Source organism: Acinetobacter chinensis (assembly GCF_002165375.2).
Lineage (GTDB): Bacteria > Pseudomonadota > Gammaproteobacteria > Pseudomonadales > Moraxellaceae > Acinetobacter > Acinetobacter chinensis.
In genome coordinates this window covers 2,821,799-3,052,484 of record NZ_CP032134.1, presented here as the reverse complement: position 1 = coordinate 3,052,484, position 230,686 = coordinate 2,821,799, and the positions used below count along the sequence as shown (strand labels likewise).

The window sequence follows — 230,686 nt, the reverse complement described above, 5'->3', positions numbered from 1 at the left end:
GTTATTAAGTCGACTGAATGCAAAAGACAAACCTTATCGCTATGTAGATACACATGGTGGTGCAGGTAAGTACGACTTGTCGACTTCAGAAGCACAGAAATCAGGTGAGTTTTTAAACGGTATTCATCGTCTGGTGAAACTGGATGATTCAATTAAGCGTAATGCACCTGAAGGCGTGAAACAGTATCTGAAAATTGTGGAAGATATGCGTGCAGGTTCAGGTAAAGGTGCATACCCGGGTTCGCCGTGGTTTGCGCTTGAAGGTATGCGTGATATTGATAAAGCCACTATTTTTGAAATGCAGCGTGATGTGTTTCAGCAGCTGTATTACAACATTCGTGACAAACGTGCAGGTCTGCATGAACGTGATGCGTATGAAGGTCTGCTCGGTGTGATTCCACCTAAAGAAAAGCGTGGACTGGTCATGATTGACCCACCTTATGAGCTGGAGCGTAAAGACTTTCCTCAGTTGGTGGAACTGCTTGTTGCTGCTTATAAAAAATGGCCGACAGGTGTTTTTGCCGTATGGTATCCGATTAAAGACCGTGCCATGATTGAGCGTTTTGAAAAGAAAATGATGAAAACAGGTATTCGCCGTCAGCTGGTCTGCGAAGTGTGTGTATGGCCAGATGATACTCCAGTCGGACTGAATGGCTGTGGTCTGCTGGTGATCAACCCACCATGGAAATTCTCACAGGATGCAGACGAAGCATTGCAATGGTTATTCCCTCATTTACGTATGAGTGAAAATGGTGGTCATGCGGCTGTTCGCTGGTTGGTTGGCGAATAAATTCAGAACACAGAGTGCGAAAAAACAGGTCACAGATTAGGACTTCAGAATGACAAATATAAATAAACCTGAAAGTGAACATTCTTCACAGGACGAGCAGCGTAGTTTCGACGGAATTACGTTTGAAGTTGAAGAGGAAGAACATACACATGAAGGGCAGAAAGTGAAGCGTCGGGGTATCTACCTGTGGCCAAACCTGATCACGACGGCAGCGTTGCTTTCAGGTTTTTACTCGATTATTGCCAGTATGAACGGTGATTTTACCCAGGCAATCTATGCAATTTTTATTGCCGCGCTGTTTGATGGTCTTGATGGACGTGTAGCCCGTGCTATTGGTGCGCAGAGTGCCTTTGGTGAGCAGTTCGATTCATTATCGGATCTGCTGGCTTTTGGTGTGGCACCTGCCATCCTGATGTACAGCTGGAGTCTGAATGACCTTGGACGCATCGGTCTGGCTGCATGTTTTGTTTATACCGCATGTGCTGCATTCCGTTTAGCGCGGTTTAATGTGCAGATCGGTGTGGTCGATAAACGCTACTTTATTGGTGTGGCAAGCCCACTCGCAGCTATTATGATTATTTCACTAGTCTGGGTTGGGCGTGATTTTCCTGAGATCTTCGATCTTAAAGATGCTGCGGTTCAGGGAATCAATGCTGTGATTATTATTGCAGTCGGTCTGCTGATGATTTCCAATATTAAATATTATTCCTTTAAAACCGTGGATCGTAAACGTGTTCCATTTTTCGTGTTACCAATTGCAGTATTTATACTTGCAGCAATGACTTATAATATTCCTGTTGGAATACTTGTAATTTCGATCATCTATGCATTGTCAGGATTTGTGACGACTTTTATGGCTGGTCGCAAAGGTTAAAAAAATAATGAAATAAAAATCGGAGTCTGATATGCAGCTGCTTATGAATTTAGTCGATGAATCAAGGCAGCTCAATCAGGCCCGGTTTCCACTCGATCTTGCCTACCATCCGCAAAAAGGATGGTTCAGGATCATCCATCAGGGCATCATGATTCCTGATCTGCCTGCACCGCTGCACTACTTTAATTTTCTGACTATTATTGGGCAACCGAATGTTCCCATGTTGCGCAATCCATCTGCAATCAGAACTACTGCTGGTGATACGGCAGCTGTAATCTGTAGTGTCAGTCCACAGATGGCGGGACATTTTCATTCCTACTCTGTCGAAAATGACTGTTATTTACGTGAAAACCATTACCAGTTTGCCGACAGGGAAATACTGAGTGGAGCGTTACCTGAGTTCAGATTACAGCGGCAGGATGATGAGCTCAGTGTCGATCTCAAAATTACAACAAAGCCCGTTATTTCACATTTTACAAAACTGAAACTTGGACTGTTTGAACACTGGTCTCTGTTATGCCGCTGTCAGGGGCAGATCACTTATAAAGAACAGAAATTTGAGATTGATCAGATGGGGGCGTTTGAATATGCCCGCGCTGTAAACATTCCATATCTTCCCTTATGTTTTTTTACATACCAGATTATTAATTTAAAAGATCAGCGGCAACTGTTGCTGGCTCAGTTAAGAAATAACTTTAACCAGATAGTTCAGTCCAGAATTTACTTACGCGATTTTCATCGGGCTACAGCTATTATGTATGATGAAAATGTGATTTTCAGCGTACATCGTGTTTATCCGAAAGTAAAAACACCCAATCAGCAGGAAATGTATCTGCCGCGTGAATTTGAATGGCATTATCGGGATGATGAAACTGAAATTCATATTCAGGCGCAAAGTCGGGGGGATTTTAAATTTGGACTGGCAGCAGGTTATGTCGGAAGTTATTGCTATCAGTTAACCATAAATGATTATGAAGAAGAAGGAACTGCAGGCTATTGTGAGTACATTGACTGTCGCCCCCTGAAGTGGCAGGAGAAAAAAGATGAACATCCAGTGGTTGAAAAAATGATGTCTACAGCACCAATTACAGTAAAAATAAGAAAAAACACTTAAAATAGATTAATAAATAAACGCTCAGTAAGAAAAACCAAAAAAAGATGCGTGAGGGGGTTGTGTCTGCTCTGAAATACTGTAGAATGCACATCCATCGGCGGTGATGAAGATTAAAACTTCTGATAAAACAGTAGCTTAGCATAGAATGGTTAAGCTGGGTTTTAGAAAGAAAGTTTAAAATAATTTACATTACATGTTGACTTTGAAGAGATTCAGAGTAATATAGCCGACCTAGCTTGATGCTGACGAAGCATTGAGAAGATCATTAAGAGAATATGAAGAACAACTTGTGTGGATTTTTACTGATTGATCGATCGAAATTATTTTCATTGATTGAATGGTTTAAATTACTCGAAGTTTATTTGAGAGAATTTGTCAGAAAATTGATGAGCCAAGATTGGCACCCTTTAAGGTGCTAGCAAGTATTAAACTGAAGAGTTTGATCATGGCTCAGATTGAACGCTGGCGGCAGGCTTAACACATGCAAGTCGAGCGGAGAGAGGTAGCTTGCTACTGATCTTAGCGGCGGACGGGTGAGTAATGCTTAGGAATCTGCCTATTAGTGGGGGACAACATTCCGAAAGGAATGCTAATACCGCATACGCCCTACGGGGGAAAGCAGGGGATCATTAGACCTTGCGCTAATAGATGAGCCTAAGTCGGATTAGCTAGTTGGTGGGGTAAAGGCCTACCAAGGCGACGATCTGTAGCGGGTCTGAGAGGATGATCCGCCACACTGGGACTGAGACACGGCCCAGACTCCTACGGGAGGCAGCAGTGGGGAATATTGGACAATGGGGGGAACCCTGATCCAGCCATGCCGCGTGTGTGAAGAAGGCCTTTTGGTTGTAAAGCACTTTAAGCGAGGAGGAGGCTACTCTGGTTAATACCTGGAGATAGTGGACGTTACTCGCAGAATAAGCACCGGCTAACTCTGTGCCAGCAGCCGCGGTAATACAGAGGGTGCGAGCGTTAATCGGATTTACTGGGCGTAAAGCGTACGTAGGCGGCTTTTTAAGTCGGATGTGAAATCCCTGAGCTTAACTTAGGAATTGCATTCGATACTGGGAAGCTAGAGTATGGGAGAGGATGGTAGAATTCCAGGTGTAGCGGTGAAATGCGTAGAGATCTGGAGGAATACCGATGGCGAAGGCAGCCATCTGGCCTAATACTGACGCTGAGGTACGAAAGCATGGGGAGCAAACAGGATTAGATACCCTGGTAGTCCATGCCGTAAACGATGTCTACTAGCCGTTGGGGCCTTTGAGGCTTTAGTGGCGCAGCTAACGCGATAAGTAGACCGCCTGGGGAGTACGGTCGCAAGACTAAAACTCAAATGAATTGACGGGGGCCCGCACAAGCGGTGGAGCATGTGGTTTAATTCGATGCAACGCGAAGAACCTTACCTGGTCTTGACATAGTAAGAACTTTCCAGAGATGGATTGGTGCCTTCGGGAACTTACATACAGGTGCTGCATGGCTGTCGTCAGCTCGTGTCGTGAGATGTTGGGTTAAGTCCCGCAACGAGCGCAACCCTTTTCCTTATTTGCCAGCACTTCGGGTGGGAACTTTAAGGATACTGCCAGTGACAAACTGGAGGAAGGCGGGGACGACGTCAAGTCATCATGGCCCTTACGACCAGGGCTACACACGTGCTACAATGGTCGGTACAAAGGGTTGCTACCTAGCGATAGGATGCTAATCTCAAAAAGCCGATCGTAGTCCGGATTGGAGTCTGCAACTCGACTCCATGAAGTCGGAATCGCTAGTAATCGCGGATCAGAATGCCGCGGTGAATACGTTCCCGGGCCTTGTACACACCGCCCGTCACACCATGGGAGTTTGTTGCACCAGAAGTAGGTAGTCTAACCGTAAGGAGGACGCTTACCACGGTGTGGCCGACGACTGGGGTGAAGTCGTAACAAGGTAGCCGTAGGGGAACCTGCGGCTGGATCACCTCCTTAACGAAAGATTGACGATTGGTAAGAATCCACAACAAGTTGTTCTTCATTGATGTATCTGAGGGTCTGTAGCTCAGTTGGTTAGAGCACACGCTTGATAAGCGTGGGGTCACAAGTTCAAGTCTTGTCAGACCCACCATTCTGACGAATCAGCACAGAAACAGATATATCGGGATCTTAACTGGGGACTTAGCTTAGTTGGTAGAGCGCCTGCTTTGCACGCAGGAGGTCAGGAGTTCGACTCTCCTAGTCTCCACCATCACATTAAGTGAAGTTCTGAATTATAGAATTTAGTGAATATGACGATCATCTGATCTCAGTTTATTAAGTTCTGTGATTTATCACAGTTTGCTACCTGCTGACGAGGCGGTAGTTAATCATTAACAGCATATATTTGAGTTGAAATAAATTGTTCATACTCATGACCGACATTAACACTGACAGTAATTTATTACTGTGATGTGAAAATGAAGGAAATGAGAAACTAGCGATTAAACTGAATCAAGCGTTTTGGTATATGAATCTAATTGAAGCTGTACAGTGATTAATTTCACAGACGCCAACTGTATGAGAGTGATGAGAAATCGTCGCGATCTGTTGCTCATCCTACTTGTAGGGATGAACGACTGTTTGGGGTTGTATAGTCAAGTAATTAAGTGCATGTGGTGGATGCCTTGGCAGTCAGAGGCGATGAAAGACGTAATAGCCTGCGATAAGCTCCGGGGAGGCGGCAAATATCCTTTGATCCGGAGATTTCTGAATGGGGAAACCCACCTGCTATAAGGCAGGTATCGTAACATGAATACATAGTGTTACGAGGCGAACGAGGGGAAGTGAAACATCTCAGTACCCTTAGGAAAAGAAATCAATTGAGATTCCCTCAGTAGCGGCGAGCGAACGGGGAACAGCCCATTAAGTCATATAAGCTTTAGTGGAATGCTCTGGGAAGTGCAACCATAGTAGGTGATAGTCCTGTACGCGAAAGGGCTTATATGATGATGTCGAGTAGGGCGAGGCACGTGAAACCTTGTCTGAATATGGGGGGACCATCCTCCAAGGCTAAATACTCCTGACTGACCGATAGTGAACCAGTACCGTGAGGGAAAGGCGAAAAGAACCCCTGTGAGGGGAGTGAAACAGATCCTGAAACCGCATGCATACAAGCAGTGGGAGCCGACTTGTTCGGTGACTGCGTACCTTTTGTATAATGGGTCAGCGACTTATATTCAGTAGCAAGGTTAACCGTATAGGGGAGCCGTAGGGAAACCGAGTCTTAATAGGGCGTTCAGTTGCTGGGTATAGACCCGAAACCGGGTGATCTATCCATGAGCAGGTTGAAGGTTGGGTAACACTAACTGGAGGACCGAACCCACTGTCGTTGAAAAGCCAGGGGATGACTTGTGGATAGGGGTGAAAGGCTAATCAAACTCGGTGATAGCTGGTTCTCCCCGAAAGCTATTTAGGTAGCGCCTCGGACGAATACCATTGGGGGTAGAGCACTGTTTCGGCTAGGGGGTCATCCCGACTTACCAAACCGATGCAAACTCCGAATACCAATGAGTACTATCCGGGAGACAGACTGCGGGTGCTAACGTCCGTAGTCAAGAGGAAAACAATCCAGACCGCCAGCTAAGGCCCCAAAATTATAGTTAAGTGGGAAACGATGTGGGAAGGCATAGACAGCTAGGAGGTTGGCTTAGAAGCAGCCACCCTTTAAAGAAAGCGTAATAGCTCACTAGTCGAGTCGGCCTGCGCGGAAGATGTAACGGGGCTAAAACTATATGCCGAAGCTGCGGATTTGCAATTTATTGCAAGTGGTAGGGGAGCGTTCTGTAAGCCGATGAAGGTGGATTGAGAAGTCTGCTGGAGGTATCAGAAGTGCGAATGCTGACGTGAGTAACGACAAAACGGGTGAAAAACCCGTTCGCTGAAAGACCAAGGGTTCCAGTCCAACGTTAATCGGGGCTGGGTGAGTCGACCCCTAAGGCGAGGCCGAGAGGCGTAGTCGATGGGAAACTGGTTAATATTCCAGTACTTGTGTGTAATGCGATGAGAGGACGGAGAAGGTTAAGTCAGCCTGGCGTTGGTTGTCCAGGTGGAAGGATGTAGGCATGTATCTTAGGCAAATCCGGGGTACTCTATGCTGAGATCTGATAGCAAGCTGTACTTGTACAGTGAAGTGGCTGATACCATACTTCCAGGAAAAGTCTCTAAGCTTCAGTTACACAGGAATCGTACCCGAAACCGACACAGGTGGTCAGGTCGAGTAGACCAAAGCGCTTGAGAGAACTCTGCTGAAGGAACTAGGCAAAATGGTACCGTAACTTCGGGAGAAGGTACGCTGCCGGCGGTGATTTCCCTTGCGGAATGAGCGGCCAGCAGCCACAGAAACCAGGCCCCTGCAACTGTTTATTAAAAACATAGCACTCTGCAAACACGAAAGTGGACGTATAGGGTGTGATGCCTGCCCGGTGCTGGAAGGTTAATTGATGGGGTTAGCGTAAGCGAAGCTCTTGATCGAAGCCCCAGTAAACGGCGGCCGTAACTATAACGGTCCTAAGGTAGCGAAATTCCTTGTCGGGTAAGTTCCGACCTGCACGAATGGCATAATGATGGGGGCGCTGTCTCCAGCAGAGGCTCAGTGAAATCGAATTCGCCGTGAAGATGCGGTGTACCCGCGGCTAGACGGAAAGACCCCGTGAACCTTTACTGCAGCTTGACATTGAACTTTGATCTTACCTGTGTAGGATAGGTGGGAGGCTTTGAAGTAGTGACGCCAGTTGCTATGGAGCCATCCTTGAAATACCACCCTGGTAATATTGAGGTTCTAACTCTGTCCCGTTATCCGGGACGAGGACCATGTCTGGTGGGTAGTTTGACTGGGGCGGTCTCCTCCTAAAGAGTAACGGAGGAGTACGAAGGTGCGCTCAGCGTGGTCGGAAATCACGCGTAGAGTATAAAGGCAAAAGCGCGCTTAACTGCGAGACCCACAAGTCGAGCAGGTACGAAAGTAGGTCTTAGTGATCCGGTGGTTCTGTATGGAAGGGCCATCGCTCAACGGATAAAAGGTACTCTGGGGATAACAGGCTGATACCGCCCAAGAGTTCATATCGACGGCGGTGTTTGGCACCTCGATGTCGGCTCATCTCATCCTGGGGCTGAAGCAGGTCCCAAGGGTATGGCTGTTCGCCATTTAAAGAGGTACGCGAGCTGGGTTTAGAACGTCGTGAGACAGTTCGGTCCCTATCTACCGTGGGCGCTGGAAATTTGAGAGGATCTGCTCCTAGTACGAGAGGACCAGAGTGGACGAACCTCTGGTGTACCGGTTGTGACGCCAGTCGCATCGCCGGGTAGCTATGTTCGGAAGGGATAACCGCTGAAAGCATCTAAGCGGGAAGCCTACCTCAAGATAAGATTTCCCTAGGACTTTATGTCCTCTAAAGAGCCGTTGAAGACTACGACGTTGATAGGCTGGATGTGGAAGCACGGTGACGTGTGAAGCTGACCAGTACTAATTGCTCGTGAGGCTTGACTATACAACACCCAAACAGTTGTTGTATAAAGCTCAGTTGATTCGATATTCATCAGAATGACTTGATTCAGAATCGCAACAGTATGACAATGTTCCAACTCAGATAGAGCTGTTAATAACTCATTTGGAAAAAGCATTGGCATCTAAATAAGACCAAAGCAAGTATCCATAAACAGTTGTGCTGGCGACAATAGCAAGAGTGAACCACCTGATCCCTTCCCGAACTCAGAAGTGAAACCTCTTTGCGCTGATGGTAGTGTGGGGTTACCCATGTGAGAGTAAGTCATCGCCAGCTCATTATTCCTAAACACCCTCAATCATTTGATTGAGGGTGTTTTTTATTGTCCAGTGAAAGGAAAAGTAAAAGCTATTTCAGTCGGGTCATGCTTAAACCTGCTGCTTTGCTGTAGCTGATTTCAAAAATCTGATTGTCCGGGTGCTGAGCAATACAGAGTTCCCCGTACATTACAGTTTTATAGCCTAAGCGCTGCTGCACAAAATTCATCAGTTCAGTCCGTTTAGGAATCAGCTCCTTCATGTAGTCTCCCCATACTTCAAAGAACAGAGGAGGAAAACCACAGTTTTTTAGGGTATGGATACTGCCTTCGAGTACTTCTAGCTCTAGACCTTCAACATCTATTTTTAATAGGTCAATTTTAGTGAAATTAAAGCTGTCTATAGGCTGCAATGAAACACTATCAAACTGACTGATGGTGCTGGTGATCAGATTCTGCTGACGTCTGATATTTTCATCTAAGGATAATGCCCCGATATTGCCTTCATGTGCTAAATCAAGGACAGGAACTTGGATGGAACCTGAGATATTGCCAATAGCAATATTATAAGCAGTACATGTATCAATAAGCTGATTACTGAAAATATTGCCACATAGCTGATAATAGACGCCACGTTGTGCTTCAAAACTGATCACTTGCCCTTGTTTTTTCTGTACATAGAGACCAACGGGAATCGTGATTGCTCCAAGATTTGCACCGATATCCAGAACCACGGGTTTTTCAATGTTGGTTAAAAAATGTTTGATGATTTCAATCAGGGGTGAGTCCCATAATTGACCACTTCTTAACTGTCGGCTGATCATGTCTTTTCCATTGAAAAGCAGAAACTGTACATTTTCAACATGATAAAGTTTGACTTCAGCCTTTGGAGGAGTTGCCTGAGCAACTGGTTTGGAAGGGGGCTTTTTTAACTGATTCAGAGACATCGGTGCTGTTTTATTCATCATTTTTCCTTTTATTATTATTGAGGCACCTTCCTGATTGGAGTCAGGAAGGTACAATTGTGTATTGATCAGGCATCCAGTTGCCGTCTTGCATGTTTTAACGCAGTACGTAAACCTTCCTCAAGTGTAGGATGATAAAAAGGTTTTTCAAGTATGCTGTCAATGCTTAAATTTTCGGAAATCATCCAGCTGAGTAAATGGGCTAAATGCTCAGCAGACTCGGTAAAGAGTTCTGCACCGAGCAGCTTTCTGGTTTTTTGTTCAATATAAACTTCAATGGCACCTTTATTTTTTCCAAGGACAATTGCCCGACCTTGCCGTTCGTAAGATACAAAGCCTGTAACAAAACTGATATTTTCCTGAATAAGTTGTTTATGGCTTTTACCGGCAATTGCCATTTCAGGTTCACTGAAAACAATTCCAAGCCCCGTCAGAACAGGGAGTTTCTGTACATCAGGATAATTCAGACAATTCCTGATAATCTGACGGCCATCATGTGCTGCTTCGTGTTGGAGAGGTTTTGCTGTATGGGCATCACCAATAACAAAAACAGGGAAACTTCCAAGCTGTTTCGTGAATGGATCTACTGGAAGTTGTTTGAGGTCCGTAAATGAGTCTGATATCTGATCCAGATGTAAGGAGCTTAAATTACTGATTCTACCTGTGGCTGACAGTACGTAGTCGGTATAAATTTTCTGTTGAGTGCCATTTTCAGTATAGCTGATTTCTACAGTATCATTTTTCAGACTGACGGACTCAGGCAAAACTTCAAATTTAATATCCATTTCTTTGGATAATTCAGTCTGTGCCAGTTCCTGTAAAAATGGACTGGTCAAAATACCAACCTTGCGGCTACGGGCAAATATGGTTGTTTTTACGCCCAATCGCTGCATAGCCTGAGCAAGTTCAATGGCAATAACGCCACTGCCAATGACTGCCATTGAGTCAGGTAACTGATCAAGTTCAAACACCTGATCGGAACTGATCAGGCGGTCTTTCAGCTCATTTTTCCAGTCTGTATTGAGAGCAGGTGTTGACCCTACAGCCAGGATAAAACTCTTTGCCTGATAGTGTTGATCATTCACAGAAACGGTATCTGGGCTGACAAATACAGCTTTTCCTGAAATTTTATGTTCCGGCTTCCAGCTGTTGACGTCTTTGAGGGTGGCAGCAGTGAAACGGTCTCTTAACTTTCGGACATGAGGCATAACATCACGGGTATCGATCTGAGAGGTGACCTTTAAAGCAACTTCATCTGCGTGTTCGATATCATGCATGCGGTTTGCAGTGGAAATCAGTACCTTACTGGGCATACAGCCGACACGGGCACAGGTGGTATCCCAGGGGCCATCATTGATGATCAGAATATTTTGTGTATGTTTGATTGCTTCTTTATAGGCAGCGATACCTGCCGTTCCCGCACCAATAATAATAATGTCGTACATAAATGAAATCTGGAAAGTTAGGCTCTTTCCCACTATATAAAAAAACCCTCATGACTGAGGGTTTTCTTGCAATTATTTACACTTAATTAATAAGTCACACCGCTAGGCTGAGTCAGTGTGGTTTTAATGGTTCCATTATTGTTTACGGACTGACCTTCAAAAGTGATGTCATTGAATTTGTGTTTAAATTTCAGAATACTGCCATTCGCAGATTGTCTGAACTGGAAGATATTGTTGCCTTCCATATAGATACTGCCGGTGAAGCTTTGAGTATTTGTAGAAGGATCTTCATTTTCAACACGGGTACCATCAATAGCAGTAATATTCGGTAAACTGAGTACCTCAGTACCATCGGCCTTTAAACGATAGTATGCAGAGTCACTACTGCCTGGCGTGGATGCGAGATTGAATGAAATTGGTTCAGCAAACGGAACATTGGCGTTATCATTGATCAGTACATTGAATCCAGAACCAGCTTGAATATTATATAAACTGCCATCCGTAGATGTTAAATCTTTATAGATACTTACAGCCCCGGTCGTGATTTCTTTTTCAACAGGTAGACCTGTGACAGGGTCATTAACAAGGATGGTTGTTGTGATCTTATAATCACTGGTGCTTCCATTAATCAAAACAAAACGCTTTTGTCTAGTTTGAGTCAGCCCCCATGATTGTTGAAATGGATAGGCAAATGCACCGGTAATGGTTACATCCTGGAAGTTTTTATCACCATTTTCATTTTCAAAAATATAAATTCTTGTATTTGATTGATATTCATCAAGATTTGGTGTGATATTGTCATGCTGAAGTTTGATGTTTTTAAGATCGTCAGCAGTAATGTCGAAGTCCCAGTCGCCATAACCAGGAATTAATGTTTTAATTTCTTCGCCAATAAATACATAACAGGCTCTATAATCATTTGTACTTTCAGCAAAGCATTTCTTTCTATAATGAGTCAATTTATAGCCATCTAAATTAACATTACGTATAGCGAGTGTTAACTCTAAAGGGCCTTGTGCAAAAGTATCAATCGCGTGGTCAATGTAGCCTTTCGCGGTTGTTGCATCTGTTGGGTCATAATTACCAAACAGGAACTGACCTTCTTTTTTCAGAGAGTTAAGAATAGCTTGTGCAGAATCTGGATTTGTCGGGTTTTCTGGATCGGTTGGCGTTGTTGGTCCACCATTGTTGTTGCCCCCTGAACTACCAGCATTATTATAATAGCCATCGCTTCCACCACCGCCACAGGCAGCAAGTAATCCAGTCAAAGCTAAAGCAAGCGTCCCTTTAATGAACTTCATGAAATACCCCAAATAAAATTTTATGTACAGAATTTAGTTATATTGCGTAAAGATACCATACATAAAAAAAGGCGCATATAGCGCCTGGGATTTATTTGTTATTTAACCGATGTTCCGATGCTGACCCCAGCGGTAGGGCGTATGTTCATTGAGCTGCAACCAGAAATGGTGATTGCGCACAGTATCACAATAATCAGTTTATTCATTGATTAATCCTGCGGTTTTAGCCTGATGAAACAGCTGACTTGATCTGGAACCGCTGTTACATATCATCAGAATAGGTTTAGGTAATTCATGATAATAACGTGCAAACTCTGTGACGTCTGTCGGAGAAATTTTACCGCTCTGGACAGGCTGGTAAATTACACTGACCTGTTTCTTTTCTGCAATATTGCGCAGCGCATAAACGGTTACGGTATTACCGGGTTCCTGATCAGGACGGTTTACAATCACGGATCTGAAACCCTGGCTCAGCAAGACTCTGAATTTATCTTCAGTCATTTTTCCTGAAACACTGACATTCTGAGTCAGTGCTGTGCTGAGTGCTGCGGATTCCGCCAGAACTGGCGTCATGGAACTGCAAATAAAAAGACTGAAACAGCAGGCCTGTAAAAACGGCTTAATCATCCAGCAGATCCATCTGTTTTGCCAGCTGGTAGAGATTGTTTGAACGGTTGCCTGTACGACAGAACATCAGTACTGGCTTTGGCAGCTCATTGAAATGATTGGCAAATGTACGGACATCAACTTCAGTGATCTGTCCTGCAACAACCGGTTGATAGACATAATCGAGTCCTGCAGTACGGGATGCTTCTTCAATCTGTGCACTGGTTGGCTGCTCTGAACCACCTTCCATATCTGGACGGTTATTGATAATGGATTTAAAGCCTTTTTCGACAACCTGTTCTACATGTTCAGGACCAATTTGACCTGCAAAGCCAACATTTTCGCTCATTTTGTCACTCCATTATGGAAAGAATAGAATTATGCTTATGATAGCATTAAGCTGAATTCAGAGCTGAATGTATTGAAATTTTATCGCGATTATAAACATAAAATAACGCAATGGAGCGCGTATGCATTCTTATACAGTTGAACCATTGTATGTGAAGTCTGAACAGGAAGTGATAGCAGCCGATTTTTATCGTCCGGTTGCTGTAAAAAAGCCTGCTGTCATTATTATGGCGCATGGTCTTGCTGCATTGCGTCAGTTCAGACTGGTTCAGTATGCAAAGCGTTTTGCCCAGGCAGGTTATGCAGTGGTGCTGTTTGATTACCGTTACTGGGGTGGGAGTACCGGACGACCACGCGAACTGGTGTCCTTAAAAGCACAGCTCGAAGACTGGCGGACCATGATTGCTCATGTGGCTGAAAGAAAGTCCATTGATAACAGGCGCATTGTGCTATGGGGAACATCCTTAAGCGGTGGGTATGTACTGGATCTGGCTTCTGAATTAAAGAATGTTCAGGCGGTGATCGCGCAGATTCCATTTGTGGATGGTGCTGAAAGTGCAAAGCTGTATCCGATTCAGCAGTTGCCTAGAGCTTTAAAAGTTTCAAGTCAGGATTATATGGGCGCCAAAGTCGGTATGTCCCCCAGAAAACTTCCAGTTGTTGCCCGGAATGAGCTGTGTTTTATACCGACTCAGGACAGTTATCAGGGGTATATGTCCATTGTCCATCCTGATTTTTACTGGAGCGGGGAAATTCCTGCCCGGGTTTTCTTTCATTTAATCCGTTACCGACCGATTCAGGATGTCCGTAAAATCAGTATTCCTGTGCTGTTTATTGCCGCTCGTCAGGACAGCCTGATTTCCATTGAGTCCAGTCGTGAAACGGCAACCAATATTGCACCCTTTGTGCAGTATCATGAATGGGATATGAAGCATTTTGAAATTTATCATGGACAATGGTTGGAAAAAGCAATTTCGACCCAATTAGATTTCTTACATGAACATATTGGAGTGGGTGAATGATTATTGTCTGTCCTGCCTGCGGTGCAAAAAACAGAGTACCGGAAGATAAAATTGAATCAGGTCCTGCCTGCGGTCAGTGTCATCAGCCCCTGATTCCGCTGGCACCGATTGAACTGAATGAACAGAATTTCAGTAATTTTATCAGTAACAGTGATTTACCTGTGCTGATTGATTTATGGGCAGAATGGTGTGGTCCATGCAAAATGATGGCACCCCATTTTGCTGAAGTGGCAAAGCATAATCCGCATGTGATTTTTGCCAAAATTGATACAGAAGCCAATCCACGCCTGAGCAGCGCATTCAATGTCAGAAGTATTCCTACCCTGGTCTTAATGAATAAAACCACGGAAGTTGCTAGAATAAGCGGTGCGCTTAGATCCCCACAGCTACAGCAATGGCTGGATCAGCAGCTGAATGTCTCAAAATAATGTGAAAGACTGGAGTGAATGTGTCAGAAGCTCATGTAAAACCTGAAGGAACCTTATCCCTTCAAACGATTGCAATGCCTGCGGATACCAACTGGAGTGGTGATGTATTTGGTGGATGGATTGTGTCACAGATGGACCTTGCAGGAGCGATTCACGCAGAACGCTTCAGTAAAGGACGCTGTGCAACAATTTCAATCAATCAGATGACTTTCCTGGTTCCAGTTAAAGTTGGCGATGTGATCAGCTGCTACACAAAAATTCTGAAAGTGGGAAATACTTCAATTCAGATGCAGATTGAGGTCTGGGACAGTCATGACAGTTCGCGGGAAGCTAAACGTGTGACTGCGGGTGTATTCACCTTTGTTGCAGTGGATGTTGCAGGCAACAAACGTCAGATTCCTGAAGAAGTAAAACTGAAATATGCTGAATCACAGAATGCATAAGATCAGTTGATCTGAAAAATCCCAGCCTTGACTGGGATTTTTTTATTTCTTAAATCAGAATCAGAACATGGTATTGCTGTTTGCAGGCTGTGCTGGAACTGCCTGCTGTACATCCCAGTGTTCTATAATTTTTCCATTTTCAACTCTGAAAATGTCGACAATGGCAACGCCTGCATCCTGCGCATTCTGTGTGGAATGTACATGCAGTACAACCAGATCTCCTTCAGCAACGGCACGTTTGATGATGCTTTTTGCTTCAGGGTTTTCTTTGAAATGCCCGATAAAATAGTCCACAAAAGGTTTTTTACCATCAGGGACATGCGGATTATGCTGAATATACTGACTTCCAATATAGCGGTCGGCATATTCTTTGACCTGATGTTTGATAAAAACACCTTCATAAAAATCGATGACAGCTTTTTTATTCTGTTCTGCTTTTTGTATTGCAGACTGAGTCTGATCAGTGGAATGGCTCTGTGTTTCAGCCGTGCGGGTGGGTAGCTGATGACATGCACTCAGCAGAAGTGGGGCTGCAAAAAATGCAGCCAGTAAAACTTTTTTGTTCATCATAAAACTGACCTGAAGGAAGATGGCTCTATTCTGCAATGGAGTAAAGCATCTGATCTGTAAGGAAAGGTCAGTCTTGTGTATGGAATCGTTATATTGAGGGCTGTTTACTTTTTCAGGCGGCTTTTAGATACCCATGCCCAGAGCATTTCAGCCTGTACAGGTTCCTGACCTGATTCATCTGTCAGTACAACAGAAACCAGTGTTTCGCCTTTATCTGTGCTTTGCATTTCCTGAATCTGTGCATCAGTCAGTGTTGCTACAGCACGCATATCACCTTTGGATGGGCGCTTGTAATCAATTTTCATGCTTTTAATCAGTACAATGGATGTATCAGGTACATTCATGCCTGTTACAAAACCTGTTGCTGTTTCTGCAAGTAAAGCCATGGCGATGGCATGCAGCTGATTGATATGGTTCTGCATTCCACGATGGTTCTTCAGCTCCACAATCACGGTGTTGTGGCTGACTTCAATATATTTAATACCGGCTGTACCGACCATAGGCACGACCCGACCAAAGGCTTTACTCCATAATGTACTGCGTACACCTTTGGGAAATCTGGATGTTGCTTTTACCAGTTTTGCTAAACGATTGGTCTGAGTCATGTGGTTACCTATGTGTTCATCAGGAACTTAGTCTTTAAAATTATTGAACTGTAAAGGCACACCAAACTGCTGTTCTTTCAGAAATGCCATTACCTGCTGCAAAGTATCGCGTTTTTTATCTGTAACACGAATTTTGTCACCCTGAATGGAAGATTGCACTTTGATGCCACTTTCTTTAATGGCTTTATTAATTTTTTTCGCGGTATCTGAGTCAAGTCCATCTTTAAGTTTGATGACCTGAACAACATTTTTACCTGAAGCCGTCATTTTCTGTGGATCAAGTGCCTGGATATCCACTTTACGTTTAAAGAAGTGACTTTCAAGCATGGAGTAGACCTGCTCACACTGGAAATCACTTTCAGTACTGATTTTAATTTCCTTGGATTTTTCATTCAGTTCAATGGAAACATCCTGTCCGCGGAAATCAAAACGGGTTGCAATTTCTTTTTGGGTGTTTTGAACTGCATGATTTACTTCAAAAACTTCCAATTCGGAGACAATATCAAAAGAAGGCATGGTTTAGACCTTTACAAAGGGAAAGAATATCTGAGATGCTAGGGATGTTTTCTTCATTTGCCAAGTGTTGTTTACATCAAAGGAGTGCGCAATGATCCGTAAAATCGAAATTACAACATTTGAGTTCCCAGAAAATGCAGTCATCTGGGATGTCCGTGACAATAAAGCGTTTGCTGAAAGCCATTTAAAAGGAGCTGTGAACCAGCCGATTGATGGTTTAACTGCGGATAGCTTAACTCAAGTGAATTCGGATCAGCCTATTTACATTTTATGTGGCGGCGGTAGTAAAGCTCCACGTGCAGCTGAAAAACTTGAGGGTTTTGACAGTTCACGTGATTATATCGTTCTGATGGGAGGCACACGTGCAGCACGTGATGCAGGCTTATCACTGGAATCAGATCACTGAAAAAAAGCGCCGAAAGGCGCTTTTTTATGGACAGCATTTCAGTGACAACATGAAGAAAATCAGTTTTCGCCAGTGGCATGGTGCTTTTTAGGTACTTTACGGCTGCTGCGGAAGCGTAAAGGATTTAACTGCTTCAACAGCTTTTCAGGAACAGGGCAGGCTTCTTTTAATATCAGTGCTGCCATAATTTCACCGCATAAAGGTGAATATAAAAAACCTTTTGAACCCAGACCTGCATAAGTATAAATTTCTGAGTTTTCATCCAGTCTGCCTAAGACAGGGAAAAAGTCAGGTGTCTGCGCACGGATACTTGCACGACCTTGCCATTCGGACACAGGTGCTAATGATTCTGCATATTGAGGAAAGACATTGTGGATAAGTTCAAGGTTATGCACATGATCATCTTCCAGCACATCGATATCTTCACGACCTGGTAAAAATGATGCACCCAGGATCAGTTGCTGATCATTTAACTGCATACAGTACCCACCGTAACTGTAAGCCTGTGCTTTACTCAGTGCAGAACCTGCATTGTCCAGCCAGCTGACCTGCCCCCGTATGGGTCTGAGTACAGGATAAAGCTCAAAAAAAGTTGAACTCTGTTTTGCAGCGCAGATGACGGCATGATCAAAAACCACTGTTTCAGCAGACTCTGCCATCTTCAACTGTACTTTTTCATTCAGAAATTCGACGGACTGAATATCTGCCTGGTAAAAATCAATCAGTGGATGTTGCAGTATTTCTTCACAGAGTAAATGTGGTGATACCGCACCTGCCTGAGTCAGCAGAATCGATGGATATTCTGTTTTCAGATCACAGGGCTGTTTCTGGAGTAGGTTCTCAGGATAATCATCTGCGAGTGCGAGGCTTTCTTCTGCTTTTTTCAGCGCAATCTGATGGACTACAAGTGGGCGGAACGCACTGAACTGACGGTAATGTCTCAGTGCATACTGCCAGGTGACGGTCATGAGATGGTAGTCACTCATGGCAATACTTCCCAGTTTGGGATTCAGCAGAGCCAGTGGATTACCAGATGCGCCTGTAAGAGGTGCAGTTCTATCGTAGAGACTCACCTGATGTCCACGCTGTGCGAGTGACCATGCACAGCTTAAACCGGCTATTCCTGCGCCTATAATGGCAATTTGACGAGGTCTGGATAGCGAGTGCCCGTCAGTTGCCGTTTTTTTTTGAGCGGTATTGTCAGAATGCTCTGCTGGAGTCATCGTATCAGCTTCTGTTTCGGCTTCCAGCCAGACGGCTTTAAGCATTTCCCGCTTATGACCAAAACCACGGGGACGGGTCACTATAATGCCGTGACTGCGTAAGCCTCGTTTTAACACACCCGCCACACTGAAAGATGAAAAAGTCGTACCTGTGTCAGACAGGCGGACAATATGATTCAGGACATTTTCTTCCCACATGTCCGGATTGCATGACGGTGCAAAACCATCAAGGAACCAGGCATTGACTGTGGAGGTCTTTGGCATCTGTGGAAATACATCATGTGCATCGCCCAGCCAGAGATCCAGTGAAAAGCGGTGCTCAGGAAAATTCAGGCGATGACAGCCAGCCACAGGAAGCGGGTATTGCTCAATTAGAAGTTCCGCCAAAGGTTTCAGTTCCGGCCAGGCATTCAGCGCACGGATCAGATCGGATTTTGACAGAGGAAATTTTTCAACAGATACAGCATGAAGATGACTGTGATTGTCAGGTTTGCATTCCTGCCACAACTGCCATAAAGCCAGAATATTCAGCCCTGTACCAAAGCCAGTTTCACCGACACAGAAATACTGATGGCTCTGTAATGCAGATAGACGCTCAGTCAGATCATTTCCATTGAGAAAGACATGTCGGGTTTCAAGCAGACCATTGTCTTTGGAAAAATAAACATCACCAAACTGGCGGGAAACAGGAATTTCAATTCCATCAACACACTGCCAGTCCAGGCTGGCAGTTTGAATGGCTTCAGACAAGACAGTAACCTTATTTAAGAGAGAGAATCAGAGATTATTACCACTGACGGCGTCGTTTGGTATAGACATAACTTGCGATCAGGAATCCAAGAAATACACCGACAGCAATCGTTGCAGCACCATACAGGAACATCTGTGCACTGCGTTCACTCTGTAAAACCTGAACCTGAACACCCAGGTTGTCATTTTTCAGCTGAAGTTCCTGATTCTGTGCCAGGGCATCCAGATTGGCTTTTTCCAGCTGTTGCAGGCGGGTGGCCTGGTCTTTGACCAGTGCTTTGACGCTTGCTTCCTGGAGTACTTTATTTTTTGCAATCTGTTCAGCCGTCAGTGCTTTGCTTTCAGGTGTCTGTCCCTGAGCAGATGCAGATGCTGCAGTTGACGAAGCAGCCGCTGACAGAATGCCTGGTTTACTGGCAGCATTCTGAACAGCTGCAGTTGCGGTCGTTGCCGGAGCTGCAGCAGGCGCTGGTGCTGTTTCTACAGCCCATGCAGTGGAACATACGAGTGACAGACCCAGTAGACCAGTAACAACGACACGCATTTTTTTATCCTTTAGGGAAGGCTTTGTTGAACGGTTTTACGTCAATATGACCATAAACACCTTCTTTCAGAAAGGGTTCTTCCTGTAACCATGCATCCAGTGCTTCACGGCTTTCAAAGTCAACAATCATGGTACTGCCATAGAAACCTGCCTGAGGATTCCCAGGTTCTTTAGGCATGGCACCTGCAACAATCAGACGACCTTCATTGTCCAGCTGCTGTAGACGTTCAATATGCTGTGGACGTGTTTCCAGGCGTTTTTCCACTGTACCTTCAATATCAGTACAGGTTAATACGAATAATGGCATAATTTTTTCCGGAAATTCAAATACTGAATTTTACTCTTCAGATGATTTAAAGTGTTTACGCAATACAATAAACTGGATAATGATAAAGGAAATCATCACAATCATGTCGCCGAATGCGGTAAATTCGCCCCAGTATTTGCCGCCCATGAAAAAGAATGCAAAAAAAGCATGCAACAGTGACATCACAATAAACATCGCAGCCCATGCAAAATTCAGATTCATCCAGCCTTTAGGGGTGAAATTAAATACAGGATCAAACAGACGCTGAATGAGTGGCTTTTTATCTGTCCCAAAATATGGAGAAAGCAGAAATACCCCTGAGAATGCCAGATTCAGCAGAACTGCTTTTAATTTAATGTAGGTCGCATCCCGCAGAGCCAGCGTGACACCGCCCAGCACAATCGTGATTACAAGAATGATCAGCTGCTGTTTTTCCAGTCTGAATTTCTGATAAATGAACAGACCGCCGTAGATCACCATCATGGACAGAATCAGTCCAAGAGTTGCCACCAGAATTTCATTATTATTGATGCCGCCTGTGTAGCCGATTAACTCAAGTAATGGATGATGGCTGTCTTTAGGATCTACTGTTTTTAATAAGTAATAGAAAATAAGAATTGGCACAAAGTCTAAAAGTGCTTTCATGTTAGAGTATCTGAATCTGCTCGGCTAAACGACATAGTATAAGTGATGGAAGGACTGGATTTACATACACACAGCAATATTTCTGATGGAACTTTGTCACCGGCACAGCTGGTGCAGGCTGCCCATGAGCGTGGTGTGCATACGCTTGCACTGACGGATCATGATACAATGGATGGGCTGGATGCAGCGGGAGCCGCGGCTCAGACTGTAGGCATGACCATTGTTTCAGGTGTGGAAATTTCCAGTCAGTGGTCCAGACCCTCCACGAAAAAAAGTTATGGCGTACATATTGTTGCATTAAACATGCAGAATCCTGAACCTTTACAGCGTGTACTTGAGCAGCAGAAACAGATCAGGGCAAGCCGTGCACGTCAGATCTGTGATCTGTTGGTTCCGCTGATCGGGCAGGATATTTATGAAGATGTGCTGAGCAAAGTAGACCATGTTCCAGATCGTGTCACGCGGACGCATATTGCAAAAACACTGGTGGAAAAAGGCATAGTCAGTAGAGTACAGCAGGCTTTTGACAAATATATCAAGGAAGGCAAAAAAGCCTACGTCAGATTTGATGGACTGGGACTGGAAGAAACTGTTCGGGTGATTCATGAAAGTGGTGGATTTGCTGTGCTGGCACATCCGACCAAATATGATTTATCTGCAACCAATATCCGTTATCTGATTGAAATATTTGCAGGATATGGTGGCGATGCTGTTGAACTTCCACCGAATATTGAACCAGCTTCGACCCGACAGATGGTTGACCGGATGATTGCGCAGTTCAGTCTGAAAGTATCGGTTGGCAGTGACTATCATGGCGATCACATGCCCTGGATTAAACTTGGAAATATTCCACGAGTAAAAGAAGGGCAGATCGGTATCTGGGAATCTTTTAAATAATTGATTTAGGTTTCAATCCAGACCTTCTTCGCAGTGAAGGTCTGTGAAAATGAATTACAGCAGATTATGATCCTGCGCCTGAATGGGTGGCGGTGTCGGTTTACCTAAAGTTCCCAGCAGTTCAATTTCAATGGTTCTGACCATGGAATCAAGCGGTAAATCATTGCTCTGAGTTCCAAAAGGTTCTTCAATTTCAGAGCTTAAAGCATCCAACCCAAGAAAAGTATAAGCCAGGATACCCACCAGTAGAGGTGTTGCAAGCCCAAGAGTGGAACCCAGACTGAACGGCAGCATAAAGCAGAAGAAATAAACAGTACGGTTCAGCAGGACCGAGTAGGCAAAAGGTAAAGGTGTGGTTGCTATGCGGTCACAACCGGTCTGTACCAGGCTCAGTTCCGTCACATGATCGTTCATCTGTGTATAAATAATATCGGAAATTTCACCTTCTTTCATCGCCTGCATCAGCTCCCACTGAATCAGGCTGAGCGTATATTGCGGTGCATTTGCATGCTGGTACAGCTGAGTGACAGCCTGCTGACTCATACCGCTGGTTTCCACCAGGGCAGTGGGATTGGCAGTCTGGTGTCTTAATCGGTCACGCAGGACGTTGGCAAACGCAATCACATGCTGAATGACCCGCTCACGTCGCCCCTGACTCAGCATACGGCAGTCACGGTCGAAATGGCGTGCATTGGCAATGAGCATGCCCCACAGTTTGCGGGCTTCCCACCAGCGGTCATAACAGGCAGTATTTTTAAAACCGAGGAAAATGGACAGTACAACACCGATCAGGGTGAAGCCGACCAGGGGCATTTCTGTAAAATGAAAGTAGTCAATATAAGATAAGCCACCAATAATGGTGGAGAGCAGCATAACAACCCCTAATGGTGGCAATACCTTAGGCAGGATCGTTCCACGCCATGAGAAAAGCAGCCTGAAAACACTGGGTTGGTCACGCACAATCATGATTTTTTATGTCTTTCGGTTTTGTGTTGATCTTCATGGCTTGCCTTGCTTTTGTCAAGGGTTCGCAACCCGAATCATGCCAGTTTCATGCAGTCGTTTTCTGCAAATGAAAAGAAACCGTCCTGGGTGATAATACAGTGATCGAGTAACTGGATTTCGGCCAGGTGGAGTGCCTGCTGAATTTGCAGGGTCAGTGTCATATCTGCCTGTGAAGGCTGTGCTTTACCAAAGGGATGATTATGGGCAATCACAATGGAGCTGGCATGCTGCTGAATGGTGTGTCTGAGTAACTGATTGATGGAAATTTCACAGGAATTCAGTGAGCCGTAAAAGAGCTTTTTAAAACTGATTTTACGCAGTTCAGCATCAAGGCACAGTACAGCAAAGACCTCCTGTGTTTCTCCGAGCAGTTCAAATCGTAGAAAGTCTTTGAGTACAGTGGAACTGGTAATTTCAATTTTTTGCTGAAATAAATGCTGGGCTGTATAGCGTCGTCCAAGTTCACGGACGGCAATCAGCTGAGAATATTTGGACAGCCCCATGCCATGAAATCTGCACAGATCCTCTAGCGAGGCATTCAGTACACGACTCAGACTGCCAAAATGCTGAAGCAGCATACGGGCAAGTTCAACTGCTGAATGCTGTCTTGAGCCTGAACGAAGAAAAATTGCCAGCAGTTCTGCATCAGACAGACTGTCTGCCCCTTGCTGAATCAGACGCTCACGGGGACGTTCCTGTTCAGGCCAGTGTTTTATTGAAAAATTCATTGTTTTTAGACTTTTTTATTATGAAATAGGTGTGAATTACCCGAGTATGTGACTTGGGAATGGGTATATTTAATGATATTGTGAGCGCCACTGCAACAGAAAGGTAGCCTGATCGTGAGTTTCGATCTCAGTGTATTTGCAAATAAAAATATTATTCTTGCGGTTACAGGTGGTATTGCCGCCTATAAAAGTGCCATTTTAGTCCGCCGTTTAAAGGATTACGGCTTTAATGTCCGTGTGGTCATGACCAAAGGCGCACAGGCTTTTATTACTCCACTGACTTTTCAGGCTCTTTCAGGCAATCCTGTACATACCGAATTACTCGACACTGAAGCAGAAGCGGGCATGGGGCATATTGAGCTTGCACGCTGGGCAGACCTGATTCTGGTGGCACCTGCCAGCTGTGACAGCCTTGCTAAATTTGCTGCCGGTCTGGCAGATGACCTGTTGAGTACTTTATATCTGGCAACCAAAGCACCTGTCTGGGTTGCACCTGCCATGAATCAGCAGATGTGGGCAGCCAAAGCCACACAGCGTAATTTAAATACCCTGGTGGAAGATGGCGTACATGTCATCATGCCTGCGGCAGGAGCTCAGGCATGTGGTGATGTTGGACTGGGACGTATGCCGGAACCTGAGGAAATTGCAGAGCAGGTCAAAGATTATTTCCACAAGGCACAGCGTGCCCTGGCAGAAAAGTTTGGTCTGCTGGCAGGGAAAAAAGTCACGATTACGGCAGGTCCTACCCGTGAAGCGATTGACCCTGTGCGTTATATTTCCAATCACAGTACCGGAAAAATGGGCTTTGCAATTGCCGCTGCCTGTTATGCCGCTGGGGCAAAAGTGACTTTGCTGGCAGGTCCGGTCAGTCTGGATACACCAAACGGTGTCCGTCGTATCAACGTTTCATCGGCAATGAAAATGCTTGATGAAAGTCTGCATCAGCTGGAAGAAGGCTGCGACATCTTTATTGCAACTGCCGCCGTGGCAGACTATCGGGTTGCTGAAGTTGCAGAGCATAAAATTAAAAAAGCAGGTGATGAACTGAATGTCGCACTGGTGAAAAATCCGGATATTGTGGCAACCATTGCTCAGCAGAGCAAACGTCCATTTATGGTGGGCTTTGCCGCAGAAACCCGTAATGTAGAAGAATATGCAGCGGGGAAACTGGTGGCCAAGAAGCTCGATATGATTGCCTGCAATGATGTTTCACGTAAGGATATCGGTTTTGCTTCTGATGAAAATGCCATGACAGTATTTTTTGCAGAACAGTATCAGATGGAAAAACGTGATCTGGAAAAAGCATCCAAGCAGGAAATTGCTCAGCAGCTGGTGGAGGCTGTTCATGATGCCTTGCACAATGAAATAGATCCTGTCTAAATCTTTTTTCCATTCAGAAAACAAAAAATGCAACGAATCCGTTGCATTTTTTATGTGTCATCCACTATGTTGATCTTTGACTGGAATGTCATCATAAATACAGTTCAGGGATGCACAGGATCATCTGCATCATACATTTCACAATAACGCAGCCACAGTTTTACAGAACAATCAAAGGAATTGCTCATGATTAAAAAAACTTTAGCCACACTCCTGTTTTCATCTGCCTTGCTGGTCAGCAGTCTGAGTTTTGCAGAAACACTTGAGCATAATATGGAGACACTGGCTAAAAACTATAAGGCATTTAATAAAGCTGAAAATACCAAAGATGCACAGAAAGCACTGGACAGTATGAAAACGGCTGCTCTGGATGCAAAAAAGGTCAAATTAAAAACAGCAGACCGTAAAGCACTGACATCAGATGCTCTGTATGATCAGCTGATTGGACAGATTGATAAGGCCAGTGCATTGCTGAAAGCCGGTCAGCTGGCACAGGCAAAAATTGAGGGTCAGAAACTGAAAACCATACGTGATGCAGGACACTCGGTGTATCACCATCACTGAAGCTGGAGTCTGAAATCTAAACCGCGTGATCATCATGCGGTTTTTTATTAATGTCTGATGGGATGGCAGAGAAAACTGCGCATGATCTGGATTTTGCAGACTGGAGCAGACTGATACAGTGAGCTTAGGATTTTCATGAATCCATATCTGTCAGGACACTGGAGAAGAATGTGCAGCAGCAAAGACAGTTTGAACGGATTGCCAGTGCAATAGAATTTATTCAGCATAATTTTAAAACTCAGCCCAGTCTGGATGAGGTTGCTGCCCATCTGCATCTGAGTCCTGCGCATTTTCAGCGGTTATTTACTGAATGGGCAGGAACCAGTCCCAAGAAATTTTTACAGTACATCAGCCTGAATTATGCAAAACAGCAGTTACAGCAAAACTCTGTGCTCGAGAGTGCTTATGCCACAGGTCTGTCCAGCCCCAGCCGCCTGCATGACCTGTTTATTCAGATTGAAGGTATGACACCTGCTGAATATAAAAGTGGCGGGAAAAGTCTGAATATTCATTATCAGTTTGCTGATACCCCTTTTGGTTGCGTACTGATTGCGTCCACAGGCAAAGGGATCTGTCATATGTCATTCACTGATCTGTTGACCAGTAATGATATGAAGGCACTGGACGGCTTGCGGGCAAAATTTCCTGAAGCAACTTTTGTAGAGCAGCAGGACAGTTTTCAGCAGCATGCACTTGCGATGTTTCAGTCAGAACAGACTGAGTTTTCACAGATCAAACTGCATCTGAAAGGGACAGATTTCCAGTTAAAAGTCTGGGAATGCCTGTTGAAAATTCCAATGGGGCAACTGAGCAGCTATGGTGAAATTGCTGCCCGAACAGGAAAGCCAAAAGCATCCCGTGCTGTTGGAACAGCTGTTGGTTCAAATCCCGTGGCTTTTTTAATCCCTTGTCACAGGGTGATTCAGGCAACAGGAATACTCGGTGACTATCATTGGGGAAGTGTCCGTAAAACGGCAATGATTGGCTGGGAGGGAGCACATGTTCACTCAGAAGGACAATGATTCTCAGCCACTGAAGAACTTACTGCCTTATGATGGCTGTGTGGAGTACTACGGTAAAGTTTTTGATGAGCAGGCAGCCAGTCTCTTTTTTGAAAAGCTGCTAAGTAATATTGACTGGAAACAGGACAAAGCCATTATTTTTGGTAAAACCATTTATACCCAAAGAAAAGTTGCGTGGTACGCAGAGCGACCATTTTCCTATACGTACTCCAGAACAACGAAACATGCGCTGCCGTGGACAGCCGAACTACTTGAAATTAAAACGGTGGTGGAGCAGCTGACAGGGGAGCATTTTAATTCCTGCCTGCTGAATCTGTACCATTCGGGCAATGAAGGAATGGCATGGCACAGTGATGGTGAGACTGAACTGAAAAAAGGGGGAGCAATTGCGTCAGTCAGCTTTGGCGCCGTGCGGAAATTCTGCTTTAAGCATAAACAGAGCAAAGAAAAAGTGGATGTGATACTTGAGCATGGCAGTTTACTGGTGATGAAAGAAAATACGCAGACTCATTGGTTGCACAGGCTTCCACCTGCAAAGAAAATCGAAACCGCACGCATTAACCTGACGTTCAGAATAATGACTGAAAACGGGCAATAAAAAAGACCGCATAAAGCGGTCTTTTTTTCTGAGTTCAGACTGAAACTTAAGCCTGACCTTCAGCAGCAGCGCTCTGAGCACGCTCAAGGTTCGCTTCAAACTCTGCATCAAAGTTGATTGGAGTCAGAAGTAACTGAGGGAAGCTGCCTTTGGTAACCATGTCATTCACAGCTTCACGCAGGAACGGGAAAAGAATGTTCGGGCAGTATGCACCTAAGATGTACGGAAGACGTTCTTCTTCAACACCATCCACCAGGAAAATACCAGACTGAGTCACGTCAACAATAAAAGCAGTCTCACCAGCATTGTTTGCCTGTACCACAACTTTTAAAGCCACTTCAAAGTGAGTCGGATCAATTTTTTCAGCCGAAGATGAAAGATTGATATTTAACTCTGGTTGCCATTCCTTCGTGAATACCTGTGCCCCAGGAACCTCAAATGAAATATCTTTTGTATAAATACGTTCTAATGCCAGTTGTGGCTGAACCTGTTGTTCTTCACTCATTCTTTAATCCTTAATTATGAAGACATAATCATCTGATGTTTATGCCAGTAATTCGTCAAGTTTACCTTCACGTTCCAGTGCATACAGCTGGTCAAACCCACCGATGAACTGTTCGTTAATGAAAATCTGAGGAACTGTACGGTGTTTAGTGCGCTGCATTAACTCCATACGGACTTCAGGTTCTTCATTGGATAAATTGATTTCTTTATATACCACACCTTTACGCTCAAGAAGCTGTTTTGCGCGGACGCAATATGGACATACAGAAGTTGAATAAATAGTGACTTCAGCCATTTTAAATCTCCTTAAGCGAAATTATTTGCTTTTAACCAGTGGTAAGCCCTGAGCTTTCCAGTTGTTGACACCACCGTCAAGACGGTAAGCATCTGCATGACCCACCTGCTGTAATGCAGTACCGGCAATCTGACCCAGATTACAGATAAAGACCAGCGGACGGTCTGTTGCTTTTAACTCTTCAAGATGTTTGGTCAGCTGGCTGTACGGAATATTGCGGCTGCCACTGATGTGACCTTCACGAAAATCCTTGGCATCACGCAGATCAATCAGCATGGCATTTTTTGCTTTGACTAAAATACCCAGTGATTGTGCTGAAATTTTACGACCGTTACGCTGTCCTTCAAGAACGAAAAACAGAACAATCAGAACCGCGAGTGTTCCAAACAGGAAGGGGTGATTCCCCATAAATTCGAACCAGCGTTCCACAAGTCACCTAACTACAATTTAAAATTGCCAAGAGTATAGCTCATAAATATGGCGATCAAAATCACCGCTTCAAGGGCTGGGAATGAATAAAACCTAATTTTTTTGCTGAGCTTCAACAATTTCATCGGTTAAGCGTAAAAAACTGTCCAGCCGACGGGCTAAAATTTCGCCATCCTGCACAGCCTGACGTAAAGCACATTGCTTTTCATGCTTATGGGTGCAGTTGCGGAACTGACAGTAGCCGAGCCGGTTTTCAATTTCAGGAAAGCCACGCTGAACTTTTTCAGCATCCAGATGCCACAGACCAAATTCACGGATTCCCGGTGAATCAATCAGTGCGCCGTTTTCGCCAAAACGGATCAAACGGGTGGATGTGGTCGTGTGCTGACCCAGTGCGGAGTTCTCAGAAATAATATTGGTTTTCTGAGCTGCATCCGGCACGATGGCATTGATCAGAGAACTTTTTCCGACGCCTGACTGCCCAACAAAAGCAACTGTTTCACCATCCAGACGCTGCTGAAGCTCCGTCAGATCTCCCATGGAATGAGTCTGCATGACTTCATAGCCAAGGTTCTGATACTCCTGAATCAGATCCAGAACCGGATCATTTTCCTGAAGCAGGTCAGTTTTGTTCAGTACAAGTAGGGCAGCAATATCCGCCTCTGCACAGGCAACCAGATAACGGTCAATCAGACCGGGTGCAGGTTCAGGCAGTGCTGCAAATACAATTACAATCAGACTGATGTTGGCAGCCACAGGTTTGACTTTATGATAACGGTCAGGTCGGGTCAGCAGTGATGTACGGGGTTGAATCGCAGTAATGATTCCAAGTCCTGTGTTCGGATCAGCCTGCCATTTTACACGGTCACCTGTGACCAGCAGTTCAAGGTTGGTACGGGTGTGACATCGCCACACGCTGCCCAGTTCGATGGCTTTCCAGGCAGGCTCAGGTTCGCCTTCAGCAACGGTCGGTTTTTCAGGATGCACCTCAGGTACAGAAAGTGCCTGTACTTCAAGCTGTCGTCCATAATGCTGGACAATCAGACCTTCAAGGTCACTGGAAGTATCTGCTTCTTCCTGACGTGTCTTGTGTTGCTTATGAATGCGGCGCTGCTGCTGTTCAGTCAGTCGACGCTTGCGGATTAAAGCCATTCATTTCCTAAAACCGTGAACTCAGGTAGGCAAAAATAGCATGAAGCAGGGTATCAGTTACAGCCAGAAAGCAATTAATTTGCTACTATTGATGTTTTACAGCCTAATAAGATTGCACATTTATGAGCAGCACACCTGATACCCGCCTGATCTGGATTGACCTTGAAATGACAGGTCTTGATACTGACAACGACCGGATCATTGAAATTGCAACGATTGTTACGGATGATAATCTGAATATTCTTGCGGAAGGTCCTGTTCTTGCGGTGCATCAGTCCGATCTGATCCTGAATGCAATGGATGAATGGAATACCCGTCAGCATGGTCAGTCAGGACTGATTGAACGTGTACGTCGCAGTAAACTGACTGCTCAGGATGCAGAACAGCAGACACTTGAGTTCCTGAAAAAATGGGTCAGCCCAAAATCATCACCGATGTGTGGTAACTCCATCTGTCAGGATCGTCGTTTTATGCACCGCCTGATGCCGGAACTGGAACAGTTCTTCCATTACCGTAATCTGGATGTTTCTTCGGTGAAAGAACTGGCAAAACGCTGGCGTCCAGAAATCATGGGTGGTCTGAAAAAGAATGCTTCGCATCTGGCAATGGATGACATCCGTGACTCGATTGCGGAACTGAAATACTACCGTGAATATTTCTTTATTATGAATAAAGACTGATGCAGATAAAAAGAGGCGAAAGCCTCTTTTTACTTTTTAAACACATGAAAGTTAATAATTTAAAACAATGCCTGCAAACTGAAAATGCGTTATAGTTCACGGAAAATTTGTGATGAATTTTTTTTCAGTTATAGTACAGAGTATCTTTGAAATTAAACCTTAGTCTGACATTGTATTGAGTAAGTGTTTCCCTTTCCCTGTTTTTAAATTATAAAAATGAGAGCGTTATGCAAAGTAATAACCCGATTTTAACCCGTGTGGAAGCCACAACTGACTTCAGTCAGCCGATGACCGTCCGTGGTGCAATTCAGAAATCTGTGCTGTTGACCGTCATTGCTGCTGTGCTGGGTCTGGGCGTGTTTCTCTACAGCTTTATGACACAGAATGTTTCTATGGCTTATGCGGCTGCACTGGTCGGTGGTATCGGTGGTTTCATTCTGGCACTGATCACGACATTCAAACCGAATACAGCGCCTGTACTGGCAATCCCTTATGCTTTTTTTGAAGGTGCATTTCTGGGCGGTGTTTCGGTCATTTTCCAGCTGCGTTTTCCTGGTGTACCGCTTCAGGCATTACTTGCGACCTTTGTGACGACACTGGTGATGTTTGGTCTGTACCGTTTTCAGATTATCCGTGCCACAGAGAAATTCAAAGCAGTGGTCATGTCTGCCAGTATTGCGATTGCACTGGTGTTCGTGGTGCAGATGGTCATGCGCTTGGCATTCGGTTCGAGTATTCCTTATCTGTTTGAAACCAACCTGCTGGGTATTGGCTTTGCAGCATTTGTAGCGGTGATTGCATCTTTGAACCTGATTCTGGATTTTGATCTGATTGAAACTGGGGCATCTCAGTACGCACCTAAGGCTTATGAATGGTTGTGCGGTATTGCAATGCTGGCGACGCTGGTGTGGATGTATTATTCATTCATGCGCCTGCTGAGCATGTTACAGGGTGACGACTGATCTCCCTTAAATTTTAAACTGAATGACTGATCGCTCTTTGAAAGGGCGATTTTTTTGTTTATCTCAGCAGGATTTAAAAAAAGTCGCATTATGCAATTTCTTAAATACCTGAGACAGGGCATTATTGTCGTCAAATTACTTTAAGTGAGATTCACATGGCACAAGGACTACTGGCAGGTAAGCGTTTTCTGATTGCGGGTATTGCAAGTAAATTATCCATTGCTTTTGGTATTGCACAGGCATTACATCGTGAAGGTGCTGAACTGGCTTTTACTTATCCGAATGAAAAACTGAAAAAGCGTGTGGATGAATTTGCAGCGCAATTTGGTTCTGAGCTTGTCTTTCCTTGTGACGTTGCGGTAGATGCCGAGATTGACAGTGCATTTGCAGAACTGGCAAAACACTGGGATGGTCTGGATGGCGTGGTGCATTCAATTGGTTTTGCACCTGCGCATACACTGGATGGTGACTTCACTGACGTGACTGACCGTGACGGTTTCAAAGTGGCACATGACATCAGCGCATACAGCTTTATTGCAATGGCACGTGCTGCCAAGCCTTTACTGGCTGCCCGTCAGGGTTGTCTGCTGACACTGACCTATCAGGGTTCTGAATATGTAATGCCAAACTATAACGTAATGGGTATGGCAAAAGCATCGCTTGAAGCGGGTGTCCGTTATCTGGCATCCAGTCTGGGTGCAGAAGGTATCCGTGTCAATGCGATTTCAGCAGGTCCGATCCGTACACTGGCTGCGTCAGGCATTAAATCATTCCGTAAAATGCTGGATGCCAATGAGAAAATTGCACCACTGAAACGTAATGTCACCATTGAAGATGTGGGTAATGCCGCACTGTTCCTTTGCTCGCCGTGGGCAAACGGTATTACCGGTGAAATCCTGTATGTTGATGCTGGCTTTAATACGGTTGGTATGAGCCCTTCAATGATGGATGATGAATAAGTTTCTGTTCAAGTCTGACATTATTGAAAAAAGCGCCTGATTTCAGGTGCTTTTTTTATGGAAAAATTTAAAATAGACTGAAGCTGTTTTTAAAAATAAAAGAAACAATAATTTCTGGGGAAAGCTGATGTGGTTTTTATTGGTACTGATTTTAGCGATAGGTGGTCTGGCCTTCTGGATGTGGAAACGTCCTGACCCTGTTACACGGGATCAGAACAATGTTCAGAGCGAACTCTGGTTTGAGCAGCTGGAGGCACAGCTCGGTTATGCAGAGGAACTTGTGAACAGTGGGACTGAAGCTGATCATGAGCGTGCATATCAGATTTATACCGATCTAGGGCAGAAGTATGAACTTCCTGATGCATTTATCAATATGGCTGCCATGCAGCTCAAGGGGCAGGTGAAATCACCTGATGTACAGACCGCGGTGGCTCAGCTGGAAAAAGCATACCGTATGGGCAGTGATGTTGCCGCATTTCGCCTGGGCGGGATCTATGACTGTGCTGACTATGAGCGTGAAGATAAAGAAAAAGCAGCTTACTGGTATCAGCATGCCATTGCGAAAGGCAATACCGATGCTCAGTTTCAGATGGCAATCAAATTTCTGCAGGGCGATGGCGTGGAAAAAGATGAAGTCCGCGCCATGAAAATTCTGAAAAATAATGCCGAGCAGGGCAATGCGGCATCACAGTATATTCTCGGACAGCATTTCTGTGCAGAAGGTTCTGAGCAGGATTTTATTGCAGGGCATGGTTATCTGCATCAGGCTGCTGAAAACCGCCATCTGGATGCAACGCTGATGCTTGCTGAGCATTACAGCCGTGGGATCGGGGTTCCTGTAAATTCTGCAACAGCTTTAAAATATGCCAAAAACAGTGTGGAACTTGGAAGTACCCAGTTTGCCTATCCGTATTATCTGGCTGTCCTGCGTGGATTGTTTGATACTGAACAGCAGCCTGTGGTGGTCAGCCAGCTTGAAAAAATGGCAGAAAAGAAAGACAGCATGGCACTGAGCCTGCTGGGAACTGCCAGTTTTAATGGATGGGGTGTTCCCTGTGATAAGCAGCGTGCTTTTCAGTTATGGTCTGAGGCGGCACATGCCGATGATCTGATTGCATTATGCAGTATTGCAGCGCTGTATTTTGAGGGGGATGTCGTCGATAAAAACACCCAGAAAGCATTTGGCATTTATCAGCATGCACATGCTATAGAAGCTCAGATGACCAGTAAAATGGGACTCGGAATCTGCTATTTACTTGGGGAAGGAGTTGCACAGGATCACAATCAGGCAAAAGAGCTGATCAGTGATGCAGCTGAGAGTTATATGGGCTATAAAGTCGAGACTCAGGCGGATATCTATTATGCACTGGGGCTGTATTACAGCAGTGAACTGATTCCAGTCATGAACGGTATACGTACCCGTCAGTATCTTGAATATGCCTATATCTCAGGCTCAGAAAAAGCAGCCTGTAAACTGGCAGGCAACTATCTGAAAGGATTGGGTGGGCTTGAGCAGGATGATACTCAGGCATTCAAATGGTATGAAAAAGGTGCTGAGCGTGGCGACCAGGAATGTTATGCCCAGCTGGGTATTCTGTATCTGTCTGGACAGGGCACTAAGCAGGATTATGCGCAGGCTTTGCACTGGCTGAAACGGGCTGAAGAACATCAGGACAGTCTGGCAATCAATCATCTTGCAGAAATGTATGAAAAAGGGTGGGGTGTGGAAAAAGACCTCAGCTATGCTGTCAGTATGTATGAAAAGGCAGCAGCCATGAATGAGCCTGAAGCCTGCTATCAGCTGGGGCGGTTATATTTACAGGGAGAGGGTGTGGTGCGGAATCTTGCAGAAGCGAGAAACTGGCTGGATAAAGCCCGCTCACTGGGTTATGAAAAAGCAGAACAGCTGTATCAGCGGCTGGATGAATATTTCTGATCATGTACAGACCCTGTAAAAAAAGAGCCTCAGATGAGGCTCTTTTTTATGATGGATGTATAAGTGTTTATTCAGCTGTCTGATTCAGAGCCTGGAAGCTGTCTGACTGGGCTGCCACCCAGTGCTTGCATGAGCGTGACGTAAGCATTGTACTGATTCTGTCTTGTCTGAACCAAAGTCAGTCGTGCATTACGGGTTGTCTCCTGTGCATCCAGCAGGTTTTTCAGGGCAATCGCGCCATTTTTATAACGGACCTGAGTCAGGCGTTCAGTCTTTTCTGCCAGTTCAAGATTACGTTGCTGTAAGGCAACCTGTTTGTCCAGTTCACTGCGGGCAGAAAGTGCATTTTCAGTATCTGCAAAAGCCTGATATAAGGTCTGGCGGTACTGGATAATGGCTTTTTCATAATCCAGTTCACTGATCTTCAGATCTTTTTTCATGTCATTGTATTGAAGAAAAGGCAGGCTTAGACTTGCTCCAAGAGACAGTGCAGGATTCTGCAGCAGCTGCGTCAGCGATGTACTGCTTGCCCCCAGATTGCCCGTCAGACTGATGGACGGATAATAACTGGCTTTGGTGGTATCTTTATTTACCAGTGCTTTGCGTAAGCGCAGTTCAGCTGCATTTAAATCGGGACGACGTGAGAGCAGGCTTGCTGGCAGACCTGCTGAAATATTTGGTAAGCTGACACGAGGCAGTCGCTGTGGTTCCTGAATATTCAGCTGCTGTACAGGAATATCGAGCAACACCGCGAGTGCGGTACGTGCTTCGACACGCTGCTGATCAATCTGGCTCAGACTGGCTTTCTGACTTTGTACAGACTGTTCAGCCTGGGTCAGATCCAGTCCGGAAACAGCACCTGCTTTATACTGGGCACGAACCAGTTCATAGGTTTTCTGTGTGGATGCCAGATTCTGCTGTACGGTGCTGTAGCGTTCATTTAAATAACCGAGCTGCCAGTAGAGGTTGGCTGTGGTCGCAACCAGGCTCTGACCGGTTGCCTGTAGATCCTGTTCGGTTGCTTTGGCTTCCCACTGACTGGCTTCAGTCTGACGGGCAAGTTTTCCAAACAGATCGACCTCATAGCTCACACCACCACTCAGAGACAGACCTTTAGAGGCATCATCACCTGAATGCAGGTCTACACTGTGTCCGGCAGAAACACCTGAACTGACCCGTACTCCCTGTTTATTTTCAGTGAGTCCAGCCTGTAAGCGGGCTTGCTGTAAATTGATGCCTGCTACTGCCAGATCACTGTTTCGGGTCATGACCTGATCCACCAGCTGGTTCAGCTGACTGTCACCGAACAGTGTCCACCACTGATCTGCATAGAGATCATTCTGAATCTGTTTACTGCTGGCTTTGTTATAGGCAAAACTTTCGGGAATGCTGACTGCTGGTGCCTGATAAGGTGTTTTCACCACGGCAGCACATCCGACCAGACTGCTTCCAAGAACAAGGGCAGCTGTAAGTTTTGTTAAATTCATCTGCATGAGAAATTCCTTATTTCCTGGTTATTCACGGGACAGTGCATCGACAGGGTCAAGCTGTGCGGCATTGCGTGCTGGAATGAAGCCGAAGACCACCCCAATCAGTGTGGAGCAGACAAAGGCAGCAATAATGGATGTTGTGGAATACGCCATCTGGAATGTGCCTTTGGCAAAGTGTCCGATAATCTGACCAATACCCAGAGAAAGCAGCACACCGAGAATACCACCTAAAATACAGACCAGAATGGCTTCAATCAGGAACTGTTGCAGAATGTCAGACTGACGTGCTCCAACTGCCATACGAACCCCAATTTCCTGAGTCCGCTCAGTTACAGACACCAGCATGATGTTCATGACCCCAATTCCCCCGACCACCAGGGAAATGACTGCAATTGCAGATACCAGCAGGGTCATGGTCGCCGTGGTCTGCTCAATGGTTTCACGGATACTGTCAGAGTTCTGCGTAAAGACATCCTGTGCGTTGTGCCGTTGTTCCAGCAACGCCAGAATCGCATTTTCAGCCACAGCACTCGGGTATTCATCTTTCACACGGACAGTGATGTTACGCACATTGGACTGACCCAGCATACGGCTCATGACCGTTGAATAAGGCAGATAGACATTCAGACTGTCCGAATTTCCCATCATGCTTTTCTGAGCTTCAGTGACACCAATAATCCGGCTTGGTAAATTCCCAAGCAGAATCACCTGACCGACAGGGTCGGTACCATCTGCAAAGAAGGTGTTTTTTGTATTGTTGTCAATGACAACATCCTGTGCCAGCTGATTGACACTCTGTTTGTCAAAAGCCTGACCCTCAGCGAGGTTGATCCCTTTGACGTAGAAAAAGTCATTGCCGACACCATTGACACTGATGGATGCCTCTGTGTCTTTGAAGCGACCCGTCACACTGGAACTGACTGAAGGACTGACACCATCGACATAAGGCTGTTCAGCGAGCGCTTCTGCATCGGCAGGAATCAGTGTTTTTGCCTGAGCTGTTTTGGAGTTGTCACCGAAACCACGCCCCTGGAAAATGGTAATGGTGTTGGTGCCCAGACTGCTGATATTTTCCAGAATCTGTTTCTGTGAACCATTTCCGAGTGCGACGACCGAAACGACTGACGCAATCCCGATAATAATTCCGAGCATGGTGAGGAAGGTCCGCATACGGTGTGCATTCATCGCCAGCAATGCCATATTGAATGCTTCACCGAAACGGTCGAAAGTCGCCCGAAGAACCGATGATTTTTTCTGCTTCTCGATGCCATCAGCCTCAATGAGCTGCTCGGTATGACCTTCTGTTTCAGGTGTGTTTGGACGGTCAGAGATAATATTACCGTCACTGATTTCAATAATACGGGTCGCATTTTTTGCAACATTCAGATCATGTGTGACTAGAATGATGGTGTGACCTTTGGCATTCAGCTCACGTAAAATACGCATCACTTCGATACCACTGTTTTTATCCAGTGCACCGGTCGGTTCATCTGCCAGAATGACATCGCCGCCATTCATCAGGGCACGGGCAATGGATACACGCTGTTGCTGACCACCTGAAAGCTGATTGGGACGGTTCTGTGTTTTGTCACCCAGACCCAGTTCTGTCAGCAGTTCATGTGAGCGTTTCTGACGTGCAGCAGGATCAACTCCTGCATAAATTGCAGGAACTTCGACGTTCCCCGCGGCGGTCAGGTCTCCGAGCAGATGATAACGCTGGAAAATAAAACCGAAATATTCACGGCGTAACTGTGCCAGCTCATCAGGTTCAAGTTTACCGGTTTCACGACCATTGACCTTGTAACTGCCTGAAGTCGGTTTGTCCAGACAGCCCAGGATATTCATCAGGGTCGATTTACCAGAACCTGACTGTCCCACAATGGCAACCAGTTCACCTGGATAAATCTTCAGGTCGATGCTTTTTAAAATCTGAATCGTGGACTCACCCGCAGGGAACTCACGAATCAGATTGCTGACCTCGAGCAGAGGTTGCGTATTCTGACTGTTGTTCTGATCCATGCTTAGAATCTCATTGGGCCATTTTTATTGCTGCGCTTTGCAGAATCATTTGAAGTATCTGAACCATCGGCAATGATCACCTGATCACCCTGCTTCAGTCCACGTAAAATCTGAGCAGTGACACGGTTATTCAGACCGACCAGCACCTGTTTACGTTTCGCTGTGCCATCTGCCTGAAGAACACGGGCAACAGAGACAGATGCTTTGCCCTGGTCAATCAGTGCCTTTTCATCAGGACTCAGTTCCAGGCGTTCAGGACGGCCACTGTTCTGAGCACCTTCTTTAGTCTGTGATGGCTTTTGAGCAGATGTATTTTTATCAGAACTGTTTTTCCCGGCTGCACGCTGAGGGCTTCTTGCAGCCTGCAAAGCTGAGGATGGCAGAGTAAGTACGTTTTTAGCTTCAGCCAGAATAATATAAACCTGAGCCGTCATATCAATGCGCAGTTTGCCATCATCATTCGGCACATCAAACAGGGCATTATAATAAACCGCCGTGCTGCTTGATGATGACGTCGAGCTGTTGCTGCTTTCAGTGTTGATGGAGTCTGGCGCAGGTTCCACCTGACGCAGGGTGGCATAGCGTTTTTTCTCACTGTCACCTAAAGTGGTGAAATAGACTTTCTGACCTTCTTCAACTTTCATGACATCAGCTTCAGAAATCTGTGCCTTAATGGTCATGGTGTCGAGTTTTGCCAGTTTGACAATGGTTGGTGCACTCTGATTGGCATTTACGGTCTGACCTTCTTCCGTCACAATCGCAACCACAGTTCCATCAATTGGCGCAACAATCTGTGTATAACCCAGATCTTCTTTCGCGGTTGCAAGAGTCAGTCGGGACTGTTCAATCTGCGCATTCATGGAAGCAATATCAGCCTGCGCTGTTTTAAATGCAGCGATCGCACTGTCCAGTTCGGATTTTGATGTTGCATCTTCTGCATACATATTTTTCTGGCGGATATATTCAGCTTCTGCTTTGGCTAAATTTGCCTGTTTGGTTGCCAGTTGAGCCTGCTGGTTTTTAATGCTGGCTTCTGCTGTTTTCAGATCATTGGTCTGACGGACAGAGTCAATCTGAGCAATCAGCTGTCCCTGTTTCACCTGATCTCCCAGTTTGACATACATGCGTTTGACCTGACCGGATACCTGTGCACCGACGCTGACCATTTTGGTGGCTTCCAGATCACCGGTTGCCAGCACAGAATCTTCAATATCTCCACGCGCAACTTCAGCGGTAATGTACTGAGGTTTGACGTCTTTCGGTTTTAGAAATGTCCACGCAACTGCTGCAATAATGGCAAGGCAGACAGCAATAAGTATAACTTTGGCTGGTTTTATTTTTGGCATGATATACACAGTCTGGTCAGAATGAAAAATTGATCAAATTATAAGGTCGAATTGAGGAGAAAACGTGAATTTTTTAAGGAATTGAAAATGATTATTATTTATTTGATCAATGGGGTTTAAATTACTGATCAAAATACAGAATACTTCATCTGTATTTCTGATCTGAGTTTAAGCAATATCGCTGAACAGAGGTTTTCCACAGAGACTGGAAATTGCCTGCTGAATCAGATGTTCAGGATTTTCATTGCCAATGCCTTTAATGGAAGCGTCAATTCTGAGTAACAGCGCAGGCCAGTTTAAAAAGACAGCAGGATTCAGTCTGCGCAATGCCTGTTGATAGACACTGATTTTATTTTTCCAGATCCCGAGTTGCAGGGCATTCTGAGGCTGTTCAAACAGCTGCATCAGTAAGCGCATTTCTTTACTGATACTCCACAGAATCAGAGTCATGGCTTCACCGGATGCAATCAGATACTGAAAAATTTTGATGGACTGCGCCAGGTTGCCATCAAGTAAGGCATCGTTCAGATCATATGTTGTATAACGTGACTGATCCTGTAAACATGAGTAAAGATGATCAATCTGAATCACCTCAACTTCAGCAAAGGTATCACTGACCCGCATCAGGCTGTTTTTGGCGGCCAGCAGGTTATGTTCATGATGCTGTTCCAGCCATTGCCAGGCATCACTGGCGAGCCTGATTCCCAGTTTTTCAGCTTCAAGCCCTAAGATCCGCTGTCTGTCCTGCGGATAATTTGCAGTTAAAGGAACCGTAACACCATTGGCTTCAATCAGCTGAAAAAAACTGGATTTTAGACTGTTGCTGTCCTGTTTGGGCATTACTACAAGCAACAGATTGTGTTCATTCTGCTGAATGTAGCTCTTCAGCAGTTTGAGACTGCTGGCATCAGGTTTGATATTGCCATGTACTTCAACAGCCAGTTGTGTTGAAAACAGAGAGAGACTGTTTAATGCATTAAAAACGTTTCTCCAGTCGCCGACATTGCTGATGTCATAACGCTGGCGTTCAATTTCGTGGGTGGACCAGCTTTTACGGAATGCATCCAGCAGATTCTGCTCAAGCAGAGGCTCCTGACCATGCATAATCCAAACACCACGTGCTTCATCCACACGTTTCAGTGCCTGAAGATAGTCCATTTTCATGCTGTATTATTCCGCTGCTTTCTTTGGGGCAGGCTGAGAATCAACTGCTTTCGGTAAGCGGTTTGAAGAAATCTGACGAACAATCTGCTGTGCAATGTCATCCATGATGACCTGTTTCAGGTATTTTTCTTCCTGATCATCGGTGTTGACTGTAGCCAGGTCGTACTGATAACTGCGTGAAGCTGTAATAGTCCGTGGTTCAGTCACAGGATTACCCTGAGCATCTTCAATACGGAATGTCACGCTTAAACGAAGCAGTGTTTCCACCAGTTTGCCGTTCAGTTCAAGACGACGTGGAGTGTAGTCCAGTACACGCAGAATATAGGCATTCGGAGAGTTACTGATCTGTACGCCAGCTGCACCCAGGTAAATAGCCAGTTTCTCATGCAGTTCCTCTGCTTGTTCAGGTACGGCAAGATTCATATGTGTATAAGCAACCGGTGTCGCGGACGGACTGGTTCCTTTCAGGTGAAAACCACATCCTGTCAGACTTGCACCTAAGCCCAGGGTTAAAACAACTGCTGCTATACGTTGCGCCAGATGCATGCTGTGTCCTCTGCGGAAAGTTTTAAAATATGTTCAGGAATATTTTCCATGATGACAGGGATTGTAAAGTCAAAGCCCGTTGACTGGCAACGGGCTTTGTAGGCTTTTAGTTCCTTCTCCCTTTGGGATGAGGAATATTTTCCGCAAGAGGATGAGGGTGCTTCAATTTATAAAGACCTCTCCCTAACCCTCTCCTGAGAGGAGAGGGGATACAAGGCTTTTAAACCACCAGATTCACTAACTTATTCGGTACAACGATTTCTTTCTTGGTTGGACCAGTCAGGAACTGCTGTACTTCAGGCAATGCTTTTGCCTGTGCCAGAATATCGTCTTTAGAAGCATCAACAGATACTTCCAGTTTGCCGCGAAGTTTACCGTTTACCTGAACCACGATGGTCTGGGTATTACGTGTTAACGCAGACTCATCTACAGCAGGGAACAGTGTGCTGTTCAGTTCAATACCGAACTCAGCCAGTAAAGTCTGACTCAGGTGAGGTGCAAATGGTGCCAATAAAGTCAGTAATACTGTAATGGCTTCACGCTCAACAGCGACATCGTTATTATCTTCTGCTTCAAATTTATTGGTGGCATTCATCAGTTCCATCAAAGCAGCAATCGCTGTGTTGAAGGCATGACGACGCTCAATGTCATCACCGACTTTCTGGATGGTCTCGTGAGTTTTACGGCGTAAATCCTGAGCATCTACAGAAAGAGCAGTTTTGTCGATATCAGAAGCAGCATTGCCTTTTTCAAGGAAACCAGCAGCCAGGCGCCATACACGTTTCATGAAACGGTTTGCACCCTCAACACCTGCATCTGACCATTCAAGTGACTGATCTGGTGGTGCAGCAAACATCATAAACACACGTGCAGTATCTGCGCCGTACTGATCAATAATCGCTTGCGGGTCGATACCGTTGTTTTTGGATTTGGACATTTTTTCCTGTCCGCCAACAGTCACTTCTTGACCATCACCCTGGTATTTGGCAGAAGTGATACGACCTTTTTCATCGCGCTCAAGGTCAATGTCAGCAGGGTTGAACCAGGTTTTCTTACCTGATTCAGCTTCGCGGTAGTAAGTATCCGCAAGAACCATACCTTGAGTAAGAAGATTGGTGAATGGTTCATTGCCTTGCACCACGCCTTCATCACGCATCAATTTATGGAAGAAACGTGCATAAAGTAAATGCAGGATGGCATGTTCAACACCACCGATGTATTGATTCACTGGCAACCATGACTGCGCAGCTTCAGGCTTAACTAAACCGCCAGTAAAGTCTGGAGATGCATAGCGTGCATAGTACCAGGAAGATTCTACAAAGGTATCTAAAGTATCGGTTTCACGACGTGCTTCGCCACCACAACATGGGCAAGTCGTCTGGTAGAACTCAGGCATCTTGTTCAGTGGGTTACCTGAACCATCAGGAACAACATCCGTTGGTAAAACAACAGGAAGTTGTTCTTCAGGCACAGTCACTTGACCACACTTGTCACAGTTGATCATTGGAATTGGACAACCCCAGTAACGCTGACGGGAAACACCCCAGTCACGTAAACGGAACTGGACTTTCGCATTTGCTAAAGTTTGTGGTTCTAATTTTGCAAGGATTGCATCATAAGCCGCCTGGAAGTCTAAACCGTCAAATTCTGCTGAATTAACCAGTTTGCCTTCTTTAGAGCCATACCATTCCTGCCATTCAGTTGAAGAATAATCTGCATCATCAGCGCCTTTGGCATCGATGACTTGTTGGATTGGCAAGTTGTATTTATTAGCAAACTCAAAATCACGCTCATCATGCGCAGGAACAGCCATCACCGCGCCTGAACCGTATGACATCAACACATAGTTAGCGATCCAGACAGGAACTTCTTCACCTGTGATTGGATGTTTCACTGAAAGACCTGTTGCCATACCTTTCTTTTCAGCAGTGGCAAGATCAGCTTCGGCAACTGAACCCATACGGCATTCTTCAATAAATGCTTTAAGTGTAGGATTGTTTTCAGCAGCTTTTAACGCCATTGGATGTTCTGCTGCAACAGCAACATAAGTCACACCCATTAAGGTATCGCCACGAGTGGTGTATACAGTCAAACCATCTGCATAGACTTCAGGTTGTGCTGACGGGAACTTGATTTCCATCCCTTGTGAACGACCGATCCAGTTGCGTTGCATGGTCAGGACTTGTTGTGGCCAACCGTCTTTTAAAGTATCTAAATCGTCCAGCAATTCCTGTGCATAATCAGTGATGCGGAAGTAATACATTGGAATATCGCGTTTTTCAACCAATGCACCTGAACGCCAGCCACGACCATTTTCAACCTGTTCATTTGCCAGAACAGTCTGGTCAACTGGATCCCAGTTTACAGTTGAAAGTTTGCGGTAAATCAGACCTTTTTTATAAAGCTGAACAAATAACCATTGTTCCCAGTGATAGTACTCAGGCGTACAGGTTGCAAATTCACGATCCCAGTCGACTGCAAGTCCCAGTTTTTTCAGCTGGTCACGCATATACGCGATATTTTCAAAGGTCCATTTTGCAGGAGCGACCTGGTGTGCAATCGCAGCATTTTCAGCAGGTAAGCCGAAAGCATCCCAACCCATTGGCTGGAGAACGGTTTCGCCTTTGAGGCGGTGGAAACGGCTGATCACATCGCCAATGGTATAGTTACGCACATGACCCATATGCAGTTTGCCGCTTGGGTAAGGGAACATCGAGAGGATATAACGACGTGGACCTTCTACAGTGTCGGCAACTTTGAATGATTTGCGATTTTCCCAGTCTTTCTGGACAGCAGGTTCAATCGCACTGGCTTGATATTCAGGGTCAATATGAGTAGTCATAAACGTAATAGAGAACAATGGTTAAAAACTGTGGCACACAGCATAGCGCAAAATACACTGAAAAGTGAATTTTGGACTGTGCCTTATGCAGGAAAAAGTAAAAGAATTTGAGTGAAGCTGAAATTCAGCAGATGCTGCTGATCAGATTATTCACCCCGAGCCTGATCCAGTGCCTTGTTGGCTTCCTGGTGTTGAGCCGCCCTTGCTGCTGCCTCGGCTGCTTCATGAGCTTCAGGCGCAGCAGAAGACGATGTTGCCTGCGGGGCAGGAGCTGAGCTGTTTTTCCAGCCATAAGTGCTGACTTTGGACCTGGCTTTTGCCTGTTTGGGTGGCGGTGTTTTTGTATAGTGGGTTGTGCCTTTTGCATCCACCCATCGGTAATATTCCTGTGCCTGAGCGGTGTTCAGAAACATCAAAGACAGTGCGGTCAGGCAGCAGCTTTTAAATACAGTTGAAATCATGGTTCAGTCCCCGTCATCATCACGCTGAATATACAGACTGTGAGATGAATTTTAAAATAAGTTTACTGTGCATTACTCATCTGCCCCTGGCTTCAGCCTCATTTTTTCCTGATCGGAATATTGTGTTTTATATGATCAGGGTGGTTGAATGGAATGCAGACACAGACCGAAACATTATCCTGTCCGCACTGTATGTATTCAGCTGTGCGGTTAAAACAATGATTCAATTTATTTATATAATTTATACCTGTTTTTTATGAAAATGAAGACACATCGTCTGAGAAGCAGTGGTGCGCAGGCTATGCGGTGAAACTGCCTGAATATCACTCGGGGTTAAAAAATAAACGGTCTGTAAATAAACAGGAAAAAGCCAGTTTTTAAACTTGACAACTGTGTCTGAAACCACAAAAATGCTCACTTCGGTTTTATATGCCTTCATTCGATCACCCTTCGAATAAGTGTCATGTTGCGTAATGGGCATTTTCTCTAGCCGAGAATATGAACAAAGCAGGAAAACATGTTTATCCCAGCATGTTTGAGATCATATATTGCTTAAACGGCAGTCAGATCAGATTTTTTTCCCATTGCTGCAAAAACTGAGAAATATGTGTGCTATAACAGGCAAACAATTCAATGAATGAAATGCTGTCAGTGCCTCCCACTTGACGGCTGATAAGACTAGGGTGAATCACGTTGGAACTTTTATCTGGTGGTGAAATGCTCGTTCGCGCATTGGCGGACGAAGGCGTTGAACATGTTTTTGGATACCCAGGCGGCGCAGTTCTTCATATTTATGATGCGCTATTTCAACAGGAAAAAATAAATCATTACCTCGTACGCCATGAGCAGGCTGCCGGACATATGGCAGATGCATACTCGCGCGTAACAGGTAAAACAGGTGTGGTTCTGGTCACTTCTGGACCAGGCGCAACCAACACGGTTACTCCAATTGCAACGGCTTATATGGACTCCATTCCAATGGTGATCCTGTCTGGTCAGGTTGCGTCACATTTAATTGGTGAAGATGCATTCCAGGAAACAGATATGGTCGGTATTTCCCGTCCTATCGTTAAACACAGTTTCCAGGTACGTCATGCCAGTGAAATTCCTGCGATTATTAAAAAAGCATTTTATATCGCGTCTTCAGGCCGTCCAGGTCCTGTAGTTGTTGATATTCCAAAAGATGCAACGAATCCAGCAGAAAAATTTGCTTACGAATATCCTGAAAAAGTGAAGATGCGTTCTTATCAGCCACCGCATCGTGGTCACTCAGGTCAGATCCGTAAAGCGATTGATGAGCTGATCAATGCAAAACGTCCTGTGATTTATACCGGTGGTGGTGTGGTACAGGGCAATGCATCTGAGCTTCTGACAGAACTGGCACATATACTGAATTATCCTGTCACCAATACCCTGATGGGTCTGGGTGCTTTCCCTGGTAATGATCCACAGTTTGTGGGCATGCTTGGAATGCATGGAACGTATGAAGCCAATATGACTATGGCAAATGCTGACGTGATTTTAGCAATCGGTGCACGCTTCGATGATCGTGTAACCAATAACCCTGCTAAATTCTGTCCAGATGCGAAAGTCATTCATATTGATATTGACCCGGCAACGATTTCAAAAACCATCATTGCGCACATTCCTATTGTGGGTGCGGTTGAGCCTGTACTTCAGGAAATGCTGGTTCAGTTGAAACAGATGAATGTTTCAAAACCTAATCCAGAAGAAATTGCATCATGGTGGTCTCAGATCAATGAATGGCGCAAAGTTCATGGTCTGCGTTATGAAGCTGGTGAAAACGGGGTAATGAAGCCTCAGCAGGTGGTTGCTGCTCTTGATAAAGTAACCAGCAGCCAGGCAATCATTACTTCAGACGTTGGTCAGCATCAGATGTTCGGTGCGCTGTACTATACCTATGTACGTCCGCGTCAGTGGATTAACTCAGGTGGTCTGGGCACAATGGGCGTTGGCTTGCCTTATGCAATGGCGGCGAAGCTGGCATTCCCTGATCAGCAGGTTGTCTGTATTACAGGTGAAGCATCCATTCAGATGTGTATTCAGGAACTGTCTACATGTAAGCAGTATGGTCTGAATGTAAAAATTCTGTGCCTGAACAACCGTGCTTTAGGTATGGTGAAACAGTGGCAGGATATGAACTACGAAGGTCGTCATTCAAGCTCGTATGTTGAGTCACTTCCTGATTTTGCAAAACTGATGGAAGCTTATGGTCACGTCGGTATTCAGATTGATCATGCAGATGAACTTGAATCGAAACTTGAAGAAGCAATGGCAATCAATGATAAATGCGTATTTATCAACGTCATGGTCGACCGTTCAGAACATGTATATCCAATGCTGATCGCTGGTCAGTCCATGAAAGATATGTGGTTATCTAAAGGGGAGCGTACAGAATGAGACATATTATCTCCGTACTCGTTGAAAACGAAGCAGGCGCGCTTTCCCGTTTAGTGGGTTTATTTTCTCAGCGTGGCTATAACATTGAAACTTTAAATGTTGCGCCGACTGAAGACCCGACCATGTCCCGACTGACACTGACCACTTATGGTGATGATCATCAGATTGAGAAAATTACCAAGCAACTGAATAAACTGGTAGAAGTGGTGAAGGTTGTTGATCTGTCAGAAGGTGCGCACATTGAGCGTGAACTGATGCTGATTAAAGTCAAAGCACTGGGTTCTGCCCGTGCAGAGATCAAACGCACAGCAGATATATTCCGTGGGCAGATCGTTGATGTCACACCGACAACTTATACGATCCAGATCGCGGGAACAACCGATAAGCTGGATGGCTTTATTGATGCACTGGCAGAGAACACCATTCTTGAAGTGGTGCGTTCAGGTGTATCCGGTATCGCACGTGGCGAAAAAGTTTTAACTATCTAATTTTATACATTCCGATTATCCTCTCTTTCTGAAAAGGAGAGGGTCTGGTTCAGTGAAAACGAAAACACACACCAGACTGAAAGGAAACAAAGCATTTTAGCGGAGACAGCAATGCAAATTTTTTACGATAAAGACTGTGACTTATCTATCATCCAAGGCAAAAAAGTAGCGATCATCGGTTATGGTTCACAAGGCCATGCGCATGCGCTTAACCTGAAAGATTCTGGCGTGGACGTAACTGTAGGTTTACGTGCAGGTTCTGCTTCATGGAAAAAAGCTGAAAATTCAGGTCTTAAAGTGTCTGAAGTTCCTGCTGCTGTTGCTCAGGCAGATGTGGTAATGATTCTGACTCCAGATGAGTTCCAGTCTCAGCTTTATCGTGACGTAATTGAGCCGAACATCAAGCAAGGCGCTACTCTGGCATTTGCTCACGGTTTCTCTGTTCTTTATAACCAGGTTGTTCCACGTGCTGACTTGGACGTAATCATGGTTGCTCCAAAAGCACCTGGTCACACAGTACGTTCTGAATACCAGCGTGGTTCAGGTGTTCCTGACTTAATCGCGATTCACCAGGATGCTTCTGGTAATGCACGTAATGTGGCGCTTTCTTATGCTTCAGGCGTAGGTGGCGGTCGTACAGGTATTATCGAAACTTCTTTCCGTGAAGAAACTGAAACTGACCTTTTTGGTGAGCAGGCAGTTCTTTGTGGTGGTGCTGTTGAACTGGTTAAAATGGGCTTCGAAACTCTGGTTGAAGCTGGTTATGCTCCAGAAATGGCTTACTTCGAATGCTTACACGAACTGAAACTGATCGTTGATCTGATGTTTGAAGGCGGTATCGCGGACATGAACTATTCAGTATCAAACAATGCTGAATATGGCGAATACGTAACTGGCGTTGAAGTTATCAACGAACAGTCTCGTGAAGCAATGCGTAATGCACTGAAACGTATTCAGTCTGGTGAATATGCGAAAATGTTCATTCAGGAAGGTGCGTTGAACTATCCTTCAATGACAGCTCGTCGTCGTCAGAACGCGGCTCACGGTATTGAAGTGACTGGTGGTAAGTTACGTGCGATGATGCCTTGGATTCAAGCGAACAAGATTGTAGATAAAGAAAAGAACTAAGTTTTAGTTTGATCTTAAAAAACCCACTCGATTGAGTGGGTTTTTTTTTATGGTATTTGATAAGAGTAAAATTACGCGCCTCAAAGCAGCAAAGCTATGTTTTACTGCTTTTCGTGCCTTGGTTCCAGGCAAACAAAATCGTAGATAAAGAGAAAAACTAAGCTTTAGTTTAATCTTAAAAAACCCACTCATCTGAGTGGGTTTTTTTATACTGGATTTTTCAGTTACTGTTCAGGAATCAGTCGAAAACTGTCCTGGTCAATGAAGTAATCCTGGAAATAGCCTTGCTTGAGCTGGATTGTGTATTTCTGACCGATTTTTAAGTCGGATCTGTACCATTGCCAGTCTTTATGAACATAAATATCAGTTAAACCGCTTGTTTCTGCAAGTTCTGGACTGAGTGACCATTGCTGTGAATGCTGATCAACCGAATTTAAATACATCTGAGTTGTTACAATGGCTGCATTATGCTCACTGTAAATCCGGTTCAGCTGCAATGCCCCAAAGTACAGGCAGGGTCCCAGTAAACATCCACTCAGAAGGGCGCTGAAAAAGGGATATTTTTTGCCTTCAGTCCGAATGATCAACCAGCTGAGCAGTATGGAAACAATAATAAAAGGTATCATCAGATTCCATGCTTCTACTGCAAAATGTAAGCCTTGCAGCATCATTGGGCTGACAAGCATTGCAGCAAATCCGATCAGTAAGGCAACAGCTGAGATCAGTAATGGGGAATAACCGATATCCTGTTCCTGACGGGATTTCTTCAGCAACTCCAGTTCTTCAGTAGATGGGTTTTCGTTGAATGTTTCTGGGTTGAGTTGCCAGTGATATTTAAGATTCAGTAAAATTTCTCTGGATTGTTCCTCAGAAAACTGAGGCATGTTCAGTAGTGTCAGTGGGGGTCTTAGGGTTTGATGAAAAAAACCGGAGCGAGCGGGTGAGTGATTGTTGAAACGCAGCAAAGCCCGTTTTTGCCAGAACAGAATGTGGTTCTCAGCTTTGTACATCAGGAGCAGCCGGTAGAGTTTCAGTATGGCTGTGTGATTGGGTGGGAGCTGTAGACAAACAGGCTCTGTCAGTGAACTCAGCTGTGTTTCGCTTTTAAACAGGAGTGAGTGCATACAGCAGCGCTGGTCGGTCAGAATAAATTTTAAAGTCAGATAATGAATGCTGAAACTGACGCTGATGATGATATAGATGAAACGAAACCAGTCAGGCTCATTGTGTTCAAAAGATACTCTGAGAAGAAATAAAACGATGACACTGTAGATAATCCCCAGATTAATGGCTTGCTGTGGACGGCAGCTGTAAAGAGTGAGTTCCCCTGGGTTGGCTTGCATGTTTATTCTTAACTTATTATAAATTCTACTTATTGTATTGTTATATATGATTTTAATGAATAGGGGGTTCTGCTGGAAATAAAAAAAGCTGAACATTCAGTAGTAAAATAGTTTTTACGGACTGTTTGGCTGTGTGACATTATTGAATGAACTGAATTTCACGCTGGATGGTTTTATGAGTATTAAAGCAGTATTGAGTATTCTGATTTTGCTGGGCTGTGCCTCATCCCTGAAAGCTGAAACTGTCTCTGAGAGTGGATTGACTCAGTTACGTGATGTAACGGTTTATATGCAACGTATGCTGAAATCCACAGATGGTCGGTACTTACTCGATATTTACTCAGGCGTCTGGAACCCTCACGGCACATTGTTTAATCTTGAAAATGGTCGTGCAGTCAGTTTTGAAGGGTTCCAGAAAGGTAACAGCATTGAAATGAAATCATTTAACCCTGAACTGGGAGATGCTGCAAAAGGAATGTATAGCCTGGGTGGTGATCTGAATGCACAGTCTGGAGAAATGTCTGCGTTATTGGGTCAAAGAGATGGAGTTTCTGAAAATATCAGTTTTAAACCGATGGTACAGGTATCAGAGCGTCCAGCTTTTGTATTTAAACTTTATGGCTACTGGAATGATAAAACATATAAGCATTATATTAAGCGTATAGATGTTCAGGATAAAAGAACGGGTCAGACTGTTCAGCAGCTCGATGGTTTTTCTGCATTTGCTTATGGGATTAATTATAAAGATATGAATTTTGATGGTTATTTTGACCTGTTGCTGGATGATGCATCTGAGGACAAGCGACTGGAAGATAACTATCAGATTTACTGGATGTATAATCCGCAGACTAAAAAATTTCAGAGATCTCCTCAGCTTGAAAAGATCAAAGGCTCTGCGCATCTGGATGGTGTAAACAGGCAGGTGAATTTTGGCAATGGGCAGAATTATCAGGTGGAAAAAGGACTGTTCAGAAGAATTCAATAACAGCCCGTATGTCAGTTGATTTCAGCAAACTGTCATATAAACAACATCAAAATGAAAAAAAGCAGCGCTAAGCTTGTGTAAAAATCAAGATATAGGTGTGGAATGTCAAATATCTACGCTGCTGAATTGCTAAAACAACAAGATTTTCCAGATAATTTTAAATTCTACTTTAAAAAGACCGTCGGCTCGAATGTGGTACATTGGGCTGATCAGGCACTTGAAAAACTGGTCAGACCCCGCCTGAAAATTGCCATCGTAACGGAAACCTGGCCACCAGAAATTAATGGTGTTGCGATGTCCTTATTGCAGTTGAGTAAAGGACTGCAGGCATCAGGGCATAAAATTTTACTGATCCGCCCATCACAGTTGCATTCATGTGCTGACTTTAAACCCGATCGTGAATGTCTGGTGAAAGGGCAGAGCATTCCTAAATATCCTGGTCTGAAGTTTGGCTGGCCACAGTTTATGAAGCTGTCCGCTGAGCTTGATGATTTTCAGCCCGATGTCGTACACATTGTCACGGAGGGACCTCTGGGGCTTGCTGCGTTGCAGGCTGCCAAAAGTAGAAAACTGCCTGTATCCAGTGGTTTTCACTCAGCCTTTCAGGACTTCAGTCGCTTTTTTGATCTCGCATTTTTTGTGAAACCTGTACAGCGTTATCTGCGTTGGTTTCACAATGCAACTCATCTGACCTGTGTACCGAGTAAGGATACAGAAGAAGCATTGCGTGAATTTGGTGTGAAATGTCCGCTTGTTGTGGTTGGGCGAGGGGTGGATACGGAAAGATTTTCACCTGCACACCGCTCTGAAAAAATCCGCCGGCAGTGGGGTGCGACTGAACAGACCCGCGTCATGATTTATGTGGGACGGGTATCACCGGAAAAAGAAGTGAATGTCCTGATTGATGCCTATAACGCCATGAAAAAAATGGGCAAGGCAGATATTAAGCTGGTTGTGGTTGGTGATGGACCAGATAAAACCCGGCTTGAGCAGATACATAAAAATACCGACATTGTGTTTACTGGAAGTCTGGGTGGCAGGGATCTTGCTTCTGCATATGCAAGTGCAGATGTATTTGTCTTTGCAAGCCAGGTGGAAACATTTGGAAATGTGGTACTGGAAGCCATGGCGAGCGGGTTGCCTGTTGTCGCTTATGACTATGCCTGTGCGGCACTGCATTTAAAACATGAAGTATCTGGCTGGTTAAGCCCAATAGGGCAGGCTTCGGCATTGATCCAGCACATGTATCAGTTACCTGAAAATAACGTGTTACGGCAAATGGGAGCTGTGGCACGTGAAAAAACCCTGCAGGCAGGGTGGAACTATCCTGTTCAGCAGTTTGAACAGGCGTTGTATGCGGTTGCGAAGGAGACGCAAGTGACGTCCTGAAATTTAAGCATCGTGCTTAAAGGAGTGTATCCATGAAATTTAAGAATGCAAAAATAAGAATACTTGACCTGGATCTGAAAGGTTGTCTGTATCTGAATAATTTTTCTCATTCAGACCAGGTGTCGCAGTTTTTTAAAATTATCAATCGTCTCGGAGATGGTCTTTTCTGGGGCAGTATGCTGTTCATTGTCTGGGCAATCAAAGGACTGGCGTTTTATGTTCAGCTGATTTACCTGGCGCTGGGCTGTCTGATCGGTACCATGATTTATAAGGTCCTGAAAAGTAAAACAGTCAGACCACGACCGTATCAGGTGCATCAGGTCATCCGCATGGGGGAGCGACCACTGGATCACTTCAGTTTTCCTTCGGGACATACGCTGCATGCCGTCATGGTAACGACTGTGCTGGGTTATGTAGCACCTGTACTGTTGATTGTGATGCTGCCTTTTACCGTACTGGTTGCACTTTCAAGAATGGTGCTGGGACTGCATTATCCAAGTGATGTTGCGGTGGGTGCAGTGATCGGTGCTGTAGTCGCTACCGCTGTGATTTTTACAGCACCTTATCTGAATATCGTGCTGTAAAGATTGTATATACAGATGCGGTACTGGTGTTTAAAGACTGAAATTTGTTAAAGTACAGCATCGAATTTTTACAGTACGCAGGATAAGTCATGGGCTTACGCTGGACAGATACCATTGATATTGCAATAGAGCTGTATGAAGCTCACCCTGATGTAGACCCTCAGTGGATCCGTTTCACTGACCTGCATGCCTGGGTATGCGCATTACCGGACTTTTCAGACAGTCCAGAAAAATCTACAGAAGGTCTGCTGGAAGCGATTCAGATGGCGTGGATAGACGAAGCCAGCTGAAAGCACCAGGCAGTACATCGAAAAAATCGGCTTTTTTTACATATCAGCTGCTGAAATCAGCCTGTTATTCGGTATAATGCGGCAAAATTTTCACGTCTAATTTGACATAAGGAGCCAATCAATGGCTATTGAACGTACTTTATCTATCGTTAAACCAGATGCTGTTGGCAAAAACCACGTTGGCGATATCTTTGCCCGTTTTGAAAAAGCTGGCCTTAAAATCGTTGCAACTAAAATGAAACACCTGTCTAAAGCTGAAGCTGAAGGCTTCTATGCTGAACACAAAGAACGTGGTTTCTTTGGTGACTTAGTTGCATTCATGACTTCAGGTCCAGTTGTTGTTTCAGTTCTTGAAGGCGAAAACGCAGTTCTTGCTCACCGTGACATCCTTGGCGCAACTAACCCTAAAGAAGCTGCTCCAGGTACAATCCGTGCAGACTTCGCTGTAAGCATCGATGAAAACGCTGCTCACGGTTCTGACTCTGTAGCATCTGCTGACCGTGAAGTTAACTACTTCTTCGCTCAGACTGAGATCTGCCCACGTACTCGTTAATTCGCAGTATTCAAACCAGATAAGTGTTATTATACTTATCTGGTTTTTTTATTTCTTGAGCTTCATCTGCTTATTTATTGAGCATCTTCTGTCTTTTAAAATATGGTTTAGGTAATTACACATGAGTACCGAAGTGACTGCTTCATCCGTTATTTCTGCTGAACAGCAAACATCAGTATCCGTTTCTGCGCAGAAAGAACCTGTACAAAAAGTGAATTTACTGGGTATGTCCAGGGCTGAACTTGAAAAGTTTTTTGAAGATATGGGAGAGAAGAAGTTTCGTGCCAGTCAGGTCATGAAATGGATTCATCAGTTTTTTGTCACTGATTTTGCTGAAATGACCAATATTTCAGGCAAGTTACGTGAAAAACTGGAAAAAATCTGTGAAATTAAAGCACCAGAAGTGGTGCATAAAAATTATTCCAAAGACGGTACCCGAAAATGGGTGTTCCGTGTCGGTGAGGGTGAAGGCTCACTCGTCGAAACTGTACTGATTCCTGCTGAACACCGCAGTGGTTTACGTCGCACTTTGTGTATTTCATCGCAAGTGGGCTGTGCACTGGACTGTTCATTCTGTTCTACAGGTAAACAGGGCTTTCAGCGCGATCTGACTCAGGCAGAGATCATTGGTCAGCTGTGGATGGCAAACTATTCCTACATGGAAGATGTGCCTGTGCTTGAGCGTGAACGTTCTGTGACCAATGTCGTGATGATGGGCATGGGTGAACCGCTTTTAAATTATGATGCTGTTCTGAACTCAATGCGTACCATGCTCGACGACTTTGCTTATGGCATGTCAAAACGCCGTGTCACGCTGTCCACATCAGGTGTTGTGCCTAAAATTGATCAGATGGTGAAAGATATTGATGTGGCTTTGGCGATATCACTGCACGCACCGAATGATGAATTGCGTAATGAACTGGTTCCAATCAATAAGAAATATCCGCTGGAACAGTTGATTGCAGCGTGTCAGCGTTATATTGCCAAAGATGGCAACGAAAGTTCACGTAAACACGTGACGATTGAGTATGTCATGCTGGATGGTGTCAATGACCATCCTGAGCATGCGCAGCAGATGATTAAGCTGTTGAAAAATCTGCCAAGTAAAATTAATTTAATTCCTTTTAATCCGTTTCCGCATGCGCCATACGGACGTTCAAGCCGTAACCGGATTATTTCTTTCCAAAAAACTTTGTCTGATGCAGGATTTGTGTGTACGATTCGTCAGACACGTGGTGACGATATTGATGCAGCTTGTGGTCAGCTTGTTGGTCAGGTTGCAGATCGTACCCGTCGTGCAGAGCAATGGAAAAAGAAAATTTCAGAAAAAAATGAGATATTGCGTTCGCAAGGCTAGATCAAGGGGAAGTCAATTGGGTAAGTCTGTTTTAAAAATTGCATTTATAACAACAGTCTGTATATCAACAATGTTGATTTCAGGCTGTCAGACTCCCGCTACAATTGGACAGAAAGATCCTGAAAAAGCAGTCAAAGTCAGATCTCAGCTGGCGGCTGAATACATTCGCAGTGGTGATCTTGATGCAGCGAAACGTGCACTGGATCAGGCACTTGAGTCAGATCCACGTGATGCGAATGCCAATATGATGATGGGTATCCTGTTACAGCAGGAAGGCAGCAAAATCAGCATGGAAAAAGCTGACAGCTATTTCCGCCGTTCCATCTCATCAGATTCCAAAAATGCGCAGGCGCGTAACAACTATGGTACGTACTTATATCAGGTTGAGCGTTATAATGAGGCGGTTGAACAACTGAGTATTGCGGGAGCAACGCTTGGATATGATCAGCGTTCAAGAGCACTTGAAAATCTTGGACGGGTATATCTGAAGCTGGGAGATCAGGCGAGTGCTGAAAAAGCATTCAGACAGGCACTCCAGGCAAACCGTAATTCTTTTGTTTCAATGCTGGAATTATCAGAAATTCTTTATCTGAACCAGCAGGCTGAATCCGCAGGGAAGCTGTATGAACAGTTTGTCCGTGCAGTCGGTCAGAAAAATCAGGGAGCGCGTGCATTATGGATCGGTATCCGCATCGCACGGGCCAATGGCGATAATCTGGGAATGCAGGTGCTGGTCAATCAGTTACGGGCTCTGTTTCCAGACAGCCAGGAATACCAAAGTTATTTGAAATTACAGCACAGTACTGAGGCCGTATGGAAGTAAATCCTAATTCACAGCAACCAACCGGTTCAAGCACAGCAACCAACGCATTAGGAAATGTTCAGCGTCCAGGTGAATACTTGCGTCAGATTCGCATGAATCAGAAGCATGAATTAAATGTAGTTGCAGCAGAACTGAATATGCCGCTGAAAACCTTGACTGCTCTGGAACAGGATGATTACAAATCATTGCCTGAACCGGCATTTATCAAGGGTTATTATCGTACTTATGCGAAATATCTGAAAGTGGATGCTTCAACGATCATTCAGCGTTTTGATGAAATTTATGCAAACGATACAGGTCTGTTACCGAATCATGCCCTGAATAATTCTCCAATTAAAATTATGGGGAAACTGCCAGGTTCAAACAGTGAACGTAACAGAAAATGGCTGAAGCGCAGTCTGATTGCAGCTGTTGCTGTTGTAGTACTGGCTGGACTGGTGATGCTGATCCAGAACTGGACATCATCAGGTTCTGACTCAGAAGCACCTGTGGCTGAAGAGCCGGATGTTCAGGTATTGAGTATGAACGGTACGGAAGCAGTTTCAGGTGATCAGTTAAAGCTTGAGTTCAGCCGTCCGACTTCAGTCAATATCGTGGATTCTACAGGTAAGGTCCTTGCGACAGGTCGTCAGGCTTCAACATTGGCTGTCAGCGGTGAAACACCATTCCAGATCCGTCTGGATGATGCAGCAGCAGTGTCATTAAGCTTAAATAATGAAAGTATTTCATTGTCTCCATATACTGTAAACGGCAAAGCAGAATTCCGTTTATCACGTTAATGCAGGCGAACAGCAGAGCAATACAATGATTGAGAATCCAATTAAACGTCGACCTACCCGTAAAATCCGTGTTGGTTCAGTTTATGTCGGGGGGGATGCACCAATCAGCATCCAGAGTATGACCAATACTGAAACCTGTGATGTCGATGCGACAGTTGCACAGATTCAGCGTTGTGCAGATATCGGTGCAGATATTATGCGTGTTTCTGTACCGAGTATGGAAGCCGCTGAAGCTTTTGGTGAAATCCGTAAGCGTGTAAACGTACCGTTGGTTGCAGACATTCACTTTGATTATAAAATTGCACTGCGTGTTGCAGATCTTGGTGCAGACTGTCTGCGTATTAACCCAGGTAATATCGGTTCAGAAGCGAAAATCCGTGAAGTGGTTGCTGCTGCACGTCATAACGATATTTCCATGCGTATCGGGGTCAATGCCGGTTCACTGGAAAAAGATATTCAGAAAAAATATGGAGAACCGACCGGTCAGGCACTGCTTGAATCAGCCATGCGCCATATTGATATTCTGAACCGTCTTGATTTTCATGAATTTAAGGTCTCCGTAAAAGCATCCAATGTGTTTTTAACCATGGATGCCTACAGACTGCTGTCTGAACAGATTGATAACCCGTTACATCTGGGTGTCACAGAAGCTGGGGTGTACCGCACAGGTTCAGTGAAGTCTGCCATTGCACTGGGTGGTCTGCTGATGGAAGGCATTGGTGACACCATGCGTATTTCTCTGGCAGCAGAACCTGAAGAAGAAATTAAAATCGGTTTTGATATTTTAAAATCGCTTGGTTTACGTTCCAACGGCATTAACTTTATTGCCTGTCCGAGCTGTTCGCGTCAGGAATTTAATGTCATCAAAGTCATGCAGGCGTTGGAAGAGCGTCTGGAAGATGTCCGTACCCCAATGGATGTCTCTGTGATTGGCTGTAAGGTCAATGGACCTGGTGAAGCCAAGGAAGCAGATATTGGTGTGGTGGGTGCTGCACCCCGTTCGCTTGTTTATCTGAATGGTGAAAAAAGCCATTTGATTGATACAGGTCAGTTGGTTGATGAAATCGAATCCATGGTTCGTCAACGTATCGTAGAGATTGAAGAAGCTAAATCGAAAGAGATTATCCGTACAAGTTTTTCTGAGTAAATCATGAGTTCAATTGTTGCAATTAAAGGTTTTAATGACGTACTTCCATCCCAGTCCGCTGCGTGGAGACGTCTTGAACAGCATCTGGCTTCCATTATGGATGCTTATGGTTACCAGCAGATTCGTCTGCCGATAGTTGAACAGACGCATCTGTTCAAACGTTCAATCGGCGATGCAACGGATATTGTCGAAAAAGAAATGTACACATTTTTTGATAAAGGTAATCCGCCTGAGTCTCTGACTTTGCGTCCTGAGGGGACAGCAGGTTGTGTACGTGCGATGGTTGAACATAATCTGCTGCGTGGTGCAACACCGCGTGTCTGGTATGTTGGTCCAATGTTCCGTTATGAAAAACCGCAGAAAGGACGTTACCGTCAGTTCCACCAGTTCGGTGTGGAAACTTTTGGCGTGGCAACACCTGATCAGGATGCGGAAGTGATTCTGCTGACTGCGCGTTTATGGAAACGCATGGGTGTGGCAGATAAAGTTCAGCTGGAACTGAATACACTGGGTGAGTCTGAAGAACGTGCAGAATACCGTGCAGCACTAGTTGAATTTCTGACTGCACACAAGGCTGATCTGGATGAAGATTCTCAGCGTCGTTTAAGCACCAACCCACTGCGGATTCTGGATTCTAAAGATGCTAAAACACAAACAATTTTAGAAAATGCACCAAAACTTCATGACTTTATGAGTGAAGAAACCCTGCAGCATTTTGAGCAGTTGAAGCAGTATCTGACTGATGCGGGTATTTCTTTTGTCATTAATCAGAAACTGGTTCGTGGTCTCGACTATTACAATAAAACCGTGTTTGAATGGACAACAACGCATCTGGGTTCACAGGGCACAGTCTGTGCAGGTGGACGTTATGACGGTCTGGTTGGACAGTTGAAAGGTAAGGCTGATCAGTCTGTACCTGCGGTTGGTTTTGCAATGGGTATGGAGCGTTTATTGCTTCTGCTTGAACAGGTCGAAGACAACACACCTGTCCGTGAATGTGATATTTTCCTGGTTGCAGATCCTGCATCACAAGGTAAGGCACTGGTACTGGCAGAGCAGATCCGTGATCAGCTGGAAGCAGCGGGCAGTACAATCCGTCTGAAAACAGGTTCACAGGGTTCAATGAAGAGTCAGATGAAAAAAGCTGATCAGTCAGGGGCTGTTTTTGCAATGATTCTGGGTGAGCGCGAGTGGGAAGCACAGCAGTTGTCTGTGAAGGAACTTGCAACAGCTGAACAGAATGATGTTGCAATTACTGATATTGTTACATTTGTCATGGGCAGATTTTCTGCAAAATAAGCCGAAAATATAAGGGAAAAGGTAGTCGTATGAGCGCGTTAAGTGAAGAAGAACAACTTGATAATTTAAAATCTTTCTCCAAAAAGTATGGCTCTGCCATCGTCAGTGGGATTTTAATTGCGTTGATTGCCTTTTTCGGCTGGGAGTACTGGCAGAAGAAAACACTGGCAGAAAACCAGATGAGCACAGCGAAAGTTCAGCAACTGATGGATGATGCAAATGCTGCCAATGGTGCAAATGCTTTTAATGACCTGTCTGCTACTGCGGATAAAATCGTGAAAGAAGCACCTGATTCAGCACAGGCCATTCAGACCCAGTTTCTGATGGCAAAGCTGGCTTTTGATAAAGGCGATTATGCAGCTGCTGAAAAAGCACTGAAGAAAGTTGAAAACTCAAAAGTGAAAGATGACGGTCTGATCCAGGTACTGAAACTGCGCCTGGCTTATGCTCAGCTTGCTCAGAAAAAATATGATGAATCTCTGAAAACTTTGACAGCAGTCACTGATCCGGCATTTAAAGCAACGGCTGAAGAAGCCCGTGGCGATGTCTATGTTGCAAAAAATGATGTCGAAAATGCTAAAAAAGCATATAAGAGCGCATGGGATGTATTGCTTGAGCGCAAACAGGAACGTCAGATTTTACAGATTAAACTCGAAAGTGTAGGCGTTCTGGTGGATGATCCGGATGTTGAACGCCCAGTTCTGAATACACAAGTGGAAGCGTCTTAATGGATATAAAATATAAAATACCGTTTGCTTTAACCGTGCTGGTCGTTGCACTGGCTGGATGTTCGAGTAATAAAATCAAAGTTGAAGAAGTAAAGCCGAATCCACTGCCTAAACTTGTACAGAGCAAGACCCTTGTTCCTGTCTTTACGCATTCTGTGTCCGCAACTTCTGCCAAAGATCCATTACGTTTACAGATGGATGTAGAAAATGGCGTGATTTTTACGGTTGATCCTAAAGGTGAAGTATCCGCATTCCGTGGTAAAGACCGTCTGTGGCAGAAAAAAATCAGTAAATCAGGTCTGAGTGCCGGTGTTGAAGCGGGTGAAGGCATGCTGATTACCGGTAATGAAAAAGGACAGATTTTTGCACTTGATCAGGCTACTGGTGAGCAGAAATGGACAGCTCAGCTGGCGGGTGCGGTGCTTGCACCATCACTGATTCAGTCTGGGCGTGTTGTGACCGTCAGTAATGATGGCACAGTCTATGGGCATGATCTGGCAACTGGTCAGCAGCTGTGGACGTATAACCTGCCGAATGTTCAGTTCAGCCTGCGTGGTATGGCGAAACCGGTTGCACTTGATGCACAGACAGCCATTATTGCGTCTGCCAATGCCTATGTATATGCCCTGGATATTTTAAGTGGCGTGCCACGTATGCAGCGTCGTGTAGCTGTCAGTGATGGACGTTCTGATATTCAGCGTCTGAATGATATTGATGGTGATCCTGTTATCGCAGGTCAGTTCCTTGTGACAACCAGTTTTCAGGGGCAGGTGACTGTGACTGATCTTGCAACCCAGCAAGTGATCTGGAGTGAAGACTCAAGCAGTATCCGTCGTCCAGAGGTTGCAGGTAATGCCGTTTTTGTTGCAGGTGCAGATGGCAAAATTACTGCTTATGAAATTACGACAGGGCAGGAACTCTGGCAGAATGACAGTCTGCTGAACCGTAAACTGAGTAATCCGGTTATGCTGGGTCAGGATCTCGTTGTGGGTGATTATGAGGGCGCACTGCACCTGATTAACCCTGCAAATGGTGAGCTGACCGGTCGTGCTAAAACCAGCGGTGAAGTCCGTTCACTGCGTGTTGTAGACAATCAGTTATATGTATCCACGCAAAAGGGTGCATTCAGCGTCTGGCAGAACCGTTAATTTTTTTTCTGCCTTGTGCTAAACTATAGCGCTGATATTTAATTTTTTTAAAATTCTCGGGGTTTTGATTATTCAGCCCCGAGTTTTTATTCAGGTTTTACCCTGTTTTTCTTCTATTGTTTCTGATGTTCAGACCAGCCCGCTGTCTGATTCTGAATTAAGGTTAATCTATGAAACCCGTAATTGCGCTCATTGGTCGTCCGAACGTCGGAAAATCAACTTTATTTAACCAGATTACCAAGAGCCGTGATGCTTTGGTAGCTGACTTCGCAGGTCTGACCCGCGACCGTAAATATGGCGATGCTGTATTTCAGAATAAATCCTTTATTGTGGTCGATACTGGGGGTATTGGCGAAAATGAAGGAGGCATTGACTCCTACATGGCAGAACAGTCCAAAACTGCCATTCATGAAGCCGATATTATTATATTTGTGGTAGATGCCCGCGCAGGTCTGCTTGCTTCAGATGAGCAGATTGCCCGTGAGCTGCGTACCCTGGGTAAAAAAGTTTACCTGGTTGCCAACAAAGTGGATGGCGTACATGCCGAAGCTGCGCTCGTAGAGTTTTTTAAACTCGGTATGGGCGAGCCAATGCAGGTTGCAGCCAGTCATGGTCGTGGTGTTCAGCAGATGCTGGAAGACGTACTGGCTGATGTACCTGAAGATGAAAATCCAGAAGAGCACGATAAACATACAGGGCTGCGTTTAGCGATTATTGGTCGTCCAAACGTCGGTAAATCGACGTTGGTGAACCGTCTGCTAGGTGAAGAACGTGTTGTGGCATTTGACCAGCCAGGAACAACGCGTGACTCGATTTACATCCCATTTGAACGTGATGGTCGTCAGTACACTCTGATTGATACTGCGGGTGTGCGCCGTAAAGGTAAAGTCGATGAAATGATTGAGAAATTCTCAATTGTGAAAACTTTGCAGGCAATGAAAGATGCACATGTTGTTGTAATTGTTGTGGATGCACGTGATGGTATCGTGGAGCAGGATCTGCACCTGATTGGCTATGCGCTTGAAGCTGGTCGTGCCATGGTGATTGCGATCAACAAATGGGACAATATGTCTGATTATGACCGCAAACAGTGCAAGTTGGATGTGGATCGTCGTTTTGACTTTATTCCATGGGCTAAAATCCATCTGATTTCGGCATTGTACGGTACGGGCGTTGGTGATTTATATCCATCCATTCACCGTGCTTATGATTCTTCGCACCTGAAAGTATCACCTGCAAAAATCACTCAGATTTTAAATGATGCAACCGATGCTCATCAGCCTCCAATGGTACAGGGTCGCCGTATTAAAATGCGTTATGCGCATATGGGCGGTCAGAATCCACCGATGATTGTCATTCATGGTAATAAAGTGGATAAAACACCAGCGGATTACCGTCGTTATCTGGAAAACGTGTTCCGTAAAGTCTATAAACTTGAAGGTACGCCAGTCAAAATCGAATTCAGAACCTCTGAGAACCCGTTTGAAGGTCGTAAATCTCAGATTGATGAACGTACTGCTGCCCGTAAACGCCGTTATGTTCAGAAATTCAAAAAGGCTGAAAAGAAATTTAAACGTGGCTAAGTGCTGAAAAATGCACAGTTACAATAAAAAACCAGTATCCAGTGATGCTGGTTTTTTTTATGGGCAGTACTGATGTTCAGCATTACTGGATTGCGATAAGCATTCAGTATTATTTACGCCGTGCAATCAGCAGATTACTTAAACGGTTTACGAACTGAGGACTGACACTGGACAGCCCAAACAGAACTTTGGTTTTCAAGCCAACGGGCAGATGCGTTGCTGTAAACAGGGTATCTTTTGCTTTCGCTCGGCTGTATACATCTTTTGCGACATCAGAGGCAGTTAAATGTACGCCCATGTTATCAATGCTTGCAGCATCCATATTTTTTACCATGGCAGTCTGTACAAACAGAGGCATCACATCCAGTACACGGATGCCGTATTTTTTCCATTCGATATCCAGTGCTTCAGTAATCCCGCGAACAGCAAATTTACTGGCAGAGTAGGACACCAGGTCAGGTTGTCCATAGATGGCTGAAGCTGACGACAGATTGATGACCCGTGCAAAGGATGCTGTTTTTAAAAAAGGTAAAGCCGCATGACAGCCATTGAGTACACCTTTAATATTGATATCCACCGTCCGGTGATGTGACTGAATATCGGTATTTGCAAATGCCCCTGAATAAAGAATCCCTGCATTATTCACAAGAATATTCAGCTCACCTGCCCATGCGGTAAATTCGGTCAGCGCTGCCTGCCACTGTGCATAGTCAGAAACATCGAGCAATCCTGCTTTGGCATTGTTTCCCAGTTGCTGCGCAAGCTGTTCGGCCTGGGAAATATTGATATCATAGATACCGACTTTATAACCCTGTTGATGGAACAGGGTTGCAATGGCTGCCCCAATCCCCTGTGCAGCCCCACTGATAAAGATACTTTGCATGTCTTTTGCTCCCTGTTCTGTATTGTTCTGATTTTTTTAATGCAGACTGAGCATAGCAATAAAACCTGTAAATATGAACCTGAAACATGCTGAGGAATTCCCATGGAACAACTGTTGAATATCATGAAAGAACTTCGGGAAAAATGTCCCTGGGATCGTGAACAGACACCTCAGAGTCTGACCCGCTACGCCATTGAAGAAGCTTATGAAGTTGAAGATGCCGTAAGAAATGGCAATGCCAGTGATGTGCGGGATGAACTGGGTGATCTGCTGTTGCAGGTGGTGTTTCAGTCACAGATGTACAGTGAGCTAGGGGCATTTGATTTCTCTGATGTGGTGCAGGCGATTACAGATAAGCTGATCCGTCGGCATCCTCATGTATTTCAGGCTGAACAGTTTGCAGCTTTAAGTCCGGAAGAAGTGTCTGAGCTTTGGAAACAGATCAAGCAAAAAGAAAAAGCAGATCAGGCGGTTTCCAGGCTGGACAGTATCAAGCATGGGTCTGCCATTTCTCAGGCTGAACAGATCCAGCAGAATGCAGCACAGATCGGATTTGATTTTGAAGATGTTGCAGGTGCTTATGCCAAACTGGAAGAGGAACTTTCTGAACTGAATCAGGCTGTTCAGCAGCAGAATTCCGACGAAATAATGGCAGAATTCGGTGACTGCCTGTTTTCACTGATCAATGTTGGACGTAAACTTGGCGTTTCTGGGGAAATGGCTCTGTTAAGAACCATTCATAAATTTAGAAGTCGCTTTGCTTATATTGAAGATCAGGCTGGTCATCAGAATAAAAAAATTGAAGAACTGAGCCTCGAAGAAATGGATCAACTTTGGGAGCAGGCGAAAAAACAATTAAAAACAGGCTAAAAATGACAATCAAAGCCCATACATTTTATCAGTTTATCTGTATTTTTCTGTCCGCTGTACTGTGGAGTTTTCAGGGAGTACATGCTCAGCAGTTTGATCAGCAGTATCTGAAATGGAAAGCTGAACAGGAAGCACAGGATCAGAAATTAAAAGGCAATACCACAGACTATTATCTGTCCAGACCCACAGTTACACCTGCCGGAAGTTCAAAAAAAACGGCTGCAGCAGCGACAGGAAATAAAGTCAGTCTGAACAGTGCCACACTGGAACAGCTTCAGCAGCTTACAGGTGTCGGGCAGAAAAAAGCTCAGGCAATCATTGATTACCGACAGAAAAATGGAAAATTTAAATCGGTGGAAGAACTCGATCAGGTCAAGGGAATTGGTCCTGCGCTGATGGAGAAAAACAGAGCCAGACTGGCTTTATAGGTTAGGCGAAGCAGGAAAATTTTGCAGCAGACAATCTTTCAGGTATCTGGATAATCAAATTGCCCTTTGATGGTGTTAGTTATATGATTAGCAGCATCTTAAGAATTTTACGTTCAGACGTAGGAGACAACGTCTTTTGCAAACTTTGCGCGCGTCAAAATGCGGTTTATCAACTGCAATGTTACCCGCTTCAATACTCGATGTTATTGATGCTTTAACCAAGGCAGGCTATGAAGCCTATATCGTAGGCGGTGGTGTCCGTGATCTGATGCTTGGGCTTAACCCTAAGGATTTTGATGCCGTCACCAATGCAACTCCTGCTCAGGTGAAAGAAGTTTTTGGACGCCGTTGCCGGATTATTGGGCGGCGTTTTGAGCTTGCCCATGTCTATGCTGGACGTGAGCTGATTGAAGTGGCGACTTTCCGTGCTCCACCTAAAAAGGCTGTGACTTCTGCGGCAGGAATGATCCTGCGTGACAATAACTGGGGCAGTATTGAACAGGATTTTGCACGTCGCGACTTTTCCATCAATGCACTGTATTACCAGCCACGCAAAGGCGAGGTGTTGGATTTCTGTAATGCAGTCGATGATATCAAGCATAAGACTTTACGTTTACTGGGTGATCCGGCATTACGTTTTGAAGAAGATCCCGTCCGTATGCTGCGTGCATTACGTTTTGCAGCCAAGCTGAATTTTCAGATTGATGATTCCATCTTGGAAATTTTCACACCTGAAATGACTGAACTGCTGCGGGATGTATCTCCACACCGTCTTTACGATGAATCACAGAAACTGTTTACTATGGGGCATCTGCACCGTGTTTTACCGATGCTGATTGATTTTGGGATATGGAAACAGCTGTTTGCAGAGATTAAGCCGGATATCACGGACTTTATTGGCAAGGCTGCAAAAAATACAGATCAGCGGATTCAGATCGGGAAAACCATTAACCCGGCATTCTTCTATGCGGTTCTGTTGTGGAAACCATTCCTTGAACGTTGTGAGTTTTACAGTGCAAAAGGAACAGTTCCAGCTGAAGCCCGTGCTCAGGCAGGATTGGATGTACTGAAAAGACAGGCGACCCGAACCATCATTCCACGTTTTGCGGAAACATTCATCCGTGAAGTCTGGGAAATGCAGACCCGTTTACTCAACCCTAAACCGCAACAGATCGAGTCACTGTCTGGGCATGCGCGTTTCCGTGCAGGTTTTGACTTCCTGTTGTTGCGTGAAAACTCAGGGGATGATTCAACGCAGGGCATGGGGGCATGGTGGGATGCTTATCAGACCATGAGTGCGGACGAAAAAGAAAAGGCGATTGCACAGTACAACCGTAAGCGTTCACGCAGTCGTCGTAAAGCGGCGCAGGAAGATGTTCCTGATTCCAGAACCTCTGAAATTGAACCTCTGGTGCAGGAAACAGAATCCCGTGGGCGTCGTCAGCGTAAGCCGAAAACATCGACTGAGAGACCTGTACGTTCAGATGTACGTGTCAATGAAGATGGCAGTATTGGTGCAGATCACCCGATTATGAAACGTAAGCGTGTCCAGCGTGATTTAAGTCAGGTTGTTTTTGGACCAACGCAATGATCACCACATATATCGGGATGGGCAGTAATTTAGGTGATTCGCAGAAAATTCTGAGTGAAGCTATTGTCCAGCTGCAACAGCTGGGCACAGTGCGAACATCGAAACTGTATCAGAGTCCTCCAATGGGACCACAGGATCAGCCCAATTATCTGAATGCAGTTGCTGAGCTGAAGACGGAACTTGATGCGCATGCCTTGCTGGATGAGCTGCAAAGAATAGAACAGGAATCAGGTCGTGTCAGGCTGCGTCACTGGGGTGAGCGTACACTTGATCTTGACCTGTTGATTTATGGTGCAGAACAGATTAAAACAGAGCGTCTGACTGTGCCACATCCTGGTGTCATGGAGCGTGACTTTGTGGTGATCCCATTGCTTGATCTGGATCAGTCCATTCAGATACAGGATCAGCCATTAAAAACTTTAGCCATTGTCAAAAATCCGGTACTTGATGTACTGGCTGATGAAAACTGGGCAAAAATTTAATTTAGTAAGCATATTTTGCATTTTCCATAGAAGGAGCATCTGCATGATCAGTTTAAGCGATCTAAAAAAATTCAAGGCGGATGGAAGAAAGTTTTCCTGTTTGACCTGCTACGATGCAAGCATGGCAAAAGCAATGGAAATTGCTGAAATTGATACGATTCTGATTGGTGACTCGCTGGGAATGTGTATCCAGGGGCGTGATTCGACACTGCCTGTCACTGTTGATGATATGGTCTACCACACGGCTGCGGTGCGCCGTGGCAATCAGCATGCATTTATTCTGACTGATTTACCGTTTATGAGTTATGCAACTCTGAATGATGCACTGATCAGCGCTAAAGCTGTGATGCAGTCAGGTGCGCAGATGGTCAAAATTGAAGGCGGTGAATGGCTGAGTGAAACTGTGCAGGTTCTGACCCGTAACGGTATACCGGTCTGTGTCCATCTTGGACTAACACCACAGTCAGTACACGTATTTGGTGGCTACAAACTCCAGGCACGTACCCGTGAAGCAGCGGACAGACTGATTGCAGACTGTAAAGCTGTTGTAGAGGCAGGTGCTGCCGTTTTACTGCTCGAATGTGTTCCTGCACAGCTGGGTAAGGAAATTACCGAACTGTTTCCTGAAATCCCTGTCATCGGTATTGGTGCAGGTGTGGAAACAGATGGTCAGGTGCTCGTGGTACAGGACATGCTGGGACTGACTTTTGGTCGTGTTGCAAAATTTGTCCGTAATTTTATGAAGGAACAGGCAGGGGAAACTGCAATTGTAGATGCTTTTAAAGCATTTCATGTTGCGGTTCAGGATGGTTCTTTCCCCGCGCCAGAACATACTTTTCAGGTTGAGCTGTAATCATGAAAACAGAAACTACCATTCAGGGGCTGAGTGCATCACTGAGTCCTGCCCGTGCTGCTAAAAAGCTGATCGGTTTTGTACCGACCATGGGTAACCTGCATGAAGGGCACCTGAATCTGGTTCGTGAAGCACGTAAACTGTGTGATGTGGTTGTTGTCAGTATTTTTGTCAATCCGATTCAGTTTGGACCAAATGAAGATTTTGATAATTATCCACGTACCCTGGATCAGGACAGTAAACTGCTGGCTGAAGTGGGCTGTGATATTGTTTTTGCTCCTTCGGTTGAACAGATGTATGGCAAAAAACCTCGTCTGACCAATATCAGCGTAGGTGAAATCACCAATGATCTGTGTGGTTTACAGCGTCCAGGTCACTTTGATGGTGTTGCTGTGGTCGTGACCAAGCTGTTTAACATCGTACAGCCGAATTATGCATTTTTTGGTCAGAAAGATTATCAGCAGCTGGCTGTGATCCGTCAGTTTGTTCAGGATCTGAATATTCCACTGGAAGTGATTGGTGTACCGATTGCCCGTGCCGCAGATGGACTTGCTCTCAGTTCACGCAATGGTTATCTGAGTGAAGAGCAGCGTCAGACGGCGCCTGTGATTTTCCAGACCTTAAAACAGGCAGAGCAACAGTTACAGCAGAAGACTTCGCTGGATGAAGTGTTAGTAAATATTAAAGCAGCATTGACACAGGCAGGTCTGGTTGTGGACTATGTGGAAGCACGAACTCCTGAACTTCAGAAAACTTCTGAATTTAATCAGGATCTTGTATTGTTCGTTGCAGCAAAACTGGGCAAAACCCGCCTGATTGATAATCTGCAGGTAAAATTTACCGCATAAATTACGCTATGAAGGAATAGCATTGCCATGAAGCGCATATTAATTGTTACAGGACAGTCAGGCTCAGGGAAGTCGTCTGCATTGCAGGTACTGGAAGATCTTGGATATTACTGTATTGATAATCTGCCCCTGGCATTGCTGCCTGAAATTGTGGCGAAACTCGATCATGAAAATAATCTTGAACAGTTGGCTTTAGGGGTTGATGTCCGAAGTACCCGTGAAGATCTTCAGGAATTTGACCATGTTTTTGAACAGTTACAGAAACATGGTTCAGTTGATATTGTCTATCTGACCACTCAGGATCAGGAACTGATTGCAAGGTTCAGTGCATCACGTCGTCCACATCCATTATCAAGCCGTTTTAAAAGTCTGAATCAGTGTATTCAGGAAGAAAAAACGCTGCTTCTGCCGATACAGCTTCGTTCGACAGTGCATATTGATACCACAGATAAAAGTGTGCATGACTTAAAAGATACTTTGCTTTCAAGGTTGGGTCAGTCTGATCGGCTGATTGTGATTTTGCAGTCATTTGGTTATAAACACGGCATTCCACTGGATGCAGATTATGTTTTTGATGTCCGTCATCTGCCTAATCCGCACTGGGATCTGGAACTGAGGAAATTTTCTGGACTGGATGAACCGGTCAGGAAATTCCTTGAAGACAGTGCACAGACCAATGAAATGTTTGAAGATATTTATCACTTTCTGGATAAATGGCTGCCTGCCTTTGCAGAAGGGCATCGTCATTATATGACGGTATCCATTGGGTGTACGGGTGGACAGCATCGTTCTGTTTATATTGTAGATAGACTAAAAAAGGCTCTTGAGGCAAAATGGTCTGTTCAGGTTTTACATAGAGAAATGAAGCACTGGTCATGATTGACACAACTGTTGACGTAATTAATAAACTGGGTTTACATGCGCGTGCGTCAGGAAAGCTCATCGAAGTTACCACAAAGTTTCGTTCTTCGATTCAGATTGGTAAAGGCGACAAGCTTGTTGATGCAAAAAATATCATGTCCCTGCTGATGCTTGGCGCAGGCAAGGGTACGACCTTAAGACTGGTGATTGATGGTGCAGATGAAGAAACCGCTTTATCTGACATCAAGGCACTTTTTTCAGCAAAATTTTACGAGGCAGATTAATCGTGGCACGTCGACCGAACCGCTTTACAGATGAAGACTTTGAATCACTGGATGGGCGTGCAAGTAAAACTGAACAGAAAAAAGCAGTACAGCGTATGGCTGCACTGGGTGAACAGCTGGCAGAACTGCCAAAAAAGCAGATTGAGGCATTGCCTGTCGAGGAACGCCTGATAGAAGCTTTACTCGATGTTCAGCTGATTTCATCTTTTGAAGCACGTCGCAGACAGTTTCAGCGTATTGGGAAACTGTTACGCAATGAAGATGAAACGGTCATTCTCTCTTACCTGACCCCAAAACAGGGAATGAAAAAAACCGCACAGCTGCAACGCTGGGTGGACCGTATTATTGCTCAGGGCGATCCGGTCATTAATGAATTCACCAAAATGCACAATGCAGCTGAACGCCATACTTTACGTCAGCATCTGTTGCGTATTCAGCGTGATGTGACCAAAGCAGCTCCTCCTGAGGAACTGGAAGCTTCGAAGCTGAAACTGTTTAACTATGTACAGCAGGTTGCACTTATTTCTGATAATTCAAAATAAGTGAACGGAAGCTGAAAAATTCGACCTGATCAGGTCGTTTTTTTATTCTGAATGTGTTCAGAAACTGCTTACTGTAATAAAAAAAGCCTTCATTAAAAATGAAGGCTTTTTTGTCAGAGCTGATACAGCGGAGGATTAATTAAATTCACCAATTGAACGTTCTTTTGCCCAGTCACGAAGTACGAACTTCTGTAATTTACCTGTCGATGTTTTTGGAATTTCACAGATCACAACATCTTTCGGTACTTTAAAGCGGGCAAGATGCTGTTTACAGAACTCAATGACTTCCTCAGGAGTTGTTTCTGCCCCTTTTTTCAGTTCAATGAAAGCACAGGGTACTTCCTGCCAGCGTGGATCAGGTTTGGCAACAACAGCTGCCGTCATAATGGCAGGGTGCGTATACAGAATTTCTTCAACTTCAAGTGAAGAAATATTTTCACCCCCTGAAATAATAATATCTTTGGAGCGGTCCATGATTTTGGCATAACCATCTGGCTGACAGACGGCTAAATCACCGGTATGGAACCATCCGCCTTTGAATGCTTCAGCGGTAGCTTCAGGGTTTTTCAGATAACCTTTCATCACAATGTTGCCACGGAACATAATTTCACCCATGGTCGTACCATCATTCGGTACAGGCTGCATGGTTTCTGAATCCAGAACACGCATACCATCCTGCAGAGGATACGGTACGCCCTGACGTGAATGCAGCTGAGCCTGTTCCTGAATGGACAGATCACTCCAGCCCGCCTGAGATGCACATAAAGCGGATGGACCATAGGTTTCGGTCAGACCATATACATGGTTTACCTGTACCCCGATATGGTGCATACCTTCAATGATTGCCGCAGGAGGTGCAGCACCGGCCACCATCACTTCAACACGGTGTGTAAACTTGATTTGCTGATCTTTTGGTGTATTGATCAGCATGGACAGCACAATTGGCGCACCACAGAAATAATCCACTTTATACTGATCAATCAGTCTGAAAATCAGTTCAGGGTCAATTTTGCGCAGACAGATATTTGTGCCGCCATTTGCAGCGACAGTCCATGCAAAACACCAACCGTTACAGTGGAAAAGAGGCAGTGTCCATAAATATTTACAGCGGGGTGTCATACCGCAGGCAATGATGTTGCTTGCAGCATTGATATAAGCACCCCGATGGTGATAAACCACACCTTTGGGATTACCTGTAGTGCCAGATGTATAGTTCAGGCTGATGGCATCCCATTCATCTCCAGGTAAATGCCATTCAAAATCCTGATCACCTTCTGCAAGCCAGTCTTCATACTCAACCTGACCGATACGCGGTGTTGAGTCATTATTTTCATATTCAGCATCTGCAACATCAATAATGTAGATATCCTGCGGTGCGAGAGCTACAGCTTCCTGCGCCAGTGCGGCAAACTCAGGGTCGACCAGCAGGACTTTGGTTTCAGCATGTTCGAGCATGAATGCAATGGTTTTTGCATCAAGACGGGTATTTAAGGTATTGAGTACAGCGCCCGCCATAGGTACAGCAAAGTGGGCTTCCACCATGGCTGGAATATTCGGCAGCAGAACGGAGACAGTATCATTTTTCTGAATACCAAGTCGGTTCAGCTGATGAGCAAACTGTCGGCAGCGGGTGTATGTTTCCCGCCATGAGATACGACGTTCGCCATGAACAATGGCATCCTGATGAGGGTAAATATATGCCGCACGTTCAAGGTAGCGTAAAGGGGATAATGCTACAAAATTTGCGGGTGTACGCGGTAATTCATCATATGCGCTGACCATTGCAGAAACTCCATCTCTGTATTTGTTTTATCTCTGATTAAAAGATATGCATTTTAAGTGCCGCTTGCATTAATGCTTTAGTCGAGTATTTTTTACATCATTTTAAGTTGTTGAAAATTAATAGCTTAAAAATATTATATTGAAAATACTGAACTGTTCGGTTCTCAGATTTGCTTTTGTTTTAAAATTAAAATAGTCAGAATGACCGTCAGAACAGACGGATTATTCAGAAGAAATCATCAGTTTTTTAAAGTCAGAAGGTGCCTGTCCTGTCCAGCGTTTAAATGCTCTGCGAAACTCTCTGAGTTCACTGAATCCCAGCTGTTCACTGACGGTGCTGATGGAAATATCCTGCAGTAACAGCTCTTTGGCTTTACGCTCAAGAACCTGCTGGCGGATCTGCTGAAAGCTGATGTTTTCCATCAGCAGCATTCTGCGTAAATGTCTTTCACTGATTTTCATGTGTTCAGCTGCCTGAAGCATATCGAAACGATCCGGTAAATGCTGTTCAATCAGATAGTCCAGCACGCTGGCATACTTATTCTGATTGATGGTCTGTATATCCTGCATCAACTGATTACACATACGGATAGCGGTACTGAAATTTGCCATGCTGTAGGTGCGGATCTGTCTTTGCAGCAGTGAGGAGTGAAATGTCAGGGTGTTTTTTGCAGAAGAAAAATGTACTGGACAGCCAAAATGCTGAAGATAGGGCTTAGTGTCGGTGGGGCGTGGAAAACTCAGGTGAATTGCGATCAGATCATCATGATCACCCAGCATGGCATTCATGCAGGTGATGATACTTGAAAAAAATTCATCGCAGAAAAAACGGTAAAGATCACCACAGGGATAGCGTTCAGTCACAACCACAGCCAGTGTACCGTCTTTGACCATCTGATAGTCCATGTCCAGCACACTGCCAGATACGGGATGGTACTGCATCCCGGTTGCCAGTGCCTGCTCAAGCGTCTGGCATGACTGCATGGCAAAACCCAGAATGCCCATGGACATCAGACCTTCAGTGATACCGACTTTTACTCCAAGAGCAGGATCACGCAAGTCAGCCAGCGCACGCCGTACAACCGTACAGATTTCCTGAAATGAGATGAATCCTGTCCCTTGCTTGATCTGAGCAATGTCGAGGCTGATCCCATCCATCCAGTGCATATATTCAATGTGCTGATTTTCAGCATAATGAAGCAGTCCGGAAAGCAGAGCAGGTGGAATGAAATGATGTTTTTCGGCAAAGTCCTTTTGCTGTCTGGGCATATGTCCTTTTATCCCCCCATGAAATGGTGCAATAAACCCTTGCTTGATATTGCACCATTTTGTTTAACTTTTAAACTAAGAATTGTCTCAATAAAAATAATCATACAAAAGGAATTTTTATGTTTCAGGCAGGATGGAGCAGGCAGGAAATTCAGATCGAAGCTAAAGGTTATGCCATGTTTGGCTATGGCTCATGGCAGCATCGCGCTTATAAAAAACGGACGCCTTTATATGTCAGAACGGTGGTGATTCAGGATCATCAGGAGAAACCGCTGATTTTCAGCTGTCTGGATTTTGGCTGTATTACTCATGCCATGCGTTCAGAGGTTTTGGCTGAACTGAAAAAACAGATGGCAGATCTGTTCTGTGAAGAACGGTTTGTGATGACCGCAACACATACACACTCAGGTCCTGGCGGCTGTGCTTATGAAGCGCTGTATAACATGCCTACTCCCGGTTTTGTCCCTGAACATCTGCATGCTGTGGTTTATGCGACGGTCAGCAGTATTCAGTATGCTGTAAAAGTGCTGGGACGTACAGAAATCCGTATGAGCACAACACATTTTTCTGAAGATGTTCCTGTGGCATGGAACCGTTCCTTAAATGCCTGGAACCGTAATCCGGATGTTCAGCAGCGCAAGGAGACAGAAACACATCTGGCGATGAACAGGGAAATGCAGCTGCTCGGGTTTTATCGGGATGGGCAGTTGCATGCTTTCATTTCGCTTTTTGGTGTGCATGCCACCTGTCTGGGCAACACGCTGAATGCTCATGATGGCGACAATAAAGGCTATGCAGCAGGGTATTCAGAGCAGTATCTGCTGGAACAGGGCATACATCATCCGGTTGCAATTTTTGCTCAGGCGACAGCAGGCGACATTTCACCTCATTTTCATGGGAAAAATCAGCTGAAAATCAGACAGGCGATCAAAGGTGAGCAGGAATATCAGTATGCTCAGAAAAATGGACGTTACCAGAGTGAGCAGGCATTAGAGGCACTGATGAAACCTGGCACTGTTTTAAGTGGAGAACTGGATGCCGTGCTCAGTTATACCGACCTGAGCAACGTGGATATTCCCCTGGAGCTTTCGCATGGTGTTAAACATGCACGAACCAGTATTCCCTGTCATGGGGTGGCTTTTTTTGCAGGAACGCCTGTCGATGGACCAGGAACTGCAAAGCCGATTGTCCGGGTTATGAGTTTTTTGAGTCAGCAGTATAAAAAGCAAAAACTCAAAGACCGAACGGCTGATGACTTTGATTTTTATCAGCAGTTGTTTGCATCGCAAGGCGTTAAATCCATTTTGATGGAATCTGGCATCAAACGGATTCTGGGCAAACCACTTGGCTTTGCTCCAGGATTTATTGATCCGCTGGTCAATGAAATAAACCGACAGGTCAAAGCAGGTGCAATCAGGGAAAGTCCTTTGGTTCCTTCAGTGGTTCCATTACAGATGATTCAGATTGGTCAGTTGAGAATTGTGTGCTGTCCTGGGGAACTGACCACCACAGCTGGAAAGCGTGTGCTTGAAACCATTGTGCAGAACACCAGTGATCAGCCCATCTGGCTTGCATCTTACTGCAATGATTATATGGGTTATGTAACAACCTATGAGGAATATCAGGAACAGGCATATGAAGGCGGTCATACATTGTTTGGACAATGGACAAATGCGGCCTTTCAGCTGAAATTCAGTGCTCTGGCGCAACAGCTGGAAAATACAGAAGCCCAGCGTCAGCATGACCGAACCACCCGACCTGCTGAAGTGCCATTACAGGAACTGTTGAAACGCACCAATCGAGGCAATCTGAAAACAGCAGTTTCTGAATAGAAAAATAAAGATAGGGAAATTTTATGAAACAAACTGAACAACGGCAGACATGGTCTAACTGGTCGGGCTATCAGCAAGCCAGTCCACAACAGATTTTAAAACCACAAAGTCTGTCTGAACTGCAGGATATTATCCGTCAGAGCGATAAAATCCGGGTTGTGGGGGCTGGACATTCCTTTACACCACTCGTCTGCACTGATGCAACGCTGTTGTCACTTGATCATCTGAGTGGTGTGGTCAGTGCCGATGAGCAGAGCAGTATTGCAGAAGTCTGGTCGGGCACCCGTCTGTTCAATCTGGATCAGTACCTGCAGCCCATTAATCAGTCCCTTATGCAGCAGGGTGATATTGATCAGCAAAGTCTTGCAGGTGCGGTATCGACGGGAACACATGGAACGGGTGCTGACATGCAGTGTATTTCTGCCTATGTACAAAGTTTTGAGTTGCTGACTGCATCGGGTGAGCTGTTACAGTGCAGTCCCACAGAAAATGCTGAAATTTTTCAGGCAGGGCGGGTGTCTCTGGGCAGTTTTGGTGTGCTGACAAAAATTTCAATGCAGAACAAACCTCGATATAAGCTGAAAGAGCATGTTGAACTTTGTCCACTTTCAGAAGTGGTGCAGCATATTCAGCAGTGGAAAACTGAACACCGTCATATTGAGTTTTTTGCCTTTTCACATGCCGAGCAGGTCATGCTGAAAACACTGGATATTTCCGAGGAAGACATACAACCACGTAAAGAGTCTTTTCCTTCAGAAGATACATTGCTGACCCTATGCTGTGAACTGACCCGAATGTTTCCTTCACTGAATCCAAAATTGCAAAAGCTGCTGGGTGTCTTTGTGAAACCCACAACTTTTGTGGACTGGTCGAGCAGAATATTTCCGACACCCCGTAATACACGGTTCAATGAAATGGAATATCAGGTTCCTGTTGAACTGGGCATATCCTGCTTACAGGAAATTCTGACTGCGCTTCAGAAGTCAGGGCAACAGACTTTTTTCCCGATTGAGTTTCGCTTTGTGAAAGGGGATGATATCTGGTTGAGTCCATTTTATCAGCGGGATTCGATTTCCATTTCTGTGCATCAATACATTAAGCAGAATCCGAAACTGTTGTTTGATGAAATTGAACCGATTTTACAGCGTTATCAGGGGCGACCTCACTGGGGCAAAATGCACAGTCTGAATGCAGTACAGTTAAGGACGCTGTATCCGAAGTGGGATGACTTTCTGCAACTCAGAGCGCGTCTTGATCCAGAAAAGAAATTTCTGAATTCATATTTACAGCAATTATTTTATGCAGAATGACAGGTTGGCGATGACATGAGTCAGGAACTATATTTTCAGCAACTGAACCGTGATTTAAAAAAGCAGGGAACCGGCTTACCGCAACTGATTATTGACAGACAGTGTCTTCAGCAGAATATTCAGTATATTCAGCTGCAGTTCAGACAGGCTGTTCATCTTCAGCCCCGCCTGGTCGTCAAGTCACTTGCATGCCTGGAACTGTTGCAGTTACTGAGTGAACAGCTTTCAACACAGCGCTTTATGGTCTTTCATTTGCCACAGCTGATCCCTCTGCTGGAAAATTTCTCAGAAGCCGATGTGCTGTTTGGCAAACCGATGCCTGTACATGCTGTACAGCATTTTTATCAGCATTATTCTCAGTGGGAAAATGCTCGGATTCAGTGGCTGGTTGATACGCCTGCACGTCTGCATCAGTACCTGGAAGTGGCTCAGCAGTATGCAGTACAGCTTCAGATCAATATTGAAATTGATGTGGGTTTACACCGTGGAGGAATCAGGACTGAACAGCAGATGGCTGAAATGATGGGTGTTGTTCAGGCACATCCACAGCATCTGAAATTCAGAGGTCTGATGGGTTATGATGCGCATGTGACGAAACTGCCTTCCATTATCAAAAAGGCACAGGTGGCTTATGAGGAGTCTCAGCAGATTTATGCAGGTTTTATTGATTATCTGCAAAGGACTTATCCTGAACTGTGGCATGACCAGCTCTGTCTGAATGGTGGAGGAAGTCCAAGCTTCAGTTTTCACGTGAAACATAGTGTCTGTAATGACCTGTCATTTGGTTCCATGCTGGTTAAACCTGGTGATTTTGACAATGACTTTTTAAGACCTTTACAGACAGCAATGTGGATTGCAACCCCTGTTATTAAAGAGCTGCCGCTTACACGTTTGCCAGGTATGCCTTTACTGGAAAAAATTCCACAAAAGTCAAAAGCGCTGTTTGTTTATGGTGGTTACTGGATGGCAGATTATGTCTATCCGCAAGGCAGTCATCCTCATGTGTTATACGGGCGCAGTTCAAATCAGGAACTGGTGAATGTCCCCAGACATGCTCAGACAGGTGTGGATGATTATGTCTTTTTACGTCCCACACAGAGTGAAGCGGTGATTCCACAGTTTGCGGTACTATGGCTGTATAAAGACAGGCAGTTTGAAGCCTGGCAGACATTCAGGGAATAGTCATGGCAGCATTTTTAAACGGTGCTCTAAGTTTTCAGCTTTGGTCGTCAGTATCTCCAATATAAATTTATGACAAAGGTTTATCAAAAAGCATTAAAGGTGTAAAATTTCCTCACTTTTTTTGTTCCACCGATTTTATCTTTTGAGGATTTTCCTCGATCATAATCTCGCGGTGATATGCTCTATTGTACGGGGCATCACTCCTTAAGGATTTTAAATATGCCTGTTATCACATTGCCAAATGGCGATCAAAAACAATTTGATCAAGCAGTTTCCGTGATGGAAGTTGCTCAAAGTATTGGACCTGGTCTTGCGAAAAATACGCTTGCAGGTAAAGTGAATGGTCGCTTAGTCGATGCAAGTGATTTAATTACCGAAGACGCAACACTGGAAATCATTACCCCTAAAAACCAGGAAGGTGTTGAAATCATTCGTCACTCATGTGCTCACCTTGTGGGTCATGCGGTAAAACAACTCTTCCCTGAAGCCAAAATGGTGATTGGTCCTGTGATTGAGGACGGTTTCTATTACGATATTTTCAGCCAGAAGCCATTTACACCTGAAGATATGGCTGCCATCGAAGCACGCATGAAAAAGCTGATCGATGAAGATTATGACGTTATTAAAAAAATGACACCGCGTGCTGAAGTGATCAAACTGTTCACTGAGCGTGGTGAAGATTATAAATTACGTCTCATTGATGATATGCCTGACGAGACTCAGATGGGTCTGTACTATCATCAGGAATACGTGGATATGTGCCGTGGTCCGCACGTACCGAACACTAAATTCTTAAAATCATTCAAACTCACTAAAATGTCTGGTGCTTACTGGCGTGGTGATGCGAAGAATGAACAGCTGCAGCGTATTTATGGTACTGCCTGGGCAGACAAAAAAGAACTTGCAGCGTATATCAAACGTATTGAAGAAGCTGAAAAGCGCGATCACCGTAAAATCGGTAAAGCTTTAGACCTGTTCCATATGCAGGAAGAAGCACCAGGTATGGTGTTCTGGCATGCAAATGGCTGGACCATTTACCAGGTACTTGAGCAGTACATGCGTAAAATCCAGCAGGACAATGGTTACGAAGAAATCAAAACACCGCAGATTGTAGATTTTACCCTGTGGGAAAAATCAGGTCACGCTGCCAACTATGCAGACAACATGTTTACGACTCATTCTGAGAGCCGTAGCTATGCTGTAAAACCAATGAACTGCCCATGTCACGTACAGGTATTTAACCAGGGCTTGAAGTCTTACCGTGATCTGCCAATCCGTTTAGCTGAGTTTGGTTCATGTCACCGTAACGAGCCATCGGGTTCATTACACGGCATCATGCGTGTACGTGGATTTACTCAGGATGATGCACACATTTTCTGTACCACTGAACAGATCGGTAAAGAAGTTGCAGACTTCATTAAACTGACTCTGGATGTGTATAAAGACTTCGGTTTTGAAGAAGTGCAGATGAAACTCTCTACACGTCCTGAAAAACGTGTGGGTGATGACAAACTGTGGGACATGGCTGAAAAATCTCTGGCGGATGCGCTGGATGAAGCAGGTCTGGCGTGGGATTTACAACCAGGCGAAGGTGCATTCTACGGTCCGAAAATTGAATTCTCTCTGAAAGACTGCTTAGGTCGTATCTGGCAGTGCGGTACTATTCAGTGTGACTTCAACCTGCCTGAACGTCTGGAAGCGTCTTATGTCACTGAAGACAACGATCGTGACCATCCTGTAATGCTGCACCGTGCAATTCTTGGCAGTTTCGAGCGTTTTATTGGTATACTGATTGAACATTACGCAGGATTCATGCCGCCGTGGCTGTCACCAGTTCAGGCATGTGTCATGAATATTACCGATTCTCAGGCGGAGGCTTGTCAGCAAGTCGTCGCAAAACTTAAAGAAAATGGCATTCGTGCGATTTCAGACTTGAGAAATGAGAAAATCGGATTTAAGATTCGTGAGCGTACATTAGAGCGTATTCCTTACTTGCTGGTACTGGGTGATCGTGAGGTAGAGGAAGGGACTGTCAATGTCCGTACTCGCTCTGGAAAAAATTTAGGGACTATGTCAATTGATGCATTTATTGACCTGGTTAAAGCAGCCGTAGCCGAACGTGGCCGGTATATTGTGGAGTAAGAAAGATTAAACAGCCTGACCGTAACCAACAACAAGGTGCTAAAAGCAATCGTCCTGCATTAAACGATGAAATCAAGGCGAAAGAAGTTCGTCTCGTCGCAGCAGATGGGGAACAGAAAGGTATCGTAACGCTTACAGAAGCGTTGCGTGCTGCTGAAGAAGCAGATCTTGACCTTGTTGAGATTGTGGCAAATGCAGAACCACCTGTTTGTAAAATCATGGATTTTAACAAACATTTATTTGACCTGAAGCAAAAGCAGAAAGATGCTAAAAAGAAACAGCATCAGGTTCAGGTGAAAGAAATCAAGTTACGTCCTGGTACAGATGTTGGTGATTACAACGTTAAGTTGCGTGCTATCCTTAAGTTCCTTGAGGAAGGTAACAAAGTCAAAATTACTCTACGTTTCCGTGGTCGTGAAATGGCTCACCAGCAGCTGGGTCTGGCTCAATTACAAAAAATTGAAGCAGATGTAGCTGAAGTGGGTATCGTTGAACAGACTCCAAAAATGGAAGGTCGTCAGATGGGTATGTTACTTGGTCCTAAAAAGAAAAAGTAAGCCTGTTTTTGATCTTAAAAAAAGCACTGCTCTCAGCAGTGCTTTTTTTATTGCTGTGAAAAACAAGTCTGAATTGAATTTCACTTTTGGTAAATAAATGCTTATTGATTTGAGACAGGCTTATTTCCCGCTTCTACAATTGGAATATTGGCCTCTGTTGGTACATAAATAATCTGTTGAATTTTACCATCACGTAAGGCTTCACCAAATGCTCCAATAAATTCCTGTTTACGATACTCAGGATAATCTTTAGCCGCCTGACCGACCAGCTTAATGGCTTCAGCACGCAGTTTTGCACTTTCCAACTCAGCTTTTGCAACCTGTACCTGAATCATTTTTGATTGTTCTGCTTCAGCTAAAGCGGCTTGTCCATCCATCCCTTGTTTCCAGACTTTGTAGTGTGGCCATCCGAACATAAACAACAGGATGAGCACAATAAAGAAGAAGCCACCAATGAGTAAAACAAAGATATCTATGTTTTTTTGTCTGACGTAGTTCATATCTGACCTTTAAAATTTATTGAACTGGCTGGTGAATGAGAAGTAATTTTTAAAGCTTCAGTTCAGTTTAAAATGAATATAGGCGAAATAATTTAGGGGTTAAAGAAAAGAATGCGTTATTTTGAGATGTGATTTGGGTGGTTCAACTTAGGTGGTTTGTTAGTTTTGCAAATGGTGAGATTTCTAACGGAAGATTGTCTGTATATTTAATTTTTTATCAATCAGAGTTGCATAAAATTATACAGTGATCTTCTTAAACTATGTTATAAAATAAAGTATTCATATCATAAAATTTAGAAAATATGCGAGAAAGCGGAAGGATGAAATATGATTGATCTGTATTACTGGGGAACGCCCAATGGTCATAAAATTACCATCGCACTTGAAGAAATGGGGTTGGATTATCAGATTTTCCCGATCAATATTTTAGAAAATGATCAGTTTCAGCCTGACTTTTTACGTATTTCGCCAAACAATAAAATTCCTGCCATTGTGGATCAGCTTGGACCACGCGGAGAACCGATTTCTGTTTTTGAATCTGGTGCAATTTTACAGTATCTGGGACGCAAAACAGGTCTTTACTATCCTGAGGATGAGCAGGAACGTGTTGAAGTGGAGCAGTGGCTCATGTGGCAGATGGGTGGTTTTGGTCCTATGCTCGGACAGAATCATCACTTTTCTAAATTTGCCAAAGAACAGATTCCTTATGCTGTAGAGCGTTATGTGACGGAAACGAAACGTCTGTATGCGGTGCTGAATAAACAGCTGATTGGACAGAAGTATGTCGCAGGTGAATATTCAATAGCAGATATGGCAATCCTGCCCTGGATACTGCGACATGAATGGCAACAGATAAACCTTGATGATTACCCTTATGTTAAAGAGTACGTTGAGCGTTTAACTGCTCGTCCTGCTGTGCAGAAAGCATTATCCATTAAAGTCTGAGAGACAGAAGCCAGTCACGATGCTTTACAGGAACTGAGCACAGTGAAACAGACCACTTATGATCAGCATTGGTTGCTTTCCATAACGGCTATGCTGTTGCTGGCAGGAATAAGTGCTGTCATGCAGCTGGCTTATTCTGTTGACCGGCTGTGGCAGTTGAGCCTGATTTTATATTCACTGACAGGACTGATCTTTGCGACAGTATTTGCGTGGTTTCAGTCCAGGCTTCATCTGCTATGGAAAGATACCACTATTGCTGTGGGCTTACTTGTAGGCAGTCTGATACTTTTACAGTATCTGTCCTGGCACAACGGCATTGACTGGTATGCTGTGTCTGAAGGTCGTTATCACCTGAGCGTATATGAACAGTTGCTGACAGCAGATGCTGTACACTGGAGCTGTTTCAGTCTGCCATTTATTTACTCCATCTTTATCTATATGCTGAGACGTTTTCCTGGCAGTGATCAGCACTGAAGTCATGGCTTATTTACTCCTTTTTCTGTCCGCTTTTGGAGCTGCTACCTTATTACCCTTACAGTCTGAGGCTGTACTGGCAGGTTTGTTAATGGAGGGAAAAAGCTCAGTGTTATTGTTGCTGCTGACTGCCAGTCTGGGCAATATCATGGGTTCCTGCGTCAACTGGTGGCTGGGTTATAAAATTGAACATTATAAAAATAAAAAGTGGTTTCCTGTTCCTGAGAACCAGCTCCAGCGTGCCCAGTTGACCTATGCAAAATATGGCTACTGGTCGCTTTTACTGAGCTGGCTGCCTGTTATTGGTGATCCGATCACCCTGATTGCAGGATTGATGCGGGAAAAATTTCTACGTTTTCTCTTTATGGTCAGTGTTGCAAAAACAGGTCGGTATCTTGTGATTTATCTGATATTTGCAGGTCTGGTTTAGACGGGTGGATTCCTGCTTTATCCATGCGTAAATTCATCAGCATGAATGATTGCAGGTGTCAGTATTCATATAGATTGACAGAAATACGTAGCACTTATGCAGCATTGATGACTTTATGATCCAGTTCAGAAATGACTGAGCTTTCTGTAATGTTGATATTTTTAATATATGGATTTTCTGAGGGCAGTATATTTGGGGCTTCCTGGAAAAGGAGATATGGCGTTTTTCCCCTGAAGCACAGAGATGCCTACACTTAGTTGAGGACGATCTGTACAGTCAAAAGCTGTAGGTTGATTGTGAATCTGTTTTTATAAGTTTCATCATTGTAAAGTGGAGATAACGGATGGTATCTCCACATTGAATCACTTCAATGACAGCTGCTGGATGAAAATCTGATTTCATCTTTCAGTTTTGATTTTTTATAAATCCAGAACTTTCGAGGGACATCGACCTGAGCTGTGGAAACAGTCTGTTTTACTTGCTGATCCAGTGCATAGACACCTGATCCCTGCGTGATTTTGACTGATTTGACATGACCATGTCGGTTGGTTTTAAAGCTGAATTTTACAGTGCGGTCATGTTTGTTGAGCAGTTCGGAATTCAGTTCCAGCTGTGGCTGACTGCGATAACGGAATGCCGTTTTTTTATCAGTCTGTTGTGCCAGCCAGACTTTGGAGTCAAAAGTCAGATCACAGATTTCAGTATTATCCTGATCAACTTTTAAGTTAAATACCTGATAACCAATCACAGGCAATGCATTATCGTCATCCATATAAGGTTTAACCGTTGCCGAGCGTACTGCTGTAAGCAGAATTTCATCCAGTTTTTCCAGGCCCGTACTTTCCTGTACGGTGGCTTTGGTGACTTTTCCTGTTGTATCAGCATAAACACGGATAATTGCATTACGGTTCTGATCTTTTAAATCTTCATTTTTAAATACTGGTCGAGGGAAGCGGTTCCATTGAATACGGGTGGTTAAATGCGGTGACTGAGCTGAACTTTTCAGAACAGAAAGCTGTGGTGAGTTTTTTGGCTCAGCACTGATGGCTGAACTGAGGGGGAGGGCGAGCAGCAGTGGAAATGCGAAATGTAGTTTCATAAAAATATCTTGGGCAGAGTGATGAGGCAGATCTGAAGTTCAGCGCGAAGTATTTCCTGATTTGGAAAACCCCGCAAGCGCTGAAGCATTTTTATTTCTGTGGGTTTTCGCTTTTAGTAATATCCACTCCAAATAAATCCTGAGTTTTTGTCCAGCTGATCACGACCACCACAAGGGTTATGCAGCCACCAAATACCGTTGCAAAGACCGTTCCCATATATCGGGCTGCCAGCCCGGATTCAAATGCTCCAAGTTCATTACTGCTGGACACGAACATGCCGTTGACTGCAGCAACACGACCACGCATATTTTCCGGCGGATAAATCTGCAGAATCGTCTGACGCACCACCACTGAAATACTGTCACATGCACCTGTCATGGCTAAAGCGATAAGGGACAGCCACATATGGTCTGAGAAAGCGAAAATCAGAGTGAAAACTCCGAAACCTGCCACTGCCAGCAGCATGTTGCGCCATGCATGATGTGTTGGAGGGAAGCGGGTCAGCGCAATCATGGTAATGAGTGCGCCAATGGAAGGGGCTGCACGTAAGTATCCCAGTCCTTCAGGACCAACTTTTAAAATATCTTCTGCAAAAATAGGCAGTAAGGCAATCACACCGCCAAACAGCACTGAAACCAGATCCAGGGAAATTGCCCAAAGGACGATTTTGGTTTTCATGATAAACCGGAAACCCTCTCCGAGGCTGTTCCATAAATTATCAGTTTCCATAACAGGAAAAGTACGGTTTTTTAACAGATTGATCAGAATAAAACACACAAGAAGCAAGGCTGACACTGAAAACAGACTGGTTTCACGCCCCAGTCCTGCCAGCATGAAACCACCCAGCATTGGACCTAAAATTACGCCACTTTGCCAGCCGATGGTGGTCCATGTTGCACCATTGGCATACAGTTCACGCGGAATTAAAAACGGTTTAAGTGAGGTTGCAGAAGGGTTGTAGAATCCGCGGATTGTCCCTAAACCAAAAATCACTGCATAGATGCCCCATGAAAGTGTATTTTGTTCAATCAGTCGCTGACTGTGTGCATGAAACAGCCACCACAGCACCAAAGGTAAAGGCACAGAAAAAAACAGACAGATTTTCATAATGGTCTGTTTGTTGAATCTGTCTGCAAAATACCCGCCCCATAAGGAAAGGGCAATAAATGGAATAGCTTCTGCCAGCCCGATCAGTCCAAGTGTCAGTGGGTCTTTGGTGATCTGATAAAGTGAATAGGCAACAATGATTTCCTGAATCAGAATAGCTAAAGTCAGGCAGAACTGGTTCAGTGTAACAATTGAAAAGTCACGGTAACGGAGGGCTGCAAATGCATCCTGAGCAGGGTTCATGTCGGCTCGGTTTTATCAAGATATGATTATTATATGTATTTTATGCAATTGTTCACAGGAACATCAGTCTGGTTTTTATGAGCTTTGTATTGTAGTTGCTGATTGTACTGTTTTCTTTTCAGATGATTGATCAGCTCTACAGAGTTTGTGTAGAAAAAGATAAAAAATTGTGTAGAGACGTTAAAGGATGGTTCGTCTGAAAGTGACAGCAGACTGGAAATATAGTCCGCATATTGCTTTTGTTTTGTTCTGTTTTACTTTAGAATACTCGCTCCCTTACCTGCAGGTCGTCCTCGCAATGGTGCGAACGCTCCGAACAGGTGTTTAAAGAGGTTGTTATGGCTAAGTTAAAAACTCGCCGTGGTGCAGCTAAACGTTTCAAAGCGACTGCTAACGGTTTCAAGCGTAAACAAGCGTTCAAACGCCACATTTTGACCAAAAAATCTGCTAAGCGTATCCGTCAGTTACGCGGCTGTGTAATGGTTCACGTAAGTGACGTTGCTTCAGTTCGCCGTATGTGCCCATACATCTAAGGAGATTATAAATGGCTCGTGTAAAACGTGGTGTACAGGCGCATCGTCGTCATAAAAAAATTCTTGCTCGTGCTAAAGGTTACTATGGCGCGCGTTCACGTGTTTATCGTGTAGCGTTCCAGGCTGTAATCAAAGCAGGTCAATACGCTTACCGTGACCGTCGTCAGAAAAAACGTCAATTCCGCGCTCTGTGGATTGCACGTATCAATGCTGGTGCTCGTCAGAACGGTTTGTCTTACAGCCGCATGATCGATGGTCTGAAAAAAGCTCAGGTTATCATCGACCGTCGCGTTCTTGCAGACATCGCTATGCATGATGCAGTTGCATTTGCAGCTTTAGCTGAAAAAGCTAAAGGCGCATTAGCTGCTTAATTATCTCCGGATAATTAAAAAAAGACCGCTTTTCAGCGGTCTTTTTTTGTCTGAACTTTTGTAAAATGTAATATATGTTCTTTTGAATAAAGCGCCTGTTTCATGCGTAAACAATACCATTTCCGTCAGGTGGGTGAAGATACACATATCTGGGATGTGCATCGTCTGGTTGAGTTAAGCCAGAAATTTCAGATCATTGAAACTCCATTAACCGGGATCAGGGAACTGAATGAGGCGTACTGGTTTCCTGACACACATCCGACAACCCAGCAGATTATTGAACATATACAGCTGATTGAAGCCGCAGATTTATCCTATCCTGTTATTCTCTGTGCAGAAGGTCGGGTCATGGATGGCATGCATCGGATTGCCAAAGCCAGGCTTATGAATCTTGCCACGATCAAGGCGGTCAGAATTGGTGAGACCCCACAGCCTGACTATATTAATATCCATGAAGATGAACTCGAATATGATGATTAAACCTGTCTTTACATAATCTGCACAGGAATACGATAGGTGCGGTGGCAAGGTTCAAATACATTAAAGATATCTTTCAGATGAGTATTTGATCATGCGTGTTGAGATTGAGGGTATTCAGCAGGGTTCAATTGAAGTGGAGCTTCACTCTGTACCCCGAATAGGGGAAAGCATCAAAGTCATGTATGGTGCAGATGCAGAAATTACAGGTGAGGTGATTGCGGTAGAGCATTATATCAATCAGCATGCAGATGATCATAAAATCAGCCTGAGAATCAGGCCATTGTATTGAGATCCTGATCTTTAAAAGCAACGTTCTATGTTGCTTTTTTATTGGTCAGTTTTGAGTGCATTTATGAAATATATCAATGTTGTTGGGACTTCAGCCTCGGGAAAATCCACCTTTGCCAGGCAATTGTCCAAAAAGTTGCATCTGGCATATATTGAACTGGATGATCTGTTGTGGATGGATAACTGGCAGGAAACGCCTGATCCGGTATTTTTTAAGAAAATTCAGGATGCCATTGTGCAGGCACATACAGATCCTGAATATCAGGGGTATGTGATTGATGGAAATTATTCACGGACTACGCATATCACATGGAAGGAAGTGGATACCATTATCTGGCTGGATTTACCGTTCAGCTTAAATTTATATCAGTCTGTTCGGCGTGCTTTCGGTCGTGCAATGTCTCAGCAGCCGTTCTGGAAAAATTCAGACAATACTGAAAGTTTCAGGCGAATGTTCAGTCGTGATTCCATTGTGCTGTGGATGATAAAAACGCATTCGAAAAACAGAGTGAAATACATGCAGATGATGACAGATCCGCAGTATGCACATCTTCATTTTGTACGCTTGACCAGTCGAAAAATGCTGAAAACCTATCTGGCAAATATTTAAAAACTCAGTTGGATGCATGCTATGCAGAATACAGTCAGTCAGCAGAACAGCCTTTGGTGCAAAGGTCTGAATCTGCTGAATTCAGGATAGCCGGAGTGCCATGCATACTGTAAATCAGACCGTTTTAGAGTCCAAAATAATAAGCCGCAATACAGATCAGAACTGTGATAAAAATAAGCGCAAATGTCCCTGTTTTAGCAGATTTATGCTCAGTGCCTGGACGGGAGCTGATATTTTTCCTGATGTTTGGCTGAGCACCGTCGAGCGGGTTGGCGATTTCGACAGGGGTAAGTTTTGCTGTTTTATAATGATTGGCTACTTTAACCACAAATTTTGCTGTCAGATCATCCAGTTTCTGAGAAAAATGTCTTAAATTTAACTGCTCATCAGGTTGTAAAGGCACATCTTCGTCATTATATGGATGCTTGATTTTTTGCTGAATCAGTTTTTGAAGCGCTTCAAGTCTGTGCAGTGACTGATGAGCAAAATCAGCCTGATAATCTGTAGGGAGCAGAGATAAATTCTGTGTCTGCTCAGCAGTTTCATTCAGGGTGTTGCTGACTGTATCGGTCAAACCATCATAGGGTTGATTCAGTGTCAGTGGGGCTTTGAGATCAGCAGCAAAACGGGTCTGGAACAGTTCACTTTCAGTATATTGATGAATATCATCCCAGTTCGGTTGTTGCAGGTCAGTATCAATACTTTTTGCAAGTTTCGGGTTCAGTTCAAATTTCCAGAACACTTCATGCCGTACAGCTGCTTTCTGATTTTCAGGAATTTCATAATCATTGTCTGCGTTGTACCATTCAGGCAGCTCTTTACCTAAAATCCATGCTGTTTTTTTATTCTGTTCATGGCTGACAATAAAATGAGCGACAGGCAACAGCTCAACGTTTGGATTCGGGTTTTTCTCATCATTGAGTATGGCAGAACAATGGAGGCTGATCCGATAACATCCCTGTTTTTTTAATCCTTCCAGCCATATCTGAAAATGCTGAGCCAGCAGGTGTTGAGTGGACAGGTCCCGAAACTGCATCAGGTGCTGATTAAAAATGGAATGCTGCAGCCATCGCTGGAAGCTCAGATTCTGAGTCAGAAATTCATTGCCATAAGTCACTAAAGTCAGTTGTTGTTTCCAGATTTGATCGAGCGCCATTGTGATTGATCTCAGGATGATTATCGCTATCTTATACTTTTTATAATTCAGCTTTCCAATCTAATTTTTCATGTACAGGAAACTTCATCCCCATGCGTAAAAACTGTTAGAATATGGGGTTTTTTATATTTTTTTAATCATTGTTGCTTTGAGAGTTACTATGTCACTGGAAGCCCTGACCAAAGAAGCGCTCGCTGCAATTGCAGCAGCTCAAGACCTTGCCACACTCGATCAGGTTCGGGTGCAGTTTACGGGGAAGAAGAGCCAGCTTGCTGAACAGTCAAAATCACTGGGTAAAATGGACGCTGAACAGCGCAAGGAATTTGGTGCACAGATTCATGCCGTCCGTGAAGCCATTACTGCTGCACTGACGGAACGTCAGACAGAATTACAAAAAGCAGCGCTGGAACAGAAGCTTGCAAGTGAAACGATTGATATTACTTTGCCTGGTCGCGGTCAGACGGTGGGTAGTGTCCATCCGGTTACTCAGGTTCAGGAGCGCATCTGTCAGTTCTTTACTAAGGCTGGATTTACAGTTGCGACAGGTCCAGAAGTTGAAGATGACTATCACAACTTTGAAGCATTGAATATTCCAGGACACCATCCTGCGCGTGCAATGCATGACACTTTCTATTTTGATGCGAATCATTTACTGCGTACGCATACTTCTGGTGTGCAGGTCCGTACCATGGAAACTACTCAGCCACCGATTCGTATCGTGTGTCCTGGTCGTGTATACCGTTGCGATTCTGACCAGACGCATTCACCGATGTTCCATCAAATCGAAGGCTTATACGTTGCTGAAAATACCAGCTTTGCAGAACTGAAAGGTTTACTGGTGAATCTGCTCAATGAGTTCTTTGAAAAAGATTTGAAAGTCCGTTTCCGTCCATCTTATTTCCCATTCACAGAGCCAAGTGCGGAAGTGGACATTATGGATGAGCGTGGTAAATGGCTGGAAGTTTTAGGTTGCGGTATGGTTCATCCGAACGTCCTCCAGGCTGCGGGTATTGATCCTGAAAAATATAAAGGTTTTGCCTTTGGTTTAGGTGTAGAACGTTTTGCGATGTTGCGTTATGGCATCAATGACTTGCGTATGTTCTACCAGAATGATGTGCGTTTCTTGCGCCAGTTTGCTTAAACAGATTTTTTATAAATCCTCTTCTAACCTCTCCTTTATAAAAGGAGAGGGACTTCTCGAAGCAGATACTTGAGAAGTTCTCCCCCTTTTTTAAAGGGGGAGTTAGAGGGGGATTAGAAATTTAGAAATTATAGGTTTTTACGAAATGAAAATTAGCGAAAATTGGCTACGCACGTGGGTAAATCCTGCAATTGATAGCGAAGCTTTATCTGACCAGCTGACTATGCTTGGTCTGGAAGTCGATGATTTAACACCAGCAGCAAAACCGTTTACAGGTGTAGTGGTTGGTGAGGTTCTGACAGTAGAACAGCATCCAGATGCTGACCGTTTACGTGTGACCACAGTTAATATTGGTTCGGGTGAACCATTGCAAATCGTGTGTGGTGCGCCAAACGTACGTGCAGGGATGAAAGCGCCAGTTGCAACGATCGGTGCGGTATTACCTGGTGATTTTAAAATCAAAAAAGGCAAACTTCGTGGTGTTGAATCACAAGGGATGTTGTGCGGTGCTTCTGAAATTGATCTTGAAGATAAAATTGATGGTCTTTTAGAATTACCTGCTGATGCACCTGTTGGTGTGAATATCCGTGAATATTTAAACCTTGATGATCATGTGATTGATATTAGTATCACTCCAAACCGTGGTGACTGTTTCAGTATCCGTGGTATTGCCCGTGAAATTGGTGTGATTAACCAGCTTCCTGTGACTGCACCAGAGATCAAAGAAGTTGTTGCAACAATTGCAGATCAAAAGCAAGTTGTGGTCACAACTGAAGGTTGCCCGCGTTATTTAGGTCGTGTCATCAAAAACGTCAATACTAAAGCACCAACGCCAGAGTGGATGGAACAGGCTTTAGCACGTTCAGGGATTCGTCAGCACAGTATTCTGGTGGATATTACCAACTATGTGTTAATTGAACTCGGTCAACCTTTACATGCCTTTGATGGTGCTAAGGTTCAAGATTCAGTACAGGTTCGTCAGGCAACTGCAAATGAGAAACTGGTTCTACTTAATGACCAGGAAGTAGAATTAACTGAAGATATGATGGTGATTGCTGATGATGCAAAAGCATTGGCAATAGCGGGTATCATGGGTGGGCTATCTTCATCTGTGACTGATGAAACCACTGAAATTTTCCTGGAATCAGCATTCTTTGCTCAACTTGCAATTGCAGGTCGTGCGCGTCGCTATGGCTTACATACAGATGCTTCACAGCGCTATGAGCGTGGTGTGGATTTTGAATTGCCAATGATGGCAATGCACCGTGCATCACAATTGATTCAAGACTTGGCGGGTGGTGAATTTGGTCCAATTACAGTGGCTGAACAAGCTGCATTATTGCCAAAACGCGAAGCGATTGAATTAAACCAGGCGCAAGTAGATCAATTGTTAGGTTATAAAGTTGAATCGGACTTTATTACAGATGCTTTGCAACGTTTAGGTTGTACAGTAGCTGTCAAAGCGCAAGGTGAATGGACTGTTGTTCCACCATCACATCGCTACGATATGGCAATTTATCAGGATCTTATTGAAGAAGTTGCACGTATTCATGGCTATGACAATATTCAAATCAGTCTACCTGTTATTGATGTGAAATTAGCAAAACATCAAGATCAGTTTGAATTGCCGCAGTTGCGCCAGACTTTGGTGACTTTGGGTTATCAGGAAGCGATCAGCTTCAGCTTTGCAGATTTAAAACTTGAAAAACAATTGAATTCACAAGTGAATCCTTTGGCATTGGCAAATCCAATTTCAAGCGATCTGGCTGTGATGCGTTCAACTTTACTTTCAAGCTTAATCCCTTGTGTGCAATACAATATTAATCGTCAACAAAGCCGTGTACGTTTCTTTGAGCTTGGTTTACGTTTTGATTATCAAAATGCACAGAATATTGATGATCTTAAACAAATTCCAACTTTGGCGATGATTGCTGTCGGTGCTAAGCAAGCTGAATCTTGGCATGGTAAACCACAGGCAATGGATTTCTTTGATCTAAAGGGTGAGGTTGAAGAGATTCTTGCGGCAGGTCGAGTTCAGGCTGAGTTCACTCGTTCTGAACGTGAGTGGTTACATCCTGGGCAATCTGCTGAAATTATTGTCGATGGTAAATCAATAGGTTACCTGGGACGTCTGCACCCTTCACTTGAAAATGAACTTGATCTGGGTACAACCTGGGTTGCTGAAGTCGATCAACAGGCTGTTTTGCAAACTTATGTATCTAATTTTACAGAATTATCACGTTTCCCATCGGTTAGACGTGATATTGCGCTTTTAATTAATGATAAGATTAATGTCAGCGAAATTCAGCAACTTATCGAAAAGACAGGTGGAGAGCTTTTAAATTCGACCTGGCTGTTTGATGTGTACACTGGGCAAGGCGTTGAAGAAGGCAAGCGCTCACTGGCATTTGCACTCCTTTGGCAACACGCTGCACGTACACTTGAAGATGCTGAAATTAAATCCGGAATGGATAACATTATCCAGGTATTGGAAAATACCTACCAGGCGACATTGAGGGCTTCATGACAGCATTAACAAAAGCAGAAATGGCTGATCATTTAAGTGAGCTCACGAGTTTAAACCGTCGTGAAGCGAAACAAATGGTCGAGTTGTTTTTTGATGAGATCAGCCAGGCGCTGATCTCAGGAGAGCAGGTCAAATTATCAGGATTTGGTAATTTTGAATTGCGTGACAAGCGGGAGCGCCCTGGGCGTAATCCTAAGACAGGTGAAGAAATTCCAATTTCTGCCCGTCGGGTTGTAACCTTCCGTGCAGGTCAGAAATTCAGACAGCGTGTTGGAAATGAGCAGATCGATTGATCTGCTTTTTTTATTTTTAATCTGATGAACTACAGGACTAAGATTTTCAGCACAACTTTGATAATTCTTATGATATGTACTTTTTTTAATTAAAAAATAGACAGTCTGAAAGTATGGATGATGAATTAAGGTATCAGAATGGAAAATAAAATTTAAGCAATAAAAAAGAGAGCCAAAGGCTCTCTTTTTTTAATAATCTGAAACTGTCAGATTATTGAGCAGCAGAAGCAGCAGCTGGAGCAGCAGCAGAAGCAGCAACGTCAGCAGCAGAAGCAGCAACGTCAGCAGCAGAAGCAGCAACTTCAGTAGCAGCTTCAGCTTCAGAAGCAGCAGCTACAGCTTGAGAAGCAGCAGCTTCAGCAGCAGGAGCTTCTTCAGTTTTTTTAGCACAACCAACGAAAGCTAAAGTAGTAGCAACTGCAGCAGCAATAGCGATTTTTTTGAATAACATGGCATCACTCTCTAAATAATGAGATTAAAAAAAACCTACGTTAGCCTGTTAAGTGCTTTTATTATTCCTAAATTATATTAGGCATTAACAATGCAGGGCAGTCTAACTGGTCTGCGGCTATGCTATCACTGTATATTTTTAAATTCCACTGGGTTGCATAAAAAAAAGGCAGTAAATGGTGGTTTTTGAGGCTGTTTTTAACAGAAAATAACAATTAATAAGTCGGTTTATATTGGATAAATGCTTATTAAGCCCCTAAAAGTTATAGGGTTTTTTGAAGTATTTTTTTTATAATCATTAACTTGAAAATTAAATTACAAACAGAAGTCAGGATTGTGTATTTATGTAAGTAATGTCAACCAAATAAAAAAGCTGCCTCTAAAGGCAGCTTTTTTAAATTTGATCTGATTCAGCTTGTTGCTTTTCGCTTCATCTGATCAAAGAAATCATCATTGGTTTTAGTTTCTTTCATGCGGTCAAGCAGGAATTCCACTGCTGCCAGTTCATCCATTGGGTGGAGAAGTTTACGCAGAATCCATACTTTACGCAGATTATCTTCACTCATCAGGCGTTCTTCACGGCGTGTGCCTGATTTTTTGATATTCATGGCAGGGAATACACGTTTTTCTGCAATACGGCGATCAAGCGTGATTTCCTGGTTCCCCGTACCTTTGAATTCTTCGTAAATCACTTCATCCATCTTACTGCCTGTTTCGATCAGTGCAGTAGAGATGATGGTCAGTGAGCCGCCTTCTTCAATATTACGTGCAGCACCAAAGAAACGCTTAGGACGTTCAAGGGCATGTGCATCGACACCACCGGTTAAGACTTTGCCTGATGATGGTACGACAGTGTTATAAGCACGTGCTAAACGTGTGATTGAATCGAGTAGAATCACAACATCTTTTTTGTGCTCAACCAGGCGTTTGGCTTTTTCGATGACCATTTCAGCAACCTGGACGTGACGGGCAGGGGATTCATCAAAGGTTGATGCAACCACTTCACCACGGACAGTACGTTCCATTTCGGTGACTTCTTCAGGACGTTCGTCAATCAGCAGCACAATCAGGAAACACTCAGGGTTGTTACGGACAATCGACTGAGCGATGTTCTGTAACAGCATGGTTTTACCGGCTTTAGGCGGTGCAACAATGATTGAACGCTGACCTTTACCAATTGGTGCAATTAAGTCAACAACACGCGCAGTTAAATCTTCTGATGAACCATTACCGAGTTCCATCACCAGCTGTTCAGTTGGGAAAAGTGGTGTCAGGTTTTCAAACAGGATTTTATTGCGGGAGTTTTCAGGTGTGTCGTAGTTGATCTGGTTTACTTTGAGCAGTGCAAAATAGCGTTCACCTTCTTTCGGTGGACGGATCGTGCCTGTAATTGTATCACCTGTACGAAGGTTGAAGCGGCGGATCTGAGATGGACTGACATAGATGTCATCTGGTCCAGCCAGGTAAGAACCTGCTGCTGAACGTAAAAAGCCGAAACCATCTGACAGAATTTCAAGTACGCCATCACCAAAAATCTCTTCACCATTCATTGCATGGCGTTTTAAGATGGCAAAAATAATATCCTGCTTCCGGTTACGTGCCATCCCTTCAAGGCCCATAAACTCAGCTATTTTGATGAGCTCGCCAATCGGTTTTTTCTTGAGTTCGGTTAAATTCATATAAGGTCAGATAGAATCAAAAATTCTGAAATAGAGGTGGAAAGGAGGAGCAACATTAGGCCGCAGTTATGCAAAAAAAACGAAAGAAATTTTGCACATTAACAACTCAGAGGTCTGATTCATTGTTACGAAGAAAAATGTATGAAAACAATTTCTATGCCGAGCGGCAGTCTTTTGTGTTGTGTCTCGTAAGAAACGATGAGGATTTAAGATCCTTTATTTCTTGATTAAGCAATATAAGAGCAAATGAGTCATTTGTCAATTTGATGTGAAAAAAATACGCTATAGGTATAGCGTATTTTTTCAGAAATACATGCTGTATAAATCAGATGTTGTCTTCAATAAAAGCAGTCAGTTTTGATTTTGGTGCAGCACCGATCTGTTGAGCAACCACTTCACCGTTTTTGAACATTAACAGTGCAGGGATGTTACGGATATTGTAGTTCACAGCTGTCGCTTCACATGCAGTAACATCAACTTTTACAATTTTAACTTTACCGTCAAATTCAGTTGAAAGTACTTCAAGTACCGGTGCAATTGCTTTACATGGCGCACACCAACCAGCCCAGAAGTCTACCAGTACAGGGACATCTGACTGTAGAACATCAGCTTCAAAGTTTTCATCAGTAGTATTTACAATATTACCAGACATGGGAACTGCTCCAGTTTAATTTTAAAGATAGCTTTCTATAAGTATTACATAGCCGTCTTTAACAATGTAGGGGTATATGTAAATTTTCAGTTGTTCGGATGGATTTGTCCAATTGAAGCTGACGATACCGACAATCGGTTCTGAGTATTGTGTAACACTTTTGTCATATATGCGGAAAAAATAATTACTCGTCTGTACGACTGCATAAATGGCTTTTAAATTGGGTGCATGTGAATTACTCTAAGCAAAATTCCATCTGGGTTCATTTGAATAATGTCTGATTTTTTGATTGATGAAGAGCTGCTGGCAGCCATTGATATGGGATCAAACAGTTTCCACCTGGCAATTGCACGGGTTGATCATGGCGAAGTAAAAAAAGTAGCCTCAATGTCAGAAAAAGTACAACTTGCAGCAGGGCTGGATGAAAATAAAAACCTGACAGAAGCTGCCCAGCAAAGAGGTCTGGCCTGTCTGGCACGTTTTGTCGGTCGTTTAGGTTCAGTACAGCCCAACAGAATGCGGATTGTTGCGACCAATGCGTTGCGTCAGGCAAAAAATGGTCACGAATTTATTCAGAAAGCAGCCGAAATTCTGCCAAAACCGATTGAGATTATTGCAGGTCGTGAAGAGGCGCGTCTGATCTATCTGGGGGTATCGCACACGATGGTCAACAGCGGTCGTCGTCTGGTGATTGATATTGGTGGCGGTTCAACAGAACTGATTATTGGCGAAGAATTTGAACCGATTCATACTGAATCATTACAGATGGGATGTGTTGCTTTTACCAAAGCTTATTTTGAAGACGGTGAAATCAGCCCGAAAGCATTTGAACGCGCTGTAGTTTCAGCCCGTAAAGAGTTGTCAGGTCTTGCCAATACTTATAAAGCGGCTGGATGGGATACAGTTGTTGGGTCCAGTGGTACGATCAAAGCCTGCCGTCAGATTACAGTGAACATGGGCTGGGGGGATGATCAGGAAAATCTGACCCGTGAAGGTCTGGAAAAACTCAAAGAGAAACTGCTGAAATACAGACATGTTTCTGAAATGGAGTTTGAGGGATTAAAAGAAGACCGCAGAGCAGTTTTGCCAGCTGGTGTTGCCATTTTGTATGCAGTTTTTGATGTACTGGGACTCGAAACGCTGGTGTATTCGGATGGTGCCTTGCGTGAAGGGGTGATGTATGACCTGCTTGGGCGGTTCCAGCATGAAGATATCCGGGACCGCAGTGTGCATGCTTTAATGGGGCGTTATAATGCAGATCCAAAACAGGCAGAACGTGTGGTCAACACAGCCCAGGACCTGTTCAATTCGGTTGCTGCAGACCTGGATTTAAGCAGTGAAGACAGTGATTTACTGCGCCGCGCAGCTTATCTGCATGAAATAGGACTTGCGATCAGTCACAGCGGTTATCACCGTCATGGGGCATATCTGCTGCAGCATTCAGACATTGCCGGCTTTTCTCAGATTGATCAGAATCACCTTTCTCACCTTGTGGCACACCATCGACGTAAGCTCAGAAGCGATGCCCGTGTCGATGTTATGAAAGTGGGTGGTAGCAAATTAGTTTACCTGTGTCTATTGCTTCGTTTAGCAGTTTTATTAAATCACAGTCGCAGCGATCAGATGCTTCCTGCCATTGAACTGACCGTGGACAATGAGCAACAATGGCACCTGAGTGTTTCTGGTGATGCCAAACAATGGCCTTTGCTTGTCGCTGATCTGCATGATGAGCAGGTTCAGTTTAAGCACTGGGACGTTGAGTTGAATATTCAGTCGGAACAGTTTATCGATTAACACGTTGGTTAATTTAGGGATAATGGTCGACCTATGAGAAATAAAGCTGCTCAGTCCAAAGCATGGGCTACTGTCCAGATTGCGCGTCATCCTGAACGTCCTCAGTTTCTGGATTATGTGGGTGAAATTTTTACTGAATTTGATGCCTTGCACGGTGATCGTGTATTTGGTGATGATGGTGCAATGATCGGTGGTCTTGCCCGTTTTAACGGACAGCCTGTTATGGTGATTGGTCAGCACCGTGGTCGCAGTACCCGTGAAAAACTTCAGCATAACTTCGGGATGTGTAACCCTGAAGGATACAGAAAGTCTCAGCGACTGATGGACATGGCAGAGCGTTTTAAACTGCCGGTATTTACCTTCATTGATACCATGGGCGCATATCCTGGTGTAGGCGCAGAAGAACGTGGTCAGGCAGAAGCTATTGCAAGTAACCTTGCACGTCTGTCTGCTCTGAAAGTTCCTGTTATTGCGACCGTTCTGGGTGAAGGTGGTTCAGGTGGTGCTTTAGGTATTGGTGTTGCTGATCGTGTTATCATGCTGTCACACAGTATTTACTCCGTTATCTCTCCAGAAGGTTGTGCTTCCATTTTATGGAAAACTGCTGAAAAAGCAGAACAGGCAAGTGAAGCACTTGCACTGACAGCAGACCGTCTGAAGAAGATTGGCATTGTGGAATATGTGGTGGATGAAGGAGCTGGTGCTCATCTTCATCCTGAACAGGTGATGCAGAGTTTAAAAATAGTTCTGCAGGAGTCTTTGGAAGAATTGCAAACGATGGATGCAGATGAACGATGCGAAGCACGTTACCAGCGCTTAATGAAGTTTGGCAGCGACAATCCTGGGCTGGCATCTTAAAACAGACCGAAAGCTTTTCTGAAAATACAACTTTTCTGATTGGATGCAGTGGTGGCATAGATTCCATGTTGCTGCTGCATTTGATGTCTTATTTCCCTTCCGAAAAAATCCGTGCAATTTACGTTGATCATCAGCTTCAGTCATCCAGTACAGATTGGGGGCATTTTGTTGCGCAACAGTGTCAGGCACTGAACATCTCCTGTGTGGTTGAACAGGTGACGGTCAGTGCGGGCAACCTGGAAAATCAGGCTCGTGAAGCACGCTATCAGGCTTATCTGAAACATTTAAAACCGACGGATCTGCTGGTGCTGGCGCATCATGAACAGGATCAGGCGGAAACGCTGATGTTGCGTTTACTGTCAGGCAGTGGTGTATTTGGACTGTCCGCCATGCAACAGCTGGATATCCGTGCAGACTTCAGTATCTGGCGACCTTTGCTGAATCTGAGTCGTGAGCAGATTTGCCAATGGGCACAGCAGCTGAATGTGCAGAATATTGAGGATCCGACCAATCAGGATACGCATTATGACAGAGCCTGGTCCCGTGAAATTTTATGGCCTTTGCTGAATACACGTTTTCCACGGATGCAGCAGGCACTTGGACGGACTGCTCTGTTAATGCAGGATGCAGCAGAAATTCTGACAGAAGTACTGGAACAGGATCTGCATCAATGCGGAAACTCATCGGAACTGAAGATTGCTGAGCTTAGTGCTTTATCCATCGCAAGACAGAGACAGTTGCTGTCTGCCTGGATGAAAGGGACAGAACAGTACCGACCCTCTATGGATATGGTGGAACGGGTGATCCGTGAGGTGCTGTATTCAAAAAAAGATGCTCAGGCTGCATTGCACTGGAACGGTTTTTATTATGTGCGATATCAGCAGATGCTTTACCGTCTGACCGAGCAGGAATATACAGCTGGAAAAAATCCAGATACATCTGAAGATGTTTTATACATCGGGGTATTAAACCAGTCTGTACAGACTTTGGCGGGCAGTTTTGTGACTGGAACTGCTGAGACCGGACTGTCACATAGTCTTTTGAATCAGCCACTGAAACTGATGGGTAGGCAGGGTGGGGAGAAGATTCATCTGCATGGCAGAGTGGGGAGCTGGCCATTAAAGAAGGCAGTGCAGGAGGCACAAATTTTTCCGTGGATGCGTCATACAATTCAAATATTAAGCGTGGATAATGTTATGCTAGGTGTCTTTACACCGAAAGGTTTCTGGCTGGCACATTCTGCTTACTGCGAAAAAGGTGGATGGCAGCCATATTTAGTCTCTCAATATAAAGAACGTAACGACGGACGTGAATCATGAGCGCAGTTTTAAATTGTAATATCAGCTTTATTGGCGGTGGTAATATGGCACAGGCACTGATTGGTGGCCTGATTGCACGTGGACTGCCTCCAACCCGTATTACAGTTTCTGATCCTGTTGAAAAAGTACGTTTTTTCCTTGAAGAAAAAGATGTACACGTTACAGATGATAATACTGCTGCCATTCGTGATGCGGATATTGTTGTATTTGCGGTGAAACCACAGGTTCTTGCTAATGTGCTGAAGCCGTTGAACGGTCTGTTTGATGGTAAACTGGTCATTTCGATTGTTGCTGGAGCAGAAGTGGCGACCATTTCTGAATTACTCGGCACAGAGCGGATTGTCCGTGTTATGCCAAACACACCTGCGCTGGTGCAGACCGGTGCTCATGGTTTATTTGCGACTGAAGCTGTTGATCAGAAAGACCGTGAACTGGCAAGCCAGGTGCTCGCTGCAACAGGTCTGACTCTGTGGGTGAACACCGAAGCACAGATTGATGCGGTTACCGCAGTTTCAGGTTCAGGTCCTGCTTATTTCTTTTATCTGATGGAAAGTATGATCCGTGCAGGTAAAAACCTGGGACTGGATGAAAAGGTGGCAACGGCTCTGACTTTACAGACAGCATTGGGGGCAGCTCAGATGGCAATCACCAGCTCAAATACACCTGCAGAATTACGTAAAAATGTAACGTCACCAAATGGTACGACTCAGGCTGCAATTGAAGTTTTTGATCATGCACAGATTTCGCAGAGTATTCAGGCTGCTCTGGCTGCTGCTAAAACCCGCAGTCAGCAGCTGGCACAGGAACTGAGCGACAGTATTCAGTAAAACATTAGATTTCAGGAAAGTTCAGGTATGGGTGCAAATTCTGCGCTGATTTTTGGCATTATTATTAACGTAGCGATTTTGCTCGTATTTTTTCGTTTTCTCATGCAGCTGGCGTCGGTGAGTCCTTACAATCCCGTTGTCCTGTCCACTGTGAAAGCAACAAAAATTGTAGATATATTTGGTCGCATTTTCCCGACTGTAGGTAAAGGTCGCGTCAATCTGGCTGCACTGATTTTAGTGATCGTGCTGTATCTGTTGAAAATTTTTGGTGTGATGTATCTGTCAGGTGCGATGCCAAACAGTCCGATTCACTTGTTGATTCTGACCTTTGTCACCATGATTCAGGATCTGATCCGTTTCTGTCGTTACCTGATTTTTGCGACGATTATTCTGAGCTGGGTGGTCATGCTGACTCAGTCCCGTTCACCTTATATTGAGGTGATTCAGGAACTGGCAGAGCCTCTGCTTGCGCCATTCCGCCGTCTGCTGCCAAATATGGGAATGATTGATCTGTCTCCAATTATTGCATTCCTTGCACTGTATATGGCTGAAATTATTATGAATCAGGTGGCAATCGTATTGTTGACCGGTCTGTAATATCTGTAATAACAAGCAGTAAAAAAGGACTCAATTGAGTCCTTTTTTACTGCTTAGCTATTCAAAATAAATGAAGTATGAAAATAATGAATAATAAAAATGATCCTGTCTTTATGAATTTAGATGAGGCGAAGGATGAATATCAGTTGACGATTCATCTGGCTCAGGAGAGATACCCCATATTTAAAAAAGCAACTGGAACAGTTGTCAAAAGGGGATTTTGCATGTGTGAAATTTTATATTCCTGTGAAACGGGAAGCTTCCAGTGGAGCAAATATCTGGCTGATGAATCCTTTTTTTAAAGATGGACTTTGCTATGCACAGCCATTTGTATGACCAGAAGAATTTGACTGGATTCAGGTTGGGCAATGGTTGAGGTTTGATGAAACAGATTTGCTGGATTGGTATATTTTATCTGAGAATGGAAATATGCAAGGTGGTTATTCTTTACGTTATCAAAGATCACCGTTGCCAGGCAGTCAGAAAATCGAATTTGATCAGCACGTTGGTGTATCTGAGTTTATAGACTAAGCTGCCCTGAATGGATTGGGGAAGACATGTGTGAACATTGGATTTTCACACATGAAACTGAATAATAACCCCCTCTCCTAAAAGGAGAGGGAACTTATTTCAGACTTAATGCGCCTCATCCCAGTTGTTGCCTTTACCGACTTCAACAACAAGAGGGACAGATAAAGTCACAACTTTCTGCATTACATCTTTAATCTGTTCAGCCAGCTGGTCTGCAACGGCTTCATCGACTTCAAAGACCAGTTCATCGTGAACCTGTAACAGGAGTTTTGCCTGATCTTTCGGCAGGATTTTATTCACCTCAATCATTGCCATTTTAATGATTTCAGCCGCAGAACCTTGCAGTGGTGCATTGATTGCCGCACGCTCAGCACCTTTACGCACCATCATGTTTCGCGCATCAATATCAGGTGTATACAGGCGACGCCCCGTAATGGTTTCCACAAAACCCTGTTCTAATGCGACCTGTCGGGTGCGCTGCATATATTCATAAATGCCAGGATAACGGTGGAAATACTGTTTGATATAGTCCTGAGATTCCTGACGGGTAAAGCCAAGCTGACGGATCAGCCCAAATTCTGACATGCCATAAAGCAGACCGAAGTTGACAGCTTTCGCCTGACGGCGCTGATCACTGGTGACTTCATCCAGCGGAACGCCCAATACTTCTGAAGCTGTACGGCGGTGTACATCCTGCCCATGATTAAAGGCATGTACCAGTGCCTCATCCTGGCAGAAGTGTGCCATCAGACGCAGTTCAATCTGTGAATAATCGGCAGCCAGCAGGATACGTCCTTTCGGTGCAACAAAGGCTTTACGGATCTGACGACCGATATCTTCACGGACAGGAATATTCTGTAAGTTCGGGTCAGTGGAAGACAGACGACCTGTTGCAGTCAGTGCCTGATGATAACTGGTATGCACACGATGAGTGGCGTTATTCGCCTGTTTCAGCAGACCGTCGGTATAGGTGCTTTTGAGTTTGGTCAGACCACGGTATTCAATAATCAGTGCGGTAATCGGGTGATCAATTTTTTCCAGGATACTTTCTGAAGTACTGTACTGCCCGGTAGATGTTTTTTTACCGCCTTTCAGTCCGAGTTTTTCAAACAGGACTTCGCCGACCTGTTTTGGCGAGGACACATTAAAGGGTTCTCCCGCAATTTCGATGATCTGATTTTCCAGCTGCTGAATGGTTTCAGAAAATTCGACACCGAGCTGATCCAGGAAATTCAGATCCAGTTCAATGCCGTTTTCTTCCATCGTTGTCAGAACAGCAGCTGTCGGCATTTCAATATTATGCAGAATACCGCTTAAAGGTGGGATTTCTTTCAGTTTGCGATCCAGTACTTCGTACAGTCGGTAAGTGACATGAGCATCTTCAGCCGCATAGTGGGCTGCTGTTTCCAGTTCAATCTGGTTAAAGGTTTTCTGCTTTGCGCCTTTACCTGCAATCTGCTCAAAAGTCGTGGTCAGATGACTGAGATAAACACGGGCAACATCATCCATACCATGACGGGTTGCGACTGCATTCAGTACATAAGATGCCAGCATGGTGTCAAAATACCAGCCTTGCAGATGAATACCGTGATTTTCAAAAATATGCGCATCGTATTTCAGGTGATGTCCGATTTTTTCAACACTGGCATCCTCCAGGATCGGTTTGATCTGCTGAATGATGAATTCACGGTTCAGCTGTTCAGGCGCACCTTCATAATCGTGTGCAAGGGGAATGTAATAAGCATCATTCGCATCGAATGCAACAGAAAAACCGACCATTTCAGCAACACGATAGTCCAGGCTGGTGGTTTCAGTATCTATGGCAAAACGTTTTTCTGTGCTCAGACGTTTAAACAGCACATCCCAGTCCGCCTGGGTCAGTACGGTGTGATATTTTGCATCACCGAGTAAGTCATCAATACTGGTGCTGCTTGCCTGATCTACAGAGGGTTCAGTATCACTTTGCTGTTCTGTTTTAACAATCTCTTTAGTGGTCTGCTTATAGGTGACATTGTTTGGATTGTTCGGGTGATCAAGAGACTGTAACTGATTACGGAATTCAAGTTCTGTATAAAGATTACGCAGAGTCTCTACATCTGGATCGCACAGTTTTAAGTCGTCATAAGTGATGTTCAGATCCAGATCAATCACGATGCTCGCCAGCTGATGATCGAGAGTAATCCCTTCAACGTTATCTTTGATGTTCTGACCGACTTTACCTTTAATGTTGTCGACATTTTCCAGGATACCGCCAATTGAGCCATATTCATTCAGCAGTTTAGCCGCTGTTTTTGCACCGACGCCAGGTACGCCACGGATACCGTCCGATGCATCACCCATGAGCGTTAAATAGTCAATAATCTGGTCAGGTCTTACTCCAAATTTTTCAATAACCCCATCAATATCCATGGGCTTGTCTTTAAAGCTGTCTTCAAGTGTGACTTTCTCTGTCACCAACTGTGCCATGTCTTTATCGCCAGTGGAAATGAGCACTTGATGCCCTGCAGCTTCAGCACGTTTTGCCAGTGTGCCGATGATGTCATCTGCTTCTGCACCCGGCAGCATATGCAGTGGAATACCCAGTGCACGGATCAGCGCATGCAGATAAGGAATCTGCTGAGACAGTTCCTCTGGCATGGTTGGACGGTCACCTTTATAAATAGGGGACAGTTCATGACGGAACGTAGGTTCTGGTGTATCGAAAATCACCGCCATGTGTGTTGGTTGTACACGACGCATTAATTTCTGAATTGCTGAAATTGCCCCACGGATGGCATTGGTCTGTAAACCAGTTGAAGTGGTTAAAGGTGGTAGTGCATGAAATGCACGGAATAAAAAATAAGACCCATCGACCAGGACAAATGGTGGCATTGCAACTTTCCAATTCTGATAACTGCGTTATTGTACGTGATTTTTCGGCAGGGCGCAGACACATGATTGTATAAGCACGTTACCGAATATCTGATGAATACTGAATAGCCTGGGTTTTTATTGTTGTATGATCATGAAAACAGGGAAAGAGAACAGGATAAGATGCTGAATGGCTCGCTGAAAGGGCAAAATGAAATTCGCATGATCTGGCTGATGGTGCTGATCATTGTGGCAGTCAGTGCATGGTTTCTGAAAACACCGGTCGTGACTTATATCTGTGTGGTTGCCCTGGTGATCAGCGTGATGCAGTATGTTGACGCTGTGCAGAAACCGCTGGATGAGCTGTCTGTTCAGTATCAGTACACATCGGAACCGACCTCTAAAACGCCACTCTACATTGCTTCCGTACTTGCTTTTGCAGGTGGATTTACGGATCTGCAGTGGCTGACCGCACTGGGTGTTACAGCGTGGATTTTTTTCTTTCTCAGATGGTTACAGCGTCTTGAGCTTGCACTAAACAGGTTGCAGTTTCAGATCCGACATAGAAAAACGGCAGATCATATCGCTGAGCCCTTTCAAAGTGTGAGTGAAGAACAGCGTCAGTCACATAATGCTGAAACAGAGCTCAGTCTGAGTGGGCAGATCAGACAGTGGATATTTACAGGTAATCCAGTGTTAAAGGTGGCGATATCAGTTCTGATCGCAGGTCTTATTTTGCTGCTCAGATTTGCTACCGAGCACTGGCAGCTGAGTCTGGCGCTCAAGCTGGTTATTGTTGCAGGTTTCAGTGCGATGATTGCTGGGGGCGGATATACACTGTTTTCCAGAAACAGAAGTTTTGCACTGGCGCTGGAAGGTCTGGGTATCGCTGGGCTGTTTCTGACGCTGTTTTTTGCCTATTACAATTCAGTCATAGCATCATTATTGTCAGCCAGTCTGTGTTTTGCGGTCATTATGGCAGTCACAGTCTGGCTCAGTCTGAAACAGCAGTCAGTTGAGCTGTCTCTGATGGCGATGCTAGTCGCTTATGCCGCACCTTTTACATTGCCTGTGCGGGATGCAACAGCACCTGAACTGCTGAGCTATTATCTGGTCATCAATCTGAGCATAGCGCTGTTAAGCACACTCAGACCCTGGAAATATCTGAACCAGATCGCCTTGCTGATGACGGCTGTGGTCGGTGGTGGTTATGCTTTTGCTCATGCCGCGCTGATTGAACGTCCAGCCCTGAGTCTGCTGGTTCTTGCACATGCCGCTGTATTTATATGGATCGGTTTCCGTTTCAGTCAGTTGCTGGCAAAGCATGATTTCAACAGCTTCAAGCTGAAACCTGTGCTTGATTTGGCTGTGATTTATGGAACACCTCTGACGGCATATTTTTTCCTGTATCTGATGTACTTTGAGTTGCCATATCAGCAGGCAGCTTTCAGCCTGTTGTTTGCTGGCGTTTATCTGTTGCTGTATTTGTGGTGTCGTAACCGACAGATTATTGAGCTGATTGCACAGAGTTATTTCAGTCTGATGCTGATTTTCCTGGCACTGATTCTCCCCATTTTACTGCCTGAACAATGGAGTGTAATCGGCTGGGCTGTGGAAGGAGCAGTGGTTTTTATTTTTGCACTGTACCGGAAGTCCATGCTGAGTCAGTATCTGGCGATGGGGCTGCTCAGTGTTGCAGGACTGAATGGGTTATATAGTCTGGTAAATTCAGACAGTTTTCCTTTCATCATGGGGTGGGGGTTAAGCCTGAGTTATCTGTCGGTTGTTCTGATGGCTAACAGGAGAGCCTCGTTCCGCCAGCAGCAGAATACCTTCAGTGTGATTTTTTTCGGTATGCTGATGTTTTCAGCCATGATTATGCTCCTGGCAGTCTTGCTCGATCTGTTACATGGACCTGATCAGTTATTGCATACATTGCTGATCTGCTCAGGACTTCTGCTGCTGATCAATGAATATCTGAAATACTGTAAAGCTAGCTGGACCTGGCAGATTCCTGAATGGGCAGGACTGTTGCCACTGAGTGCTGTGGCTGCCTGGTTACTCATGCGAAATATGCATGACGGCATGCTGGTCTGGTCAGATCTTTATACCCGTACAGGATTTGCAGTCGCTGCAACTGTATTAACCCTGATCTGGTTAAGACCATTGTCAGGACTAAAAATGGCAAAAGAATGGGTCAGCCTGGGGGCTTTATCCAGTTTAAGTGCGGTCAGTCTGACACTGTTTCCTGGCATACCATTCATCAGTGTGGTGATTCTTCCTTTACTGTTTGCTGTGTGGTGTTTTAAACAACCGTCTGACAGTACATGGCGGTTATGCTGGCAGAGCAGAAGCAGTCTGTGTTTACTTATGCTCTGGATGATCTGTTCTCAGCTCTATTCCCAACAGGCGTTTCATGCTTATTTTGTCCCTGTACTGAATCCGTTTGATGTGGTCAGTATTATGGTACTGATCGGTTTTATCTGGATGCTGACGCTACAGATTCATTCGGGACTGGACCGCAGTCTGGCTGCAGTGCTCGTGGTGCTCGGTGTTTTATGGTTAAGTAGTTATGTTTTACTCAGAGCACTGCATATCTATGCTGCGACACCGTATAACGATATGTCACTGTGGAAAAATGGACTGGTTCAGTTAAGTCTGACACTGTTATGGGTAGGGCTGGCATTTGTTGCGATGAGCACCGCAAGCCGTAAACAGCTGAAACCTGTGTGGTTGCTGGGAGGCAGTCTGCTCGTGATCGTGACACTGAAACTGGTGCTGTTTGATTTATCACATATCGGAACATTAACCAGGGTTATTTCTTTTCTGGGTGCAGGCTTTGTCATGCTGATCATTGCGTATATAGCACCGATGCCAGGACAGAAAAATGAATCTGTATAATGCTTTCTGAACAGGCAGAACATCCCACTTTTTATACAGCAATAAAAAAAGCCTTCATGGAAGAAGGCTTGTCCGGATTTTATTTCAGGTCAGGTTCACGCTTAATATTCTGTGTATTTGCATACTGATCCAGGTCAGCATTACTCAGAGGACTTTGCGAGTGTAGAGGACGGTCTACAAAACCAATTTTTGGCACAGGAATTTCGATCTGATTTTCCACAAAACGGTTACGGATCATTTCATGGATTTCATCTTTGGCTCTTAAATAATTGTCCTGCTTACACCACAGTGCAAACAGCAGTTCAATGGATGACTCACCAAAAGCAGTGACTGTCACCTGAGGTTTTGGGTCGGCCAGTACACGTGGATAGTCACTGGCAACATCCAGTAAAACTTCACGGACTTTGTTGATGTCTTCATTGAAATTGATGGACAGGCTGATAGGAATCCGCCGTATGGGAAACTTGGACAGGTTATGAACGGGTGCGCGGATCAGCTGTTCATTGGGCAGACGGATATAAATGTTATCAATGGTCAGCAGTTTTACCGACAGCAGATCAATCGAAATCACTTCACCCTCGATCACATGACCACGGATTAAGGTCAGCTGAATGGTATCCCCAACCTCGAAAGACCCTTCACCAATCAGAAACAGACCACTGATTAAGTTGGAGGCTGAAGTTTGTGAGGCGAAACCCAGAGCGACCGTCAGAATACCCGCGGCACCTAGGAAAACACTCAGCTTGAAACCGGCTTCCTTTAAACTGGTGATCACAAACAGCATGAAAATAAAATAAAAAATACCACGACGCCAGACCAGTCGCTGATGTGCATTAAACCGTGCGCCAATGGTTCGGATAAATGCATTGGAAATCAGTCGGGCGAGAAAAAATCCAATGACACAGAGCACCAGTGCAACCAGTAACTCACTGAGTCGGTCTGTGTTGATATTGGTAAATACGCCTTTAAAACTGTCGGCAATATCTTTGGGAATACTTGTTTCAGCCATCATGTACTCCTAAAAGAAAGAATCAAACATATTGAACAGCGCACCACCCGGTGAACGTGGTGGATGTACATAAACCACTTCACCAGCCAGTGGCGGTGTCCTGTTTTCAATACGGACACGGGCAGGGCGGTCATTGCCTTCATACAGCACTTTAATCTGTGAGGTCCACAGACGTCCTGTGCTTTCACTGTGAAATAAAGGCAAGGCTGGGACAGGCACATTCATACGGTCAAAACGCAGCTGATGACTACTGACATTATGAAAATCAATGGGAGTGACAGCACGAAAAGCACGGGGTTTTAAGGACTTCAGTTCGGTACGTCCATCGACCGCTGTGGCATAACACATTTCTCCTGAACGGTGGTCAGGTCCAAACCAGGTGTCTTTAGGCTGAATAACGGGAATATCAAACAGAGGTTCTTTCTGCGCCTGCACAAAACCTGCCACCCAGAGAGGCGTACTGATATAGAGCGTCCCACGCTGTCCAGCAGGAATGTAAATAGGGTCTACGGGACGGATCACCACCGAGCGGTCAGCAAGTCTTGGCATGAGCTGAAATGTATTGTGTGTTTCACGGAACATATAGCGTTCAACATGCACAGGCTGTGGAAAACCAAAACTGACATCATTGATGCAGCTCCATTGCTGTTCATAGTCATACTGGAACTGTGGACGATAATATTCAAGCCGCCATTCCTGTAAGCCACGGGTCAGACGCATCATCATCGAGCCAAACTGCCAGGCCTTGGACTGATACAGCTCAAACTGCTGTTCGCCCCACCATTTCAGATTTGGAAGTTCGGGTTCCAGGTGTTCAGTATTTTTTGACAACTCTACTTTCCCTATATCTTTAAATCTTAAAAACAGACTTCACGCTGTCATGCGCTTAGAGTACACTCAAAACAAGTTTAATCATTAATATAAGTTGTAATGCAAGCGCTTAAACAATTACAAATACCATATAGTTTTGCAAAAAGACATGGCGTGCTGATCCGTTACGAAGGCGATCAGGCTTATATTGTCCGCCGTGAAAACACGCCTTTGTCTGCGATTCAGGAAGCCCGCAGATTTCTTGGCTATGTGGCACAGCATCAGCTGTATACAGATCAGGAATTCAATAAAATTCTGAGTTCAAGTTTTGCAGGAGACACAGGGGAGTCTCAGCAGGTGGCAGCAGGGCTTGAAGACCATCCTGATTTACTCAGTCTGGCAGATCAGGTACCCGAAACTGAAGATCTGATGGATCAGGAAGATGATGCTCCTATTGTCCGTTTAATCAATGCCTTGCTCTCAGAAGCAATCCGTGTCGGTGCATCCGATATTCACATTGAAGCATTTGAAAAGAAACTGTCCGTCCGTTTACGGGTTGATGGTCAGTTGCGCGAGATTGTTCAGCCACGCCGTGAACTTGCACCTTTGCTGGTTTCACGTATTAAAGTCATGGCAAAACTGGATATTGCTGAAAAACGTATCCCTCAGGATGGACGTATTTCCTTGCGTCTCGCAGGTCGTGAAGTGGATGTCCGTGTATCAACCCTGCCATCGTCACATGGGGAGCGGGTGGTGATGCGTCTGCTGGATAAACAGGCAGGACGTCTGAATATGACCCACCTTGGGTTAATGCAAAGTGACTATGATCGTTTAACAACACTGGTTCACCGTCCGCATGGCATTATCCTCGTGACAGGTCCTACAGGTTCGGGTAAAACCACGACGCTGTATGCCGCACTTTCAGATCTCAATGATGGTTCTAAAAATATCCTCACTGCCGAAGACCCTATTGAATATCAGTTGGAAGGGATTGGTCAGACTCAGGTCAACAGCAAAGTCGATATGACCTTTGCTCGTGCTTTAAAAGCCATGCTCCGTCAGGATCCGGATGTGGTCATGGTCGGTGAGATCCGTGATCTTGAAACGGCAGAAATTGCAGTTCAGGCATCACTGACAGGTCACCTGGTATTATCAACACTGCATACCAATACAGCCATTGGTGCTGTGACCCGTTTAAAGGACATGGGGATTGAGCCGTTCTTGCTGGCGAGTTCACTTATTGGTGTGATTGCACAGCGTCTGGTTCGGACTTTATGTTCACATTGTCATACCTGGCGTGAAGCTGACAGCTTTGAAAAAGATATTTTTAAACCTGTCAGCTCTGAGCTGACTTTAAAACTTCCAGTGCCGAAAGGTTGTGATCATTGTTCCCATACGGGTTTTACAGGGCGTACTGCAATTTATGAAATTGTACCTGTGGATGAGCAGATGAGACGTTTGATTCATGGCAATGCTGCTGAATATGAGCTTGAGGAATATGCGCGCCGTGAGGCAGGTTCAATCCGTGATGATGGTTTACGTAAAGTGCTGGCAGGTAAAACCACGATGGAAGAAGTTTTACGTGTGACCAATGAAGCGGCTGAGTGAAGAAAGGAATATTCATATTAGGTTTTGAATTTTTAACTATTGTAGACTGAGTATTATTTAAGATATCTATTTAAATTCGTGGAACAATAGTTAAATACCTGGCGTGAAACGTGAAAAATCCATAAAAAGCCCAACTTGGAAAAGCTGGGTTTTTTATTGCATGATAAGGTTATGATTTAAAATAGGAAATTAAATCTATTTCGCATAAGGTGTATTATGTTAATTTTAGAAAAAGTTAAAAGTATTTGAGAGCGTAATAAATGAATAGTATTCATGAAATTATAGAAAAAATACAAAATGAATGGGAGATCGAACCTAAGAAAGCTATTCATAAAGGTATTGAATGTCCCTTTCCTTTACGATGTTCATTAAATCCAAAAAACAAAATTTACCCACTAATACTTCAAACACTTTTGCCAAAAGCATTAGAGGATTTTTATACAATATCTAATGGTGCAGATCTATTTATAGATCAAGAATATGGACAATGGGGATTAAAATTATATCCTTTTGAGGAGATAACTTTTGCTTCAAAAATTTATAAAAGTAGTCGAAAGGCTGATGCTCTTCAAAGTGACTTAATTATTGGGGAATTTTATGGAGATTCAGACTTATTGTTAGTTCGATGTGATCCTGATAGTGATGATTACGGCTCTATTTTGGTTGTCTTACCTATAGATCAACGACAAGATTGGTATATTGTTGCCAATACTTTTGAAGAGTTCATTAATAAATTTTATGAATCTCAGGGTGATAAATTCTGGGAACATTAAAGTATATGTCGGATATTAGCTCCATTTAATATAATGGGTGTTATGTGAAATAATTTCTCTATTTTTATTTAAAATCAAATAATTAATTAGATATTGGTCTCTTGTTTAAAAAAGCCGATTATAAAAATCGGCTCCTGAGCAATCATCTGAATTCTTTAATACATCAAACAATTACATTGAGCGTCACATCAATATTGCCACGGGTTGCATTGGAGTACGGGCAAACGATATGCGCAGCATCCACTAGTTTTTGTGCTTCTGCCTGCTCCAGACCTTCCAGGTGAATATTTAACTTCACTTCAATCCCAAAACCCGTTGGAATCGGACCAATACCGACTTCACCTTCAATATATGCATCAGGCGTAATTTTTAACTGATCGCGGTTGGCAACAAACTTCATTGCACCCAGGAAACATGCAGAATAGCCCGCAGCAAAAAGCTGTTCAGGATTGGTTCCACCACCTGCACCGCCCATTTCCTTTGGCACAGCTAACTTTACATCTAAAATATTATCGGAAGAGGTCGCACGACCATCACGACCACCTGTTGCTTTGGCATGTGCGGTATAAACAACTTTTTCTAAAGACATCTCTGTTCCCTGTTATCCGAGTCTGAAAACATATCCTGAATGAAAATATCCAGAGTGTGCGCAGTTATTTTGTAAAAAACGGGAGGGTAATGTTTACAGGATGTGTTTGAGTTCTAGCCTGAGCAGCTGAGTTTTATGGTCAAAATAAAAGAAAACAGTGGTTTGATCTGAGCAGGTATACAGATATCGCTTATCCATTGATGAAAAGGCATCACCAATGGATAGATCAGTCAGACCTGTTTTACCATAACTCTGCAATTTTTTTCATGAGTTTTGCACGAAGTGGTGCAGCAGGGTTTCCAGGATTCCGCAGTGTTTCATTTTCATAAAACTTTTGCCAGGTCTGAACCATTTCCAGGCTGACTCCCTGATGCTTAAAACCATTCACATCCTGGGCAGTGATATTGTTCAGTCGTTTTTCAGCACCATCAGGTCCCGTTCCCCAGCCAATAATTCCCTGACTAAATTCAGGCAGTTTCATATTGCCAGGTGTAGGAGGTAACGGCAGTCGTTCAATTGAAGTGTTCAGCTGTGCAGAAGGGTGCAGGTCTTTGGAAATGGCTGTATCTGCGAAACTGATCATGGAGGTTGAAAGAAGCAGGGTTGCGATAAGGGAAAATTTAAGCATGGAAATTTATAAAATAAAATGAGAATCATTATTATATGTGAAATGTTTTAATAATATTATGGAAATAACAGAAATTTTTAAACAGTCGTGAATGGATCAGTAGTTCAGCAGGACACGATGTTGCATCAAGGGCATGGAAGCACGGACAGCATTCTGTTCAGCCAGGTCAAATGGTACGGTAATCAGTTGAGCACCTTCGGCATGAACAATGTCCAGAAGCTGACCACGACTGTTTGCTGCACCTGCATGTCCCCAGGTCTGACGTTTTTCACCGTGCCATCCCTGCTGAGCTGCACCAAGTATTTCACACTGACTGTCCATAGCCCGAGCCTGTAACAGTAACTGCCAGTGCATCTGACCGGTTGTATAGGTAAACGCTGCTGGTGCAGTCAGTATATTTGCACCTCGGGCACGAAGTGTTAAAGCCAGTTCAGGAAAACGCAGGTCATAACAGACCATTAAGCCAATATTGCCAAAAGGTGTTTTTGCTACAACCACATCTGTACCAGGTTCAAAAAACATGGATTCCTGATAACCACCGACGGCATCACCCACCTGCACATCAAACAGATGGATTTTGTCATAACGGGCTTCTGTCCGTTCAGGACTGATGCACAGGCTGACCGTGCGGACACGTCCATCTTCAATCACAGAACCATCTGGACGGAAAGGGCATGGGAGTGTGCCTGCTACAATCCAGATCTGATGCTGATGTGCCAGCTGCTCAAGCCGTTGCTGAATTTCTTCAAAACGGGCAGCTGTTTCACGTTGTTTACCTGCGGCAAAGCAGACAAAATTTTCCGGAAAAACAATCAGAGAAGCACCCTGAGCTTTACTTTGCAGAATCAATGACTCAATCACACTGAAGTTTGCTTCAATGTTATTCTGAGAGTTCATCTGAACAATGGAAAGTAAAGTCATGTGCTGTCCCTGCAGATCTGGAAATTAAGCGTTTTGCTTGGCAGATGCTGAATCCAGGTTAACCTGTTCCTTTTCAAGCTGTTTTACCAATGGCTCAAACATATTCTGGTTGTTTTCATTGAGCTTCATCAGTGTTTTGTGGGCGTCAAGAACTGTACCCAGCATTGTACCGTGAGTGATGTTGTCATCCAGTAAAGCCTGTGTGCAGACATTTGGATCACCGCAGTAATTTAAAATCACAAAAACCTGACCCAGCCCCATGCTGTTTGCAAGAGTTGTAATATCAGGGTTAGTAGACAGCATAACTGCCTGAATATGGTGAACCTGTTTCAGTTTTAAACCGAGTTTCGCCAGGATTCCCAGAACAGTACTGTCAATGAACGTAGTTTCTGTTAAATCAACGATAGCGCCGACTACATTTTGCTGCTGTTCAATTCTGTTTAAAAGTTTGTCTAGACTGATGCAGGATTGGGCACGCACTTCGCCAATAAGCTTAAAAATATGCGTTCCATTCAAGCTTGCATATTCAACATGACCTGTTGACATAAAAATGCCATTTGCAGAGAAGGATGTGAAAATTATCACATAGGGACACTTCAGACTCAAGTAGCCTGGAGTCGTATTGCATGTTAAAAAAACTTAACTGTTTGAAAATTAAATTAATTGATTCGACGTAAACTTAGTATGGCAATGTCATCTGCAACATGATCAGGGGCCTGGAATGATTGATTCTGCAAATGGTAGACCAGTTTTTCAAACTGTTCGTTGAGACCGCCGTCGAAAGGTTCCAGTGCGCCATCTGAACAGATAATGAACCGTGCATGGCGGTTCAGGATACATTCAAATTCTTCAACTTCCAGGTCTTCAGTCAGTCCTAAAGGAAAGCTGCTGGTATTCAGAATACGGGGTGTCTGATTGGGTTCAAAAATAATGGCAGGAGGATAATGTCCGGCACTGGACCAGCGCAGCTGATGAGTCTCCAGGTTCAGAACACCAGCAATCATGGTGATGTGCTTTTCAATATTTTCCTGAACCAGCATGCCGTTGAGTTTCTTGATCAGTTCGCGTGGGGTTTTGGAGCGACCGTGAAAGGCAGCCATCCAAGAGGTTAGCAGACTGCTTGTGACACCATGCCCAGAAACATCCGCCAGATAGAACATCAGCTCTTTATCGCTGATTTTCCAGTAGTCATACCAGTCTCCGGACAGATAAGCCGATGGCTGAAACAGCGTTTCAACTTTATAGTTGATCAGTTCGATGGGATTGGGTAACAGACATTTCTGAAGATCTGCTGCGGAAGGCAGATCACGACTGTCCTGATTTCTTTTATATTGCGCATCAATTTTCTGTAGCGCATGTTCAGGATTTGCAGGCAGACGGCTCCAAGTCCAACCAGCAAGCGCACCCAGTTCCCAGGCCTGGGAAAGGGCAGTACCTTCATTATCAAAAGCAATCACAACTGTCGGTAATGACCATTGATACGTCAGAAAGTCCTGAACATCTGCAATAGCAATAATCGTTGGATCATACAGGTCAATATCTTCAATATGTATCATCTGAACACCGGGTAATGTATTAATTACCTGATTCAGAAAGGGAATATCGCGTGTTGGCTGAATGAAATACATAAGGTCTGTGATTGATCCAATGCGTACCTGAAAGGACTACTATAACAATCAATTGAGTACCAAAGGAAGATGATGCCACCTTTGGTATGAATTTTTACAAATTATTCAGATGGATTCTGAGAGGACTCTGAGTCTTCATCAGAGAAGTCATCGCCATCATCTATAAAGGAAACAGCTCCATCATCCCCTTTTTTCTGTGCGATTTCGAACTTTTTATGCTGTAGATAGATGTCTCGGATCGCAGCATAGCGGTCGCCCTGAAGTACGCTTTCAGCATCGAGCAGATTGGCACGGGTATCAATACCGCCCCAGATGGTATTTCCCCAGGCTAAACCATCCTGATTATTATTGTCGAAAATATAAGTCAGTGGTTTTGCATAAGACTCAGCAGGATAGTCAAGTGCATTACGGAAAGTGCTTGGTCCAAGGACTGGCAACATAATATACGGACCACTTGGTACGCCATAATAGCCCAGTGTATCTCCGAGGCTTTCTTCTTCTGTGGACAGTCCAAGTCTACGGGCAGGATCAGCAAGTCCCAGTGTGGTCACTGTATTGATGGTTACGCGAGCCAGTGTTTTTGCTGCACGGGTGAAGCGACCCTGTGCAACCTGGTTTACAGCATTCCATGGTTCTCCCATATTTTTGCGGAACAGACGATAAGAGCCACGGACATTTTCAGGAACTTTAGCTTTATATTGAACTGAAACAGGACGGATGACATGACGGTCAACACTGTCATTCAATGCATAAATCTGACGGTTCAAAGGCTGTAATGGATCTTTGATTTCATCAGGCTGTGCTGCATTTGCATCCACTTTTAAATCTTTAGCCTTAATATTCTTTAATTCTTTCAGTGATTCAAGGCGAGGGTATTTAGGCGCAGCTTCTCTGACGGTTCCTTCTTCAACTGCATTTGTATCGGTTGAATCGGCAAAAACAGGGGAGACAAGCCCAATGCTGAGTAAACTTACCCATAAATATTGAGAATATTGCATATATAAAATCCTGAGTCCTGAATTCAGAAAAAATTAATCATGGATTAAAGTCGTTATGAATTCATCTTAAAGCATATGAATGATGCGTATTAAAACAAATTTGCTTAAAAAATGTAGATAAATAAGATAAATTGTGTAAAAACCCACCAAACAAGAAGAAAAACAAAAAAAAGATGTCTGAGGGGGTTGTGTTGGATGTGAAATGCTGTAGAATGCACATCCATCGGCGGTGATGAAGATTAAAACTTCTGATAAAACAGTAGCTTAGCATAGAATGGTTAAGTTGGGTTTTAGAAAGAAAGTTTAAAATAATTTACATTACATGTTGACTTTGAAGAGATTCAGAGTAATATAGCCGACCTAGCTTGATGCTGACGAAGCATTGAGAAGATCATTAAGAGAATATGAAGAACAACTTGTGTGGATTTTTACTGATTGATCGATCGAAATTATTTTCATTGATTGAATGGTTTAAATTACTCGAAGTTTATTTGAGAGAATTTGTCAGAAAATTGATGAGCCAAGATTGGCACCCTTTAAGGTGCTAGCAAGTATTAAACTGAAGAGTTTGATCATGGCTCAGATTGAACGCTGGCGGCAGGCTTAACACATGCAAGTCGAGCGGAGAGAGGTAGCTTGCTACTGATCTTAGCGGCGGACGGGTGAGTAATGCTTAGGAATCTGCCTATTAGTGGGGGACAACATTCCGAAAGGAATGCTAATACCGCATACGCCCTACGGGGGAAAGCAGGGGATCATTAGACCTTGCGCTAATAGATGAGCCTAAGTCGGATTAGCTAGTTGGTGGGGTAAAGGCCTACCAAGGCGACGATCTGTAGCGGGTCTGAGAGGATGATCCGCCACACTGGGACTGAGACACGGCCCAGACTCCTACGGGAGGCAGCAGTGGGGAATATTGGACAATGGGGGGAACCCTGATCCAGCCATGCCGCGTGTGTGAAGAAGGCCTTTTGGTTGTAAAGCACTTTAAGCGAGGAGGAGGCTACTCTGGTTAATACCTGGAGATAGTGGACGTTACTCGCAGAATAAGCACCGGCTAACTCTGTGCCAGCAGCCGCGGTAATACAGAGGGTGCGAGCGTTAATCGGATTTACTGGGCGTAAAGCGTACGTAGGCGGCTTTTTAAGTCGGATGTGAAATCCCTGAGCTTAACTTAGGAATTGCATTCGATACTGGGAAGCTAGAGTATGGGAGAGGATGGTAGAATTCCAGGTGTAGCGGTGAAATGCGTAGAGATCTGGAGGAATACCGATGGCGAAGGCAGCCATCTGGCCTAATACTGACGCTGAGGTACGAAAGCATGGGGAGCAAACAGGATTAGATACCCTGGTAGTCCATGCCGTAAACGATGTCTACTAGCCGTTGGGGCCTTTGAGGCTTTAGTGGCGCAGCTAACGCGATAAGTAGACCGCCTGGGGAGTACGGTCGCAAGACTAAAACTCAAATGAATTGACGGGGGCCCGCACAAGCGGTGGAGCATGTGGTTTAATTCGATGCAACGCGAAGAACCTTACCTGGTCTTGACATAGTAAGAACTTTCCAGAGATGGATTGGTGCCTTCGGGAACTTACATACAGGTGCTGCATGGCTGTCGTCAGCTCGTGTCGTGAGATGTTGGGTTAAGTCCCGCAACGAGCGCAACCCTTTTCCTTATTTGCCAGCACTTCGGGTGGGAACTTTAAGGATACTGCCAGTGACAAACTGGAGGAAGGCGGGGACGACGTCAAGTCATCATGGCCCTTACGACCAGGGCTACACACGTGCTACAATGGTCGGTACAAAGGGTTGCTACCTAGCGATAGGATGCTAATCTCAAAAAGCCGATCGTAGTCCGGATTGGAGTCTGCAACTCGACTCCATGAAGTCGGAATCGCTAGTAATCGCGGATCAGAATGCCGCGGTGAATACGTTCCCGGGCCTTGTACACACCGCCCGTCACACCATGGGAGTTTGTTGCACCAGAAGTAGGTAGTCTAACCGTAAGGAGGACGCTTACCACGGTGTGGCCGACGACTGGGGTGAAGTCGTAACAAGGTAGCCGTAGGGGAACCTGCGGCTGGATCACCTCCTTAACGAAAGATTGACGATTGGTAAGAATCCACAACAAGTTGTTCTTCATTGATGTATCTGAGGGTCTGTAGCTCAGTTGGTTAGAGCACACGCTTGATAAGCGTGGGGTCACAAGTTCAAGTCTTGTCAGACCCACCATTCTGACGAATCAGCACAGAAACAGATATATCGGGATCTTAACTGGGGACTTAGCTTAGTTGGTAGAGCGCCTGCTTTGCACGCAGGAGGTCAGGAGTTCGACTCTCCTAGTCTCCACCATCACATTAAGTGAAGTTCTGAATTATAGAATTTAGTGAATATGACGATCATCTGATCTCAGTTTATTAAGTTCTGTGATTTATCACAGTTTGCTACCTGCTGACGAGGCGGTAGTTAATCATTAACAGCATATATTTGAGTTGAAATAAATTGTTCATACTCATGACCGACATTAACACTGACAGTAATTTATTACTGTGATGTGAAAATGAAGGAAATGAGAAACTAGCGATTAAACTGAATCAAGCGTTTTGGTATATGAATCTAATTGAAGCTGTACAGTGATTAATTTCACAGACGCCAACTGTATGAGAGTGATGAGAAATCGTCGCGATCTGTTGCTCATCCTACTTGTAGGGATGAACGACTGTTTGGGGTTGTATAGTCAAGTAATTAAGTGCATGTGGTGGATGCCTTGGCAGTCAGAGGCGATGAAAGACGTAATAGCCTGCGATAAGCTCCGGGGAGGCGGCAAATATCCTTTGATCCGGAGATTTCTGAATGGGGAAACCCACCTGCTATAAGGCAGGTATCGTAACATGAATACATAGTGTTACGAGGCGAACGAGGGGAAGTGAAACATCTCAGTACCCTTAGGAAAAGAAATCAATTGAGATTCCCTCAGTAGCGGCGAGCGAACGGGGAACAGCCCATTAAGTCATATAAGCTTTAGTGGAATGCTCTGGGAAGTGCAACCATAGTAGGTGATAGTCCTGTACGCGAAAGGGCTTATATGATGATGTCGAGTAGGGCGAGGCACGTGAAACCTTGTCTGAATATGGGGGGACCATCCTCCAAGGCTAAATACTCCTGACTGACCGATAGTGAACCAGTACCGTGAGGGAAAGGCGAAAAGAACCCCTGTGAGGGGAGTGAAACAGATCCTGAAACCGCATGCATACAAGCAGTGGGAGCCGACTTGTTCGGTGACTGCGTACCTTTTGTATAATGGGTCAGCGACTTATATTCAGTAGCAAGGTTAACCGTATAGGGGAGCCGTAGGGAAACCGAGTCTTAATAGGGCGTTCAGTTGCTGGGTATAGACCCGAAACCGGGTGATCTATCCATGAGCAGGTTGAAGGTTGGGTAACACTAACTGGAGGACCGAACCCACTGTCGTTGAAAAGCCAGGGGATGACTTGTGGATAGGGGTGAAAGGCTAATCAAACTCGGTGATAGCTGGTTCTCCCCGAAAGCTATTTAGGTAGCGCCTCGGACGAATACCATTGGGGGTAGAGCACTGTTTCGGCTAGGGGGTCATCCCGACTTACCAAACCGATGCAAACTCCGAATACCAATGAGTACTATCCGGGAGACAGACTGCGGGTGCTAACGTCCGTAGTCAAGAGGAAAACAATCCAGACCGCCAGCTAAGGCCCCAAAATTATAGTTAAGTGGGAAACGATGTGGGAAGGCATAGACAGCTAGGAGGTTGGCTTAGAAGCAGCCACCCTTTAAAGAAAGCGTAATAGCTCACTAGTCGAGTCGGCCTGCGCGGAAGATGTAACGGGGCTAAAACTATATGCCGAAGCTGCGGATTTGCAATTTATTGCAAGTGGTAGGGGAGCGTTCTGTAAGCCGATGAAGGTGGATTGAGAAGTCTGCTGGAGGTATCAGAAGTGCGAATGCTGACGTGAGTAACGACAAAACGGGTGAAAAACCCGTTCGCTGAAAGACCAAGGGTTCCAGTCCAACGTTAATCGGGGCTGGGTGAGTCGACCCCTAAGGCGAGGCCGAGAGGCGTAGTCGATGGGAAACTGGTTAATATTCCAGTACTTGTGTGTAATGCGATGAGAGGACGGAGAAGGTTAAGTCAGCCTGGCGTTGGTTGTCCAGGTGGAAGGATGTAGGCATGTATCTTAGGCAAATCCGGGGTACTCTATGCTGAGATCTGATAGCAAGCTGTACTTGTACAGTGAAGTGGCTGATACCATACTTCCAGGAAAAGTCTCTAAGCTTCAGTTACACAGGAATCGTACCCGAAACCGACACAGGTGGTCAGGTCGAGTAGACCAAAGCGCTTGAGAGAACTCTGCTGAAGGAACTAGGCAAAATGGTACCGTAACTTCGGGAGAAGGTACGCTGCCGGCGGTGATTTCCCTTGCGGAATGAGCGGCCAGCAGCCACAGAAACCAGGCCCCTGCAACTGTTTATTAAAAACATAGCACTCTGCAAACACGAAAGTGGACGTATAGGGTGTGATGCCTGCCCGGTGCTGGAAGGTTAATTGATGGGGTTAGCGTAAGCGAAGCTCTTGATCGAAGCCCCAGTAAACGGCGGCCGTAACTATAACGGTCCTAAGGTAGCGAAATTCCTTGTCGGGTAAGTTCCGACCTGCACGAATGGCATAATGATGGGGGCGCTGTCTCCAGCAGAGGCTCAGTGAAATCGAATTCGCCGTGAAGATGCGGTGTACCCGCGGCTAGACGGAAAGACCCCGTGAACCTTTACTGCAGCTTGACATTGAACTTTGATCTTACCTGTGTAGGATAGGTGGGAGGCTTTGAAGTAGTGACGCCAGTTGCTATGGAGCCATCCTTGAAATACCACCCTGGTAATATTGAGGTTCTAACTCTGTCCCGTTATCCGGGACGAGGACCATGTCTGGTGGGTAGTTTGACTGGGGCGGTCTCCTCCTAAAGAGTAACGGAGGAGTACGAAGGTGCGCTCAGCGTGGTCGGAAATCACGCGTAGAGTATAAAGGCAAAAGCGCGCTTAACTGCGAGACCCACAAGTCGAGCAGGTACGAAAGTAGGTCTTAGTGATCCGGTGGTTCTGTATGGAAGGGCCATCGCTCAACGGATAAAAGGTACTCTGGGGATAACAGGCTGATACCGCCCAAGAGTTCATATCGACGGCGGTGTTTGGCACCTCGATGTCGGCTCATCTCATCCTGGGGCTGAAGCAGGTCCCAAGGGTATGGCTGTTCGCCATTTAAAGAGGTACGCGAGCTGGGTTTAGAACGTCGTGAGACAGTTCGGTCCCTATCTACCGTGGGCGCTGGAAATTTGAGAGGATCTGCTCCTAGTACGAGAGGACCAGAGTGGACGAACCTCTGGTGTACCGGTTGTGACGCCAGTCGCATCGCCGGGTAGCTATGTTCGGAAGGGATAACCGCTGAAAGCATCTAAGCGGGAAGCCTACCTCAAGATAAGATTTCCCTAGGACTTTATGTCCTCTAAAGAGCCGTTGAAGACTACGACGTTGATAGGCTGGATGTGGAAGCACGGTGACGTGTGAAGCTGACCAGTACTAATTGCTCGTGAGGCTTGACTATACAACACCCAAACAGTTGTTGTATAAAGCTCAGTTGATTCGATATTCATCAGAATGACTTGATTCAGAATCGCAACAGTATGACAATGTTCCAACTCAGATAGAGCTGTTAATAACTCATTTGGAAAAAGCATTGGCATCTAAATAAGACCAAAGCAAGTATCCATAAACAGTTGTGCTGGCGACAATAGCAAGAGTGAACCACCTGATCCCTTCCCGAACTCAGAAGTGAAACCTCTTTGCGCTGATGGTAGTGTGGGGTTACCCATGTGAGAGTAAGTCATCGCCAGCTCATTATTCCTAAACACCCTCAATCATTTGATTGAGGGTGTTTTTTATTGTCCAGTGAAAGGAAAAGTAAAAGCTATTTCAGTCGGGTCATGCTTAAACCTGCTGCTTTGCTGTAGCTGATTTCAAAAATCTGATTGTCCGGGTGCTGAGCAATACAGAGTTCCCCGTACATTACAGTTTTATAGCCTAAGCGCTGCTGCACAAAATTCATCAGTTCAGTCCGTTTAGGAATCAGCTCCTTCATGTAGTCTCCCCATACTTCAAAGAACAGAGGAGGAAAACCACAGTTTTTTAGGGTATGGACACTGCCTTCGAGTACTTCAAGCTGGTTGCTCTCTGTTTCCATGATGAAGAATGATATTTCTGAGATGCATTCAGTGAAAATGAATCCGAAATTATCTGCTGTCTTGTTAATTTTAAAATTCTTCTGTATGTTTTTTAATAAAATTATGTTATAAAAAATTAAAACGGCATATTTTTTGCTTATCACCTTTGCCTTAAGCGCTGTATAAAATGGAGAGCGGTTGAAGATGAAGTTATCGGTTGGGTTAAAAGTTGCAAACTCTTTGTCACTGACACCGCAGTTACAACAGGCCATTCGTTTGCTTCAACTTTCCAGCCTTGAGCTGGAACAGGAAATTCAGATTCAGCTGGACAGTAATCCATTACTGGAGAAGGTTGAGGATTTATCCACTATTGAAAGTTTATCCTCATTAAAAGAAAGCGAAGCAGAACAGAAAGATCTGACAAATGAATTAAATGCAGATCATTTACCTGATGATTTACCTGTAGATACAGACTGGGATGATGTGTATACCCATCAGCCAACAAGTTTAGGGGCTGCTGAATACGAGGAGCGTGAAGATAACCGTCAGGGGCATCAGAGTTTACAGGCGCATATGCTTGAGCAGATTAATTTGCTGCATTTTTCACTGGTCGAGCAATTGATTGCCCGCTGTATAGTGGATTCACTGGATAATAAAGGCTTTCTTGATTGTGAGATTTCAGAAATAACCTCATCGGTTCAGCACCTGCTGAATACTATGGGGTATGAAGAAGAAATAGAAGATGATGAAGTTCAGGTGGTCCTCAAACATATACAGCGGCTGGAACCTGTCGGGGTAGGCTCCCGTAATCTTGCAGAATGTCTGCTGGTTCAGCTGGAAGGATTGCCTGCGCAACTTCCATATAGGTATGAAGCTGTACTTTTGATGAAACATTATGAACTGCTGGTTTCAAATGATATTCAGAAGTTGATGAAACAGACTGGTTTAAATGCTGATCAGTTGAAAAGCGCAGTTGAACTGCTCAAAACATTGAAAGCACATCCAGGAATTGAATTTGAAGACCGTGAGTCTGATTATCAGATTCCTGATGTAGTGGTTATGAAAAAAAATGAGCACTGGTTTGTACAGTTGAATCCTGATGTTGTTCCAAAGCTGAGAGTGAATGCTTTCTATGCTGGAATGATCCGACGGGCAGATCAAAGTGATGATAATCAGTATTTAAGAAATCAGATGCTTGAAGCTAAAAACTTTATAAAAAGCATAGATGAGCGACATAAGACGCTGTTAAAAGTAGCAACCTGTATTGTCGAGCATCAGAAAGGGTTTCTTGAAACTGGACCTGAGGGGATGAAGCCGCTGGTATTAAGAGATATTGCTGAAGAAGTGGAACTTCATGAATCAACTGTTTCGAGGGTCACAACCAATAAATATATGCTGACTCCACGCGGACTGTTTGAACTGAAATATTTCTTTTCGAGTCATGTAGGGACAACTTCGGGTGGTGAAGCCTCCTCAACAGCAATCCGTGCAAAAATTAAAAAACTGATTGCTGAGGAGAATATCCGTAAGCCATTGTCAGATAATACTATTGCCGGAATGTTAAAGGAGGAAGGGATTGATGTTGCAAGACGGACAGTCGCGAAGTATCGCGAATCGTTACATATTCCTTCATCTTCTGATAGAAAAGTCTTGATCTGATTTTTATTGTGTGGCTATTCTAGGGGTTCATTATGACAAAATAATGAATCTCTATTTATTTTAAGGAACAGCAGAAATGGTTGAATTTCAGTGATGTAACGGTTTGGTAAATCTGAGATGAATCTTTCAGCTGCTTTCTTTTCATATCCTAAAAGAAGGTGAGGGATTGAACTATGCAAATAACAATTCGTGGTCATCATTTAACTATCACCCCTGCAATTGAAGAAAATATCAGATATAAATTTGCAGATATGACAAAGCATCTTGATCAGGTCAACAGCATGCAGGTGAAGCTGACCAAAGATCATCAGCTGGATAAGCGATCTAAAAAAGGAAGTGCGAATCATATTGCTGAAGCAATTATCCGGTTGCCTGGAGCGGAACTCTTTGCTCAGGCTTCGGCAGACGATATGTATACTTCAATTAAGCGTCTGACAGAAAAATTAAAACGGCAACTGCATAAGCATCGTAAAATGCAGCTGGTATATCAGCCGCTGGCGGTATAGTTGAAAAATTTGTAAAAAGAGGTTTTTTAGACCTCTTTTTTTTATACGTATAATGTACGTGACTAATGAATTATTTTTTCTATTTATAGTAGAATGACAGGTTTTTACACTGTCAGCCCTACGAAGAGGTCTAAGCAATGAATAGTGAACAGCTCACTGAAATTTTAAAAGCGGCTTTTCCTGATGCAGAAGTTGCTGTCAGTGGACAGGCAGGGAAATTTGACCTCCGTATTGTCGATGATCAGTTCGAGGGTAAACGCCCTGTTCCCCGTCAACAGGCTGTTTATGCGCCGCTGAATTCATATATTGCCAGCGGTGAAGTACATGCTGTGACTATTCGTGCAATGACTAAAGAAGAATGGCGCAAAGCCAGCATGTTTGGAGCTTAAGCGTCAATGGATAAATTTGTCATTCAAGGCGGTGCAAAAATCGAAGGTGAAGTGCGAATTTCGGGTGCGAAAAATGCAGCTTTACCTTTACTGGCAGCAATGATTCTTGCAGACTCACCAATTACTCTAAAAAATGTCCCAAATCTGAAAGATGTCAGAACATTGGTTAAACTGATCAGTGGTCTTGGTATTACCATGACTTATGAAGGTGAAACTGTTACTGCAGATACGTCTACATTGGACAATCAGTTTGCACCGTATGAACTGGTGAAAACCATGCGTGCATCTATTTTGGTGCTTGGTCCATTACTGGCGCGTTATGGCAGTGCAAAAGTATCATTGCCAGGTGGCTGTGCCATTGGCTCACGCCCTGTAGATCAGCATTTAAAAGCATTGGAAGCTTTGGGTGCACACATTGAGGTCGAAAATGGCTATGTGATTGCCAGTGTCGATGGCCGCTTAAAAGGCGGTGAAGTGGTCTTTGATATGGTGACTGTAGGCGGTACAGAAAATATTCTGACTGCTGCGGTACTTGCAGATGGTGTAACCACAATCCGTAATGCAGCACGTGAACCTGAAATCACCGATCTTGCGCAAATGCTCATTAAAATGGGTGCAAAAATTGAAGGTTTAGACACAGATACACTAGTGGTGACTGGTGTTGAAAGTCTGCATGGTTGTGAATACTCAGTGGTTGCTGACCGTATTGAAACAGGTTCATATCTTGCTGCGGCTGCGATTACAGGCGGTAAAGTCAAGACCACACATACTGATCCAAACCTGCTTGAAGCAGTACTGGATAAGTTTGAAGAAATGGGTGCAGAAGTGACCCGTGGTGATGACTGGATCGAACTGGATATGATGGGTAAACGTCCGAAAGCAGTTAGCTTTCAGACTTTACCACATCCAGAGTTTCCAACAGATATGCAGGCACAGTTGATGGCGGTCAATGCCATTGGTCGTGGTTTTGCAACAATTTCAGAAACGATTTTTGAAAATCGTTTTATGCATGTGCCTGAATTAGCGCGTATGGGTGCAAATATTCAGGTCGAAGGTAATGATGCTATAGTCACTGGTGTGGAAAAATTATCCGCAGCCCCAGTGATGGCAACTGACCTGCGTGCTTCATTTTCTTTGGTTCTGGCAGCTTTGGTTGCTGAAGGTGAAACCACAATTGATCGTATTTATCACATCGATCGTGGTTATGAAGATATTGAAGCAAAACTGCAGGGTCTGGGTGTCCAGATTAAGCGAGTGAGCGAGACAAGTTAATGAGCGATATGAGAAACGATGATCCAAACTTTGACGTAATGGGCAATTTTGATCATGGTTTAACTTTGGCATTGAGTAAAGGTCGTATTTTAAAAGAAACATTGCCTTTGCTTGAAACTGCTGGAATTAACTTATTGGAAGATCCTGATAAATCCCGTAAGTTAATTTTCCCAACCACACATAAACAGGTGCGTATCCTGATTTTACGTGCTTCTGATGTACCGACTTATGTTGAAAATGGTGCAGCGGATATTGGTGTGGCAGGTAAAGATGTATTGATGGAGCATGGCGCGCAAAACGTTTATGAGCCATTGGACTTAAAAATTGCCAACTGTAAGTTAATGACAGCAGGCAAAGTGGGCATGGAACGTCCCAAAGGGCGTTTAAAAATTGCCACTAAATATGTCAATTTAACCCGTCAATACTATGCAAGCTTAGGCGAACAAGTCGATGTGATTAAACTTTACGGTTCAATGGAGCTTGCACCATTGGTCGGTTTGGGTGATTACATTGTCGATGTAGTGGATACAGGAAATACTTTGCGTGCCAATGGTTTAGAGCCTTTGGAAGAAATCTGTAAAGTGTCTTCACGTTTGATTGTCAATAAAGCCAGCTTTAAACGTAAGCAGACTTTGCTCAATCCAATTCTTGCTCAGCTTGAAAAAGCCGTGGAAGAACGTGAAGCGAAAAAGTAATTTGTAATAGAATGATTTTGAAATAAATGACCGTCCGTAAGGGCGGTTTTTTTATCGGGGAAATATCATTCACGATTTATTCACAGAATTGATAAAGTCAGTTTTTGATGAGAATGTTAAAAATAAGTCATGAATAACAACCTGCATCATGGCTGAAAATGAAAACGCCACAACAACGAAAAGAACAATCCATAGAAATTTTGAAGCAAAGAAATATTCCATATATTGATTGGTTACCTGTAATTGAGTCTGTCGAAGAAATACAGGTCCGAAGTGCTGAAAGTATTGCTCAACGGGCGATTGCCTGTTTATGGATCATACAGGTCGCTTGTGATATTGATAATGGGAAATATGATGATGAAATTAAAGGTTTGATCTTAAATATTCTGACAAAAATGCAGGTCATGGATGCTTTAACTGAGCAGGAGACGGCAATTTTACATGAGGACGTATCTCAGCAGGATGTCATAAACATGGTGTGGAAATATGAGGCTTACTGGGTTTTATTGTGGGCTTTAGGAATTGTTGAGGAACTGAATTATCCTGAAAATATTGTGGATTGTGTTTTTGCAATTCAAGCCGTTGTATCTACTAAAACATTTGAAGAATTTATGGCAAAAGTAAAGCTGAGAGACATTGAAGAAATTTTAGATCAGGCAGATTTAATCTATCGCTATGATTGGGCATGTGTCAGTGCACGACTGAATCAGGAACAGGCACCTGCACAATTAAATTCGGCAGTTGTTGTGGAAAGACATGGTGCATTGAACTGGCTGATTCAGTCGGATAGTGACTGGGATCATCCTGATGTGAGTACTTAAGTTGAGATTAAGTGACTGGTGTGCTTTTTTGATCCGACTTTCCTATTAAACTTAATAAAATTGACCATGTGATCTTGCCCACAAGTCACTCAAAACAAGGTAAACTAAAGTTTCCCTTTATTATTTTTGTGGATAAATTGATGCGACGTTTATCGACTCAAGAGCAGAATTTTAAACAGGTCTTTGCAGATCTGCTTGCTTTTGAAACAGTGAGTGATCCTGAGCTTTTAAAAACAGTAGACCAGATTATTGCAGATGTACGCCAGCATGGTGATGCACATGTACTTAAACTCACTCAACAGTTCGATCGACATCCAGCGCATCAATTTTCAGATCTGGAACTGTCACAAGAGCAATTGAAAGCAGCATTTGAAAGCTTAACCCCCGAAGTGCGTGAAGCACTTGAAATGGCAGCTAATCGTGTGCGTGAGTTCCACCAGGCACAAAAGCAGGATGGCTGGACTTATGTTGATGCTTTGGGCAATACACTCGGTCAAAAAGTAACACCATTAGACCGTGTTGGGATTTATGTACCAGGTGGCTTGGCATCTTATCCATCTTCTGTACTGATGAATGCCGTACCTGCGCATGTTGCGGGTGTGCAGGAAATTATCATGGTTGTTCCTGCGCCAAATGGTGATTTAAATCCACTGGTTTTAGCTGCTGCTTATCTTGCAGGTGTACATCGTGTATTCACCATTGGTGGTGCGCAAGCCGTTGCGGCATTGGCATACGGTACTGAAACCATTCCGCAAGTTGATAAAATTACAGGACCAGGAAACCGTTTCGTAGCTGCGGCAAAACGTGCGGTATTTGGTCAGGTCGGTATCGACATGATTGCAGGGCCATCTGAAATTCTGGTCTATGCTGAAGGTCAGAACAATGCCAAATGGCTGGCGATGGATTTATTGTCACAAGCTGAACATGACACAGTTGCGCAAGCGGTATTTATTACGCCTGATGAACAACTATTGAATGATGTTGCACAAGCCATTGAAGAACATTTAGAAGCTTTACCAAAAGCTGAAATTGCACGTACTTCGATTGCCAACCGTGGTGCATTGGTCTTAGTCAGAGATCGTACCGAAGGTGCTGCACTCATTAACCAAGTTGCACCTGAACATCTGATGTTGTGTTTAGATGAAGCACAGGAAATGTCAGAAGATATCCGCCATGCGGGTGCAATTTTTATGGGGCGATATACGCCAGAAGCGATTGGTGACTATTGTGCAGGGCCAAACCATGTCTTACCGACTTCGGGTACAGCACGATTCTCATCACCACTCGGTGTCTATGATTTCCAAAAGCGTTCAAGTTTGATCATGTGTTCTGAGCAGGGTGTAAAACCACTTGCCAAAACCGCTGATATTTTAGCGCAAGAAGAAAACTTGGATGCACATGCGAGATCTGCGAGATATCGTTATCAATAAGTTATTCACTAAATAATTAAGTATTAAATGTCCCTCTCTTGAGCCATATATGGCTCAGGGATGAGTAGCGAGGCTACGTAAGGGGATGGTGAAAATATTGAATCTGGTTTGGAAGATGACCTCTCCCAAACCCTCTCCTGGGAGGAGAGGGCTTACGTGATCGTAAGTTGAGTACATAAATGAGAAAATAAAATGCCAAACATCACACCTGAACAAATGCGTTTCTGGAGTCCATCGGTACGTGAGTTAGAACCTTACGTACCAGGCGAACAACCGAAAATTCAAAATTTATTAAAGTTAAATACCAATGAAAACCCGTATCCACCATCGCCAAAAGTGGTTGCTGCGGTACAAAAAGTATTGGAAAACTCAGCCGATGCATTGCGTTTATATCCAGACCCTGATGCAACTGAGTTGAAACAAGCCATTGCCGCACAACAAAACGTTCCAGTAGAGCAAGTTTTTGTTGGGAATGGTTCGGATGAAGTCCTAGCACACATTTTCAAAGCATTCTTTGTGCAAGATAAACCGATCCTATATCCTGATATTACCTACAGTTTTTATCCTGTTTATAGTCAGTTTTTTGGAATTTCAGCACAATCAAAAATTATTCCGTTGAATGATGATTTTGAAATTGTGGTGGATGACTATAAGCAACCCAATGGTGGAATTATCATCACCAATCCAAATGCACCAACCAGTATTGCATTGGGTTTGTCAGCCATTGAGGAAGTGTTGCAAGCCAATCCTGATTCAGTGGTGTTGGTTGATGAAGCCTATGTAGATTTTGGTGCTGAATCAGCAGTGTCACTGGTTGAGAAATATGACAATCTGGTTGTATGTCAAACAACCTCTAAATCTCGCTCACTGGCAGGTTTACGTGTCGGCTTTGCCATAGCACAGCCACATTTGATTGCGGCACTTGAAGCGGTGAAAAACAGTTTTAACTCATACCCAATTGACCGATTTGCCATAGCAGCAGCGGTGGCGTCATTTGAAGATCAAGACTATTTCGAAGCGCAATGTCAAAAAGTCATTGCCAATCGTCAAAAACTGGTCGCTCAATTAGCTGAACTTGGCTTTAAGGTTTTACCTTCAAGTGCGAACTTTATTTTTGCGACATTGCCAGATCGGGATGCAGGTGAATTGGCAACTGCTTTGCGTGAAAAAGGTGTTATTGTGCGTTATTTCAATAAGCCACGTATTAACCAGTTCCTTCGTATTACCATTGGTACAGATGAGCAAAATCAACGCCTGGTTGATACTTTGAGAAATAATATTCTGGATTGATTTAGAATCTCCCCAACCCCTCTTTTAAAAAGAGGGGCTTAAAGGTGAATCTTAGGATTCGCTTTTTTCTTGAGGGTTTTCAGGTTGATACCAGGTATTGAGTAAATCTAGTATTGCTGAAACTTTATCAAAACATTCCTGATATTCAGCATCTGCTTCTGATGCAATGGTGATGCCTCCACCTGCCCATACAGAAAGCTCATTCTGTGATTGCTGAACTGATCGGATCAGAATATTCCAGCTGCCTGTCCCATCAGCATTAAAATAACCCATTGAACCACAATACGCGCCTCGTGGCGCACCTTCAAGTTCCTCAATAATTTCCATTGCCCGAATTTTAGGGGCACCGGTAATTGAACCACCCGGCAAAGCCGTCATTAAAACCTGCCATGGGCTGACTGTCGGTTTCAGTGTGGCGGTCACTTCACTGACCATATGATGAACCTGATTAAAACTTTCAATATTAAACAGTTTTGGTGTTTTAACTGATCCTGTTTCTGCATAAACACTCAGATCATTACGCAGTAAATCTACAATCATGACATTTTCAGCCTGATCTTTAATGGAGTTGATCAGCCGTAATTTTGACTGTTCATCTGCCTCAGGATCATCATAACGGGGAGTCGTCCCTTTAATTGGTTTTGTAATCAGCTTACGGTCCTGCTGAAATTCAATAAACAGTTCTGGTGAACAGCTCAGCAGTTCAAAATCATCAAATCTGATATACCCTTCGTAGGGAGCATCAGTCAGTTGCCATAGCTGTTCGGCTGTATTGAGCAGGAGTCCTTCGGTTTTAGCGGTAAATTCCTGAGTCAGATTAATCTGATAACAATCGCCGGCTTTAATATATTTCTGAACTTTATCAAAGGCGGAGACATACTCTGCTTTATTCCACCTCGGAATACATGGATTTTTCATCTGGAAGTGATTTTCAGATAAATCAGATGAAGACTGGAGTAAGGCTGTCAGTTCAGCATATTTTTTTTCAGCATCAGGAGCATGGCTGATAAACAGCCATCCATTTTCAGTCTGCTTTAAGTAAGTGTTGAAAATACCTATAAACACCGATGGTTGATTGTTTTTTTGAGAACCTGAAGTTAAATTTTTTGAAGCATCGTAACTGATAAAGCCCGCGGTAATTGTTAAATCTGTAAGCGAGCAGGCGGAAAGTAACTCTGGCAGTTGTGCTGTCTCTATCGAACAGTCTGAAAGAAAATACCCTTGTTCATCAGAATGAGTGAAATGTTGAAGCTGATTATTCCGCATGACAAAGTATTCATCAGCCATAAATGCGATGACAGGGATGCCATTTTCAGAAAAATAAAAAATATGTGACGCAAAGCACATTTTTTTTAAAATATAAAAAGGGGTCGTGGAATTATCACAAAGCAGTTTTTGCATTGTATTCACATCATTCATAATGCTGTTTTATCAGAAGATAATGGTGTAGACAGCTATTTTACAGCATTCTGGCAGTAAATATGCGTATATACCGTTTGTCGGCAAGATGCGATTTACGATAAACAACAGTTGAACAAAAGATAACACAGAGATAACTTAGACAGTGCAATCAGTCCGCTCAAGGAAGAAGTATTGTTTAGTTGCTAAAAATAAAATTGCCAACTAACCGGTGCAGAGCGGTAGACAATCAAAAAAATAATACTCTTGGGAGAGTAAGAAGATGAAAAAACTTACTAAACTGGCTTTAGTTTCTTCAATGGCAATCAGCGCAAATGCGATGGCAATGCAAGCAATGGATGATGCTGCATTGAGCGCAACTACTGGTCAAGACGGTATTAATATCGGTATCGGTATTTCTAAAATTGAGATCGGTAAAATCTTTATTCACGATAATGATGGTTACAGCAAAAAAGGTAATGGTACGACTGAGATTGCTACTGGTAAAGCGGGCTTTGGTGGTACTGAAGTTGCTGGTGCGATTTCCATCAAAGGAAACGGTACAGCAGGTCATGTAAATGAAACTGCAGGTATTGTAATCACTGCAAATACAGATCAGCCTGATACAACCAAAGCTGGTGCAACTTTACTTAAGTCACATAACCTTGCTGATATCCGCATTGATTCAGATGCAGGTACTGGTACTAATGGTGCCTTCCTGAATATTGCCGCAGATGTTTCTGGTCTGAATATCTCGATTGGTGAAGTAGGTGTTACTGCTTCTGGTAATGCAACTCCGACAGTTGGTATTCAGCGTGGTGGTGTGGATGCCAATTACAACAAAATTCTTTCTGGTCTGAGCATTAAAACAGGTGTAATGACTGCTAACGTACAGTTGGGTGCTACACCTCAAGGTGCAATGATCAAACTGAACACAACGATGACCGGTGGTCTGACTATCTCTGACCTGGGTATTGCTGATGCTGCAGGTAAGGGTGAAATTTGGTTAGGTAAAATCCAGGTTGCTGATGGTGCTTCTACGAATCTTGCTGTAGATGCAGATGTTTCTGTTACTACGAATGGTCTGAAGATCCTTGCTAGACAGGGTGATGCTGGTATTGATACTTATGTTCAGGCGATTGCTTTAGGTGCTAAACCAACAGCTGCATTAGGTGCTCGCGGTACAGCGACAGTAGGTTCAATTGGTGATGTGGAAATCCAGGGGCTTAAGACTTTCTATAGCCCAACAGCTGGAACATATGCTAACGGTTCTGTGATTACGATTTCAGGTCGTTAATCTGAATGAAAGAAAAAGCGCGTGAATCCACGCGCTTTTTTTTACAAAAAAAATGTGAAAAATGTCAAAATTAAAAAGAAAAGGATGTTTTTTTCTAAAAAAAAAGGTATCTTCCAATGTACAAGGAAGTATAGAGCAAATGCTCTATAAAGAATAATGAACTCAGGCACATCATTGCCGATAACCAGAAAAAGTTAAGAATATGTTGGAGATCGCTTTAGGCTCGGCATTGATGTATTACTTTGCCACACAAGCCTTTGATATAAAAGAAAAGCCACCAGAGGCTGTTTATTATACAGAAACCCTGGATTCAAGAAATCCATCGTTTACACGTATGCATCGTGAGCAAGTCCTGATCAAGCCGGCGCTTGAAGATCAGTTCAGGGGAATTGTCCGTCAGGCATATGATTACAGTTGTGGTTCGGCAGCTTTAACAACATTGCTGAATGGATATGTCGGAACCCAGCTTTCTGAACAGCAGACCATGAATGGTCTTTTAAACTATGGCGAATATGACCGGATTATTGAGCGGCGCAGTTTTTCATTGCTGGATATGAAACGCTTTGTTTCTGCACTTGGAATGGAAAGTGGTGGTTATAAAGGTGAGTTAGCTGATCTTGTGAAGCAGGGGCAACCTGCCATTGTTCCAATTTCTTATGCGGGATTTAAACACTTTGTTGTGTTTAAGGCTTATAAAAATGGCCGTGTTTATGTTGCAGATCCAGCTTTGGGGAATATCAGTTTTGATGAGGAACGCTTTAAGCAGATCTGGGAGAATAACACCCTGTTTCTGGTGAATGTTGCACCACAGAACAGAAAGGGCATGTTGGCATTGCAGGATTCAGATATGCGGCATGTTGATGATTCAACTGTAAACAGATATGCCTTTGTTGACATTCAGTATCCGCAGACCTATATGGATCGTATTGCGGACAAAGCTTCAACTATTCGTCTTGAGCGGGATTTGAATAAAAATTCTGAAAGTTATGGGCAGGATACTTTTAAATTCTTGAGACTTTACTATAAAAGTAAGTAATTTCTTGTGAGTTGGAACTAAAAAAATAAAAACTGGAAGGGATGTGTCATGGACATTAAATGGATGAAAAAAACCTTACTTGTCGTCAGTATTCAGATGATCACAGGTATTGTTTATGCGGCTGAAGAACCTGCACTTGGAGGTTATGAAGCTGTAGATCAGCAGGATGCTGAGAAGGAAGCAGTAAGTAAGGCCACTGAGTCTGCTGAGCAGGTTGCCAAGCCTGAAACCGTTCAGCAGCAGGCATCCAGTGCTCTCCAGCAAAAGGAAGGGGATGCAACTAAAGAAACCAACCTTCAGGAAGTTTTTACATCAAATGAGCGCCAGTATTCTCTGATTAAAAAAGGAGAAATCTCAGGGTTCTATGATGTTGACTATACCTATTATCGGGATACCCGACTGGATTTATCCATCGAAAACAATGCGGTCAATCAGTTAAGGGTGGAAGAAGATGCGAATCATACTTTAACCAATACATTTACAGCGCAGTATGGTGTGCTTGATAACCTGACTTTTACAGCATCGCTGCCTCTTGTAGCAAAGGCAGATAAGCTCAAAGATGCCACGACGGCAGGTCTGGGTGATATTTCTTTTGGTGCCCGCTGGGAACCGTTCCCACTCAAAGCAGGTCGTTTACCCCTGATTCTGTTTGGTAATGTTTCTACAAAAACAGGTGACAGTCCATACGAAATCAACAGTGCGACAGATCTGTCGACCGGTAAAGGTTATTATTCGGTTGGTGCAGGTGCGAGTACGCGTAAATATATTGACCCGGTTGTTCTGTTTGCTTCTGTTTCTGCTAACTATGGCTTTAAAGAATCAGGCTTGAATCAGCGCCGTGGTACAAGAACAGTTGAAGAGTTTGAACCGGGTATCAGCGGTGGTTTTGCTTTTGGTTTCGCATATTCGTTTAACTACGATGTATCCATGACCATGTCGTATCAGCAGAGCTTTAATACAGAGTCCAAGTTTACATATACAACTGGTGAAACTTATACGCCAGCAGATCAGACCAGTTCAACGCTTGCGATTTCGCTTGGTGTTCGGGTAAATCCAGAAACCATTGTAAATGGTACAGTTGGGATAGGTCTAACCGAGGATGCACCAGACGTATCATTGGGATTATCATTCCCGCTTGATATCGTAGGTTTTGGTAAAAAGTTACGCTAAGAGGGCTGTAGTATGAAAATAATTCAGCTTCGTCCTTTAGCAGCGGCAATTTTATTAACAGGTTGTTCAGGTACGGCTTTTGCACAGCTGGGACAAAACCTGTCTGTTGATATTCGCTCTTTGAGTATGGGGAATGCAGTAACAGCAGATCCTCCAGGGATCAGTGCCATTCACTTTAACCCTGCTGCACTGGCTAAAATAGACGGGTTGCAGACAGACGTTCAGGGGATTCTTGCAAATTTTGACATCAAACGTCAGTTTTCAGTTCCACCGGGCTATAACGTTTTTGGTTACTCAGATGACCCAATGGTCTGTAATGATGGTCCTGAAGTTGCAACGGATTTTTGTACTGATTACAAGGGAACAGTCAATGGTGACGTAGAGTACGTCAGCCTTTATGTTCCTGTGCTGAAAAAGATTGTTGATCTGGGGGAAGGTATTCCGATGGCTGCGCCAACGGCAGCGATCGCCTATAAGCCACCAGGTTCCAAAGCAACATTTGCAACAGCGATGTATGCCCCGCTGGTTGCGGGTTTTGGTGCTGAAGACGGAAACCCTGGTAACTATATGGGACAGCAGGTTGCACTGGAACGTATTACTTATCTGTCACCTTCGTTTGGTTATCAGGTCAATGATGAGCTGTCTATCGGTGCATCTTTTGGTATGTCCTATCAGGCAATTGCCTTAAAAACGGATTTAAGATTTCCGAATGAGCTGATTGGTATGCTCCGGATGATTGATGAAGTCATCTGTACACCATTTAAAGAAAATCAGGACATTATTACGGACATTCTTTTACTTGGGATGTGTAACACTCAGGAAGGGATGAACCCATTTGGCCGTTTTGGTCGCATGGATGTTTCCATGGAGCAGTCCCTGAGTCCGAGCTATAACTTAGGGGTATTGTGGGAACCTACAGAAGAGTTTAGCTTTGGCATGGTTTATCAAAGCTCAGCTAAAATGCGTCTGAAAGGTAAATACAATATTGATAATGCCAATGCGCCGAGAGAACTGATCAAAGGTCTGATGTCTTCTCCAACGGGGCAGATTCTGGCTGCTATTTTAGGTTTTCCTGGCAATGTACCTGCGACAGAAGCAGGTCTGGTTTCCATGGATTTTGAATATCCGGCACATTTCCAGGCGGGGATTAAATATAAGGTCATGCCTGATCTTCAGGTGAATTTTGATGTTGGCTGGACTGACTTTAAAGCATGGGATAAGTTCAAGTTTGAATTTGACCGACAGATTTCTGCACTGAAAATTGCAAAACTTTTATCAGCTTATGTCGGAGATACTTCGCTGGCATTGCCTCTTGGATTTGAGTCACCGTGGAGCTGGGGTATTGGTGTTGAGTATTCAGCAACAGACCGGTTGAAGCTTCGTGCAGGGTATGAACCCCGTGCCAGCGCGATCCCAGATGATAAGCGTAACACGATGGTACCAATCAATAATGCGCAGTTATTTGGTCTGGGACTGGGCTACCGCTTTGATGCAGATACTGATATCGATCTTTCTGTTGGCTTTTTACGAAGCAATGACAAAATTCCAGCAAATAGCAGTAGTCTTGCAAACCAGACAGGTGTTAACAATTTATTATTGAACCCTTATGCGGGGTTGAATGTTAAAACGGATACTAAGGCAACTGTTCTTGGGATCAGCTACAGAACGAAATGGTGAGTCAGAACAGGAAAATGAACAGGATTTTATTTTCAGGATCAGTTGTACTGTTAAGTGCAGGTATATTTTCTGCTGCAAATGCCGCAGAATTTTATACGATTATTGGGCCCGATGGTCGCCCGATGGTTGTTCAGAGAAAGTCAGCTGAACAACCTCAGAAACCTATGATTCAAAAAACAGAACAGCCTGTAAAGACAGAACCAGCGCCTGAATCTGCGAACAGCAATACCAAAGTGACTGTGAACAAAGTTCTGCCTGAGCCTGTTGCTCAGGAAAAACCTCAGGCTGCTCGGGTTCAGGCTGCAGCTCAAAAAAACTCTGTTAAGCCTGCAGTAAGCTCTGTTTCAAAGCCTGTTGAAACGCAGACAGCTGTTCAAAAAGCAGCACCGTCTCAGTTTGTCGTGAAAAATGAGCGCGTGGAAAATCCTGGAAAAGTTATTCCACCTGCTCAGGTTCAGGATGGTTTTGCTGAGCTGGATGGTGAAAAATATGTCACCAATGAACTGCTGGAAGATCGTGAGTTTAATCTTGAAGGTAAAAAAAGATTTTATGCCATGCCTGAAGGTGTGATTGATACAAAAAATGGTGGTGGTGCGAGACTGCAGATTGTTGAGCGTGAAAAAGGGGTGAGCCGATCACTGCTGAACAGTATGTTCAACCGCAATGTTAAAGACAATACGCCCGTTGTGCTGGCTACAACATATTATCGTGTTCCACAGCAGGAAGCGGTAGACAGCCTGGGTCAGCAGTGTTTTACGGATAAAAAAGTCAAAAAGGCAAAATCACTGAAGCTCGATTCGGATGTGAATGTCTGGCCCAGAGCACCTTTGAAAGATCATTTTGATTATGAAGTGATTCATCTTGAGGGAGCTTTAAAGAATATTCAGATTAACTCCTATGCAGCCAGTCAGCAAAAGCCTGAGTTTTACTGGCCATTTGTTGTTTTTCTGGATGAAAAAGCATGTGTGCTTGAAGGTGCAGGTGGTTTCAAGAGCCAGAATACGGCAAGTAATATGTTCAGCCATGAGGTTGTACAGGGGGTTGTTCAGCTGCCAGAGCAGACCCGATATATTTTATTAACTCCATTGGCATCAGCACTTGATATGGAAAATCAGGCACTGGCTAATCATGGTCAGCTCAAATTAGTGGCAATCCGCTAAGGAAAAAGGGAATCAGAAATGAAAAAACAATATTTATTACCCTTTGCACTCACAGCAGGTTTTGCTGCCCTGAGTGGCTGTGGTGGCGAAAGTGCGAATGTTATACCAGAACCAAAATCTGTGGTTTATCAGAATGGTAGCTGTGTTTCAGGTCAGAACTGTGTTGAATTTGCTCTGGACTATCCTGTTGATGGTCTGAATTTTACCTGTAGCAGTGATCGTGATAACGTTTTTATTACTTTAATTGAAGCTAAGAGTAATGCAGCCACAGGAAAATGTACGGAAGGTGATCAGATTCATTTCTTCCTGCGCGGTGATAAAGGGGTCAAAACTGTAGATTTTGGTACGGTGGCACTATCTGATATTGGTGTGGTAAGTACAGTCAGTGCCAGCCTGCCACGTTTAAGCATACTCGATATGGCAAAAGGCTTGACGGGTAAAGCGGCACAGTCACTGGATGCATCTGATCCAACCATTCAGGTTGCTATGGCACTGGTCAAAATTTTCCAGGCAGTAGGCATGGAAGCTAACCAGCGTGTGGCTGGCGATGTTCAGCCTATCTATCTGTTACCACCAAAAATGGACAAGCTGGAAGAAATACTCAGTTCAATTACAGTGGCAGATTATCAGTCTGGGGCTTATATCAATAAAATCAAGCCGTGGACTGATGCCGGTTCCATTACAGATGCAGAAGCACTTGAAGCATTAAAAATGCTGGTGAATATGAGCAATTCTGCAACTTATCAGGCAGGTTATCCTGTGCTTGCCAAAGAGGATTCAATTCTTCCGCAAGGCTTATATGGTTGTAATAAGAGTGACTGTAAATCTACCGATGCTGACTTAAGTCATATGATCGGTCAGTATCTGATCCTGACGGATCGTCAGGGTTATACTTTTGGTTATGGCGTGCAGTGGAAAGGTAAAGTTGCTTCAAATACTGCCAGTCAGATTCTGGGTGTTTCTTCTGAATTGATCAAAAAAACCCGTCCGGCTCGTATGGTTGCAGCTGAGCAGACCAACTGGGTGAATCCGCTGACCAGGAGTATTACAGGGCCGTTCCGGTTTGCTGTAAGTGATATACCTTCTGAGGATTTTATGATCACTCAAGGTAAAGTCTATAATGACTATATGATTGCAGGGACAGAAGGTTTCTACAAACTGCTGACTAAATATGACAAAGGTAAGCCTGAAGAATATGGCTTGTGGAAGCAGACACTCGGCACGGATCAGTATCATGGCTCATTCGATGCGTATAAGTATTTCCCTGTAGGTCATCTGGACAACCGGGTCTTTAAATCTGTTAAAAACGTTGCTTCTGGTGAAAAATATGTATTCCCGATTTATGCAACTATTGAGTTTAAATTTTCGGACACCAGTAAAGCTAATGTGAAATTGCCTGTTGTATTGGATCAGTTTGGTAATGTGCGTACAGATTTTACTTCTGATACAGACTGGACGCCAGCATGTTCACCTGTGACAGAGCAAAGCAGTCAGTATCGAATAGGTGTACTGGGTGCAACGGATACTGACAACAAAGCTGTAACAACGCGTCTGATTCTGGCAAACCCTGTCTTTAAAGAGATAGATGGTGCAGTGATTGGAATGAATACTCAAATTCAGACCAGTACTTCCAGTTCAGCAGATGCACTGGTGATTGGTGGAGCACGTGTTAACCTGGAGCAGTTGTTAAGCGGTGCAGGACGCTTTATTTCAATGACTGATTTCAGTGGTGGAACAGTGGCATGGACTAATATTTATAATTCCATGATGCTGATTTATACTGGACAGACTGACAATAACCCATCGGATGCCGATAAAGAGCTGGCAAAAAATACAGGTGGTACGATTGGTGCGATTGAGGTTTCCAGCTGTTATCAGTCAGGTCAGGTAAAACCATAATATTTCACTAAAAAAAGACCTCTGATGAGGTCTTTTTTTATGCCTGTGTTTTCAGTTCATGCTGTGTCTGGTGATGAGGAAGACTTCAGGGGTATTAACTGTGTGATCACTGTTGATCTGTTACTGGAAAGAGGTCATGGTGCCTGGGGCAGAAATAAATATTGTCGGGATGTTTTATGGGTAACAGTGGAAAGCTGTGGTTCCGGATCAGTTTTTTATTCTATGAAATTTGACTCAGCTGAATTTTCTTCATCAAAAGTGTTGTATGGATGGAGGCTGTATCAGAGGATGTTTATAATGCTGACATGTTAGAACCTTGGACAGCAGATATGTCAGATGGCTTCATCTGGATCTGTTTCAGGAGGAGTATTGTTTGCAGGATGAATTGAAAATGGTGCCAGAAATGGAAAGCAGTATTCCAGAAGAGTTGATACAGCTTGAAGCGAATGGTGGTGTTTATGCAGTATGGATGGTACTGGAACATTGTGATATTCAGATGGACATATCACAACTGATCAGGCTGTGCAGATATGATGCTGAAGATGGTACTTTTACGGTTCAGCTTGCACTTGCTTTAAAGCAGCTTGGTTTTGAAGTAGGTTTTTATACCTCAGAAGATCTGCATCAGCATGAAAAAGAGCGGTTTGCTTTTAAGGAAGCTGAACTGCTGAACATGCCTGTACGGGATACACTGAGTTATGCACAGATACAGCAAGCCTACGAACAGGGGGCTTTTGTCATTGTGTATTACGATACGCTGGAAGGTGTCGGAAATCACTCGCTGGTATACAGCATGGATACAGAGGAAATCTGTTTTTTTGACAGTTTTGATGCCATGCCCGCAGGTGTTTTTGAGCAACAAAGACATGCTGATGGTATCTGTGCGCAGGTGATCGTGGCTTATGCTCCAACAGAAACACGATTCAGTTGATCATGAAAATGTATTCGCTTAAGGTACTGGCGTCTCTCAGTACATTATGATTTGTTGGGATCAGACTATTTCTTCAGTTATTGAGCTTTATTTGAACCTTAATCTTTTGCATTCTGACTGTATTTGGGTAAGCAAATTAAAACGCTGTTCTTTTTGAATATTGTGATGAAAAAGACGGTTTTTTTTATTTGAAGAACAGTTCACCATGATGACTTTCTGGATCAGGTGCATTGCCAGTTCCTGCTGGTTCAGATAGTAAATAAATCCATTTCATATAAAAAAAGCAGCCCGAAAGCTGCTGATCTTAATGTCGAATCCAGATATTATTCTTTTTCAACTTCAATCGGTCTTACGTCCATTTTGTCGTAAGGAATCAGTTTAGTTTTGTGTTTCCACTTATAGCCTAACCAGATGGCAAGGAACAACGGTAAGCTGATGTAAGTCGATACAACACTCATCCATTCGCCGGCAAGCACTGCCTGATAGTTCTGACCCAGTACCACAATGGTACACAGGATGAAAGCAAACCATGGCGCAAACGGGAAGAATTTCGCTTTATAGGCGAGGTCTTCAAGTTTATGACCCTGTGCCAGATAGCCCTTACGGAAACGGTAATGTGAAATGGCAATCCCTAACCAGACAATGAATCCACACATTCCCGACATATTCAGCAGCCATGTAAAGACCTGCTGTTCACCGATAAATGTGGTCAGGAAACACAGTGCAGCGATTGCTGTTGTTGCATAGAGTGCATTCATTGGAACGCCACGCATATCCAGTGTTGCAAACCATTTAGGCGCACGGCCATGACGTGCCATATCAAACAGCATACGGGTGGAAGAATACATGCCCGAGTTACCGGCAGATAAAATCGCAGTCAGAATAACGGCATTCATTAAACCTGCGGCAAAAGCCAGACCGGCTTTTTCATAGAGCAGGGTAAATGGTGACAGCATAATGTTACCGTCACCTTCAGCAGCGAGTGCGAGGTTCGGGTCGGTATATGCCACCAGTGTACCAATAATGAAAATACACAGAATATAAAACAACAGAATACGCCAGAAAATCTGTTTGATTGCCAGAGGAATGGTTTTCTTTGGATCTTTGGATTCACCTGCAGCGACCCCAACCATCTCTGTTCCCTGGAAAGAGAATCCAGCAATCATGGCAACCCCGATCAGTGCATTTAAACCACCCACAAAAGGTGCTTCGCCAATGGTCCAGTTTTTGGTAATGGAGTCAGCAGGATCGAGCATGATTTTACCGATCATGAACAGACCGATTGCGATAAAGAAGATAATCGCAATGACTTTGACCAGTGAAAATAAGAATTCACTTTCACCAAAACCTTTCACTGTCAGAGCATTGATACAGAAAATAATCGCCAGGAATACCGCACTCCACCAGAAGCCAGGAATATCTGGAAACCAGAATTTCATGATGAACTGAACGGCAACCAGTTCAAAAGCGACTGTAATTGCCCAGTTGTACCAGTAGTTCCAGCCCAGTGCAAAACCAAAGCCTTCTTCGACGTATTTATTACCATAAGTAAAAAATGCACCTGAAGTCGGGTTGTGGGTTGCAAGTTCACCGAGGCTTGTCATGAGAAAGTAAATCATGATACCAATCAGCATGTAGGCAAGTAATGCACCGCCAGGACCTGCCGTTGCAATCGTCTGACCAGAAGCCAGGAACAGACCTGTACCAATGGAACCACCAATGGCGATCATATTTAAATGTCGGGCACCAAGCTTACGCTGGAGCTGTGGATGATCTGTTTCGCTCATCGTTATTCCTTAAGATTTTTTCTGGGTGTTGGCGAACAGCACTTTAAAGCCTTGTTGATCTGCTTTGGTCGTACATTGACCATAATTCTGCTCAATCAGCAATGGATAATTCAGGAAGCGGTTTGCCACAATCCACAATTCACCACCGGATTTTAAATGACGCCGTGACGTCTTACACAGATTTTCACTGGCATTGTAATCGGTTTGAATGCCCTGGTGGAATGGGGGATTGCTGACGATTGCGTGTAAAAACAAAGGGGCATCTTCGATTCCACGGACTGCTTTTACTTCAAGTTGTTCTAATGGAAGATGATTTTTTTCAAAAGTCAGTTGTGTGGAAGCCAGTGCAAAAGCATCGACATCGAGTGCAAAAATCCGGTTTTTTGGATTTAATTTTGATAAAAATGCACTGATCACACCTGCACCACAGCCGAAATCGGCAATTTTACCCGAAGTTACCTGAGTCAGGTACGGCAGTAAAACGGCAGTTCCCACATCCAGGCGGTTCTGACTGAAGACGCCCGGCAGGGCACAGATGGTCAGGTCACCCTGTGGGGTTGCCACAGTGTATTGCTGTACCCAGTCGGCAACGGGTTTAGCCTGCACCTGTTTTTTCAGGGTCATTTGCCACATCTGACAGTGACGGGCACTGTCCAGTTTGGTTGCTTCACCATAGGGTTGTAACTGTTTTGCTGCGCGTTCCACACCACCTTTTTTCTCTCCGACCAGGAAGATGGAAGCACCTTCAGACAGGCGGCTGGCAAGGTTGTGCAGAATATAATTCAGCAGTTCTTTTGATTTGGGTACAAAGACCACAGCCTGATCAAACTCAGATTCAGGAAGTTCAATGCCAAAATGAACATTGGCATTGCGCTGCTGGAAATACAGAAATTCATTGTAATTCCATGTCCACAATACAGGTTCAATGTCCTGCGCCAGGTTCGACAGCAAATCATCAGTCGGGGCATTGGCGAACAATACTTTCCCGCTTAAATAATCGTGTTGTCGAATGACGACTTCACTTTTTGGCTCCATAGATCCCATCCATCATAAAATTTTGAACACAGGCATCAACAGTTTTAAAGGCTGTCAATAAACCCAAATGCCCAGACGATGCTGGGCATTATAAAGAATAGCTGAATTAATTTTTAGTTGCAGGTAATAGAATGTTCAGAATCAGTGCGGCAATACCACCTGTTGCAACGCCTGAGCTGAAAATATTACGCACCAGTTCTGGCAGATGTTCCAGAATCTGAGGAACCTGTGCAACGCCAAGACCCAGTGCCAGGGAAATGGCAATAATCAGCAGTGCACGACGGTCAAGCTGAATACCTGACAGAATGTTGATCCCTGATGCAGCAACTGCACCAAACATCACCATTACAGCACCACCCAGTACGGCTTGTGGTACAGCCTGAATAACGCCTGCAACAGCAGGGAACAGTCCCAGAATGATCAGCATCACGGCAATCCAGATCCCGACATAACGGCTTGCAACACCGGTCAGCTGAATCACACCGTTATTCTGTGCAAAAACAGAACTTGGGAATGTGTTGAAGATACCTGCCAGGAATGAGTTCGCACCATTGACCAGAACACCACCTTTAATGCGCTGCATCCATACTGGACCATCGACAGGCTCATTGGAAATTTTAGAGGTTGCAGTGACATCACCAATGGCTTCCAGGGAGGTCACCAGGTAAATAAATGCCATTGGAATAAACAGACTCCATGAAAAGCCGATGCCGAAATGCATAGGTGTTGGAATTTGAATTAAAGGTGCATCATTTAAGCCATCAAAGTTTAAATAGCCCATGAAGCCCGCAAGAATATAGCCAATCACCAGGGCGATCAGAATAGCTGAGCTTTTCACCCAGGTAATGCGGACACGGTTCAGGATAATAATGATTGCCAGCACGCTACAGGACATGATCAGGTTGTCAGCATTGGCAAAAGTTTTATCGCCCATCGCCTGATAACCACCACCCATACTGATCAGACCTTCTTTAATCAGTGTCAGACCAATCAGAAGAACAACAATACCGGTGACCAGAGGCGTGATCAGCTTTTTCACCCATGGCAAAATGCGTGATACACCCATTTCAATAAATGAGCCTGCAATCACTACACCAAAAATAGATGCCATGACCGCTTCTACCGGTGTACCTGCGGCAACCATGGCAGAACCGATGCCGATCATTGGACCAATAAAGTTAAAACTGGTTCCCTGAACAATCAGTAAACCTGCACCAAAAGGTCCCACTTTTTTACATTGCAGAAAAGTTGCCACCCCTGAAATCACCAGGGACATGGACAGAATCATATTGGTGTCTTCTTTGGAAACCCCCAGTGCCAGACAGATTAAAAGCCCAGGTGTGACAATCGGGACAATAATCGCCAGTAAATGCTGGAGGGCAGCCAGAAAAGCGATAAACGGTTTTGGACGGTCGTTCAGACCATAGACAAGATCAAGGCGATCTTTTTGCTCGGGGGATGTATTCAGATCAGACATAAGTCAGCAAAGTTTAGCAAGGTGGCGCTATTCTAATCGAGTTACATGACATTACAAAACCAAAAGAATACCGATTATCCAAAAAAAACGTCAGTGTCAATAAACTGTCACTACTAAAAGTTAATATTTTTCTGTATAATTTGCCCTCAAACTTTAGGCGTATCGAATTTACATGTCAGATATTAAAACACTCCGGAACATTGCCATCATTGCGCACGTCGATCATGGTAAAACGACTCTTGTCGACAAACTTTTACAACAATCAGGTGCATTAGGTGATCGCGCGGGTGAAATCGAGCGTGTCATGGATTCAGGCGCTATTGAAAGTGAACGTGGTATTACCATTCTTGCAAAAAACACTGCAATCAAATGGTTAGATAAACGTACTGATACTGAATACCGTATCAACATCGTGGATACCCCGGGACACGCCGACTTCGGTGGTGAAGTTGAACGTGTAATGTCGATGGTTGACTGCGTACTGCTTCTTGTGGATTCACAGGAAGGTCCAATGCCACAGACCCGTTTCGTAACGCAAAAAGCGTTCGCACGTGGTTTGAAACCAATCGTGATTATCAACAAAGTCGACAAGCCAAGTGCGCGTCCAGACTGGGTAATCGACCAGGTATTTGATCTGTTTGATAACCTTGGTGGTACTGATGAACAGCTGGACTTCCCGGTTGTATATGCTTCAGGTCTTCGTGGTGTGGCTGGTCCATCTCCAGAAGAACTTGCTGAAGACATGACTCCATTGTTCCAGACAATCGTTGACATCGTTGAACCACCAGCAGTTGATGTTGATGGTCCATTCCAGATGCAGGTATCTTCACTTGACTATAACAGCTTCGTAGGTGTTATCGGTGTTGGTCGTATTCAGCGTGGTTCAGTGAAACTGAACACACCTGTAACAGTGATCGACAAAGACGGTAAAACACGTAACGGTCGTATCTTAAAAATCATGGGTTACCACGGTTTAGAGCGTATCGACGTTGAATCTGCTCAAGCAGGCGATATCGTTTGTGTAACAGGTATTGATGAACTTCATATTTCTGACACCATCTGTGATCAGAAAAATGTTGAAGCTTTACCACCACTTTCTGTAGATGAACCTACAGTATCTATGACTTTCCAGGTAAACAACTCACCGTTTGCCGGCAAAGAAGGTAAATTCGTAACTTCACGTAATATCCGTGAACGTCTTGACCGCGAATTGATTCATAACGTAGCACTTCGTGTTGAAGATACTGATAGTCCAGACCGTTTCAAAGTTTCTGGTCGTGGTGAACTTCACCTTTCAGTTCTGATTGAAAACATGCGTCGTGAAGGCTTCGAGATGGGTGTTTCCCGTCCACAGGTAATCCTGAAAGAAGTTGATGGTGAAAAACAGGAACCTTACGAAAACGTAACATTTGACGTTGAAGAGCAGCACCAGGGTTCTGTAATGGAACAGATGGGTCACCGTAAAGGCGAAATGACCAATATGGAAGTTGACGGCAAAGGTCGTATCCGTATTGAAGCAACTGTTCCTTCACGTGGTCTGATTGGTTTCCGTTCTGAATTCCTGACTATGACTTCAGGTACTGGTATCATGACGTCAAGCTTCTCTCACTACGGTCCTATGAAACAGGGTACTGTTGCGAAGCGTCAGAATGGTGTACTGATTTCTATGGTTCAGGGTACTTGCCTGGGCTATGCACTGTTTACACTGCAGGATCGTGGTCGTCTGTTTGCTAAACCACAGCTGGAAGTTTATGAAGGTATGATCGTCGGTATTAACTCACGTTCAGACGACATGACTGTTAACCCAACTAAAGCGAAACAGTTAACAAACGTACGTGCTTCTGGTACTGATGATGCGTTGACTCTTGTTCCTGCAATTGAATACACGCTTGAACAAGCGCTTGAATTCATTGAAGATGATGAATTAGTTGAAGTAACACCTAAGTCAATCCGTATCCGTAAACGCTGGTTGACTGAAAACGAACGTAAACGTAACCGTAACGGCTAAGCTATACTGTTAAGTTGAAGAAAAACCGCCACTCATTGGCGGTTTTTTTATGGCTGAATATTTTGCTATAGTGGTTTTTATAATAAATATGACGATATAGGTATGGCGTTTGAACAGTCATTTACCCACAGAAAAACAGCAAAAACTGAAACAGCTCATAGTGATATTCTGTATTTTACTGATCACCCTTTTATTTGCATTTACTTTTTTAATCGCTGAACCCACTCAGGAACTGAGTAGTTTTGAACTTGATCAGCAGGGTCAGAAAGTGGGCTCAGGTCCGACAGAGTTTAGAATTTATAATCAGCAGGTCTATGTCGCTGTACCGAGTAATGGTCATTATGTCATTCCTGAGGCTGATTTAAAGACGATCCGTATGCTTTCGGATGATATCGCGACCAGACAGATAGCTGTGGATCAAAAGCATGTCTATTGTGGCAATATGATTCTGAAAAATTTAAATCCGCAGACTGTACGCTCGATTGGTGATGGTTATATCAGCGATGGTCAGGTCAGTTATTATTGTTCGCAGATCACGGAGCGTAATACTGAGTTGAATGTTGTGAAGGAAGTCTGGCAGATTTTGCTTCATCACACAGGAACAGGTTCAAAACCACAAAGCTACTGGTATCCACATTATCAGCTGGAAACGAGTCAGTCTCCGTATCAATTGACTGTTCAGGGAACGGTCAGTAATGGAGAGTACACCTATTTCAGAGGAAAACTGGTTGAACAGGCAAATGGTCATACTATGCGATATTTGCCATCTTATTCAGGTAGGTCAGACCGATTACGGGAAAGTAGTTATTACACCGCAGATGGAACACATGTTTATTATAAGAACAAGCGTGTGCCTGTTCAGGATCAATCACAGTTAATGGTGTTTGATTTTGGTGGCGGGATTGAGTCTGAATTTTTACATGATCCTAAAACACAGAATTTTTATTATCAGACATCGCCATTTTCACAAAAATATTCACCTTATTATCTGCTCAATAAAGATGATGAACATGCGCATGATCCCTTATTTCTCAGTCAGCAGGGCATTTATTTTTATCATCGAAAAGAACAAAAAATACAGCGTGTAGGTGATAATCCATTCAATCAAAAGCTGACACAACTCGCACCCGATGTTTTTCATAATGGACAGGATACTTATTATCTAGGTCTTTATGATAAATACATCCGCAGTGGGCGGGGGACGAAACTCTGCTACCGTTCAACTGTGCTTTATCGGTTGAAGAACGCACCTGTAAATCGTTGGCAGAAAATTGCTGAAGTGAAATATGGTGATGGTAGGTGGCGTGCTGCAACGATATGGAAAAATGGTGCGCAATATTATTATTTTGATGAATTTGGTCAGGGGCAGGGTTTTGATCAGGCGGTTTATCTGATCAAAGATGCGTATGCGCTCAGATTTATTTTAAATCCATCGAGATCCAGTGATGATATCCGTCAGTATGTAGGGCGTGGAATCTTATTATCTCCTCAGATGGAAGGGTTAGTGAAAGCAAAATATGATGAAAATTTCTGTGTCAGTGAGCTTTGGTCAAAAAATGAATAATAGTTATGCGTATTCATGTGAGAATAAAAGTATGTTTTTTGTGTAAAGTGTAAAAAATATTGGAATTTTCAGAAAACCAGGTAGATTATGCAGAAATGTATATAGAACATTAATGTATACTTCATCACATAAAAATGACGCATAAATAGCGTGGAGTAAAATATGAGTATTCTTTCAGAATTCAGAGAATTTGCTGTAAAAGGCAACATGATGGACATGGCAATCGGTGTGATCATCGGTGGTGCTTTTGGTAAAATTATTGATTCTTTAGTTAAAGATATCATTATGCCGTTAATTACGGTAATCACAGGCGGTGGCGTAGACTTTACGCAAAAGTTTTTCGTATTAGGTGATAATCCAGACAATCTGACCTCTTTGGATGAACTGACTAAAGCGGGTGTGAACGTATTGACCTATGGTAACTTTATTACCATTTTCCTTAACTTCCTGATCCTGGCATGGGTGGTTTTCCTGCTGGTTAAATTCTTAAATAAAATCCGTAAACCGGTTGAAGAAGCTGCAGCAGCTACTCCTGAAGATATCGAATTGTTACGTGAAATCCGTGATGAGCTGAAGAAACGTGATTAATTCATGCTTCTGAATAACTGACGGCACTTTACAGTGCCGTTTTTTATGGCGTGTTTGAGATCAACCGATGATTGTACTCAGTTTATAAATACAGGCGATGCCATATGAAAAAGTGGTTATTCTTTTTTATCATTTTGAGTCTGTCTGGATGTACAGATCAGAAAAATGACAGCACTGAAACAGAACAATATAAAGAAATTCGGCTTCCCGATGCAGCAGAAGCACAGGGCGAAGATCGGGAATCAGGATATATTGAAAACATGCCCAATGCAGAAACGGTGATTGAAACTGTTGAGTTGAATTCAGGTTCGGACAGTCAGGCACTGATTAACGCATTGCAACAGAAGCTGAAAAAGAATGGTTTCAGTCTGTCAGCATCCAGGGCAGCTGAATCATGGGCTGTAAACGACTGCAGGAAAAATAAAATTCTGAAGATGGCAGGGCAGGGTGTCAGCAGTTTTTATGCAGAAAGTCGTATCGGGATTGGGAGCCGGAAAGATTATTATCCTGACTTTTTGATGTACGTTTTTACATTCAGTGATTCGGCACAGGCAGACAGGTATTTCGGGGAAATTTCTTCAGCCCTTGTTTCGGGTGGCGGATTCTGTAATGGTAAAGCACCCGATAAACTTGTACAGAATGGAACGCAGCTGTTTTACCTGACCACCCGTGCAGAAATGTTCAGAGGGTATATCAATCAGTACGCTGAAGTTATTCAGTCATTTAAAAAGTAATCAAATAACGGGTTCATAGGGAACTGAATTATTTGAACACACTGCAGTGTATGAGTGACAGGCATGACATAAGGTTGATGATTGTATCCAGTCTTATGTCATGCTGAAGATAGGCTTTAATCCATCCGGAACTTGATTTCCAGCAGATGCCAGCCAAACTGACTTTTGATTGGACCATGTAACTCACGTTCAGGAAGGGTAAAAACAGCCTTATCAATCGGTGCGACGAGTTGCCCTTTTTTAATATCACCCAGCTCGCCACCTTTTTTACCTGATGGGCAGGTCGAGTGCTGTTTCGCAATTTTGGCAAAATCAGCGCCTGCTTTTATTTTCTTTTTCAGCTGTTCACATTGGTCTTTATCTTTAACCAGAATGTGTCGAACGATAGCAGACTTCATGCTTTGCTTCCTTTGGTGACTTTCTTGACGGCAGTTTTCACTTTTTTCAGTGGCTGACATTGCGGGCAGAACACACTGGCTCTTTGCCCAAGTTTTAAATTTTCCAAAGTGGTTTCACAGTTCACGCACATTTCACCTGTGCGACCGTAAGCGAGCAGGGTCTGCTGAAAATAACCATTTTCACCCATGGCATTACTATAGTCTCTTAAAGTTGAACCACCCAAGTCGATTGCCTGTTTTAAAATACGTTTAATCTCGATCACCAGTTTTTCAATCTGATCATGGCTTAAACTGGATGCAGGCTGCGCAGGATGGATTCCCAGGTTAAACAGGCTTTCAGTCGCATAGATGTTGCCGACACCTACCACAATATGATTGTCCATAATGGCAACTTTTGTGCCGACATTTTTATTTTTAAATTTAGACGCTAAATATTCTGCATGGAATGCATCACTGAGTGGCTCTGGTCCCAGGGTATCAATCAGTCTGGTCTGGCTGTATTCATCCAGCCATAAAATACAGCCAAAACGGCGTGGGTCATGGTAGCGCAGTTCAGTATCTTCAAATTGAATGATCAGGTGATCATGCTTACGCAGTTCTGTCCCTGTGTCACATAACCTGAAACTGCCTGACATTCCCAGATGCCAGAGCATGGTGTCCTGTTCAAATTCAGCAAGAATATACTTGGAACGCCGTGTCAGCCTTAGCAGTTTCTGTCCCTGAAGTTTCTGAATGTCAGCGGGAATTTCCCAGCGCAGACTGGACTGGTGAACCTGAACAGAGATGACTTTCTGATCAATCAACAGTAGAAGACTGACTTTGGTGGTTTCAACTTCAGGTAATTCAGGCATGGATCACATATATTCGGAAATCTTGCTGGTTATTGTAGCTGTTCCATGTGTGTCAATAAAGCATGCTGAATGGATTGAACTTGTGTTATATATTGTGTGAATAGTAAACATATATAAGCCTGATTTATGGTTGGAAAATGTGGGTGAAGATGTAATCTGCTGTTTTTTTAATATTTATATTGACTGATAAAAATAAGTTTTGAAACTGATAAAAATAAGCTGATAGTCCTGATTTAAAAACGATGTAAATTTCTCATAAATTAAGGGTAAAGATAAAGTTTATAGCTGATCTGATCACTGCGGGTATGTATGATTTTTTATCTGTCAGTGCAGTGTATGCTCTAAACCTGGTCGATGCCTCTTAATTTGTGTTTAGACCGTTCTGGCTGGTTCATTTCAGTCTCTGTCCGATACACAACGCTGTAAATCTATTTGAAATACTTCTCCCGATCAGGCTTCCTCATGAAAAAAACAGCTCTTTCCATCATGGCAGTTTCCATTGCCACTCTGATGTCCTATTCACATGCTGAACAGGCTTTTTCTAAGGATGGAAAAACCTTAACTGGCGACTGGAACGGTACACGGACTGAACTTGCTGAAAAAGGCGTGAAGTTTGATGGAACCATTGCGACAGATGGTTCCTATCTGGCAGATGGTGGTTATGATGCACATCAGGCTCCGACATTTGGTACTCAGTTTGGACTGGGTACAACGCTTGATCTGGAAAAACTGGCAGGCTGGGAAGGCGTGACTTTTCGGGCACTGGTGACTGCACGTCAGGGGCAAAGCACCTCCATTGACGCTATACAGGACCCTGCTGCACCACAGTGGGCAAACTCTCAGGCGAACTGGGGACGGGGTAATTCAGGCAGCCGCCTGAGTGAGCTGTATGTCGAAAAGAACTTTAAGGATCAGGGGATCAGTGTCCGACTGGGACGTATGGGACTGGGAACTGAGTTCAATACCATGGCATGTGACTTTCAGGGCAATGCATTCTGTGCCGCACAGATGGGAAAATGGCAAGGTAAGCTCTGGTACAACACACCTGTTTCACAATGGGGTGGACGTGTGAAATATCAGATCAGTCCTGAACTGTTTGCACAGGCAGGTGTATTTGAATATAACCCTGAAAATGCCCTGGAACGTCACGGATGGAACCTGGATACCAAAAATGCTGATGGTGTAAATGTACTGTCAGAAGTTGTATGGTCACCAAAACAGGGGCTGAATGATCTGCCAGGCAGTTATCGTTTTGGTGCTCTGTATAACACTGCGGATGATGCTGCAAATCAGTACAATATCGGCTATGCCAAAGCGACCATAGGCGAAGACCGCACTTTTGGTGGATGGATCAGCTTTGAGCAGCAGCTGACATCTACAGGTGAAGGTCGCCGTGGTTTACACAGTTTTGGTAATTTTACTGCTCATGACCGTACCACGACGGCTGTTGAGGATTCTCAGCAGCTGGGACTGAAATATATTGGTCTGTTTGATGGACATCCGGATGACATACTGGGACTGGCGGTTAACCGTATTCATATCAATGACCGCTACCGTGATTACATCAACAGCAGTCGTGCAGGTACGGATAAAACCCTGTTAAATAAAGATGCTGAATATAATGTGGAGCTGAATTATTCATATTATCCGGTCAGATGGTTCATGTTGCGCCCACTGGTTCAGTATGTGGTTTACCCTGGGGCGACGACAGCCGTGGATAATGCACTGGTGGTTGGACTGGGCAGCAAAGTTATTTTCTAAGCGATATGCTTTTATAGGATTGTTTGAAAAGACAGGCAGATAACATCTGTCTTTTTATGTTTCAGGTTCAATAAACTCAAATGAATGAGTGTGTTTATAAAAATTCAGAAATGTGATCTTAAATACATTCACTGAGACAAAAGCGAAAATTCTACAAAAACTGGCAAAAAGTTTTAAAGTGAATAGTGTCAAATTCTGCTATATATCCATACTGCGAAAATAAACTGATCTTTCAGGAAAGAAAATAATGGCACGACTATTTCAACCTTTGCAGCTGGGAACGCTGAAACTGAGTAACAGAATTATCATTGCCCCGATGTGTCAGTATTCTGCAACAGAGCAGGGGCAGATCAGTTACTGGCATGAGCAGCAATGGGGAACCTATGCGCTGTCAGGCGCAGGCTTATGTATCGTGGAGGCGACCGCTGTTCAGCCTGAAGGTCGGATCAGTTATGCAGATTTAGGGCTATGGAATGATGAGCAGGGAGAACGCATCGCGGTATTGCTGAAAAAAATAAAAACAGTATCACCAGTGCCTTTTGCCATTCAGCTTGCACATGCAGGTCGTAAAGCTTCAACAGAAAAGCCGTGGAATGTCAGTCATGGGAAAGCACAGATTTCTTCAGCAGATGAGCATGGCTGGCAGACAGTTGCGCCAACCGAACTTGCATTTCAGGAGTCCGATGAAAAACCGCATGCACTCACGGTTGCAGAGCTGAAAACCATCCAGCAGGACTTTGCTCAGGCAGCTAAGCGGGCAGTTGAAGCGGGATTTGATCTGATTGAATTGCATGCTGCACATGGTTATCTGATGCATCAGTTTATGTCACCGCTCGCAAATACCCGTACAGATGGATACGGTGGAAGTTTTGAAAACCGTATCCGCATGGTTATGGAAACATTTGAGTCCATCAAAAAAGCTGTGCCTGATAATTTCCCTGTCGGGATCAGACTTTCAGCACAGGACTGGGTTGAAGGTGGATGGACACTGGAAGAAACCGTGGCATTATCGAAACAGCTGGAACAGGCAGGAGCGGTGTATATTCATGTTTCCAGTGGAGGTTTACATCCTCAGCAGAAAATTGATGTACATGCCAGTTATCAGGTTCCATTTGCGGCTCAGGTTAAAGAAAATGTCAGTATCCCTGTGATTGCAGTGGGTCTGGTGACAGAGTCCATGCAGGCAGAAGGAATTCTGGAATATGAACAGGCAGATGCCGTTGGACTGGCACGTGCCATGCTGTATGACCCTCGCTGGCCGTGGCATGCAGCAGCGGAACTGGGTGAAACGATTCAGATTGCGCCACAGTATCTGCGCTGTCAGCCACATGGTTTCAGAGATCTGTTTCATCCGTTTGAATGAAAACAGCTGAACTGAAAAAAGCCCCTGAATACAGGGGCTTTTTTTGATTCATCATAAATCAGCTTTTTTTCGCTGTTTTGGCAGGAGCTTTAGCCTGTTCAGCAATCATTTTATCCACGATTGCCAGGGACTCTTTTGCCTGAGGGACATTGTCCTTTGCCAGGGCAGCAAAAATCTTTTTCGCTTCAGGTAAATTCTGAGGAATGATATTGCCATTGGTCAGCATATTGCCAACTGCGAGCAGTGCAGGAATATAGCCTTTCTGAGCCAGTTCCTGAATACTTTGCAGACCTTCCTTGATTGGTGCTTCAGTTTTATTTTTGAAGCCTAGGCTGATGTTATACAGGGCTTTTGCATGAATGGCCTGATAGTTTCCTTTTTTAATTAAAGGTTCCAGTTTCTGTAAGCCTTCCTTATCGGAAGCAGGCTTGTTTTCAGAAAACAGTAATACTGCCAGGTCCAGGGTTGCATCATCAAAACCCTGAGCAGATGCTTTACTTAAGTACTGCTTCGCTTTTGTAATGTCTGTTTTTAAGCCCAGTGTACCTGTGGCATAGTTTTTACCCAGCACATAGTTTGCAACTGGATAGCCTTTGCTCGCAGCCTGTTCATACAGTTTGACTGCTTTTTTCTCATCTTTGGCAGTCCCCTGACCCGTCTGAGTCAGATAACCCAGATTGTAAATAGCCTGAGCATTGCCCGTTTTTGCAAGCTTATCCAGTTCCTGGTAAGCACCGGTCATATTTTTAGCTTTGACCATCTCTTCAATTTTTGCAAAAGCAGGGTCGATAGCAGCCGGTGCTGCCTCCGCTGCAAAAGCCATGTGGGATGAAAGAGCGATCAGACTTGCGAAGATAATTTTTTTCATTTTCATATAACAATGTTAACCATGTTGTTTCAGCAACATAAGTCCTTTTGATTACTGTACTTCAGTATATAAGTTATGCCTTTTGAAAAGTAAATATTGCATTTGTGAAATTTGTAGCATCTTTGATGAAAATCACTGAAAACTGGGAGAAATTATGGATGGGATAGTTTTCTTTGTCTTTTATAGCAGGTCTGTGTATTTGACTGGAAAAGTCTGAAAATCTGGAATAAAAAGGTTAAAATTTCAGACTGATCTGAATATTCAGGCTGTATTTTAAATTTCATCTTATTTTTAGCAGTGAGAAAACAGTGTTTATAAAAGGCATCCGACGGAATTATGACAAAGTCTTTCAGGACGACAGTATTGCAGATGAAGATAAAATTGATGCTTTACTGATGAAACTGGGGGGGGATTTCTGGTCAGTAAAGATGATCGTGTCTATATTTTCCAGAAAGGTGATTTAACTTCAAAGTTTGATGCCAAACATGCCCGTGCATTTCACTTTAAAGACTATGTCTGTAAAGATATGAATAAACTGTTTCATGGGTTTTGATAAAATTATCCTCCAGATTTGGAGGATAATTTATTTTGAATTGGCTGTATTAATATGTTTAAAAATTGTTTCGCAAAGATCCTTAGCTGAATCGGTAAGCTCCCATTCGATATGATCCATCAGAGTTAATATTAGACGACAAAATTTTAATTTATCTTTAATTGTTCCTGATGAATCGGCAAAGCACTTTTTAGGTTTATTCTCAGCTGTTCTGGGAGTTCCAACTTTAATTTTAGCGTCGATGATTTTTCCGATACCATCTTTTGTGTGAAAATAGTTTTGATCATTTAATAGTTGTGTTATGTCAAAGCCATCTTTTGTATCAGATTGCATTCCTCCAACTGATAAATAGTTTGTCAAAGTATTCCGTAATTCAATCTCATGACTTAAAGCAGATTCCAAACCTGAATATTTAATATTACAGGCATAATGAATAATATTGGAGGGTAGAGTATTTTCTGTTTCTTTACATGTTAGAAGGTGAAATTGATCGCCTAATGATTCCGTCAATTGTTCGACACGATTGCCTTTCCCTTGAATATCACCATCAGCAATAAGAAGAACACTGCTTGTTGTAAGTAAAGCATTCATACCTTGATCATTTAAGTGATCAGTAAATTCATCACTGAATTCCCAATGAACTAAATTACTTCCGGCATATTCAACAAATGTGTAGTGATAATTCGGCATAAAACGACGATATTTTTTATAAAGTCTTTCATCAGAATTTTTTAATCCAGCTAAATATTTTTCCATATATTTAGTGATATATAAGCGGTCTGTAATACCTTCGACCCAAATGGTGCAATTGGCTAAATAAACAGAAGATGGTTTTACACCTAATGAAGCGAGTTGGTCACGATCTCGGTCACAACGATAAATCTTAAAATCAAACTTATTCGAATCTTCTTTATTAGGATCTTTGACAAATTTTTGAATAATGACTTGATCAGATTCATCTGCCATATCTAAAAGATGGTTGGAATGTGTAGTAAAGAAATAATAATGATTGGTTTCATTCAGATAAAAGTTCATAAGTTGGCGAACCATACCTGCATGCATATGAAGTTCAGGCTCTTCGATAAAAAAGGCATGAGTTGCATCATTTCTGATAAAAGCTTCATAGGTCAGAATAATGACTTGTTGTAAACCATCACCCAGTTCTGAAATTGGAAATTGTTTATCATTTCCAATTTTAATATTGACTACATCTTGGTTATGTTTTGGAATAAGTGTAATTTTTTCATTATCGAAAAAAAATTGACTTAATTTTTCTTCATATTGTTTGATAATTTCACGCTGTTCAGGTTCTCCTAATAAATGAATTTTCAGTTCATGATATAAGCATTCACCTGTAATAATATTTGTTGAGTTATATTTTTCTTTGTCATAGAAATAATCTTTTTGAGCGCGCTCAATATACGGTTGTTTATTTTGATCTTCTGTGACAGGGCGCATTCCACGAAGAATAGGGACATATAATTTTGTGTATGATTGTAAATATTTATCTTTAACACCTGAGAATTGAGCACCATCAGCATTATTGCCAACCGTATAATGAGAAATTTCGTCTTTTAAAGTATATCTTTTTTCAACACTACATTTCGTTGGTAGATTATTTAGTTGGTCAAGTTTTATCAGTAAATCAGATTTGTAAGTTCCTCCGAATGTACTTTTTTTACCTATTGAGGTAGGATTAATAGAGTTAACAATAGGATATATTTTAGTGTAAAATTGTTTAACATCTAAATTATTATAATCATGGATGCGATATTTTGATAAAAAAAGCTCTCTCAGGAATCTACTTTTCCCTGCATTATTTTTACCGATAAAAAAGTTTAGCCTTTTTATTTCTATAATTTGGTCATACTCCTGTTTATTGTCAGAACTATAACCATTTAAATTTTCAGCCCAATAGTATAATTTTTCAGTCATTAAAAAAGCCCCTAAACTTAGAGGCTAATTTATCACAACATTTTAAAAATTATAGAATTACTGCGGTCTCGCCACATCACCATTTAAATATTCAGGCAGCTCTAACACAGTCACATCCAGTTCTGGTAAAGCATCGGGACGGGCGACGACCAGTGCAATAAAACCACCTTCATAAGCAGTACTGTTCACCACCTGAACACCTTTACTTAACTGCTCCCCCAAAGCAGGAACATCGCCTGAACCCTGAATCACATGCAGCCATGCCTTAGGTTTCGCTTTAAACCATAAACGCGCAATCACTTCCTGACCCAGGTAACAACCTTTGTCATAGTGAACACCTTCACGCTGGTGCAAACGGAGTTCCTGTGGCTGAAAAAGTCCTTCAGTCTGTTGAACAATGAACGCCTGACCATGCTGGATTGCAGAGACTTCCCATGCAGCAATATCAGTTGCTTCAGATGAAAAAACAGTCGTATCTGCCGTCAGTGTCGGAAAAACTGTACCCATTGGTTCAAGTTTCATTTTAGAGAACGCACCGTATTTTTTGATGTGTTTTGAAAACTCATCTGCCTGGTCAGCCGTAGTGACGATTTCAAAAAGTTCAGGATTGATCTTTGTGAGCCATAAACCAAAGTGGATACGCCCTTTCAGATCACAGATGGCAGTATAGCGAGTGGTATTTTCAGCCAGTGCTTCTGTGTTTAACGTGACTTGTCCCTGAAGGAACTTCTGGGCATCTGCACCGGCTAAAGTAAATGAGGAGAATGCTGAAATGGTCATAATAAAACCCGACTTAATTTATAGAAGTTTAAGTCAGGTCTACAACAATAGACAAGTCAATTCAATTAATTAAACCACACCACGGAAATGGTCACGGATAGAAGCCAGAGCAACACGGTCAAAGAATCGTAAATCACTCACAAACTGCGGCATATTTAGGCCTTTGTCGTATCTGATGGTGTATTCAATCTGTAGGAAAATGCGGTCTTCATATTCAAGAATGCTTGATTTAATGAAGGTCTTTTCTTTGTTGGTCTCATTACTTGCGATGACGAGTTTGAACATATTTTCATTGCTGAATTCAGCAATATTATGAATCAGCTGTAAATTAATTCTTTCGTTTTCAGCATCAACTCTTACATCAAAATAAATATCTTCAATTTTGACACTGAAACCTCTGTCCTCAACATCTATAACGTCAATAAACGCATTCTTTAAAGCATTGGCGATGGTTTGTGAGTTGATCTGGTTGGAAGGTAAAATCATGAATGCCCCAGTTGTTTTATAAGATTAAATTTTTAAATATTTGATGTTTAAAATAATATATTTCGAAATGTGAGACTTCCATTCAATTACGACTAAAGAATAAGATTAATTTTCCACTATTTTTTAATAAAAAACTGATTTAGAGCAAATATTCAACTCAAGTTGTTACTAAATATTTCAAAAACCCCTGTTTTTATATCTAAGTTTATGAAATATAAACAATTTGGGAAATGGGTTTTCGGCAGTGTACTATTCAAACATCAGACACGCAGTACAAAATGATGCAAGAGGCACAATTCAATGAATAACAACTACCGCAAACCACTGCAAGGTACCCAGCTCGAATACTTCGATGTGCGTCAAGCCGTTGAAGACATCCAGCAAGGCGCATATGCGAAACTTCCATACACTTCAAAAGTATTGGCTGAACAGTTAGTCCGTCGCTGTGACCCAGCCATTCTCGAACAGTCTTTAAAAGAACTGATTAATCGTAAACAGGACCACGATTTCCCTTGGTATCCAGCGCGTGTGGTGTGCCATGACATTCTCGGACAAACTGCACTAGTTGACCTTGCAGGTCTGCGTGATGCAATTGCAGATCAAGGTGGCGACCCATCAAAAGTAAATCCTGTTGTACCGACTCAGTTGATCGTTGACCATTCACTTGCTGTGGAATTTGGTGGTTTTGACCCTGATGCATTTGAGAAAAACCGTGCGATTGAAGACCGTCGTAACGAAGACCGTTTCCACTTCATCGAATGGACAAAAACTGCATTTGAAAATGTCGACGTGATCCCTGCGGGTAACGGCATCATGCACCAGATCAACTTGGAGAAAATGTCTCCAGTAGTGCAAAACCGTGGCGGTATCGCATATCCAGATACATGTGTAGGTACAGATTCTCATACACCACATACTGATGCGCTTGGCGTAATTTCAATTGGTGTCGGGGGACTCGAAGCTGAAAACGTAATGTTGGGTCGTGCATCGTGGATGCGTCTGCCAGACATTATCGGTGTGGAATTTGTGGGTCAGCGTCAGGCAGGCATTACTGCAACAGATATCGTATTGGCATTGACAGAATTCTTGCGTAAAGAGCGTGTGGTGGGTGCATATTTAGAATTCTTCGGTGAAGGCGCAGACAGCATGTCAGTGGGTGATCGTGCGACGATTTCCAACATGACTCCTGAATATGGCGCTACTGCGGCAATGTTCTATATTGACCAGAACACCATTGATTATTTAACACTGACAGGTCGTGAAGCAGATCAGGTTAAACTTGTCGAAACTTATGCCAAAGAAATCGGTCTTTGGGCATCTGATATGACACAAGCGGAATATCCACGTGTTTTACGTTTCGATCTTTCAACTGTAACTCGTAATATTGCAGGTCCATCAAACCCACATGCACGTGTATCGACAGCTGACTTAAAAGCCAAAGGTATTGCAGGCAACTTAGAAGCTGCTCGTGCGCAAGAAGCTGAAGGTTTGATGCCAGATGGTGCGGTGATCATTGCAGCGATTACGTCTTGTACCAATACTTCAAACCCTCGTAATACCGTTGCAGCAGGCTTGTTGGCGCGTAAGGCAAATGAGTTAGGCTTAGTACGTAAACCTTGGGTGAAATCATCTTTTGCACCAGGTTCTAAAGCAGCAGCGTTGTATCTTGAAGAAGCAGGTGTGTTGGGTGATCTTGAAAAGCTTGGTTTCGGGATCGTGGCGTATGCATGTACGACCTGTAACGGTATGTCAGGTGCGCTTGATCCTGTGATTCAACAGGAAATTATTGAGCGTGACTTGTACGCAACTGCGGTACTTTCAGGTAACCGTAACTTCGATGGTCGTATCCATCCGTATGCAAAACAAGCATTCTTGGCTTCTCCACCTTTGGTTGTGGCGTATGCGATTGCAGGAACAATCCGTTTTGACATCGAAACAGATTCTTTGGGCAATGATAAAGATGGTAATCCAATTTACCTAAAAGACATCTGGCCATCGGATGAAGAAATTGATGCATTGGTAAAAGTTGCGGTTAAACCTGAGCAATTCAAAAAGATCTACATTCCAATGTTTGATTTGGGTGTAAATGCTAAATCTGAAAGCCCGTTGTATGACTGGCGTCCGCAAAGTACCTATATCCGTCGTCCGCCGTACTGGGAAGGTGCTTTGGCAGCTCCGCGTACTTTGGCGAATATGCGTCCGCTTGCAATCTTGGGTGACAACATCACCACAGATCATTTATCACCATCGAATGCAATCGTACTAGACAGTGCTTCAGGTGAATACTTGAAGAAAATGGGTGTGCCTGAGGAAGACTTTAACTCGTATGCAACACACCGTGGTGACCATTTGACCACGCAACGTGCAACATTTGCCAACCCTAAACTGTTCAATGAAATGGTGGTTCGCTCTGACGGTACGATCAAGCAGGGTTCTAAGGCGCGTGTTGAGCCTGAAGGCGAAGTGATGCGTATGTGGGAAGCGATTGAAACTTATATGAATCGTAAGCAACCATTGATTATCATCGCAGGTAAAGATTATGGTCAGGGTTCAAGCCGTGACTGGGCTGCCAAAGGTGTGCGTCTTGCAGGTGTTGAAGTGATCGTTGCGGAAGGTTTTGAGCGTATTCACCGTACTAACTTGGTCGGTATGGGTGTATTACCGCTTGAGTTTAAAGCAGGTACTGACCGTAAGACGTTAAAGCTTGATGGTACTGAGTTGTATAGCGTGATTGGTAATATTGCACCGCGTTCGACTTTAACTTTGGTGATCGAGCGTTCGACTGCTGATGGTCAAAATGAGATCGTGAAAGTGCCTGTAACTTGTCGTTTGGATACTGAAGAAGAAGTGCATGTGTATGAAGCGGGTGGTGTGTTACAACGCTTTGCACAGGATTTCTTGGAAGGGAATGTGGCTTAAATTTTGAGCTAAAATTTATTGTAATTGTTGTATAAAGACCCTACATTTATGTAGGGTCTTTATACATGGGTTTTACTCATAGAGAAAAAAATTATGGTATTTAACAAACACCCTTCAGAACAATTAGAAAAGTTATTTAACTCAAAACCTTATCAGGGACAACAGCCTGAGAAAGCAAAAATCATTTTTTTAAGTTCAGATGCAAATTATTCAGAAGAAATTTCAACTCATCATTTTTTTAATAGAATAATCGAATATCATGAGGATGGAATTAAATTCTGGCAGAAATATCAGGTACATCACCCATTCTTACTTGATGAATACCCATTCAAAAAAAATCAGGGTGGCGTCCCATTTCATAAACGATTTAAATCAGTTGGATTGACATCTGAGTACGCGAAAGAAGTATGTTTTTTGGAGCTATTGGATATACCGACAATTGGGAGTATGTCTAAAGATAAAAAACTGTTTCTTAATCTAATAAATCCTGATCATTTAAAGAAAATAGATAAAGTATTTCAGAGTGATGCAGGTCAGCTCATTTTTGTTTCGAAAAATGTAATCCAGTTTATGCATTTATTAAAGAAAAAGTATAAGGTTTTTGATTGGCTTGAGCCGAATATAAGTAAAGTGGGCGATAGTGTAAAAATAAAAAGTAACCAACTTTTAGTGATTTATCATTTTTCTGCATCGGTAGAAACAACATATCGGCAAAGTTTAAAGACGTATATTGATGAAATATTAAGTTAAAAGTTAAACTGGCTTGCTGAACTGAATAAAGTTGTACATTTAATTTCGGATGTTAATGAGCGGTTGAAAAACAATCAATAAATACCTATCATAAGATATGTATCAAGACTATTGGAGTAGGTCATGACTACAGCAAAAGTTTTTATGACAGGACGCAGTCAAGCCATTCGTTTACCGAAAGAATTTCGCTTTGAAGGAAAAGAAGTCGAAATCTTTCGACGTGGCGATGAGGTCATATTGCGTGAAAAACCTGTGACAGCAGACTATTTGTTTAAAGTATTGGCACAGATGCCTGATGACTTCTATGCAGAAGAAAGAGTGGATGAACCACCACAGGAACGAGAAGAGTTCTAATGCCGACACAATACTTATTGGATACTAATATTTGTATCTCTATCACTAAGCATCAACCTGAAATTGTCCGTCAGCATTTTGAAAAGCATTTGCCAAACCGTAACATTTTAATGTCAGTGATTACTTTAGGCGAGTTACGTTTTGGTGCTGAAAAGAGTCAAAACAAAGAAAAAGCTTTAAAAGTCATAGATGAATTAACTTCAATCATTCCTGTTGTTGAACTGGATGAAACAGTCGCTGAACACTATGCACAAATACGAAAAGACTTAACTTTAAAAGGTCAGATTATAGGAAACAATGATTTGTGGCTTGCAGCGCATGCAAGAGCAAATGATTGGGTTATGGTGACCAATAATGAAAAAGAATTTTTACGAGTTGATCAATTAAAAATAGAAAATTGGGTAACAAAAGCGATTTAGAGATTTAATGAAAGTTGATCTATATTTATTTGCACATAAGAACTTTCAATAAAATATAAAGAGAACCCCATGCCCAAAAAATTCCCTGAACAAAAAGCCGAAGAAGAACGTCGTTATATTTTGGCAAGTGGTGCAGCCAATACAGCCGAACTCGAACCCTTTTTAACAGACCCAAATCAAGCGATTCGAGCGACTGCCGCCATGAATCCCGATGCAGATGCCGAAATTCTCGACCGCTTTGCAAACGACAAATTCTGGGGTGTACGCATAGAAGTGGTGGGGCATCCCAATGTCAGTGAAACGACCCTACGTAGATTACTAGAACCCAAAGTCAGCAAACGAGGCGTTGTCCATCATGCAGCCTGTGAAAAACTCAAAGAACGAGGAGTAGTATTTGGAGCTAACGGCATGCCACTCGATATGCAGAAATAAATTGAAACAAATAGAATAAATAAAAATTTATCCACATTCTGGAAAATTTAAGCAAAGAAAAAACCAATATGTGAAGATTTTTATCTCAAAGATAAATAAATCTGACAATAATTTCGCCAATCCATTTCTTGCAAAAATGACACCATCATTTTTAAAAATAGCCAATAGACATTCATCTCGATAGCGGTATACTGATTTCACCATTTCTAAAAACCTATGGAGAACAAAAATGGTTACTGCTGGCTCTAAACCTGGAACAGGCTTCTATTTTTGTGTTCAATGCGGTCAACGCACCTACTTAGAAATTGGTACAGATCGACTACCACCGTGTACCAAATGTCTTGGCAATCATTTCAACAAATAAGATTGCATAAGCACAATAATTAAAACGGATACTCCCTGTTTTAAAATAAAAGCCCTATTACTCAATAGGGCTTTTTGCTAACGTATATACAGTTAAAAATAATAAAAGAGAAAGGGTGGGCACAGATGATTGAAACAATATTAGGACTCTGTATTGGTATAGGCTTAAGTGCAGCCTGTGGTTTTCGTGTCTTTGTCCCTTTACTGGTCATGAGTGTCGCTTCCCTGATAGGCTGGTTTGAACCCATGAAAGGCTTTGAATGGCTGGCGATGCCATCGGTCTGTATAGGACTGGCTGTGGCAACGGTCTGTGAAATTGGTGCGTACTATATTCCCTGGGTGGATAATGCACTTGATACCGTTGCAACTCCCGCAGCGATGATGGCAGGAACTCTGACCACTATGGCTGCAAGCACTGGTGAAATGTCTCAGTTTGTCAGCTGGGCAGCAGCGATTATTGTGGGTGGTGGAACAGCTGGTGCTGTACAGTTAAGTACAGTAGCTGTCCGTGGTGTTTCAACTGCCACGACTGGAGGAATTGCAAATCCAGTGGTTTCGACCACCGAATGGATCAGTGCATTGGTTGTATCCGTATTGTCTTTTGTAGTCCCTGCGCTGGTGGTTGTGGTTGGTATTATTCTGATGGTGATCGTGATCCGCTGGGTACGTAAAAAACGTCAGGAAAGCAGTATTCAGAGTTCAAATGCCTGAAAGGTTTTGAGATTAAAACAATGGGTTTCAGGCTGTTTTGGCAATATGAAATGATCTGTATGACTGGATAACGGGTCAGTGATTATTTCACCAATATGGATTGAGCAGTAGATACCGCTGTCTTTTTATAATGCACTGTTGTGAACAGATGATGAGCTAAAAATATTTCAGATGATGAAAATAAAAGACCGACGATTCGAGTGATGATGAAATCGTCGGTCAAAAAAGCATTTGCCCTGAACAGTATGGCTGCTGTTCAAATTGTTCAGAGCGAGCTAAACTTATTGCTTTAGAAAGGTCACCGAAAATATTGTGGATGCCGATACAAATCATCGGATTATTCAGACCTTGTACCCTATATAACGCAGGGGGATGTGGATTGGTTGACATAAAAATGAAAAAAAATTCAATTTTTTTTATAATTCTTTTTCAGTACTGAATGGTTCGGCTCTATGATCTCCCTAACTCGATATTTTTTATGGTTTTTTCTGTTCTGTATAATTTTCACCTGTATCTGTGGAGTACTGGCAGCGATATTACCTCAGGGAGTCGGTGGTATTTTAACAGCAGTTCCTTATCTGGTTGCCATGATACTGGTGCTGTATAAGTTTTTAAAACAGCAGAAACGCGCGCCAACACAGGCAGAACGTAAAAAAATCACCCTCGGTTTCAGCCTGATTTTCTGGGGCTATAATATTGTCTTTCTGCTTCTGGGACTGGTGATATTTTCACGGAACAGTCCTGATGTCTGGCAGGATTTTATGATGTATCTGAGCCAGTCGCAGTTTCTGGTTGTCATGTTTATCATGTTTCTGTTACTGGCTATACCGCTGTATCTGCTGACCTGGTGGTTTTATGGCAAACAGGCAGAGCGCATGGCCGAAAAAATGTTTTCCTGAGTCTGAATCCGCTGTTCAGGTTGTAGCTGCTGTCAGATCTTATTTATTTCCTGGAATATCCTGATGTTTTGTTGTAAATATTCATAAGTTTTCATAAGAAACCTGCCTGTTTTTTTGTATGTTGGTCAGGAACAGACAGGCTTTTAAAGAACAGTAAAAATAACAGACAGAATAAAGAGGGGCTTATGATCAAGGACACGGTATTGGTGACAGGTGCATCTGGGTTTATCGGTCAGCAACTGGTGAAGTTTCTGCTGGAGCAGGATTATCAGGTGATTGCGCTTTCCCGAAAAAAACAGGTGGCGAATCATCCCAGCCTGCAATGGGTTCAGCAGTTGGGTGAAATCCGTAATCCTAAGATTGATTATGTGGTGAATCTGGCCGGTGAAAGTATTGGTCAGGGACGCTGGACAGATGCCAGAAAGCAGACTCTGATTCAGAGCAGGGTACAGACGACAGAAGAAATTTATCAGTATCTGAAAAAACAGAATATTCAGCCAAAACGGGTTATTTCAGGTTCTGCTGTTGGGTTTTACGGTATAGATGCAGCAGAACAATGGACAGCGGTCTGTGATGAACAGTCAGCACCACAGAACATTTTTATGTCTGAACTGTGTCAGCGCTGGGAGCAGGCAGCATTGAGTGATACAGCGCAAAAGACCAAAATTATCCGTCTGGGTGTGGTCTTTGGCAAAGGTGGTGGAATTCTCCCTCAGATGCTGCTTCCCATTAAACTGAATCTTGCAGGTAAAATCGGTTCAGGAAAACAACCGATGTGCTGGGTACACATGCAGGATGTGATTCAGGCGATTCACTTTCTGTTTAAAGATGATTCTGCAACACAGATTTATAATGTTGTTGCACCTGAGCGCAGTTCTCAGAAAGCATTTGTCAGTACGGCATCACTTTTACTGAACCGCAAACCCTGGTTCAGTATGCCTGCATGGTGCATGCGCCTGCTCATGGGTGAACAGGCTCAGCTGGTGCTGAATGGTCAGTATGTCAAGCCGGTAGCTCTCGAGCAGGCAGGCTTTAAGTTTCAGTATCCTGTTTTAAAATCTGCCCTGAAACAGATTTTATCCATGGACTGAGCTTTTTAAACGCTCAGGATTATAGGCATCTGGGCTGACCAGTGTTGGCTGTTTCAGTATGAGCTGTCTGAGCAGTCGGGCTGAACCAGGACCCATGCATAAGCCGTTACGGTGATGTCCGAAATTTGCCCATGCATTGTGCAGTTCAGGCAGTTTTCCAATATAGGGAACACCCGTCGGAGAGCCTGGACGCAATCCCGCCCACTGTTTTACAACAGGAAAGTTTGCAAGTTCAGGAACCATTTCTGTACAGGCTTTAAAAATATTCTGCTGGGTCTGTACGGATGGCCGTTTATCAAAACCGATATTATCCATACTTGAACCACAGACAATATGTCCGTCCATACGTGGAATCAGATACATGACCTGATTCATACACATGGTGGGTAACCAGTTCTCGGGTGTTTTAAACAGCAGCATCTGACCCTGGACAGGCGCGACAGGAATACTGAGCTGTAACTGTTCTGACCAGTGAGCAGACCATGCACCTGTAGCGATGACGTATTCATCAGCTGTGAATGTCTGTCCACTTTGCGACTGAATGGATTGGATTTTTCTATGCTGAATGGAAAACTGTTCGATCCAGCAGTTTTCATAAATTTCTGCCGCTGGATGCTGTTTCAGGTAGGCAAGCAGTGATTGCAGTAAGCGGGGATTGCGCACATTGGCAAGCTGTGGAAAATAAATGGCATGCTGAAACTGTTCGGAAATATGTGGATTGACCTGTTTCAGCTGTTCACGTTGCAGGTATTCACACTGCTGCATGGGTTCCTGATAGCGGTCTTTATAATTCAGACCGGTTTCAAAGTCATCTTCATCAAAAATCAGCATACCTGTTTCATGAATCTGAAAGTCTGTACCTGTTACAGGGAGCAGTTTTTCATTCCACTGGGTATAGAGTGTTTTACCGTGCTGGGCAATCTCGTTGACAGGGCGGGGATAGCGCCACGGATACATGGGTGAAAGAATACCTCCGCCTGCCCATGAGGCAGCTTTCCCTGGTTGCTGCTGGTCAAAGATACTGACCTGACAGCCTTGTTCCACAAGTTCAAGTGCAGTGAGTAAGCCACTGACTCCTGCTCCGATAATGGCGATGTGCATGGTGTGATGTGCCCGTACAGGATTTTATAATGTAATTCAGTCAGCCATTTTTAGCTGACCGGAGCTCATATATGAACAGTCCGAAGAACAGTGTCATTATGAAAACTCCCTCTCCTTTAAGGAGAGGGCTGGGGAGAGGTACTGAACAGTAAAATCCCTTATCGGATTCTGGAGCCGTTGCTCCTCGTCACTGAACCTGACATGGTGCTGAAGTGACAAATATAGAGTCAGCAGTGTTGAGACTCTTATACTGAATGGACAAGGGGTAAATCTTTACTTCATCTCTTTTAATTTACGTGCAGCTTCTTCAGCAAAGTAAGTCCAGATGCCATCAGCACCAGCACGACGGAAGCACATCAGTGATTCCATGATGACGCTGTCAGATAACCAGCCGTTCTGAATGGCTGCTGAAAGCATGGCATATTCACCACTGACCTGATAAACAAATGTGGGTACGCCAAAAGTGTCTTTGACTTCACGAACAACATCCAGGTAAGGCATCCCCGGTTTGACAATCACCATGTCAGCGCCTTCCTGAATATCAAGGGCAATTTCATGCAGGGCTTCAGCACGGTTACCGACATCCATCTGGTAATTGTATTTGTTGCCACCTTTTAAGTTGGAAGATGAGCCCACAGCATCACGGAATGGACCGTAGAAGCTGGATGCATATTTTGCAGAATACGCCATGATGCTGGTGTAAATATGTCCATTACTTTCCAGTGCCTGACGGATCGCACCGATACGCCCATCCATCATGTCACTCGGTGCAACAACATCTGCTCCGGCTTCAGCATGGCTTAAAGCCTGTTTGATCAGACATTGCACCGTTTCATCATTCAGTACATAGCCGGTATCATCAATAATACCGTCCTGACCGTGTGTGGTATAAGGATCAAGCGCACCATCAGTGATCAACACCATTTCTGGCAGTTCTTTTTTCAGCAGGCGCAGGGTATTCTGAACCAGTCCGTCTTCATGCCATGCCGCTTCTGCTGTTAAACTCTTGTCTTCCTGTGGCGTTACAGGGAACAGCGCAAGTTTTGATACGCCAAGTTCAAGCAGGGTTTCAGCTTTTTTCAACAATAAGTCAGCAGACAGACGCTGAACATTGGGCATACTTGGAATATCCTGGGTCTGGTTTTGACCAGGCAGTACAAATACAGGGTAAATGAGATGGTCTGCCGTCAGCTGGGTTTCACGAACCATGGCACGTAATCTGTCATTTTTACGGATACGGCGCATGCGGGTGGCTGGAAAAGCTGGACGATTGAACGTATAGGTCATAACAATCTCATTGATCAGTATTAAACTTGACTTATTGTAGCCCTGGAACAGGCAAAGGGTTAAGTGAAAATGCAATTTTTATTTCAGCAAGGGAATTCGGGCACATGACGAATGAATCAGAAAAGAGTTGGACGGGAAATATCCATTTAGGCTCGAAGGTGGATCTTGAAGTTGTATTCAAGCAGTTATGTAAAGCATTCAACAGTTCTCCATTTTTTGGTCACAACAGTATGACCATGCGGGTGGTGGATGGACAGATTGAAACATATGTGGAAATGAAAGCAGAAATGATTGGCAATGTCGCATTTCAGATTCTGCATGGTGGTGTGGCTGCCACAGTGCTGGACAGTATTGGTGGCATTACCGCTATGGGTGAACTGTATAAGCGTTCAAATCCAGAAGAACTGGCAGATACAATGAAGAAAGTCAGCCGACTTGCCACGGTGGATATGCGGGTGGACTATCTTGCACCGGGTCGTGGGAAATATTTTATTGCCCGTGCAGAAACACTGCGTATGGGGCGTAAGGGTTGTACCATGCGTATGACTATGGTCAATGATGAAGATAAGCCGATTGCAACAGCAATTGCATCCTATGCCTACTGAGTTTTAAAGTGTACTGAACAGTACAGAATGTACTGTTTCTGTCAATAACCGCCACTGAAATATGTATTTCAATGGCGGTTTTTTTGTCTGAATATTTTTTATAATCAAGAGTATTGTGTGGAAAAGTACAGATGTACTGCGTAGTAATATTTTTATTCTCATAATGTGATTTTTACCTGTAAAATCACTTATCAGAATTTTAAGAAGCAGACCTGGGTCATTGTCATCAAACCAAAGCAGAAAGCATATTAAATTTATGTTCAATTGCTGTGCTGTTTACTGATGTTTTGAGCAGGTCCAGAAAACCAGGAATATGCGATGACTGAAGCGCAAACCGCGAATACCTCCTCTGAGGAAACTCCAATGGATCTGGAGGCAAAGCAGAAACGTAAAAAATTGCTGAAAATTTTTGCCCTCATTGTGATTGCAGCCGCAATTCTCTATGCCATCTGGACGCTGATCTTCGGAAATACCGTTGAAACGGACAATGCTTACGTGGGAGCGGAGACTGCGGAAATTACATCCATGGTCAGTGGGCAGGTGGCTGAAGTCAAAGTCAGTGATACTCAGCAGGTTAAAAAAGGCGACATACTGGCGGTCATTGACAACAGTGATGCAAAAATTGCACTGGCGCAGGCGCAGGCAGAACTGGCAAAAGCCAGACGTCAGTACTCTCAGAGTTCTGCGAACAGCAGTTCACTGTCATCCCAGATTCTGGTCAGTGCAGATGACATCAACAGTGCCAAAGCTCAGGTTGCGCAGGCAGAAGTTGCCTATACGCAGACTCAGCAGGAGTTTGCACGTCGTCAGCAGCTGAGTGCAACAGGTGCAATTTCCAAAGAGGAATTCAGCAAAGCACAAAGCGCTTTAAACAATGCTAAAGCAAGTGTGGATGTGGCAAAGGCAGCACTGGCGCAGGCAGAGTCAAAACGAAAAGCTGCACAAAGTAACCTGGATGCAAATGAAGCATTGATCAAAGGAACTTCGCAGGATTCAACACCGGATGTACAGGTGGCTCAGGCAAAAGTTGAACAGGCATTACTGGACTTACAGCGTACAGAAATCAAAGCACCGCTGGATGGTGTGGTTGCACGTCGCAGTATTCAGGTGGGGCAGCGTATTGCACCTGGAACATCTTTAATGAAAATTGTCCCTGTTTCAGCGCTTTATGTCGATGCAAACTTTAAAGAAAGTCAGTTGCAGAATGTCAAAGTTGGACAGAAGGCTACACTGACTTCAGATTTATACGGCAAAAAAGTGAAATATCACGGGACTGTGATCGGTTTTTCAGGGGGAACAGGTTCAGCATTTGCTTTGATTCCAGCCCAGAATGCAACAGGAAACTGGATTAAAGTGGTTCAGCGTTTGCCTGTAAGAATCAAACTTGATCCTAAGGAGCTGGCAGAGCACCCGTTACGTGTTGGTTTATCCATGACTGCCGAGGTTGATACCTCATCTGCGAAGTAATCGCTTATGAATACAGCAAGTTTTCATGGCGAACTGAAAGGCGGGCGTTTACTGCTGGCGGCTTTCTTTTTAGCCCTTGCCAACTTTATGGTCGTCCTGGATATGACCATTGCCAATGTTTCTGTACCTCATATAACTGGTAGCCTTGCGGTTTCCAGTTCTCAGGGAACCTGGGTCATTACATCGTATGCGGTTGCCGAAGCGATCTGTGTACCATTGACCGGCTGGCTGGCTGGGCGTTTTGGTGCGGTTCGGGTCTTCAGTGTCTGCCTGATTGGTTTTACTACATTTTCCATTTTGTGTGGTCTGTCCAACAGCCTCGCTATGCTGGTGATCTGCCGTATTGGTCAGGGTCTGTTTGGTGGTCCAATCATGCCGCTCAGTCAGACTTTACTCATGCGGATTTTCCCATCTGAAAAACATTCTCAGGCAATGGGCATGTGGGCAATGACCACCGTTGTTGGACCGATTCTGGGACCCATTTTAGGGGGTACCATCAGTGATAACTGGTCGTGGCACTGGATTTTCTTTATTAACATTCCTGTGGGTGTGATCTGCGCCGTGGGTGTAATGCGTCTGATGAAACCGGCAGAAACACCGATTGCCAGACTGCCTATTGATACTGTTGGTTTAACACTTCTGATTGTATGGATTGGCGCATTACAGCTGATGCTGGATTTAGGGCATGAACGGGACTGGTTCAACAGTGCTGTGATCTGCGTGCTGGCTGTTGTTCTGGTGGTTGGATTTATTGCCTTTTTCATCTGGGAATATTATGAAAAGCATCCTATCGTCAATATTCAGATTTTCAGATACCGTGGTTTTACCATTGCGACCATTTCCCTGGCTTTTGCCTTTGCAGCGTTCTTTGGCAGTATTGTACTGATTCCGCAGTGGTTACAGATCAATTTAGGATATACCGCTTCGTGGGCAGGTTACCTGACTGCAACCATGGGCTTTGGCAGTCTGTTAATGTCACCCATAGTGGCAAAAATGGCAACTAAATATGACCCTAGAGCACTCTCCAGTTTTGGTCTGATGATACTGGGATGCGTCACGCTGATGCGCTCATTCTGGACCAGTGATGCCGACTTTATGGCACTGGCCTGGCCGCAGATTATTCAGGGGTTTGCTGTTCCTTTTTTCTTTATTCCATTGTCCAATATTGCACTGGGTGTGGTACGTCCCGATGAAGTGGCTTCAGCCGCAGGTCTGATGAACTTTATGCGGACGATGGCAGGGGCAATTGGTGCATCCATTGCGGTGACCATATGGGATGACCATACCAAACTGGCACGCAGTGAAATTGTTTCGACCATGCATGTGGAAGAAACACAGCGGAATCTGGTAAACAGCGGTTTCAGTCCGGAAATGGCTTTGGGAACCATCTCAAATTTGGTGGATAAAGAAGCACTGACCTTATCGGTCAATCATGTTTTCCTGATTTTTGCGATGGTGTTTATATTTGCAGGACTGATTATCTGGCTATGTCCAAAACCCAAAGGCAGTGTCGGGGCGGGACATGCACACTGATAGAATGAAATGAACGGTTTAACAATCCGGTATTTATTTGTCGGTAAAAAAAGCAGGAAGTACTCAACGGTGCTTCCTGCTTTTTATTTTGATATGCCTGATACCTGTTTAGTAGCTGGATTTTGCCCGATTGAGAGCACTGTTCCATTGCTGTAAATGCATCTGTCGCTGGTCTTCACTCATATTAGGTTCAAAAGCTCTATCCAGTTGCCAGGATTCTGAAATTTCATGAAGATTGTTGAATACACCCATTTTAAGCCCTGCCATGGCAGCAGCTCCCCATGCAGTGGATTCAAGCAGTTCAGGACGAAGAACAGGAACATTCAGAATGTCGGCCTGGAACTGCATCAGCATGTCGTTCTGACTGGCACCGCCATCAACCCGAAGCTGTTTCAAAGGCTTATTGATATCTGACTGCATGGCTGTCAGTACATCAGAGACCTGAAAAGCAATGGATTCAAGTGCTGCGCGGGCAATGTGTGATTTATTTGTCCCACGTGACATACCGCAGAGCAGGGCACGGGCATCACTGTCCCAGTGAGGCGCACCCAGTCCTGTAAATGCTGGGACTAAAACCACACCATCTGTATCATTGACCTGACACGCCAGTTTTTCGACTTCAGCGCTGTTTTTAATAATGCCCAGACCATCTCTGAGCCATTGGACAATCGCACCTGCCATAAAAACACTGCCCTCAAGGGCAAAACAGGATTGTTGCTGACAGTTCCATGCCAGGGTACTTAACAGCTGGTTATGACTGTATTGCAGGTCTGATCCTGTATTGAACAACATAAAACAACCTGTACCATAGGTGTTTTTTGCTGTTCCTGGCTCAAAACAGGACTGACCAAACAGGGCAGATTGCTGGTCTCCCATAACCCCCGCAATAGGAATCTCAGCACCAAGTAAACCTGGTGCTGTATTGGCAATATGCGTATCAGAGGGCTGGATTTTTGGTAAGACTGAAGCAGGGATGTTGAACAGGTCAAGCAGGGACTCATCCCATTGCTGAGTTTTCAGATTCATGAGCATCGTGCGCGAAGCATTACTTGCCTCAATGACATGCTCAGCCCCCTGGGTCAGATTCCAGATCAGCCAGCTGTCTATAGTGCCAAATGCGACATGCCCCTGTTCGGACAGTTCTCTTAAACCCTCTGTGTGATCCAGTAACCAGACCAGTTTTCCTGCGCTGAAATAAGGGTCAATACGCAGACCTGTAATCTGATGAATCTGTTCAAAATGATGCTGTTCAATCAGACTGTTACACCATTCTGCCGCCCGACGGTCCTGCCAGACAATAGCCGGTGCAAGCGGATGCCCTGTACGTCTGTCCCAGACAACAGTGGTTTCTCTTTGATTGGTCAGTCCAAGTGCTTTGATGTCTCTGGCAAGAATATGAGCGGAAGCGAGGGCTTGCTGAACAACCGCAATTTGGGTGGACCAGATTTCCTGAGCATCCTGCTCCACCCAGCCTGAATGTGGAGTTTTAATCTGGATCTCTCTTTGAGCTGTTGCATGAACTTTTCCGTGTTCATCGAAGATAATTGCCCGACTGGAGGTCGTTCCTTGATCAAGTGCGAGTAAATAGCTCATATTTTTTATAATTAACCCTTGAAAAAAACAGATGGTAACGCAATGATGTCATTAAGCGCATGAAGTTCTGTAAATGTAGTGAATTATCCACATAGTTTGCAACAGTTATGCTATAATTGCGTGGTAATTTGGGGGTGTTTCTGGCTTCGACGCTGGTGATGAAACTCATAGATGCATGTCGAGAGCGCATTTTCTCTCGTAAATCAAATTTGCATTTTTTAGTCGCAAACGACGAATCATACGCTCTAGCTGCCTAAGGGCAGCTTGTCCGTCTCTCCGAATACTTGTGGTTAGAGAGCCCGACTGAAGCGCACGCACACAAGTCCGTATAAAACCAGGCCTCGGGGTTTTGTACTAAATTAAGAGGATCGCGATTTGTACCCTGTTCGTCGGGTCACAAAGAGTTAAAACAATAGACGATATCTAAGCATGTAGTATTCTCGAGCGTAGTGCTGGCGGACGCGGGTTCAACTCCCGCCACCTCCACCAAAATTCTTTCCGAAGTAATCCGTCGGAGTATAAAAAAGCCTTTAAACTCAATGTTTAAGGGCTTTTTTATTGGTTGTATTGTCCGATGCTATCCTAAGCGATTTGACCCTATTTTTGCTTTGTGTGGGTAAAAATTGGCAAAATTTACCCAGAAATTAACACAACAAATTCTGGTTGAAAATATGTCACTCACAGATGCAGAATGTAGAAAAGCTCAACCGAAAGATAAGCAATATCGTCTATCAGATTCACATGGTTTATCGCTGATTATTACGACTAAAGGTCAGAAGTATTGGAATGTCCGCTATACCGTTCATGGGCAGCGTCAATCTGAGTCACTAGGACCATACCCAGAACTTAGTTTGAAAAAAGCTAGAGAAATGGCTTATGAACTTAAGTATAAACATTCAAAATCAGTACTTCATGAGGACATAAAGCCTTTCTTTAAAGAAGTAGCTGAAGATTGGTTTGAGAATCAGAAAGAAACGTGGTCCCCGAAGCACATTAGCAATGTCAGAGCATCTCTAGATGAATTGTATCTTTCATTAGAAAATAAGCATATTAATCAGATTCAAGCACCTGAAATTTTACAGATCATAAAAAAGATTGAGGCAAGAGGCTCACTTGAAGTAGCCAAACGTACCTTATCTCGCTGTGGCATGGTTATGAAGTACGCTATTGCACACGGCTATCGCTACGATAATCCTGCAGGTGATTTGGTCTATGCGCTAAAAAATAAGCGTGTGAAAAATTTAGCATCATTACCTGCTTCAGATATGCCTGAATTTCTAAGAAAAGTTAGAGCTTATCCAAGTGATGCTCAGACACATCATGCCATCATTTTAATTATGCTGACTGGTGTTCGAGTCAGTGAGTTACTACAAGCACGTTGGGATGAATTTGATTTGGAAGGGCGTAAGTGGGATATTCCTGAAGACCGCATGAAGAACCGATTGCCACATCGTGTGCCATTGACGGACATGATGATCGAGGAACTGCAAGCTTTAAGACTTACCCATAATCAAGAATTGCTTTTCCCACATCGTCTAAGTAATAAAGAACCGATGCGTAGTGAATCCATTTTGGCAGTCATTAAGCGTTCAGGCTATGCAGGTCGAATGACAACACACGGTTTTAGATCGCTATTCAGTACAGTTGTAAATGAATCAAATCTGTTTAATCCCGATGCAATTGAGCGTCAGCTTGCCCATGTCCCTCAAAATAGAATTCGATCAGCCTATAACCGCGCACAATATTGGGATGAGCGTATAAAAATTATGGAGTGGTATGGTGAACAAGTAAGAAAGTGGTGTTTTTAATAAGGATGAAATGCATGTAGAGACTCCCTTTGAACATAAAAGTCTCTACATATTTTGAAAATTTTACCAAATTAAATATACACTTAATATTTACTATTCTCTTTCTCGTCACACATTTCCTTAAGAAACATTTGGTGGATGAGTTGCTCTAATATCTCAGATTCTGACAGCTTTTTGAAAGCTGATAGTTTTTCAAGTTCTGCCTTGGCTTTCTTTGTTAGAGGTAGATGGTGAGGTTTTCTTACTTTATCTCTGTCTCTAAACTTTTTTTGACTCCATGCCTTATTAAGTTTATTGATTGTATTTTCATGGAGGATATAATCATAGAAGCATAAATAATCAAGATATGCTGTTATTAACAGTTGGTAATGGTTTTTATTTGTCGGTATGTAATTTATATTTTTAAAAAAACAATCAACTCTTTTTAAATATAAGTATGCCCAACTGAGGAAGGTTTCATCTTGGAATTTTTTTGAGCAGTTTTTTTCTTTTATTAAAATCTTATTATTAAAATACTCAATAGCATTTTCGAATTTTCGATCTTTCCTATATGTGTTGAGATCGTTTGTAAAATACCAGTGTGCGAGATGGAGATATATTGGTTTCTCATATTTAAAATTAAAAAAATCTTTCTTATCATTTTCTACATAATTGAATACGAATATACATAATCTTTGATTTTTTTTGATGTCAGTGAGTATTTTTGAGAATGTATTGTTCTTATTGTTTATTTTCTCTAGAAAATTATCGATATTTTCTTTTGATTTTAAGTTTTTTATTAAGTTAATTAAATTATTTTTAATTTCATCGAAACTAGAAAAGTGTTTTAAATCATTAAGCTTAGTGTGGTTTTTTTTTGGGCCCTGTTTAATGTCTTCTTTAAAGCGAAGAAATTCTATAGAAATCCAAATAAGATCTTCATCACGATATTTTCCTAGGGTTGCCTTAATCGATTTCATCAACTCTTCGTCTGGTATTTCATCAATAGTTTTTGCAACATCCTCATCCTGAATATCTAGATCCTTAACTTTGGGAATATCTAACTCAAAACCTGGCATTTATATCTCCTTATGTAGTAAATCTAGTAGTATTTGTAGAGTAATTATACATAAATTTTCATAGTGTTTTAAGCGTTTTAAAGTTTGAATGAGTTCATATTAAATAGTGGTTTATTGATAAAATTGATCTTTTTTTATTAAAATTTCTTCGTTATTCCTAATTAATAGTCAATTTCTTGTACTCTTTGAAGTGCTTGAGGGCGTGATAACGGAACTACTCAGTTTTGGAGGGTAGGGTGAAACTACAAAATTCATGAATTACAGTAAATATTCTTGAATGCTTATTTTTAGAAAGAATTAAATGTGTTGAACGGAAAAAATGGTCTTTAAAATTCAAGAACTATATAATCTAATAAAATTTAAGTCATGTATTTTTGATTTTGTGTGGATAAGAATTGCTTCAATTTAATTGGTTTTTTTAAATTTTTTTATATGATGGCCTTAGGTTTTTTGGTTGTTTTTTTGGGTGGTTATTAATATTATTTATATTCATCCTTTTAGTCTGTTTTTCTAAAGGTAAATAATTACAGAAGAGTTCTTTGTATAGTTTAAACTGTTAAAAGGAACTCACATGAGTAATATTGCAAATGAATCAAAAATCTTAATCAATGTCGAGTTGTTTGTTGAAGATATTTCAAATAGAAAAAGTAAGCCTTATAAGTTCTACAAAAGATTAATGGATCTGCTTATTAAATTAGACCAAATCTATAATCCTGATTTTCATTATGTGCCAGCTATAGATGCCATGATTGAGCTGCTGTTGGATTTAAATGAGTATTTGGATGATCCCCAATATTTATATAAGCGTTTAACTGAAATTTCATTTGAAGAAATTCAACGAAATTTTAAACGACACTATCGTGGACATAAACGTCAATTACGCGATCATCGTCATAGTGAGTCAGAAAATACCAGGACGCTTGTTGGTCGTATGCAAGAAGTCAGTGATAAATATTCACGAATTTTAGTGGTACGCGTCGATTTAGCTTATCCGCTTAAGTACCAGAATCAGATCGGTATTCAGCAGTTCAGTGATGATATGGATGTGCTTCGTACCCGGTTACGTGATCAGGATAAAGTGTTTAAAGGTCTGATTGAATACGCCTGGGCATTAGAGCAAGGAGAGGACAAGGGCTATCACTGTCATTTACTCTTGGTTTATAAGGGACGTGAACGCCGTAATGCATATTCAGTGGCAGACCGTGTCGGAAAGCTCTGGAAAAATATTACAGAGGAACAGGGCTGTCATTTCAACTGCCATACAGCAGCCTACCTTAAACAGTTCACAGACCGTAACCGTCTGGGCATTGGGATGATTCACCGTAATAGCCTGGATGAAGTGGATAATATGCTGAATACGGTGACATACCTGGTGCGCCCGGAAAAGGAATCACAGCATCTGCGAGTGAAAACCAGAAAGCGGATGCATACCTTTGGATAACAGAAAATAAGACAGGCATACATCATCCACGTGAAGATCATGATCTGAATGATCAGGGGCTTATACATAAAGCCCATTATTTTTCACAGGAGTTGTACTGCCATGTTTATACATTGCCCATATTGTCATTCTGACCAGGTTTATCCGGTTTTTGTTTCTCATCCACATGGACACAGACCTGAGCAGAGTCCGGTCAGTCTGATCTCTCAGCTCGGAGCCGGGAGAATACTCTTTAAAACGCTTTCAGGAGGGTTACGCCTGTCACCCTGGGTTGCAGGACTGGCAGAGGTGCTGCTCAGGGCAGCCTGTGCGCATCTGATGGAAACACACCGGAATGATACCGGTGCAGGGATCTCCACCGGATACTGCTGTAAGATCTGTCAGCGGAGCTTTTACGGCCGGCAGGACTGAACAGCAGTGAAAGAAACAGGCTGACTGATAAGGGTCAGCCTGTACTGAATGCTGTCAGGAGAATACATTCTTATGACAGAGGGGAATCAGCGACAGCCTTCACTGGACTCAGGATTTTCCTTTGTAAATGTAAAGCCTGTAATCGGCATGCCGGCCATGGTTCTGACATCATAAGCATCTCCTGTTGTTTCAAGAATGATGTAGTACTTCTGACCGGCAGGCTGAAGCGCCATGGAATAGGTTGATCCCTGACGACCCTCGTCAAAACTGAAACAGCCATGTTTCAGTTTGTCTGTGGCGGTACGGATAGTATCCTTACCCAGCTGAAGGGTTTTACCTCCTGTTGTGATGACAGGGCTGCCGGATTTTCTGCCGGTCTGTGTCACACTGAACTGACTCAGTCCCTTTGAAGGGTGGCTGGCATAAATGCTCAGATTCCCCAGCGTCCAGTTGCTGAACTGTGCTGTACCGGATTCAGGTTTGCCAAACTTCTGAATCAGTGTTGAACGTGTATCACTCATGGTTACTTTTTTACCACTGACCGTCATCTGATCTGCTGCAAAAGCAGAAGTGGCAGAGGCGGACAGTAATAATGCGGTGATCAGTTTTTTCATTTTAGTTCCTTAATATGTTATGTGTTTTTTCAGATTATTTTGAACGCAGGGCAATAATGCCGATGATGATCAGGATGATCATGCCCCCGATAAATTTTCCCACGGATGGGAACATCACTGCAGGCCAGATCACACCCTGGCCGAGATGATAGGCAAAGGACTTGTAGCTGTACTGTCCCCAGAAGCTCTGATAGAGCGTATACAGCAGGCCGATGATAAAATAGCCGCTGATCAGCCATGATTTAATGGATGGATTCATTTATTTCCCCCAAATGCGAATTGAGCAAGTAAGCAGAAAAGCCCGAACAGAATCATCATTCCGATGAAGGGCAATCCCAGGAAAAGGATGACTGCGGTGATGCAGATAATACCGGCAATAATCCTCATGCCTTACTCCTTCAGACACTGATAAGTACTGTTGATCATTTCCCGGTGAAAAGCTTCGGTCTGCTGGATGGTGCGGATTTCATGCTCCAGTGCATCAGCACCGAATTTCTTTTCAAGCTTGCTGTAGATACAGCTGCACGTGGCAGTGTCACCACCGCCGGATCTGCATCCACTGATAAACTGACGTTCGGACTTACCGGCACAGCCTGTAAGCAGAAGCACAGTCAAAGCGATGGATGTCATGAAGAATGAAGTTTTCATTCGCCCCCTTAAAATTTATTGTTCTGGTTATTCTGGAACAGGAATTTTTTATCCGTCTGAATCGGCATAAAAGACAGGCGTAAGCCGTCCACAGGACATGACCGTCTTCAGGCAGAAATAAAATCTGTAAATTTAAGTCAGGGCAGTGCTGCAGCCCAGGCAGGCTGAAGAGAAAACAGCAGTACGGGATAATGCTTGGTCATGATGATGACTCCTTTGGGTATAAAGAAGTTTCACCACATCACTGTCAAATAATGGTGGCGAAACGAAAGAGGGTTGACAGACTGATACCCAAAAAGATCAGCACACCCGGAGGTGTCCCCCTCCCGTTCCGCCGCAGAGGGGGACACGCAGGGTCGCCCACCAAAAAGATGAACTTTTTAGTGTGCTTTGGGTAAGCGGTCTGTCAAAACCGGCTGGCAATGTAGGCCAGCATCCAAATCATAATCGCAGAGCTGTACAAGGTCAATCGCAGCCGGCAGGTTCAGCTGAAAAGCTGTACGCTTACCGACCGTTCCCGATTTCAATATATTTCAGATATATAACATTTACATGAATCTTCACGCAGATTGAACACTGCATGATTTACCCCCTTTGGCCTGCTTTTTTCAGCAGGTCTTTTTTATGCCCGGAATCTGAACTGGATCATTTTAAAAACAGCAATTTTTTTAAGGAAATTATCATGGCACATCAAATTGAAAATATGGCTTATGTGGGGCAGACCCCATGGCATGGTCTTGGCAGTCAGCTCAGTCAGAACCAGCCCGTTGACGTCTGGGCTCAGCAGGCCGGCATGGACTGGCAGATTGAATCCTCAAATGTCAGTTATATGGCACAGAATGAACGGGGACAGAGCATCATCATGCCCTATGAGGAACAGCGGGTGTTATACCGTTCAGATACTCATGCTCCGTTGTCTGTGGTCAGTCAGCGTTATCAGGAAGTCCAGCCCCGGGAAATACTGGAGTTTTACCGTGACCTGACTGAACAGTCCGGCTTTGAACTGGAAACTGCAGGTGTGCTGAAAGGTGGCAGGAAATTCTGGGCGCTGGCAAGGACTGGGCAGAGTACAGCACTGAAGGCGAAGGATGTCAGCAATGGTTATATTTTACTGGCAACAGGATGTGACGGTACCCTGGCGACCACAGCACAGTTCACCAGTATCAGAGTGGTCTGCAACAACACCCTGGCGATTGCCCTCAAAGGGCAGAACAGCAGTGCAGGTGTAGTCAAGGTTCCTCATAGTACCCGGTTTGATGCACAAAAGATTAAACAGCAATTGGGGATTTCAGTGCGTGCATGGGATGAACATATGTATGAAATGAAACAGCTGACACAGCGTAAGGTTACTCAGACTGAGGCAGCAGCCTATTTTGATGCGGTGTTCAACAGCACCGGCATGAATGTGACCGATCAGGAGGACAGTATCATTCAGTTCTACCGGGGGGTGGCAGCTCAGGCAGCGCAATCGGTTAAGAAGGAAAAACCTGAACCGAATGCAAGAGCCATGACAAAAACCATGGAAATGTTCAATGGTCAGGGGCGCGGGGCAGAACTCAGCTCAGCAAAAGGTACAGCCTATGGTCTGCTGTGCAGTATTACTGAGTTTGCTGATCATGAACGTCGGGCAATGAGTCAGGATCACCGGCTTGATTCAGCATGGTTCGGTGCAGGTGCCGGACTTAAGCAGCGTGGACTGGAACAGGCTTTAAGCATGATTGCTTAAGCCTGACCGCTGACCTGTACTGTGAGCAGCGCCCTGGGTCTGTGTACAGGTTCTCCAGTCTCCATCTCAGAAATATCTGATTGACGGCATTCAAAGCTGTGTCTTCGGGCACGGCTTTTTTATGCCCTAAATTTATAAAACAGGAAATAATGATGAATACAGCTCTGAACAGCTCTCTGAATGTAACACCGAATCCCGCAGTCAACAGCTATGCCGGCCGTCCTAAACTGTTTACCGCAAAACGCTTTGTGGATACCCGAAAACTCACTCAGGCCGAATGGCTGGAAGTACGTCGGCAAGGCATCGGCAGCAGTGACTGTGCCGCAGCGTGCGGACTGAACCCCTATATGTCGATGCTTGAACTGTGGATGATTAAAACAGGACGGATTCAACAATCCATTGAAGATGAAAGCGAAGGGCATGCACCACTGTACTGGGGAAAACGCCTGGAGCCTTTAGTGGCTGAATACTACAGCATGCATACCGGCTATAAAGTCCGCAGGGTCAATGCTGTTCTGCAGCATCCCGATCCTGACAGGCATTTCATGCTGGCCAACCTGGATTATGCCGTCACAGGGGATGCCGATGTACAGATACTTGAATGTAAAACAGCCGGAGAATACGGTGCCAGACTATGGCGCGATGGTGTGCCGCTGTATGTGCTGTGTCAGGTACAGCATCAGTTAGCCGTTACCGGCAGGAAGGCGGCACATATCTGTGTGCTGATCTGTGGACATGAAACCCGTATCTTTAAAGTGACCCGCTCAGAATCAGTGATTCAGCACATCATCCAGGCAGAGCGTTACTTCTGGGAGTGTGTGGAAAAGGATACGCCACCTGAAGCCGATGCCAGCGCGTCGGCAGCCAGAGCATTGCAGCAGCTGTATCCTGAGCATGTGCCGCTGAGTACAACTGACTTATCTGAGGATGAGCAGGCCAGTCAACAGTTTGAACAGCTGATTCAGGCACGCAATCACATAGAAAAGTACCAAGAGCAGTTTGATCTGCTGAAACATCAGTTGCAGTCCAGAATGCAGAACACTGAACGGGCAACCTTTAAAACAGGTTCAGTGACGTGGAAAAAGGCGAAGGACTCGGTCAGTTTAAACAGTAAGGCTTTACTGAAACTGCATCCTGAATATCTGAATCAGTTTCCACAGGCTAAACAGGGTTCAAGACGTTTCAGTATCTATACCGATTAGCCTAAGCAGAACATTCAGCAATGACCCAGACATCCCATGCCAGGCCGCATGGGATTTTTTTATGCAGATTTCATTCTGATCAGGCAAATCAGAATATTTAAACAGAAGAGGTAATGATCATGATCAAAGGTTTAGCAATTACACCACCTGTACTGGGACGAATCAGTATAGGCAGGATGGTTGAAAAGAACGGCAAACGTATCCCTGAAAAGGATGATCAGTTCACCATCACCAGTCAGATTCAGAATAAAGATGGATGGGTGAAACATCCTTTAGATGAGCAGCTGCGTGCCAAAGTACAGAACCAAAAGCTAAGAAGTATTCCGGTACGGATGATTTTCAATGATCCTGATCTCAACCTGAGAGCGGAATATACCTTATTTGACCATCAGACAGGACGTCTCATATGTGTCGGCAATGGAGAAATCTGCCAGCGGCTGACCAGTCAGGGCGTAGAGCAGCATCCATGTCCGTCTCCTGACTTATGTCCACTGGGACAGAGTGGACTCTGTAAGCTTTATGGACGTCTTTATGTCAATCTGGACGAATCTGATGAACTTGGGACATTTATTTTTAGAACCACGGGTTTTAACAGTATTCGGACGTTGGCAGCACGGTTGAGTTATTACCATGCTGCATCGAATGGTCTGTTGTCATGCCTTCCACTGCAACTGACACTTCGGGGTAAGTCCACCACACAAAGCTATCGAACGCCTGTGTATTACGTGGATCTGACGCTCAGAGATGGGACAGACCTGCAGCAGGCCATTCAGATGGCGAAGGATATTGATCAGCAGGGTAAGCAAAGTGGTTTTAATCAGGAGGCACTGGATCGCACAGCGAGGCATGGCTATGACAATGTGAGGTTTGAAATGAACAGTGAAGATGGTGTGGAAGCGGTTGAAGAGTTTTATTCTGGTGAAGAACAGTGGGATCAGAAGCAGGATAAGGGATTAAGCCAAGTACGGGATCTTCAGCAGGGATTGCAGAAATCAGTTCATGCTGTGAACTCCTGAAAGTGAAACTTTACACAGGAGGCCGATCATTTGAGCGAATACCCGCTCGCATCAGTGATCAGGAGTAAACATCATGAATGCGTTCACAGGTCAGACTTTTCAGATGAATCAGATTATCAATATTAAAGAAGTGATCAAATTTGTAGGTGTAGGTAGATCAACAATTTATGAAATGATGGATGAATACTCGCCTTACTATGATCCAACTTTTCCGAAGAAAGTAAAAATCACACAAAACCGTATTGGCTGGTCAGCTTATGAAATTCATCAGTGGATTGAAAATAAGTTAGCGAGCCGTGAATAAGGTGGGAGCTACGGCTCCCTTATTTTTTTGTTTTCTTATAGACTATGTATGTCTTTTAGCCTAAGTGTTCTGAATGAAAACAATAGATTACTACAATTACCATGCAGAAGAATTTACGAACTTGACTCTTTATGTGGATATGGAAAGCCTCTATCAGCCTTTTCTAAATTTGTTGCCTATAAATGCCCATATCCTGGATGTCGGCTGTGGGTCAGGGCGTGATATTTTGGTTTTTAAGAAAAAAGGGTATCGGGTTGATGCAATTGATTACTCAGAACAGCTTGTTAAAAAGGCAACTGAATTGACAGGCATTCAAGTGAAGCATCAGAGTTTCTATGAGGTTGATGAAGTCGCTGTTTACGATGGGGTTTGGGCATGCGCATCCCTACTTCATTGTGAACGTAGTAGATTAGCTGAAGCCCTTGAAAAAATGCTTCAAGCATTAAAGCCCAATGGTGTGATTTACATGTCGTTTAAATATGGAGACTCAGATCGAGAAAAAGATGGTCGAGAGTTTACAGATTTAAATGAACAGCAAGCACAAGAACTTTTAGCACAGTTTGATCAGGTCAGTCTGGTTCAACAGTGGATTACAGTGGATAACAGACCTGACCGAGAAGAGCAGTGGCTCAATATTTTGTGGGAGAAAAATGATTAATTGCATTCCAACAGCCCAAGAGCAACTTAAATTCCTGAAAAATATCCAACTGATTTTGCAGTCAGGTAGCTTTAGCAGCACCTATAAGTTTGCTTTGCTCATTAGTCTGAGTCGATTAGCCATTGAAAAAGGTGAAGATTGTGGTGATGAATTGGCACTTGAGTACAGTGACATAGCTGAAAAGTTTATTGAACTCTATTGGAAGCAGGCTATGCCATATAACTTCAATGATACAGGCCAACTGATCTTAAATCAGAATAATGGTAAGCAAGCAGCAATCGTTAATAGAGTAATTGAACTAAGGCAGATTTACTCATCGCTTGGATTATTAAGACGAGATGTCATTATTTGGTCTAAGCTGGTCAAAGATGTGGCTCGCACCGTTAAAGATATGCCTGTAAGTTATCTACAAAACATTAATGGTCAAAATTTTGAGTTTCTCTATCAGTTAGCACAAGCCAAACAGCAGCTGACGTTATTGCCAAAAGTCATGTTTTGCTTACGGCAGTTTAGTGAGGTTATTGAAGAGCTATGTCAAAAGCGCTGGATTGATTACATTCGAAAGAACAGTAGCAATGCACCTATCTTAAATAAGCTCCCGAACCTTGAAAAATTCATGTTTGAGCCGAGCCGTAATCAACTCAATGTAGTGGCAAATGTTTTGGTAGAGTTACAGGATTATAAGTGTTTCTACTGCAATAAACCGATGCGAAAAGGAAATTATGCAGTCGATCATTTTATTCCGTGGTCGATGTATCCATCAGACACAGGGCATAACTTTGTGCTTGCGGATTCAGGCTGTAATTCTAAGAAAAGCAACTTACTTGCCTCAGATGAATTCTTGTATAAGTGGCGAGAGCGAAATGATGAACAAGATATTATCATTGTAGATCGGATTTCTGTACTTGGCTTTCTGACAGATAAAGAGCGGTCGCATAAAGTGGCGGAGTGGGCTTATGCGCAGGGGAAAGAAAATAATTATTTAATGTGGGATGGTTAATTTATAAAAGATCGAATAAGTAGCTTGATGGGATAAGTATAAAACGCAAAAGTTGTTTTTAATAATGATATGATATTTATCATATCTTATTTATAAAACATTGAGTTATGTCAGTCATGCTTTCTAATCAACAAAAACAATATTTATCATGGTTGCTGACTAAAAAATCTGTTGATAACTCTATTGATTCACTTGCCTCAACACTGATTGATTCACAAGTTGATTTGAATCCACATCAAGTGGATGCGGCTTTATTTGCATTCAAAAATCCACTATCTCAAGGTGTTCTACTGGCTGATGAAGTTGGTTTGGGTAAAACCATTGAAGCTGGTTTGGTAATTGCTCAGACTTGGGCGGAGAGAAAAAAACGTATTTTAATCATTACTCCAGCTAATCTAAGAAAGCAGTGGTATCAGGAACTGTATGATAAATTTGGTTTGAAATCTGTTATTTTTGAAGCAAAAATTTATAATCAACTAAAAAAAGAAGGTTATACAAATCCTTTTATTCAAGAAGACATTATTATTTGCTCGTATCAGTTTGTGAAATCTAAAGCAAATGATATTAAAAATATTGCGTGGGATTTGGTTGTAATAGATGAAGCACATCGCCTAAGAAATGTTTATAAAAAACAAAATATAACAGCAAATGTGATCAAGCAATCTCTAAAGCATGTTCACAACAAAGTACTACTAACTGCAACCCCATTACAAAATTCTTTATTAGAACTCTATGGCTTGGTGAGTATTTTAGATGAACGAGTCTTTGGGGATTTAGAAAGTTTTAAAAGTCAATTTATTACAGGTGAGAAGGAAGTAACACTTCCTCAGCTTCAAGCAAGATTAGCTACGGTATGTAAGCGAACTTTAAGACAACAGGTACAGCCTTTTGTTTCGTATACAGCACGACGTGCAATTGTTCAGGACTTTACGCCATCTAAAGAAGAACAACAATTAAGAGATTTAGTTGCTGACTATTTACGTCGCCCTAATTTGCAAGCATTACCAGTTGGACAAAGACAGTTGATTTCTCTTGTGTTGTGGAAGTTACTGGCTTCATCAACTCAGGCGATTGCTGGTGCTTTAGCCACAATGACTACTCGTCTAGAAAAGAAATTGCTTGATCAAGATTCTAATATTTTGGATGAGTTAGATGATGACTACGAAGCTTTAACAGAGTCTGGAGATGACTATGAAGAGCTTCTTGAAGAAGATGAAATTTTATCAGCGCAAGAAAAGCAAGCCATTGAGTTGGAAATTGCTGAGCTTAAAGAATTTCAATCTTTAGCTATAAACATTAAACAGCAGTCCAAAGGGCAAGCTTTACTTACAGCATTAGAAACTGCTTTTGAGGCTTTGCAAGAGTTAGGTGCAGAAAAAAAAGCCATTATTTTTACTGAGTCGAAACGGACTCAAGAATATCTCACTGAATTGCTGAGAGGCACATCTTATTTTGATGGTTTAGTTTTATTTAATGGCACTAATAATGATGATAAAGCGAAGAAGATCTATAAGGAATGGATTGAGCGATATAAAGGGACGGATCGTGTTACAGGTGCGAAGTCAGCAGATACACGTGCAGCAATAGTTGATTACTTTAAAGAGCAAGGTTCTGTCATGATTGCGACGGAAGCTGGTGCGGAAGGGATTAACTTGCAATTTTGTTCTCTGATTATTAACTATGATTTGCCTTGGAATCCGCAGCGCATTGAGCAACGTATTGGACGTTGTCATCGTTATGGTCAAAAGCATGATGTTGTAGTTGTAAATTTTGTTGATCGTAGTAATGAAGCCGATTCTCGTGTTTATGATTTACTCTCTGAAAAGTTCCAGCTTTTTGATGGGGTATTTGGTGCGAGTGATGAAATTCTAGGCACGATAGGTTCAGGTGTGGACTTTGAAAAAAGAATTGCAGAAATTTATCAGGCGTGTCGTAATCCTGAAGAAATAGCACAAAGCTTTGAAAATTTACAGAATGAGCTTTCAGCCGAAATTAATGAAGCAATGCTGAATACTCGTAATTTGCTGATGAATCATTTTGATGAAAATGTTCTTTATCGTATTAAGTCTGATGCTATTCAGATTAGACAGACCTATGAACAATATTTATTGGCATTGCTCAATGATGAATTTAGTAGTCATGCGGCAAATGTTGTATTTGATGAAAATGGCTTCCAGTTACATGACGAAATCACAATTGATGGAACTGCATTCAAGATAGGTCGTTATGATTTAGCCAAAACAAATACACATGAACATGTCATACGTTTAAATCATCCTTTTGTTCAATCTTTATTAGATCGATTTAAGGCACAAATGCTAAAGCCTGAAAAATTGGTATTTGATTATGATGCATATGGCTTACAGGTATCCAGTTTAAAGCCGTTCATTGATAATTCAGGTTTTTTAATTGCTGAGTTATTAGAAGTTTCCAGTCTAGGTCGTCTTGAGCAATATCTTGTTTTGAGTGCGATGACCAAATTAGGTGAAATTTTGGCGGATGATGATCCTGAGAAACTCTTAAAATTACCAATAAAATCTCAAGCTGATATTGCTCAAATAGTGTTGCCTGAGAAGATATGTTTAGAGCAAGAAAATCGTAAGAATAGAATTCTTGAGGAAGTAAATGTTCGAAACCTTGGATTTTTTGATCAGGAAATTATCAAACTTGATGGCTGGGCAGATGATTTAAAAAATGGCCTTGAGGTTGAGATTAAGGAAATTGATAAGGCAATTAAAGAAGCAAGAAAGTCAGCGACAATTGCAGCTTCATTACAAGATAAGTTGAATTGGCAAAAAACTCAGCGTGAATTAGAAATGAAGCGTACGAAGCTACGACGTGAGTTATTTGATCGACAAGATGAAATTGACATGCAGCGTAATGAGTTGATTGGTCATTTAGAGGGACAACTTGAACAGCAAGTTCAAGTGAAGAAGTTATTTGAAATTGAATGGGAAATTATTTAAATGAGCCAGCCACATGAACTTGAATTGTTATGTAATGAGTTAGAGTTAAAGTTTCAAGGTGTAATTGTTGGTGAAGGTTCTTCCGCAGACGCTATAAAAAGTAATTTTTTTACTAAAGCATTATGTGCATATTTTTTACATGCATATGCTGATGTTGATATTAATCAAGCAGTCGCAAGCATAGTAGATGGTCGTGAAGATAATGGTATTGATGCAATATATGTCGATTCAGATAACATAATTTGGTTGTTACAATCGAAATATATAAAAAATGGTAATCAAGAACCAGATTTAGGCGACGTCACTAAATTTACAAAAAATGGCGTGATTGACTTAATTGGTATGAAATTTGAGCGTTTTGCTACAATTCCACCTCAGTTAAGAGGCCAAATTGAACATGCTTTAGATCAACCAAATGTGCAAGTTAAAGGCGTGCTTGTACATACAGGGAACGTGTTACACGAGGATAGAACGAGACAATTTGCAGATATTGAAAAAGATTACAATGATGATAGTCGACCTGAGTATATAAAATTCCATGATTTTGGACTGCAAAAAATGATCAATTTATTTTTGCAGCAGCGAAATCAAACTGAAATTAATGAACCAAATATTGTGTTAGAAAATTTTGGGAAAAAGACACAACCCTATATTGCCTATTATGGAGTTATGGATGCAAAAGATTTATGTGCATTAGGCCGTAGATATGGAGAGCAATTAGTTGATCGAAACATTCGTGTGTATAAAGGATCAACGAAAGTAAATAAAGAAATTGAGCATACGCTAGCAAATGATATAAATAATTTCTTTTACTTTAATAATGGTATAACTTTTTTATGTACTGACATTAGAGAAAAACCCCCAATTAGTAGAAATAAGACAGAAGGAAAATTTGATGTTAAAGGGCTTTCTGTAATTAATGGTGCTCAAACTGTTGGTACAATAGCGTCAAAGCAAGAGTCTTTCTATCAAGATAAGAACATAAAAGTCTTAGCTACATTTATTAAATTAGACGATTTAAATTCATCTGTTTCGCAAAAAATTACAGAGTATCGTAATTTACAGAACAATGTGGATTTAAAGGACTTTTCATCATTGGATGAAAGACAACAAAGATGGTCAGAAATTTTAAAGATTTCAAACCTGAATTATATCATTAAGAGCTCTTCAGGGAATGTAGCATTAACAGATACACTTTTAACGTTAAAGGAAGTAGCTCGTTATTTGGCGTGTTCTTATTCAGGTAGAAATTCCCCGAACTTTATCGTTGCCGCAAACAGTAGCGTTGATAAGTTATTGAAAAGTCCGTTATCCAAGAAGCGTAAACGAGAAGATGACCCATTAAAAAATGCTTATGATGACTTATTCCATGATAGCTTGAACTCAAGTGAGTTGTGGAAGTTGGGTCAAGTCGGACGAATTACTTTGAAAACTGTAAAAGATAGGGCTTTAACTGAACCTGACTTTGTTGCTAACCAAGCACTATCTTCTAGATCCATCTTAGAAGAAGGTGCTTTCATGATTTTGCATCTTGTGTACATTAAAATTAAATCTCAGCTTAATTTAGCTACACCCTACTTACCCACTGATGAACGGACCATCATTTCTCAACAAATTGATTCAATATCAGAAAAGTTAATCCAGGTGGTTAATGCGGAAACTTGGAACAAACAGGCATCGAGTATTTTTACTAATATCAGTGATTGCCGTAGAATTAAGGGTTCAATGATGGCTGCATTAGCAGCGCCTCAAATTGCTTCAGAAGGTGTGTAAATGTCTAAAACAAAACTTGAACTAACTTGGATTGGAAAAGACAAGCGACCACGCCTAGAGCCACGAATTTTACTTGAAGATCCTTTAAAATCATACCATGCACAAAACAAAGTTTCTGAAAATGATATCTTTGATAATAAACTCATATTTGGTGATAACTTACTTGCTCTTAAAGCGTTAGAACGTGAATATGCAGGTAAAGTAAAATGTATTTTTATCGATCCACCATACAATACAGGCAGTGCATTTACTCATTATGATGATGGTTTAGAGCATTCCATTTGGTTAGGGTTGATGCGTGATCGCTTAGAAATTATCCGAAACTTATTATCTGAGGATGGCAGTTTATGGATAACAATTGATGATAATGAAGCACATTACTTGAAGGTGTTGTTAGACGAAATATTTGGTCGAGCAAACTTTGTAGCAAATTCTATTTGGCAAAAAGTATATAGTCAAAGAATGGATGCAAAGTTATTCAGTGTTGATCATGACCATTTGATAATTTATAGAAAATCTGAAAAGTTTGAGCCAAATAAACTACATGTTGAACAAAATTTAAAGCAATTTAATAGTTTTGATGAAAAAACTGGAAAGTACTACCGAAAAAGATCTTTAAGGAAAGAAGGTTCAAATTCGAGACGTGAAGATCGTCCTAACTTATGGTATGCGATAAAGTCTCCTGATAATACAGATATATATCCGATTAGGCCTTCTGATAATAGTGAAGGTAACTGGAGATGGTCTAAAGATACTTTTCAAAAGAATTTAGCTAATGGATTGGTGGAGTTTTCAAAAACTTCGAGAGGTTGGGAGGTCTTTGTAAAGCAATTTGCTGAGGAAAGTCCAACACGTCCACCTTCAACTGTTTGGTTGAATGAAGAGGTGGGGAATAATCATGAAGCTAAAAATGAGGCAAAATTTTTTAATGGAACGGATGTTTTTTCCACGCCAAAACCTGAACGTTTATTGGAACGAATTATCCATATTTCTTCAAATGAAGGTGATTTGGTTCTAGATTCATTTGCTGGTTCAGGCACGACTGGTGCAGTTGCTCATAAAATGGGTCGTCGCTGGATTATGGTTGAACTTGGCGAGCATTGTCATACTCATGTTATTCCTCGTCTGCAAAAAGTGATTGATGGTGAAGACAAAGGCGGTGTTACTGAATCTACTAGCTGGCAAGGTGGCGGTGGTTTCCGTTATTACAAACTCGCACCAAGTTTGATGAAAAAAGATCAATGGGATAACTGGGTTATTAATCCTGAATACAATCAGGAAATGCTAGTTGAAGCAATGTGTAAGCTAGAAGGCTATACCTATACGCCATCAGAAACTGAGTACTGGAATCACGGTAAAGGCAGTGAAACTGATTTTATTTATGTCACGACACAGACATTGACAGATCAACAGTTACAAGCAATTTCTGAAGAAGTCGGTGAAGGACGTACTTTGCTGATTATTGCGAGTGCTTGGCGTTCTAAAAATATCGATCGTTTTACCAATCTAACGTTAAAGAAAATTCCAAACAGTATCATTAAGGCATGTGAATGGGGACATGATGATTACAGTTTGAATGTTCAAAATCTGCCGATATCAGAACCTGATATTGAAGAAAAGCCAAAAGTGAAGAAAGTTAAAAATACGCAAGAACAAGTTCAGGTAACGGGTGACTTATTTGGGGATCAAACATGACAGCATCAATTCAATATTCACAACGAAACCCTGTTGCCCAAGTTGTTAAAGGTTTGAAAGCACGCTTGTCTTTACGTGCACCTCAAGCAGAAAGCTTAGAGAAACTCGATCTAGCAATTCAAAATGCCAAAGAATTACTGACAAAGCGAGGACGAGATACTGAAGTTAATGAGCAAACATTAGCAAAGTTACAAACAGTATTCCCAACGTTAGCTGACTTTGAACGAGATTTTCCAAGTATTTGCTTTAGCTTAGCGACAGGTGTGGGTAAAACACGCCTGATGGGTGCTTTTATTGCCTATTTACATTTGGCTTACGATATTAATAACTTTTTTGTTTTAGCACCAAACTTAACGATTTACGAAAAATTAATCACAGATTTTACTCCAAATACACCTAAGTATGTTTTTGCAAATTTGGCACAGTTTAACTTTCAGTCACCCATGATTATCACAGGTGATAATTACGATAGTCGTGATACCGCAACCGCCAGTTTATTAGGTCAAATACGCATAAATGTATTTAATATTTCAAAAATTAATAGCGAAGTTCGTGGCGGTAAAGAACCCCGAATTAAGCGTATGCGTGAAGTATTAGGAGAAAGTTATTTTAATCATCTCGCTGGATTAGATGATCTAGTGCTTTTAATGGATGAGTCACATCGTTACCGTGCAAGTGCAGGGATTAAAGCGATTAATGAGCTTAATCCATTGATGGGATTGGAAGTAACAGCAACACCATTTGTGGAAACGGCTAAAGGTCCAGTTGCATTTAAAAATGTGGTGATGGATTATCCATTGGCACGAGCAATGGAAGATGGCTTTGTGAAAGAGCCTGCCGTAGTGACTCAGCGTAATTTTGATCCTAAAGGTTTAAGCACAGAACAGATAGAAGAGATTAAGCTTAAAGACGGTATTCGCTTACATGAAATGACTAAGGTGCATTTAATTAACTATGCCCAAAATACAGGTCAGCCAAAAGTTAAACCATTTGTTCTCATTATTGCACGTGACACGACACATGCAGCTCAATTAAAAGAGCGTATTGAATCTGATGAATTCTTTAAAGGTCAATACAAGGATAAAGTCATTCAGGTTGATAGTAGTACGAAAGAAGAAGAAATCACTCAACGATTACTGTCAGTCGAAGATCCAAATGAACCTACAGAAATCGTCATTCATGTCAACATGCTAAAAGAAGGTTGGGACGTAACGAACCTTTATACGATCATCCCGTTACGTGCTGCAAATGCTCGTACTTTGGTAGAACAATCTATTGGTCGTGGTTTGCGTTTGCCCTATGGGAAGCGTACAGGAGTAGAAGAGGTAGATCGCCTGAGTATTGTGGCGCATGATCGATTCCAAGATATTGTAGATGAGGCCAATCGAGAAGATTCTATTCTTAAATTAAAAACCTATATTCTTGAACCTGAAAATGAAGAGCAAGAAGTCATCAGTGTAACAAGTACATCTCGTTTAGATGTGCTGTTAGGTACTGGGCATAGTCAGCAAACAGATACCCAAGAAACAGTCACTATTCAAGATCAGGTTGAGTTGAATGATCAAAAGACTAATGAGACAAACCTGAAAGTTGATTTAGATTTAGCAGATCCAACTGTAATTCAGACAATTCAGCAAGTGAAGAAAGAGATTCAAGCACAAGCTAAAAATACTGAAACAGTGAAACATAGTGAAGATTTAACTCATCACGAAGTTCAAGCACAAATGACAGCAAATGTACTCAAGGCAATTCAGGAAAATGCCTCAAGCATGGTGCAAGAGTTGGATTTTGGTGAAGAGCAAAGTATCAAAAAAACTCCATCTAAAGAAGAAGTATTAAAAATTGTTCAGCAGGTTACTGAAGTACATATCCAGAATACGATTGATATTCCACGTATTTCCGTGACACCATCTGATGATGTGGCAACAGGATTTCATTCATTTAATCTCAATACACAAGGGCTACATCTACAACCACAAGAGCGTGAGTTAATTGGCCAAAACTTGAGTAATAATCAGATTTTCAGTATTAAGGCTGATGAAGCTTTAAATGAAAAGAGTCCTCAAGATCGTATTGTTTATGCGCTGATCGATTTCGATGATATCGATTACTTTACTCAAGCAGACTTGTTGTATGACCTGTCGAATCAAATAGTAGATTATTTTAGAACCTACTTAACTAATGATGAGGTAGTACAGGTTGTTGAACAGAATTATCAAACGATCGCCAATAATATCCATGGTCAAATGCAGGACCATCATTGGGAAAAGGCATCAAATTATAATGTTGTAATTAACCGTAGTTTTGTTGAGCTGAAACAGCCAAGTTTTACAGCAATAAAAGAAATTCCTCCTCAATCCATACGTGTAACACCCGCTAGAGGAATACCAATTAAGAAATTGCTTTTTACGGGTTTCTCAAAATGTCTTATGATCTTTCAAAAGTTTGATTCAGATACAGAAAGACGTTTTGCAATTATTTTGGAAAGAGATAGTAATAAATGGTTTAAGCCAGCTAAAGGGCAATTCCAAATTTATTATAATTTTCAAGGAGCACAGCCAGAATATATTCCAGACTTTGTAGTTGAGACGGAAAAGTATTTTTTGCTCGCTGAAACAAAAGCAGAAAATGAAATGACTTCGGAAGAGGTAATTATAAAGGCTCAAGCTGGAAGTGAGTGGTGTAAGAATGCCTCGACAGTGTCGACTAAACCTTGGCATTATTTATTGATTCCTCACAATGAAGTGGTCGAAAGTAAAAGGTTGGATGATTATCTAAGATATCAATTTAAAGATTAAGACTTAAAAAAAGCTCTGACTTATTGTTAGGGCTTCTTATTATTGGGTAATTTGGATAAATTTTATCTATTATATTTATTAAATTTTTAATTTAGCAGTTAAACAGTCACCATCTCTGTAACAGGTATATATGTAAAATACCCTTAGCTGAGAATAACAAAAGTGAGCACATTTTATTAGTTAATGATTCATGTCATGTCAGACTGGGGAAAATCCAAGAAGCAATTGGGTTGAAAAAGCTTTCTGCAATAGCATTATCATGGTAGTTTCTGTGCAGCCCCATACGGCTTTCCAGATTATGATGCTTGAGAAATGACTGGTAAATAGCCACAAAAACTCTAGACACACATAACTATCTCTTGATGGATCTTTTCATTATTTAGTAGGATGTGCTAATCAGTTGGATATATCTTCATTTAAAGATATACATAAACTGACGTGTCTTGAACGTTATTGAGAAAAGCTTAGTACAAGGTGAAAAGCCTTAATTGCTTAAATTAAATTAAAAAATGGATATTACTCTAATATCCATTTTTTAATTTAGATGAAGATCAAAATAATATGAATTTGCATTCTACGATTCGATCTTCAGTGTTTAGATAAGGCGAAAAAAGTCCACCAAAACTTAACTTTAAAGAGTCAAATACAGCACTAAGAAACCTATAAAGTTAAATTTGAGTTGCTTGCCTGATAAGAGGTGGTCCCACTTGTTTGAACAACTAAAAGCGTATTTATAAGTGATATTCCGCTCTAGTTAAGCCACCTTGTTTTGTTGGGGTAGCTGATCATAGTAAAACTCATTTGGTGTCATTTTGTCTAGACTCGAATGAGGTCGTTTCAAATTATAAAACTCAAAATATGCACTTAATTGCTTTTTCGCATCTGTGACACTGCTATAAGCTTTGAGATACACCTCTTCATATTTAACGCTCCGCCATAATCGTTCAACCATCACATTATCTACCCATCGACCTTTACCATCCATACTGATTTGAATGCCATTTGATTTCAATACATCAATAAATGCATCACTGGTAAACTGGCTGCCTTGGTCTGTATTAAATATTTCAGGTCGACCATATTTTTCAATCGCTTCATTTAAAGCCGAAATACAAAAATCCACCTCCATACTAATCGATACCCTATGCGCAAGTACCTTGCGGCTATGCCAATCAATCACAGCACATAAATAAACAAAGCCTTTTGCCATAGGGATATACGTTATATCCGTAGACCACACTTGATTACTGCGCTGAATAGCCAACCCTTTGAGCAGATATGGATATTTACGGTGAGCTTGATTAGCCTGGCTTAAATTTGGTTTGCAATATAACGCCTGAATACCCATTTTCTTCATTAAAGTACGTGTATGACGTCGTCCTATATGATGTCCTTGACGATTCAACAAATCACGCATCATACGACTGCCTGCAAAAGGATATTGCATATGTAATTCATCAATACATCGCATCAGCTTCAGATCTGATGCACTCACAGGTTTTGGGCGATAGTAATAACAACCACGGGAGACTTTCAGCAGCTTAGCTTGCTTAGATACTGAAATCTGAAGTGAGTCGTCGATTAACTTTTGTGGTTGAAGCGGCCCAGTTTCTTCAACACACCTTCTAAAAAATCAATTTCTAATGCCTGCTCACCGATTTTTGCATGTAGTTTTTTTAGATCGATGGGTGGTTCTGTTGGAGCTTTTGATTGATCGAAAGCTTGCGAGGAAGCTGAGATCAATTGATTTTTCCAGTCAATAATTTGGTTTTGATGAACATCAAACTCAGCACTCAATTCAGCAAGTGTTTTTTCTGCTTTAATCGCAGCAAGTGCTACCTTAGCTTTAAAATCATTTGAATGATTTCTTCTTGGTCTACGTGCCATAAAATACTCCATATATTGATGTTTATAACATCATTTGAGGAGCAGAATATCACTTATAGGAGTTGTTCAAATTTACGGATCCATCTCTGATAAAACCCATTAGTTGATTAGTCTCTGCTAGGCTAGCATTTTGTAAAGGTTTTCTAGGGGCGCCGACATTGAACCCAAGTTCATTCAGGCCAGCTTTCACTGTTTTCGGTAAACCACCTTGAACGATGAAACGCAATAAAGGAAGTTGCTTATAAAAAAGATTTTGTGCCTGAGCTAAATCACCATCTTTTATTGCTTGGTAGAGTAAGTTTGGCAGTTTACCCAACAGGTTTGGGGCAACGGTACACCAGCCACTTGCACCAGCACAAAATGCCTCAAGTGCCAAAGGGTTACAGCCATTATAAAATGGTAATTTCCCCTGTGTGAGTTCATGGAATTTATGCATACGTTGAATATCTCCTGTACTGTCTTTGACCATGCAAATGTTTTCAATTCCTTCAAACATTTTGACAATTAGCTCAGGTGACATATCCAAACCACTTGTTGCCGGGTTGTTATAAACCATAATAGGGAGTTTAGTCGCTGCTGCAATTTGCTGGTAATACTCATAAACTTCCTGATCCGTCAGTTTCCAGTAAGAGACAGGAATGACCATAATTACATCTGCACCTAACTCTTCAGCCTTTTGAGCTTTTTGAATTGCCATCGAAGTTGTGAGTTCAGAAATTCCCAGAATGACAGGTACACGATGATTTACCACTTCAATACTTTTTTGAGCGACTTGTTGCCATTCCTGCCAGGATAAATAAGCACTTTCTCCAGCACTGCCAAGTGGTGCAATGGCATCACATTGATGTTCAAGCAGAGCATTTAGCGTAATCGTCAACGCATCAAAATCGACTTCCTGAGTCTCTGCTTTAAAAGGAGTAATTGGGTAAGCAATAATGCCTTCTAATTTCATGGTTATTCTCCTTTAATGCAATCAGAGTGATTTTTTAAAGCTTTACGGGCGTAATAAGCGAAATTGATTTTGTTACGTTTATCTGTAGACACCCAATCATGCGCTTCTTTAGCGAGTTCATGTGGAATCTGCTGTATTTGACCTGCAGCCATTGCCAAAAGTTGTAAGCGTGCCGCACGTTCAATCAAAATGGCTAAATTACAAGCTTCCTCGATGGTTCTACCCGTAACTAATTGTCCATGATGAGATAACAGAACAGCACGATTTTCACCCAGCGCCGCAGAAATTAAGATTCCTTCTTCATTACCAACAGGAACACCAGGCCAGTTGCCAACGAAAGAGCAATCTTCATACAAAGCACAGGTATCCATATGTGAGATAGTGAGTGGCACGCGAAGCATAGACAACGCAGCGACATGAGTTGGATGGGTGTGAATAATACAATTTACTTCTGGGTGTTCTTTATAAATCCAGGTATGGAAACGATTGGCTGGGTTTGCCATGCCTTCACCATTCAAAGGTTTCAGGTCTTGATCTACTTCTAATAAGTTAGCAGCAGTAATTTCATCAAAGCCTAAACCAAAACGTTGAGTGATAAATGTATTACCCTTATGTGTACGGCTTGTGATTTGCCCCGCAAGCCCAGCATCATGACCATGATCAAATAAGATACGGCAGGTTAAGGCCAGTTTTTGTTGATCAGTATAGTCTTCATCTTGAAAATGTTGTTGCATGCTTTGTTGAGCGCTGAGCATCAATTGCTGCTTATCAAGTAATGCAGTTTCCATGAGACCTCCTATTTGGTTGATTTGTCATTTGGACATAGGCAGAATAAGAGACCTGTGGATGGTTGAAAATATCCAGATTTTAAATCTTATATGGTCCAGATAGTCATGCAACAATCGTGGGAAATGCGACTACATCTTGCTGAACGTAAAGAAAAAACCATTTTTCTTAAACTGACCAACCAGATTATTCAGGAAATTTTGTCTGGGCGATTAAAGCAGGGAACGCGTTTGCAAGGTTCGCGGACCTTGGCGGATGAGTTGGGGATCAATCGGAAAACAGTACAATCTGTTTATGAAGATTTAGAAGCTCAGGGTTGGTTAGTCTCAAAGCCAAGACAAGGGACGTTTATTTCTGAACACTTGCCCGATCTCAAACTTGACTCAACATTAACCCTGATGACTTCAGTCGAACCTTCCACTGAATTATCTGCTCCCCAGGAAGTGGCGATTAAAAATGATGGAATTCCCGATACTCGGTTGATTCCATATGAGTTATTTTCGCGTGCTTATCGTCATGCCTTGATTAAGGTGACGAGGCAGCAGATTATGGGGTATGGTGACCCGCAAGGGGCACTGGAATTACGCCAAGCCTTATTAAATATGCTGTCAATGGAGCGATTTATTCAGACCACAATTCAGCATATTTGTGTGGTTCGCGGAAGCCAGATGGGAATATTCCTTGCAGCTCGAGTGCTTGCTAAGCCGCAAGTACAAGGTCAGGTCATTGTCGTGGAGCAGTGGTCTTATCCACCAGCAGTGGAAACTTACTTATCTAACCATTTTCAAATTGTGCGGGTTGGATTGGATCAACATGGTTTAGATACCGAACACTTAGAAAAAATACTAAAAAATTATTCAGTTGCAGCAGTATACACTACGCCACATCATCAATATCCAACTACAGTTACCATGTCGATGGATCGGCGACTAAAGCTTTTGGAACTATCTAAAACTTTTGATTTTTATATTATTGAAGATGATTATGATCACGAATTTCATTATGACAGCCGTCCAGTCCCTCCTCTGATCAGTTTACCTGCGGCTGAAAAAGTGATTCATATTGGTTCATTGTCCAAAGTATTTGCACCAAGTTTAAGGGTCGGCTATGTGGTTGCTGATTTGGAAATTATCCAGGCAATGAAACAGGATATTTTACTTATTGATAAGCAGGGTAATGCTATTACAGAACTAGCGATTGCAGAGTTGATGCAACAAGGTGAAATCAAACGGCATACACGGAAGATGCGTAAAATTTATCAAAACCGTCGAGATTTTGCCGTGATGACTTTTCAGCAATTTTTTCAGGACAATGTTGAGATTACTGCACCTGCAGGGGGAATGGCATTATGGGTACGGTTTAATCTGGCTTATCAAGCTCACTATACTGAAGCTTTAAGGCACTTACAGATTGATTCTGAATATTGCTTTGGTTCTCATGCAGAAAATACCGACTTAGAATATTTTCACATACGTTTTGGCTTTGCTGCACTGAATGAAACTGAAATAACCAAGACTATTCAAACATTACATCAAATTTTCATGAATGAATTTTAAGTTGAAAAATATCAAAGCCGGAATCTTGTGGACTTTGGCTTTGATATATGACCTGATTATAACGGCATACGATACTCAATAACTCCTGGTTTTTCAGCGATCCAGTCATACAGTTTCTGGGCAGTTAGATTTGTCTCTTGGGTATGCCAATATAAACGATCACATTTCTGAGTACGCGCTTGCTTTTGGACATATTCTATTAAATGTTTCCCGATGTGTTGTCCACGTGCTTCAGGCGATACATATAAGTCCTCTAAATAACAATAGTTTGCTACTGCCCAGGTTGAGCGGTGAATCACATAATGGACAAAGCCTAAAACTTTGTCGCCTTCTTTGGCAACAGCACAGTACACAGGTTCAGCGTCATCAAAAAAGCGGTGCCATGAGGTTTCTGTGACTTCCTTCGATAAATTAACTTTGTAAAACTCCTGATAGGCAAGCCAATACGGCAACCATTGTTGGTAGTCCTGATACTGTGCTGGTGTTACTTGAATATTTTGCTTTTGCATAGTGATGATCCCATCATTTTTGGTGTTTAAAAATAGATGGGTAAAGCATAATCTTGATATGGTACTGTTTTAAGATACAGTTTTTGTATTTTTAACAGTACCGGTTTAAGATTTTTATACAAGTCGCAGTGAAAAAATACTTTTAATAGAATATTGGAGAGTTCTAATCATTCACCGCTTTTTATAAAATTATCCGGAAATAAATCGTTTAAATTTTCCATTCAAGACAAAATAAGCGATTAAGCCTAAAACCAATCCCCAAAATGCTCCACCAATACCAAATATTGTAATATTGGCGGCACTGGCAAGAAAGGTGATTAAAGCTGCTTCACGGTTTTCCCCATCGCTCATAGCAGTGGTTAGACTTCCAGTAATGGTACCTAACAAGGCAAGACCTGCCAATGTACTAATAAAAGTTATTGGAAACGCTGTAAATATTGCAGCAAGTGTGACGCCAAAAATCCCAACCAAAATATAAAATATCCCTGCGGCAATTCCTGCTATCCAGCGTTTAGAAGGATCTTCATGAGATTCCTTACCTGTACAGATTGCAGCGGTAATTGCTGCAAGATTAAATGCGTGAGCGCCAAAGGGTGCCATGATGAAAGAGCCCAAACCTGTGACAATAAGAATGGGTTTGGCATTGGTTGTAAATCCATCATTTTTTAAGACCAGTAAACCAGGCATATATTGCCCTGTTAACGTGATTAAAAATAAAGGTACGGCAATACTTAATGTAGAATTGATGGAAAAATCAGGAGCAGTAAGAATCGGTGAGGCTAATTTTAATTCAAATCCTGAAAAATCAATTCGAGTCTGAAAGACTAAAAAAATAAAACCAAAAACTAAAACACTGACGATGGCGTATCGTGCAGAAAAATGTTTAACAACCAGATAAATCAGAAATAATGATAGGGTCAGAAGTGGGTCGATTATCGTGTTGGTAAATGCTGTAATACCAAATTGTAATAAAATCCCTGCCAACAAACCTGATGCAATGCTTACTGGAATTAGGCGAATCAGTTTTTCAAAATAACCGGTAACTCCTAAAATTATGAAGGCTAAGGCAGAAAGTAAATATGCACCAATCGCTTCAGCATAAGGAATGGTCGCAAGAGCAGTCACGAGAAATGCTGCCGCAGGAGTAGACCATGCTGTAATGATGGGTTCTCGGGTGTACCAACTTAATAATATTCCAGTAATACCAACACCAATAGAAATAGACCATACCCATGAAGCTGTAAGCTCAGGGCTAAGTCCTGCTATGTGTGCTGCCTGGAAGATTAAAATGAATGTACTCCCATAATTGACAATTACCGAAATTAATCCAGCCAATATAGGAGGGAGTAAATCCTTGGAATAACGGTGAAAAACTGTGAGTCGAACCGACATAACCCCAACCTCTGAAAACTTTAACCATGAAAGCGTTGAGTGTATTTTTAATCATGGTATTGTCATAAGATACAGTTTGGGTGTTTTTAGAAGTACCAGTTAACTATGACAACGTTATCTTCTGCTTATTTTCCACATTTAATTTTGCCTAAAGGGCAACCCATAAAAGATGGTTTATATTGTGTTTTACGAGATGCCATTTTAGAAGGCCGTCTATCTGGAGGAACAAAGCTGCCCTCAAGTCGTAATTTGGCAGAGATGATGTCCATTTCCCGTAATTCTGTATTGGCGGGATTAGAACGCTTGCTCGATGAAGGTTATTTAGTCACTAAGCCAAGTTCAGGAACTTATGTTGCAGCTGTCATACCAGACCAATTAATTCAAATTCAAAATGATATAACCCAGATAAAATCACAGCCTGTGCAAAGCATCAACATTAATCCGCATTTCACCAATTTGTTGCTTCATTCGAATAAGCAGACATTATCAAGTCAGGAAAAGAAAATATTTCATGTCGGTGTAGGCTGTGTAGATATATTTCCACATGAACGCTGGGGTAAATTATTAGGGCGTGCATGGCGGCAATCTTATTATCAATTAGGCCAGTTTCATGATCCGCGAGGCTATTTGCCTTTACGTCAGGCAATTTGTCATTATGTTAAATCAACAAGAGGATTAAACTGTAAGGAAGAACAAATTCTGATTGTGAATGGAACACAACAGGCGATTCATTTGGCTGCATATGCACTGTTACAGCCAGATGACCAGGTGTGTTTAGATGAGCCTGGTTATGACGCAGCCTTAAATATATTCCGTAGTTTTGGAGCCATAGTAAATCCTGTTACTAGTGATGAGGAGGGTATGAGAGTTGACGAAATCATTCATAACCATGCTGAAAGCAAACTCATTTATACAGCTCCCTCGCATCAATTTCCACTTGGTGACACTCTGAGTCTTGCACGTCGATTTACTTTATTGGATTGGGCTTCCCAACATCAAAAATGGATATTTGAAGACGATTACAATAGTGAATTTCGTTATGGAACACATCCAATACAAGCATTACAGGGTTTAGATGGACAGCATCGTGTGATTTATGCAGGCACATTTTCTAAGATGATGTTTCCTGAATTTCGACTTGGGTTTATGGTCGTTCCTGAAGCCTTAATTGAGGTTTTTAGTCTGGCAAAATATTATACCGACACCCGCAGTTCCTATCTGGAACAGGTAGCGCTGGCTGCATTTATTAAAGATGGTCATTATGCACGTCATGTGCGTAAAGTACGTAAATCCTGCTACGAACGTCAACAGGCTTTAATTGCAGCAATTGAAACTTATCTTTTAGATGTACTAAGTGTACAGCCTACCGATTCAGGAATTCATTTGGTATGTTGGCTTAAGAACGGTTGGGCTGAAAAAGAATTTCTTATTGAATGTGAAAAAGTGGGTTTAGCTGTACAGCCTTTATCAAGATATTGTCAAACCGCATCACAAAGGCCAGCCGTACTGTTTGGTTATGCAGCACATACTCCTGATGAAATTCAAGCAAATATTAAAAAACTTGCGCAATCTCTGTCTGGTTCCAGCCCTTCTTAATGGGAAAAATCCAGACCTTATTTTAAAATCCACATTTAATGATCTGGCTAAAACTTTACTGGACCGGCTTATAGCTGAAATTGCAAAATCTAATAATTTAGGTGAAATGGACTTTGTTGTAGAAATACCCAAAAGTTCAGATTTACCTGGTTGGATGTACTCAAAATGTGGACTGCTCTCAGTATCCTAAACGTAAGACAGTCCCACTTTAAAGCTGTCTCAAATGCTTCAATCTTCTGCAAAGAGCAGATATGTAGGTCTTTAAATTTTTAAATGATCTAAAGTTGCCATAAAGTCTGTAAATTTTTCACCCTGAATCACCACATGTGCTTTAAGCAAGGCCTCAGCCTCTTGTTCATTACCTGAAAAGATGGCATCCAGAATCTCGCTATGTTCTGAAAAAGAATGATTCATGCGGTGATTTACACGTAACTGTAAGCGTCGATAAGGATGTAGGCGCTTGTGCAGAGCACATGCCTGTTCAATTAAAAAGGAATTATGACTGGCTTGATAAATGGCAAAGTGAAATAAACGGTTAGCTTCATAATAATTTTCTGAGTCATTCTGATTTAAATAGTCCTGACATAAATGATGTAAGCGCTGTAATTCCTGTTTTTCTTCTGGTTGAATGCGCCGTGCTGCCAATCGCCCACACATGGCTTCTAATTCAGCCATAACCTCGAACATTTCACAAAGGGTAAATGAGTTAATGGTTGGAATAATTGCACCACGACGTGGGCGAATTTCAACTAAACCTTCAGCGGCCAATAACTTTAGTGCCTCACGAATTGGGGTGCGTGAAGCACCATAGCGTTCGCAAAGCTCTTGTTCATCCAGCTTGGTCCCGGGCAGGAAAAAGCCATAAATAATATCATCCTCCAGCTTTTTACTGATTTGAATAGAAAGAGGAAGTTCTGCTATTGAAGTCATACATCACCAAAATTGTATACAATTTATGTTTATTTGAGTACAAATCATTGTACACTGGATACAGATAAGCTATAACTATAGCAAATTATAAGTCAGATTATTAGAAGCACTGCATGATCCAGGGAGGATTCAGCAATGATTATTTACGGAACAGCTATATTGGCGGTCTGCCATTTACTTGGTGTTTATCTGGGCAATGTCCTCGGGATAGCCCTTGGTGTCCAAGCCAATGTAGGTGGCGTGGCTATAGCCATGATTTTATTAATTCTATCGAAGGAGCTGTTAGCTAAACGCGGGCATTTACCTCAAGTGACTCAATTTGGTGTGTTGTACTGGTCAGGTATGTATATCCCGATTGTTGTTGCCATGTCGGCAGGTCAGAACGTAGTTGCTGCTATGTCTGGCGGGATGTTGGGTCTGATTGTTTCAATTGCGTCTTTGATTGGCACCGTCCTGGTGATTCGTTGGTTGAATAAATCCAGTGGTGACTACGAAAGCTATGAATGGGCTGTAGAGCCGACTGAAAAAGCCGCTTAAGGACAAGGGTGTTGTCCTAACACGAAATAACAATCAGTTATAAGGTTACAAGGAAGAAACGCAATGGAAGAAATAATTACGGTTTTTACCAAAAATGCCCTCGTCGCGGCGCTCGCAGTGACTGGTCTGATGATGTATGTATCGCATCTTTTGTCGAAATACCTCACCAAAGGGAAGTTACAAAGCTCAGCCATCGCCATCACTATGGGCTTAGTTTTAGCTTATTTTGCTGGGATTTATACTCAAGGAGAAAAGGGCATTTCAGATATCGCCATTTTTTCAGGCTTTGCTTTACTTGGTGGCGCCATGATTCGTGACTTAGCCATTGCATCAACGGCGTTTGAAGTCGATGTCAAGGAAGTGAAAAAAGCAGGAAAGGTGGGTTTGATCGCGCTCGGACTTGGCTGCGTGATTCCATTTGTGATTGGTGCAACGGTGTCCTGGTTGATGGGTTATAAAGATCCCGTTTCGATGACCACGATTGGGGCAGGTGCGATGACTTATATCGTTGGACCTGTGACTGGTTCAGCCATAGGTGCAAGCTCAGAAGTAATCGCATTATCGATTGCAATTGGCTTAATTAAGTCAGTGTTCTTCATGGTAGGTACGCCAATCTTTGCAAAATTTATGTATCTCAAAAGTCCACGCTCTGCCATGGTTTTTGGTGGAATGGCGGGGACAACCAGTGGCACAGCAGCAGGTTTAGCAGGAACGGATGTGCGTTTAGTGCCCTATGGTGCATTGGTCGCAACCTTCTATACCGGTCTTGGTTGTTTACTTGGACCATCTGTATTTTTTCTCACAATCAATGCCATCTTCGGCTAAGCACAGCATAAAGGTGACTCCATGAACCAAATGGTTAAGACGCGCTTATGGGATAAGCAGCGCACCCGTAGACAAGAAAAACTGACTCTTGCCAAAGAAAAAGGCTTTGCAAAACAGGTTGAGCATGCTCGGGTGATTGAACTCCTGGAAACCGTGATTTCCAGTGGCGATCGCGTTTGTCTGGAAGGTAATAACCAAAAGCAGGCCGATTTTCTGTCAAAGAGCTTAAGTCAGTGTAATCCTGAGGTGGTTCATGACTTACATATTGTACAGTCGGTATTGGCTTTACCCAGTCATATTGATGTCTTTGAAAAAGGCATTGCCTCTAAGGTTGATTTTTCCTTTGCAGGACCACAAAGTTTACGTCTGGCACAATTAGTTCAGCAGCAAAAAATCAGTATTGGTTCGATCCATACTTACCTGGAGTTGTATGGGCGTTACTTTATTGATCTGACGCCAAATGTCTGTCTGATTACGGCACATGCGGCTGATCGTGAGGGTAACCTTTATACAGGTGCGAATACCGAAGATACGCCCGCGATTATTGAAGCCACCGCATTTAAAAGCGGGATCGTGATTGCGCAGGTTAATGAAATTGTCGATAAGTTACCACGTGTCGATGTACCTGCGGATTGGGTCGATTTTTATATTGAAAGTCCCAAGTACAACTATATAGAACCATTGTTTACCCGAGATCCTGCACAAATTACCGAAGTACAGATTTTAATGGCGATGATGGTCATTAAAGGGATCTATGCGCCGTATCAAATTCAACGTTTAAACCATGGTATTGGCTTTGATACTGCGGCAATTGAATTATTGCTGCCTACGTATGGGGCATCCTTAGGACTAAAGGGACAGATTTGTACCAATTGGGCTTTGAATCCGCATCCGACTTTAATTCCTGCGATTGAAAGTGGATTTGTCGATTCGATCCATAGCTTTGGTTCTGAAGTGGGGATGGAAGACTATATTAAAGAACGTCCAGATGTGTTCTTTACAGGCAGTGATGGCAGCATGCGTTCCAATCGTGCTTTTAGCCAAACTGCGGGTTTATATGCCTGTGATCTCTTTATAGGTTCAACCTTGCAAATTGACTTACAGGGTAATAGTTCAACTGCAACAGTAGACCGTATTTCTGGTTTTGGTGGTGCGCCGAATATGGGCTCTGACCCGCATGGACGCCGTCATGCCAGTTATGCCTATACCAAAGCAGGCCGTGAAGCAGTCGATGGTAAACTCATTAAAGGCCGTAAGCTGGTGGTGCAATTGGTCGAAACATACCGTGAACATATGCATCCCGTCTTTGTTGAAGAGTTAGATGCGTGGCAGTTGCAGGACAAAATGGAGAGCGAGCTCCCGCCTATCATGATTTATGGCGAAGACGTAACCCATATCGTGACGGAAGAAGGTATTGCTAACTTACTGTTATGTCGCACATCTGAAGAACGTGAACAAGCCATCCGTGGTGTAGCAGGTTATACCCCTGTGGGGATGCAGCGTGATGAGGCCAAAGTGGGTGAGCTACGCAAGCGCGGCATTATTCAACGTCCAGAAGATTTAGGAATTGATCCAACACAGGTCAGTCGTGATTTGTTGGCAGCAAAATCGGTGAAAGATTTAGTTAAATGGTCGGGTGGTTTATATAGTCCCCCAAGTCGCTTTAGAAACTGGTGATCGACATGGAAAAGTTAAAATTTGAATTGCAATCAACGCCACTGAGCGCTGAACAGGCGGCGGTCATTTGTGGTGTGGTCGGTTCTGGAAATTTAGAAGTCTTGGTTTCACAGCATGATCAGGCAGATATTTGTCAGATTGAAGTCACTACATCAGCGGTCGGTTTTCAACATGTTTGGCAGTCTGTACTGAATGAATTTGCCCAACGTCATGCGGTGGCAGGGCTTAAATTTCAGTTAAATGATATGGGGGCAACACCGGCAGTGGTAAACCTGCGCTTAAGCCAAGCAATATCTATGTTTAAGGGAGTATAGAACATGGATCAAATGATGCTCAAAAACAGTTTTTATGAAAAAACAGCACGTGCGCGTATTCAAGCAGTCGTCGATGCTCAGAGTTTTAATGAAATCTTAAAGCCGACTGAGATTGAGGTTAGCCCGCATCTATCCGCTTTGGATATTCCGGGTAGTTTTGATGATGGCGTGATTATTGGTACAGCGCGTTTAAATGGAACACCAGTGCATATCGTTGCGCAGGAAGGCCAGTTTATGGGCGGTGCTGTGGGGGAAATCCACGGGGCAAAAATTGTCGGTCTCTTGCATAAAGCCATTCAGGATCAGGCACAGGCAGTGCTGTTTTTTGTCGACTCAGGTGGCGTGCGTCTGCATGAAGCCAATGCAGGTCTTATTGCTATTTCCGAAATTATGCGTGCCATGTTACAGGTACGAAATGCAGGCATTCCTATTATTGCTGTGATTGGTGGCACTTGTGGCGCTTTTGGTGGTATGGGCATCAGTGCGTGTTTGAGCAGTGCCATCATTATGACAGAAGAAGGACGTTTGGCACTGTCTGGGCCAGAAGTGATTGAAACAGTTAAAGGCGTAGAAGAGTTTGACTCGAAAGACCGTGCTCTGGTTTGGCGCGTTACAGGCGGTAAACATCGTTATTTACTCAATCATGTACAGGCTTTGGTCGAGGATGATATTGCAGATATTCGTGATGCGATTTTAACGCAGCTGGACGCTAAAGCTGCTCCTTTAGACTTAGAACAATTATTGCAACAGCAGCAACAGCTTGAGCAGCAGTACCAACGCTGGTTTGGTAAAAATGATGGTTTACAGATTTGGCATGACATGGGAATTTCACAGCCAGAAAAAATTCCGATGTTGTCTGCCCATGAAGTTGTGTTGTTAAAGCAAGGATGAGCTCATGAATACAGAATTACTTTTACAACAGTTGTTTCCGAGTCAACTGAATTATCAGATCGAAGGTTATGTGATTAAGGGTAATGCACAGACGGATGCAGGTCCCGTGCGCATTCTCGGTACAGTCAATGCAGCGCCCATTAATCAACAGATTGCCATGGAACTGGCAGGTGAAATCTTAGAGCTGGTACAGCAGAACCAACAAACGCCTGTGGTGTTTATTGTGGATACGCAAGGCCAGGATCTTTCCCGTGCGGATGAGTTACTGTGCTTAAACCGTACCTTCGCGCATTTGGCATCTTGTGTTGACCTGCTGCGTAGAAGTGGACATGCCAACTTCGCGATTATTTTTGGTCAGGCCGTTAGTGGTGGGTTTTTGTCCTATGGTCTCATGGCAAACGAAGTTTATGCGCTCAGTGATTCGCAAGTGAAAGTCATGGACTTAAATGCGATGGCACGGGTCACTAAAATTCCAGTCGAAAAGTTAAAAGAGTTGTCACAAAGCTCAGCTATTTTTGCTCCAGGGGCAGAAAACTTTTACAAAATGGGCGCAATCAATGCCATTTGGCCAGATTTGGAGACTGATTGGGTCAGCCAAGCACTGTTAAATCAACAACAACATCTTGAAACTTATCTGACAGATCAACGCCGTGTGGCAGGGCAGCAGCGTCAAGGGCGTGTGTTGTGTAATACCATTATTGAGAAAGTTGTTCGCAGTTAAGGAAGCAGATATGGATCGTCATGACTTAGCTTATCTTTGTGATTCAGCACACCTACATTTTTTAGATGTTTCTTTACCAGAAGCAGTGAAACAAAAGGTGTATCAGCTGTTGAGCCAACATATTCCAATGACCGTTTGTCGGCAGGACGATATGGATGCGGGACAAGTGAAGCTGGCGATCAATTGCTTGGTTGAAGGTTATAAATATCGGGTGGCATGTTTAGTCGATAAACACGCGATTGAGCAGATCACTAGTCCACTTTCTCTACAGACGCTGTTCGAAACTGATGCGCAGCTCCTGCAACTTAAAGTGCTGAGAGATTTTGCAGACAGTTTGGAACAATTGGGCTGCAAAGTGTATGTCTATGGTTCCTATGCGTATCAGTCTCTTACGCAGGAGGCTTATGTAAGGCCAACTTCCGATTTAGATCTGTTGTTGTATCCACAACATCAACATGATGTACCAAAAATTTTACAGCTCATTCAACAAGTCCAAGCCCAGAGTTCTATTCGCTTGGATGGAGAGATTCAAATCCATCCAGACTGGCATGTGTCATTTAATGAGTTAATTACGGTTTTTCCTAAAATGAACCAGCAAGTGATCGTAAAAGGAATTCAGCGTGTGGAGATGCTGAGATTAGAACAATTATTCGAAGGGAAGCTTGAATATGCAAATGCTACAACCGTATGAAGTTTTATGCCCAAGCATTATCACTACAGCTGAAAGATTAGACCGTTTGGCATGTATGGCGTTATTGGATGAAGCCAGTTTAGAACATAAGCCTGGGTTGGTTTGTCCAGGTTCGCAGGGCAGTCATCGCGACATGGACTTTAGCTTGTTCCAGTGTAGTGTGGATGCTTTACAGGGCTATTTTCAGGCGCAATGTTTGAATGGTTATCGTGATGCTGATTTTGAAGAGATTCGACAATGTGGCATTTTAGCTGAACAGAAGATGATGACTGCAACTCAGCAGATCAATACCCATAAAGGGGCGATTTTTAATTTAGGCTTTGCCAGCGCTGCAGTAGGGCAATGTTTAGCAGCGGATAGTCCCTTGAATGCAGGTTCGATCAGTCAAAAAATTCAAAGTACCTGGCAGCATGAACTGTTACATCATTTAGAGCGTAATCCCAATAGTCACGGGCAACGCATGCGTAGTCAATATGGCATCACAGGAGCGATTGAAGAAGTGGCTTCAGGTTTTAAAACGGTGATGGATGTTGCCTTACCAACGTATATCGAGATTTATAGCAAAACGGTCAATGCACAGCAGGCTGCAATTCAGACTTTATTTAGTCTGATGGCCTATGTACAGGATACCAATATTGTTTGGCGTGGTGGTTTATCAGCCTTATATATTGTGCAGGATCTAGCCAGGCAGTTTTTGGCCCGTGGCGGTGTGTTACAACACAATTGGATGCAAGATGTGGCTGGAGTGGAAGATTATTTCATTCAGCATCGCTTAAGTCCGGGAGGCAGTGCAGATTTATTGGGGGTGACTTTATTCATGCTGAAGGTGGAACATGAATTTCGCAATCATATTTAGTGGGCAAGGGCTCCAAAGCTTAGGGCATGTTCAAGAGCTACTCACTTTGGCGGATGAGCTTCATGTATCAGATAGTTTAAAGCAACATTTGCCGCGACTATTTTGTTCCGATTTAACTGAAGCAGATTTGTATGCAAATGAATTTGCACAGCCTTGTATTGTTGCTTTGCAATGGTGTCGTTGGCAAAAATTAAGACCTGAGATTGAAGACCTTATGAGTTTCTCAGGTTATTCACTCGGAGAGTTAAGTGCACTTATTTGTGCAACGCAGATAGGTTTGGAGCAAGGACTATATTTAGCCCAGCAGCGTGCTTCGTTAATGTCTTCAGCCACTGAGTATGAATGTGGCTTAATGGCCATTCAGGGCATCAATCTCAATACACTTGAAGCGTTGTTGACTGAAACGTCAACCGCACTTTCCATCAAATTGAGTGATAGTAGTTTTGTCGTGGGTGGGTCTGATGCCAATTTACAGCAGCTGGCTCAGCAACTCGAATTACGAGGAACACGTTTTATTAAACGTTTGAATGTCACCATTGCATCGCATACTGCATGCATGGATGCTGCGGTTCAGCCGTATCGGCAAGTTTTACAGCAGCAAGACTTTGCTCGTTTATGCACGGCCATGATTAGCGGTTCGGGTGGGCATAAGTTTTTTAAGACCACAGATGCAGTTAATGCACTGATTCACCAAATGAATCATACGGTTAATTGGGATGCCTGTTTAAGTGCAATACAAGAAAATCAGCCTGATATCGTCTTAGAAATTGGACCGGGCAGCGCTTTAAGTAAAATGCTCTTGGAACGTAATCCAAATTGTATCGTACGGGCGGTGGATGATTTTAAAAGTTGGTCTGGATTACAGGCATGGTTAGAAAGCTTACAAATAGGATGATTTTGAAAATTTATTTTTATTAGATATGTTAAAATGCATGCGCAAGTTCTAATCTTAAGACAGGATATTGAACAAGTTTAGCGATTCAATGCACTAAATCTAATTTGGGTCAAAATTGGGTCAATGAATTTTTTTATTCAATAAAATAGCTTTGAAATGAACGAGTTGAGGTTTGAGTTCAATTGACGCCCTCCCATCTGTTTTCGTAGTTTTCCTGGAAAATTTGAAATTTAAGAAATAAAAATAATTTTTACGACTTATGACATGCCCTGTCAATTTTGTAGCTTATCTTCACTTTATTCAATTGATTAGTCAGCCTGATCAAAAGTTTAAATTTAAAAGGTAAATTGAAAGGACATTAGCATGACAATAAGACCTGAACCGTTTACCAATAAGCATAAGAAGTTGGCTTTAAAGCGTATTATTAGAGCATTGATACTTGGGAAAATAGAGTGGGTTGAATTAAAGAAGTTCTATTTAGCAATGTTGCATTTAGAACAGAGATGGATCCGTAAATTTGAACAACTCCTATAAGTGATATTCTGCTCCTCAAATGATGTTATAAACATCAATATATGGAGTATTTTATGGCACGTAGACCAAGAAGAAATCATTCAAATGATTTTAAAGCTAAGGTAGCACTTGCTGCGATTAAAGCAGAAAAAACACTTGCTGAATTGAGTGCTGAGTTTGATGTTCATCAAAACCAAATTATTGACTGGAAAAATCAATTGATCTCAGCTTCCTCGCAAGCTTTCGATCAATCAAAAGCTCCAACAGAACCACCCATCGATCTAAAAAAACTACATGCAAAAATCGGTGAGCAGGCATTAGAAATTGATTTTTTAGAAGGTGTGTTGAAGAAACTGGGCCGCTTCAACCACAAAAGTTAATCGACGACTCACTTCAGATTTCAGTATCTAAGCAAGCTAAGCTGCTGAAAGTCTCCCGTGGTTGTTATTACTATCGCCCAAAACCTGTGAGTGCATCAGATCTGAAGCTGATGCGATGTATTGATGAATTACATATGCAATATCCTTTTGCAGGCAGTCGTATGATGCGTGATTTGTTGAATCGTCAAGGACATCATATAGGACGACGTCATACACGTACTTTAATGAAGAAAATGGGTATTCAGGCGTTATATTGCAAACCAAATTTAAGCCAGGCTAATCAAGCTCACCGTAAATATCCATATCTGCTCAAAGGGTTGGCTATTCAGCGCAGTAATCAAGTGTGGTCTACGGATATAACGTATATCCCTATGGCAAAAGGCTTTGTTTATTTATGTGCTGTGATTGATTGGCATAGCCGCAAGGTACTTGCGCATAGGGTATCGATTAGTATGGAGGTGGATTTTTGTATTTCGGCTTTAAATGAAGCGATTGAAAAATATGGTCGACCTGAAATATTTAATACAGACCAAGGCAGCCAGTTTACCAGTGATGCATTTATTGATGTATTGAAATCAAATGGCATTCAAATCAGTATGGATGGTAAAGGTCGATGGGTAGATAATGTGATGGTTGAACGATTATGGCGGAGCGTTAAATATGAAGAGGTGTATCTCAAAGCTTATAGCAGTGTCACAGATGCGAAAAAGCAATTAAGTGCATATTTTGAGTTTTATAATTTGAAACGACCTCATTCGAGTCTAGACAAAATGACACCAAATGAGTTTTACTATGATCAGCTACCCCAACAAAACAAGGTGGCTTAACTAGAGCGGAATATCACTTATAAATACGCTTTTAGTTGTTCAAACAAGTGGGACCACCTCTAACGTTATTTAGATGTACTAGCTCAAACCTGATCTGACAGTTACCGATATTTGATTAAGATTGTCAGGTTAAATTTGAGCTAAATTCTTTTCAGTTCAAATATATTTTCCGTCAGGTAATGTTTCAAATGGTGTTCTGCCATTACAATCATCTTTGGTTCATGACATGCCCGATATGGGCTATTGCACGAGCGAAAGATCTGTGAGTAGAATACTTTGTGTGTATATTAATTAAACCATCGAAATAAGCCAACAATTCAGATTATAGAGTTATTGGCTTAAACAGGATTGGGATTAAGTAGGATTACCACCAAAGACTTATTCATTAGCAAATTATATTGCTGAATAAGTCTTAAGTAGACTCGTGTAAGAAAACTTTTAAAGATTACAACTAAAAAAGATCACTCGCTTACGATGATATTTCCCAGCATCAAATATTCTTCATGCCTAGATGGTGCATGTATAGCTAATATTTTTTCACCATTTGATGAGAATTTTTGCCAGTTACCATCTTCCAGAATCATCTCTTTAAACTCATTCATATCTTTGGAAAGGTATAAAGTGCTAGAAGATATAAAAATATTAAAATCTTGTAATTTGAATATTTTATCTATGGAGAAATCTATGTCAGATTTAGTCCATTCAAAACCATTCTTGGATATAAAAGATTCCCTATAAGCTGTTTGGCAGAAATATAAACTGTTTATCTGATCAAAGAATGCATTATCTTGTATATCATCTATAATCCAACTGCATTCGCGCCACTTTTGGTTATCAGTCAAATAAATGGCTTTGGGTTTTGCATCAATCTTCTTTTTATTGGATGCATATATCCAATCATATTTAGTTAATAATATAGGGATATTTAATACAGGTAATACAGCCAAGTTCTTTATTTCTAATCCCTCATCTAAATAAGGTGTATGTTCCCACTCTTTCCAGTCACTATTCAAATTAGATGAGTACATTATGATAGGTTTTTTATAATCTGAAATTTTAGTAGACTCAGAGAAAAATCCTTTTTCTTTATAGGAATACTCTGTTTTTTTTGTACATATCCATAACCATATATTTTTAAATTTAGTTATATTTTTAGTTGGGTAAATCCCATTGGAATAATTAACACCATCAGGAATAGTTCCTTTTTTCCAGCTTATATAGTCAGATGTATAAATAAAGCCATTTTCTTCAAAACCACTGCTAAAGATAATACAAGTGTTATCTATAATTTTAATTTCATCAATATAAGAATGGTCTTCAATACAGGTTATATTTAAAGATTCCCATGTACTTTCATTATTACTAATATAGAATTTATTATTACTATCTATAATTAGCCATTTTTTGTTAAGGATTTCAATAAATCTTATATCCTCCAAATGGCATGGTAAGTTATCTAACTTTTTCCAGTTAATAGAAACTTTTTTACCATCATCGAGTACCACTACCTTCTTATTCTGCTTTTCTAATTCTTTTTGCTCATCTGCATCTTTTTTTGCTTGCTTTTTGAGTACTACAATAGACTTATCATATTCATTGTTTTCAAATAGCTCTAATTGTTGCACTGCAATTTCACAAGCATTCAAAAAAGAATCAAGTGTTTTTTCAATTTGCTCACTAACATAGCTAAATTGGTCATGCCAGTTTTCATTTCTAGCTGATGTATCTAGGTCAATATCTGAATAGTCAATACCATCTTCAAATTCTATTTCCTCAAGTTTATAATTTCTTATAATGTTATTAGCTTCAGATAGATTTCCTCTATTATTAGATATAAAGTCTCTAACCTCTTTCTTATAACTATTTAAATCAGATGTACAAGATGCTCTCCCTATGGAAGTTGCAGAACCACTAACGGAAGAACGTAATTTACTCAAAAAACCTGTATCAAAATCCGAATCATCAAAATAGTATGAATATTCATTTGACTTCATTGCTATATCAAAATTTTTAGAAATAAATTTTGTACTTTCCAAATATGAAAGATTTAGTTTACGAATAAGCTCATCAAAACTAGTATTTTGCTCTAAGTTCTCTATGGTGTGCTGTTGCTCTTCATCTTCATTCTTTTCAACTTCTTCATCTAATCCATTCTGTTCTCTAAATATATTTACCGCTAGTACACTATTACCAACAATTTCTTCAATAATTTGCTTAAATGTATAAATTGAGTCTAGATAATCAAATTCTTCTCCGAAAAATTTAGAGACAATTCTTTCAAATTTTTCATCTGAATCACAAATAGTTTCATCTGAAACAAGATCATAAATTTTATTGTAGTCATTGGATAAGAAATATAATGCATTAAAAAACTGACTAGAAATATTTTCATTAATAAATTTATTATCAATATAGTATTCATCTGACGATAGATTTATTAAATTTAGATAATCATCTAGTTTAATAACTTCAATGTCATGTAATAGCTCTATGATAAAATCAATAAACCGTATTTCTTCATCACAGTTTATATTCATTTCTTCTAATAAAACGATCAGATGATTGACATCTTTACGACCAAAATCAAATTCTCTATGAGTCTTAACAAAATCATATATTAAATATAAAACAAGTATTGTTTTTGGATAAGACTTAAATTTTCTTTTATTAGCTTTAATATTTAAAGACCATTCGCTTAAGCCTAAACGACCATCAATATTTTCTATTTTATCAACAGCTTGTTCTAAAAATCCCCTAGTTTCATAAAGGAGTTCATTGGTAGCACTAAGGTTGTTCCTAATAGTGGCAATACTTTGGGCTTTTATTAGATTTTGTTCTTGTAGCTCTTTTAAATAGTGCCATGCAAGATGCTGCATTGCTATTAAATCTGAACTGTTTTGATTAATCGCTTCCTGATTTTTACCTGTAAAAGAATACCAGCAGCGTTTAACAAAACCAGCATCTTTGATCTTATTTAGTCTATTTTCTGATGTAGTCAGTAATTTGGAGGCATCTAGTGCTAACTGTTGCGAAAAAGCTTTTTTTCTTTTCGATCTTTCTATCAGAGAACTTAATTTTAAATTTTCTTCGTGAGAAAGAGGTTGATGGAAGATTTGGTCAAGGGTGCTGTGGTCTAAAACTGTCATGATGAATTCCTAAAATTTTCCTAACTTTGCTTTTAATCTTGAACTTTGCTTTCTCATTTCATTAACTTGGGTATTAAAATGTTTTTCTGACAAAAACAATCCTTTTTGGAAATCAGCATAAAAATCTTGTGATATTGATAAATACATTAAAGAATCATTCATTACGTTCCCAAGAGAAACTAGATTTTGAGTTTGTACTAGAGATTCTTTAAAAGGTTTTTCTATACCATTATCTATAGCAATTGTTGTTGCGATAGAAGTAATCATCCCACCCAAAATACTTCCAATAATCATTCCAGGAGGGCCGCCAATAGCTCCAATACTTGTGCCTATTGCAGATCCAACTACGCCAGAGCCAGTTTGAAAAATATTTTTTCCTGTGCGTTCTTCTAACTCTTTTCCTGACATTTTTCCTAAAGCAAACATCACAGTGCATTGAACCAGGTCCACAGCACAAACTGCTGCTCCCCCCACACTACCTGCGGCTAAACTTTGCTGAAATACTGTACCTGTAAATAAACTTGGTAAATATTGTGCTGCCGTGCTTACGCTTGCTGTAGCTACACCAGCTTTTAAAGCACTGTCTCCAGCTGCAATTACAGTATTTTTTAGAATGGCTTGTACAGCTTCTTCACTAGATATCTGACCATTTTGGGCTTTCTGAATATATTCAATACTATTAATTGTTCCTGCTATAACTGTTGTAATAACAGCTGCATTTTTTGCTGCTTTTACGCTTTGTTGAAGCGTAGATTTATTTAGATAACCCTGTTGCATCTTTTTATGCATTTCTTGGCCAGTTTTACCACCTTGCCCAAGATGTTCAGCCTCTTTTTTACTTAGTGCTGTAGACTCTACACCATCAATTGCTAACTTATCAGCCGCTTTATTTTTAACATGCGTTGCACCTTCAATAACTGCAGGTTTACGGTGCTGTGATTTGTTAATTTTCTGTTGAGCAGCTTGCTTAATGTCATTTAACTGGTCTGATGGACCTAAAAAAACATCATTTTCAGCATATTTAAAGTTTCCATCTTTTTTCTCACGAAAAGCATTTGCTGTTTTTTCAGCAGTTCCACAATATTTTGATTGAGCTGTCAAAACTTGTTTATTTCCATCCATAACTACTATGTCGTGAACAGTATTATTTTTTGATAAACCATGATTGCCTTTAAAATTATCTGTAAATGCTCTTACATTTTTATCTTTTAGAATTGCATCCAAATTAAAAGATTCTGCATGCCATGTTTCTGCTGCAAATCCACCACTTATAGCCGCTCTATTTTCGTGCCCCTGCCACTTTTCAGATACTGCTCTTAGTAACTCATTACTTTGTTCAATCTGTTCTATCATTTTCCCTACTTTATCGGCCGCTTCCATAGACCAAATAGGGCATACATCTATAGATGTTTTTAAAGTATTTTTACGATTTCGTTCCATAATTTTTTCCTAATTTCCCAAATATTCTTTCAATTCACTTTCCAACTCATCTTGTAAATTTATAGGATCAGTAATTCTTACATGTGGGATCCAATATCTAACTAAAGGTAAAAGCTGCATGGTATGGCTAATTCTGCTTGACACTAGTAAACTACCATCTTTTAACTCTTCAATAATTTCTTGTTCTGGAAAAAGTAAACGTTGTTTAAAATGTAAAGCGATTTCTTGAGAAACAATTAAAACTACTTTGGTCTTTTCTCTGCCAAACCAAATACTATTTTCATTATTTAGCTGCTGTATGATTTGAGGATCAGGTATAAAACTTTGAAGTTCATGTTGTTGATAAGATATCGCCATTCGACTTATCCGATATACACGGATTAATCCTTCTTTTACAGCTGCTAAATACCAACTTCCATGATGATGGATCAATCTATATGGTTCAACAATACGTATCTCATTGTTATATAAAAATGCCACCTGTTGATTTTTTTCAATTGCAGTTGAAAACATTTCAAAAAATACTGTTAATAGTGTGGCATCTTCGGAGGAAGAACCTTTAGCACTATAGATAGAACTGGCACGGCTATCTAAAATTTCACGTAAAAATGAGATATCTAAACTTGGATAAAGTTGTGCAATTCCAGAAAGTTGAGCAAAATTTTTAATATCTTGTGGTTTTAATTGCCCCAAATAATGCTGCTCTAAATAGAATTTTTTTGTTCGATTATTCTGTTGCAAAGGTAAACAGCTTGATAACCGTTCAATATCCCGATCTAATGTACGTTTGCTAACTCCAAATTCATCTGCCAGACTTTTTAGATCTAAATGAACCCCATTATTTAGCATTACAATAATTTTTGTTAAGCGTTCAGCCAATTGCGAAGCTACAGAACTTTTTGCCATTCCCAACCTAATTTTTCAGTTATAACTATGGTCTTTTATTTTCAATAATATTTTGACAGGGTGTGTCATTTTGAAAACTTTATAAATTTAACAAAAAATTACAATTCATGAAATATAATAATCTGATATATCAGTTTACTAAATTAATTTAGTAATATTAGTTTTAAATATATTGATTTAAATTAGGTAGAAACTGTTTTTACATCTAAAATACTAAAAAATGAAGGCACAGCTCACTTTGCTTTGTACGGTAGAATTCTAATCTGACTTGGTTTTTCTGAATATAAGAATTAAGTTTATTTTAAAAAAATTGCTAAAATTTCGAACATTACTTTGTGTGATAGGCCTAAAATTCATTTAGAAAGAAAATAATAAATTACAGTGCAGCCTCTCTAGCTTATATGAGGTTCAATACTTAAAACTACTTGATAAGGCTTAAATCCTTCTAGGACAGCATCTGCGACCAATTGAATAAAAGGCTCAGTCTTTCCATAAGCCATCCATTGATCAAGAGCTTCATAATAAGCTAATCGATTTTCTACAGTAATCACACAAGGTGGATAACCAGCTTTAAGTAATTCTAGATTCATCAAAAGACGTGATGTGCGACCATTGCCATCAATAAATGGGTGAATGCCAACAAAATCGGCATGTACTTTAGCTGCACGCTCAATAGGATGAAGCTTATGTGCTTCACTGTTATACCAATCTACCAATTGAGCCATCTTATCATTTAACAAAGTATAGTCAGGTGGGGTAGTGGTAGCACCTGATATCAGGACGTTTTGTTGACGATAACGTCCAGCATTATCCTCATCAATATTCTTTAAAATGAGTTGATGGATATTACGAATTTGCCATTCAGAAAAAGGCTCCTCTTTCCGAATGATATCTTCAACATAGTAAATTGCATTTCTATGGTTGATCGCTTCGAAGTGTTCTCTTAATGCCTTTCCACCAACAGTAATACCCTCCAGTACTACTTTTGTTTCTAGTAGAGTAAGTGTATTACCTTCAATTGCATTTGAATGATAAGTCCAGCGAAGAATAAGGTCTTCTTGTAAATTTTTTACAATTGAATGAGAGAGGGGGCGATGTTGATCTAATTTTTTCTTTAAATCATCGATAGTTTCAAACATTACCTTATCCCTGAATTTGTCTTAGTTGATAATACATGAAAAAGAAATATCAAAAAATGTAACGATATATTATTACATTTTGTATTGATTGTAAAAGTGGTAATATTGGTACATCAATTCAAATCCTATGACAGGATATTGAACAAGTTTAGCGATTCAATGCACTAAATCTAATTTGGGTCAAAATTGGGTCAATGAATTTTTTTTAATTAATAAAATAGCTTTGAAATGAATGAGTTGAGGTTTGAGTTCAATTGACGCCACCTCCACCAAATTCCTAACAAAACATACCCAAATATGTTTTAAATAGTAGATGAAAGGCTTGATTCTAAAGGGATCAAGCTTTTTTCTTGCCTGAACTTACCCAAACATAACTAGCTATAGTGTACATACGCCGTGTACACTGTCATGTACATTGCAATATTTATTGAACTCGCCGGTGTACAAGCTCATGAAAAGAATAGATATCAAACGTCGTCCTTTGTCAGATACCGTACTTGCTAACCTTGAGCCTGAATTAAAAGAATACCGTCTGTTAGACCCATATGGTTTATTGTTGGTTATTACAATTAAAGATCAGAAGGATTGGAATGAATCAAGGACAGTGCTTAAAGCAGGTATTGGGACAAACAAATATTGAATTCATTTAAAAATTTAATTTACCTGGGCGAAAGTCATCTATTAATGAGTTCACCTCTTTTAATACAGTAATAAATCTGCAGGCTACCTGCTTTAGTATGTTCGGATAATTTATTCAAGTCGGGTAAGGTCACTATCCTGAATATTATCAATTGTATCAATAGTTTTATGGATTTTATCAGCGTGCTTTATTGAATCAATAAGGATTGGGGGTAATTATTATATTGATGCTTTCTTATATTTTTGGCTTAATTTTCATGAAATAGACAATTAAAAATGGCCAGGTACTGACCATCTTTAACCTGTCTATCTAGGTCAAAATACTACAGATTCAGTGATTTAAAAATGTTTTCAGAATGTCATTAAATGCTTCAGGCTGCTCGATATTTGAAATATGTGAGGCATTAATTTCAGCCAGCTGGCTATCTGGAATACGATCCACCATAAACTGACCATCTGCAACTGTGGTTATAGGGTCTTGCAGACCTGCAATTACTAAAACAGGTACGCTGATATTCTTTAATTTTTCACGTAAATCAGCCTTAGCCAAAGCCTCACAACAATTTGCATAACCTTCTGCGCTGCCAGCTGCTAAGTCGTTACTTAAAGATTCTACAACTGCTATTTGGCTTTGGATAAAGCGTTCTGTAAACCAGCGTGATGCAGCCGTTGCTGCAATGGGCTGTAAACCTTGTTCGCGTACCAGTGAGGCACGCTCATTCCATGCTTGTTCCTGACCGATTTTTGCTGCGGTATTGCATACAATGACATGGTTAAAATATTCAGGCTTATGAATAGCAAGCCATTGACCTGTTAAACCACCCATGGAAATTCCGCAGAAACTGGCTTTTTTAATATTTAGATGATCAAGTAGGTTGATTACATCTTGTCCGAGTTGGTCAATGGTATATGGACCTTGAGGAGCAGAAGACTGCCCATGACCACGTGTGTCATAGCAAATGACATAGAAATCATTTTGTAGGGTATCAATTTGTGGCTGCCACATCGTAAATTTTGTGCCCAGCGAATTTGAAAATACAATCGCAGGGTTATTCTCATCACCAAATGTTTGGTAATTGATTTCGGCATCGTTGGATGTAAATTTTGGCATGAAATCCCTCCCGACCTCCCTTTAAAAAGGGAGGGGAAATATTTTAGAAACTAGTTATGATTAGTTAAACCCGTTCAATAATCAAAGCGATGCCTTGACCTACACCAATACACATTGAACATAGGGCATATTTGCCACCAATGGCTTCAAGTTGATTTAGTGCTGTGGTGACTAGACGTGCACCAGATGCACCGAGCGGATGACCAATTGCAATTGCTCCACCATTCGGATTAACGTGTGTTGCACCATCTTCTAAACCTAAATCGCGAGTGACAGCCAAAGCTTGTGCTGCAAACGCTTCATTCAGTTCAATCACATCTATTTGCTCTAAACCTAGACCTGTTTGTGCAAGTAACTTTTTAATTGCAGGCGCAGGACCAAAACCCATGATGCGAGGTTCAACGCCTACAGTAGTCGCACCAATAATTTTAGCGCGGGCTTTTAAATTGTACTTTTCAATGGCTTCATCGGAAGCAATCAATAATGCAGCAGCACCATCATTAATCCCTGAAGCATTTCCCGCAGTGACAGTACCATCGGCTTTGACCACGGGTTTAAGTTTGTTTAATCCTTCAAGTGTAGTTGACGCACGTGGATGTTCATCGGTATCGACGACAATGGCATCACCTTTACGCTGTGGAATGGTGACAGCAATGATTTCTTTAGCAAAGAAGCCTTTGGCTTGTGCAGCAGCAGTACGTTGCTGGCTTTCTAAGGCAAATTTGTCTTGATCAGCTCGATTGATATTGAATTGTTCAGCCACATTTTCAGCCGTTTGTGGCATGGTCTCAACACCATACATTTCTTTCAGCTTTGGATTGATAAAACGCCAACCCATGGTGGTGTCTTCGAGTTTTTGACTACGACCGTATGCACTGTCAGATTTACCCATTACCAATGGCGCACGGCTCATGCTTTCTACACCACCTGCAATGATCAAATCCGCTTCACCTGCTTTGATTGCACGGGCTGCCATTGCCACTGCATCTAAAGATGAGCCACATAAACGGTTGACTGTGGTTGCAGGTACTTGGTAGGGAACACCTGCTAAAAGTGCAGACATACGTCCGACATTACGGTTATCTTCACCTGCCTGGTTGGCACAGCCATAGATCACGTCATCAATCAATTCCCAGTCCACAGATGGATTACGTTCCATTAGAGCTTTGATTGGTAATGCGCCTAAGTCATCTGCACGGATAGGTGCTAAACCACCTGCATAACGTCCGAATGGGGTACGGATGGCGTCAATGATGTATGCGTTTTTCATTGTTTATTCTCTTTTAAATCTTCACCTCCCTTAATCCCTCCTGAAAGGAGGGAGACTCAAAAGCTAATGTTTGTGCTTTGAAGTCCCCCTTTGAAAAAGGGGGATTTAGGGAGATTATTTTGAAAAGGCTGTGTAATTAGTTTGTTGCATCAATCAACTTAGCACCCGTCATTGACTGTAATTCGTCAAATGAAAGACCATCCACTTTTTCTATGACTTTCATGCCCTCAGTAGTCACATCAATCACACAAAGGTCTGTATAAATACGGTCTACACATTTCAAACCTGTAGCAGGATAAGACAGTTCAGCGACGATTTTTGGTTCGCCTTTTTTAGTGACATGGTCTGTGGTGATAAAGACTTTCTTTGCGCCAACCGCTAAATCCATTGCACCACCAACTGCAGGAATCGCATCTGGTGCGCCTGTATGCCAGTTGGCTAAGTCACCATTTTCAGCCACTTGGAAAGCACCCAGAACAGCGATGTCTAAGTGACCTCCACGCATCATTGCAAATGAATCACCATGATGGAAGAAGCAACCACCCGTCAGCATAGTGACGAATTCTTTACCTGCATTGATCAGTTCTGGGTCTTCCTGTCCAGCTTCAGGTGGGGGACCAAAAGCCAATAAACCATTTTCAGAGTGTAAAAATACGTCTTTGTCTGATGGTAGGTAATTTGAAATCTTGGTCGGTAAGCCAATACCCAGATTCACATAAGCACCATCTGGAATGTCCTGGGCAACACGTTCAGCAATTTGATCACGGCTTAATTTGCTATAACTCATTTTAATTTCTCCGTATCTTATTACTGTGCGTTATTGTCAGTAGAGCCGACAGCAACAACGTGTTGAACGAAAATTCCTGCAGTCACAATATGTTCAGGATCAAGCACACCCAACTCAACTACTTCCGAGACTTGTGCAATCGTCACATCGGCAGCCATCGCCATGATTGGACCAAAGTTACGTGCAGATTTGTTATAGACTAAATTGCCCCAACGGTCGCCTTGATGTGCTTTGATTAAAGCAAAATCAGCTTTGATTGGATTTTCTAAAACGAAGTCTTTGCCTTCATAATGTAAGGTCGGTTTGCCTTCAGCAAGCATCGTTCCAAAACCTGTTGGGGTGTAGATTGGTCCTAAGCCCATGCCTGCAGCCTGGATACGACAAGCTAAGTTGCCTTGTGGAACAAGTTCGAGTTCAATTTTTCCGGCGCGATACAGTTCATCAAAGACCCAGGAGTCTGACTGACGTGGGAATGAACAAATGATTTTACGCACAGCACCTGCTTTTAGAAGTTTAGCTAAGCCGTAATCGCCATTGCCTGCGTTGTTATTGATAATGACAAGGTCTTTCACACCCAGTTCGATCAAGCCATCAATCAGTTCAGCGGGTTGTCCTGCTGTGCCAAATCCACCAATCATGATGGTCGCACCATCTTTGATCTGGGAAAGTGCTTCTTTCAGTGAAGCTGAGCTTTTATCAATCATGTGATTAACCTTATCTGCATTTTCATGAATTTCTATGCATAAATATCGCTTCTGAATAGTTATGCGTAGAAATTGTGGTGTTGCGATAACTTTAGAAATTAAGCCTTAAATCGGAAGCATTGTTATTGAATCACTCAACTGACATTACGTTCTAAAGTGGGTTCAAGCCCCCCTAAGATGTTAGAGTGGCTTGATTTCTGATCAGGTATCATCTTCACGAATAGAAGACGGGTGACGGTTTAAAGCAGTCACCTGAATATCCATATAAGGGTAGAGGGGTAATCCTTGTAGGATATTGTGTAATTCTTCATTACTTTCAACATCAAAAATACTGATATTGGAATACTGACCCGTTATGCGCCAGATGTGACGCCATTTCCCTTGTCGTTGCAGATCCTGAGAATATGCTTTTTCAATGGCTTTAATTTCACTGGCTTTATCGCTTGGCATATCGAGTGGGATATGAACGTCCATTTTGACCTGGAAAAGCATGGTGACTCCTTCAATTATTGACGACGCAGGTTGTCGATTTTGTCTTCATCCAGTTCAATCCCTAAGCCATGACCCGCTGGAATTTTTAGCTCAAAGTTTTCGTATTGAAGTGGTGTTTTTAAAATCTGTTCAGTCAGCAGTAATGGACCAAAAAGTTCAGTGCCATAAGCTAAGTTACTGAATGTAGAGAATACATGTGCTGATGCCACTGTGCCCACAGGACCTTCAAGCATGGTGCCACCATAAAGGTCGATCCCTGCTAAACTGGCAATTTTCCCTACTTCGCAGCCTTCGATTAAACCGCCAGACTGTGCGACTTTAACTGCAAAAACAGAAGCAGCATTACGTTTAGCCAGTTCATAAGCGCTTTGTGGTCCCATCAAAGATTCATCAGCCATGATGGCAATATCAAACTTACGGGTTAAGCGTTCCATAGCATCAATATTGTTGATGGCACAAGGTTGTTCGATCAGATCAATGCCACCATCCTGCAGCATCTGAATGCCTTTAATTGCAGTCAGTTCAGACCAGGCACGATTGACATCAACACGAATGGAAATGTCATCACCTAAGGCTTTCTTTATGGTTAAGACATGTTCAACATCCTGTTCCACAGGGCGTGAACCGATTTTCAGTTTGAAGACATTATGACGTTTGCTTTCAATCATTTTTTGCGCTTCGGCAATATCTTTTTCAGTATTGCCAGATGCAAGAACCCAAAGGACTGAAATGCTGTCACGTAAACGTCCGCCTAAGACTTCACTTAAAGGTAAGCCTAAACGCTGTGCCTGGATATCCAGTAATGCAGTCTGAATTGCGCATTTAGCAAAACGGTTACCATTGATATTACGGTTAATCGTTTGCATCGTTTGTGCGACGTTTAAATTGTTTAAAGTTTTTAATAAGGGCGCAAAATAAGTTTCAATATTGGTTTTAACACTTTCAGGACTTTCTTCACCATAGCCTAAGCCACCGATTGTGGTCGCTTCGCCCCAGCCGATAAAGCCGTCTTCCGTACTTACTTTGACCAGTACTAAGGTTTGGGTTTGCATTGTTGCAACCGCCATCTTATGCGGACGGATGGTTGGAATATCAACAAGCAATGTTTCTATGGATTTATACATTGCAAATCTTTCTTCAGTGTTAATCTACTTATATACCTTAATTTAATGTAATATCTTTAACTAGGCTGATAATGGTATTTTTAGATACTTAAAAGGTATATAAAGGAGTTGCTGTCATGGAGTTACGACATTTACGTTATTTTGTAACTGTTGTTGAAGAGCAAAGTATTACCAAAGCTGCTGAGAAATTGTGTATTGCTCAACCACCTTTGAGCCGGCAAATTCAGAAATTAGAAGAAGAGTTAGGCATTACCTTGTTTGAACGTGGTTCCCGTCCTGTTAAAACCACTGAGGCAGGGATGTTCTTTTATGAGCATGCAGTACAGATATTGACCCATACAGCGCAAGCGACTTCAATGGCTCGACGTATTAATGCAGTGGATAAGACGGTGCGAATCGGTTATGTGGGTTCACTGCTGTACGCATTATTACCACAGATTATTTATTTATTCCGGCAGCGTCATCCTGATATTCACGTGGAATTAATTGAGTGCGGAACGCGGGATCAGATTGAAGCCTTGAAAGTAGGTAAAATTGATATCGGTTTTGGACGTCTGAGATTAACTGATCCATCCATTAAGCGCTTATTATTGCGCAAAGAACGCCTTAAACTGGCTGTGCATAAAAATCATCATCTGGCGGAGTTTATCAACACAGGCGTGTATTTATCACAAATACTTGATGAGTCGATTTTTTCCTATCCTCTTACACCCAAACCTAATTTTTCAACATTGATTCAGTCGATTTTTACTGAACTGGGGCTGGTGCCGAAAAAACTGAGCGAAGTCCGTGAAATTCATTTAGCTCTTGGTCTGGTTTCCTCAGGAGAAGGGATTTGCCTGATTCCAGAAAGTGCCAGTGATATTGGGATGAAAAATTTAATTTATATCCCGGTTTTAGATCTGGAAGCCTACAGTCCTATTTCCTTATCAGTGCGGAATATGGATCAGAGCGCGTATATTCCTTATATTTTAGAATGCATTAAAGAAGTGTTTGAGGAAGAAGGAAAGCCGATTCAACTGAATGAAGATTAATCTGGCACATGTAGGTCTCACCATCTTATTGCATGCTGCTGTTTCAGAAATCAGCCCGTAGTCATTATGCCTGCTCTAAATCCTTCATTCTTAAATGCTGTGCAATATATTGCAGCTCCTGTTCATCGTTGATTAAATCCTGCTGAACAGTTTCAATCTGGTCCTGGATATGGCTCAGTACTGACTGGGATTGGGTAATGATTTTATCGGTATAAACATCGAGTTTTTGCCATAAGGTTTGTGAAATTTCAGCATACAGACGATCATGTCCAATGGCTAAGATTTCTTTTGCATCATCAGCATAAATGACTTCATAGGTGAGATGCTCAGCGAATTTTAGAGTTTCAAACGGAAGACTCTGCAGTTGATAATCAACCAGGATATCTGAGATCTGTTGTGACAGAAGCTGCTCCGTCTGTTGTGTCAAAGTGCTGTAAAGCTCATCCACTGCCTGTTGTTCAGCAAATTGTTCCAGCAGACCTGGCAGTGTTGAAATTATACCGCGCCAGGTTTGGGTAATGATCTGTTCCTTGCTTTGCATCAATGTATCACGTGCATGATTCAGATCCTGCTGTAATTGATTTAATTGAGGGACAAGCTCCATCTGTAACGGCATTAAGATCTGTTCCTGCAAATGGTGTAGTAAGGCTTCTGCAGGTTTGCGCTGTTTATACGCCAAAGCAGGTTGGATCAAATGCAGTAATGCATTAAATAAACGATTAAAACCGGCACTTAGCATTTCCTGATTATTGAAATCAGCATTTTTCAGCATCTGTGAGGATGTGGAAATCGGGGATTGCAGCAGGCTCGGATCAACGTGCATTTCAATGAGTTGATCCATCGCACGGGTATGTACATCTTTTTCCTGTAAATTGCGTTGCTCAGGGCTTTTATTACATAAGACCTGACAAATATCACCATCCACCTCATCTTCTTCAAAATAATCACTACGGGTGATCACAGGCAACAAAGGTTTATGTCGACGTAATTCTTGTCCCAAAGCGGCTAATTCTTTGACTTGACCTGGTGAAGATGAACTGCTTAACCACAGTACGCCATCGGCACTGTCCAGAAAGCGTTGAGTTAAGTCTGCATTTTCAGGTGTTACTGAATGCAATCCTGGGGTATCCAGCAGGATTAAATTCTTACCTAAACAGACACCTTGTAAACGTGTGGTGGTTTCTGTTGCACCTTCTTTAAAACGATCCTGACTTTCAACAATTTTTCCATCTTCAAGATAAAAATACTCAACACTTTGCTGATGTCTGTGAAAACATTCTGCCAATACATTACATAAAGAGCTTTTACCGGCATTGAATTTTCCAAAAATCAGCAAAATAATTTTGTCGTCAAAGTGATCTGCGACGGATTGCGCAGCATGCAAGGTATCTGACTGGGTTTCCCAATGGTTGAGGTAATGGTCAAGTTGGGCATTGAGTGTCGCAATATCCAGTGCTATTAAACTTTCTGAAGTTAGCCCATGACTGTTTAAACGCTGATCATTGAGATTGCGCGCCAGCTGTTGATGCCAGGTATGCATTTTATCTAAATGTGCAACAATATCTTTTTTAGGCTGATCAAGGGTTTCGGTGGCATGAATGAAAGTTTGAATTGAGTTATGGATCATGATGCTTGCTCCAAAGTCTTTGATGCCTGTTGAGCTTGCGTAATGCGCTGAAGCTGTTGCTGTAAATCCTGTAATTGCTGTTTCAGATGCATTCGATCAGTGGATAATTCAAAATAATGGGCAAATTCACGGCGTAAACGTTCACGTCCTGATTCATCTTCAAAAATGAGCTTTAAATCTTTACGAAGTTTGACGGAGACACCCAATACTGCAACCATGACTGTGTCTAAGCTACGCACATTACTTTTTTGTGCATCAGGTAAACCCACCACACCATAACGCACCAGATGACTGTTAATTTCAATACATGCACGGGAGTAAGCCACTTGAATGCGGTTACGATCACGTTTGCCAGCAGTTAACTTATACATATTGGCAAATGAATCTGGTTCTAATGAATCATCTAGTCCAGAAATATGCAGAATGGGTTGTAAGTCTTGACGTACTTTATCCAAGATTTGATTTAAATCATGTTCAAAGGCTTGGCGTTGGTGTTGTAGTGTATTGTCAAGTTGCTGAATATTCGTTTCGGTAGTTGCTTGTTGATGTGACAGTTGTTTTTTGAGATCTGCAAAAATCTTACTTTTTTCGAATTGGCGTACGGTTGGAACTTTATCAACCATATTGCTGAGTTTTTGTTGTAACTCAGGGATACCACTACGCTCTACTAAAAGCTGTTTTGAGTTTTCTACACCTTGACGATGGCGTGTCGCAGATACAGGTAAAATAGTTGCAGCAGGGGCTTGTTTTTGAATACTGTCAATGATGTGAGCTAAGACAGTTTGATTTGGGATTTGGTCAATTTGTGTTAGTACCAAAATACTTTGGCGTTGTGTTTGCTCTGTATCTTGCTCGAATTGTTGAAATAATTGTAATTCAAAAGGATCAAATTCACCTTCACGCACAGAATGGATCATCAGGCGAATATCTGCTTTATTCCACATGGCATCTTGAGCATATTGATCATCAATAGCTGCAACATCGGCATCTAAGCCAGGTGCATCTAACCAACGAATATTATGTTGCAAATGTTCAGAGAGATTTACAGTTTCTCTTTTATCTGCCACAGAGAAAATATCGTTACCAATCAGTTCATTTAACAGTCGGCTTTTACCATGATTATACTTGCCAATAACGGTAACCGTTGGAATCTGACCTGCCTGTAATATGGCACGCAACCGAGCCAATGGCATATCGTATTCTGGGAGAATGGCTAAAATATCGTGGGTTGCAGTATCGAAAGTATGAATATCCATATTATTTTCTATCTTTCCATAAAATAAAATCAGGCTAAACTGTTACAGCCAGCCTGATTTTAATATTCAACAGATCAAGTTTGAGAATATCAAACTTCCAGGCGAGGGCGGTCTACTACTTGGTTGTCTACACCATCAACCAGACGGCTCAGCTTAAGGTCAAATACCATTTCAGCAAAAGGACCTTCAACACCATTCGCTTGGCTTACTGCCGCATCAGTATGTTCAATCGCATCTACAACAAGACCTTCACGCGTTGCATAAGCAAAGTCATCATAAGTGTACGGGTCGCCAGCAACATTAATCTGCGTGGTAAGTTTACGATGACCATCTGCTGATACGAAGAAGTGAATATGTGCTGGGCGATTACCATGACGACCTAACTGATTGAGCAACTGTTGTGTTGGACCATCAGGAGGGCAACCATAACCTGCTGGCAGAATCGTCTGTACGCGATAATGACCTTGTGCATCTGTCATAATGGTACGGCGCATATTGAACGGTGTCTGTTCGCCAGTTGGGTCAAAGTGTGAATAGAAGCCTT

The 230,686-nt window shown here is 42.7% G+C and carries 211 protein-coding genes, 4 tRNA genes, 6 rRNA genes, 1 other RNA gene and 1 pseudogene (2 of these 223 cut by a window edge); 140 read left to right on the top strand and 83 right to left on the bottom strand.

The window, feature by feature from the left end; genetic code table 11:
• The 8 genes from CDG60_RS15455 to rrf (CDG60_RS15415) all read left to right on the top strand — a co-directional run.
• Window positions 1–790: the 3' portion of a 23S rRNA (adenine(2030)-N(6))-methyltransferase RlmJ gene (locus tag CDG60_RS15455; RefSeq protein ID WP_087512734.1), read on the top strand. It extends 68 nt beyond the left edge of the window; only the last 790 of its 858 coding nucleotides appear in the window; its start codon lies beyond the left edge, outside the window; the stop codon is at window positions 788–790.
• A 49-nt stretch (window positions 791–839) separates the two neighbouring features.
• Window positions 840–1,664 carry a CDP-diacylglycerol--serine O-phosphatidyltransferase gene (gene pssA, locus CDG60_RS15450; RefSeq protein WP_087512733.1) on the top strand — a complete coding sequence of 275 codons (825 nt, stop codon included), beginning with the start codon at window positions 840–842 and terminating at the stop codon, window positions 1,662–1,664.
• 31 nt (window positions 1,665–1,695) lie between these two features.
• On the top strand, window positions 1,696–2,778 hold the full coding sequence (locus tag CDG60_RS15445; protein ID WP_087512732.1) for a DUF6670 family protein: 1,083 nt from the start codon (window positions 1,696–1,698) through the stop codon (window positions 2,776–2,778).
• A gap of 427 nt (window positions 2,779–3,205) precedes the next feature.
• Window positions 3,206–4,742: ribosomal RNA gene (locus CDG60_RS15435) — 16S ribosomal RNA — on the top strand.
• Window positions 4,743–4,801: 59 nt separating this feature from the next.
• Window positions 4,802–4,878 (top strand) — tRNA-Ile (locus CDG60_RS15430).
• A gap of 44 nt (window positions 4,879–4,922) precedes the next feature.
• A tRNA-Ala gene (locus CDG60_RS15425) sits at window positions 4,923–4,998 on the top strand.
• A gap of 383 nt (window positions 4,999–5,381) precedes the next feature.
• A 23S ribosomal RNA gene (locus CDG60_RS15420) occupies window positions 5,382–8,275 on the top strand.
• Between the two features lie 176 nt (window positions 8,276–8,451).
• Window positions 8,452–8,566, top strand: a 5S ribosomal RNA gene (gene rrf, locus CDG60_RS15415).
• The 16S, 23S and 5S rRNA genes sit together here with 2 tRNA genes alongside, the layout of an rRNA operon.
• A 72-nt stretch (window positions 8,567–8,638) precedes the next feature.
• On the opposite strand, the gene CDG60_RS15410 is transcribed toward rrf (CDG60_RS15415), so the two are convergent.
• The 5 genes from CDG60_RS15410 to CDG60_RS15390 form a co-directional block, all read right to left on the bottom strand.
• A complete protein-coding gene (locus CDG60_RS15410; protein ID WP_227542889.1) occupies window positions 8,639–9,514 on the bottom strand; it encodes an FkbM family methyltransferase in 876 nt (291 codons plus the stop codon).
• Between the two features lie 65 nt (window positions 9,515–9,579).
• On the bottom strand, window positions 9,580–10,956 hold the full coding sequence (locus tag CDG60_RS15405; protein ID WP_087513113.1) for a dihydrolipoyl dehydrogenase: 1,377 nt from the start codon (window positions 10,954–10,956) through the stop codon (window positions 9,580–9,582).
• An 86-nt stretch (window positions 10,957–11,042) separates the two neighbouring features.
• Complete coding sequence (locus tag CDG60_RS15400) at window positions 11,043–12,257, bottom strand: hypothetical protein (RefSeq protein WP_087513112.1); 1,215 nt, start codon at window positions 12,255–12,257, stop codon at window positions 11,043–11,045.
• A gap of 198 nt (window positions 12,258–12,455) precedes the next feature.
• On the bottom strand, window positions 12,456–12,884 hold the full coding sequence (locus CDG60_RS15395; protein ID WP_087513111.1) for a protein tyrosine phosphatase family protein: 429 nt from the start codon (window positions 12,882–12,884) through the stop codon (window positions 12,456–12,458).
• Window positions 12,877–13,212, bottom strand: coding sequence for a protein tyrosine phosphatase family protein (locus tag CDG60_RS15390; protein WP_087513110.1), 336 nt, complete (start codon window positions 13,210–13,212; stop codon window positions 12,877–12,879). The genes CDG60_RS15395 and CDG60_RS15390 overlap by 8 nt, the downstream gene beginning before the upstream one ends.
• 121 nt (window positions 13,213–13,333) lie before the next feature.
• Between CDG60_RS15390 and CDG60_RS15385 the strand changes: the two genes are divergently transcribed.
• From CDG60_RS15385 to CDG60_RS15375, 3 genes are read left to right on the top strand one after another with little or no spacing between them, the layout of a single operon-like run.
• Window positions 13,334–14,233: an alpha/beta hydrolase gene (locus CDG60_RS15385; RefSeq protein ID WP_087513109.1), complete on the top strand. Its 900-nt coding sequence runs from the start codon at window positions 13,334–13,336 to the stop codon at window positions 14,231–14,233.
• Complete coding sequence (trxC, locus tag CDG60_RS15380) at window positions 14,230–14,661, top strand: thioredoxin TrxC (RefSeq protein ID WP_087513108.1); 432 nt, start codon at window positions 14,230–14,232, stop codon at window positions 14,659–14,661. The genes CDG60_RS15385 and trxC overlap by 4 nt, the downstream gene beginning before the upstream one ends.
• A gap of 20 nt (window positions 14,662–14,681) precedes the next feature.
• Window positions 14,682–15,104 (top strand): acyl-CoA thioesterase, encoded by a 423-nt coding sequence (locus CDG60_RS15375; protein WP_087513107.1) that lies wholly within the window; start codon window positions 14,682–14,684, stop codon window positions 15,102–15,104.
• Between the two features lie 60 nt (window positions 15,105–15,164).
• Here the strand turns inward: CDG60_RS15375 and CDG60_RS15370 are convergent, their stop codons facing one another.
• The 3 genes from CDG60_RS15370 to CDG60_RS15360 all read right to left on the bottom strand — a co-directional run bounded on the left by CDG60_RS15370 (window position 15,165) and on the right by CDG60_RS15360 (window position 16,795).
• On the bottom strand, window positions 15,165–15,671 hold the full coding sequence (locus CDG60_RS15370) for a nuclear transport factor 2 family protein (protein WP_087513116.1): 507 nt from the start codon (window positions 15,669–15,671) through the stop codon (window positions 15,165–15,167).
• 107 nt (window positions 15,672–15,778) lie between these two features.
• Window positions 15,779–16,279, bottom strand: coding sequence for a DUF4442 domain-containing protein (locus CDG60_RS15365; RefSeq protein WP_087513106.1), 501 nt, complete (start codon window positions 16,277–16,279; stop codon window positions 15,779–15,781).
• A 27-nt stretch (window positions 16,280–16,306) separates the two neighbouring features.
• On the bottom strand, window positions 16,307–16,795 hold the full coding sequence (locus CDG60_RS15360) for a YajQ family cyclic di-GMP-binding protein (RefSeq protein WP_087513105.1): 489 nt from the start codon (window positions 16,793–16,795) through the stop codon (window positions 16,307–16,309).
• A gap of 91 nt (window positions 16,796–16,886) precedes the next feature.
• Between CDG60_RS15360 and CDG60_RS15355 the strand changes: the two genes are divergently transcribed.
• A complete protein-coding gene (locus CDG60_RS15355; protein WP_087513104.1) occupies window positions 16,887–17,201 on the top strand; it encodes a rhodanese-like domain-containing protein in 315 nt (104 codons plus the stop codon).
• Between the two features lie 59 nt (window positions 17,202–17,260).
• On the opposite strand, the gene mnmC is transcribed toward CDG60_RS15355, so the two are convergent.
• The 4 genes from mnmC to CDG60_RS15335 are packed head-to-tail and all read right to left on the bottom strand — an operon-like array spanning window position 17,261 to window position 20,670.
• Window positions 17,261–19,174, bottom strand: coding sequence for a bifunctional tRNA (5-methylaminomethyl-2-thiouridine)(34)-methyltransferase MnmC2/FAD-dependent 5-carboxymethylaminomethyl-2-thiouridine(34) oxidoreductase MnmC1 (gene mnmC, locus CDG60_RS15350; protein ID WP_087513103.1), 1,914 nt, complete (start codon window positions 19,172–19,174; stop codon window positions 17,261–17,263).
• A gap of 37 nt (window positions 19,175–19,211) precedes the next feature.
• Window positions 19,212–19,718: an SH3 domain-containing protein gene (locus CDG60_RS15345; RefSeq protein ID WP_087513102.1), complete on the bottom strand. Its 507-nt coding sequence runs from the start codon at window positions 19,716–19,718 to the stop codon at window positions 19,212–19,214.
• 4 nt (window positions 19,719–19,722) lie between these two features.
• Complete coding sequence (locus tag CDG60_RS15340) at window positions 19,723–20,025, bottom strand: YciI family protein (protein ID WP_087513101.1); 303 nt, start codon at window positions 20,023–20,025, stop codon at window positions 19,723–19,725.
• 30 nt (window positions 20,026–20,055) lie between these two features.
• Window positions 20,056–20,670, bottom strand: coding sequence for a septation protein IspZ (locus tag CDG60_RS15335; protein WP_087513100.1), 615 nt, complete (start codon window positions 20,668–20,670; stop codon window positions 20,056–20,058).
• A gap of 45 nt (window positions 20,671–20,715) precedes the next feature.
• Between CDG60_RS15335 and CDG60_RS15330 the strand changes: the two genes are divergently transcribed.
• Window positions 20,716–21,567 (top strand): PHP domain-containing protein, encoded by an 852-nt coding sequence (locus CDG60_RS15330; RefSeq protein ID WP_087513099.1) that lies wholly within the window; start codon window positions 20,716–20,718, stop codon window positions 21,565–21,567.
• Between the two features lie 54 nt (window positions 21,568–21,621).
• Here the strand turns inward: CDG60_RS15330 and CDG60_RS15325 are convergent, their stop codons facing one another.
• The gene (locus CDG60_RS15325) at window positions 21,622–22,533 is read right to left on the bottom strand and encodes a bestrophin family protein (RefSeq protein ID WP_087513098.1); all 912 of its coding nucleotides are present in this window, start codon (window positions 22,531–22,533) and stop codon (window positions 21,622–21,624) included.
• A 74-nt stretch (window positions 22,534–22,607) separates the two neighbouring features.
• The gene (gene radC, locus CDG60_RS15320) at window positions 22,608–23,300 is read right to left on the bottom strand and encodes a RadC family protein (RefSeq protein ID WP_087513097.1); all 693 of its coding nucleotides are present in this window, start codon (window positions 23,298–23,300) and stop codon (window positions 22,608–22,610) included.
• 114 nt (window positions 23,301–23,414) lie between these two features.
• Between radC and coaBC the strand changes: the two genes are divergently transcribed.
• The 4 genes from coaBC (at window position 23,415) to CDG60_RS15300 (ending at window position 26,864) form a co-directional block, all read left to right on the top strand.
• The gene (gene coaBC / locus CDG60_RS15315) at window positions 23,415–24,680 is read left to right on the top strand and encodes a bifunctional phosphopantothenoylcysteine decarboxylase/phosphopantothenate--cysteine ligase CoaBC (RefSeq protein ID WP_087513096.1); all 1,266 of its coding nucleotides are present in this window, start codon (window positions 23,415–23,417) and stop codon (window positions 24,678–24,680) included.
• A 186-nt stretch (window positions 24,681–24,866) separates the two neighbouring features.
• Window positions 24,867–25,244 (top strand): cytochrome b562, encoded by a 378-nt coding sequence (locus CDG60_RS15310; protein ID WP_087513095.1) that lies wholly within the window; start codon window positions 24,867–24,869, stop codon window positions 25,242–25,244.
• A 170-nt stretch (window positions 25,245–25,414) separates the two neighbouring features.
• The gene (locus tag CDG60_RS15305) at window positions 25,415–26,266 is read left to right on the top strand and encodes a methylated-DNA--[protein]-cysteine S-methyltransferase (RefSeq protein WP_087513094.1); all 852 of its coding nucleotides are present in this window, start codon (window positions 25,415–25,417) and stop codon (window positions 26,264–26,266) included.
• Window positions 26,244–26,864, top strand: a complete 621-nt coding sequence (locus CDG60_RS15300; protein ID WP_087513093.1) for an alpha-ketoglutarate-dependent dioxygenase AlkB family protein — start codon at window positions 26,244–26,246, stop codon at window positions 26,862–26,864. The genes CDG60_RS15305 and CDG60_RS15300 overlap by 23 nt, the downstream gene beginning before the upstream one ends.
• Window positions 26,865–26,910: 46 nt before the next feature.
• Here the strand turns inward: CDG60_RS15300 and secB are convergent, their stop codons facing one another.
• The 4 genes from secB to rsgA all read right to left on the bottom strand — a co-directional run bounded on the left by secB (window position 26,911) and on the right by rsgA (window position 29,244).
• Complete coding sequence (gene secB / locus CDG60_RS15295; RefSeq protein WP_087513092.1) at window positions 26,911–27,369, bottom strand: protein-export chaperone SecB; 459 nt, start codon at window positions 27,367–27,369, stop codon at window positions 26,911–26,913.
• 39 nt (window positions 27,370–27,408) lie between these two features.
• Window positions 27,409–27,663, bottom strand: a complete 255-nt coding sequence (gene grxC, locus CDG60_RS15290; protein ID WP_087513091.1) for a glutaredoxin 3 — start codon at window positions 27,661–27,663, stop codon at window positions 27,409–27,411.
• A gap of 21 nt (window positions 27,664–27,684) precedes the next feature.
• Window positions 27,685–28,092 (bottom strand): rhodanese-like domain-containing protein, encoded by a 408-nt coding sequence (locus tag CDG60_RS15285; RefSeq protein WP_087513090.1) that lies wholly within the window; start codon window positions 28,090–28,092, stop codon window positions 27,685–27,687.
• Between the two features lie 93 nt (window positions 28,093–28,185).
• Window positions 28,186–29,244: a small ribosomal subunit biogenesis GTPase RsgA gene (rsgA, locus tag CDG60_RS15280; RefSeq protein WP_087513089.1), complete on the bottom strand. Its 1,059-nt coding sequence runs from the start codon at window positions 29,242–29,244 to the stop codon at window positions 28,186–28,188.
• Between the two features lie 122 nt (window positions 29,245–29,366).
• On the opposite strand from rsgA, the gene orn reads away from it, so the two are divergent.
• The 4 genes from orn to CDG60_RS15260 all read left to right on the top strand — a co-directional run bounded on the left by orn (window position 29,367) and on the right by CDG60_RS15260 (window position 33,781).
• Entirely contained in the window at window positions 29,367–29,924 is a 558-nt protein-coding gene (gene orn, locus CDG60_RS15275) for an oligoribonuclease (protein ID WP_087513088.1), read from the top strand.
• A 227-nt stretch (window positions 29,925–30,151) separates the two neighbouring features.
• A complete protein-coding gene (locus tag CDG60_RS15270) occupies window positions 30,152–30,886 on the top strand; it encodes a Bax inhibitor-1/YccA family protein (protein WP_087513087.1) in 735 nt (244 codons plus the stop codon).
• Window positions 30,887–31,041: 155 nt separating this feature from the next.
• Window positions 31,042–31,845 (top strand): enoyl-ACP reductase FabI, encoded by an 804-nt coding sequence (locus CDG60_RS15265; RefSeq protein WP_087513086.1) that lies wholly within the window; start codon window positions 31,042–31,044, stop codon window positions 31,843–31,845.
• Window positions 31,846–31,972: 127 nt separating this feature from the next.
• On the top strand, window positions 31,973–33,781 hold the full coding sequence (locus CDG60_RS15260) for a tetratricopeptide repeat protein (protein WP_087513085.1): 1,809 nt from the start codon (window positions 31,973–31,975) through the stop codon (window positions 33,779–33,781).
• Between the two features lie 71 nt (window positions 33,782–33,852).
• Here CDG60_RS15260 and CDG60_RS15255 read toward each other — a convergent pair whose 3' ends face one another.
• The 7 genes from CDG60_RS15255 to CDG60_RS15225 all read right to left on the bottom strand — a co-directional run bounded on the left by CDG60_RS15255 (window position 33,853) and on the right by CDG60_RS15225 (window position 43,601).
• Entirely contained in the window at window positions 33,853–35,274 is a 1,422-nt protein-coding gene (locus tag CDG60_RS15255; RefSeq protein WP_087513084.1) for an efflux transporter outer membrane subunit, read from the bottom strand.
• 21 nt (window positions 35,275–35,295) lie between these two features.
• Complete coding sequence (locus tag CDG60_RS15250; protein ID WP_087513083.1) at window positions 35,296–37,290, bottom strand: MacB family efflux pump subunit; 1,995 nt, start codon at window positions 37,288–37,290, stop codon at window positions 35,296–35,298.
• Between the two features lie 2 nt (window positions 37,291–37,292).
• On the bottom strand, window positions 37,293–38,636 hold the full coding sequence (locus tag CDG60_RS15245; RefSeq protein WP_087513082.1) for a MacA family efflux pump subunit: 1,344 nt from the start codon (window positions 38,634–38,636) through the stop codon (window positions 37,293–37,295).
• A gap of 168 nt (window positions 38,637–38,804) precedes the next feature.
• The gene (gene holA, locus CDG60_RS15240) at window positions 38,805–39,800 is read right to left on the bottom strand and encodes a DNA polymerase III subunit delta (RefSeq protein ID WP_087513081.1); all 996 of its coding nucleotides are present in this window, start codon (window positions 39,798–39,800) and stop codon (window positions 38,805–38,807) included.
• 6 nt (window positions 39,801–39,806) lie between these two features.
• A complete protein-coding gene (locus CDG60_RS15235; protein ID WP_087513080.1) occupies window positions 39,807–40,346 on the bottom strand; it encodes an LPS-assembly lipoprotein LptE in 540 nt (179 codons plus the stop codon).
• Between the two features lie 220 nt (window positions 40,347–40,566).
• Entirely contained in the window at window positions 40,567–43,188 is a 2,622-nt protein-coding gene (gene leuS, locus CDG60_RS15230) for a leucine--tRNA ligase (RefSeq protein ID WP_087513079.1), read from the bottom strand.
• Between the two features lie 146 nt (window positions 43,189–43,334).
• A complete protein-coding gene (locus CDG60_RS15225) occupies window positions 43,335–43,601 on the bottom strand; it encodes a DUF4124 domain-containing protein (RefSeq protein WP_227542969.1) in 267 nt (88 codons plus the stop codon).
• Window positions 43,602–44,342: 741 nt separating this feature from the next.
• Between CDG60_RS15225 and CDG60_RS15210 the strand changes: the two genes are divergently transcribed.
• From CDG60_RS15210 to ilvC, 3 genes are all read left to right on the top strand, one after another.
• Window positions 44,343–46,070 (top strand): acetolactate synthase 3 large subunit, encoded by a 1,728-nt coding sequence (locus CDG60_RS15210; RefSeq protein WP_087513075.1) that lies wholly within the window; start codon window positions 44,343–44,345, stop codon window positions 46,068–46,070.
• A complete protein-coding gene (ilvN, locus tag CDG60_RS15205; RefSeq protein WP_087513074.1) occupies window positions 46,067–46,558 on the top strand; it encodes an acetolactate synthase small subunit in 492 nt (163 codons plus the stop codon). Before CDG60_RS15210 ends, ilvN begins: the two co-directional genes overlap by 4 nt.
• A gap of 111 nt (window positions 46,559–46,669) precedes the next feature.
• Window positions 46,670–47,686: a ketol-acid reductoisomerase gene (gene ilvC / locus CDG60_RS15200; protein ID WP_087513073.1), complete on the top strand. Its 1,017-nt coding sequence runs from the start codon at window positions 46,670–46,672 to the stop codon at window positions 47,684–47,686.
• 224 nt (window positions 47,687–47,910) lie between these two features.
• Here the strand turns inward: ilvC and CDG60_RS15195 are convergent, their stop codons facing one another.
• Window positions 47,911–49,029: a hypothetical protein gene (locus CDG60_RS15195; RefSeq protein ID WP_087513072.1), complete on the bottom strand. Its 1,119-nt coding sequence runs from the start codon at window positions 49,027–49,029 to the stop codon at window positions 47,911–47,913.
• A 175-nt stretch (window positions 49,030–49,204) separates the two neighbouring features.
• Between CDG60_RS15195 and CDG60_RS15190 the strand changes: the two genes are divergently transcribed.
• The 13 genes from CDG60_RS15190 (at window position 49,205) to der (ending at window position 61,694) form a co-directional block, all read left to right on the top strand.
• A complete protein-coding gene (locus CDG60_RS15190) occupies window positions 49,205–50,014 on the top strand; it encodes an XAC2610-related protein (RefSeq protein WP_087513115.1) in 810 nt (269 codons plus the stop codon).
• Window positions 50,015–50,116: 102 nt separating this feature from the next.
• Window positions 50,117–51,403 (top strand): glycosyltransferase family 4 protein, encoded by a 1,287-nt coding sequence (locus tag CDG60_RS15185; RefSeq protein ID WP_087513071.1) that lies wholly within the window; start codon window positions 50,117–50,119, stop codon window positions 51,401–51,403.
• Between the two features lie 32 nt (window positions 51,404–51,435).
• Window positions 51,436–51,987 carry a phosphatase PAP2 family protein gene (locus CDG60_RS15180; RefSeq protein WP_087513070.1) on the top strand — a complete coding sequence of 184 codons (552 nt, stop codon included), beginning with the start codon at window positions 51,436–51,438 and terminating at the stop codon, window positions 51,985–51,987.
• An 89-nt stretch (window positions 51,988–52,076) separates the two neighbouring features.
• On the top strand, window positions 52,077–52,277 hold the full coding sequence (iscX, locus tag CDG60_RS15175; RefSeq protein WP_087513069.1) for a Fe-S cluster assembly protein IscX: 201 nt from the start codon (window positions 52,077–52,079) through the stop codon (window positions 52,275–52,277).
• 121 nt (window positions 52,278–52,398) lie between these two features.
• Complete coding sequence (gene ndk, locus CDG60_RS15170; RefSeq protein ID WP_087513068.1) at window positions 52,399–52,830, top strand: nucleoside-diphosphate kinase; 432 nt, start codon at window positions 52,399–52,401, stop codon at window positions 52,828–52,830.
• Window positions 52,831–52,951: 121 nt separating this feature from the next.
• Complete coding sequence (gene rlmN, locus CDG60_RS15165; protein WP_087513067.1) at window positions 52,952–54,187, top strand: dual-specificity RNA methyltransferase RlmN; 1,236 nt, start codon at window positions 52,952–52,954, stop codon at window positions 54,185–54,187.
• A gap of 70 nt (window positions 54,188–54,257) precedes the next feature.
• Window positions 54,258–55,010 carry a type IV pilus biogenesis/stability protein PilW gene (pilW, locus tag CDG60_RS15160; RefSeq protein WP_227542888.1) on the top strand — a complete coding sequence of 251 codons (753 nt, stop codon included), beginning with the start codon at window positions 54,258–54,260 and terminating at the stop codon, window positions 55,008–55,010.
• Complete coding sequence (locus tag CDG60_RS15155) at window positions 55,001–55,789, top strand: helix-turn-helix domain-containing protein (protein ID WP_087513065.1); 789 nt, start codon at window positions 55,001–55,003, stop codon at window positions 55,787–55,789. Before pilW ends, CDG60_RS15155 begins: the two co-directional genes overlap by 10 nt.
• 25 nt (window positions 55,790–55,814) lie before the next feature.
• The gene (gene ispG, locus CDG60_RS15150; protein WP_087513064.1) at window positions 55,815–56,936 is read left to right on the top strand and encodes a flavodoxin-dependent (E)-4-hydroxy-3-methylbut-2-enyl-diphosphate synthase; all 1,122 of its coding nucleotides are present in this window, start codon (window positions 55,815–55,817) and stop codon (window positions 56,934–56,936) included.
• Between the two features lie 3 nt (window positions 56,937–56,939).
• Complete coding sequence (hisS, locus tag CDG60_RS15145; protein ID WP_087513063.1) at window positions 56,940–58,235, top strand: histidine--tRNA ligase; 1,296 nt, start codon at window positions 56,940–56,942, stop codon at window positions 58,233–58,235.
• 29 nt (window positions 58,236–58,264) lie between these two features.
• Entirely contained in the window at window positions 58,265–58,963 is a 699-nt protein-coding gene (locus tag CDG60_RS15140; RefSeq protein ID WP_087513062.1) for a YfgM family protein, read from the top strand.
• Window positions 58,963–60,111 (top strand): outer membrane protein assembly factor BamB, encoded by a 1,149-nt coding sequence (gene bamB, locus CDG60_RS15135; RefSeq protein ID WP_087513061.1) that lies wholly within the window; start codon window positions 58,963–58,965, stop codon window positions 60,109–60,111. Before CDG60_RS15140 ends, bamB begins: the two co-directional genes overlap by 1 nt.
• 170 nt (window positions 60,112–60,281) lie before the next feature.
• Window positions 60,282–61,694 (top strand): ribosome biogenesis GTPase Der, encoded by a 1,413-nt coding sequence (gene der / locus CDG60_RS15130; protein WP_087513060.1) that lies wholly within the window; start codon window positions 60,282–60,284, stop codon window positions 61,692–61,694.
• 109 nt (window positions 61,695–61,803) lie between these two features.
• On the opposite strand, the gene CDG60_RS15125 is transcribed toward der, so the two are convergent.
• Window positions 61,804–62,577, bottom strand: coding sequence for an SDR family oxidoreductase (locus CDG60_RS15125; protein WP_087513059.1), 774 nt, complete (start codon window positions 62,575–62,577; stop codon window positions 61,804–61,806).
• Window positions 62,578–62,679: 102 nt separating this feature from the next.
• On the opposite strand from CDG60_RS15125, the gene mazG reads away from it, so the two are divergent.
• From mazG to yjgA, 9 genes are all read left to right on the top strand, one after another.
• Complete coding sequence (gene mazG, locus CDG60_RS15120) at window positions 62,680–63,447, top strand: nucleoside triphosphate pyrophosphohydrolase (RefSeq protein ID WP_087513058.1); 768 nt, start codon at window positions 62,680–62,682, stop codon at window positions 63,445–63,447.
• Window positions 63,448–63,449: 2 nt separating this feature from the next.
• The gene (locus tag CDG60_RS15115) at window positions 63,450–63,875 is read left to right on the top strand and encodes a ComEA family DNA-binding protein (protein WP_087513057.1); all 426 of its coding nucleotides are present in this window, start codon (window positions 63,450–63,452) and stop codon (window positions 63,873–63,875) included.
• Window positions 63,876–64,011: 136 nt separating this feature from the next.
• Complete coding sequence (pcnB, locus tag CDG60_RS15110) at window positions 64,012–65,466, top strand: polynucleotide adenylyltransferase PcnB (protein ID WP_087513056.1); 1,455 nt, start codon at window positions 64,012–64,014, stop codon at window positions 65,464–65,466.
• The gene (gene folK / locus CDG60_RS15105; protein WP_087513055.1) at window positions 65,463–65,948 is read left to right on the top strand and encodes a 2-amino-4-hydroxy-6-hydroxymethyldihydropteridine diphosphokinase; all 486 of its coding nucleotides are present in this window, start codon (window positions 65,463–65,465) and stop codon (window positions 65,946–65,948) included. Before pcnB ends, folK begins: the two co-directional genes overlap by 4 nt.
• A gap of 43 nt (window positions 65,949–65,991) precedes the next feature.
• Window positions 65,992–66,801 (top strand): 3-methyl-2-oxobutanoate hydroxymethyltransferase, encoded by an 810-nt coding sequence (gene panB, locus CDG60_RS15100; protein WP_087513054.1) that lies wholly within the window; start codon window positions 65,992–65,994, stop codon window positions 66,799–66,801.
• A gap of 2 nt (window positions 66,802–66,803) precedes the next feature.
• On the top strand, window positions 66,804–67,649 hold the full coding sequence (gene panC, locus CDG60_RS15095) for a pantoate--beta-alanine ligase (protein WP_087513053.1): 846 nt from the start codon (window positions 66,804–66,806) through the stop codon (window positions 67,647–67,649).
• A 27-nt stretch (window positions 67,650–67,676) separates the two neighbouring features.
• Window positions 67,677–68,528, top strand: a complete 852-nt coding sequence (rapZ, locus tag CDG60_RS15090; RefSeq protein ID WP_087513052.1) for an RNase adapter RapZ — start codon at window positions 67,677–67,679, stop codon at window positions 68,526–68,528.
• Window positions 68,525–68,794, top strand: a complete 270-nt coding sequence (locus CDG60_RS15085; RefSeq protein ID WP_087513051.1) for an HPr family phosphocarrier protein — start codon at window positions 68,525–68,527, stop codon at window positions 68,792–68,794. The genes rapZ and CDG60_RS15085 overlap by 4 nt, the downstream gene beginning before the upstream one ends.
• Before the next feature lie 2 nt (window positions 68,795–68,796).
• Entirely contained in the window at window positions 68,797–69,336 is a 540-nt protein-coding gene (gene yjgA, locus CDG60_RS15080; RefSeq protein WP_087513050.1) for a ribosome biogenesis factor YjgA, read from the top strand.
• Between the two features lie 135 nt (window positions 69,337–69,471).
• On the opposite strand, the gene CDG60_RS15075 is transcribed toward yjgA, so the two are convergent.
• Window positions 69,472–71,118, bottom strand: a complete 1,647-nt coding sequence (locus tag CDG60_RS15075) for an acyl-CoA synthetase (RefSeq protein ID WP_087513049.1) — start codon at window positions 71,116–71,118, stop codon at window positions 69,472–69,474.
• A 222-nt stretch (window positions 71,119–71,340) separates the two neighbouring features.
• On the bottom strand, window positions 71,341–72,387 hold the full coding sequence (locus tag CDG60_RS15070; RefSeq protein ID WP_087513048.1) for an AraC family transcriptional regulator: 1,047 nt from the start codon (window positions 72,385–72,387) through the stop codon (window positions 71,341–71,343).
• A 119-nt stretch (window positions 72,388–72,506) separates the two neighbouring features.
• On the opposite strand from CDG60_RS15070, the gene CDG60_RS15065 reads away from it, so the two are divergent.
• The 5 genes from CDG60_RS15065 (at window position 72,507) to infC (ending at window position 79,410) form a co-directional block, all read left to right on the top strand.
• Complete coding sequence (locus CDG60_RS15065; RefSeq protein WP_087513047.1) at window positions 72,507–74,219, top strand: neutral/alkaline non-lysosomal ceramidase N-terminal domain-containing protein; 1,713 nt, start codon at window positions 72,507–72,509, stop codon at window positions 74,217–74,219.
• Between the two features lie 23 nt (window positions 74,220–74,242).
• Window positions 74,243–75,529 carry an FAD-linked oxidoreductase, L-gulonolactone oxidase family gene (locus CDG60_RS15060; RefSeq protein ID WP_087513046.1) on the top strand — a complete coding sequence of 429 codons (1,287 nt, stop codon included), beginning with the start codon at window positions 74,243–74,245 and terminating at the stop codon, window positions 75,527–75,529.
• A 15-nt stretch (window positions 75,530–75,544) separates the two neighbouring features.
• The gene (locus CDG60_RS15055) at window positions 75,545–76,711 is read left to right on the top strand and encodes an alanine racemase (RefSeq protein WP_087513045.1); all 1,167 of its coding nucleotides are present in this window, start codon (window positions 75,545–75,547) and stop codon (window positions 76,709–76,711) included.
• A 219-nt stretch (window positions 76,712–76,930) separates the two neighbouring features.
• Window positions 76,931–78,853: a threonine--tRNA ligase gene (thrS, locus tag CDG60_RS15050; RefSeq protein ID WP_087513044.1), complete on the top strand. Its 1,923-nt coding sequence runs from the start codon at window positions 76,931–76,933 to the stop codon at window positions 78,851–78,853.
• Between the two features lie 5 nt (window positions 78,854–78,858).
• A complete protein-coding gene (gene infC / locus CDG60_RS15045) occupies window positions 78,859–79,410 on the top strand; it encodes a translation initiation factor IF-3 (protein WP_087513043.1) in 552 nt (183 codons plus the stop codon).
• A gap of 101 nt (window positions 79,411–79,511) precedes the next feature.
• Here infC and CDG60_RS15040 read toward each other — a convergent pair whose 3' ends face one another.
• Complete coding sequence (locus CDG60_RS15040) at window positions 79,512–79,910, bottom strand: SPFH domain-containing protein (protein ID WP_087513042.1); 399 nt, start codon at window positions 79,908–79,910, stop codon at window positions 79,512–79,514.
• Between the two features lie 327 nt (window positions 79,911–80,237).
• Here CDG60_RS15040 and CDG60_RS15035 point away from each other — a divergent pair, with 327 nt between their 5' ends.
• Genes CDG60_RS15035 through CDG60_RS15025 form a run of 3 tightly spaced genes read left to right on the top strand, consistent with a single transcriptional unit; the run spans window position 80,238 to window position 81,759 of the window.
• Window positions 80,238–80,855, top strand: a complete 618-nt coding sequence (locus CDG60_RS15035) for a glutathione binding-like protein (RefSeq protein ID WP_087513041.1) — start codon at window positions 80,238–80,240, stop codon at window positions 80,853–80,855.
• Window positions 80,856–80,897: 42 nt separating this feature from the next.
• On the top strand, window positions 80,898–81,329 hold the full coding sequence (locus CDG60_RS15030; RefSeq protein ID WP_087513040.1) for a hypothetical protein: 432 nt from the start codon (window positions 80,898–80,900) through the stop codon (window positions 81,327–81,329).
• A gap of 4 nt (window positions 81,330–81,333) precedes the next feature.
• Window positions 81,334–81,759: a YqaA family protein gene (locus tag CDG60_RS15025; protein WP_087513039.1), complete on the top strand. Its 426-nt coding sequence runs from the start codon at window positions 81,334–81,336 to the stop codon at window positions 81,757–81,759.
• A 367-nt stretch (window positions 81,760–82,126) separates the two neighbouring features.
• Here the strand turns inward: CDG60_RS15025 and CDG60_RS15020 are convergent, their stop codons facing one another.
• Complete coding sequence (locus CDG60_RS15020; protein WP_087513038.1) at window positions 82,127–82,858, bottom strand: energy transducer TonB; 732 nt, start codon at window positions 82,856–82,858, stop codon at window positions 82,127–82,129.
• Between the two features lie 91 nt (window positions 82,859–82,949).
• Window positions 82,950–84,209: an MFS transporter gene (locus CDG60_RS15015; protein ID WP_087513037.1), complete on the bottom strand. Its 1,260-nt coding sequence runs from the start codon at window positions 84,207–84,209 to the stop codon at window positions 82,950–82,952.
• Window positions 84,210–84,547: 338 nt separating this feature from the next.
• On the opposite strand from CDG60_RS15015, the gene rpmI reads away from it, so the two are divergent.
• From rpmI to CDG60_RS14990, 5 genes are all read left to right on the top strand, one after another.
• Window positions 84,548–84,742: a 50S ribosomal protein L35 gene (rpmI, locus tag CDG60_RS15010; protein ID WP_001096359.1), complete on the top strand. Its 195-nt coding sequence runs from the start codon at window positions 84,548–84,550 to the stop codon at window positions 84,740–84,742.
• Between the two features lie 11 nt (window positions 84,743–84,753).
• Window positions 84,754–85,113 (top strand): 50S ribosomal protein L20, encoded by a 360-nt coding sequence (gene rplT / locus CDG60_RS15005; RefSeq protein WP_004867327.1) that lies wholly within the window; start codon window positions 84,754–84,756, stop codon window positions 85,111–85,113.
• 102 nt (window positions 85,114–85,215) lie between these two features.
• Window positions 85,216–85,593: a hypothetical protein gene (locus CDG60_RS15000; protein ID WP_087513036.1), complete on the top strand. Its 378-nt coding sequence runs from the start codon at window positions 85,216–85,218 to the stop codon at window positions 85,591–85,593.
• 91 nt (window positions 85,594–85,684) lie between these two features.
• Window positions 85,685–85,882: a hypothetical protein gene (locus tag CDG60_RS14995; RefSeq protein WP_087513035.1), complete on the top strand. Its 198-nt coding sequence runs from the start codon at window positions 85,685–85,687 to the stop codon at window positions 85,880–85,882.
• A 63-nt stretch (window positions 85,883–85,945) separates the two neighbouring features.
• Window positions 85,946–86,491 (top strand): P-loop NTPase family protein, encoded by a 546-nt coding sequence (locus CDG60_RS14990; protein WP_087513114.1) that lies wholly within the window; start codon window positions 85,946–85,948, stop codon window positions 86,489–86,491.
• Window positions 86,492–86,615: 124 nt separating this feature from the next.
• Here the strand turns inward: CDG60_RS14990 and CDG60_RS14985 are convergent, their stop codons facing one another.
• A complete protein-coding gene (locus CDG60_RS14985; protein ID WP_087513034.1) occupies window positions 86,616–87,647 on the bottom strand; it encodes a hypothetical protein in 1,032 nt (343 codons plus the stop codon).
• 160 nt (window positions 87,648–87,807) lie between these two features.
• On the opposite strand from CDG60_RS14985, the gene pheS reads away from it, so the two are divergent.
• The 3 genes from pheS (at window position 87,808) to CDG60_RS14970 (ending at window position 91,608) form a co-directional block, all read left to right on the top strand.
• The gene (gene pheS, locus CDG60_RS14980) at window positions 87,808–88,788 is read left to right on the top strand and encodes a phenylalanine--tRNA ligase subunit alpha (protein WP_087513033.1); all 981 of its coding nucleotides are present in this window, start codon (window positions 87,808–87,810) and stop codon (window positions 88,786–88,788) included.
• Between the two features lie 145 nt (window positions 88,789–88,933).
• The gene (gene pheT / locus CDG60_RS14975; protein ID WP_087513032.1) at window positions 88,934–91,315 is read left to right on the top strand and encodes a phenylalanine--tRNA ligase subunit beta; all 2,382 of its coding nucleotides are present in this window, start codon (window positions 88,934–88,936) and stop codon (window positions 91,313–91,315) included.
• Complete coding sequence (locus CDG60_RS14970) at window positions 91,312–91,608, top strand: integration host factor subunit alpha (protein ID WP_086197465.1); 297 nt, start codon at window positions 91,312–91,314, stop codon at window positions 91,606–91,608. Before pheT ends, CDG60_RS14970 begins: the two co-directional genes overlap by 4 nt.
• A 211-nt stretch (window positions 91,609–91,819) precedes the next feature.
• Here the strand turns inward: CDG60_RS14970 and CDG60_RS14965 are convergent, their stop codons facing one another.
• The 3 genes from CDG60_RS14965 to trxA form a co-directional block, all read right to left on the bottom strand.
• Window positions 91,820–92,059, bottom strand: coding sequence for a hypothetical protein (locus tag CDG60_RS14965; RefSeq protein WP_087513031.1), 240 nt, complete (start codon window positions 92,057–92,059; stop codon window positions 91,820–91,822).
• A gap of 409 nt (window positions 92,060–92,468) precedes the next feature.
• Window positions 92,469–93,737, bottom strand: a complete 1,269-nt coding sequence (gene rho, locus CDG60_RS14960; RefSeq protein ID WP_087513030.1) for a transcription termination factor Rho — start codon at window positions 93,735–93,737, stop codon at window positions 92,469–92,471.
• Window positions 93,738–94,062: 325 nt separating this feature from the next.
• Window positions 94,063–94,389, bottom strand: a complete 327-nt coding sequence (gene trxA / locus CDG60_RS14955; RefSeq protein ID WP_087513029.1) for a thioredoxin — start codon at window positions 94,387–94,389, stop codon at window positions 94,063–94,065.
• A 273-nt stretch (window positions 94,390–94,662) separates the two neighbouring features.
• Between trxA and ppx the strand changes: the two genes are divergently transcribed.
• The 7 genes from ppx (at window position 94,663) to CDG60_RS18630 (ending at window position 100,315) form a co-directional block, all read left to right on the top strand.
• Window positions 94,663–96,183 carry an exopolyphosphatase gene (gene ppx, locus CDG60_RS14950; protein WP_087513028.1) on the top strand — a complete coding sequence of 507 codons (1,521 nt, stop codon included), beginning with the start codon at window positions 94,663–94,665 and terminating at the stop codon, window positions 96,181–96,183.
• Between the two features lie 33 nt (window positions 96,184–96,216).
• Window positions 96,217–97,041, top strand: a complete 825-nt coding sequence (locus CDG60_RS14945) for an acetyl-CoA carboxylase carboxyltransferase subunit alpha (protein WP_087513027.1) — start codon at window positions 96,217–96,219, stop codon at window positions 97,039–97,041.
• Entirely contained in the window at window positions 96,978–98,360 is a 1,383-nt protein-coding gene (gene tilS, locus CDG60_RS14940; RefSeq protein ID WP_087513026.1) for a tRNA lysidine(34) synthetase TilS, read from the top strand. The genes CDG60_RS14945 and tilS overlap by 64 nt, the downstream gene beginning before the upstream one ends.
• Window positions 98,357–99,187: a pyrroline-5-carboxylate reductase gene (gene proC / locus CDG60_RS14935; RefSeq protein ID WP_087513025.1), complete on the top strand. Its 831-nt coding sequence runs from the start codon at window positions 98,357–98,359 to the stop codon at window positions 99,185–99,187. The genes tilS and proC overlap by 4 nt, the downstream gene beginning before the upstream one ends.
• A gap of 27 nt (window positions 99,188–99,214) precedes the next feature.
• Complete coding sequence (locus CDG60_RS14930) at window positions 99,215–99,784, top strand: YggT family protein (protein WP_087513024.1); 570 nt, start codon at window positions 99,215–99,217, stop codon at window positions 99,782–99,784.
• 86 nt (window positions 99,785–99,870) lie between these two features.
• Window positions 99,871–100,086, top strand: a complete 216-nt coding sequence (locus tag CDG60_RS18240; RefSeq protein ID WP_160117072.1) for a hypothetical protein — start codon at window positions 99,871–99,873, stop codon at window positions 100,084–100,086.
• Between the two features lie 70 nt (window positions 100,087–100,156).
• Entirely contained in the window at window positions 100,157–100,315 is a 159-nt protein-coding gene (locus tag CDG60_RS18630) for a hypothetical protein (protein ID WP_160117070.1), read from the top strand.
• A gap of 105 nt (window positions 100,316–100,420) precedes the next feature.
• Here the strand turns inward: CDG60_RS18630 and polA are convergent, their stop codons facing one another.
• Entirely contained in the window at window positions 100,421–103,186 is a 2,766-nt protein-coding gene (polA, locus tag CDG60_RS14920; protein WP_087513023.1) for a DNA polymerase I, read from the bottom strand.
• A 162-nt stretch (window positions 103,187–103,348) separates the two neighbouring features.
• On the opposite strand from polA, the gene CDG60_RS14915 reads away from it, so the two are divergent.
• Window positions 103,349–106,066, top strand: a complete 2,718-nt coding sequence (locus CDG60_RS14915; RefSeq protein ID WP_087513022.1) for a DUF2339 domain-containing protein — start codon at window positions 103,349–103,351, stop codon at window positions 106,064–106,066.
• A gap of 79 nt (window positions 106,067–106,145) precedes the next feature.
• Here CDG60_RS14915 and CDG60_RS14910 read toward each other — a convergent pair whose 3' ends face one another.
• Together CDG60_RS14910 and CDG60_RS14905 are read right to left on the bottom strand one after the other, a co-directional pair.
• Window positions 106,146–107,075 (bottom strand): mechanosensitive ion channel family protein, encoded by a 930-nt coding sequence (locus tag CDG60_RS14910; RefSeq protein WP_087513021.1) that lies wholly within the window; start codon window positions 107,073–107,075, stop codon window positions 106,146–106,148.
• Between the two features lie 9 nt (window positions 107,076–107,084).
• The gene (locus CDG60_RS14905; protein WP_087513020.1) at window positions 107,085–107,906 is read right to left on the bottom strand and encodes a DUF432 domain-containing protein; all 822 of its coding nucleotides are present in this window, start codon (window positions 107,904–107,906) and stop codon (window positions 107,085–107,087) included.
• Window positions 107,907–108,005: 99 nt separating this feature from the next.
• Between CDG60_RS14905 and gspE the strand changes: the two genes are divergently transcribed.
• Both gspE and CDG60_RS14895 read left to right on the top strand, forming a co-directional pair.
• Window positions 108,006–109,493 carry a type II secretion system ATPase GspE gene (gspE, locus tag CDG60_RS14900; RefSeq protein ID WP_087513019.1) on the top strand — a complete coding sequence of 496 codons (1,488 nt, stop codon included), beginning with the start codon at window positions 108,006–108,008 and terminating at the stop codon, window positions 109,491–109,493.
• A gap of 260 nt (window positions 109,494–109,753) precedes the next feature.
• Window positions 109,754–110,266 carry an SMI1/KNR4 family protein gene (locus CDG60_RS14895; protein ID WP_087513018.1) on the top strand — a complete coding sequence of 171 codons (513 nt, stop codon included), beginning with the start codon at window positions 109,754–109,756 and terminating at the stop codon, window positions 110,264–110,266.
• Window positions 110,267–110,429: 163 nt separating this feature from the next.
• Here the strand turns inward: CDG60_RS14895 and CDG60_RS14890 are convergent, their stop codons facing one another.
• The 6 genes from CDG60_RS14890 to CDG60_RS14865 form a co-directional block, all read right to left on the bottom strand.
• Entirely contained in the window at window positions 110,430–110,855 is a 426-nt protein-coding gene (locus CDG60_RS14890) for an organic hydroperoxide resistance protein (RefSeq protein ID WP_087513017.1), read from the bottom strand.
• A gap of 241 nt (window positions 110,856–111,096) precedes the next feature.
• Window positions 111,097–111,483 (bottom strand): DUF4951 domain-containing protein, encoded by a 387-nt coding sequence (locus tag CDG60_RS14885; RefSeq protein WP_087513016.1) that lies wholly within the window; start codon window positions 111,481–111,483, stop codon window positions 111,097–111,099.
• 96 nt (window positions 111,484–111,579) lie between these two features.
• Window positions 111,580–112,404 (bottom strand): carbon-nitrogen hydrolase family protein, encoded by an 825-nt coding sequence (locus CDG60_RS14880; RefSeq protein WP_087513015.1) that lies wholly within the window; start codon window positions 112,402–112,404, stop codon window positions 111,580–111,582.
• 24 nt (window positions 112,405–112,428) lie between these two features.
• Window positions 112,429–112,950 carry an anti-anti-sigma factor GigB gene (gigB, locus tag CDG60_RS14875; protein WP_087513014.1) on the bottom strand — a complete coding sequence of 174 codons (522 nt, stop codon included), beginning with the start codon at window positions 112,948–112,950 and terminating at the stop codon, window positions 112,429–112,431.
• Window positions 112,951–113,063: 113 nt separating this feature from the next.
• On the bottom strand, window positions 113,064–114,032 hold the full coding sequence (gigA, locus tag CDG60_RS14870; protein ID WP_087513013.1) for an RsbU family protein phosphatase GigA: 969 nt from the start codon (window positions 114,030–114,032) through the stop codon (window positions 113,064–113,066).
• A 101-nt stretch (window positions 114,033–114,133) separates the two neighbouring features.
• Complete coding sequence (locus tag CDG60_RS14865) at window positions 114,134–115,030, bottom strand: MlaA family lipoprotein (RefSeq protein WP_087513012.1); 897 nt, start codon at window positions 115,028–115,030, stop codon at window positions 114,134–114,136.
• A 556-nt stretch (window positions 115,031–115,586) separates the two neighbouring features.
• Here CDG60_RS14865 and CDG60_RS14855 point away from each other — a divergent pair.
• The 5 genes from CDG60_RS14855 to rrf (CDG60_RS14835) all read left to right on the top strand — a co-directional run bounded on the left by CDG60_RS14855 (window position 115,587) and on the right by rrf (CDG60_RS14835) (window position 120,947).
• Window positions 115,587–117,123 (top strand): 16S ribosomal RNA (locus CDG60_RS14855).
• A gap of 59 nt (window positions 117,124–117,182) precedes the next feature.
• Window positions 117,183–117,259 (top strand) — tRNA-Ile (locus CDG60_RS14850).
• Window positions 117,260–117,303: 44 nt separating this feature from the next.
• A tRNA-Ala gene (locus tag CDG60_RS14845) sits at window positions 117,304–117,379 on the top strand.
• Between the two features lie 383 nt (window positions 117,380–117,762).
• Window positions 117,763–120,656, top strand: a 23S ribosomal RNA gene (locus CDG60_RS14840).
• Window positions 120,657–120,832: 176 nt separating this feature from the next.
• Window positions 120,833–120,947, top strand: a 5S ribosomal RNA gene (rrf, locus tag CDG60_RS14835).
• A 72-nt stretch (window positions 120,948–121,019) separates the two neighbouring features.
• Here the strand turns inward: rrf (CDG60_RS14835) and CDG60_RS14830 are convergent.
• On the bottom strand, window positions 121,020–121,292 hold the full coding sequence (locus tag CDG60_RS14830) for a hypothetical protein (protein WP_119023835.1): 273 nt from the start codon (window positions 121,290–121,292) through the stop codon (window positions 121,020–121,022).
• Between the two features lie 184 nt (window positions 121,293–121,476).
• Between CDG60_RS14830 and CDG60_RS14825 the strand changes: the two genes are divergently transcribed.
• The 8 genes from CDG60_RS14825 (at window position 121,477) to hisC (ending at window position 129,334) form a co-directional block, all read left to right on the top strand.
• Window positions 121,477–122,931, top strand: a complete 1,455-nt coding sequence (locus tag CDG60_RS14825) for an RNA polymerase factor sigma-54 (RefSeq protein ID WP_087513949.1) — start codon at window positions 121,477–121,479, stop codon at window positions 122,929–122,931.
• A gap of 173 nt (window positions 122,932–123,104) precedes the next feature.
• Window positions 123,105–123,437 (top strand): ribosome hibernation-promoting factor, HPF/YfiA family, encoded by a 333-nt coding sequence (gene hpf / locus CDG60_RS14820; protein WP_087513950.1) that lies wholly within the window; start codon window positions 123,105–123,107, stop codon window positions 123,435–123,437.
• Window positions 123,438–123,574: 137 nt separating this feature from the next.
• Complete coding sequence (gene ibaG, locus CDG60_RS14815) at window positions 123,575–123,826, top strand: BolA family iron metabolism protein IbaG (protein WP_004830087.1); 252 nt, start codon at window positions 123,575–123,577, stop codon at window positions 123,824–123,826.
• 6 nt (window positions 123,827–123,832) lie between these two features.
• Window positions 123,833–125,098 (top strand): UDP-N-acetylglucosamine 1-carboxyvinyltransferase, encoded by a 1,266-nt coding sequence (murA, locus tag CDG60_RS14810; RefSeq protein ID WP_087513951.1) that lies wholly within the window; start codon window positions 123,833–123,835, stop codon window positions 125,096–125,098.
• On the top strand, window positions 125,098–125,793 hold the full coding sequence (hisG, locus tag CDG60_RS14805; RefSeq protein ID WP_068974023.1) for an ATP phosphoribosyltransferase: 696 nt from the start codon (window positions 125,098–125,100) through the stop codon (window positions 125,791–125,793). Before murA ends, hisG begins: the two co-directional genes overlap by 1 nt.
• A gap of 158 nt (window positions 125,794–125,951) precedes the next feature.
• Window positions 125,952–126,614 carry a DUF4272 domain-containing protein gene (locus tag CDG60_RS14800; RefSeq protein WP_087513952.1) on the top strand — a complete coding sequence of 221 codons (663 nt, stop codon included), beginning with the start codon at window positions 125,952–125,954 and terminating at the stop codon, window positions 126,612–126,614.
• 128 nt (window positions 126,615–126,742) lie between these two features.
• Complete coding sequence (gene hisD / locus CDG60_RS14795) at window positions 126,743–128,044, top strand: histidinol dehydrogenase (protein WP_171405464.1); 1,302 nt, start codon at window positions 126,743–126,745, stop codon at window positions 128,042–128,044.
• 192 nt (window positions 128,045–128,236) lie between these two features.
• Entirely contained in the window at window positions 128,237–129,334 is a 1,098-nt protein-coding gene (hisC, locus tag CDG60_RS14790) for a histidinol-phosphate transaminase (RefSeq protein ID WP_087513954.1), read from the top strand.
• Between the two features lie 51 nt (window positions 129,335–129,385).
• Here hisC and CDG60_RS14785 read toward each other — a convergent pair whose 3' ends face one another.
• Window positions 129,386–130,753, bottom strand: a complete 1,368-nt coding sequence (locus CDG60_RS14785) for an anthranilate synthase component I family protein (protein WP_087513955.1) — start codon at window positions 130,751–130,753, stop codon at window positions 129,386–129,388.
• A 262-nt stretch (window positions 130,754–131,015) separates the two neighbouring features.
• Here CDG60_RS14785 and filA point away from each other — a divergent pair, with 262 nt between their 5' ends.
• The 7 genes from filA to CDG60_RS14745 all read left to right on the top strand — a co-directional run bounded on the left by filA (window position 131,016) and on the right by CDG60_RS14745 (window position 139,902).
• The gene (filA, locus tag CDG60_RS14780) at window positions 131,016–132,029 is read left to right on the top strand and encodes a putative pilus system protein FilA (RefSeq protein ID WP_087513956.1); all 1,014 of its coding nucleotides are present in this window, start codon (window positions 131,016–131,018) and stop codon (window positions 132,027–132,029) included.
• A 202-nt stretch (window positions 132,030–132,231) separates the two neighbouring features.
• On the top strand, window positions 132,232–133,065 hold the full coding sequence (gene filB / locus CDG60_RS14775) for a putative pilus system C39 family peptidase FilB (RefSeq protein WP_087513957.1): 834 nt from the start codon (window positions 132,232–132,234) through the stop codon (window positions 133,063–133,065).
• Window positions 133,066–133,113: 48 nt separating this feature from the next.
• Window positions 133,114–134,235 carry a putative pilus system protein FilC gene (gene filC, locus CDG60_RS14770; RefSeq protein WP_087513958.1) on the top strand — a complete coding sequence of 374 codons (1,122 nt, stop codon included), beginning with the start codon at window positions 133,114–133,116 and terminating at the stop codon, window positions 134,233–134,235.
• A gap of 12 nt (window positions 134,236–134,247) precedes the next feature.
• Window positions 134,248–135,912 carry a putative pilus system OmpP1/FadL family transporter FilD gene (gene filD, locus CDG60_RS14765; RefSeq protein WP_087513959.1) on the top strand — a complete coding sequence of 555 codons (1,665 nt, stop codon included), beginning with the start codon at window positions 134,248–134,250 and terminating at the stop codon, window positions 135,910–135,912.
• 14 nt (window positions 135,913–135,926) lie between these two features.
• Window positions 135,927–137,072: a putative pilus assembly protein FilE gene (gene filE, locus CDG60_RS14760; RefSeq protein WP_118868748.1), complete on the top strand. Its 1,146-nt coding sequence runs from the start codon at window positions 135,927–135,929 to the stop codon at window positions 137,070–137,072.
• Window positions 137,073–137,090: 18 nt separating this feature from the next.
• Window positions 137,091–138,971, top strand: coding sequence for a putative pilus system protein FilF (gene filF / locus CDG60_RS14755; RefSeq protein WP_087513961.1), 1,881 nt, complete (start codon window positions 137,091–137,093; stop codon window positions 138,969–138,971).
• A 403-nt stretch (window positions 138,972–139,374) separates the two neighbouring features.
• Entirely contained in the window at window positions 139,375–139,902 is a 528-nt protein-coding gene (locus CDG60_RS14745) for a peptidase C39 (protein WP_087513992.1), read from the top strand.
• 323 nt (window positions 139,903–140,225) lie between these two features.
• On the opposite strand, the gene CDG60_RS14740 is transcribed toward CDG60_RS14745, so the two are convergent.
• From CDG60_RS14740 to CDG60_RS14730, 3 genes are all read right to left on the bottom strand, one after another.
• Entirely contained in the window at window positions 140,226–141,689 is a 1,464-nt protein-coding gene (locus tag CDG60_RS14740; protein ID WP_087513963.1) for an amino acid permease, read from the bottom strand.
• 9 nt (window positions 141,690–141,698) lie between these two features.
• Window positions 141,699–142,724 carry a methyltransferase gene (locus CDG60_RS14735; RefSeq protein ID WP_087513964.1) on the bottom strand — a complete coding sequence of 342 codons (1,026 nt, stop codon included), beginning with the start codon at window positions 142,722–142,724 and terminating at the stop codon, window positions 141,699–141,701.
• A 106-nt stretch (window positions 142,725–142,830) separates the two neighbouring features.
• Complete coding sequence (locus CDG60_RS14730) at window positions 142,831–144,201, bottom strand: uracil-xanthine permease family protein (protein ID WP_087513965.1); 1,371 nt, start codon at window positions 144,199–144,201, stop codon at window positions 142,831–142,833.
• A 172-nt stretch (window positions 144,202–144,373) separates the two neighbouring features.
• Here CDG60_RS14730 and typA point away from each other — a divergent pair, with 172 nt between their 5' ends.
• From typA to CDG60_RS14710, 4 genes are all read left to right on the top strand, one after another.
• On the top strand, window positions 144,374–146,209 hold the full coding sequence (typA, locus tag CDG60_RS14725) for a translational GTPase TypA (protein ID WP_087513966.1): 1,836 nt from the start codon (window positions 144,374–144,376) through the stop codon (window positions 146,207–146,209).
• 109 nt (window positions 146,210–146,318) lie between these two features.
• Entirely contained in the window at window positions 146,319–147,773 is a 1,455-nt protein-coding gene (locus CDG60_RS14720) for a DKNYY domain-containing protein (protein WP_087513967.1), read from the top strand.
• A 162-nt stretch (window positions 147,774–147,935) separates the two neighbouring features.
• Window positions 147,936–148,361 (top strand): large conductance mechanosensitive channel protein MscL, encoded by a 426-nt coding sequence (mscL, locus tag CDG60_RS14715; RefSeq protein WP_087513968.1) that lies wholly within the window; start codon window positions 147,936–147,938, stop codon window positions 148,359–148,361.
• A gap of 104 nt (window positions 148,362–148,465) precedes the next feature.
• Window positions 148,466–149,095: a hypothetical protein gene (locus CDG60_RS14710; protein WP_087513969.1), complete on the top strand. Its 630-nt coding sequence runs from the start codon at window positions 148,466–148,468 to the stop codon at window positions 149,093–149,095.
• Window positions 149,096–149,211: 116 nt separating this feature from the next.
• Here CDG60_RS14710 and CDG60_RS14705 read toward each other — a convergent pair whose 3' ends face one another.
• On the bottom strand, window positions 149,212–149,493 hold the full coding sequence (locus CDG60_RS14705) for a peptidylprolyl isomerase (RefSeq protein ID WP_087513970.1): 282 nt from the start codon (window positions 149,491–149,493) through the stop codon (window positions 149,212–149,214).
• Window positions 149,490–150,344 (bottom strand): bifunctional DNA-formamidopyrimidine glycosylase/DNA-(apurinic or apyrimidinic site) lyase, encoded by an 855-nt coding sequence (mutM, locus tag CDG60_RS14700; RefSeq protein WP_087513971.1) that lies wholly within the window; start codon window positions 150,342–150,344, stop codon window positions 149,490–149,492. Before mutM ends, CDG60_RS14705 begins: the two co-directional genes overlap by 4 nt.
• A 462-nt stretch (window positions 150,345–150,806) precedes the next feature.
• On the opposite strand from mutM, the gene CDG60_RS14695 reads away from it, so the two are divergent.
• Both CDG60_RS14695 and CDG60_RS14690 read left to right on the top strand, forming a co-directional pair.
• Window positions 150,807–152,105: a carbohydrate porin gene (locus CDG60_RS14695; protein WP_087513972.1), complete on the top strand. Its 1,299-nt coding sequence runs from the start codon at window positions 150,807–150,809 to the stop codon at window positions 152,103–152,105.
• A 247-nt stretch (window positions 152,106–152,352) separates the two neighbouring features.
• Window positions 152,353–153,468: an NADH:flavin oxidoreductase/NADH oxidase gene (locus tag CDG60_RS14690; protein WP_087513973.1), complete on the top strand. Its 1,116-nt coding sequence runs from the start codon at window positions 152,353–152,355 to the stop codon at window positions 153,466–153,468.
• Between the two features lie 58 nt (window positions 153,469–153,526).
• Here CDG60_RS14690 and CDG60_RS14685 read toward each other — a convergent pair whose 3' ends face one another.
• A complete protein-coding gene (locus CDG60_RS14685) occupies window positions 153,527–154,336 on the bottom strand; it encodes a tetratricopeptide repeat protein (protein WP_087513993.1) in 810 nt (269 codons plus the stop codon).
• 308 nt (window positions 154,337–154,644) lie between these two features.
• Between CDG60_RS14685 and CDG60_RS14680 the strand changes: the two are divergent.
• Window positions 154,645–154,889, top strand: a pseudogene (locus tag CDG60_RS14680) (hypothetical protein).
• A gap of 30 nt (window positions 154,890–154,919) precedes the next feature.
• Here the strand turns inward: CDG60_RS14680 and CDG60_RS14675 are convergent.
• The 3 genes from CDG60_RS14675 to CDG60_RS14665 all read right to left on the bottom strand — a co-directional run bounded on the left by CDG60_RS14675 (window position 154,920) and on the right by CDG60_RS14665 (window position 158,090).
• On the bottom strand, window positions 154,920–156,824 hold the full coding sequence (locus CDG60_RS14675) for an AAA family ATPase (protein WP_087513974.1): 1,905 nt from the start codon (window positions 156,822–156,824) through the stop codon (window positions 154,920–154,922).
• 57 nt (window positions 156,825–156,881) lie between these two features.
• Window positions 156,882–157,604 carry a CAF17-like 4Fe-4S cluster assembly/insertion protein YgfZ gene (ygfZ, locus tag CDG60_RS14670; protein WP_087513975.1) on the bottom strand — a complete coding sequence of 241 codons (723 nt, stop codon included), beginning with the start codon at window positions 157,602–157,604 and terminating at the stop codon, window positions 156,882–156,884.
• Between the two features lie 69 nt (window positions 157,605–157,673).
• Window positions 157,674–158,090 (bottom strand): hypothetical protein, encoded by a 417-nt coding sequence (locus CDG60_RS14665; RefSeq protein WP_087513976.1) that lies wholly within the window; start codon window positions 158,088–158,090, stop codon window positions 157,674–157,676.
• A gap of 300 nt (window positions 158,091–158,390) precedes the next feature.
• On the opposite strand from CDG60_RS14665, the gene acnD reads away from it, so the two are divergent.
• The 9 genes from acnD (at window position 158,391) to CDG60_RS14620 (ending at window position 166,028) form a co-directional block, all read left to right on the top strand.
• Window positions 158,391–161,009 (top strand): Fe/S-dependent 2-methylisocitrate dehydratase AcnD, encoded by a 2,619-nt coding sequence (acnD, locus tag CDG60_RS14660; RefSeq protein ID WP_087513977.1) that lies wholly within the window; start codon window positions 158,391–158,393, stop codon window positions 161,007–161,009.
• Between the two features lie 93 nt (window positions 161,010–161,102).
• Window positions 161,103–161,759, top strand: coding sequence for a hypothetical protein (locus CDG60_RS14655; protein WP_087513978.1), 657 nt, complete (start codon window positions 161,103–161,105; stop codon window positions 161,757–161,759).
• 123 nt (window positions 161,760–161,882) lie between these two features.
• On the top strand, window positions 161,883–162,113 hold the full coding sequence (locus CDG60_RS14650) for an antitoxin (RefSeq protein ID WP_087513979.1): 231 nt from the start codon (window positions 161,883–161,885) through the stop codon (window positions 162,111–162,113).
• Window positions 162,113–162,532 (top strand): type II toxin-antitoxin system tRNA(fMet)-specific endonuclease VapC, encoded by a 420-nt coding sequence (gene vapC / locus CDG60_RS14645; RefSeq protein ID WP_087513980.1) that lies wholly within the window; start codon window positions 162,113–162,115, stop codon window positions 162,530–162,532. The genes CDG60_RS14650 and vapC overlap by 1 nt, the downstream gene beginning before the upstream one ends.
• 69 nt (window positions 162,533–162,601) lie before the next feature.
• The gene (locus CDG60_RS14640) at window positions 162,602–162,964 is read left to right on the top strand and encodes a hypothetical protein (RefSeq protein ID WP_087513981.1); all 363 of its coding nucleotides are present in this window, start codon (window positions 162,602–162,604) and stop codon (window positions 162,962–162,964) included.
• Window positions 162,965–163,193: 229 nt separating this feature from the next.
• Window positions 163,194–163,328: a zinc ribbon-containing protein gene (locus CDG60_RS14635; protein WP_111858212.1), complete on the top strand. Its 135-nt coding sequence runs from the start codon at window positions 163,194–163,196 to the stop codon at window positions 163,326–163,328.
• A gap of 128 nt (window positions 163,329–163,456) precedes the next feature.
• Entirely contained in the window at window positions 163,457–164,038 is a 582-nt protein-coding gene (locus CDG60_RS14630; protein ID WP_087513994.1) for a DUF4126 domain-containing protein, read from the top strand.
• A gap of 452 nt (window positions 164,039–164,490) precedes the next feature.
• Window positions 164,491–164,937: an ABZJ_00895 family protein gene (locus tag CDG60_RS14625; RefSeq protein WP_087513982.1), complete on the top strand. Its 447-nt coding sequence runs from the start codon at window positions 164,491–164,493 to the stop codon at window positions 164,935–164,937.
• A 185-nt stretch (window positions 164,938–165,122) separates the two neighbouring features.
• Window positions 165,123–166,028 carry a TIGR01777 family oxidoreductase gene (locus CDG60_RS14620; protein WP_087513983.1) on the top strand — a complete coding sequence of 302 codons (906 nt, stop codon included), beginning with the start codon at window positions 165,123–165,125 and terminating at the stop codon, window positions 166,026–166,028.
• Here the strand turns inward: CDG60_RS14620 and thiO are convergent.
• On the bottom strand, window positions 166,014–167,129 hold the full coding sequence (thiO, locus tag CDG60_RS14615; RefSeq protein WP_087513984.1) for a glycine oxidase ThiO: 1,116 nt from the start codon (window positions 167,127–167,129) through the stop codon (window positions 166,014–166,016). The genes CDG60_RS14620 and thiO overlap by 15 nt on opposite strands.
• Window positions 167,130–167,402: 273 nt before the next feature.
• Window positions 167,403–168,416, bottom strand: a complete 1,014-nt coding sequence (gene hemB / locus CDG60_RS14610) for a porphobilinogen synthase (protein ID WP_087513985.1) — start codon at window positions 168,414–168,416, stop codon at window positions 167,403–167,405.
• Window positions 168,417–168,520: 104 nt separating this feature from the next.
• Between hemB and CDG60_RS14605 the strand changes: the two genes are divergently transcribed.
• The 3 genes from CDG60_RS14605 (at window position 168,521) to CDG60_RS14595 (ending at window position 172,021) form a co-directional block, all read left to right on the top strand.
• A complete protein-coding gene (locus CDG60_RS14605; protein WP_087513986.1) occupies window positions 168,521–169,021 on the top strand; it encodes a thioesterase family protein in 501 nt (166 codons plus the stop codon).
• Window positions 169,022–169,339: 318 nt separating this feature from the next.
• Window positions 169,340–170,488 carry an HlyD family secretion protein gene (locus tag CDG60_RS14600; RefSeq protein WP_087513987.1) on the top strand — a complete coding sequence of 383 codons (1,149 nt, stop codon included), beginning with the start codon at window positions 169,340–169,342 and terminating at the stop codon, window positions 170,486–170,488.
• Between the two features lie 6 nt (window positions 170,489–170,494).
• Window positions 170,495–172,021 (top strand): DHA2 family efflux MFS transporter permease subunit, encoded by a 1,527-nt coding sequence (locus CDG60_RS14595; protein WP_087513988.1) that lies wholly within the window; start codon window positions 170,495–170,497, stop codon window positions 172,019–172,021.
• Window positions 172,022–172,129: 108 nt separating this feature from the next.
• Here the strand turns inward: CDG60_RS14595 and glpK are convergent, their stop codons facing one another.
• Complete coding sequence (glpK, locus tag CDG60_RS14590; protein ID WP_087513989.1) at window positions 172,130–173,614, bottom strand: glycerol kinase GlpK; 1,485 nt, start codon at window positions 173,612–173,614, stop codon at window positions 172,130–172,132.
• Between the two features lie 130 nt (window positions 173,615–173,744).
• Between glpK and ssrA the strand changes: the two genes are divergently transcribed.
• Window positions 173,745–174,103: a transfer-messenger RNA gene (gene ssrA, locus CDG60_RS14585) on the top strand.
• Window positions 174,104–174,285: 182 nt separating this feature from the next.
• Window positions 174,286–175,422, top strand: coding sequence for a tyrosine-type recombinase/integrase (locus CDG60_RS14580; protein ID WP_087513990.1), 1,137 nt, complete (start codon window positions 174,286–174,288; stop codon window positions 175,420–175,422).
• Window positions 175,423–175,505: 83 nt separating this feature from the next.
• On the opposite strand, the gene CDG60_RS14575 is transcribed toward CDG60_RS14580, so the two are convergent.
• Window positions 175,506–176,480 (bottom strand): hypothetical protein, encoded by a 975-nt coding sequence (locus CDG60_RS14575; protein WP_087513991.1) that lies wholly within the window; start codon window positions 176,478–176,480, stop codon window positions 175,506–175,508.
• Between the two features lie 571 nt (window positions 176,481–177,051).
• On the opposite strand from CDG60_RS14575, the gene CDG60_RS14570 reads away from it, so the two are divergent.
• Both CDG60_RS14570 and CDG60_RS14565 read left to right on the top strand, forming a co-directional pair.
• Window positions 177,052–177,921, top strand: a complete 870-nt coding sequence (locus tag CDG60_RS14570) for a YagK/YfjJ domain-containing protein (protein ID WP_119023834.1) — start codon at window positions 177,052–177,054, stop codon at window positions 177,919–177,921.
• A gap of 102 nt (window positions 177,922–178,023) precedes the next feature.
• On the top strand, window positions 178,024–178,332 hold the full coding sequence (locus tag CDG60_RS14565) for a hypothetical protein (RefSeq protein WP_087514475.1): 309 nt from the start codon (window positions 178,024–178,026) through the stop codon (window positions 178,330–178,332).
• A gap of 86 nt (window positions 178,333–178,418) precedes the next feature.
• Here the strand turns inward: CDG60_RS14565 and CDG60_RS14560 are convergent, their stop codons facing one another.
• Genes CDG60_RS14560 through CDG60_RS14550 form a run of 4 tightly spaced genes read right to left on the bottom strand, consistent with a single transcriptional unit; the run spans window position 178,419 to window position 179,594 of the window.
• Window positions 178,419–178,946 (bottom strand): hypothetical protein, encoded by a 528-nt coding sequence (locus tag CDG60_RS14560; protein ID WP_087514476.1) that lies wholly within the window; start codon window positions 178,944–178,946, stop codon window positions 178,419–178,421.
• 34 nt (window positions 178,947–178,980) lie between these two features.
• Window positions 178,981–179,205, bottom strand: coding sequence for a hypothetical protein (locus CDG60_RS14555; protein WP_087514477.1), 225 nt, complete (start codon window positions 179,203–179,205; stop codon window positions 178,981–178,983).
• Window positions 179,202–179,333: a hypothetical protein gene (locus CDG60_RS18535; RefSeq protein WP_264757125.1), complete on the bottom strand. Its 132-nt coding sequence runs from the start codon at window positions 179,331–179,333 to the stop codon at window positions 179,202–179,204. The genes CDG60_RS14555 and CDG60_RS18535 overlap by 4 nt, the downstream gene beginning before the upstream one ends.
• 3 nt (window positions 179,334–179,336) lie before the next feature.
• Complete coding sequence (locus CDG60_RS14550) at window positions 179,337–179,594, bottom strand: hypothetical protein (protein ID WP_119023833.1); 258 nt, start codon at window positions 179,592–179,594, stop codon at window positions 179,337–179,339.
• Window positions 179,595–180,276: 682 nt separating this feature from the next.
• Here CDG60_RS14550 and CDG60_RS14540 point away from each other — a divergent pair.
• From CDG60_RS14540 to CDG60_RS14495, 10 genes are all read left to right on the top strand, one after another.
• The gene (locus CDG60_RS14540) at window positions 180,277–181,320 is read left to right on the top strand and encodes a DUF932 domain-containing protein (protein ID WP_119023844.1); all 1,044 of its coding nucleotides are present in this window, start codon (window positions 180,277–180,279) and stop codon (window positions 181,318–181,320) included.
• A gap of 152 nt (window positions 181,321–181,472) precedes the next feature.
• Window positions 181,473–182,522, top strand: coding sequence for a YqaJ viral recombinase family nuclease (locus CDG60_RS14535; RefSeq protein WP_119023832.1), 1,050 nt, complete (start codon window positions 181,473–181,475; stop codon window positions 182,520–182,522).
• 119 nt (window positions 182,523–182,641) lie between these two features.
• A complete protein-coding gene (locus CDG60_RS14530) occupies window positions 182,642–183,538 on the top strand; it encodes a recombination directionality factor (protein ID WP_119023843.1) in 897 nt (298 codons plus the stop codon).
• A 73-nt stretch (window positions 183,539–183,611) separates the two neighbouring features.
• Entirely contained in the window at window positions 183,612–183,842 is a 231-nt protein-coding gene (locus tag CDG60_RS14525; RefSeq protein ID WP_087549577.1) for a helix-turn-helix transcriptional regulator, read from the top strand.
• Window positions 183,843–183,915: 73 nt separating this feature from the next.
• Window positions 183,916–184,500: a class I SAM-dependent methyltransferase gene (locus tag CDG60_RS14520; RefSeq protein WP_087514421.1), complete on the top strand. Its 585-nt coding sequence runs from the start codon at window positions 183,916–183,918 to the stop codon at window positions 184,498–184,500.
• Window positions 184,493–185,500, top strand: a complete 1,008-nt coding sequence (locus CDG60_RS14515) for an HNH endonuclease (protein ID WP_087514422.1) — start codon at window positions 184,493–184,495, stop codon at window positions 185,498–185,500. The genes CDG60_RS14520 and CDG60_RS14515 overlap by 8 nt, the downstream gene beginning before the upstream one ends.
• A 116-nt stretch (window positions 185,501–185,616) precedes the next feature.
• Window positions 185,617–188,466 carry an SNF2-related protein gene (locus CDG60_RS14510; protein ID WP_264757124.1) on the top strand — a complete coding sequence of 950 codons (2,850 nt, stop codon included), beginning with the start codon at window positions 185,617–185,619 and terminating at the stop codon, window positions 188,464–188,466.
• The gene (locus CDG60_RS14505) at window positions 188,467–190,239 is read left to right on the top strand and encodes an AIPR family protein (protein ID WP_087514424.1); all 1,773 of its coding nucleotides are present in this window, start codon (window positions 188,467–188,469) and stop codon (window positions 190,237–190,239) included. It abuts the gene before it with no gap.
• Window positions 190,240–191,934, top strand: a complete 1,695-nt coding sequence (locus CDG60_RS14500; RefSeq protein WP_087514425.1) for a site-specific DNA-methyltransferase — start codon at window positions 190,240–190,242, stop codon at window positions 191,932–191,934. It begins immediately after the preceding gene.
• On the top strand, window positions 191,931–194,732 hold the full coding sequence (locus CDG60_RS14495) for a DEAD/DEAH box helicase (protein ID WP_087514426.1): 2,802 nt from the start codon (window positions 191,931–191,933) through the stop codon (window positions 194,730–194,732). The genes CDG60_RS14500 and CDG60_RS14495 overlap by 4 nt, the downstream gene beginning before the upstream one ends.
• Before the next feature lie 754 nt (window positions 194,733–195,486).
• On the opposite strand, the gene CDG60_RS14490 is transcribed toward CDG60_RS14495, so the two are convergent.
• From CDG60_RS14490 to CDG60_RS14480, 3 genes are all read right to left on the bottom strand, one after another.
• Window positions 195,487–196,619, bottom strand: a protein-coding gene (locus tag CDG60_RS14490) for an IS3-like element ISAba14 family transposase (protein ID WP_223155595.1) whose coding sequence is annotated in 2 segments (ribosomal slippage) — window positions 195,487–196,367 and window positions 196,367–196,619 — 1,134 coding nt in all. Because the reading frame shifts where the segments join, the coding sequence is not laid out codon by codon here.
• Between the two features lie 49 nt (window positions 196,620–196,668).
• Window positions 196,669–197,571 carry a dihydrodipicolinate synthase family protein gene (locus CDG60_RS14485; RefSeq protein WP_087514377.1) on the bottom strand — a complete coding sequence of 301 codons (903 nt, stop codon included), beginning with the start codon at window positions 197,569–197,571 and terminating at the stop codon, window positions 196,669–196,671.
• Between the two features lie 2 nt (window positions 197,572–197,573).
• On the bottom strand, window positions 197,574–198,359 hold the full coding sequence (locus CDG60_RS14480; RefSeq protein WP_087514376.1) for an aldolase: 786 nt from the start codon (window positions 198,357–198,359) through the stop codon (window positions 197,574–197,576).
• A 105-nt stretch (window positions 198,360–198,464) separates the two neighbouring features.
• Between CDG60_RS14480 and pdxR (CDG60_RS14475) the strand changes: the two genes are divergently transcribed.
• Window positions 198,465–199,913: a MocR-like pyridoxine biosynthesis transcription factor PdxR gene (gene pdxR, locus CDG60_RS14475; protein ID WP_087514375.1), complete on the top strand. Its 1,449-nt coding sequence runs from the start codon at window positions 198,465–198,467 to the stop codon at window positions 199,911–199,913.
• 56 nt (window positions 199,914–199,969) lie between these two features.
• On the opposite strand, the gene CDG60_RS14470 is transcribed toward pdxR (CDG60_RS14475), so the two are convergent.
• Both CDG60_RS14470 and CDG60_RS14465 read right to left on the bottom strand, forming a co-directional pair.
• The gene (locus tag CDG60_RS14470) at window positions 199,970–200,422 is read right to left on the bottom strand and encodes a GNAT family N-acetyltransferase (RefSeq protein ID WP_087514374.1); all 453 of its coding nucleotides are present in this window, start codon (window positions 200,420–200,422) and stop codon (window positions 199,970–199,972) included.
• A gap of 189 nt (window positions 200,423–200,611) precedes the next feature.
• Window positions 200,612–201,814: a benzoate/H(+) symporter BenE family transporter gene (locus CDG60_RS14465; protein ID WP_087514373.1), complete on the bottom strand. Its 1,203-nt coding sequence runs from the start codon at window positions 201,812–201,814 to the stop codon at window positions 200,612–200,614.
• Between the two features lie 105 nt (window positions 201,815–201,919).
• Here CDG60_RS14465 and pdxR (CDG60_RS14460) point away from each other — a divergent pair, with 105 nt between their 5' ends.
• Window positions 201,920–203,410, top strand: a complete 1,491-nt coding sequence (pdxR, locus tag CDG60_RS14460; RefSeq protein WP_087514372.1) for a MocR-like pyridoxine biosynthesis transcription factor PdxR — start codon at window positions 201,920–201,922, stop codon at window positions 203,408–203,410.
• Between the two features lie 261 nt (window positions 203,411–203,671).
• Here pdxR (CDG60_RS14460) and CDG60_RS14455 read toward each other — a convergent pair whose 3' ends face one another.
• Window positions 203,672–204,340, bottom strand: coding sequence for a GntR family transcriptional regulator (locus CDG60_RS14455; protein WP_087514371.1), 669 nt, complete (start codon window positions 204,338–204,340; stop codon window positions 203,672–203,674).
• A 135-nt stretch (window positions 204,341–204,475) separates the two neighbouring features.
• Between CDG60_RS14455 and madL the strand changes: the two genes are divergently transcribed.
• From madL to CDG60_RS14405, 11 genes are all read left to right on the top strand, one after another.
• On the top strand, window positions 204,476–204,877 hold the full coding sequence (madL, locus tag CDG60_RS14450; RefSeq protein ID WP_087514370.1) for a malonate transporter subunit MadL: 402 nt from the start codon (window positions 204,476–204,478) through the stop codon (window positions 204,875–204,877).
• Between the two features lie 63 nt (window positions 204,878–204,940).
• Window positions 204,941–205,702, top strand: coding sequence for a malonate transporter subunit MadM (gene madM, locus CDG60_RS14445; RefSeq protein ID WP_087514369.1), 762 nt, complete (start codon window positions 204,941–204,943; stop codon window positions 205,700–205,702).
• 21 nt (window positions 205,703–205,723) lie between these two features.
• Window positions 205,724–207,379 (top strand): malonate decarboxylase subunit alpha, encoded by a 1,656-nt coding sequence (mdcA, locus tag CDG60_RS14440; RefSeq protein ID WP_087514368.1) that lies wholly within the window; start codon window positions 205,724–205,726, stop codon window positions 207,377–207,379.
• Between the two features lie 5 nt (window positions 207,380–207,384).
• Window positions 207,385–207,693, top strand: coding sequence for a malonate decarboxylase acyl carrier protein (mdcC, locus tag CDG60_RS14435; RefSeq protein WP_062035317.1), 309 nt, complete (start codon window positions 207,385–207,387; stop codon window positions 207,691–207,693).
• A 3-nt stretch (window positions 207,694–207,696) separates the two neighbouring features.
• On the top strand, window positions 207,697–208,584 hold the full coding sequence (locus tag CDG60_RS14430) for a biotin-independent malonate decarboxylase subunit beta (RefSeq protein ID WP_087514367.1): 888 nt from the start codon (window positions 207,697–207,699) through the stop codon (window positions 208,582–208,584).
• A gap of 4 nt (window positions 208,585–208,588) precedes the next feature.
• The gene (mdcE, locus tag CDG60_RS14425) at window positions 208,589–209,305 is read left to right on the top strand and encodes a biotin-independent malonate decarboxylase subunit gamma (RefSeq protein ID WP_087514366.1); all 717 of its coding nucleotides are present in this window, start codon (window positions 208,589–208,591) and stop codon (window positions 209,303–209,305) included.
• A 10-nt stretch (window positions 209,306–209,315) separates the two neighbouring features.
• The gene (gene mdcG / locus CDG60_RS14420; RefSeq protein WP_087514365.1) at window positions 209,316–209,996 is read left to right on the top strand and encodes a malonate decarboxylase holo-[acyl-carrier-protein] synthase; all 681 of its coding nucleotides are present in this window, start codon (window positions 209,316–209,318) and stop codon (window positions 209,994–209,996) included.
• Window positions 209,974–210,852 (top strand): triphosphoribosyl-dephospho-CoA synthase MdcB, encoded by an 879-nt coding sequence (gene mdcB / locus CDG60_RS14415; RefSeq protein ID WP_087514364.1) that lies wholly within the window; start codon window positions 209,974–209,976, stop codon window positions 210,850–210,852. Before mdcG ends, mdcB begins: the two co-directional genes overlap by 23 nt.
• Complete coding sequence (locus tag CDG60_RS14410) at window positions 210,830–211,747, top strand: acyltransferase domain-containing protein (protein WP_087514363.1); 918 nt, start codon at window positions 210,830–210,832, stop codon at window positions 211,745–211,747. The genes mdcB and CDG60_RS14410 overlap by 23 nt, the downstream gene beginning before the upstream one ends.
• 363 nt (window positions 211,748–212,110) lie before the next feature.
• Window positions 212,111–212,281 carry a hypothetical protein gene (locus CDG60_RS18330; protein ID WP_171405462.1) on the top strand — a complete coding sequence of 57 codons (171 nt, stop codon included), beginning with the start codon at window positions 212,111–212,113 and terminating at the stop codon, window positions 212,279–212,281.
• Window positions 212,282–212,334: 53 nt separating this feature from the next.
• Window positions 212,335–213,467 (top strand): IS3-like element ISAba14 family transposase gene (locus CDG60_RS14405; protein ID WP_223155595.1). Its coding sequence is split into 2 segments (ribosomal slippage): window positions 212,335–212,587 and window positions 212,587–213,467, totalling 1,134 coding nucleotides; the frame shifts between segments, so codons are not numbered across the junction.
• A 461-nt stretch (window positions 213,468–213,928) separates the two neighbouring features.
• On the opposite strand, the gene CDG60_RS14400 is transcribed toward CDG60_RS14405, so the two are convergent.
• The 4 genes from CDG60_RS14400 to CDG60_RS14385 all read right to left on the bottom strand — a co-directional run bounded on the left by CDG60_RS14400 (window position 213,929) and on the right by CDG60_RS14385 (window position 220,098).
• Window positions 213,929–216,613 (bottom strand): hypothetical protein, encoded by a 2,685-nt coding sequence (locus tag CDG60_RS14400; protein ID WP_087514277.1) that lies wholly within the window; start codon window positions 216,611–216,613, stop codon window positions 213,929–213,931.
• Between the two features lie 9 nt (window positions 216,614–216,622).
• Complete coding sequence (locus CDG60_RS14395) at window positions 216,623–218,053, bottom strand: hypothetical protein (protein ID WP_087514278.1); 1,431 nt, start codon at window positions 218,051–218,053, stop codon at window positions 216,623–216,625.
• Between the two features lie 9 nt (window positions 218,054–218,062).
• The gene (locus CDG60_RS14390) at window positions 218,063–218,959 is read right to left on the bottom strand and encodes a helix-turn-helix transcriptional regulator (protein ID WP_087514279.1); all 897 of its coding nucleotides are present in this window, start codon (window positions 218,957–218,959) and stop codon (window positions 218,063–218,065) included.
• Between the two features lie 392 nt (window positions 218,960–219,351).
• The gene (locus CDG60_RS14385) at window positions 219,352–220,098 is read right to left on the bottom strand and encodes a Fic family protein (protein ID WP_087514280.1); all 747 of its coding nucleotides are present in this window, start codon (window positions 220,096–220,098) and stop codon (window positions 219,352–219,354) included.
• 451 nt (window positions 220,099–220,549) lie between these two features.
• Between CDG60_RS14385 and CDG60_RS18625 the strand changes: the two genes are divergently transcribed.
• The gene (locus CDG60_RS18625; protein ID WP_406565320.1) at window positions 220,550–220,738 is read left to right on the top strand and encodes a hypothetical protein; all 189 of its coding nucleotides are present in this window, start codon (window positions 220,550–220,552) and stop codon (window positions 220,736–220,738) included.
• Between the two features lie 330 nt (window positions 220,739–221,068).
• On the opposite strand, the gene pcaD is transcribed toward CDG60_RS18625, so the two are convergent.
• From pcaD to CDG60_RS14350, 6 genes are all read right to left on the bottom strand, one after another.
• Entirely contained in the window at window positions 221,069–221,848 is a 780-nt protein-coding gene (gene pcaD / locus CDG60_RS14375; protein ID WP_087514281.1) for a 3-oxoadipate enol-lactonase, read from the bottom strand.
• 64 nt (window positions 221,849–221,912) lie between these two features.
• Window positions 221,913–223,118, bottom strand: a complete 1,206-nt coding sequence (pcaF, locus tag CDG60_RS14370; protein ID WP_087514282.1) for a 3-oxoadipyl-CoA thiolase — start codon at window positions 223,116–223,118, stop codon at window positions 221,913–221,915.
• 136 nt (window positions 223,119–223,254) lie between these two features.
• A complete protein-coding gene (locus tag CDG60_RS14365) occupies window positions 223,255–223,905 on the bottom strand; it encodes a 3-oxoacid CoA-transferase subunit B (protein ID WP_087514283.1) in 651 nt (216 codons plus the stop codon).
• Window positions 223,906–223,925: 20 nt separating this feature from the next.
• A complete protein-coding gene (locus CDG60_RS14360) occupies window positions 223,926–224,609 on the bottom strand; it encodes a 3-oxoacid CoA-transferase subunit A (protein WP_087514284.1) in 684 nt (227 codons plus the stop codon).
• Window positions 224,610–224,810: 201 nt separating this feature from the next.
• Window positions 224,811–225,101 carry a muconolactone Delta-isomerase gene (gene catC / locus CDG60_RS14355; RefSeq protein WP_087514285.1) on the bottom strand — a complete coding sequence of 97 codons (291 nt, stop codon included), beginning with the start codon at window positions 225,099–225,101 and terminating at the stop codon, window positions 224,811–224,813.
• 14 nt (window positions 225,102–225,115) lie between these two features.
• Window positions 225,116–226,225, bottom strand: a complete 1,110-nt coding sequence (locus CDG60_RS14350) for a muconate/chloromuconate family cycloisomerase (protein WP_087514286.1) — start codon at window positions 226,223–226,225, stop codon at window positions 225,116–225,118.
• A 116-nt stretch (window positions 226,226–226,341) separates the two neighbouring features.
• Here CDG60_RS14350 and catM point away from each other — a divergent pair, with 116 nt between their 5' ends.
• Window positions 226,342–227,259 carry a cis,cis-muconate-binding transcription regulator CatM gene (gene catM / locus CDG60_RS14345; RefSeq protein WP_061524781.1) on the top strand — a complete coding sequence of 306 codons (918 nt, stop codon included), beginning with the start codon at window positions 226,342–226,344 and terminating at the stop codon, window positions 227,257–227,259.
• Between the two features lie 64 nt (window positions 227,260–227,323).
• Here catM and CDG60_RS14340 read toward each other — a convergent pair whose 3' ends face one another.
• From CDG60_RS14340 to catA, 3 genes are all read right to left on the bottom strand, one after another.
• Complete coding sequence (locus CDG60_RS14340; RefSeq protein WP_171405461.1) at window positions 227,324–228,886, bottom strand: dynamin family protein; 1,563 nt, start codon at window positions 228,884–228,886, stop codon at window positions 227,324–227,326.
• Window positions 228,883–230,142: a GTPase gene (locus CDG60_RS14335; protein WP_087514288.1), complete on the bottom strand. Its 1,260-nt coding sequence runs from the start codon at window positions 230,140–230,142 to the stop codon at window positions 228,883–228,885. Before CDG60_RS14335 ends, CDG60_RS14340 begins: the two co-directional genes overlap by 4 nt.
• A gap of 89 nt (window positions 230,143–230,231) precedes the next feature.
• Window positions 230,232–230,686: the 3' end of a catechol 1,2-dioxygenase gene (gene catA / locus CDG60_RS14330; protein ID WP_087514289.1), read on the bottom strand. 490 nt of this gene lie beyond the right edge of the window; the window shows 455 of its 945 coding nt (coding positions 491–945); its start codon lies off the right edge, out of view — the gene reads right to left on this strand; the stop codon is at window positions 230,232–230,234.

Coding starts and splice junctions, on each gene's coding strand:
- mutM (WP_087513971.1), bottom strand. CDS start 150,344: ATGCCTGAATTACCTGAAGTTGAAACCACCAAAGTCAGTCTTCTACTG.
- CDG60_RS14560 (WP_087514476.1), bottom strand. CDS start 178,946: ATGAAAAAACTGATCACCGCATTATTACTGTCCGCCTCTGCCACTTCT.
- gspE (WP_087513019.1), top strand. CDS start 108,006: ATGCAAGCGCTTAAACAATTACAAATACCATATAGTTTTGCAAAAAGA.
- catM (WP_061524781.1), top strand. CDS start 226,342: ATGGAGTTACGACATTTACGTTATTTTGTAACTGTTGTTGAAGAGCAA.
- mdcG (WP_087514365.1), top strand. CDS start 209,316: ATGGATCGTCATGACTTAGCTTATCTTTGTGATTCAGCACACCTACAT.
- rplT (WP_004867327.1), top strand. CDS start 84,754: ATGGCTCGTGTAAAACGTGGTGTACAGGCGCATCGTCGTCATAAAAAA.
- leuS (WP_087513079.1), bottom strand. CDS start 43,188: ATGACTACTCATATTGACCCTGAATATCAAGCCAGTGCGATTGAACCT.
- CDG60_RS15260 (WP_087513085.1), top strand. CDS start 31,973: ATGTGGTTTTTATTGGTACTGATTTTAGCGATAGGTGGTCTGGCCTTC.
- CDG60_RS18240 (WP_160117072.1), top strand. CDS start 99,871: ATGAATAATAAAAATGATCCTGTCTTTATGAATTTAGATGAGGCGAAG.
- CDG60_RS14745 (WP_087513992.1), top strand. CDS start 139,375: ATGGAAAGCAGTATTCCAGAAGAGTTGATACAGCTTGAAGCGAATGGT.
- CDG60_RS14535 (WP_119023832.1), top strand. CDS start 181,473: ATGAATACAGCTCTGAACAGCTCTCTGAATGTAACACCGAATCCCGCA.
- CDG60_RS15185 (WP_087513071.1), top strand. CDS start 50,117: ATGTCAAATATCTACGCTGCTGAATTGCTAAAACAACAAGATTTTCCA.
- CDG60_RS15400 (WP_087513112.1), bottom strand. CDS start 12,257: ATGAAGTTCATTAAAGGGACGCTTGCTTTAGCTTTGACTGGATTACTT.
- filF (WP_087513961.1), top strand. CDS start 137,091: ATGAAAAAACAATATTTATTACCCTTTGCACTCACAGCAGGTTTTGCT.
- CDG60_RS15445 (WP_087512732.1), top strand. CDS start 1,696: ATGCAGCTGCTTATGAATTTAGTCGATGAATCAAGGCAGCTCAATCAG.
- CDG60_RS15405 (WP_087513113.1), bottom strand. CDS start 10,956: ATGTACGACATTATTATTATTGGTGCGGGAACGGCAGGTATCGCTGCC.
- CDG60_RS14785 (WP_087513955.1), bottom strand. CDS start 130,753: ATGAATGATGTGAATACAATGCAAAAACTGCTTTGTGATAATTCCACG.
- CDG60_RS15360 (WP_087513105.1), bottom strand. CDS start 16,795: ATGCCTTCTTTTGATATTGTCTCCGAATTGGAAGTTTTTGAAGTAAAT.
- CDG60_RS14885 (WP_087513016.1), bottom strand. CDS start 111,483: ATGCTTAAATTTTCCCTTATCGCAACCCTGCTTCTTTCAACCTCCATG.
- CDG60_RS14690 (WP_087513973.1), top strand. CDS start 152,353: ATGGCACGACTATTTCAACCTTTGCAGCTGGGAACGCTGAAACTGAGT.
- CDG60_RS14945 (WP_087513027.1), top strand. CDS start 96,217: ATGAGAAATAAAGCTGCTCAGTCCAAAGCATGGGCTACTGTCCAGATT.
- CDG60_RS14865 (WP_087513012.1), bottom strand. CDS start 115,030: ATGCAATATTCTCAATATTTATGGGTAAGTTTACTCAGCATTGGGCTT.
- CDG60_RS15015 (WP_087513037.1), bottom strand. CDS start 84,209: ATGAACCCTGCTCAGGATGCATTTGCAGCCCTCCGTTACCGTGACTTT.
- CDG60_RS14465 (WP_087514373.1), bottom strand. CDS start 201,814: ATGTCGGTTCGACTCACAGTTTTTCACCGTTATTCCAAGGATTTACTC.
- CDG60_RS14575 (WP_087513991.1), bottom strand. CDS start 176,480: ATGCCAGGTTTTGAGTTAGATATTCCCAAAGTTAAGGATCTAGATATT.
- CDG60_RS15190 (WP_087513115.1), top strand. CDS start 49,205: ATGAGTATTAAAGCAGTATTGAGTATTCTGATTTTGCTGGGCTGTGCC.
- pssA (WP_087512733.1), top strand. CDS start 840: ATGACAAATATAAATAAACCTGAAAGTGAACATTCTTCACAGGACGAG.
- CDG60_RS14710 (WP_087513969.1), top strand. CDS start 148,466: ATGAAAAAGTGGTTATTCTTTTTTATCATTTTGAGTCTGTCTGGATGT.
- CDG60_RS14540 (WP_119023844.1), top strand. CDS start 180,277: ATGGCACATCAAATTGAAAATATGGCTTATGTGGGGCAGACCCCATGG.
- CDG60_RS14635 (WP_111858212.1), top strand. CDS start 163,194: ATGGTTACTGCTGGCTCTAAACCTGGAACAGGCTTCTATTTTTGTGTT.
- filD (WP_087513959.1), top strand. CDS start 134,248: ATGAAAATAATTCAGCTTCGTCCTTTAGCAGCGGCAATTTTATTAACA.
- CDG60_RS14430 (WP_087514367.1), top strand. CDS start 207,697: ATGGATCAAATGATGCTCAAAAACAGTTTTTATGAAAAAACAGCACGT.
- CDG60_RS14695 (WP_087513972.1), top strand. CDS start 150,807: ATGAAAAAAACAGCTCTTTCCATCATGGCAGTTTCCATTGCCACTCTG.
- CDG60_RS14995 (WP_087513035.1), top strand. CDS start 85,685: ATGCGTGTTGAGATTGAGGGTATTCAGCAGGGTTCAATTGAAGTGGAG.
- CDG60_RS14600 (WP_087513987.1), top strand. CDS start 169,340: ATGACTGAAGCGCAAACCGCGAATACCTCCTCTGAGGAAACTCCAATG.
- mdcA (WP_087514368.1), top strand. CDS start 205,724: ATGAACCAAATGGTTAAGACGCGCTTATGGGATAAGCAGCGCACCCGT.
- thiO (WP_087513984.1), bottom strand. CDS start 167,129: ATGCACATCGCCATTATCGGAGCAGGAGTCAGTGGCTTACTCACTGCA.
- CDG60_RS14495 (WP_087514426.1), top strand. CDS start 191,931: ATGACAGCATCAATTCAATATTCACAACGAAACCCTGTTGCCCAAGTT.
- ilvC (WP_087513073.1), top strand. CDS start 46,670: ATGCAAATTTTTTACGATAAAGACTGTGACTTATCTATCATCCAAGGC.
- CDG60_RS14930 (WP_087513024.1), top strand. CDS start 99,215: ATGGGTGCAAATTCTGCGCTGATTTTTGGCATTATTATTAACGTAGCG.
- CDG60_RS15055 (WP_087513045.1), top strand. CDS start 75,545: ATGAGTCAGGAACTATATTTTCAGCAACTGAACCGTGATTTAAAAAAG.
- CDG60_RS15020 (WP_087513038.1), bottom strand. CDS start 82,858: ATGAAACTACATTTCGCATTTCCACTGCTGCTCGCCCTCCCCCTCAGT.
- CDG60_RS14410 (WP_087514363.1), top strand. CDS start 210,830: ATGAATTTCGCAATCATATTTAGTGGGCAAGGGCTCCAAAGCTTAGGG.
- CDG60_RS14910 (WP_087513021.1), bottom strand. CDS start 107,075: ATGGCTGAAACAAGTATTCCCAAAGATATTGCCGACAGTTTTAAAGGC.
- CDG60_RS15025 (WP_087513039.1), top strand. CDS start 81,334: ATGGCTTATTTACTCCTTTTTCTGTCCGCTTTTGGAGCTGCTACCTTA.
- CDG60_RS15035 (WP_087513041.1), top strand. CDS start 80,238: ATGATTGATCTGTATTACTGGGGAACGCCCAATGGTCATAAAATTACC.
- rho (WP_087513030.1), bottom strand. CDS start 93,737: ATGAATTTAACCGAACTCAAGAAAAAACCGATTGGCGAGCTCATCAAA.
- CDG60_RS14350 (WP_087514286.1), bottom strand. CDS start 226,225: ATGTATAAATCCATAGAAACATTGCTTGTTGATATTCCAACCATCCGT.
- CDG60_RS14480 (WP_087514376.1), bottom strand. CDS start 198,359: ATGGAAACTGCATTACTTGATAAGCAGCAATTGATGCTCAGCGCTCAA.
- CDG60_RS15155 (WP_087513065.1), top strand. CDS start 55,001: ATGGAAGTAAATCCTAATTCACAGCAACCAACCGGTTCAAGCACAGCA.
- CDG60_RS15390 (WP_087513110.1), bottom strand. CDS start 13,212: ATGAGCGAAAATGTTGGCTTTGCAGGTCAAATTGGTCCTGAACATGTA.
- CDG60_RS14550 (WP_119023833.1), bottom strand. CDS start 179,594: ATGAAAACTTCATTCTTCATGACATCCATCGCTTTGACTGTGCTTCTG.
- CDG60_RS15300 (WP_087513093.1), top strand. CDS start 26,244: ATGTTCACTCAGAAGGACAATGATTCTCAGCCACTGAAGAACTTACTG.
- CDG60_RS15180 (WP_087513070.1), top strand. CDS start 51,436: ATGAAATTTAAGAATGCAAAAATAAGAATACTTGACCTGGATCTGAAA.
- mdcB (WP_087514364.1), top strand. CDS start 209,974: ATGCAAATGCTACAACCGTATGAAGTTTTATGCCCAAGCATTATCACT.
- CDG60_RS14385 (WP_087514280.1), bottom strand. CDS start 220,098: ATGTTTGAAACTATCGATGATTTAAAGAAAAAATTAGATCAACATCGC.
- CDG60_RS14625 (WP_087513982.1), top strand. CDS start 164,491: ATGATCTCCCTAACTCGATATTTTTTATGGTTTTTTCTGTTCTGTATA.
- glpK (WP_087513989.1), bottom strand. CDS start 173,614: ATGAGCTATTTACTCGCACTTGATCAAGGAACGACCTCCAGTCGGGCA.
- CDG60_RS14965 (WP_087513031.1), bottom strand. CDS start 92,059: ATGTTATTCAAAAAAATCGCTATTGCTGCTGCAGTTGCTACTACTTTA.
- CDG60_RS14830 (WP_119023835.1), bottom strand. CDS start 121,292: ATGGAAACAGAGAGCAACCAGCTTGAAGTACTCGAAGGCAGTGTCCAT.
- CDG60_RS15070 (WP_087513048.1), bottom strand. CDS start 72,387: ATGCCCAGACAGCAAAAGGACTTTGCCGAAAAACATCATTTCATTCCA.
- panB (WP_087513054.1), top strand. CDS start 65,992: ATGATCAGTTTAAGCGATCTAAAAAAATTCAAGGCGGATGGAAGAAAG.
- CDG60_RS15330 (WP_087513099.1), top strand. CDS start 20,716: ATGGAAGGACTGGATTTACATACACACAGCAATATTTCTGATGGAACT.
- CDG60_RS15225 (WP_227542969.1), bottom strand. CDS start 43,601: ATGTTTCTGAACACCGCTCAGGCACAGGAATATTACCGATGGGTGGAT.
- CDG60_RS18625 (WP_406565320.1), top strand. CDS start 220,550: ATGAAAAGAATAGATATCAAACGTCGTCCTTTGTCAGATACCGTACTT.
- CDG60_RS14895 (WP_087513018.1), top strand. CDS start 109,754: ATGAATAGTATTCATGAAATTATAGAAAAAATACAAAATGAATGGGAG.
- radC (WP_087513097.1), bottom strand. CDS start 23,300: ATGAATTTTTCAATAAAACACTGGCCTGAACAGGAACGTCCCCGTGAG.
- der (WP_087513060.1), top strand. CDS start 60,282: ATGAAACCCGTAATTGCGCTCATTGGTCGTCCGAACGTCGGAAAATCA.
- CDG60_RS14650 (WP_087513979.1), top strand. CDS start 161,883: ATGACTACAGCAAAAGTTTTTATGACAGGACGCAGTCAAGCCATTCGT.
- CDG60_RS18330 (WP_171405462.1), top strand. CDS start 212,111: ATGACAATAAGACCTGAACCGTTTACCAATAAGCATAAGAAGTTGGCT.
- CDG60_RS14880 (WP_087513015.1), bottom strand. CDS start 112,404: ATGACTTTACTTTCCATTGTTCAGATGAACTCTCAGAATAACATTGAA.
- hemB (WP_087513985.1), bottom strand. CDS start 168,416: ATGACCTATACGTTCAATCGTCCAGCTTTTCCAGCCACCCGCATGCGC.
- CDG60_RS15085 (WP_087513051.1), top strand. CDS start 68,525: ATGATTGACACAACTGTTGACGTAATTAATAAACTGGGTTTACATGCG.
- pdxR (WP_087514372.1), top strand. CDS start 201,920: ATGACAACGTTATCTTCTGCTTATTTTCCACATTTAATTTTGCCTAAA.
- pheT (WP_087513032.1), top strand. CDS start 88,934: ATGAAAATTAGCGAAAATTGGCTACGCACGTGGGTAAATCCTGCAATT.
- CDG60_RS14825 (WP_087513949.1), top strand. CDS start 121,477: ATGAAGTTATCGGTTGGGTTAAAAGTTGCAAACTCTTTGTCACTGACA.
- madM (WP_087514369.1), top strand. CDS start 204,941: ATGGAAGAAATAATTACGGTTTTTACCAAAAATGCCCTCGTCGCGGCG.
- ndk (WP_087513068.1), top strand. CDS start 52,399: ATGGCTATTGAACGTACTTTATCTATCGTTAAACCAGATGCTGTTGGC.
- ilvN (WP_087513074.1), top strand. CDS start 46,067: ATGAGACATATTATCTCCGTACTCGTTGAAAACGAAGCAGGCGCGCTT.
- CDG60_RS14555 (WP_087514477.1), bottom strand. CDS start 179,205: ATGAATCCATCCATTAAATCATGGCTGATCAGCGGCTATTTTATCATC.
- vapC (WP_087513980.1), top strand. CDS start 162,113: ATGCCGACACAATACTTATTGGATACTAATATTTGTATCTCTATCACT.
- gigA (WP_087513013.1), bottom strand. CDS start 114,032: ATGTATTTCATTCAGCCAACACGCGATATTCCCTTTCTGAATCAGGTA.
- CDG60_RS14510 (WP_264757124.1), top strand. CDS start 185,617: ATGCTTTCTAATCAACAAAAACAATATTTATCATGGTTGCTGACTAAA.
- catC (WP_087514285.1), bottom strand. CDS start 225,101: ATGCTTTTCCAGGTCAAAATGGACGTTCATATCCCACTCGATATGCCA.
- filA (WP_087513956.1), top strand. CDS start 131,016: ATGAAAAAACTTACTAAACTGGCTTTAGTTTCTTCAATGGCAATCAGC.
- pcaD (WP_087514281.1), bottom strand. CDS start 221,848: ATGCCAAAATTTACATCCAACGATGCCGAAATCAATTACCAAACATTT.
- CDG60_RS15235 (WP_087513080.1), bottom strand. CDS start 40,346: ATGCATCTGGCGCAACGTATAGCAGCAGTTGTTTTAACCCTGGGCTTA.
- CDG60_RS15385 (WP_087513109.1), top strand. CDS start 13,334: ATGCATTCTTATACAGTTGAACCATTGTATGTGAAGTCTGAACAGGAA.
- grxC (WP_087513091.1), bottom strand. CDS start 27,663: ATGGCTGAAGTCACTATTTATTCAACTTCTGTATGTCCATATTGCGTC.
- CDG60_RS15125 (WP_087513059.1), bottom strand. CDS start 62,577: ATGCAAAGTATCTTTATCAGTGGGGCTGCACAGGGGATTGGGGCAGCC.
- gigB (WP_087513014.1), bottom strand. CDS start 112,950: ATGTCAACAGGTCATGTTGAATATGCAAGCTTGAATGGAACGCATATT.
- trxA (WP_087513029.1), bottom strand. CDS start 94,389: ATGTCTGGTAATATTGTAAATACTACTGATGAAAACTTTGAAGCTGAT.
- CDG60_RS15325 (WP_087513098.1), bottom strand. CDS start 22,533: ATGATTGTGCGTGACCAACCCAGTGTTTTCAGGCTGCTTTTCTCATGG.
- CDG60_RS14365 (WP_087514283.1), bottom strand. CDS start 223,905: ATGAGTTATAGCAAATTAAGCCGTGATCAAATTGCTGAACGTGTTGCC.
- CDG60_RS14565 (WP_087514475.1), top strand. CDS start 178,024: ATGTTTATACATTGCCCATATTGTCATTCTGACCAGGTTTATCCGGTT.
- CDG60_RS14640 (WP_087513981.1), top strand. CDS start 162,602: ATGCCCAAAAAATTCCCTGAACAAAAAGCCGAAGAAGAACGTCGTTAT.
- CDG60_RS14990 (WP_087513114.1), top strand. CDS start 85,946: ATGAAATATATCAATGTTGTTGGGACTTCAGCCTCGGGAAAATCCACC.
- iscX (WP_087513069.1), top strand. CDS start 52,077: ATGGGCTTACGCTGGACAGATACCATTGATATTGCAATAGAGCTGTAT.
- CDG60_RS14705 (WP_087513970.1), bottom strand. CDS start 149,493: ATGAAGTCTGCTATCGTTCGACACATTCTGGTTAAAGATAAAGACCAA.
- CDG60_RS15355 (WP_087513104.1), top strand. CDS start 16,887: ATGATCCGTAAAATCGAAATTACAACATTTGAGTTCCCAGAAAATGCA.
- CDG60_RS14800 (WP_087513952.1), top strand. CDS start 125,952: ATGAAAACGCCACAACAACGAAAAGAACAATCCATAGAAATTTTGAAG.
- orn (WP_087513088.1), top strand. CDS start 29,367: ATGAGCAGCACACCTGATACCCGCCTGATCTGGATTGACCTTGAAATG.
- CDG60_RS14360 (WP_087514284.1), bottom strand. CDS start 224,609: ATGATTGATAAAAGCTCAGCTTCACTGAAAGAAGCACTTTCCCAGATC.
- hisG (WP_068974023.1), top strand. CDS start 125,098: ATGAGCGATATGAGAAACGATGATCCAAACTTTGACGTAATGGGCAAT.
- rsgA (WP_087513089.1), bottom strand. CDS start 29,244: ATGGCTTTAATCCGCAAGCGTCGACTGACTGAACAGCAGCAGCGCCGC.
- CDG60_RS15255 (WP_087513084.1), bottom strand. CDS start 35,274: ATGCAGATGAATTTAACAAAACTTACAGCTGCCCTTGTTCTTGGAAGC.
- pilW (WP_227542888.1), top strand. CDS start 54,258: ATGTTGATTTCAGGCTGTCAGACTCCCGCTACAATTGGACAGAAAGAT.
- CDG60_RS15060 (WP_087513046.1), top strand. CDS start 74,243: ATGAAACAAACTGAACAACGGCAGACATGGTCTAACTGGTCGGGCTAT.
- bamB (WP_087513061.1), top strand. CDS start 58,963: ATGGATATAAAATATAAAATACCGTTTGCTTTAACCGTGCTGGTCGTT.
- CDG60_RS15340 (WP_087513101.1), bottom strand. CDS start 20,025: ATGCCATTATTCGTATTAACCTGTACTGATATTGAAGGTACAGTGGAA.
- CDG60_RS14520 (WP_087514421.1), top strand. CDS start 183,916: ATGAAAACAATAGATTACTACAATTACCATGCAGAAGAATTTACGAAC.
- filB (WP_087513957.1), top strand. CDS start 132,232: ATGTTGGAGATCGCTTTAGGCTCGGCATTGATGTATTACTTTGCCACA.
- CDG60_RS14525 (WP_087549577.1), top strand. CDS start 183,612: ATGAATGCGTTCACAGGTCAGACTTTTCAGATGAATCAGATTATCAAT.
- CDG60_RS15245 (WP_087513082.1), bottom strand. CDS start 38,636: ATGCCAAAAATAAAACCAGCCAAAGTTATACTTATTGCTGTCTGCCTT.
- CDG60_RS18535 (WP_264757125.1), bottom strand. CDS start 179,333: ATGAGGATTATTGCCGGTATTATCTGCATCACCGCAGTCATCCTTTTC.
- hisC (WP_087513954.1), top strand. CDS start 128,237: ATGCCAAACATCACACCTGAACAAATGCGTTTCTGGAGTCCATCGGTA.
- ygfZ (WP_087513975.1), bottom strand. CDS start 157,604: ATGACCATTTCAGCATTCTCCTCATTTACTTTAGCCGGTGCAGATGCC.
- proC (WP_087513025.1), top strand. CDS start 98,357: ATGAGCGCAGTTTTAAATTGTAATATCAGCTTTATTGGCGGTGGTAAT.
- CDG60_RS14605 (WP_087513986.1), top strand. CDS start 168,521: ATGACGAATGAATCAGAAAAGAGTTGGACGGGAAATATCCATTTAGGC.
- CDG60_RS15370 (WP_087513116.1), bottom strand. CDS start 15,671: ATGAACAAAAAAGTTTTACTGGCTGCATTTTTTGCAGCCCCACTTCTG.
- CDG60_RS15410 (WP_227542889.1), bottom strand. CDS start 9,514: ATGATGAATAAAACAGCACCGATGTCTCTGAATCAGTTAAAAAAGCCC.
- mscL (WP_087513968.1), top strand. CDS start 147,936: ATGAGTATTCTTTCAGAATTCAGAGAATTTGCTGTAAAAGGCAACATG.
- CDG60_RS15065 (WP_087513047.1), top strand. CDS start 72,507: ATGTTTCAGGCAGGATGGAGCAGGCAGGAAATTCAGATCGAAGCTAAA.
- CDG60_RS14580 (WP_087513990.1), top strand. CDS start 174,286: ATGTCACTCACAGATGCAGAATGTAGAAAAGCTCAACCGAAAGATAAG.
- CDG60_RS14740 (WP_087513963.1), bottom strand. CDS start 141,689: ATGAGCGAAACAGATCATCCACAGCTCCAGCGTAAGCTTGGTGCCCGA.
- tilS (WP_087513026.1), top strand. CDS start 96,978: ATGCGAAGCACGTTACCAGCGCTTAATGAAGTTTGGCAGCGACAATCC.
- CDG60_RS14340 (WP_171405461.1), bottom strand. CDS start 228,886: ATGATCCATAACTCAATTCAAACTTTCATTCATGCCACCGAAACCCTT.
- CDG60_RS14620 (WP_087513983.1), top strand. CDS start 165,123: ATGATCAAGGACACGGTATTGGTGACAGGTGCATCTGGGTTTATCGGT.
- CDG60_RS15250 (WP_087513083.1), bottom strand. CDS start 37,290: ATGGATCAGAACAACAGTCAGAATACGCAACCTCTGCTCGAGGTCAGC.
- CDG60_RS14665 (WP_087513976.1), bottom strand. CDS start 158,090: ATGATTTTACCTTCCAACCAGATCAACTCACAAACCATCGCCAATGCT.
- acnD (WP_087513977.1), top strand. CDS start 158,391: ATGAATAACAACTACCGCAAACCACTGCAAGGTACCCAGCTCGAATAC.
- CDG60_RS15140 (WP_087513062.1), top strand. CDS start 58,265: ATGAGCGCGTTAAGTGAAGAAGAACAACTTGATAATTTAAAATCTTTC.
- CDG60_RS15265 (WP_087513086.1), top strand. CDS start 31,042: ATGGCACAAGGACTACTGGCAGGTAAGCGTTTTCTGATTGCGGGTATT.
- CDG60_RS14595 (WP_087513988.1), top strand. CDS start 170,495: ATGAATACAGCAAGTTTTCATGGCGAACTGAAAGGCGGGCGTTTACTG.
- secB (WP_087513092.1), bottom strand. CDS start 27,369: ATGAGTGAAGAACAACAGGTTCAGCCACAACTGGCATTAGAACGTATT.
- CDG60_RS14530 (WP_119023843.1), top strand. CDS start 182,642: ATGATCAAAGGTTTAGCAATTACACCACCTGTACTGGGACGAATCAGT.
- CDG60_RS14400 (WP_087514277.1), bottom strand. CDS start 216,613: ATGACAGTTTTAGACCACAGCACCCTTGACCAAATCTTCCATCAACCT.
- CDG60_RS14985 (WP_087513034.1), bottom strand. CDS start 87,647: ATGGCGCTCGATCAAATCTGGAAACAACAACTGACTTTAGTGACTTAT.
- CDG60_RS15040 (WP_087513042.1), bottom strand. CDS start 79,910: ATGAACTACGTCAGACAAAAAAACATAGATATCTTTGTTTTACTCATT.
- murA (WP_087513951.1), top strand. CDS start 123,833: ATGGATAAATTTGTCATTCAAGGCGGTGCAAAAATCGAAGGTGAAGTG.
- mazG (WP_087513058.1), top strand. CDS start 62,680: ATGGAACAACTGTTGAATATCATGAAAGAACTTCGGGAAAAATGTCCC.
- filC (WP_087513958.1), top strand. CDS start 133,114: ATGGACATTAAATGGATGAAAAAAACCTTACTTGTCGTCAGTATTCAG.
- panC (WP_087513053.1), top strand. CDS start 66,804: ATGAAAACAGAAACTACCATTCAGGGGCTGAGTGCATCACTGAGTCCT.
- mdcE (WP_087514366.1), top strand. CDS start 208,589: ATGAATACAGAATTACTTTTACAACAGTTGTTTCCGAGTCAACTGAAT.
- CDG60_RS14675 (WP_087513974.1), bottom strand. CDS start 156,824: ATGACTGAAAAATTATACTATTGGGCTGAAAATTTAAATGGTTATAGT.
- CDG60_RS15395 (WP_087513111.1), bottom strand. CDS start 12,884: ATGATTAAGCCGTTTTTACAGGCCTGCTGTTTCAGTCTTTTTATTTGC.
- CDG60_RS15335 (WP_087513100.1), bottom strand. CDS start 20,670: ATGAAAGCACTTTTAGACTTTGTGCCAATTCTTATTTTCTATTACTTA.
- CDG60_RS14470 (WP_087514374.1), bottom strand. CDS start 200,422: ATGCAAAAGCAAAATATTCAAGTAACACCAGCACAGTATCAGGACTAC.
- CDG60_RS15310 (WP_087513095.1), top strand. CDS start 24,867: ATGATTAAAAAAACTTTAGCCACACTCCTGTTTTCATCTGCCTTGCTG.
- CDG60_RS14500 (WP_087514425.1), top strand. CDS start 190,240: ATGTCTAAAACAAAACTTGAACTAACTTGGATTGGAAAAGACAAGCGA.
- rapZ (WP_087513052.1), top strand. CDS start 67,677: ATGAAGCGCATATTAATTGTTACAGGACAGTCAGGCTCAGGGAAGTCG.
- CDG60_RS14505 (WP_087514424.1), top strand. CDS start 188,467: ATGAGCCAGCCACATGAACTTGAATTGTTATGTAATGAGTTAGAGTTA.
- CDG60_RS14570 (WP_119023834.1), top strand. CDS start 177,052: ATGAGTAATATTGCAAATGAATCAAAAATCTTAATCAATGTCGAGTTG.
- polA (WP_087513023.1), bottom strand. CDS start 103,186: ATGCCACCATTTGTCCTGGTCGATGGGTCTTATTTTTTATTCCGTGCA.
- CDG60_RS14970 (WP_086197465.1), top strand. CDS start 91,312: ATGACAGCATTAACAAAAGCAGAAATGGCTGATCATTTAAGTGAGCTC.
- CDG60_RS15345 (WP_087513102.1), bottom strand. CDS start 19,718: ATGCGTGTCGTTGTTACTGGTCTACTGGGTCTGTCACTCGTATGTTCC.
- CDG60_RS14390 (WP_087514279.1), bottom strand. CDS start 218,959: ATGGCAAAAAGTTCTGTAGCTTCGCAATTGGCTGAACGCTTAACAAAA.
- CDG60_RS14730 (WP_087513965.1), bottom strand. CDS start 144,201: ATGTCTGATCTGAATACATCCCCCGAGCAAAAAGATCGCCTTGATCTT.
- rlmN (WP_087513067.1), top strand. CDS start 52,952: ATGAGTACCGAAGTGACTGCTTCATCCGTTATTTCTGCTGAACAGCAA.
- pcaF (WP_087514282.1), bottom strand. CDS start 223,118: ATGAAAAACGCATACATCATTGACGCCATCCGTACCCCATTCGGACGT.
- CDG60_RS15000 (WP_087513036.1), top strand. CDS start 85,216: ATGCGTAAACAATACCATTTCCGTCAGGTGGGTGAAGATACACATATC.
- pheS (WP_087513033.1), top strand. CDS start 87,808: ATGTCACTGGAAGCCCTGACCAAAGAAGCGCTCGCTGCAATTGCAGCA.
- CDG60_RS14395 (WP_087514278.1), bottom strand. CDS start 218,053: ATGGAACGAAATCGTAAAAATACTTTAAAAACATCTATAGATGTATGC.
- ispG (WP_087513064.1), top strand. CDS start 55,815: ATGATTGAGAATCCAATTAAACGTCGACCTACCCGTAAAATCCGTGTT.
- ibaG (WP_004830087.1), top strand. CDS start 123,575: ATGAATAGTGAACAGCTCACTGAAATTTTAAAAGCGGCTTTTCCTGAT.
- CDG60_RS14485 (WP_087514377.1), bottom strand. CDS start 197,571: ATGAAATTAGAAGGCATTATTGCTTACCCAATTACTCCTTTTAAAGCA.
- CDG60_RS14685 (WP_087513993.1), bottom strand. CDS start 154,336: ATGAAAAAAATTATCTTCGCAAGTCTGATCGCTCTTTCATCCCACATG.
- CDG60_RS14655 (WP_087513978.1), top strand. CDS start 161,103: ATGGTATTTAACAAACACCCTTCAGAACAATTAGAAAAGTTATTTAAC.
- typA (WP_087513966.1), top strand. CDS start 144,374: ATGTCAGATATTAAAACACTCCGGAACATTGCCATCATTGCGCACGTC.
- hisS (WP_087513063.1), top strand. CDS start 56,940: ATGAGTTCAATTGTTGCAATTAAAGGTTTTAATGACGTACTTCCATCC.
- mdcC (WP_062035317.1), top strand. CDS start 207,385: ATGGAAAAGTTAAAATTTGAATTGCAATCAACGCCACTGAGCGCTGAA.
- folK (WP_087513055.1), top strand. CDS start 65,463: ATGATCACCACATATATCGGGATGGGCAGTAATTTAGGTGATTCGCAG.
- pdxR (WP_087514375.1), top strand. CDS start 198,465: ATGCAACAATCGTGGGAAATGCGACTACATCTTGCTGAACGTAAAGAA.
- hpf (WP_087513950.1), top strand. CDS start 123,105: ATGCAAATAACAATTCGTGGTCATCATTTAACTATCACCCCTGCAATT.
- CDG60_RS15365 (WP_087513106.1), bottom strand. CDS start 16,279: ATGACTCAGACCAATCGTTTAGCAAAACTGGTAAAAGCAACATCCAGA.
- rpmI (WP_001096359.1), top strand. CDS start 84,548: ATGGCTAAGTTAAAAACTCGCCGTGGTGCAGCTAAACGTTTCAAAGCG.
- CDG60_RS15195 (WP_087513072.1), bottom strand. CDS start 49,029: ATGCAAGCCAACCCAGGGGAACTCACTCTTTACAGCTGCCGTCCACAG.
- holA (WP_087513081.1), bottom strand. CDS start 39,800: ATGAAAATGGACTATCTTCAGGCACTGAAACGTGTGGATGAAGCACGT.
- CDG60_RS14735 (WP_087513964.1), bottom strand. CDS start 142,724: ATGGAGCCAAAAAGTGAAGTCGTCATTCGACAACACGATTATTTAAGC.
- CDG60_RS15115 (WP_087513057.1), top strand. CDS start 63,450: ATGACAATCAAAGCCCATACATTTTATCAGTTTATCTGTATTTTTCTG.
- madL (WP_087514370.1), top strand. CDS start 204,476: ATGATTATTTACGGAACAGCTATATTGGCGGTCTGCCATTTACTTGGT.
- CDG60_RS14890 (WP_087513017.1), bottom strand. CDS start 110,855: ATGTCTTTAGAAAAAGTTGTTTATACCGCACATGCCAAAGCAACAGGT.
- CDG60_RS14915 (WP_087513022.1), top strand. CDS start 103,349: ATGCTGAATGGCTCGCTGAAAGGGCAAAATGAAATTCGCATGATCTGG.
- CDG60_RS15270 (WP_087513087.1), top strand. CDS start 30,152: ATGCAAAGTAATAACCCGATTTTAACCCGTGTGGAAGCCACAACTGAC.
- thrS (WP_087513044.1), top strand. CDS start 76,931: ATGCCTGTTATCACATTGCCAAATGGCGATCAAAAACAATTTGATCAA.
- trxC (WP_087513108.1), top strand. CDS start 14,230: ATGATTATTGTCTGTCCTGCCTGCGGTGCAAAAAACAGAGTACCGGAA.
- CDG60_RS14455 (WP_087514371.1), bottom strand. CDS start 204,340: ATGACTTCAATAGCAGAACTTCCTCTTTCTATTCAAATCAGTAAAAAG.
- filE (WP_118868748.1), top strand. CDS start 135,927: ATGAACAGGATTTTATTTTCAGGATCAGTTGTACTGTTAAGTGCAGGT.
- CDG60_RS14335 (WP_087514288.1), bottom strand. CDS start 230,142: ATGGATATTCATACTTTCGATACTGCAACCCACGATATTTTAGCCATT.
- CDG60_RS15075 (WP_087513049.1), bottom strand. CDS start 71,118: ATGGTCAGCGCATATGATGAATTACCGCGTACACCCGCAAATTTTGTA.
- CDG60_RS14515 (WP_087514422.1), top strand. CDS start 184,493: ATGATTAATTGCATTCCAACAGCCCAAGAGCAACTTAAATTCCTGAAA.
- ppx (WP_087513028.1), top strand. CDS start 94,663: ATGTCTGATTTTTTGATTGATGAAGAGCTGCTGGCAGCCATTGATATG.